Source organism: Streptomyces sp. NPDC051214 (assembly GCF_040682375.1).
Lineage (GTDB): Bacteria > Actinomycetota > Actinomycetes > Streptomycetales > Streptomycetaceae > Streptomyces.
In genome coordinates this window covers 108,788-294,659 of sequence record NZ_JBFBAT010000012.1, presented here as the reverse complement: position 1 = coordinate 294,659, position 185,872 = coordinate 108,788, and the positions used below count along the sequence as shown (strand labels likewise).

Here is a 185,872-nt window from a genome sequence, read left to right as displayed (position 1 = left end):
CCAACGCCGCCCGCATACGCTCCACTTCATGTACGTCCACGCTCCTCAACATGCTCTTGATCAGCGCAAACGGGAAGACCTAACGGAGTCCTACTAGTCCACTCAGCCTCAGCGCCACTGCCCCGTGAAGGTGAGGTGGCAAGGCGCGTCCGCGCTCTGCGGCAGTTACGAAAAGGGAGCCAGCCATGGGTGTTGAGGATGAAGCGAAGGACAAGGTCGACAAGCTTGCCGAGCAGGCAAAGGGAGCGTTCGGTAAGGCGACCGACGACCGTGACCTGGAGAACAAAGGCAACGGCGATCAGGCCGACGCCAACCCGGACGCCTTCGGCCAGGGCGAGACCGACTCGGGGTAGTAGCAGCTGATATAGCGAGAGCCGACGAGCCCCCTCCTTCGCACAGGCGGGGGGCTCGTCGGCATCCTGTTCAAGTCCAGTCGGGCAACGGATCGACGCATTGATCTTTGACCTCTGACCAGCGGCTACCCGGTGCGCAGAAGCGTCCGCACAAGGAGAAGCTCGAGAAGCAGGGGTCGGCGACGGGGAGCTGAGCTGAAGGACGATGAAGGCCGGGGCATTCCGCAGGGTTCGAATACGTACCGGTTACCAGCTATCCGAACTGAGTTGCATCCATCGCAACTCACGCCACTGCCTGATCTGGGCGCAACCGCAGATCGTCAGCCTGACAACGATCCGGGGTGACTCCCGCTGACTGGCTGCCTTTCAGCCACCACGCGTGGAACGCCACAATGTTGCGCTAGATGCATGGTTGAGTGAAGCGATCTCCCTGGCGCGGCCCACTTGGTGCTGCTCGACGGCGTGCTCCCCATTGCGGGGAGATCCGCCCGATGACCGGCCGGACCGATCACGGAGACGGCCTGTGCGGCCAGTGCTCCGGCGGCCGCAATGCCTGCCTCTGCCCGTCCCGCGGGTCCGAGCAGGAGACTGACCGGCACGCCGATGGGCCCGCTGCGCACTCCGGGACCATCTGGCCTCCGGTTCACTGGTCCCACCACTGCGGCGCCAGAGCAACTCGCCCCGGGCGCCGACCGGCTGCGGATGATCAACCGGCTGCGCGACGTGCTGACCGGCGTCTTCCCTGCTCTGGAGCGGGCCTTCGACTACAGCTCGCAGAAGGGCGCGCTGGTCCTGCTGACGGGTTACCAGACTCCGGCGGCTCTCCGCCGCCGCGGCCGGGCCCGGCTGACGGCGTGGTTGGCCAACCGGAGCGTGTGCAACGCCGACGTTGTGGCTTCGACCGCGCTGGAAGCCGCGCAGGCCCAGCAGAGCGCGCTGCCCGGCGAGGACGTCGCCGCCCGGATCGTCGCCGACCTGGCGGCACAGATCCTGACCCTGGACGACCGGCTGAAGCGGATCGACAAGCAGATCCGCGAGACCTTCCGCAGCCATCCGCAGGCGGAGATCATCGAGTCCCTGCCCGGGATGGGCCCCATACTCGGCGCCGAGTTCATCGTCGCGGCCGGCGACCTGTCCGCCTACGCCGACGCCGGCCACCTGGCCTCCGCAGCCGGGCTGGTTCCTGTCCCGCGCGACTCCGGCCGGCGCACCGGCAACCTGCATCGTCCGAAGCGCTACAGCCGCCGCCTGCGACGGGTGTTCTACATGTCCGCCCAGACCAGCATCATCCGCGAGCCTCAACCGGGACTTCTACCTCAAGAAGCGTGGCGAGGGCTGCAAGCACGTTCAGGCCGTCATCGCCCTGGCCCGCCGACGCGCGAGCGTCCTGTGGGCACTGCTGCGTGACGGAAGGGTCTTCACCTCCGCCCCACCGGTCACGCAGGCGGCTTGACTCCGTCATTGAGACTCCTTCGTTCGTGGTGAGCAGATACCACCAGGCTGGTGCAGATGCCCCACTCCTGCACGGGCTCGGCACCTGGGTCAGCCCAGGAGGTGACCGGCCATGCACCCCGTTGAGGCCGTGGAATAGCGCAGGATTGGAGTACTGCCTTTTCACCAGTCGTAACTCCTAGAGGGACACACTGTGACGATCCGCAGGCTCGCGTCCCGACGACACATGTGCGGCGGAGCCGACCACCGCCCGCCATAGCCGTGGTCGGCGCCTCCGTCGCACCGTATGCCGTACGTCTGCGACCTGGTGTGCGGAGTCCGTCGGGGTGTGGTTCACCAGCCAGACAGGCCCGGCGCTGCGGTGTCGACCTCCTCCGCGATCTGTGCAGTGATCAGCGGGACCTGCCGGTCCCAGTAGAAGTGGCCGCCAGGGAAGAAGTGCTCACCGATCAGCCGGTCGGCTCCCTCACCCCAGGCGCGCAGTTGTGCGCGGCTGACGACATGGTCGTCCTCGCCGCCGAACAGCGAGCAGGGGACAGGGATGCGGCTGCGGTCCTCGGGACGGGGCCGCCATGTCTCCACCAGCTTGAAGTCGGCACGCAGCCGGGGCTCGTAGACCTGCCAGATGTCCTCGTCGTCCAAAATCGCTTGCGGCAGCCCGCCCATCGCGGCAAGGGCCGAGCGGAGCTTCGGCGAGGGCAGGGTGTGCAGCGGGGCACCGCCGAAGGGCGGCTGCTCATCAAAGGGTGCCTCGCAGGCGGAGATGCCCAGCCACACAGGCAGGTCGAGGCCACGCTCGACGAGCTGGAGCGTCATCTCGTACGCGGTGAGTGCGCCCATGCTGTGGCCGAAGAAGGCGAACGGGGCCTCCAGCAGCAGATGGATGTCCTCCAGCAGGAACGCGGCCAGCGCGGCAGCGTCCTCCCGGGCCGGCAAGCCGCTGAGCGGTCCTCGGCCGGGCGCCTCCATGAGACAGATGTCCCAGTCATCGGGGAAGTGCCCGACCCAGTCGGTGTAGGCGAGGTGTGAGCCGCCCGCGTGGTGGAGGACGAACAGCCTCAGTGCGGGGTCGTCGACGGGGCGGGGGCGTATGGCGGCCCTGACGGCGGTGGTCGTCATGGGGTCCTCTCGGTGTGGATCGCGCGGAGCATGCGGGTGAGTACCGGGCCGGTCCCGACCTCCTGGAACTCGGTATCCGGGTCGGTATCGAGTAGCCGCTCGACGGTCTCGCGCCATCGCACGGGATGATCGATCTGCTCGGTCAAAAGCCGGGTCGTGTGCTCGGCGGAGTAGGGCTGCGCGGTGCGGTTGGCGTACACGGGGAAGCGGGGAGCTGCGAGCGGTGTCCGGGTGAGCAGCTCGCCGAACTCGCGGGCGGCGGGCGCCATGTGAGTAGTGTGGAACGGCCCTGAGACCTTCAGCGGCCGTACCGCCCGGGCGCCGGACTCCTTCAACAGGACCGCGGCCGCCTCCAGCTTGGCCGCGGGTCCAGCCACCACGGTCTGGTCGGCCGTGTTGAGGTTGGCCACTTCGACCGCTTCCAGGCCTGCGCGGCGCAGCAGCAGCCGGATGACGGCCTCGTCCATGCCGATGACGGCGGCCATGGCGCCGTTGGTGATCCGGGCCATCGCGCGGGCGCGGGCGGCCACCAGGCGCAGCCCGTCGGTGAAGCCGAACACTCCCGCCGCCTGCAGCGCGTTGTACTCGCCCAGGCTGTGTCCGATCGCGGCGTCGGGATCGGGCTGGCCGTCGGCCCGCAGTGCCGCGAGGGACAGAGCGTTCACCGCGTAGACGGCAGGCTGGGTGAACTCGGTCCGGTCCAAACGTTGGTGAGGGTCGGTCAGGCAGAGGTCGCGCAGCGAGTAGCCGAGTACGGCGTCGGCCTCGGCCACGAGGTCGGCGAAGCGGTCGAAGAGCTCGGCGCCGCCCATGCCGACGCGCTGCGCGCCCTGCCCGGCGAACATGAGGACTCGAGTCACGGCAGGTCCTTTCGTACGGAGGGGCAGGACGGTGCGGCGTCTCGCGGGGCGAAGCGGCTGTCGGCGGTCTCGTGCGACGCGAACCGGCTGTCCGCGAAGGTCAGTGCGGGCCGGTCACTGAGTACACCGAAGGCCTCCGCGCGGCCGACGAACAGCGTGTGGTCGCCGGCCGCGTGGGTGGCGTGGACCGTGCAGTCGAACCAGGCGACCGCCTCCATCAGCACCGGAGCACCGGAGAGGTCCGCGGCCCGCCAAGGAAGGCCGGTGAAGGAGGCCGCGCCGGCCGGCCGCGCAGGGTCGGCGAACCAGCGGGCGTCGGCCTCCTGGGTGTCGGAGAGCACGCTCACGGCGAAGGCACCGCGGGCGAGGATCCGGTCGTGCAGCCGCGAGCCGCGGCCGAGGCCGACCATCACCAGATACGGGTCCATGGACACGGTGGTGAAGGAGTTGACGGTCGTCCCGTGCGGTTCGCCGTCCTCGGCGAGCGCAGTGACCACGGTGACGCCGGTGGGAAAGCGGGCCGCGGTGCGGCGGAAGCGGTGGCGGGGTATGTCCGACTCGCTCGGTCTCGTGGCCGCGGTGGGTGCGGGCGCGCTCACGCGGTCAGCCTCCGCAGTTCGTCCAGCGTGCCCAGACCGTCGAGGACGGTCTTCGCCGGCAGCCCGAAGTCGATGAGACAGGCGGTCTCGTCGACGCCGATTGCCGCGAGACGCTCGACGATCCGTGCGGCCTTCGGCACGGTGCCGAGCAGACCGCCGTCCTCGAAGTAGCGGTCGAAGGCACGGGCCGCCAGGAAGTCGAGGTCCTTGTCGCGCAGCTTGGTCGGGTCGAGTCGGCGGGGGCCGTGCGCCTGGGAGCCGAGAAGCAATCCCACGGAGGTGCGGAGATAGGAGGTCAGGGGTGCACGCACCAGCTCGCGTACGGCGTCCTCATCGCGGTCGAGGTAGGTGTGCACCATGACGACGACATGGCCTCGGGAGCCGTCGGCGTCGGGGCGAGCGGTGTATGCGTCGCGGTAGGCGGCGATCTTCTGGGCGAGTTCGTCGATGTCCTGGCCCAGCAGATGGGTGAGCACACCGGCACCGAGCCGGCCCGCGTTGCGGAAGGTCTCCACGCCGCCCGCGCTGGTGATCCAGACGGGCAAGTCGGCCTGGACCGGACGCGGGTAGGAGCGCACCCGCCGCGTCTCGCCCGTACCGTCGAGTACCTCGCTCTCCTCGCCGCGCCACAGGGCGCGGACCTGAGCGACGGTCTCAATGAGGACCTCGCGGCGGTTCTCGTAAGTCTCGGGGCGCAGGGCGAAGTCGGTGGCGTGCCAGCCGGAGGCGAAGGCGAGTCCGGCGCGGCCGCCGGAGATGTTGTCGACCACCGACCACTCCTCGGCGATCCGCACGGGGTGGTGGAGCGGTGCCACGACGCTGCCGGCCCGCACCGCGACACGGCTGGTGACGGCCGCGATCGCGGCTCCTGTGACGGCCGGGTTCGGGTAGAGACCGCCGAAGGCGTGGAAGTGCCGCTCGGGAGTCCATACGGCGGTGAAGTCATGGCGGTCGGCGAAGCGCGCGCCTTCGATCACCAGCTCATAGCGGTCCGCGCTGTCGGCCGGTGCTGTGCTGTCGTTGCCGAAGTAGAACAGGCTGAAGTCCATGAGAACTCTCTGTGTGTGTCGATCTGATGCCGGACTGGGTGGGGTTACGCCACCTCGGCGGGCTGGTCGGACTTGGCGGACCCCGTCGGCTGCGCAGGCGCGGCGTGCTGCGTGGCACTGGCGGGCCGCTCGGAACCGCCCGGCTCCTCGGGTGTCTCCACCGCGCGCGAGCGCTCGGCCCAGCGGGCCACAGCCGGGGTCGCCAGGCCGCCGGCGAGCAGGATGCCGGCGAACAGCAGCCAGCCGGGCCAGCCCCAGCCGATGATCACGGCGGTGGTCAGGGCGGGCGTGACGGCGGCGCCGACGCGCTGGGCCAGATTGAACATGCCTTGGTACTGGCCGTGTGCGTCGGCCGGTGCCAGCTCGTACGACAGGGCCCAGGAGCCGGCCGAGTGCAGCATCTCGCCGCATACATGCACCATGGCACCGACTACGAGACACACCGCGGCGACCCAGGTGGGCTGCCCCGCCGACAGCGCGAAGCAGGCGCAGCACAGGGCGAGCAGTATGCCGGAGCGGCGCATGGCGCGGGCGCCACCCGCGATGTCCTCGGCTCCCTTGCTCATCCGCACCTGGAACAGCACGCACATCGCCGTGTTGATGAAGATCAGGCCCGCGTAGAGCGACACGGGCGCGTCGGTGCGTTCGGCGATCCAGATGGGCAGGGCCACCGTGAGCAGGGCATCGGTTCCCAGGACCAGGACCGCGTTGAGCACTGCGACGACCACAAAGGGCGTGTCGCGCAGGACATTGCGGCGCTCATCAGGGCGTCCGGCCGCGGCCGCGCGAGCGGCGGGCAGCGGCAGGCACATCAGTCCGGCCGCCACGAACAGCGCGCCGGCCGCGACCAGCAGCCCGCGGTACAGCGCACCGGAGTCGGCCGCAAGAGCGATGGCGCCCGCCAGCGTGCCGACGGACAGACCGACGTTGATGACCGACTGCAGATAGGCACGGGCCCGTACGCGCTCGGCGGGCGGGAGCGCCTCGGCGATCAGTGCGCCGCGGGCCGCGGCACCGCCCGCGTCCATCACGGCCGACAGGGCGACCACTGCGAGGAAGGAGACGAACCCGCCGGTCAGGGCGTACGCGCACACGGCGATGCCCTGGGCGATGCCGAAGGCGACCGAGGTGTTGCGGGAGCCGAGCCAGTCGGAGAGGTGTCCGGCCGGAATGCTGGCCAGCATGGCGAGGACCGCGGCGAGGGTCATGCCGAGACCCACGCGGGCGGAATCGATGCCCACGGCCCGGATGAAGAACAGCACGCTCACCGACAGCAGAAAGCCGTTCGCGACGGTGCGGGCGAGATTGCTGACCGCGAGCACCCGTACCACGGGCGATGGCGGCTTCAGATCGCGCAGCAGGGCGGCGAAGTTGATGACCATGCCAGTCAGCTCCCTTCGGGGGTGTAGCGGCGCGTCAGGGCCGGGCGGTCGGTCTTGCCGTTGGGGTTCAAGGGCAGGGCGTCGACGTGCTCGTAGCGGCGCGGCACCATGTGAACCGGTACCTGCTTGCGCAGCCAGAGCATGAGGTCGGTGGCCTTGAGCGGATCGCCGGTGTGCACGGCCACCAGCTCGGTCTCGGCCGGGCCCGGCACCGCGAGGACGACCGCGTCGGCGATACCGGGGTGGCGGCGCAGCGCGGATTCGATCTCGCCGAGCTCGATGCGGTAGCCGCGGACCTTGACCTGGTTGTCCAGGCGTCCCAGATGGGTGAGGGTGCCGTTCTCCCAGCGCACTCGGTCGCCGGTGCGGTACCAGTGCTCGGCGGTCAGTGGGCCCGCGCCCTGGTAGATCTCGGCCGGCTGTCCACGGCCCGGGGTGTGGGCGAGGAACCGGCCGTGGTCGTCGGCCGGGTCGAGGTACCCGTCGAAGCGCTGCGGGCCGCGCACGCACAGCTCGCCCTCTTCGGCGGGCAGGCCGTCCTCGGCGAGGACCACGTGCTCGAGGAAGGGGTAGACGGGGCCGATGGGAATGGTGCCGTTGGACGTGGCGGGCCAGTCGGCTGTCTCGGCGGCCAGGCGGAACTCGGTGCAGGCGACGGTGAGTTCGGTGGGTCCGTAGACGTTCTCGATCCGGGCCTTGGGGGCGGCCTCGGCCCACAGCTGGGCCTGGCGTTCCGTGAGCTGCTCGCCGATGAAGATGCCGTAGCGCAGTCCGGTGGCCTGGCCCGCGGGCAGTTTGCCGAGGCTCGCTGAGACCGAGACCACGGAGGGCACCGAGAACCAGTGCGTGATGCGCCGGTCCTCTACGTACCGGATGGGCTCGAGGAGTTCGCTGCGCTGCGGCACGACCAGCGTGGCGCCACCACCCCAGGTGACGAACAGGTCGAAGACCGACGGGTCGAAGGTCAGGTCGAAGGTGTGCGAGACGCGGCAGCCGGGGCCGACCTCGAAGCGGTCGATGTTGTGGGCGATGTAGGGGGCGAGGTTGCGGTGTTTGATCGGCACGCCCTTGGGGCGCCCGGTGGAGCCGGAGGTGAACAGCACGTACGCCACGTCGCCGGGTGCCGTGGTGCGCTCGGGCAGGTGGGCGGGCACGGGAAGCGCAGCGGTCTGCTCTTCGGACAGCCGCACGACGGTCATCTCGGGCTCGTCGGCGGTCAGTTGCGCGGCACCGCCGGCGTCGGCGAGCAACACGTCGGCGCGGGCCAGTTGCCACACCGCGCGGTTGCGGGCGAGGGGGTAGCCCGGGTTGAGCGCGGTCACGGTGGCGCCCAGGCGCAGTGCGGCGAGGTAGCCGGCGAATGCGGTCAGGCTCCGGGAGGCGAGCAGCGCGATCCGCGCGGGTGCACTCCCGCCGTGCGCCGCGAGCAGGGCCGCGGCGACGGCGGCGGCGCGATCGTCGAGCGCGCGGTAACTGTAGGTGGTGCCGAGCACTTCGAGGGCGGGCTCGTCGGGGTGGTCCGCCAGCGAACCGGCGAACCAGTCGTAGAGCGTGCGGTCGTATGCCGCCGGGTGGACGGCAGCGATGGGGTCGGTCATCAACATCCTTGCTTCGTCAGGGAGTTCATGGGTGGTCTGCTCGGACCGGGCTGTCGCTCCGGTCCCGCGGCCGGCCAGTCAGCTCGCTCCGGCGGTCGTGGTGAGCAGCTCCGCGTAGCCCGGTCGGCGCACCGCGGCGAAAGCGAGGCTGCTCAGCAGGGTGTCCGGGCCGGGGCGCAGGTCGCGGCCCGCGGCCTCGAGCCAGGGCTGCCAGGCCTGTGCCTCGACACTGGACGCGCCCAGCACGAGCCGGCCCATGTCCCGGATCGCGAGCGGATCGAGGGCTTCGTTCTCGCGGTCGAGGGCGCGCAGCGCGACGGCCCGCTGCCACGCGCGCTCAGTGACCGTGCGGGTGGGCCGGTCGGCGCTCGCGAGCAGGTCGAACAGGCGCTGTGTGGTGAGGGTCTCCTCCCCCACCAGGTGATACGCGCGTCCCTCGGACGCGGGCGACAGAGCCAGCTGGGCGATGGCGCGGGCCGCCAGGTCCACCGGGCTCACGGCGAGCGGGCGGTCATCGCGCGGGTGGACTCCCGCGGCGAGCGAACCGGCGATCAGCCTCCACAGCGGGTGGTCGGGGTCACATGCTCCGCTGTTCTGCGCGCCAAGGAGCAGACCGGTGCGAAAGACCCGTACCCGCATGCCGTCCCGCTCCGCTCGTTCAGCGAGCTGCTCGCCGACCCAGGCGGCGACGGCGCCGCCGGGCATGCCGGGCCGCAGCGGCTGTTCCCGGCTCTCCTCGATCCGGGCCTGCTCGCCGAGACCGGAACCGCAGGCGCTGAGCGTGGACAGAACCGTGAGGTCGTCGATGCCGTGCTGCCGCATCCAGCGCAGCAGGGAGGCCGTCACCAGCACGGTCTCCTCGCGCAGTTGGTCGTACGCGCCGGTGAGGCCGAAGGGTGCACAAGTGTGCACCACACGGGTGATCCGGGTCGCGAGCCGCGGGTCGTACGCGGTCCAGTCACGCTTCGCGTTGGCACCCGCGGGCAGCAGAGCCACGCGCTGCGGGTCGGGTTCGGGCAGTGCACAGGCGGCGGCCCGTGCACGCAGCAAGGCGCGGCCCTCGTCCTCGTCGTCCACGGGGACGACGCAGTGGACCAGGCCGTCGGTGCTGCGCAGCAGTTCGTACAGGACGAAGGTGTCCAGGAACCTCGTGGTGCTGGTCAGTAGGGTGCCGCCGGCCCCGGCGCGGGCCGCGGGCGCAGTCGGTGTGCCCAGGTCGAGCGCGAGGTCGGCACTGATGAGGTCGCCGCCGTCGCCCGTCTGTTCGGCGGCGGTCGGGGTGCGCAGGATCTCGGCCATACGGCGAACGGTCGCCTCGGCTCCGCCCGCCCGGTAGACGTTGATGTCCACGCCGAAGGACTTCCGCACGGCTGCCTCGATCCGCATGGCGGTCAGCGAGTCGCCCCCGTAGGAGCCGAAGCTGTCCTCGGGGCCGAGCTGCGCGTGACCGAGCAACCGGCGCCAGATGGCCAGAAGTTCGCGCTCCACGGCGTCGGCACCGGTCGGGACCTCGCCCTCCTGCTCGGCCGGTGCCTCGGTCTGCGGAGCCGTCCCGCCGAGCGGAGCCGCGATCGGCGGCAGGGTGTCGAGGGCCCAATAACGACCGCGGGTGAAGGGGTAGGTGGGCAGCGGCACACGACGGCCTGTGGCTTCGGGCAGCGCCTCCCAGTCCACTGCTGCGCCGCGCTGCCAGGCGGCGGTGAGCGCGGCTTCCAGGTCTTCGGGCCGTACGCCACCGGCGCTGTCCGGCAGCACGTGGCGATCCGGAGCCGGCTCGCCGTGGCCGAGGAGGATCGCGAAACGGTCGGCGCGCGGCGGCTGTCCGGGGACGCCGATCTCCGTGCGACCGCGCAGGGCCGCGGTGAGCAGCGCGAGCACCGGGTGGTCGGGGGTGTCGGCGGGCGGCACGAGCACTACCTTGCGCACGACCTTGACCGGGTCACTCGGGGGGTGGTCGCGCAGCGCGGCGGCCACGGCCCGCGGGTTGTCCCCGCTGGCCTCGATGACTCTGCGGTAGGCGTGTGCCGTCCGGCCCACCCGCAGGGTGTGGGCTGCGTCGGCGAGCGCCGGGGCACTATCGGTCATCAGGGTGTCGGCCAACTCCTCCGCCAGAACCGTCAGTTCTTGCGCGGTGCGGGCAGAGATCAGCAGGCGTGCCCGGTCACGTACGGGGGCGCCGGTGCGCTGGGGCGCGGGTGGCGGGCCGAGTATCGCGGTGGCGTTGGTGCCGCCCAGCCCCATCGAGTTGACCAGGACGTAACTCTCGTCCTCCGGCGCCACCCGGCCCGCGTCGGCGCTGATGGTGAACGGACTCTCGGTGAGCACTCCCGGATTGCGGGGGCGCTCGAACAGCGGATGCGGCGGCAGCGCGCCGGTCCGTGCCACCTCGACCGCCTTGATCAGACCGGCGATTCCGGCGGCCGGGCCCGCATGGCCGATGTTCGCTTTCACGGAGCCGAGCGCACAGAATGCCGTGGGCGCGTCGGTGCGGTCCGCTGTGGCGCGCAATCCCGCGGTCAGGCCTCGCAGTTCGATCTGATCGCCGAGCGGTGTGCCTGAGCCGTGGGCCTCCACGTAGCGCAGCTGATCGCCGCGGACCCCGGCGACGTCCAGCGCCGTCGCCACCACGTGGGCCAGGCCCGAGGGGCTCGGTGCGGTGAAGCCGGATCGGGCCGCCCCGTCGTTGCCCACGGCGGTGCCGTGCAGCACCGCAAGGACGGTGTCGCCCTCGTGCAGGGCGTCCGAAAGACGCCGCAGCGCCACGACACCGACGCCGGAGCTGAAGGAGGTGCCGGTCGAGCGCGCGTCGAAGGGGCGGCAGTAGCCGTCGGTGGACTGCAGGCCACCGGGGTGGTGGCGGTAGCCGAGCAGCGGCTCGTTGACGGAGGCTCCGCCCGCGAGCGCCAGGTCGCACTCGCCCGCGCGCAGGCTGAGGACGGCGTAATGCACCGCGGTCAGCGACGAGGAGCAAGCGGTCTGGACCCCGATGGAGGGGCCGCGCAGCCCGAGTTTGTAGGCGACCCGTGAGGGCAAGAAGTCGCCCAGGCCTCCCAGGTGCAGGGAGACGTCGTCGACGGCGCCCATGATCCCGTCGGTGTGGGCGCGAAAAGCCTGCAGAGCGGCCATGTAGGTGCTCGGGCTGCCGCCCGCGAACACTCCCGTGACGAGCCGTCCGCCCGAGGGTGCATGTCCGGCTGATTCGAGCGCCTGCCAGCATGTTTCAAGGAAGATCCGCTGCTGCGGGTCGGTGGCCGCCGCCTCTGCCGGCGAGTAGCCGAAGAAGTCGGCGGCGAAGGCGCCGGCGTCCGGTACGGACGCCGCCCGGCTGACAAAGTCAGGTGCGTCCAGGGTCTCCTGGCTTAGACCGGCAGCCCTGAGCGCGGCCGGATCGAGGTCGCGGACCGACACCCGGCCCGCGGCGATGTTGGCCCAGTACTCCTGCGGGCTCCAGGCATCGGGGAAGCGGCAGCCGATGCCGATGACGGCGATGGGACCGTCGTGGCTCACGCGGAGTCCTCCTCGAGGAAGGCCACCTGGGCGTCGATGGTGCTGTGTTCGAACAGGTCGGCGGCGTCGAGGTCCCGGCCGGTGAGCTCGGACAGGCGCTCCATGAGGACCATCAGGAGCAGTGAGTCGCCCCCGGCGTCGAAGAAGTTCACGTCGCCGGCGACCTCGGCGCCGTCGAGGACCTCGGTCCACAGGGCAGCCACCTGGTCGGTGAGGTCGGCGGCGGGTGCCTGCTGGGTGTCGGAAGCGGGAGTGAGCACGGGGTTCTCCAGATCGTCGGCGAGGTCGGCGGCGGCTTGCGCCAGGTCGGTGAGGAGCCCTTCGGCGGTGGCACCGTCGAACAGGGCGGTGAGGTAGGTCAGGGAGAGGTGGTAGCGGCCCGGTCCACCGGTGACGGTCAGCTCCAGCTCGTACTTGGACTTCAGGCGGGGCGGGGTGACGAACCGTGCGCGGACCGCCTCGCCGAGCGCGGGCGGCTGGGGAGGTTCGTCGGCCGCGGTGAGGTAGACGGGGGTGACGGCGGGCCGGCTGAGATCCCGGTCGGGCTGCAGCGCTGCGGCGACCAGGTCGTACGGAGTGTCGGCGTGCCGGTAGGCCGACAGTGCGGCCTCGCGTACGCGGCACAGGAGTTCACGCCAGCTCGGCTCGCCGGTCAGATCGGCCCGCACAACGAGGGTGTTGACGAACATGCCGACGGTGGAGGCTCGGGCGGCGCCGTCCCTGGCCGCCCAGGGGAACGTGAACAGGAAGTCACGCTGTGTGCCGCGCCGGGCGAGTGCCGCCCCGAGCAGGGCGACGCCGAGCATGAACGACGTACAGCGCAGCTCGGCCGCAGCATCCCGTAGCCGGTCGGCCAGAGCGGCGGGCAGGGCGAGTTCCCGTTGGTCCGCCTCGACGGTCTGAAACGTGCCGCGGGGCCGGTCGTGCGGCAGCTCGATATCGATGGGCGCCTCGCGCAGGGAGGCAAGCAGGTGTTCCAGCGCTGTTGCATCCGGAGCTGCCGGTTCGCGTAGAGCGCCGGGATGACCGGCGTGCGGCAGGTTCGGCTCCGTGCCATGGGTCAGGGACCGGTACAGCTCGGCCACGTCGGACAGGACAAGGTCGAGGGACCAGCCGTCGGAGACGAGGTGATGCACCCCGTACACGAGCAGGGTCCGCTCGGACCCAAGCCCCACGATCGCGCCCCGCGCGGGGGCTTCGGCGGCGAGGTGGAAAGGGGTCCAGCACACCTTCGCGAGGTATTCCTCGCGCTCCGCCTCGTTCCACAAGGCGGCGTCGGCCGAGGCGACCTGCGGCGGCGGGCCGTCGGTGCGGTAGACCACCCGGCGGGCCCGGGTGTCCAGACGAAAGCGTGAGCGCAGTCCCGGGTGGCGAGCCAGGGCGCGGGCGAAGGCCTCCCTCAGAAGCGGACGGTCCACGGGCCCGTCGAACTCCACGATGCCGGGCGCCAGATACGAGGTCCGCACGTTCCGCATCCGGTCCAGGGACCACAGCCGCTGCTGCACGGGGCTCGCGGGGCGCTCGGCACAGGGGTCGAACTCGATGTCGCTGTCACCGGCCGGCGTTGCGTTCTCCAGAGCGCGGGCAAGACCGGCCACGGTGGGATCGGCGAGGAAGGTGCGCAGCGCCACGGGTGTCCCATAGCGGCGCTCGGCCTCGGCGACGACCCGTACGGCCAGCAGCGAGTGCCCGCCCAAGGTGAAGAATTCGGCGTCCGGGCCGGGGAGCGCCTCGGGCTCGCAGGGCGCGCTCCCGCGGTCCGCGCCCCGGCTGCCGGTGAGCACGTCGGTCATCAGGCGAGCTGCTCTGCGCTGCATCGGGGTCAGGTCCACGGGTCCGCTCTCCTCGGCCGCGGACAGCGGCCGGTCCCGCCGGGTCGCCAGGGCCTCGAAGTCGACCTTGTCGTTGGCGGTCCGTGGAAGGCCGTCGACCACGTACACCTCGCGTGGCAGAACTGCGGGCGGCAGCCAGCGTTGCAGTGGCCTGACCAGGTCCTCGCGGGAGGGTGGCTCGGCGCCGGAGGCGAGTTCCACATAAGCCACCAGCGCGGACGGTGATCCGGCGGCGTGCACTGCGGCCATCGCGACGGATGGATGCTCCTCGATGAGGCGGACGACTTCGGCCGGCTCGATGCGGTTGCCCAAAATCTTGAGCTGGTCGTCGGCGCGGCCCAGATAGCCGAGTTGGCCGTCCTCGCGCAGCACCACCAGATCGCCGGTGCGGTACATACGGGCTTTTCGACCGGCGCCGAACCACTCGGCGTGCGGATCGGGCAGGAAGGCCGTGGCCGTCTGCTCGGGCGCCGCGAGGTAGCCGAGCGCCACACCCGGACCTGCCACATACAGCTCACCAGGGACCCCCGGTGGCAGTTCCTCGCCGCGCGGGCCAAGGGCGTACGCACGCATCCCGGGCAGCGGCACGCCGATGGCGGGGGTCTCGTCCGCGGCGGGATCGACCGGTGCGTAGGTACTGTTGCAGGAGGCCTCGGTCGGGCCGTATACGTTGACGATTCGCGCGCCCCAGCGCGCCGCGCACTCGGCGGCCAGGCGCTGTGGCAGGGCCTCACCGCCCGAGTACACGACGCGCAGTGAACTGCCCTGCGCGCCACCGGAGTCGGCCTCCAGCATCGCGTGCAGCAGGCTCGGCGTGAGCGAGCCGGCGACCGTGGCGCCCTCGGGACCGCGCACCAGGCTCAACAGGGCGCGCGGGTCACGCCGCTGCACATCGTCGGCGATGACGAGGCGGGCGCCGGCGAGCAGGGTCTCGACGACGTTGAAAGCGGCAGGGTCGAAGGCGGTGCCCGCGGTCAGGAGCAGCCGGTCCTCGGGGCCGAGACCGCAGTCGTCACCCCACCACAGGGCGGTGGCGAGCAGACCGCGGTGCGGCACCAGGACGCCTTTGGGGCGGCCGGTGGTACCGGAGGTGAAGATCACCGCCGCGGGGTCGTTTGGTCCCGCCGCGGCGGCCGGTGGGGTGAACTCACCAGGCAGTGCTCGAAGTTCCTCAAGCAGTTCCGGCTTGGCGAGGGTGTCGAGCCGGGCGAGCAGGTCGGCGCCCGCGGCGCAGACGAGGACGGTGTCGGCAGCGGTCTGTTCGAGGATGTACGCGATCCGTGCCACGGGGGTGTCCATGGCCAGCGGCACGAAGGCCGCACCGGATCGCAGCACCCCGACCCATGCGGCGACGAGAGCCGGGCCCCGGGCGGCGAGGACCGGAACGCAGGTTGCGGGACCCGCCCCCTCGGCACGCAGGCGCGCGGCCACCGCGCCGGACCAGCGGTCGAGTTCACCCCAGGTCAGGCTGGTGCCTGCACACTCCACTGCGATCCGCTCGGGGTCCGCGGCGGCGAGCGCCGACTCCAGTGCCTCGGCGACCGTGACGGCCGGGAAAGGGGCGGCGGCCCGTCCCACAAGGACTCCGTGCGGCAGCGCGCCGGGAGCCCGCAGCGTGACGGGGAGTTTTTTGACCGGGGTGTTGGGTGCAGCGACGGCCGCGGTGAGCAGCGCCATGTAACTCTCGGCGATGCGCCGGGCCGTGGCGGCGGAGTAACGGTCGGTGGCGTACTCCACCGTGCCGGCCAGTCCGCCGCCGGGCGCGTATTCCAGGACGAACGAGAGGTCCTGCTTGGCCGTGCCGGTCGGCAGCAGTTCGGGCGGCGCCCACCGCCCGCCGGTGCTCGCGGCTGGGGCGTTCTGCAGGATGAAGCCCACGTCGGCGAGCCCCTCGCCGCCGAGGCGCGCGGCGAGTCCGTCGAAGGGAATCCGCTGGTGCGTCAGGACGCGGAAGGCCTCTGCGCGTGAGTCGGCGCACAGCCGGTCGAACCCGGCCTCGGGGTCGGGAGCGCACAGCAGCGGGACGGTGTTGACGAAGAACCCGATGAGGCCTTCGACATCGGCGCTCGGCCGGTTCGCCGCGACGGTGGAAAGCAGGAACCGCTCCCGACCGCTCCACCGCTGCACCACGGCCTGGAACGCGGCGAAGAGCACCACGAAGGGCGTAACTCTCAAGGTGCGCGCCAAGTCCGTCACGGAAGAAGCCAATGCGGCGGGCAGCGTGAAGCGGTGCTGCGCCCCTTCCCGGTCACCCTCCAACGCCCGCTGCCGCGGCTGGCAGGGGCCGAGCGCGAGGTCACGACCCGCAGCCGGAGCGAGGACGACGGCCCGCTGCGCGACCAACTCCTCCAGTGCGGCTTCCGTCGCGGCTTCCCGGTCCCGTAGGGCGAACTGCGCATACTGCACGGGGAGCTGGGGAAGGTCGATCCGGTCCGCGTGGGCCAGTGCCTGCTCGTACGCCGAGGCCAGTGCCTCGTAGAGGACGGGCAACGACCAGCCGTCGACGGCGATGTGATGGATGGTCAAAAGCAGGGTGCCGTGCCCGCCGTCCGCGTGCTGCCATGCGGTGGCGCGCCACGGCGCCTCGCTTCCCAGCGCAAAGGGGACACGGGCGCGGCGCGCCACCTCGTCCGGATCCGGTGCCGCGGCGGCGACCACCTCCAGCGGCACGGGACCGGGTGCTCCGACGACCTGCACTGGGCGGCCGCCGCGCATCGCGTACGTGGTGCGCAGCACCGCATGCTGTGCAGCCAGTGCTTCTAGCGCACGCGCCAGAGCGGGGAGATCGATCGGCTCATGCCAGCGGGTGAGCAGGGGCACGTTGTAGACAGGGGATTCGGGGGCCGCCTGGTGGATGAACCAGAGCCGTTCCTGGGCCTGCGAGAGGGGGGTGACGGTGACCTCGCGGCGTGCGGGCGCCGGTGGGCGCTCAGGCGCCATCAGTGGTTCTCCTAACGATGGTTCAGGACAAGCGCGGCAATGCGGCGGGACGGGACGACTGCAGGGCCGCTGCACGGCGATTCGCCGGCACGCCCACATGGCGGTCCGGCCCGTACGGCCAGATCCGCGGCTGCGCGATGAGATGGGAGCCCGCGGCCGGGAGAGGCTGCGGACGTGTGTGCTTGATGGCTGGTCGGATTCAGACCTTCGAGGCTCGGCCCAGCTGGTCCGCCAGCTCGGCGAAGCTGGGCGTGAGCAGCACGTCGGTGGGGTCGAGGCGGATGCCCAGGCGTTCACCGATGCGGAACGCCGCCTGCGTCGCCAGGATCGAGTTGCCGCCCAGGCCGATGAAGTCGTCGGTGGCCTGAACGGCCGACGAGCCGGGAAGGCCGAGGAGTTCGGCCCAAACTTCGGCGACGACCGTACCGGCCGGGGTGGTCGCGGCTGGCTCTTCGGCAGCCGCCGGGGTGGTCACGGCAGCTTCGGCGGCCTCGGCCAGCACGGACTTGATACGGGCCCGGTCGGCCTTTCCGGTGGAACCGAACGGCAGCTCGGCCAGCGGCACCCACAGGGCGGGCAGCATATAGGCGGGCAGCTGCTCCGCCAGTGCTGCGGCCAGCTCTCCGGCTGCCGCCTCCCCCGATCCCGCAGGGCGCAGGAAGGCGCCCACCAGGCGGGCGGTGTGCCCCTCGCCGTGCTTCTCGACGAAGGCGGCCTCGGTCCGGCCGGTCGCGACGGCGGCCTGCTCGATCTCTTCCAGTTCGATACGGAAGCCGCGCAGCTTGACCTGCCGGTCGGCGCGGCCGACGACCTCGTACTGACCGTCCGGCAGCTGTCGAACGCGGTCACCTGTGCGGTAGATGGTTCCGGTGGCGCCATCGTGCGCCGTGTACGTGACATAGGAGCGACCAGTGCGCTCGGGGTTGTGCAGGTAGCCGCTGGTCACCGAGGGGCCACCGACACAGAGTTCACCCGTCTCGCCCGGGGCGACAGGGCGCATCTCTTCGTCGAGCACATGCAGCCGCACCCTGCGCACCGGCTGCCCGATCGGGATCCGGGTACGCCCGGCCAGCGTTCGCGGTGTGCAGGTGAACGTCGTGACGAACACGGTGGTCTCGGTGGGCCCGTAGATGTTGAGCAACAGTGCGGGCCCGCCCGCGGCGAGCACACGTTCAGTAGCGGCCAGGTCCATCTGCTCACCGCCCACCAGGAGTTGGCGCAGGGAACCGAGCGCCGCAGGGGCTTCGCGGGCCACCATATGGAAGAGCGAGGTGGTCAGCAGCGCAGTGGAGATCCGTTCGGCGACGAGGAGGCCCGCCCATCGCTCGAGGTCGGTCTCGACGACGGTGGGCAGCACGATCAGCGGTGCTCCGGTGGTCAGGGCGCCCCAGACCTCCCAGGTGAAAGCGTCGAAGGCCGGGTTGGCGAGTTGCCCGACTCGGTCGCCGGAAGTGATTGCGCCGGGCTGTGCGGTGTCGGCCACCAGGTCGTGCACGGCGCTGTGGGGTACGACGACACCTTTGGGAACACCGGTGGAGCCCGAGGTGTACCCCACGCATAGCGGGGCGTCGTCGGCCACGGTGACGTCGGGGGTATCGAGCGCCCCATACGGGTCGTCCCCGTCGGCGATGGTCAGGACGGGCACACCAGCGTCGGTTCCCAGCGGCCGGTCGCGGTACCCCTCGCCCCGGCCCACGATGATGGCCGCCACTCGGGCGTCGTGAAGAATCGCGGCAACCCTGTCGGTCGGCGCCTGGCCATCCACCGGGAGATAGGCGGCCCCGGCCCGGACCACCCCGAGGGCGGCGACGATGAGATCCGCGCTGCGGTTCAGGTCGAGCGCGACGACGTCACCGGTGCCGATCCCGCGTCCCGCAAGGCGAGCGGCCACAACTCCGGCCTCCCGCCACACCTCTTCGCGGCTGAGTTCACGTCCGGTCAGTGCCTCACGCACGGACAAGGTTGCGGAGCCGTCCCTCATGCGCTCGGCGACAAGACGGTGCACTCCCCCGGTACCGCTGCGCAAACCAGCCACAGGCCATGACGGCATGAATCCCCCAAATTCGCTGCGAGTGCCCTACCCGGGCAGAGGACGCCCTCCCAGGGCATGAATGAACGCCGGATCACCCGTGGCGCAAGAGCCCGGGGCGCGGGGAAGGGTCCGGTAGAAAATGGGGCGACGCTGCCCGAACGGGACACTCTTCACCGATAGAATTCCGCAATGCGGAATATCTATTCCGTCTGACGGTAGGCTATGATCCGCTCCTGATCATGTCAACAGCAAAACAGGGGACGGGAAATGACCGAGAGCCGCGTCGCACTAATCACCGGTTCGTCATCTGGAATTGGCGCAGCCGTTGCCCGCCGGCTGGCCGACGAAGGAATGCGAATAGTCGTCAATTCCGCCAGGAGCGAGGCCGCCGGCAAGGAACTCGCGTCGTCGCTGCCGGACGCTGTGTACGTCAAGGGTGATGTGGCCGACCCCGCGGACGCCCAGCGCATCGTGCAGGCGACGATCGACGCATACGGCCGCCTCGACGTCCTGGTGAACAACGCGGGCACGACACGCTTCATCCCACTGAACGACCTCGAGGGCGCAGACATCAGCGCCTGGCGGGAGATCTTCGACGTCAACGTCTTCGGCGCCTGGCAGCTGACCGCCGCCGCCGTTCCTCACCTGCGCGCCTCCGGCTCCGCCTCGGTGATCAACATCTCCTCCGTGTCGGCCACCCGCGCCCTGGGCAGCTCGATCCCCTACGCCGTGAGCAAGGCCGCGCTCAACCACATGACGCGTCTGCTCGCCTCCCAACTCGGCCCAGATATCCGTGTGAACGCGGTGGCCCCCGGACTTGTCGACACCGCCTGGTACGCCGAGGCCGACGAGGTCTGGGAAAGCTCCCGCGACTGGATCACCGCCAACACCCCGCTCAAGCGCGTGGGCACCCCCGAGGACGTGTCCGAGGCGGTCCACTTTCTGATCCGCGCCACCTACACGACAGGTGACGTCATCACGGTCGACGGCGGCCGCCACATCGTCTGATCCGCAGCCATCTCACTCGCAGGCCGTGACCTAGCCAGGACCCTGTGGACGGTGGAGGCGGCGATTTCCAGGAGCGGGCCGATGCGTGCGGGGCCAAGTTTCCGCTCGCGCCGCAGCGCGCATATCTGAGCTGCGCCGTCGGCGGGGGTTCGGTGCGCAGACGTGCGAGGCCGACTGGTTTGTCGGCGAGGCCCGCGTCGCCTTCGGCTCGCCGGCGGTGCACCCACTTGTGGGCGGTGGTGCGAGAGAATCCCATGTCGTCGGCGATATGTGCGGCGGGACGGCCTGCCCGGGGTTGGTCGACTAGAAGACGTCTGCCGAGGACGGGCACTTGGTCAGGCCGTAGCCGTACCGTCATGGGCGAAGTCGGGCAGTTCTGTGGACAGGAGCTCTGCGGCGCCGTTGTCGAGGAGATGCTGCATCTCGTTCGAGCGGGGCAGCATCGTCTTTTCGTAGGCGCGCAGGGCATCGTCGACGGTGCGGTGGTGGGCGAGGGCCAGGGCGAGTTCGCAGGCGTCGAGCATGGCGAGGTTGACGCCGCCGCCGAGCGGCGGCATGAGGTGGGCGGCGTCGCCGAGCAGGGTGACGGTGGGATTGTGGTCCCAGGTGTGCGGGACGGGCAGGGCGTAGATGGGGCGGTCGACGTACAGGCCGTCGTTGTCGGTGAGCATCCGGCGCAGAGCCGGCGTCCAGTCGCGAAATTGCTTCAGCAGCAGCGCACGGATGGCGGCGGTGTCTTCGATGGTCAGGCCGGCTGCGGTGATCCAGTCCTCGGGGACGCGCTGGATGATGTAGACGCGGATGTGGTTGCCGCTGTTGAGCTGGGCGAACAGGCCGCGTTCGCCGTCGGCGGCTGCGGCGCTGCCCTGGCCGACGAGCTGGGCGATTTCGGGGTGCTGGTTTTTGACGTCGTGGAACCAGGCTTCAAGGAAGCTGATGCCGCTGTATTGGGGGGTGGCGTCGGAGAGGGCGCGGCGGACTTTGGACCAGGCGCCGTCGGCGCCGATGACGAGGTCGGCCTCGATGACGGTGCCGTCGGTGAAGTGCAGTTGTCGCGGACCGGTTGTGGGGCCTTCGACGGAGCTCAGGATGTGGCCCCAGCGTACGGTTTTGGGCTTCAGGGAGCTGAGGAGGAGGTCGCGCAGCGCGCCTCGGTCGATCTCAGGCTTGAAGCGTTCCCCTTCTTCGGGTGTGTGGTGCACGAGGAGGGTGCCGTCGGCTGCGTCCATCTGGCGCATCTCCTGGCCCTCGGGCCGGCAGAGGCGGAAGAAGGCGTCGAGCAGGCCGGCTTCGCGCAGGGCGATCTGGCCGTTGTCCTCGTGCAGGTCGAGGGTGCCGCCCTGGTTGCGGGCGGCGGGGCCGCTCTCACGGTCGTAGACGGTGGCGGTGATGCCGTGCTGCTGAAGGATGCGGGCGCAGGTCAGGCCGCCAGGGCCGGCGCCGATGATGGCGATACGCGGGGCGGGGGCGGTGTTCATGGTGGTGCTCCGTTCGTGTTGCGTGGGCGCTGTGCTGTCGTACGCGGCGTTAGCGGGCCGCCGTGGTGGGGGTGTCCTTGGTGGTGCCAGCGGAGGGCGCGGGCGGACCGGCCTTCTTCAGCGGGACCTCGACGACGAGGAGTGCGGCGATGAAGGCGAGCGCGCACAGGATCGCGGCGCTGAGGAAGATGTGGCCGGTGCCGGTCGTGACCGCGTCGAGGTAGGCGGTCTTGGCCGCGGCGGGCAGGTGGTGCAGGGCGCTCGGGTCGTTCTCGGCTCCTGCGCCCAGCGTGGGCTGGACGGCGCGGGTGAACAGCGAGCCGAAGACGGCGACGCCGAGGGATCCGCCCAGGGTGCGGAAGAGGTTGACCGAGCTCATGGCGGCGCCCATGTCCCGCATCGAGACGCTGTTCTGCGCGATGGTGCCGGCCATTTGCATGGTGAAGCCCAGTCCGATGCCGACGAGCGTCATATAGAGGCCGGTCAGCAGCCGTGAGGTGCCGGTATCCATGGTCGCGAGCAGTCCCAGGCCGGCCACGAGGAACACGGTCCCCAGAATGGGGAAGATCTTGTATTTGCCGGTGGCCGACATGACCTTGCCCGCGATGGTCGAGACGATCACTACGGGGATCATCAGGGGCAGCATCAGCAGTCCGGAGTTGGTGGCCGAGGCGCCCTGCACGGTCTGCTGGAACAGCGGCAGATACAGGCCCGCGCCGAACATGACCACACCCGCGACCAGGATCAGCACCATCGCGAGCGGGTAGTTGCGGTGGCCGGTGAACACGGACAGGGGCAGCAGCGGCTCGGCGACGCGCTTCTCCACGGTGATGAAGGCGAGCAGTCCGAGCACGACGACGGCCGCGAGCGCAAGGATCTGCCAGGACCCCCAGGCGTAGGTGGTGCCTGCCCAGGTGGCGGCCAGCACGAGGGCGCTGATGGAGACGGTGAGCAGGGCGATGCCCGCCCAGTCGATCTTCGCCTTGATCCGCTTGGCGGGTACGTGCAGGTTCAGCCACAGCCACACCAGGGCGGCCAGGCCCAGTGGCAGGTTGACGTAGAAGGCCCAGCGCCAGTCGAAGTGGCCCGTGACGAAACCGCCGAGCAGCGGGCCGCCGATGGTGCCGATAGCCATGACCGAGGCGGTCATGCCCTGGTACTTGCCGCGCTCGCGGGGCGGCACGAGGGCGCCGATCAGCGCGAACGCGCCCGCGCCGATACCGCCGGCGCCGATGCCCTGCACGACGCGGAAGGCGATCAGCCCGGTCATCGACTGAGCGGCGCCGCACAGCGCGGATCCCACGATGAACACCGCGATCGAGGCCAGGTACATGGGCTTGCGGCCGACGAGGTCGCCGAGCTTGCCCCAGATCGGTGTGGTGACGGCGGTGACGAGCGTGTAGGCGGTGACGACCCAGGAGATGTGCTCCAGGCCGCCGAGCTCGCCGACGATCGTGGGCATCGCGGTGCTGACGACCATGTTGTCGAGCATGGACAGCAGCATCGCGAGCATGACGCCGAGCAGCACCCAGCGCACGTTCTTCGGGACGGCCGCCGGGGCCTGAGCGGGGAGGGAAGCAGGCGTGGACATGTCTGATCACTCCTTTCGGATACGAGAAGGGAAGTGAAGGGGGGCCGCCGGGCTGTGCCTCACGACGACCACTCCAGAAGAGCACACCAACTCAATAAGTGCAACTGCTTCACTTTTGAATCTGGGCAACTTTGCGGGTAGGCTGCGAGACATGCCAGACACCTCTCCCGCACCTGCCCCGGCAGCCCCGATCGGGCGCCGCGAACGCAAGAAGGCCGCCACCCGCCAGGCCATCGCCGACGCCGCGCTACGCCTGTTCCTCGAGCGTGGCTACGACGACGTGGGCATCCGCGAGATCGCAGATGCGGCCGATGTGTCCACGACCACGCTGTTCAAGCACTTCCCGGTCAAGGAGGCCCTCGTCTTCGACGAGGATGCGGACAAGGAGGCCCGCCTCCTCGCCGCGGTACGCGAACGCCCCGACGGCCAGTCGATTCCCGCAGCACTGCGCGAGCACGTACTGACGTACCGCGTCGCCGCAGCGGGTGGCGACGCTCGTTTCACCGCGTTCTTCGACCTCGTGAACGCCACACCGGCCTTGCGGGATTACGAACAGAACATGTGGCTGCGCCACACAGCCGCCCTGGCCCAGGTCATCGCCGAGGAGAGCGGCCTGCCGGCCGACGATCCCGCCTGCACCGCCCTGGCCCACTTCGCCCTCGAAGCACCGCGCGCCGCCCGCGGCCACGACGACCCCCGCCAAGCGATCACCCGCGCCTTCGACCTCCTCGAACACGGCTGGCACACCCTCGCCTCCGGCAAATGAATCCCTCCGCCGCGCCCCTTGCGACACCACAGCCGCACCCGGCGCCGTGGCCCCTTGAGCACGCCCTCGAGACACCTGATGCCGGGTGCAGGTCAGCGGATGCCGTCGTACTGGCCGTTCACACTGCCGCGCCTGGAAGTGGCGGCTTTCTGCGGGATGGAGCTGTCCGCCCAGTCGTTGGTGGTCAGCCACTGCCGCACGGGGTTTCGCATCGGTGAACTGTGCGACCTTCACCTGGCTGACCTGCATCTGCGCGAGGACGCCGCCTGCGGCGAGTGCCGGGCACCGCAGGCCCATGTCTGCCACCGCGACGGATTGATCACCGACGCGCGCGCGAAGACCAAATGGCCGTGGGAGTTCGACAACCAGGTGGTCCGGGGCGGGCTGATCAAACGGGTCAGCCCGGCAATGATCCACGCCTACTTCGACTACATGACGACCGAGTACCCGCGCGGGGCCGCCCACGGGATACTGCTAGTCCAGCAGCACGGACACAACCGCGGTCTGCCCTGGGCGCCCGAAGGGGCCCGCAAGATGCTCCAGCGGGCCGGGGCCCGCGCCGGCCTCGGTCTGATCCGAACCGGACCAGGGCCCGACATGAACTGCGGCCGACCGGTCCCGGGCCCGGTGCCCGTATGTGACCCCAGTGAGCCCCGACGGGGATCGGCCCGATGCACGATCGACAACTGCACGATGAGGACGTAACGGTGAAGCTCTTCGGCCCCAAGGCTGTGTGAAAGCAGCTCAGTTGACCTCGGCCTGGCGGTTCGTCTCAGTCGTTCACCAGCAAGATCTTGCCGGTGTGCTGGCCTGTTTCCATGAGCCGGTGTGCCTGGGCGGCCTCGGCCATGGGCAGGGTCTGATCGATGATGAGCTGCACGGCTCCGTTCTCGATCATCGGCCAGACCTTCTCTTGCGCTGCCGCCACAATGGCGGCTTTCTGCTCTGCGGGCCGGGTGCGCAGGGTGGTGCCGTGTACCGACAAGCGGCGGAAGACCAGCTCGGCGAGGTTGAGATTGCCCTCAAGCCCGTCCTGCAGGCCGATGACGGTCAGACGGCCGTCGGTGGCCAGGGAACGGATGTTGCGTTCGAGGTACTGGCCGCCCACGACGTCGAGGATGACGTCGTAGGGGCCGTGCTCGGTGAAGTCCTGCGTGCGGTAGTTGATCGTCAGGTCGGCGCCCAGGTCTTGCGCGCGGGCGGCCTTCTGGGGGCCGCCCACGGTGGTGACGACCCGGGCCCCCAGTGCCTTTGCGATCTGGATCGCAAACGTGCCTACACCCCCTGCTCCGCCGTGCACGAGGAAGGTTTCGCCCTCCTTCAGTCCTGCGGTCATGACGATGTTCGACCACACCGTGGCGACGGCTTCCGGCAAAGCGGCTGCCTCCGCCAAGCCGATCCCCTTGGGAATTGTGAACAGCTGTCCTGCGGGCACGGCGACCTTCTGCGCATAACCGCCGCCCGTCAGCAGGGCACAGACTTCATCGCCCAGCTGCCAGCCGCTGACGCCTTGTCCGATGGCACTGATGCGGCCGGAGACTTCCAGTCCCGGGTAAGGCGAAGCGCCCTTCGGTAGGGGGTACAGGCCCATCCGCTGCATGACGTCGGCCCGGTTCAGTGCGCTGGCCACTACGTCGACGACGACTTCACCGGCACCGGGCGCCGGATCTTCGACCTCGGTCCACTCCAGGACCTCAGGCCCGCCCGCTTCTTTGATCGTTACTGCTTTCATGATGCTCCGCTCATGTGGACGAGAAGGGCTTGCGGATGTCCGGAAGGGGGCGCCAGCCATGGGTCTCGCAGGGGAAACCTGGCGCTGCTTGTGGCCCATGCCGACATAGGTGAGGACTTGCATCCTTAAGTACGCAATACCCGCAAAGCGAATGTTTGCACTGCTCACATTAGAGAGTGAAGTGTGCAGCGTCAACATTGAGCGGGGTGAGGGCCGCCACTCGACGGTCACCCCTGGCCTGCCGAGGCGCGCGCGAGCCCGTGCTCACTGAGGGGGTCGCCCTCGCTCTGACCGATGGCGGTTACCGGTCGCCCGCGGTCAGAGGGGTTGCTGGCGGTTGCCTACGGGAGTGCCGGGGCGGCACTGAACAGCGCCAGGACCGCAGTGCGGACCTGGCGGGCGACCGCTTCGGGAGTGGCTGCGTCGAACTTGCCGTCGAGGTGCAGGAATGCCAGGCCGTGGGCGAGTGCCCACACCGATGTCCACAGCGCCTCCGGGTCGGCGTCGGGGAAGGTGCGGGAGACGATGTCGCGGACGTACTCCGCGATGGCCGCGGTCGCGGCGACCCGGTCTTCGTTGGCGGGGTCGCAGGGCTCGGCGAACATCGCCCGGAACAGGGCGGGGTGGTCGAGCGCGAAGCGGACGTAGGCGATGGCGACCGCCGCAAGCTCCTCGGGGGTCGCGGGTGCGGGGTGGGCGGCGGCCAGGTGCTCGGTGAGTTCGCGATAGCCCTCGGCTGCGACTGCGGAGACGAGTGCTTCGCGGTCCGGGAAATGGCGGTAGGGGGCGGTCGGTGACACGCCTGCGCGCCGTGCGACGGCCCGCATCGACAGTGCTGCGCTGCCGTCCTCCTCCAGCAGTTCGCGCGCGGCGCGCAGGCAAGCGGCACGCAGGTCGCCGTGATGGTACGCAGTCGCCTGTGTCACAGGTCACACCCTCTCGTGTATGCACCGCTTACATTCGCTGATTAATGTGAGCGCCGTACACATCTTAGGCGATCGCGCCGAGCGGTCGAACAGAGCAGAGAAGGATTCGGATGACCAGCGAGCTGTTCTCGTCATTGCCCCTGCGTTCCGGACAGGTGCTGGGCAACCGGATCGCGAAGGCTGCCATGGAGGAGAACCTGGCCGGCGAAGGGCAGTTGCCCGGCCGGCATCTGCTGGCGTTGTACCGGCACTGGGCTGCGGGCGGCACCGGGCTGCTGATCACCGGCAACGTCATGGTGCATGCCGAGGCACTGACCGGGCCCGCGGGGGTCGTGCTCGACGAGGCCGCTCCGCTGCAGCCGTTCACCGAGTGGGCCAAGGCCGGCAAGTCGGGTGGGGCGTCGATCTGGATGCAGATCAATCACCCCGGCCGACAGGTGCAGGCCGGCATGCCCGGCGTGGTGTGGGGACCCTCGGACGTAGGTGTCGACCTGGGACGGCACAGCAGCCGGTTCGGCCGGCCACTGGCCATGACTCCCGAGCAGATCGACGCCACCGTGACCCGGTTCGCGGTGACGGCCCACCGCGCCGAGAAGGCGGGCTTCGACGGCGTGGAGATCCACGCCGCGCACGGCTACCTGCTGTCACAGTTCCTCTCTCCGCTGGTCAACAAGCGCACCGACGCCTGGGGCGGGTCGCTGGAAAACCGGGCCCGCATGCTGCTGGACGTCGTGCGTGCCGTGCGCGCCGCGGTCTCGCCGTCGTTCGGGGTCGGGGTGAAGCTCAACTCCGCCGACTTCCAGCGTGGCGGGTTCGACACCGACGACGCACGGCAGGTGATCGAGATGCTCGAACCCCTTGGCGTCGACATAGTCGAACTGTCCGGCGGCAGCTACGAGAGCCCGGCGATGACCGGCCGCCCCGCCGATGAGCGCACCCAGGCCCGTGAAGCCTATTTCCTGGACCTGGCCAAGGACCTGGCGCGCGCCACCTCGGTCCCGCTGATGCTCACCGGCGGCATCACCCGCCGCGAGACTGCCGAGGCGGTGCTCGCCGGCGGCGTGGCGCTCGTCGGCATGGGCACCGCCCTCTCCGTCACCCCGGACCTGCCCGACCGCTGGCGCAGCGGCCGCGAGGCCGACCGGCAGCTGCGGCCGGTGACCTGGTCCGACAAGGCCCTCGCCTCGGCCGCCACCATGGCCCAGGTCCGCCACCAGATGCGCCGCATCGCCCACGGCAATGCCCCCAGGCCCGGCACCCACCCGGTGCGCGCCCTGCTGTCCGAACAACTCCAGCAGCGCCGCGCGCTGCGCCGCTACCGCACCTGGCTGACCGAAACCCGGCACACGGGCACAGGGGCGAGTCGGGCCGCGTGACCCTGTGCGCAGCCGGACTGAGTGACGGCCATGGGGTGACGCCGGCCCCGCGTGCAGTCCCTGTCCGGGCCGCCGCCTGGCCCCGCGCGCCGGGTGGGGCGGTGCGTGCCTATGGGGTGCGGCGCGCCCGGCCCCGCCACGAGGCGCGGACGGCAGCAGCGAGAGCCCTGCGGCAGGTTGCGCATCGCAGGTGAGACGCGACCATAAACGGGGGGGATATGCGCCCTTCTGTCCGGAGCGCCGGATGTTAGGCGCGAGGGAGCACGCACCCGGGACAGGGATCAGTCATGACCGAGATACCGCCGCCCATCACGCCCTGCCTCGAATCCGCCGCCAAGGAGCTGGCTGAGGCGACCGACCCACATCCGCGGATCTACGAGGTGCCCCGGAGCAGGGGCGCCAGATCCTCCTCGATCTGCAGAGCGACAGCAGCGTGCCCCGCCCCGACGTCGACGAGGAGTGGGTCGAGATCGATGCGGCAAGTGGGGTACGGTCCGCACGCGCATCCTCCGCCCCAAGGGGGCCAGCGGTCCGCTGCCGGTGGTCTTCTACATCCACGGCGCCGGCTGGGTCTTCGGCGACGACAAGACCCACGACCGCCTCTTTCGTGAACTCGCGGTCGGCGCGGGCGCCGCAGGCGTCTTCCCCGTCTACGACCGGGCGCCGGAGGCGAAGTACTCCACCCAGGTGGAACAGAACTACGCCGTGGGCCAGTGGGTCCTGGAACACGGTGCGGTGCACGGCCTGGACACCTCACGCATCGCCGTCACCGGCGAATCGGTCGGCGGCTGCATGCCCGCGGTGTTCGCGCTGATGAACAAGGAGCGCGGCGGGATCGACCTCAAGGCCCAGGTCCTGCTCTACCCGGTCACCAATGCCGACTTCGGCGCCCCTTCCTATCTGCAGTTCGCCGAGGGCTACTCCCTCACCCGCGAGGGCATGCAGTGGTTCTGGGACGCCTACACCACCGACCCCCGCCCCGCGGGCCGACCACCACGCCTCTCCCCTGCAGGCGGGCCTCGAGCAGCTCAAGGGCCTCCCCGCCACCCTGGTGATCACCGACGAGGCAGACGTGCTGCGCGATGAGGGCGAGCAGTACGCCAACAAGCTCTGCGAGGCTGGCGTGGATGTGACATCCGTCCGTGTGGCGGGCCTGGTTCACGACTTTCTTCTGCTGGACAGTCTGCGCGACACCCGCGCCGCCAACGTCGCCCGAAGGCTCGACGTCGACGTCCTCAGCTCAGCTCTGCACGCCACCTGAGACGCGCCCCCACCTCTCGGTGTTGACGGTGCTTACATGGCTGGCTAGGGTGATGTAAGCACCGTCAACATTTTTGTGAGGGAGTCATCAGATGGCGTCAGTACTGCAGGAAACCGTCACGGTCGATCTGGGCGGCCGTTCGGTCACGGTCCCCAAGGGGGGCCTGTACGACCGGTACCGCATGGCCACCGACCTCGACGAGGTCGCCCGCGACCCCCGCGTCAGTGGCGTGGACTTCTTCCGGCGGCTGCCCAAGACCGAGGTCGACTCTCCGATCGGGGCCACGCTCACCCCGAACTTCTACTACCGCATCTCAACCGCCCGCCTCACGATGCTCGCCCGCACCCGCGCCATCCGTACCCGCCTGCCTGGGGAGCTGGCACCCCTGGAGGTCGCGCCCGGACTCGGGCTCGTCTCGGTGATGTTCTTTCGCTACGACGTGTGTGACATCGACTTCTACACCGAAGCCGCCGTCGGTATCGCGGTGAAGCCGGCCCGGCACGGCGGACTGGGGCTCTTCGATCTCGTGACCGCCCTGAAGAACGAGCACCTCGATACCTATGTGCTCTCCCTGCCGGTCAGCAGCGAGATCGCGCAGGTGCGCGGGCACGACGGCTACGGCTTCCCCAAATGGGTCACCGGACTCGACGTCGACATCGACGCGCGCCGCACGACGGCGCGGGTGGCCAACGACACGGGCGGGACGGACCTGTCGTTCTCTGCTCCCACGCCTGCCCAGAGCGCCCATCCGGGCGGTGAGCGGGTCTCCAGCCTCACCTCGTACACGTCAATCAACGGAGCCTGGCACTCCACCCTCAATCAGACCAATGTGCTCGCGGCGGGCACCGCGCGCTTCCCCCGCGGCCTCGATCTCCAGCTCGGGCAGGGCCCTATGGCCGACGACCTGCGCTCACTCAAGCCGACCAGGACGGTGCAGTTCGACGTCATGACCGAAGGCCAAGCCGCCCTGCACATGCCCGTCCCCACCTCGGTCCCCAGTCGGGACCAGTGACAAGGAGCTCCGCCATGGTCACCGATCACGCCGCCCCGCCTGCCACCGCCCGCGGCACCGGCCTGCCCGCCTCACTCTCCCCAGACCGAATACACCAGCTGGCGGGGCGCGTCGCGGCCACGGCCGATGCCGAACGGGGCACCACCCGCGCCCCCTACACCGGCGCCCCGTTGGCCGACCTTCCCCTCTCGGCTCCCGCCGACGTCGAGGACGCGTTCGCCCGTGCCCGCACCGCCCAACGGGACTGGGCAGCCGCCCCGTTGAGAGAGCGCAAGAAGATCATGCTGCGCTTCCACGACCTCGTACTCGCCCGCCAGGACGAGGCACTGGACCTGATGCAGGCCGAGAGCGGCAAAACCCGCCGCGACGCCCACCTGGAGGTGGTCGACACCGCGATCACCTCCCGCTACTACGCGCGCAGCGCCGCCACGTACCTGGGGCCCAAGCGCCGCCGCGGCGCGGTCCCGGTACTGACCCATACCACCGAACTGCGCCACCCCAAAGGCGTCGTCGCCATCGTCTCCCCGTGGAACTACCCCTTGAGCATGGCCGCCGGCGACGCCATCCCGGCGCTCATGGCCGGCAACGCCGTCGTCCAGAAACCCGACACCCAGACCGCCCTCACCGCGCTGTGGGCCCTGGACCTGATGCACGAGGCTGGACTGCCCGCCGGCGTATGGCAGATGGTGATCGGCCGTGGCAGCTCCATCGGCGACGCCCTGATGGCAGGTGCCGACTACATGATGTTCACCGGCTCCACCGCCACCGGACGACGAATCGCCCGCGACGCGGGAGAACGCCTCATCGGCGCCTCCCTCGAACTCGGCGGCAAGAACGCCATGATCGTGCTCGATGATGCCGACATCGACCGCGCCGCCGACGGCGCCATCGCCGCATGCTTCCCCTCGGCCGGACAGCTCTGCGTCTCCATCGAGCGCCTGTACGTGGCCAAGTCCCTGCGCGACAAGTTCGTCGCCGCCTTCGTCGACCGCACCAAGAGGCTCACGCTGGGCGCCGCCTACGACTTCAGCATCGACGTCGGCTCCCTCACCACCCCCGCCCAGCTGGAAACCGTCACCGCACACGTCGACGACGCCGTCACCAGGGGCGCCACCGTCCTGGCCGGAGGCAGGGCGCGCCCCGACCTGGGCCCGCTGTTCTACGAACCGACCATCCTCACCGACGTCACCCCCGACATGACGCTGCACGACCACGAGACCTTCGGCCCCGTCGTCTCCCTTTACCCCTTCGACCACGTCGACGAGGCGATCGCACGGGCCAACGCCACCGCGTACGGCCTCAACGCCAGCGTCTGGACCCGCAACGGGGCGCGGGGCCGGGCCGTTGCCGCCCGCATCCACGCCGGCACCGTCAACGTCAACGAAGCCTTCGCCGCCGCCTGGGGCAGCATCGACGCCCCGATGGGCGGCATGGGCGACTCGGGAATCGGCCGGCGTCACGGCGCCGACGGAATCCTCAAATACACCGAGCCGCAAACCGTCGCCCACCAGCGCCTCCAGGGCTTCACCCCGCCCTCTCGCATCTCGCCCGACACATGGGCCGCGCTCCTGACGGGCGCGCAGAAGGTCCTCAAGGCGGTCGGCGCTCGGTGAATCCTTCCCGGGAGCGAGCGTCATCACAGCAAAGGAGACAGAGATGACCAGAGTCCTCATCGTCGTATCCGCAGCGGACCGCTGGACGCTGAAAGACGGAGAAGTGCACCCCTCGGGCTACTGGGGCGAGGAACTGGCCATGCCCCACAAGATCTTCACCCGCGCAGGATGGGAGATCACGATCGCGACGCCCGGCGGCAAAGTCCCCACCCTGGACCGCCTGAGCATGTCCCGCACCGCCGGCCTGCCGTCCAAACTCCGCGAGGTCGCACGGTACCTCGACACCATCCAGGACCAACTGAACAACCCCACACCCCTGGAAGCGATCGACCCGGACGCATACGACCTGGTCTTCTACCCCGGCGGACACGGACCGATGGAGGACCTCGCCACCGACCCGGTCTCCGGAGCGCTCCTCACCCGCGTGCTGCACTCAGGCAAGCCGCTGGCCCTGCTGTGCCACGCACCGGCCGCCACGTTCGCGGCGAAGAACGAGGACGGCTCGTGGCCGTTCGCCGGATACCGGATGACGGGCCTGTCCAATTTCGAGGAGAAGTTCAACAGGTTCGGCCGCAACGCGATCTGGCTCCTGGAAGACCGCCTGCGCGCAAGCGGCGCCGAGTACCGCAAGGGACGCCTGCCCCTGCGCCCCTTCATGGAAGTCGACCGCAACCTCTACACCGGACAGAACCCCGCCTCCTCCGAACTGCTCGCCAAACGGCTCGTGGAGGTCCTGGACACCTGAGCGGCCAGACGCGGAGCCTGTGCAACACCACGAGTTCAACCTCAGCAGAAGGCAGGTTCCCTACCTTCCCCGACGCGAGGGCGGGCGCCACTCACTCGTCAGAGCGATCGATGGTGTCCTTCTCGCAAGGGTCCCGGGCATGTTCGCTCTGTTCAGCTGCAGGTTGCGCAGCCTGCGCGGACGCTCACGGCCGGAAAACTCGAGGAGCAGCGGTCGGTGCTGCGCCGGGAGTTCGCGGAGCTCGGTGCCGCCTGGCGCGTGGCCCGGGGTGCGGGGCAAGTGCCGGATAAGGCGGCTGGTTGGGAGGTTAGGCCGGGGTCGGGTGGCCGGTGACGGCGACTGCGCGGGCCGGGGAGGGAAGGGACGCCGCGTCCTGGTGCCGGGGATGCGGGACCGGCCGTCCCGCAGAGTCCGGCCTTCCAGGTCCGCAGCACCGATTCCTCGCCCTCGCCGTCGCTGGTTTGCACCGCCAACGTGATGATCATGCCGGGCGTAGACCCCTAGAGGCCGATCTGGCCGGAGTATTTTGCCTCGGCGACTTCCTGATTGCTCCACCATCCGGTCACGGCGGGGCCATCGGCGCGGAACTGGACCCGAACGATGTAGGTGTCAGGTTTCACGACGCTGCCGGGACGCCCCGCAGTACGTGGGAGATCCGCAGCAGTTTGCCCTGCCGGTTGCTGACGTAGATCAGACCGTGGTCGCAATCCAGCTTGATGCCGCTGACGTTGCCCAGGCCGTCGGCCACCACGCGCTGACGGCCCTTGGCCTCGCCGTCGGCCACGACGACCTCGTGCACCTTGCCGCCGGCCGAGTCGCAGACGTAGGCGTGGCCCGCGCCGTCCAGCGCCACGCGGACGCTGCACCCAAGGCGGGTTGCCACGGTGCGCGGGGTGGCGCCGTCCGCCGTCAGGTCGATCTCATACAGCCCGCCGAGGTCGTACTGACCCACGTATGCTCTGCCCTCGGCCAGCGCCACCCCGGCGGCCCTGGGTACGTTCCAGATGCGCTGCTGCTGCGCCGGACGGCCGTTCAGGCCGTACTCGATCAACTGGTTGTTCTCCACGTCGGTGACGTAGGCCCGGCCGCCCGGCAGGTCCAGGGCGACGCCGTACGCATACATGCCCTCGGCGATCACGACCGGAGGGGTGGAGCGGTCGGCCAGGTCCACCCTGAGCAGGCGCTTGCCGCTGTAGTCGGTGATGTAGGCCTGGTTGCCCGGCAGGTCCAGCGCCACGTCGTTGATCTGGCCCGGCGTCGCCAGGACCCATTCGGTGCCGTCGCCGTTGTCGGCAAGGTCCACCTTCAGCAGCCTGCCGCTGTTGTACCGGTCGGTGACGTACGCCTTCCGGTTCGCCCGGTCCAGCGCGAGGCCGTCGGCCGTGCCCAGGCCGTCGACGAGCGTGGCGTGAGGCTTGCGGGGACTCGTCTGCTGTGCGCCGCCGCCCTTGTGAAGAGGGTGCATCGTGCTGTCGAAGTCGAGTTTCTCCAGCTCGAAGACCTCATGGACCCCGGCGAGAGTGGAGACGACCTCGGCCTCCCCCTTCTGCAAGAACGGCCTGCCTTCGTCGGTCAGGTCGAAGGTGTCCTTGGCCGCGCCGCTCTCGCCGAGCTTCCACGCGATGACCTTGGCGTATGTCGGCTCCTTGGCCTGCGGGCCGTCCGGGTGCGTCTCCTTGACCTCCACCGGCTCGGGGTAATACAACGCGACCCACCCGCCGAAGGAGATGGGGAATTCGTAGTCGAACCTCCGCACCTGGCGCCGCTGCGTGGCCAGGACGTCCACCCGGCTACCGACCTCACCGCTCAGCGTGGACGACGTCTTGAACGCGGTGGTCAGCGAGCCGCTGACCGACGCGGTGATCCCCAGCATCAGTTGTGCCGACAGCTCGCCGGTGCCGGTGGCGGTGCTCGTGGCCGTGGTCGTACTGGTCGACTGCGACTGCGACTCGGAGTCGACGCCCTGGTTGTCCTTGCTGTTCTTCAGGGTGGTCTTCTGCGACTGGTTCGCCGCCATGCTTTTTTGCAGTTGCTGCTGCAGCGAGGCGGTGACCTTGGCGCCGAAGGTCAGCTGCACCTGCCCCTGGAGCGACCAGCTGATCGTGTTCGAGATAGAGAACTCGACCGTGTGCGACCACTTCGTGGGGACGGGGTCGGTCCGGTTGACGTACGTCTGCTTGGAGATCACATCAGGAGGGGGCTGCGCGATGTCGGCCCGCTCTTCGACGAGCGGCACGCCCACCGTCATGTAGGCCGTCCATCCGCGCTCGTGTGCCGCGGCCTCCGTCTCGGGGAATCCCTCAAACCGTCCCTTGTTCAAGGAGAACCCGATGGGGTGGACGTCCCGATCCTCACCGTCCGGCGACTTCTTCTCGGCTTTCCTCTTCAATTTCTCCCTGTCCCGCTCCAGGATCGCGGGGGCCTTTGTGGCGACGTCGAGCTCTTTTAGGTTACGGCCGGTCAGCGGGTGGCGCATGTACCGTTCGCCGAGATGAGCCGTGCTCACATTGTTCTTTTTGGCGTCGCCCATTTTCTTGGATCCGTCCTCTCCTGTGGAACTCAACGATGTGACAGTCACTCAGTCTCGGTTGGCGCGCCGTCGGTCCTTTCGACTTTCGCGGCCGCTTCGGAGTTCTTCCTTCTCATTTCTTCCATCTCTTCCTCGCTCATCTTCGGCAGGTCCTCACCCTTGACCCCCGGCCGGTCCTCGTCCCTGATCTCGACCTTCACCTTCTTGAACGTCTCGTCCTTGGCCGAGGACGCCATGCCGGCCGTCGATGTGGGGTCCTCGCAGCTGGTTTGCTGTTTGGCGGCCGCCGAGCCGGTCCTCTTGAACAGTGGGGACAGAAAGCCGTTCATGATGCGGAGCGCCTCGGGTGACGTCTCACGCACAATCTTCGGGTCGCGCTCTACATTCGGAATACCGTCGTACAGTTCCGGGTCGACCCCTTGCCGTTCGGGCCGGGCGCCTGGAATTTTCTCGTGCACGTCTTGAGCGGACTCTTCGGCGGACTTGGCTTCACTCCCGCCGCCCTCGAAGATGTTTTTGAAAGACATGGTCTCCCCTTCGGTCGTCTTTACTTCCTACCCCTGAGGTAATCCGTCCATCCGGCTCGGCTCCACTCTTTGCGTCCATCACGTGCCCCCGCGCCGGCCGTAACGTTTATTCGGTGCGCAATGTCGGCCGAAAATGATCCTCGGCCGGGGTTTTACCTCGCGTAACGCAGCGAAATGGTTCACCCCCGGGCCTGAAGAGAGCCGAGGGCGGGCTGACGGGCAGACGGCGCCGGGTGAGGTCGAACTGCAGAGCGGGGTGAGTCCTCGCCAATCCGGCGGCTTCCGCAACAGGGGTGCGCACGCGGCCCGTTGCCCACTGCGTCGTGTCAGCGGCCGGACGTCACCGTGAACACCGCAGCCGCCACCACAAAAGCCGGTCTCCTCGGCGAGCACTTCACGGACGAGGACGACCTCGTAGTGCGGGCTGTGACGGGTGCGCGCGGCGACGCGGCGGCGGGGCCGGGGCAGCAAGAGGGCCGTCGGCGGCGGGAGGAGGAGCCAGGCGCGGCATGAGGCCGCGTCAGATGCAGGCTCCTGCCGCTGGGCGGGGGCAGCTGAGACATCTGGGAAGGCCGGAGGGCCACCCCCGCCCACCCTCCCCGAGCCTCCCGTCGGCGAGGTGAGCTCATGCCGGGAGAGGCGCTGCTACCGCCCCAGCCTGCGCAACAACTCGGCTCGCACAGCTGCTTCCTGCTCCAGGAGCTCCGCGTACACGGTCAGAGTGCAGCGTTCCTCGATGGCTGTCGGACGGGGTTCGGCCAGGCGGTCAGGTCATGGACCTGGCCGTCGAGCCCGACGGCCAGCTCCGCCTGATGGGGAGAATGAGCGTGGGCCAGATGGACGAGGCAGAGCTGCGGTGCATGCATCCCACCAGGTCTGCTGGAGATCCGTCGCCGCGCCCTGTCCCGTCATCCCGCTATGAGGACCAGCACATGGACCATCGTACGGACGAAAACGATCCTGCTGACGTCGAGAGCCCGTACACGGCCTACCTGCACGTGCCGCAGCTTCTCGCTCTGCAGCAGCCGCGTACCCGGCCTGCGCGGGGCGCGCAGTGGTGCGATGAGCACCTGTTCATTGTGGTGCATCAAGCTTCGGAGCTTCTCCTCGCCCATGCCCTGGTCGAGCTACGGCAGCTTCGCCACCCGACCGGCAGTGTGGCCGGCAGCGCCCAGGTCACACTTCAGCGGGTGCACGACCTGCTGCGCCAGCTCGAAGGTCTGCTCACCCTGCTCGACACGCTGAGCGAGGAGGACTTCGCCTCTTTCCGCCCCCTGCTCGGTGAGGCCAGCGGCGGGCAATCCGTGCAGTTCGCCGAGCTGTTCCACCACATCACCCAGCCACGATGCGGCGCACCGTTACCACTTGCGCACGCACGACAAATGAACGCGGGTGTGACCCGCGTGCGTGAGGCAGCAAAGAGCTGGAAAGAACGGCACCTCCACCTGGTGGAACGGATGATCGCAGACCAGCCTGGCACCGACGGCACGGCCGGAGTCGCCTATCTCCGCTCACGCATTGACAGGGCAACATAGATGGACCGGTTGGCGACCGCACCGTCGCGGATCTTCACGTGGATGGCATCGATGAAATGACCGGATAGACCGGGTCGAGGGGGCGGTTCTGCCATTCGGCCCCGGTCACGGGGCACCGCAACCTCCACCGGGCCGACCTCGGTCAGCACCGTTCTGGGGCGGGACCCGTTGCGGGAGTTGCCACCGTTCTTGCCCGCCGGACCGTGCCGGTCATGGCCGAGTGGCTCGGTGACCTCACCTCGCAGGGATGACTTCAGAAGCCGCTACGTGAGCTGCTGCAGCAGACCTCCCTGGCCGGGCGGCTGGAGGCCTTTAGCCTGGGCGCGGCCGACCAACTCCTCGATCAGCTGATCATCCACCGTCTTCGCCGGCTGCGGGACGGCTACCCCTCAACTCGCCTCCTCGGGCGTGTTGTTGCTCGCCATGGGTGCATCCTCCATGATCAGGAGTTACGCCCTTCCTTTTACAGCCCCGCTTGAGACCCTGACCTTGAACCCCCGGCCTGCGAATCGGTGGCTGGCGGGCAGCGAGGCCGGTGGGAGGAGTTCGAGCTGAATTCCGCCGGCCTCAGTAGGCGGAAGGCTTCATCATCGTGGGGGCATTCCTGGGTGTCGGAGCATCACCCGCCCTGCACAGGCCATAGCTTCTGCCCCATGGACACTCAGGGCAAGACCTACGTCACCAAGGCTCTCGACGACAGGGCCTTCGCGGACAAGCTCATGGGCGACAAGGCTCTGGCCGACGACCTGATCACCGCGCTGCTTGCCGATGAGTCCCTCAAGGACCTGGGCCTTGCCAGAGTGGTGATGTCCCTCTTCGTCAAGGCGGACACCTTCCACGAGGGCATGACCCGCCTGATGGAGGGGGCGAAGCACGACGAGGACCTCGCCGGCTTCTTCAAGGTCATGAGGACGTACCAGGTCACCATGCAGGCGCAGTCGAACCTGGAAGCCGCCACGAAGACGGCCACACAAGAGAACATTCTCAACCCCGTCAGGGGGGTGTATGTCTTCACTGGCCGCAACTGCACAGGCAAGCACGCAGCGTTTGGTGGCGGCCGGCATGACATGGCCGACCTTGCCAGGCAGATCGGCAACGATGCCATCTCCAGCCTGTCCATCGCCAAGGGATGGAGCATCACCCTGTTCACGGCTGCGGGATTCTCCGGCGACCGGACGACTATTGGCCCTCGGCGCGACGGGGTGGGAGGCGATCGGTACAACCTGACCGACGGCTTCGACAACGGCGTCTCCTCGTTCATAATCACCGGCGTCAGCGCGGATCCTTCCCGCCAGCACGAGGTCACGGACACGTACCACGGCGCAGCCACCGGCTACACCATGGCGGAGGGACAGACCCACTACTAGGGCGAGGGATGAGAGCCCGTCCTTGAGCTCTCAGCCACGTTCCGGCGAGGACCTCTTCCTGCCGAGTTCGTCGTCCGGATGGGAACACCAACGAGCGCCTGACGGCGGTGACCCAGGCCATGCCCGCCCTGGAGGCTGAGCTGTGCGCCCTGGTGGACGTACTTCCGGCGAAGGCCCTCATGGCCTTCCACGGGGGTGGGACGTCCTGCTGAACTCCCGTGCGATGGCGGCTGCCCGGGCTGCCTGCGCCGCTGGGGCCAGGACGTCGAGGAGCTCGGGAAAGGGCTGGCGCGGACTGCGGCCACAGCCGAACCTCCTCAGAGGCGCCCGCCCCCGGGCCGGTCGGTATCGCACCCGGCGCGTACGCCCGCTCTCGCGTGGCCTGTGCGCGCCGGAGGCGGTCGCTGGACCTGGCGGCGGATAGGTGGCGACTCAATGCGCCACCGCGCACTTCGTAGCTGCCTCAGTACGTCGGTCCCCTGCAGTGCGCCGCGGTAACGGTGCGAACGCGGGGAAGACGGTATGGGAGTGCCGCTCAGGACAAACGTTGCTCCTGAGCACAGCGGCACAGGTGTGAACGGCCCGCGTTCACAGTCATCCTTCCCCTCGATTCGCCGCACCCCCCTCATCCATCGGACCCCTCTCGACCAAGGAGGACGCGTGGCCGAGCACTACCTGCTGACGGGCGCCACAGGCTTTGTCGGGGGAGCCATCATCCTGGAGCTCTTGGAGCAGACCGAAGCGGACCTCTCCTGCGTGGTCAGAGCGAGAAGCGACGCGATGGCCACCGAGCGGCTCAAGGGAACACTTCGTCGCGCGGCCCAGGTGTACGGGCGAACAGATCTCGTGGGCGAGATCGACGGTCGTTGCCGCGGCGTCGCCGGTGACCTCACCCTGCCGGACCTGGGCGTCACCTCGAACCTGGGCCGCGTCGATCAGGTCTGGCACGTGGCGGCCTCCCTCGCCTTCGAGGACTCGGGCAAGGACGAGATCCTCACCCAGAACGTACAAGGGACCCGGCACACGGTCGCGCTGGCGAAACGGTTCGGTGTCTGCGTCTTCAACCATGTCAGCACCGCCTATGTATCAGGGCGCAGAACGGGTCCGATCACTCCCGATCCGGTCTCCCACGACGGCGACTGCAACAACTGGTACGAACGCAGCAAAGTGGCAGCCGAACTCGTCGTCACCTCCGCCGGATTCGACTGTCTGCGGATCTTCCGGCCGAGCGTGGTAATCGGGCACAGCGAGACGCGGGGAACGGCCAGCAACAGCGGGCTGTACGGATTCGTCTCCGCACTCACCCAGTACCGCGCCGAACTCACGCCGTTGCTCGGCGACGTGCTGGCAACCCGTCCGCTGCGCCTGCGCATGGCGCCGGACTCGCTCACCAACTACGTCCCCGTGGACCGGGTCGCCGCAGCCGCGGTAGGAGTGGCACGCGCCAGCGACCAGTCCGGTATCTACCACCTGGCCAACTTCGAACAGCTACCCGTAGGTGCCATGCTCAAGGCCGTCTTCGATGCCCTCGGTCTGCCCGAGCCTGCCTGTGTCGCCGACGAGTCCGACCTGGCCCTGGTCGACCTGAAGGCCGACCGGCTCTGCACCTTCTACCGCCATTACACCAACGGCACCCGCGAGTTCGACCTGGACTCCGTCGAACAGCTCATCGGCCGCGACCTCCTCAACGTATCGATGTCTCAGGAGCGTCTGGCCGAGTTCATCGACGTGTTCCTCCAGAACACAGGCGGGCACAAGGCAGAGGCCTCCCATGAATCTTGACACGCGCCCGCTCGGCCAGCGCCTCCCCCAACAATGGGCCTCAGACCGTGACGCAGAGGTTGTCGAGGCGATCGCGCGGCTCGAGGAGCCCCTCCATGTCGTCAGATCCGGCGGCGGCTTCTCCTTGAGCACAAGCCCCTCGTCGCTCAGCACCACGGGCATCGCAGGAGTGCTTCCGCCGCTTTCCCCGGAGCAGCTGGGCGACCCGTCATTCTGCGCGGCCCACGGAACGCGCTTCCCCTACATCGCCGGGGAGATGGCAGGCGGCATCGCCACGCCCGCCATGGTCATCGCCATGGCCAGGGCCGACATGATGGGCTTCTTCGGCGCGGGCGGGTTGTCGCACGATCGCATCGCCACGGCCGTATCCGATCTCTCAACCGCCCTGCCCGGCCGGCGGAACTGGGGCGTCAACCTCCTGCACACGCCCTCGGAACCCGCCGCCGAGGAGCGCACTGCGGAGATGCTCCTGGCCCAGCGCGTGCCCGCGGTCTCCGCTTCGGCGTTCATGGAGCTGACTCCGGCCGTGGTCCGCCTGGCCGCTCATGGCCTGACCCGGGGCCCCCACGGCGCGGTGCAGCGTACGACGCGGCTCTTCGCCAAGGTCTCCCGGCCTGAGGTGGCCGCCCAGTTCATGGCCCCCGCGCCGGCCGAACTCCTGCGCCCGCTGGTCGAGCGCGGGCAGCTCACCCAGGCCGAGGCCGACCTGGCCTCCACGGTGCCGGTCGCCGAGGACATCACCGTGGAGGCGGACAGTGGCGGGCACACGGACAACCGCCCGCTGACCGTGCTGCTCCCGGCCATGCTCGCTTTGCGGGACACCCTTGCCGGCCGGCACGGTTACCCGCGCCAGATCCGGATCGGCGCCGCTGGGGGTATCGGCACTCCCGGGGCTGCGGCCGCGGCGTTCGCCCTGGGTGCGTCGTACGTCGTCACCGGCTCGGTCAACCAGGCTGCCGTGGAGTCCGGTCTTTCCGGCGACGCCAAGGCGATGCTCGCCCAGGCCGGCATCGCGGACGTGGTCATGGCTCCGGCCGGCGACATGTTCGAGCTCGGTGTTCGCCTGCAAGTGCTGCGCAGGGGAACCATGTTCCCCGGGCGGGCCGAGCATCTCCACCAGATCTACCGGGCGTACCCGTCCTGGCCGGCGGTACCGGCGGCCGACCGCGCAAAGATCGAACGAGATGTCCTGCGAGCCCCCTACGAGCAGGTGTGGGCGCGGACGCGTGCGTACTGGCTGGAGCGTGCGCCCGGCCAGGTGGAGCGGGCCGAGCGCGATCCGCAGCACCAGATGGCACTGGTCTTCCGCTGGTACCTGGGCATGTCCAGCCGCTGGGCCGTCCAGGGCGAGGCCGGCCGACGAACCGACTACCAGATCTGGTGCGGCCCGGCGATGGGCGCCTTCAACGAGTGGGCCGCCGGCAGCTTCCTGGCCGACGTGGCCCATCGTTCGGTGGTGCAGATCGCCCGGAACCTGCTCACCGGCGCGGCCGTCATCACCCGCGCGCACCAGCTGCGCAGCTGCGGGGTCGAGGTTCCCGCCGCGGCCTTCGCGTTCGCCGCCCGACCGCTTGCCTAGGCACGGCCGCGGGCCGAGAGGAGCCAGATCGTGAACGACCACGCCCCCGCCGTACCCATCGCCGTGGTGGGCATCGGAGCCCTGCTGCCCGGAGCGCGCGACGCCGAGCAGAGCTGGCGGATGATCCTGGGCCGACGTGACCACATCACCGAGGTGCCGGCCGACCGCTGGCTGGCGGAGGATCTCCTCGCCCCCGACCAGCCCGACGGGGCGTACATCGCACGGGGTGGGTTCCTGCCCCAAGTCGGCTTCGACCCCATGGCGCACGGCATGCCGCCGCAGTCCCTGCCCGCCACCGACTCCGCCCACCTGCTGTCTCTGCTCGTCGCGGAACAGGTGCTGCGTGATGCGTGCGGCGGGCAGCTCGAGGGGCTGGACCGCGACACGGTGAGCGTCATCCTCGGCGTGACGGGCTACCTGCCGCTGGCGGTGCACATGGCCATGCGCACCGCCCGGCCGATCTGGTTGAAGGCGTTCCGGGAGGCGGGCCTGGCCGAGAGCCGGGCCCAGGAACTGTGCGGACGTATCCTGGAGCACATGGTGCCCTGGCAGGAGGACACCTTTCCGGGGCTGCTGCCCAATGTGACGGCAGGCCGGATCGCCAACCGCTTCGACCTGCACGGCGCCAACCACACCACCGACGCCGCCTGCGCCAGCTCCTTCGCGGCCCTGACGACCGCGGTCGATGCCCTGTCACTCAAGCGGTGCGACCTGGCCCTGACCGGCGGGACGGACACGGTCAACGACGAGCTGATGTTCACCTGCTTCAGCCAGACCCCGGCGCTCTCGCCCTCCGGCGACTGCCGTCCCTTCTCCGACCATGCCGACGGCACGCTCCTCGGTGAAGGCGTGGTGATGTTCGCGCTCAAACGCCTGACCGACGCGGAGCGCGACGCCGACCAGGTCTACGCGGTGATCCGCGGAATCGGCGCCTCCTCCGACGGCCGGGGCAACGCCATCTACGCCCCGCTGCCCGCCGGTCAGGAACGCGCCCTGCGCCGGGCGTACGAAGCGGCGGGGTACGGGCCCGAGTCCGTGGAACTGCTCGAGGCGCACGGCACCGGGACCAAGGCGGGTGACCGCGCCGAATTCGCCGCCCTGTCCTCGGTGTTCGGTGCGGCAGGCCGCAGCGGGGATCCCTGGTGCGCGCTGGGGTCGATCAAGTCGCAGATCGGCCACACGAAGGGTGCCGCGGGTGCGGCGGGCCTCTTGAAGGCTGTGCTGGCTCTGCACCACCGCGTCCTGCCGCCGACCATCAAGGTGGACCGGCCGAACCCGGACCTGGCTCTTGCCACCAGCCCCTTTTACCTGAACACCCGGGCACGCCCCTGGGTCGGCGCGGGAGGGCCGCGGCGCGCGTCGGTCTCCAGCTTCGGCTTCGGCGGCACCAACTTCCATGTCGCCGTGGAGGAGTTCATCCCCTCCGAAGAGGGATCGGCGCGGCCCGCCCGACGGCTGCGGTCGGCCTCTGCCGAGCTGATCCTGTTCAGCGCAGCCACCCTTGACGAGCTGCGCGAGCAGGTCACCCAGGCCAAGAAGTCGCCGCTCAGCGAGCTGGCCCGCACTTCGCAGACACGGTTCGAGGCCGGGGCGCTCCACCGCCTGGCCCTGGTGGTCGAGGACCCCGGTGAGCTCGCGAGCAGGCTCGACCAGGCAACCGGTCTCCTCAGTGAAGCCGGGGACGACGGTTTCTCCACTCCGGACGGCACCTACTACGCTCACGGGACCGCCGACCGAGGTTCCCTGGCGTTCCTTTTCCCCGGGCAGGGCGCCCAGTACGTCGGCATGGGGTGCGAGCTTGCCACCCAGCACCCCGCGGCGCAGCACGTCTGGGAGCAGGCAGGCGCCCTCGACTTCGGCGTGCAGCCGTTGCATCACATGGTCTTCCCCCCTCCCGCCTTCAGTGACGAGGAGCGCGGCGCACAGCAGGCCCGTCTCACGGCGACCGAGTGGGCCCAGCCGGCTCTGGCGGCTCACAGCCTGGCCGTGCTGGCGCTGCTGAACGAGCTGGGCCTCAAAGCCGACTGCGTGGCGGGGCACAGCTTCGGAGAGCTGATCGCCCTGCATGCGGCCGGCTCCTTCGATGCCGAGACGTTGATGCGCCTGGCCAGGCGGCGCGGCGAACTCATGCGGGACGCGGCCTCCACGCCCAGCGGCATGCTCGCCGTCAGCGCCTCGCGCGCCCGTACCGAGGCGTTCCTGGAATCGGCGGGAGGGGATCAAGCCTGGGTGGCGAACGACAACGCGCTCGAGCAGACCGTCCTGTCCGGCACGGTCGAAGCGTTGGACACTCTGGCCGTGGATCTCGCCGACGCCGGGATCACGGCCAAGCGGCTGCAGGCCTCGGCGGCTTTCCACAGCCCTCTGGTCGCCTCCGCCTGCGCCCCCTTGGCCGAGTTCCTCGCCCAGTGCTCCATCGAAGCCCCGGCTATGGACGTCTACGCAAACGCGGACGCCACCCGCTATCACAGTGACCCGGATGCGGTGCGCGGCCGGATCAGCCAGCACCTCTCGATGCCGGTGCGGTTCCTGGAACAGATCGAGTCCATGTACGAGGCGGGGGTGCGCACGTTCGTGGAGGTGGGCCCGGCGAGAACCCTCACCGGTCTGGTCGGTCGCATCCTGAGGGAACGCCCGCACTTGGCGGTCGCGACCGACGCCAGGGGCATGGACGCGACTGTCGCACTCTTCAAGGCGCTGGCCCAACTGGCCGTGCACGGCGTGGAACTGGACTGGCAGGCGCATTGGCTGCCGTACGGCCCGCCGCGTCAGGCAGCCGCCGAGCCCGGCCTCTCGATCGGCGTCGACGGCGGCAACCAGGGAAGGCCCTACCCGCCCGCGGGCGGCGCCACGGCGTTGCCCGCACCCAACCCGGAAGGCCCCGCCGTAGGGCGGCAAGAGAGCGTGGAGAGTGATGGCATGCCCACGGGGCACCCTCAGCAGCACCTGCACGACGAGGCACAGCGCCGGGCCGCGGACGCCCACGCCGACTACCAGCGGTACATGACCGAGGCTCATCTTGCCTTCTTGCGCCTCACGCAGGAGTCCTTGGCAGAGCGGCGGGAGCGTCCCGAGGGCGCCGCTCGTGTTGAGGAACGCCCGGCGGCTCTGCCCGCCGCGGCTCCGCCCCCGGCAGCCGCGCCCTCTGCCCCGGCACAAGCCGGGCCTTCGGCCCCTGCCCCGGTGCCGCTGCCGGCCCGGCCGGCGGATGCCGCCCCTGACACCGGCGCCCCTGCGGACGGCACCCCGGTGCAAGAGGCCGTGCTCAGCGCGGTGTCCGAACGGACCGGATTTCCCAAGGAGCTCCTCAACCTCGACATGGAGCTGGAGAAGGAACTCGGCATCGACTCGATCAAACGCGTCGAGATCATGTCGATGCTCCGCAGCAAGCTCGGCGAGCTGGGCGCGACCGCCGAGGAGTTGGCTTCGTGCCGGACACTGCAGCAGATTGTCGACAGGCTCCAGGGAAATTTCCGCTAGGCCCGGCCACCCGGACCCCGGCCGCCGGGCCTCCTCTCGAACCTCCCGTCGTACGACAGGAGCTCACCGTTCTCCCCGCGCCTGCGACCGGCCTTGCCCTGGCCGGATTGTGGGACCGGCCCCTGTACATCGTCGATGACGGGGCCCACCTGACCGAACCACTGACCGGCATGCTGCGCGACCACGGCATCGAAGCACGGTTGGTCGACACCTGCGCCGACCTTCCGCCCGACGCCCAAAACGCCGTCCTGCTCACCGGGCTCGCTCCGGTCCAAGACACCCAGCGGGCACTGGACCTGCAGCAGGGAGCCTTCCGTGCGGCGCGGCAACTGGCGTCAGGGCTCACTGCCGACGGCGGCGTCTTCGTGACCGTCCAGGACACCGGAGGCGACTTCGGTCTCGGCGGTCGACAAGGCGAGAGGGCCTGGCTCGGCGGGCTGGCCGCGCTGGCCCGCACCGCGGCCAAAGAATGGCCCCAGGTTTCGGTCAAGGCGATCGACTGCGAGAGGGCGGGGCGTGCACCGCACGACGTGGCGGCAGCGATCGCCGGGGAGCTTTTGGCCGGTGGTCCCCTGCTGAACGTCGGACTGCGAGCTGACGGCACCAGAGTCACACCGCACGCTCTGGTCGCGTCCCCGGGCACGGGCGGCATCCCTGCTCACACGCAGGCCCAGATGACCTCGCCCGCAAAGGGCGAGCCCCCCGTCCCGGCCCAGGTGACCCCGCCCTCGCCGGGCGAGCCCCACACCTCAGCACCGCACCCCGACGCCGAGGACTATCCGGTCGGCCCGGACTCCATCGTCGTCGTGACCGGCGGCGCTCGCGGCATCACCGCCGCCGCACTGATCGCACTGGCTCGGGCGCGACGCCCCCGGCTCGCGCTGTTGGGACGAACCCCCCTGACCGACGAACCGCCGGGCCTGCCGCAGGGCAGCTCCCAGGAGGTGACACGGGCCCTCGCCTCCCTGCGGGGCGCCGGGGCAAACCCCGCCGCCATCGCCGCTGATGTACGGCAGATCATGGCCGTCCGTGAGGTGCGCGCGACCCTGGCCGCGATCGAGGAAGCGGGATCGAAGGTGCGCTACGAGACGGTGAACGTGTGCGACGCGTCCGCCCTCTCCCGCTGCCTGCAGCAGATCCGCGACGACTGGGGGCCGGTGACCGCCCTCGTGCACGCCGCCGGCGTCCTGGCCGACAAACTCATCGCCGACAAGACAGACGAGCAGTTCGCCCAGGTCATGACGGTCAAGGCCACGGGGCTGCGAGCCTTGCTGGACACGACCTCCCACGATCCGGTGCAACTCATCAGCGTGTTCTCCTCCGTCGCGGCGACCTTCGGCAACGCCGGCCAGTGCGACTACGCCATGGCGAACGAGACCCTCACCCAGGTGATGGCCGTGGAGTCCACACGGCGCCCCGGCTGCCGCGTGAAATCTCTGATCTGGGGGCCCTGGCGCGGCGGAATGGTCACCCCCGAACTCGCCGCCCGCTTCGACCGCCGCGACACGCCGCTGCTCCCGCCCGCAGCAGGCTCCCAGGCCTTCGTGGCCGAGCTGGCATCACCGGCGCCCTATGTCATCATCGCCGGTTCCCCCGGCGCCACCGGCGCCACCGGCGACAGCGGCGACAGCGGCGCCATCGGCGACAGCGGCGACAGCGGCGACAGCGGCGACAGCGGCGACAGCGCGCAACCCCAGCCGCTGGCCTCGGCTTCCCCACCTGCTCCGGCACAGATCACGGTGGCCGCGCGCAGTCATCCGTATCTCGCCGACCACGTCATCGCGGGCGACGCGGTGCTGCCCCTGGCACAGAGCCTGGAGTGGTTCACCGCTGCCGCACGCTCCTGGCGTCCTTCCTCACAGAGCGTCCTCCTACAAGACGTACGCGTGCTCAGGCGGGCCACCCTGGCTCATCTCGACACGGACGGCGACCGGTTCACCCTGCGGGGCGCCCGAGAGCGCGGCGCGCTGAGAGTCGAGCTGCGCAGCGCAGGAAGCACGCTCCACTGCAGCGCACGGATCGCCACCGCCCCGCGCGAGCCGGTACCACTTCAGCCGCCTGGGGAACTCGAACCCTGCCCCCCGCAGCCCCGCTACGACGGACACACCCTCTTCCACGGTCCGATGCTCCAGTCCCTGGCCACGATCGAAGGCATCTCCCTCACCGGCGCCCGGGCGACACTCACCGGGCTGCAGACCATGGGCTGGCCCGGCAGTACCTGGCAGACCGACGCGGCGGCCGTCGACGGCGCACTGCAACTCGCCCTGCTCTGGGCGGAACGCCTCTTCGGGGACGCGACCTTGCCGATGGCCATCGGAGAGTTCCACACTCCGCGCACAGGAGCGGCCCGCGGACCCGTCACCTGCGTGCTGCGCGCCACTCCTGCGCGCACCGCCCACGCCCAGTGCCATCTGACCCTCACCGACGACGAGGGGCTACTCGCCGACATCCGCGACCTCGAACTCGTCCTGAGGCCGTCATGACCACCCCCGCCCGCACCTTCGCCCGACACCACCTCGAACATCTCTCCCACGCCGCGGTCTCCGACGTGTTCGGCCCCCGCTACGCCATCCAGGACGACAGGGAACGCCAGACCCGTCCTCCCAAGCCCCCGCTGCTCCTCATCGACGAAGTCACCCACCTGGAAGGCACGCCGGGAGTCCTGAGCCGGGGCGCGATCCGCACCCGCACCTTCCTGCGGCCGGACCGCAGTTTCCTCGACCACACCGGCCGCATGCATCCCGGCCTGACGATCGAGAGCTCACAGTCCCTCCTCGTGCTGCTCAGCTGGCTCGGCGCGGACCTGGACAACACCGCGCAACGGGTCTTCCGGCTCCTGGGATACGAGGCAACCTTCCACGGTGCCGGAGCCCCTGCCGCCGGGGAGACTTCCGTCGCGGACGTCCGCATCCTCGACTACGCCCAACAGGACCAGTCGCTGATCGTCTTCTTCGAGGCGGAGTGCCGGGTCGCCGACGAACTGCGGCTCACCATCCGCGGGGCCCAAGCAGGCTACTTCTCCTACCAGGCGCTCACCGCCGCCCCCGGAGTGCAGTGGACCCCGAGCAAGGACACCCCTCCACCGGGGCGGGCGGCTGCCCCCGTCACGAGCCCAAGCGCGCACACATTTGGCCCCCCTCAGGTCCGGGCGTTCGCGGACGGCAGGCCCGCCCACTGCTTCGGCCCCGCCTGGCCGTCGGCCGGCTCACCACGCCTGCCCTCCGGTGACATGCTCCTTCTCGGCAGCGTCACGGAATTCGCCCCCTCCGGAGGCCCCTGGGCACGCGGCTATCTCCGCGCCGAAACCCCCGTCCGCCCGGACGACTGGTACTTCGCCGCGCACTTCCACCACGACCCGGTCATGCCCGGCAACCTGATGCTGGACGGCTGCTTGCAGGCGATGAGCTTCCATCTGGCCGCAGCGGGCCACACCATCGGCAAGGAACGCTGGCGCTTCGAAGCGCTCCCGAACCACCCCTTCGTCGTCCGCTTCCGGGGCCAGGTGACCCCGGAAGCGGGCCCAGTGACGTACGAAGTCTTCGTCTCGCACGTGTCCGCCCATCCCTACCCGACGCTCATCGCGGACGTCCTGGTCACCGTCAACGGCATCAAGGCCATGCACGCCGAACAGCTGGCCGTGCGCCTGGCTCCCTGCACATAAACCCCCGGCGAACTGCAGCCGTGTCGGCGAACCGCGTTCAGGCAGGGTCTGGAGCACGGTGGCGGCCAGTTCGGCCAGTGTTGTCAGCGAGATTTCGGGCCTGCGGGGCGGGCAGGACGGCCAGTGGGTGGCGCAGGTCATCGGTGCTGTGCCCGGTCACGTCTCTCCCTCCGGATACATGGGACTGCCGGAACGGGCAGGCGAGCGGCGTGATCAGCCGGAGCCGGTCTCCTTGGCCACGGTGAGGGTGGGCATGACCCAGCTGCCGTCCAGGACCGAGGGGTCGGGCCCGTACACGCGGATGGCGATGCTGAAGGGGCCGTCGGGCGCGGGGAGCCAGTTCGCCGCCTGCGCGGGACCGACGGGCCGCTCCTGCTGGACGTACAGGGTCAGGCCGCCGTCGTCGTCTGCTCCGCGATGCCTTTACACAGACCAATAACACCGAGCTCGCCGTGAAGTCCGCCGTCGGACAGTTCGTCGAACTATGCGTCAACGTCACGTGGATGCCCGCCTCGGGCTGGCCCATAAGCAAGGCTGTGCGCCGGGCAGCTCAGCTGCCCGGCGCATGTTCCCCGTGTCTTCCTGGGTGAGGCGGCCCTCCACCCGTGGAGGGGCCGGCTCACCCAAGGAAGTGGTTAGTGGTGGTTGTGGTGTCCGCCACGGCCCCAGGACTCGATGTCCACGGTGCGGTGGTGGCCGTTACGCAGGGTGGCCTTGTCGGAGTGGTTGTCCCACATGTAGTCGCGTCGGTCCTGATAGATGTGGGCGCGGGTGTCGCGGCCGGCACCGGTGTGGACCCGCACCGTGGAGCGGCCAGCCAGGCGTACGTCGCGGAAGCGGTAGCGGTTACCGTCATTGTCGCGCAGCGTCCAGCCGCGCAGATTTACCGTGTGGCGGGTGTTGTTGGTGAGCTCGACCCATTCAGCGTTCAGCGATCGGTTGGTGTGGTTGTCTCGTCCGGGACTATCGGCCTGCACGGCGCTGATCTCCACGCGCGGATGCCGGTGATGGTCGCGATCGGCGGCGGTAGCCGGCAGGGCGACGGCGGAGACGGCAGCGCCGGCGGCCAGGGCGGTGGCGGCAATACGGCGAGCAGTCGACGAAGCAGACATGAGTGATGTCCCCTCAAGAGCGGTGCCTCGCCAGCCGATACCAGCTGACGAGTGCGCGGTGCGTATTCCCGGCCCGGTGTGGGCCGAGGAACCAAACTGTGAAGCTTCAGTGAGGCCTGCAGCAGCCCCACGGCGATCAGTTACCGATCACGGACATTTCCGTGACTCTCGCCTGTATGGCCCACGCACCCGCTGCGGGTGTGCCCCTGACATCCGCTGAACGCTGCAACCACCCGTTGAATGATCAACGGCAAGCGCTTGTGTGCGCCAGCGCACCGCCCTTGACACCACCCGGCGCACCACCCGAATGGCTCACAGGCTTTGGTAACGGCCGTTCTGCGCATTTCTTCGCACAGCTAGGCCTGCTTCGCACAGGGACTCAGTGTGAATGGTGACTGATGCCCCGGCACCGCAGCCAGGTCCGCATCGCCCGGGAGCTGTAGCCGTTGTCGCCCAGCACGTGGGAGGGGCGAACCCGAGGCCGTCTGGGACCGGTGCGGGGCACTCGGATTGTCTCCATCACGGCGGTCAACTGCGTGCAGTCGTTGGGGTTCCCGCCCGTGGCCGTGAAGGCGAGCAGCGGCCCACCGCATCGCAGACCAAGTGGATTCTGCTGCTTAGAGGGCATCTGATCTGGATTACTGGTAGTTAGAGATGATTGTGTGACTCTTAGCGTCGGTCTTCGATATCGGAGACGTGAGTGTTCGTCGCCCGTATCGCAGTGACGTTTCCGACGCCCGCTGGGCGTTGATGGAACCGGTCTTCACTGACTGGCGGATGAGACGGACGGCGCCGGGCACGGTGGCGCGGGTGCACGATCTGCGGGAGATCGTCAACGCCATCCTCTACGTCAACCGCACCGGCATTCCGTGGGGGTACCTGCCCCACGACTTGCCGCCCTACAAGACCGTCTACGACTACTACGCCAAGTGGGAAGCCGACGGCACCACGCAGCAAGTCCACGACCTGCTCCGCGACAAAACCCGGCAGTCTCACGGCCGCGATCTGCAGCCGACTGCGGCGTTGATCGACGCGCAGAGCGTGAAGACCTCGACAAACGTCGCCGAGAGCAGTCAGGGCATCGACGCCGGCAAGAAGATCAGAGGCCGCAAGCGGCACGTCATCACCGACACCCTGGGGCTTGTGCTGGCCGTGCTGGTCACGGCCGCGAACGTGCACGACACCGTCGGCGGCAAAGTCCTCCTCGACGAGCTGGCCGCAGCCCACCCCCGCGTGCCCAAGGTCTGGGCCGACGGCGGCTACCAGAGCAGTATCTTCAACCACGGCGCAAGACACCGCATCGACGTGGAGGTCGTACAACGGACGCGGACCAAAGGCTTCGAACCGCTCCCGAAACGGTGGGTGATTGAGCGGACCTTCGGCTGGCTGATGCAGCACCGCCGCCTGGCACGGGACTACGAAGCACTGCCGCAGAGATCCCGCACGATGATCCACTGGGGCCATGGCTAACTAAATGGCCCGCGAACTGACGGGAGAATTCACACCAACCTGGCGAATCGAAACAGACATGTCGACCGTAATAGCCTGAACGGTGATCAGATGCCCTCTAAGAGGTCGTTTTCACATGTGAAGCCTGTTTCATCCCAACATGCACCCGTGGCAGGGCATGACTTGAGGGACGACAAAGGCGGAGGCGCTCCATGGGTCGCCTGTGAGGCCCGACTTGCCAGTCTCATCCTGCGAAGCCTGTCTCATCCCAAGACGCGCACCGATGCCCCCTCCGTCTAACGGAGGTGTGCCGGAAATCGACACGCGTGGGACCCAGGACGAGTTAAGAGATACATGAGGCGGAGCAAACCAGCTGAAAACGACCTCTAAGGCCGCCCGGGGGCGTCCGAGGCAGGGGTTGCGGAGCCCCCTTTGAGCACCGGCGGCATGCTCGTGGTCCCGCACTAGCGTGGAGTCGACCGACACCAGCCAGTCACGTCCCCGGCCGCATCAGCCCGGGCCTGGGCCGCCTGGAGCATCCGCTCAAAGGTGCCGTTCAACGCCCAGCGGCGGAAACGAGTGTGGAGCGTGGACCACGAGCCATACCGCTCAGGAACATCCCGCCAGGCGATCCCGGTACGGAACTTCCACAGGATCCCGTTGAGCACCCGCCGGCCATCCACCCGCTGGGTCCCAACGGCAGCACGGGCAGCAACGGGCAGACGAACTCCCACTCAGCGTCTGACAGTTCATGATGACGTATCACCCAACCATGATCCAGCCCTCAGAATCATTTGAATACACCGCCTAGCGGGCCAGGAGGTGGCGCAGGACGTTCTTGGCTGTCCCGCGGGCCTGGTGCGACAGCTCGCTCTCCGACACGGAGTGGCCCTTGGCGTACTTCTCGACGTACAGGTAGCGGTCACGGCCCAGGTCGACGGTGACAGCGCCGGACCACTGGTCTCCGTAGCTGATCTGTTCGGCGGCGCTGCGTCCGCCGAGCCGCAGGGGCAGCGCCTTGGTGGGCATCACATCGGTGGCATCGGCCGTCTCGCGCAGCGCCTTGGCGCTGTCGAACACGGTCACTTCGTAGCCGCTGGGGTCAGGGTCGTCGTCCAGGGTCATCGAGTACCAGCAACTGACGTAGCCGTCACCCGAGTCCGGGGTGGCTTCGGCGGTGCCGATGTCCTCCTGCTGCGCCTGGCTGAGCAGCTCACAGACCGAGGCCTCATCCACCGAGCGGGTCACGGGCGCAGGCGGGGCGGCTGCCGCCTGGGACACGGCCTGCGTGCCAGGGGCCGGCTGCGAGCCGGGGCTGCAGCCAACTGCCGTCAGAACCACGACAGCTGCCAGGAAAAGAAACGGACCACTGCGTCGATGCATGGCTACCCCCGCACAGAATGTGACGAAACGCGTGTGGGGGGAAGGCGATCATAGCCTGCCCATGCGGCACCAGGCGGGCGTGCACGAGCCGTGCGGAGCGCACTACGCAGGCGCGACGCCGGTGTCGGCCGCCCCGCCCGGCGTCGGGCCCCGGATTCCATCGCCGCCGCCCTCCCCCAGCCGCCGAGCCCGGATTCGCCGGTGCAGTACTGCTCGGCTATGTGCAATGGGAGCTGATCGGAGGGCCATCACAGGATGATCTTGCGGTAGCCCCAGTTCGCGAAGTACAGGTGGGCGTCGTAGTACTCCTCCCCCGCGAAGGGAGATCAATCGCGGGTGCCAGCAGGAGCCGATCTATGCCCGGCCGCTTGTCACTCGAGCAGTGACATCCTGAGCTGAACTCGGAGACCATGCGTTCCCGCTGACCTGAGGAGCTGGTGCATGCGGGCGACAACCGGTCGGACCTGCGCATGGTGATCAGATTAGTGCGCAGCGGCCAGAGGCCAATTTCACCAGACGCAGCGCGGTGTGCAAGCCCGGCTAGGCAGCGGCCGGTCAGACTCGCGGTTATGACCTGTGCAGGAGACGGTCGAGCTCCATGCTCCGGTCACTTGCCCTGGGCAAACCGGCAAACCGCTCACGAAGTCTTGCCGCGTCCCCCAGCGAGAGCTCGCCCCCGCTCTGCTGCACCAGTGTGACAGCTGTGCGAATCCCCCAGTATTCGTTGAAGGGTTTGTCCTCCTTCTCCACGAGCGCACGAACCAGATGCGGGAGATGTTCCTCGTCACGGGTCGCGTAGAGCTGGGCGTAGGCAGCCAGTCGCATCCCCGGATCACTCGAATCCAGCGCCTCCTCGACATCGAAACCCTCAGCATGAGGCGTCCACGCCATCAGCTCCCCGAAGAGACGACTCATCGACTCGCTGCGGGCGGGGCCCCGCGGAGCCTCCCGCAGTTCCAGATACCTCGCGGCGAGGCCCCGAACCCTATGGAGTGCAGCGTCCGCGTCCTCCTGCCCCGAGCCAACGCTGGCCGCCCCGAGTGCGGCTTGTGCCGTGTTCGTCGCCTCCCCCGCGTTCCGCTCGCTGGCCTCGACTCGTTCTTCAAGCTCGCGGAACCTGACGGAGCCGCCGCCGGGGAAATCAATGCTCTCGAAGATCTCGCCGAGCCACGGAAGAGCCGCGACGATGAGCAACGTGACGGTGATCGTGTCTATCTTCCACTCCGGCCATACGGCGTGAGCCACCGCAAGGCCAAGGGCAGTTGCCGTGAGCAGCAGTGCTGCGGCGCGTGGGTGCGCTCGAATGGCCATACCGTCAAGAGTGGCAGAGAGGGGGACAGTTGCGGGGTCTGCACCCTAACCTGAGGTGTGTCTGCTGGGGGGAACCGTGTACGGCGACGACATTCCGCGAGACGAGATTGCCGAGAGCTATCCATCGGCGTACCCGGTGCTCGTGGCGTATGGCCATGTGCTGCGCGAGCTTCTCGACATGCTCTGTCGGGACGAGGTGCTGAAGGTTCACGCGGTGGAGGCCCGGGCCAAGGATCCCAGCAGTTTGATGGACAAATTCCGTCGACATCCCGGATACGAGCGCCTCTCCGACGCGGATGACGTGTGTGGGGTGCGCATTGTGACTTTCTATCTCGCCGATGTGGCGCGCGTGCGAGACCTGCTCCACCGGGAGTTCAAAATTCTCAAGGAGGAGACCCGTCAGGCGGTGTCACCCGACGCCTTCGGATACCAGAGCCTTCATGTCATTGCCTGCCTCGATGACCGGCGCAGCAGCCTGCCCGAATACGCCTCGTACGCCGAGTACAGGGTGGAGTTCCAGGTGCGCACGGTGCTGCAGCACGCCTGGGGCGTGATCAGTCACAGTCTCGACTATAAGAACGAGGCAGAGACGCCCCCAGAGATCCGCAGGAAACTCTTCCGAGTCGCGGCGCTACTGGAAACGGGTGATGAGCTCTTCGCCAGTTACCGCACCGAAATTCAAGACCTGCGGGCCCGGTACCGCAGCCAGGTCGTCGCCGACGACTGGGCAGGGCTTCCCGTCGATCTCGACTCTGTGCTGGCTAGCATGGAGCGGCTGCCGCTCAAAGAGATCGCCGTAGCCGCCAAGGAAGCGGGCTTCCAACCGCCCGAGTATCCGATGGATGACGAGGCCCCGGTGGTCCGTTCAGCGGTGGGACGCCTGGTGGCGGTGGCCGGAGCCGTAGGGATAAAGACGCTGGGCGACCTGGCCGCGCACATGTCCGCCGTCCCCGCCCATCGCGAACAGCTCGCTGTGCTGGCCCGGGTGAGCAAGCAGCACGGCTTCACCCCCCTTGCGGATCCCTTCGACATCACCGTATTCGCCATGCTCCTTGAGCATCCGGAGCTGCGCGTGAAGCTCGCCATCACCTTCACTCGGCCGATCGAGACCGGCCTCGATGAAGTCCTGCGGACCAGGAATGCGGTATGAGCGAAGACCGGCAGGAGACCGCGGACTACACCAGGACTCTCGAGGAACGGGTCGTCGAGCTGCAGACCAACCTGGACGGAGTGTCCGCGCAGAAGGAACGCCTCGCGAACACGCTCCGCGAGGCCCGCGACCAGATCGTGCTCCTCAAGAACGAAGTCGACCGGCTCGCACAGCCGCCGGCCGGCTTCGGCATCTTCCTCACGGCATACGAGGACGGCACCGCCGACATCTTCACTGGGGGCCGCAGGCTCCATGTGAACGTCAGCCCCGGCGTCGAGCTCGCAGAGCTCCGACGCGGCCAGAAAGTCATGCTCAATGAACCCCTCAACGTGATCGAGGCCATGGAGTACGAGAGCGTCGGCGACATCGTCACGCTCAAGGAAATCCTTAAGGACGGCGAACGCGCCCTGGTGGTCGGACAAACCGACGAAGAACGAGTGGTGTGGCTCGCCGAACCCCTCCTCGGCGCCACCATCCGGCCCGGCGACGCCCTCCTGCTCGAGCCCCGCTCCGGCTACGTCTACGAAGTCGTGCCCAAGAACGAGATCCAGCAGCTGGTACTCAGTGACCCTCCTGACGTGGACTACAGCGAGATCGGTGGGCTCGACGAACAGATCGGCCAGATACGCCGTGCGATGGAACTGACCCAGCAACACCCGGAGTTATGCCGTCGAATCGGAATACGACCGCCCAAGGGAATCCTGCTTTACGGCCCGCCCGGCTGCGGCAAGACACTCATCGCCAAGGCCGTCGCCAAGGCGCTGGCCGGCTCACCGACGACGGAGCACGGATCGCGCGGTAGGTTCCTGAGCATCGAAGGGCCCGAGCTGCTCAACAAGTTCGTGGGCGAGACGGAACGCCACATCCGGTTGATCTTCGAATGGGCGCGCGCAACCGCGCGCAGCGGTATTCCCGTCGTAGTGTTCTTCGACGAGATGGAATCACTGTTCAAGGCCCGCGGCACCGGCGCATCCTCCGACGTCGAATCCACGATCGTGCCCCAGCTGCTCGCCCAGATCGACGGCGTGCGAACACTCGACAACGTGATCGTCATCGGGGCATCCAACCGTGAGGACCTGCTTGACCCGGCACTCCTGCGGCCTGGACGGCTCGATCTGAAAATCAGGGTGGAACGGCCGGACAAGGAAGCGGCGGCGGAGATCTTCAAGAAGCACCTGGATCCTGATCTCCCCGTATACCCCGAAGATCTCTCGGCTCACGGCGGAGATGCGAAGCAGGCCGTGGGCAACATGATCCATCATGCGGTCGAATTCCTCTACTCCGACTCGGAATCCAACCGATTTGTGGAGGTGACGTACGAAAGTGGCGACAAGCAGGTTGTCTACTTTCGTGACTTCAACTCGGGCGCAGCCATCAGGAACATAGTGGAACGCGCGAAGCGATCCGCACTAGAACGGCATCTCGGCACCCAAGATGCCCCACTCGGGCTGCGGGTACACGACATCATCCAGTCCGCCAAGGACGAAGTCCGCGACACCCAGCAGCTGATGAGTACAACGAATCCCGATGACTGGGCCCGGATTTCAGGCGCCCGTGGCGAGCGCATCGTCTTTGTCCGGACCCTGGGCCGTGCGGCACGAAGCTTCGCGGGCCAGGCGCTCGACGCTCAACGCAGCAATTACGGCCTGTAGAAACCGCGAAGTTCAGTGCAGAACAGTGATCTGCCTCCCAGCACCGCAGAGACGCGGCTAAACACCTGACGATCACCACACCGCTGTCTTCGTGCTGAGTCGCCTAACTAAAGATCTCTAAGGGCTGGGGTTACGGCGGTTGGAGGTCGAGGCCGGTCTTGGACATGAGGCCCTCGATGAGGCCGGGCCGGTACTGCATCCGTTTGAGCGGGTCTTCACCAGCGCGGTGAGCTGGTCGAGGCTGTGTTTGGTGAGGTTGGACAACGCCAGCCCACCCATTCGGCCCGCGCGACATCACGTGCAGACCTGACCTGTCCGCAGGTGGAGAGACGGGCGAGTCAGGGCTTCCACGTACGCAGGACGGCGGCGATCCGCGCAGTGGTGCAGTGCGGGTTGTTTAGTTCGTGGGCGAGCGCGGTGAGTTGTTCACGGGTGGGGTTGACGGGGATGTTGCTGGCTTCCAAATACATGACGGCGCTCGCGCAGGCGACGGTCAGGTTGGAGCGTTCCAGCCAACGGCACCGGCCCAGAGTGTGCACCAGGGCAGCTGCTCGAGCGTAAGGGCCGTCGTAAACCGGGTGGTCCAGGAGCTCGCCGCGGTGGCGGGCCACAGCGGCGACCGGCACCCCGTAGTCGTCCACACCTGGGTCACGGCTGCCGGCCCGCTCGGCAACCTCGAGGATCCAGGACTCATCGATGTGCAAGATCACGCCGCGGCGCCCTGCTGCGGCTGGTCAAAGGGCGCATCGAGCTGCTGCTCAAGGTCGTCGAGGAAGGCGCCGTGGTGATCGATGAAGGACTGCGCGGCGCTCATGCCGGCGGCACGGGCGCCGGTGGTGTCCTCGATGATGAGGCGCTCGATGTACCGGTTGAAGTCCAGGCCCCGGGCGGCCGCGGCGTCCTTGCCCGCGGCGAGCACCTCGGGCTCCAGCCGTACCTGCGTCTGCCTTCTCGCGGAAGTCATACCATCAAGGTAGCAGGGTGGTAGCAGTCATGGGGTGGTTCCGGTGCACAGCAAGCTAGCGGCCCGCTGGCCCCGCTGCTGCCGGTGCTGACGCTGGCCGGGGGCGCATGACGTGCTCGGCGTGCTGGATGCGGTGGCGGTGGCGGTCGGCAGGATGTGGAAGCGGCCGGGTCTGCTGCTGTCGAACCGCGTCGCACGGGTGCTGTCGCGGGGTTGCGCAGGACCATCCGCGCCTGGGTCGCGGAGGGCACGTCCCTCGCGGGCGTGCCGTCCGCGTCGAGCGGGAGCTGGTCGGATCTGTGGGTGACGCCGATATGGGCCGCCGCGGCGGGTGAGAGGGGCGCTCATCGCGATGCTGTTGGCGAGGTGGATGCTGCCGGAGCCGATCGTCCGTTACGTCAGAGGGTGGGTCATGGTTCTACTTTTTCGGTCGTACCAGGGGTGTTCTTGTTTGGGCGAGGTGGCTACTTCGTGTAGTTGTAGACAGTCGCCCGGGAGACGCCGAGCTGGTCGGCGATGAGCTGAGCGGAACTCCGGGTCTCGAAAAACCCCTCGCGATGCAGATGCTGGACCAGTTCGCGCTTCTGATCGCGGTGGAGGCCGCGGGGGGTGCTGGAGCGCGCAGCGGCGAAGGAGTCGATGTGCGAGCGGAGTTCACGTCCGGTGCGGTCACGCAGCGTCTCCAGCCTCGCGCCTGGGTGTTCGGCGCCCGTGGCGACCAGGTTGGCCAGGGTCAGTGCCAGCGGGGACAGCGTGCTGACGTCCAGGTTCAGGCAGAGGGCCGCGACGTAGCGCCCGTCGGCGTTCTTGATGCCGATCGAGGTGCTCTTGGCCGGGCGTCCGTCGGGGAAGTGGTTGCTGTAGTTCTGGATGACGCTGGGGTACTCGGGGTCCGCGATGCGGCGCAGCCCCAGCTCGGTGGCGGAGTCGCCGACCTGCCGTCCGGACAGGTTGTTCTCGATGGCGCGGATGGCGCTGTCGGGCCGGCGAAGATCGTGCAGGACCACTTCGCACAGGCCCGGGAACATGCGCCCGATGGCCACGGCGATGCGCTCGGCTTCTCGTACGAGGTGCTCGTCAGCGCGATCGCGTTCGGAAGGGTGTGTCACGGTGCTCTCCTTTCCTGGTATGGGCTCAGTCGGAGGGTCCGGCGAACACCGAGGCCATGGTCTCGGCGGACTTCAGCCCCGCACCGGTGAGCACGACCACGGTCGTCTCGCCCGGAGCGATGGCCCCTGTCTCGATGAAGTGGTCGAGGGTCGCGGCGGCGACGCTGCTGGTCGGCTCGGCGTACAAGCCTCGCGCGCTCAGGGCGCGGATCGCGGCGTGGATCTCCGCCTCGGACACGGCGCAGGCGGCGCCGCCCGAACGGCGAATGGCTTCCACCGCCTCGGGCAGCCGGACCGGGTGGGCGATGGAAGCGCCCTCAGCGATCGTCGGTACTCGCTCGCCAAGGCGGGCCGGGTCGATGCCGTTGAACGTGTCGACGATGGTCGCCCAGTGCTCGGGCTGCCCGACGAACAGACGCGGGAGCCTGTCGATCTGACCGGCAGCAAGTAGCTCGCCGAAGGCGAGGTCGCATCCGATGATGTTGCTGCCCGCCCCGGCCACCAGGACGACATTGTCGGGCGCGGTGAAGCCGAGGGATTCCCACATCTCGTAGGCGATGGTCTTGGTGCCCTGGATGAACATGGGGTGCCAGTTGTGGCTGGCGTAGTGGATCTGCTCCGACTGGCGGATCGCTTCGTCTGAGACCTCGTCACGGGTGCCATCCACGAGCTCGATCTCGGCTCCGTAGGCGCGAGCCTGGAGGATCTTGGCCGCCGAAGTGGCGGCGGGAACGATGATCTTGGCGCGGATGCCTGCGGCAGCGGCGTAGGCGGCCACCGCAGAACCACCGTTGCCCGAACTGTCCTCGAGCACCCGGGCCACGCCGTGTGCCGCGAGGTGGGAGATCATCATCGATGCGCCCCGGTCCTTGAAGCTGGAGGTCGGGTTGAACCACTCCAGCTTGAAGTGGACGCGCCGACCGGCCCAGTTGACTGGGATCATCGGCGTACATCCTTCGCCGAGGCTCACCCGGCGGGCGGCCGGGACAGGCAGGGCCGCGCCGTAGCGCCACAGGGACCGTTCGGCGGTGTCGATCTGATCGGGACGCAGACCCGGCAATGCGCTGACGGCGAGAGGGCTGCCGTCCACGCCCCGCCAGCGCAGGTCGTCCAGGGAGTAGCGCTTTCCCGACCGGTCGTACAGGTCCGGGGCAGTGACGGCTGAATGCTGTTCGACGCTCATGGACGGTCCCGGCTTCTCCTCGCTCGACGTGCTGCCCCTGGGGGCAACGGCGCGGTGATCACCCCGCCACCCCACATTAGACGGACTTTCTAGCTCTAGACAACGAATCCAACTTCTCGTCGATACGCCGACTGGAGCCGACCGACGGCGGCAAGGTCGAGCAGAGTGATCCAGGCCGAGAGCAGTCCGACTGCGCGACTGCGGGCTTCCGTGTGCCGACGTCCTTGGGATGGGCTTCCCGCATCAGCTCGACCGGCGGCCATGCTCAGCCCGAAGCGAGGTTCCCGACATGATCGCGGGGATCAGCAGGATCAGTTGGGAGAAACTGCAGGATCAGGCGCTGGTGTACCGGGCCCGGCTGGTATCCGGTTTTCGCCACCCGCGATGAGACCGGCCGAAACTCCCGGCCGTATCGCGCACCGTCGCCGTCAGCTCCGAGGAAGCGCGGCGCGTGGCCATAGGCCTGGTTAACGAGAGCGGTATAGCCCCGTACGACGCCGGTGTACGGGGCGCTGCCTGGCGCCAGCGGCCGATGACGCCCCCTACTGCACCGAACTGGGCCTGTCGGAGGTGAAGTTGGTTTTGGAACGAGCCGACAAGGCCGAGGGCCCGCGCAACCGAGACCGCCAGATGGAGCGCTTCACTGACCCGACCTCCTGCCCACTCTGGACGAGACTGTCGAGCTCAACCGTTCCCTCCACCGCTGACGCGCACCCCGGCACTGCCGCCAAGCCTGCCACGCCCCCTCAGACAGACCGCGCCCGCCGCCGGTCTAGGGCCGATGTAGCTCGTGATCAATTCCGGGCGATGCTCCCGTCGTCATCTGACCTTGATGCCCCACGCCACGAAGCAGATGCGATACGAGGCGAAAGTGCGGCATACGGCCGTGAGGCTGCGGGCGGGCACGGCATGAAGGCGATCAGCGATACGTGACAGTACTGTCGGCGCCATGACTGACAATTCGCTGCGTTCTATCACCATCGAGCGGGCCGGCCCGGGCCGGTTCACCGCGACCAACCCTCGCGGGGGCACGCTGAGCTTCGGCACCGGCGAGGGAACCGACTTCACGCCGGTCGAGTTGTTCCTCGCGGCGATCGGCGGCTGTACCGCGGCCGACGTGGAAGTCGCCACGAGTCGTCACGAAAAGCCGACCACGTTCTCCGTCACTGTCACCGGCAACAAGGTCGAGGACGAGGGCGGCAACCGGATGTCGGACCTCGAGGTCACCTTCGCAGTAGCGTTCCCCGACGGGCCGTCAGGGGAACGCGCCCGCGCGATCCTGCCCCGGGCCGTGAAGACTTCGCACGACCGTCTCTGCACGGTCAGCCGCACCGTCGAGGCGGGCACACCGGTCAGCGCGACCGTATCCGATAGGGCTGACGGCACCTGATGTCTGAAGGCGACAATGGGGTCCTTCGCGCCCTGCCATGACCGCATTCGAGATCGCGCTTCATGGGCAGATCATCCTCGCCTGCCAGACTGAAGTGGTCGATCATCCGGCCGTCACGCACATAGCACGGTGTGCCGTTGCGGGTAGGGCCACGGTCGGGGCGGCGATGGCGCTCCGTCGTCGTTTCCGGGCAGCGCAGGAAGAGCGAAGGGACCGTTGCCCGGAGTGCCTCGCGCAGCATCCGCCATTGCGGAGTGCGAGCGGAGTTGCCCACCGGCGGACCGAAGGACGCACAGAGCCGTTCCTCGTCCCCGCCGCGCAGCCAGTTCAGCCACGACCCGGCGCCGGTTCTCGTCAGCCGGCGTCAAGCGGGTGCGCTCCACGCAGATTCTCGATCTGGGGGTACGCCCGCTCACCTGCCGTCACTTTGACGCTGTGCCTGGTCAACGGCCTGGGGTCCGGAGAGTATAGCGGCGTGGTGCCAAGGTCGGGACGGGTTCCTGAGGCCCGTCCCGCAAGCGTCTGACCACGCCGCGCATAGCGACAACTACACGTACAGCATCGAGGCGTGTTCGGTGACCTACCCGCCGTGGCGTGGGAACAAGGGCCGGAAGAACTCTTCCTCAGGATCGGCCACCGCTTCGCCCGGATCGCGCCGCGGCGACGGATGGGACTACGTTTACGGCCTGCTCGGCCCGGTCGGTCGCAAGCACCCACCAATGCGTGGTCGAGTCGAGTGGCAGGCCGTAGGAAGCCCACGAGGTCGGAGCGGGTTCAGGCGGTGATCATGTGGAAGCCAGGAAACCGTTGCTCGCGTTGCTAGTGCTCAACGAAGTCGACGACGCGCTGGTCGGCGGTGGGTGGTTCATAGGCCTGCGGCGTCCAGCAGGCGCTTAAGGGCCTTATTGGTGGGGTGCTGACCGCGCAGCGCGCGGCACCGCTCGGCGAAGGCTTCCCTGGTGCCGTCGCGGTCGGCGAGAACGGCTAGGTCCCCGAGAAGCTGCACAGCGGCGGGGTAGTTGCGGCCCCTCTGGTACGCGATCATCTCGTGGACACGGCTCCACGCGGCCTCGGGATCATCTTGGATCGCGGCCAGCCGACGCTGCTGGGCAGCATGCGCCTGTCGACGTTCGGCTTCCTCGCGTTCGGCTTCTTCCTGCGCTTCGTGAGCGAGCCGCTCGGCGGCCGCCGCGGGCACGGCGGCCCGCAGTTGCGCAACGGTGCGGCCGGGCTCGCGAGCGGGAGTACCCGGGTGCGCCAGGCGGAACCGCCGGCGCAGCTCAGCGGCGGCGTGGGGATCGTCGTCGTGCAGGAGGCGCACCAACGTGGTGTCCTTGCCCGTCGACGGAAGCGTGCTGACCCAGGACACGTACATGGCGCACGTGGGCTCAGGATCGGGGTGAGGGAGCGGGGCGCACGCTGCGGTGATCAGGTCGGGGTCGATGCGCAGGAAGGTGGCCAGGTCAGTGAGGGAGTCTGGCAGGTCGGCGAGGCCGGCGGGAAGCGCGGGTTCGACATCGTCGTCGTCCAGGTTGTGGTTGGCCAGGCAGTGCAGCCAAGCCAGGTAGAGCAGACGCATGTCTCCGGCCGCGACATCGAGGCGCGCTTCAGCGATCGAGGGAAGCCATTTTTCTTCGCGGCCTCTGTCTTCGTAGTAATCGAAATCGAAGAGGTCGTTGAAGTCGTCGAGCCCCCCGTCCTCGTCGTCGGAGACCAACGTGATGAGGACGTGTTCGTCGTGCTGGCGGGCGTCGGCTGATTCGCCGGTGCAGTACTGCTCGGCTATGTGCAACGGGAGCTGATCGGAGGGCCATCGCAGGATGATCTTGCGGTGGCCCCAGTTCGCGAAGTAGAGGTGGGCGTCGTAGTACTTCTCCATGAGATGGTCGCAGCTGCCCTTGAAGTCGCCCCACTGATAGCTGTTCACGAACGTGGTGCGGGTGAGGGCAGCGCGGGAGGTCAACTGGCGGATCTCAGCGACTTGTTCGTCGCTCAAGGGCCGGTCAACGGCGAGAAACTGGTAGTGCTGATATTCGGACATCGCGGCCTTTGGCTTTCTCTCAGTATCGGGATCAGACAGTGAGGTCAAGGCTCGGGTAGAGACGTTGATGTTCGCGGGCTGTGTATGAGCCCTATCGAGCTGTACTCGCCATCGAGTTGCTCGACTGCACCAGTGCTGCGGCGGCGCTCCAGCGGCCGGACTTGACGTGGGGCCCTCTGGAAGGTTGCCTTTCGTTCCTCACCTAGGTGACATGGAGCCGGTCGCCGAAGGCCTCCGCACCCGTGATCGCGAGTCGGTGTTGCCCCCGCACGACGAAAACCTGCAGCCCCTCGTGGTTGTTGAGAGAAGTCAGATCAACAGAATGGGCCGTGCTGGGTTGGGGGTGCAAGGTAAGCCTGGTCAGCGATGGAAAGACGCGCGCCAGCTGCCGCAGATCTCCCCCCTCAGCAAGTGAAGGCAGTGTCAGAGCACGGATCCCGGGAAGGACGGGTACCGATTCCAGTGCTACTACAGGCGACGCGAGAGGGAGCTGCACCGCTCGCAACTTGGGGAGCTGTGCCAGTCGCTCGAAAAGGTCGTGTACCGGTACCGGGTGCCACAGAGCCAAGCCCTGCAGCCCGCTCCATCGGCTGAGCCCGTCAAGCTTGAGGGCGTGGCTTTTCACCGACAATCGCGCGACCCCAGCATGCGGCGGCGGCAGCCTGTTGCCGCCTGACCTCGGAAGGCCCACGACGCGTAGTTCGCGCAGTGCCGGCAGCTTCGGTATGACCTCGAGGTCTTCGGGACGCATTTTCCCGGCGTGCAGTTCCAGTTGCCGAACGTCGTGCAGTTGGCACAGATGGTGCAGCTGGTATCGACTGCCGACGACGAAACCCAAGTCGCCGAGCCGCATATGCGCCAGCACTTCTCTCGCGTAGTGGGTGGTGGAGACGGGATAAGCGTCCCAGGCCTCCAAGATTGCCTGTCGTACCGTTGCGCTGGACTGTTCCGCGAACGATCGAACCAGCGGCAGGCAGTCGGGGGTTCCGATTTTGTACAGGATGTCGAGAACGAGCAGCTGGTGATCTTCGCTCATCGTTTCAGCGGCAGGTAAGAACGGGAGAACGTAAGGGCCCAGCTTGGCGAGTTCAGTCGACTGCGTGGTGCTCGTCGGAGGCATCAGCGCTTTGACACGGGAAGCGACCGCATCGCGGATGTCCTCGTCCAGGTAGACCGCTGTCAGTGCACATTTCGCGGCCAGCATGTGCAGTTTCCACTGCGCCCATGCGCTTGCCTTGTCACCCAAAGCGACGAGGGGTTCGAGTATCTGCCGCAGCTCACTGCGGTTGCACTGCCCTGCCGTGAGTTGCACGACGTCCTCCCACTCTTGCTCGGAGGCGTGCTGCAGCAGTTCACCGAGATGATCACTTTCCCGGAACTCCTTCGCAGCCAGGTAATCCTGGAAAGTCCGGTGGATGAACTGGATGCTGCCCTCCGCACGTTCCTGCAGCAACCCACTGCGGCTGAGCACGTGGCGGAGAATGCGTTCGACTGATCCCTGCCCGGCGACCCGGGGCATGCCGCTCAACGCCTTACGCAGTTGCCCCTCTGCCTGCCCGTAGGAGAGCTGCGACTGGCCGTTTCGCACCAGCCACGTGGCGATCCGCTGGAGCAGAAGCTCATGCTCCTTGGCCTCGATCCTGATTCCCTCCGGCGCGACAACGCCCCGCAGTGCGTCCCGGCTGCCCAGCAGCATCGCCAGGGCCCCTTGGTACAGGTCGTTACGGCTGGTGGGCAGAAGTCCGCGGCGGCGACGGTGCAACGCGCAGATGACAGCGCACAGCAGCGGCGTATGAGCGAGATCACGCAGGGCGGAGTTGGTGGCGAACTGCCGGGCGAGGTCTCTCTCCAGTCGGGTCAGTTCGGCGTGATCGTTAGAGGAAGACGACAGTTCCAGGCGTGCCGCGCGGTGCCAGACGTGGACGAACTCCTGGATGTCCGCATCGCGCATCCTCAGGAGTCTCACGCTGAGCACCTCCTGCCGCACACCGAGCCAGTCCCCGTCCCCCGCTACCGCCATCGGCCTCATCGTGACCATGCAGCGCACCTGATCGAAACGCTCCAGCAAGTCGATGAGCCACCTCCGGGCGGACTCCCGGTCCTCCTCAGGTACCTCATCCAGTCCGTCGACCAACAACAGGGCGCGTCCTGCTTCGAGAACTCTGTAGGCCCAACCCGCGGGAGGGTCATCGGCCATAAGTCTGGCCACCTGCGCCAGCTGAGACGGTCCCGGGAACCCGAGTCCCTGAGCACGCAGGGCACGCATGGGGATGACGAAGGGTATAAGACCATTAAAATGGGCGAGTTTCGGACCGAAGGTCGCGCACGCGGCGTGAGAAGCAAGCCACCACACCAACGTTGTTTTCCCGGCACCGGCCTCACCGCGCAACAGGACGACCGATTCGCTGCCAGACAGCAAGTCGTCGATGCGCTGCGGACTGGTGCGGGCGTCAGACCTGTGGCGGGGGCCCGAAGACTCTGCCTCAAGTGGCAGATAAGCGGCATCCAAATCCCAGCGAGACTCGTCGTTGGACAACTCCTCGATACCGATGATCTCGATTCTCCGATACCGGCCCTTGACCGCCTTGCTGTATCGCTCCTCGAAGGGCTCGTCACCCTGCTGCTCGCCGGTCACACTCTCCATGACCAGTGGCAATTGCCTGTCGTACGGGAGGCGATCAGTGGGAAGCAGGTCCATGGGTACCGCTTCGACCCGCATGTGATCACGCCCGCGCGGGACGTCGGTGATGATGCCGATCAGCACGCCACCCGCGAATACCGGCGCACCGGACAAACCGTCCAGAGGGGAGTCGGCCCGACCCTGCTCGACCACCGAACGCCGGGCGAACTCACAGACCACGGTGGCCCGGGGGCGGCCCGCGAGCGGCAACACCGCCACCTCGAACTGATCCAGCTCCAATTCCTGTCGGTCGCCGTGCCGTTGGGCCGCAGGGAATCCCACGATCTGGCAGTTGGGCAGGGGCTGCCCGGGGTTCACGGTGCCCCAGCGCAAGCGGCGCAGCATAGCGGCGGAATCGTCGGGGAGCACTGGCGTCAGAGCTTGCAAGAGGGCTAGGTCGGTGGGCGTGTCCTCAACCTCCCGTATGTGGTGCCCTCTTTCCGTCTCGCGCCTCGGCATGCCGAGGCCCGGCGCTGGTGGAGAAGCATCTTCCCGCGAATGCTGGGCCTCGTGGGCGGGCGGGAGAAGCCCGGATTCTTCGCTCGCCGGGCTGAGGGTGGCGCCTCTCTGCGCAACGGCGTCGCGACGAGGGCTGCTGCGCCAATATACGTGGCAGGTAATCCACTCCGAGAGATCCGGATGGATGACGCGAACGGTGTCGTGGTCTCGCACCACGTGAGCGGCTGTGAGGATCAGCGTAGGGGTCAGAAGCACTCCCGTGCCCTGCGCGGCGCCTTGCACTACGACCACGCGGTGAGCCGCAGAGCGTGCCGTGCTCACGAGGTGCCCGGACCTCGTCCGAAGTGAGAGACGTCGCCGGGTTCCTCGTTCCCGACCTGCCATGACCTTCCGGTATGGACATCCTTCGGCTTGAGAGTGAAGGCCACCTTGTGCGTGTTGGCTTTGGCCGATGTTCCCTCGACGCCAGCGTCCAGCACCCAGGCACGAATCTTCAGGCCGCCCCGTGTCTCCCTGCGCAGTTCGACCGTGAACTCCATCTGAATGTCGCCGAGTTCGAAAATCAGATCGCTTCCCACCCCCTGGGAAGCCGCGGCGAGCAGCTCATCGCGTACCACTTGGACCGCGGCCGCCAGTTCGATGGCGTCATCACTCACATCGTCCCCCTCGGCAGCTTGGCGCTACGGCGGAAACGTACCCGCTTCCGCAGGGCGTGAAGACTGCTTCACGACAACTGGAGTGGTCGCGCTGCATCGCGTGCACGACCGGCGGGACGCCATCTGAACGTGCTGGCGCACCCGCAGTCCGCAAGTCAACAGTCATGGTCCCCACCAACGGCCCGTCGCTCCCGGCAGCGACCGCCTGGTGGCCACGGTCGCACTCGCTCTTCGAGCAGGGCGATCTAGCGCCAGTTCCTCTCCCGGGCTCTACCACGAGCCCCTTCCCCAGCAAGCCATCGCCATCGGACCCAGGAACGGCGGTGAACAGCGCCTCAAGCAGCTGGCAGGCATCGTCAAGCCGACGGGGCGCGCATTCGCTTCGTCCTCGATCCGATGGATGCCAGCCGTGCCGCTGCAGGCGCGTATGGACCTGGTGGAGCGCAAAGGCCTGCAGGTGAAAAGTCGGCGCGTGGCTCCCTGTACACGGTCTCGAACCCACCCCGAGCCGGGCTTCGCTGTTCCCGCTCTCCTCCGCCCCGCAGCCCGTTACGATCCGGTCCTCACAAACGCCTGGGGGAAGCATGCGCCGCGCCACCTACGCGCTGCTCGTCACCTGCCTGCTGCTCGCCGCGGCCACGGCCGGCTGCTCGAAGTCCGACGACGAGAAAGCCGAGGACTGTGTCTCCGCGCTCACGGAGCGGACCGGAAGCGATTCCGCGGACACGCCGACGGTCGGCGAAGCGGAGGAGCGGGTCGATGCGCTCGACAAGACGCTGGCGGGCATAGTCCGTTCGGGGTATGCAGGCGTGGCCAAGGACGCGGCCGACGCTGTGGAGAAGAAGACAAAGGAGGGCGGCAAGAGCCGCCCGGAGGCGTGCGAGCCGCTTCCAAAGGACGACTACAACGCGCTGCTCATGGCCTCGGCGATCGGCGGTCTGGGCTGGACAGGCGCGGGTGAAGAGTTCGACAAGCTCAAGATGGTGGAGGGCTTGGACGGCTAGCGTTCAATGGGTGGCGGAAGCCCGATGCCGGACCGTACCGGGAGGACGGCGACGCTCAGCTCCTCGAAGTCACCGATCTCCACCTGGCGGCCGACTCGTTCCTGTAGACCAGCTTCACGCCGCCCCCTTCAAGGAGGGCCCGTGTACGTCGTCCGCCCGGCCACAGCCGTCGACATTCCCGCCGTCCGCACACTTGTTCTGGCCCGCTCGGCGTGGCTGGAGGAACGGCAGATGGCCTCCTGGCGGGCGAGCGCGGACGACGTGGCTGGGCAGGCGGAGAACCCGGACGGGTCGATGTGGCTCCTCACGGAGGAGACGTCCGGGCGGGTCATCGGGTGCACCACGATCCAGCAGGTGACCCCGCCTTGGGGATGGACGGAACAGGAACGCGCCGAGCCTGCCAGCTACCTCTACACGACGGTGACGAACCCAACCGACCGGGCACAGCGCCCAGGAACACTCCTTGCGCTCTGGGCGGTGGACCGCGCGTCCCGTGACGGGCAGGCGTGGGTACGGCGCGGGTGTATGTTCCCCGGCCTGGTCCGCTACTACCAGACCCAGGGCTTCGCGCTGATCCACCAAGTGCAGCGCACCCACCATCTCGTCTACCTCCTGGCCCGCAAAGCCGAAAGGCTGACCGAGGTCACCGCCACCATTCGCACCCAGGACCCCGCCACCCTCTTGTCACCCCCCGCCGCCCATGCGCCCGAGCCGCCGCCCAGCGCCTGAGCACTGGCAGAAAGCGCCCGTCCCTGCTGTGACGCCTCCCTGGACGACTTGGCCCCGGCCGCTCCCAGCATGTGATCCCGCGCTCGATGTCCGTGCGCAGCCGTCACACCCCAGCCGAATCGACATCGCGACGAGCACCCAGCGGCGTCCTGCAATCCCCCAAGGGAGGTACCGCAACCCACACGAGTGATCGAACACAGCATCACGGCATGCCGCACCGGACGACATACGGAAAGTCCCCGGTTTTCGAAATCAGGTTCTAGATTTCGCCCCCGTGCACCCGTGACGGGGACAGCGAGCACCCCGTTACCCGATCACCTGTCCACACAACAGCCCCTGGAGCCCTCATGCATTCCGTACGCCGTCCTGCGCTTGTTCATCCTGCGTTCGAAATGCTTGCGGCTTCCTCGGTGGTGTCCGCTGGTGCGGCGGCCAGCCGCACGGCCCTCCCCGCTGGCGGGGCACGATCGGATACGAGGTGCCTGGCATGACGGACTGCCTACACCTTCCGTCTCCTCTCGCCTTCTGGGCGGAGCAGATTCTGGGCCCCGTCGACGCCGTGTACGACGCCTCGCATGCCCGCGAGACTGCGCAGGTATGGCAGGTCGTGTCGCGCGCCCGGCTGCACTACCTGAAGGTGGCGCCCACGCCGGTCCTCTACAGCCGTGAGACCCGCTCCTCTCGCCAGGCGTTGCCCAGCCTCGCCTATGGCAACGCCCGCCCTCTGGTGGGCAGTTCGGCCGACATGCTCTCACTGATGTTGACCGCGGTGGATGGTGAACCAGTGAAATCCGACGAAGTACTCGAGCGACGGCGCGCCGCCCATCGGAAGGCGGGCCAGCTTCTGCGTCGCTTCCATCCTGCGCGCCCCGACCACCGGGCCCAGAAGGCAGCGGGGAACGTCATCCAAAGTTCTGTGGCCGGGCTGGGCCAGCACATCGAGCAGACAGGAGACCACCCGTCGGCCGCGGAAGCCGCCACGCTGCGCCGCCGACTGAGCGCGCTGCCCGATCTGGGCCTCCTCCCCTGCGGGTGGCGGCAAGGGGATTTCTGGGAGCGCAACCGGCTGGGGAACGGCCGCCGCTGTGCATTGCTGGACTTCGAGCGGAACAATGTGGGCCCGCTTGTGGCTGGCTTCGTCAAGCTCGCCCTCTCTCTCTGGCCGGACCGCTCCGAGCTGCGCGAGGCCCTGTTGAAGGGGTATGGCCGGCGTCTATCGCAGGCAGAGGAGCACGCGCTCACTGCGTTCGCCGCGGCCGACGCGGACAGCGCCCTCCCCTACGGGCCCCGGTATGGCGACCCGCTGGTGACCGCGCGCGGCCATCGCACCACCAAATGCCTGATGCAGGAGGACCGGTCGTGAGCGACGCCCCTCACCTGCTGATCGCCGATGTCGCCCAAGTCCTGCTACGGCACAACGGTGCCGCGCTGTGCGTGCGCCCCAAGCCGGACGCAGCCCTCGCCCCAGGCCAGCTCACCGTGGTGGGAGGCCATCTGCAAGCCGGTGAGCCGCTGGACCACGCGGCACGACGCGAAGCGAAGGAGGAGACCGGAATCCACATCGACGCCGACCAGCAGCAGTTCTGCGGGCTTGTCCATCATCACGAGCCCGGCGGCACCGATCGGATCACCGCGGTCTTCGTGACCCAGTCGTGGACGGGTGAACCGCATAACGCGGAGCCGGACAAACACGACGGGCTGTTCTGGGTGTCGATCGAGCAGCCGACCGCCGAATGCCACCCCTCCACCGGCCACATCTTCCACATGCTCACCCACGGCCCGTCCTACCGGGCTCTGAACTGGCCGGTACAGGGAGGCAGCGCGTGAAGCGGTTCCTTGGCAAAGTCCGCATGGCCGAGCCCAAGGTCTCCGACGCGGAACGTGAACTCTTCGGCGGACCTCTGCGCTACGACATGGGCTGGTCCCAACACGAGCATGCAGGCCTGGACTTGACCATGCTCTCAACGCTGCGCCAGATGCCCAAGCTCGTCAGCGCCACCCTGAAGATGGCCTTCAACGCGGACCGCCGCGCGCTCGTGGCGGTGGCGATCAGCGAACTAGGCCAAGGCATCGCCGCCGCCGTTGGCCTGCTGGCCATCAACGCCGTGATGCACGCGCTTTTGGGAGGCGGAGACGCAACCGAGCGGCTGCACGCCCTCCTGCCGGGCCTGCTCGCCGCAGCCGGCGTCGCCGTCGTCAACTCGGCCCTGGCCGCCTGGTCGACCTCCCGGGCCGGACGCCTCGAACCGATCGTCGAGCGGATCGCCACGACGCAGTACCTGGCCGCGGCAACCAGCGTCGAACTCGAAGCCATCGACGACCCCGCATTTCGCCGCCTGATCGACATCGCCCAGTACGGGCCCACCTCAGCACGCCGCATGATCGGTGCCTGCGTCTCCGCACTGAACAGCACCATCTCGCTGATCGCCACGGCCGGCGTACTCACCATCTTGCATCCGGCGCTGCTGCCCATGCTGCTGGTCATCGCGGCCCCGCGAGGCTGGGGCGCCATGCGCGTGGCACAGGAACGCTACGTGTCGGTGATGAGCTGGATCGAGCACCTGCGGGCCAGCCGCCTCATCGGCAACCTCCTCACCGAGCGCACGGCGGCCCAGGAAGTACGCATCCACGCCGTAGGCCCCTTCCTCCTGGACCGCTACCGGCGCATGGCCGCGAGCGCGGAAGCGGAGCAGGAACGCCTGGCCTCCAGCAAAGCCATCACCGAATGGGTCGCCTCCGCGCTGTCGGGGCTGGCGATGGCCGCCACCTACGGAACCATGATCTGGCTGATCATGGCCGGACACATGAGCCTTGCCGTCGCCGGCACCGCCGTAATCGCCGTGCGGACCGGCTCAGCGAGTCTGGGTGCCCTGGTGATGACGGTGAACCAACTGCATGAGGAATCCCTCTACGTGCGGGATCACGGACAGTTCCTGGTCGAGGCCGAACAGCGCGCTATCCCCCAAACCGGCGATCCGGTCCCCCGCCGAGTCAAGCAGGTCTCCTTGGAGCACGTCACCTATCGATACCCCGACCGCGACGCTCCGGCCCTGGACGACGTGACGCTCGCCTTCCCCATGGGGTCGGTCACCGCCGTGGTGGGCGAGAACGGCTCCGGCAAAAGCACCTTGATGAAGATCCTGTCCGGTCTGCTGCTGCCTCACAACGGAACCGTGCGGTGGGGCGAGTCGGACATCTGCGCGTTGGAGCGCTCTGAAGTCTTTGACCGGGTCTCCCTCCTCACCCAGGACTTCCAACGCTGGCCCGTGACAGCCGCAATGAATATCCGCATCGGCCGCCCCAACCACGACGCCTCACCCCACGACCTGGAAAAGTCCGTCGACTACGCCGGAGCAGGCCCCGTCACCGCCAAACTCCCCAACGGCCTGGACAGCATGCTCGGCCGCATGTTCCGCGGAGCCATCGAACTCTCCGGCGGCGAATGGCAGAAAGTGGGCCTGGCCCGCACACACTGGCGCAGCGCAACATCGCAGGCGGACAGCATCCTCATCGTCGACGAGCCCACCTCCGCCCTCGACCCCGAAGCCGAGATCGAAGCCTTCGACCGGATCCGCCGCCTGGCCGCACCGCACCGGGCCGTCGTCCTGGTCACCCACCGCATGTCCGGCGTCCGCCACGCCGACCACATCTACGTCCTCAACGCAGGACACCTCAGCGAACACGGCACGCACGACGAACTCATCGACGCACGCGGGCGATACGCCGCCATGTTCGATGCCCAGGCCGCCCAGTTCGCCCCCACCACAGCCAGCATCCCGAATCCTGCCGCCCCCTCCGTCAGGGACCCCGCATGACCCGCCCGCACGAAAGGCCTGACGTGACGACCGCGCGGGGGCGCTGCCGATCATGGCGCGCGCTCACGCTAAGACGTGCTCGCCCCAGTGCCATAAGGCACTCTCGCGCGCGAAAGCGCGCAACCCGCTCCCCGCTGAACTGACGACCCGTGACAGGTGGGCCCCGACGTGCCGCGGACAAGCGGCCGTTGACCGTCGCCGACATGGCGGCGTCGTCGACCGACCCGCCCACCTGGAACACACGAGGAAGCCGCCGCTTCGACGGCGGGCGTCGGTCTGGGCTTGGTCCTCTCCGACATCGACGACGTGCTCTGTCTCGACCTGGACCACTCTGAACCCGCTCACCAGGCAACTCTCCCCGTAGACCGCAGCCATCATTCGCGACGCGGGCACCACCAACAGAGAGGTGTTCCCATCCTGCGACTGTCTGCACATCTGGGGTCGCGCTGACGTCCGACGGGGACGCCGCATTCGACGTCGCGACGGTACGGCCGTAGAGATCTATGGGACCGGCCTCTACACGCACAATGAACGGGCGCCGACATGGCAACGCCCCGTCTGTGTTGTGCCATGTAGCACCTGACCTCGAGGGGTCGGCTTCTCTCACTCCGCCGCTTGGGCTAGCCCGCCAAGCCGCAGAGCCTGCGCCGGATGAGGGTGACGGCATGGGACGTGTCCACGTCCCGGGCGCAGACAAGACCAAGGGAGTCAGTCATGGGTGTGCCGGACGAGGCAAAGAAGAAGAGTGAGGAACTGGCCGGCCAGGCGCAAGATGCCTTCGGCCGGGTCACCGAGGAGCGGGACCTTGACACCGCAGGCAAGGGCGACCAGGTCAAAAACGACGCCGAGGACGCCAGCGGACAGGGCAAGGACCCCTCCGGGCAGTAGCTCTCGCCCCCCGCTCCATGCCGTCAAGCCCTCTGTCCCAACTCGGGCCACTGGAGCCTGCACCAATCCCGCAGGGGCAGGTTCCGGTTCACCCCACGGGCCGATCCTGCTGCCTGTCGCATCCCCCTGGGCCGCGGCTTTGCAACGACCACTGGAGCTCAAGTCCTGGCGGGGACCGTTGTGTGCCACCCACGGCAGGCAGCCGGTGACCGCGCGCCGGGCACGACCGGCGCTCCCCTCAGATGACTGCACTGATCCGAAGCACCCACGCTTGTACAGAACTCACGCAAGGAAAGAGAACACCCTGATGACCACACTGCCCCGAGCCGCCGCGAGCATCCTGCTCACCTCCCTCGCCCTCGTCGCAAGCGCCGCCACTGCCTCTGCCCACCCCGGCATCCCCGCTTCCGGCACGCAGCAGCCCGCCGATGACCACGACGGCGCCGAAAGCGATGGCCTCCACGTCGTGCACAACGAGGCCAATGTCGCGGCCTTTGGAGACATGGTCCTGGACTGAACGATCCCGGAGGCCAAAAAGCCCCCGCTGCTGCACGACACGGTCCCCGCCGGACGGGGACCGTGTCGTGCAGCAGCCATGCTTAACCGGGTCATGCACCCACATCGTTGGTCGCCGGCAGGCATTCGGCGAGCAGGTCCAGGACATCGCGCCAGGCGCGCCGCGCGTGGCGGGGGTGGTAGCCGACGCCGGGCACCACCCGGTGGTCGACCGTCGGGTGGTGAAAGGCGTGCAGGGCGCCGCCGTAGAGCGTCAGGCGCCAGTCCACACCCGCGCCCTGCATCTCCGCGGTGAACGCCTCCCGCTGCGCGGGTCCCATGATCGGATCCTCGGAGCCGACACCGGCCCACACCGGGCACCCAATGCGCGCCGCCTGACCCGGCCGGCCCGTGGTCAAGGCGTTGACCGTCCCGATCGCCCGCAGATCGACCCCGGCGCGGCCCAGCTCCAACGCGACCGCACCCCCGGTGCCATAGCCGATGGCGGCGATCTGGTCGGGGTCGGTGCGCGACTCGGCGCGCAGCACATCGAGCGCCGCCAGCCCCATGCCGCGCATCCGCTCGGAATCATCCAGCAGCGGCAGGCAACGGGCCAACATCTCCTCAGGCTCGGCCAGATAGCGTCCGCCGTGCAGGTCGAAGGCCAACGCCACATACCCCAGCTCGGCCAGCGCATCCGCCCGGCCGCGCTCGACGTCACTGAGCCCCATCCCCTCCGGCCCCACCAGCACCGCGGGCCGACGACCCACACCGGCCGGCAGCGCAAGGTACCCGGTCATCGTCAACCCATCAGCCGCATACTCGACCGTTTGCGTTGTCATCGTCGTCGTCACGAGAGGGGACTGTAGTGATCGACGGGCCCGGTGTGGCCGATGCTCTGCCACAAGCAGAACAGGCCGAGCGGGTATCCCTCTGCACCACGGCGCAGCACCCGCAAGAACCCTGCACGCGCCCTCCCCCGCCCCAGCGCCAACCCCGCTCCCGCCACAGCGCTCACCCCCGCCTCACAGCAGCGCCATCGCATCACCTGCCCCGGCCCACGGTGGTGACGGACCGGCCCTACAGGGGACCGACCGCCACCGACCCTCATCCCTCATACCGGCCAGTCTCATCCGCCTCGACCACACACGGGCCCCCGGCCAACCCCCGCCCGTCCCCCGGCTCTCCCCCGCAACGCGGGCCGGCGCAGCGGCGGGGGTCGATCCCGGCTCCCCGCGCGACCGTTGTGCAGCCCCCGGGTGCCGGCTCGTCCCCGGCCACGCCCCCGGATCAGAGTTCGGTTGTCCAGACGCCGGCAGGGTGGTCACGCGGGGGCAGCCAAGCCTGAGGCTGTGACTCGCGATGGCTCTCCTGTGCCTGCTCATCGAAGTGGAAATGGCCCTGGGCATCGGGCCAGGCGACCTGCAGCACGGGCACCGGCGGCCGCCGGTAGAACCCGAGGGCCTGCCCGAAGAAGGTCCGGTACCAGCCGCGGTCAACCTGTCTGAGCACGACTCGACGCCCGACGACAACATCCGCGTGGCTCTGACCCTTCGCCAATGCTTCACCCGCAGCGGACTTCTCTGCCAGGGTGTTGAGCATGCGGTGCATGGCGTGGATATCGAGCCCGAACATGGCCAGTTCAGGTCCGCCGTGCGAGTGCGCGAGACCGATCGTGTAGGCGAATCCGGGACCGATCTCGTCTTCGGGAACCATCACGACGTGCCATCCGTGCTGCTGCACATGCTCGATGACCGTCAGATCCATGCGGTCCCTTGCGTCCCGGTCGCCGTAGTCATGGCACAGGACACAGCGGCACTCAAACGGAACATCAGTCATGCGTGGAGAGTACGAGGTGAGCCTGCACGTCGAGCGTGGGGGTGTGCACCCCTCAAACGAACGGCGCCGTCACCCCGGGTGCTGCATCCTGCCAATCAGGAGGACGGCGGGATGAGCGCTGATGTCTCAAGGCCCGTCGGGGAGCCTTGAAGGCCTCCCCGACGGGTGTGGAGCGCGGGTTTCTACCGCACCACGACGTTGTCCGCGGCCGAAGTCGAGGGACCCGTGGTGGTGTTGCCGTAGTACGCCCAGCGCCACGCGCCCGTCTTGGACGCCTTCACGGTCGTCTTGAGAGCGCCCGAGCTGCTGGCGTGGACCTTCTTCACCGTGGTGTAGGAGGCGGCGCCACTGGGCTTGAACTGCAGGCTCACCAGGCGGCCCCCGTAGGAGGCGTACTTCTTGGTCTCCCAGTTGGCCCGCGTCACCTTGCCGGTCACGGTGATGGTCTTGCCCGTGGACACCGGCTCGGGCGCGGCGTTCACACTCAGGCGAGAGTTGCGCTTGACGTAGGTGGTCAGGCCCTTGTCGTCCGTGTCACCGCCGCCGCCCTTGAAAGACACCTCCGCCGCGGCCTTCCAGGCTCCGGCCTCACTGTTGCGCATGTCCCACACCGTCGGATCGAAGTACATCGTCTCGTTGAAGTCGCAGACGCCCGCGCCCGCCGCGTGGCAGTCGCTGGTTTCGATGGCGTGCCACAGCCGCTCACCCGTAGTGCTGTTGCCGCGGTAGAGGAACACCGCCGGCCACTTCCACGAGCGGGTCGTCGTCATCCTGAAAGAGGTAGGCGCCGCGACCTCCTTGGACACCCCGATCACGATCGCCCTACCGCCGTTCACCTGCACGCGGGTGAAGGAGACCCCGCCCTCGGCCGCCCCGGCCGGTACCGCGGCCACACCCAACAACACCGCCGCCGCGCCACCGGCCACGACAGTCTGGAAGACCTTCTTGCCCACCTGAACCCCGATCTCTCAATCTCTGAACCCAAAAGGCGCCGGAGAGAGCTCTCCTCCGGCGCCTTTCAGACATCCAAGATCCTGATCGGGTTGTGCACCTGTCGATCACGTTCAGGCATCAGCTTGTTCTTGATGGTCTGAGTCGCCTCAAGACGTGCGGCAAGGCCAATCCAGTCCCCGAGTAACGTTGTGGCTATGGCCAAGGGAATGGGGCGGCGGCCCAAGGTGGATCCGGACAGCGGCGTCGAGGACGCGACGATGCTCATCCTGGAATGGCTCGGTGAGCAGGGTGTAGGTGCCATGATCCGGGTCGACGCGGAGCGCATGCGTGACGGCCGGCCGGCGTGGACATTCTCAGCCTCTGGTGGGCCTCTGGATGTGGGGATGAGGGCCGATGGGGCGTCGGCCGCCGAGTGCATGGGCAGGGCACTGCTTAGATTGCGAGAAGCTGGCCTGGTCGTTCCCTTCTAAAGCCGCTTCCAGCGTCTGAGCTGGTCGCGTTCGGTGATGCTCTCGGGGCGTCTGGTGGTCCTGCTGACGTCATAGCGGGGTGCGATAGTCCTCCTGCGTGAAGCCTGGCCAGCCGAGGTCCGACACTCTCCGTGAGGCTGGGAAGCGCTTGGGCAAGGAAGCGTAAGCACGCGGTCGTGCTGCCTGAGCCGTATCGCACCTTCGAGGCCCAGATCGCCAACGGCACCGACGACGGACCGCCCGCTGAGGGCGGTCTGCTGCCCGGGGGCAAGATGCCGGACACCTGGGCTTGTTGGGAAGCGGACTGCTGGATGAGCCAAAACCATTCGACAGTACCGGCGCTCGCCTACCCCGCCAGCCGTTCCCGCCCGAGGAGGAATGTCAGTGGCCTACGACTACTGGGATCACACCCTCCACTCGTCCCTGTTGCACCAGACCTGCCAGCACAGCTCGGTGCTCCTGGGCAGCGACAGGCCTGGTGCGTACGGGACGCTGACGGTGACGGGGCCACACCGCGACCGGGTGTGGTCGCTCACAGACCGATGCGCCGCCCCATACGCCCACTCCCCCTCCGACCAGCCCGAGGACGAATTGCCTGCACTGGGTGAAGGGCTGGCATGCCGGACAGGTCTGGTGGCAGGCGGCCGGGTGGCGCCGCATGGCCCCTCAAACTTGATCGCTAAAGACGGCAACCGCTTGACAGCTGGGCGGCCTTTGCTTGATGCCGAGCTCCGACGCCAAGACGCAGGACAGGCAAGGACCGGGGTGTTTGCCGCACCATCAAGACGCAGAGGGTGGACCGTTCCAGGTGGCCGCACGCTACCGAGACGTCCTGTTCGACTGCCTGACCGCACGCCGGACACGAACCGTTGAAGCTGACCGGCGCGTTGCCGTATGCCGACGCCGGTGACGACGCCCATGGACCGGATACTGAGGGTCGAGCACCGTCACGGGCACGGCACCACGTAGGACGCGCTGAACCGAGGGAACATCGACGCCCCTCCGACTGCGGCATGGGCCCAGTCGGCCTGCCCCAGCCCAGGCCGGCGGCGAACGCCCGCTCGTCACCCAGCCACCGGCTCGCCTCTTGGCGCGGCGAAACCTATGGTTTGTGCGTCACCCAGAGCAGTTCCGCCGGCCAGCGGTGCGCCCAGTCGGGCGGATCGGTTTCGTTGTAGCCGTTGAGTGTTGCCCGTTCGGGCCGCGGCTCGATGAGGTCGTCGATGATGAGACCCGCACCGCGCAAAACTCTGACCCAGTCGCCGTAGGTGAGCTGATAGCTCATCGCGCCCTCGTCCTCGGCGATGGTGTGCAGCCCGAAGTAGTCGGTTTGCAGCGTCGTGCTCACGCGCCGGGCCGCTTGGTCGTAGCACGCTTCGAACCAGGGGCTGGCGACGTTGAACACCAGACGCCCGCCCGGGCGCAACACGCGTGCGGCCTGCGGGACGGCCAAGTTCGGGGGCGCCCAACTGAGCCCACCGAAATCACAGAACACCAGATCGAAACTCTCCGCGGCGAAAGGGAGTTGTTCGGCCGCGCCCTGCACCAGCGGATAGCGGTCCCTTCCCATCGCACCGGCTGCTGCGGCGAGTTGGGTTTCGGACAGGTCGAGCCCGACCACGGTGGCGCCCTCGGCGACCAGCGCCCTGGACCACTGGCCCGCGCCGCAGCCAAGTTCCAGGACACGCTTGCCGGTGACGTCGCCCAGGGCGTTCAGGTGCGCGTCGGGGATGGAGTACATGCCCCACAGCCGCGGTGCCGCGCCGATGTGCGGGTCATGCTTCTGTTGGTAGGCGCTGCTGATCTGATTCCAGAGCCGCCGGTTGGCGGGGATACTGTCCACGCGCCGACTCCAGCAGTGCAGGCCGCGCTGGTCAACACGATTAAAGGCACCGGCCGGCCCTCGCCTTGGTCCGGCCCCGGCTCAACCCATGCACACGATCCGGTCGCCGGCCTGCCCTGGCGGGCCATCGCTATCACTGCACATCGCCGCAGCCGCCCTATGCCAGCAGGCCATGAGAGACGATGATCTTCATCATCGTACGGTTCACAGGCGCAGGAGATTGCGGTATGCACAACTCGCCCAACCAGGGCCAGGATTTGCTGAAGTTCCGGTCGACGAATGTGGACGAGGCTCGGCAGGTCATCCACCAGCGCTTCTACGCCAACTTCATCGATGTGCCCGACGGCAGCGGTGAGTTCTTGGCCCGGTACGACATCGCCGCATTCGGTCCGTTCACACTCGGACGACTCTCCTTCGGCACGGAGGTGCGCATCAGTTTCGGGGAACTCGGCTCTTACCACGTAGACATCCCCCTGCGCGGCCACCTGGCCTGGCGTCAAGGAAGGCACGCCGATGCGGTGGCGACCCCCGCGAACGCCGCCGTCTTCCAGCCCCACGGCGTCACGACCCTGGATCGAGTCAGCACCGACTGCTCCATGCTGGCCGTGAAGATCGACCCCAAGGCCCTCAACCACCAACTCGAACGCCTTCTCGGCCGGCCGCTGCGCACCCCCGTCGCCCTCACCCCCGAACTCGACGTCGCGCACGGAGCGGGTCTGAGCTGGGTACGCATGATCCGCGCGGTGTTCGACGGGATGCAAGCCGGCGGACTGCTCACCCGGCCGATGGTCGCCCGCCCGCTCCAGGAGGCCCTTCTGACCGGACTCCTGCTCGCCACCGGCCACCGCTACCGCGATGAGCTCGACCGGCCGAAATCCGCCCTGCGCCCAGGCCCCGTCAAGCGTGCTGTCGAAGCCATGCACAGCACGCCACAACACCCGTTCACGGTAGGGGAGCTGGCCGCGCTCGCCGGTGTCAGCACGCGGCGACTCCAAGAAGCCTTCCAGCAGTACGTCGGCATGACCCCGCTGGCCTACCTCACCGACGTCCGCCTCACCCGCGCCCACGACGAACTGCGCCGCGGCACACCGGGCCAAGTGAACGTGAGCGAGGTCGCCCATCGTTGGAGCTTTAGCCACCTGGGCCGCTTCGCGTCCCGCTACCGAGCGCGTTTCGGCGAACTGCCCTCGCAGACACTGCGTGCCCGGTGACCACGGCCCACGCTGTGCGGACAACAGCCGCGTTCAGTGGATCGTGCGCGGCGACCACCACGCCCTAGGGTTCCAGGTGTTCGCCCGTCCGCCTCGGAGGTGCGCCGCGCGGACACCGGCCGGCCCGTCTCCACTCCCCCTCGGGCCGGTCACCGCCCGTCGGCGCCCCCCAACAGCCGCGGGCGGGTCGGCAGCGCACATGCGGCTGGACCCCGCCACGGTGTACTGCCCGACACGGGAGGAGGTCCGGGCCGGGGTCGGCGCCGGCCCGGACCTCGAGCACGATGGCCGGGGCATATTTCGGCCCCGAGAAGCCCATCGGATTCCCGTAAGCACTCACCGGAAAGCAGCGTAGCCATCAATACTCACCGAAGCCACCAGCCCTCCACCGACATCGCCCCCGAATCGGCTTGGTACAAGTCCTCGTACAGCGACGGCACCGGCAACTACTGCATCGAGGCCGCCGAACTGCCGGCGGGGGTGGGGGTGCGCGACTCGAAGGACAAGCAGGGCCCCGCACTGGTCTTCGCCCGGAGCACCTGGAGCACGTTCGTCACCAGCGTCAGTGACGGCAACATCACCATGAAACCGCACCCGGCCACCAGAGCGTGGATACCTCCTCAGGCACATTGAGGAAGCCCGTATCGGGGAAGACAGCTCGGCGGCGTGCGCGGCGACGCCGAGCCCGTTCCTCTCCGGCCGCAGCGCCCTGGAAGCACTCATAGCCCCCAGGCGCTGATCCGGATCGGCGGACCGCAATCCAGCAGATCCAGTCAGGCCACGCTTTCAGGGTGACGTCCGCGACCCCGGGCCGGCTCCGACGGCCCCGGAGAGGAGCCCGCCTCCTCCAGGGGCGAGGACAACGGCGGCGGAGAGGAGTCCAACCGCTCCGCAGGGTAGAAAATGTCGATGTCGACCTCCTCGCCGCCGACGATCTGCGTGTCCCACGCACCGCTGCGGACCAAGGTGTAGAGAGTCCGGCTGTCCAGCGTGTCCAAGTGCTGCAGCAATGTCGCGTCATCTGGCATTCCAGGAACTCGGGGCGCCAAGCGGTGGCGGATGGTGCGGAGTTGTTCGATGAGCGTTTCGAGGTCGGACTCCCGGTCCTGCTCCCGGTCCTGCTCCATGGACTCCGAGATGCTCTGCTGGATCTTGTCCTTGATGGCCCGGGTCACCCCCTGCTCGTCCGTTGTGATCATGGAGTTCCAGGCGCGGCTCTTGTGCCGGTACTGGAGCATCGACATGGCCGCCTCATGCCGGACGAAGTCCGCGTCACGGAACGGCCGCCCCCGCCAGGTGCCGCTCAGTGACCGGGCCAGCGAGATGACCGAACCCCAGCCGCTGTTGAGGCCGCGCCCCGGCCAGAAGTGGATGGCGTTGGCGGCGTCCCCGAGCAGGAACCCGTACGTGCCGGGTCCTGCGGATGTCTTGGGATACAGCCGTGCCGTGAATCGCGGCCGCTGCACCATGTCGAGCCGGAACGCAGTGACGGCACTCAAGTCCGACTCGGGCACGGCGAACAGTGCCAAGCCCTCCTTGACCCGTTTCCACAGCGCGGAGCCTTTGATCAGGGCGGGCAGGAACAAAGAGTTGTGCGTGTCGCAGCAGAAGTCGCCGTCCTCGCTCCGGTTCATCACACACGGACGCGAGGCGATGCAGTCCTCGAAGACTTGCCGCACGGGGTCGATGCCCACGACCTCCTTCGCCTCCTCGTCGGTCAGCCGCATGTTGAGGAAACCCTCGCCGTGCAGGGAGTTGAGGAGGAAGCGGTTTTGCGCCACGGTCAGCAGCACGGACATCGCATCCGGGAGCCGCGACTTCACCTTCAAACCGAGCACCACGTCCTGAAGATGCGCGCCTTCCAGGGAGTAGATGGACTTGTCGGCCTGGCCGAACTTCTCGGCGAAGTGCTCACGCGTCCGGGAGCGGCCTCCTTCGCAGATGGCGAGCACGTGGTCCGCGGCCACGGCCTTCTCGTGCCGGACCGGGTCGAACCGCTCCGGCACCAGACGGATGCGGTCCGGTTTCTCGTTGGCGATCTCCAGCAGGGTGTCCTCGACGTAGGCGATGCGAATGTTGCGGGGGTTGTGACCGTCGATCGAGTCCGGGCCCGCCGGCCACATCTCGCTGTACGCGCCGTCCCGGAACAGCCTCGCCTGCACCTCGCGGGGAAGCCCCAGATACTGACGGCTCTGGACCGTGACGACCTGCTGCCGCCGGACATTGCCCTGCTTGGCGTCCTTCCAGAGGACTCTGTCCCCGGCCCGGGTCCAGCGGCCGTCGTAGACCGTGATCGTGGCCCGGGGGCCGAGCAGCGATTCGAGAAGGAGGGCGAAAGCCAGCCCTACGGGTCCGCCGCCCGCCACCGTGACCTTGAGCACCGGCAGCGGTTGCCCGGCCGGAGGAGGCGTGAGCGCCCCCAGCACGGACAGGTCCATGATGGTCTCCATCGGATTCGCCGCCTCGAAGCGGAACGTTTCCTCCCCGATGGTGATCAGGTCGCCGGGCTGGAGCACATGAGAGGTCGCTCGCTCCCCGTTGACGTACGTGCCGTTGCTGCTTCCCAGGTCGTACAGCATGAAGCCGTGTCCCTCACGGCGTACCTCGGCATGGAACCGCGAGATGCTCGCATCGCGGATCACCACGTCGTTCGCCGGCTTGCGGCCGAAGGTGAGGGGCTTGGCGCCGATGCCGAACCGCTCCCCGGCCAGGGCGCCTTGATGACTGACAATCTCAGGAGGCATGAGGTCCTCGGATTCCCTTCACTCGACGGGCCAGAACGTGCGGCGGGGCGACCGAACCGCGGTCGCCGTGTCTCACTGACTGCATACGGCGCGGCGCAGTCGCGCGTTCAACAAGACATTTCGATTGCCCGAAAACCGACGCCCCGCCCCCGGGCGCGGCCCTCGACGACGTACTCAGCGAGTCGCAGGCCTGCTCCGCGACACCGACCGCCCACGTCACCGCATAGCGCACGGCTCATCGGGGGTGCCCGGCACGGCCGGGCGACCGCACGCCACCTACACGCACGACGCAGGGTCAACCAGCATCCTCACTCACCACGGCAACCCGCCCCCTCCCCCCCCTCCCCCACCAGGCGAAGTAGGCAGTAGCGCACCAAGGGGCATCTGCCTACTTCGGACGCCCTTCGCGATGCAGCGCGCAAGACCGGAGGAGCCGCGAGGAAACGGCCGTTCAAGCAGTGGACGGGGGCTCGGCGACGCTGGCCATCGAGCCCGTGTCGGCCTCAAGGGAAGAGCCGCTACACGGACACGTCGAGGTTGCCTTCGCGGCCTGCCCGGCCTCCCCCCCACCAGCACCAACAGCCCTGCTGGTTCCGGGCCTTACGAGCCATCCGTTCCTGGCTACCCCCCGCCGTCCCCCTCAACCGGTGGTGGCGAGTTTGGACGGACAAGGACCCGCCCTCCGGGCTCCAAGACCTGATCGACGCGGCCTCCGCCGGACACGGCAAAGGATGGCTCCGGTCAGCACGCCCTGGTCGATACGCCACCTGCCCGTGTCACCCATACCCATCACCAAGAACGTCAGGGCAAGGGCACCGCGCCCCCCGGCGCGGTGGGTCGGTCGCGGGCAGCCAAGTGGCGGGCGATGCAAGCGGTGATGGCGGGCGTGACTCCGGTCATCTCCGGACGCCAGCCCGGGACGGCATTCACTTCACACACCGTGTAGGCGTCCTGCGAGGCCATCAGCAGGTCCACTCCGGCGATGTGCAGGCCCAGGGCGCCGGCCGCACGTACGGCGAGTTGTTCCGCCGCTGGGTAGCGGCCCGGGCACAGGGTGGCGGAGCCGCCCTTGGCGACGTTCGCGGTGAGCGTGCCATCGGTGGACGTATGCAGTACGGCGCCTGCCGGCTCGCCGTCAACCACGATCACGCGCAGGGCGCGGCCGTGGGAGTTGGCCACGTATTCCTGAAAGAGGAACGGGGCGTCCTGCCCGAGGCTGCCTGCCAACTCACACAGCAGTTGCCTGTCGGGGGCGAGGAAGACCTGATCGCCCTTTGTACCGTTGACGGACTTCACCACACAGGGGGCCTTGAGGTGGGGGCTGCGGATGACGCCTTCCAGGGGGGCGGTCGCGTAGGAAAGGGTGTCGGGTACGGGAAGCCCGCACAGGGCGAGCTCCTGGAGTTGCCGGACTTTGTTGCGGCAGGTGAGTTGGGCCTCGACGGTGTTGATGAGGGTGCTGCCCATGCGTTCCAGGTGCCGCAACAAGGTCACCTCGCGGTCGAGCCGCATGCCTCCGGGAATCTGGCGAACACACACCACCCGGGGGGCGGGAAGGTCCATGCCTCCCAGGGTGCACAGCACCAGCCGCCCGTTGTGGATGCCGAAGAGCAACTCATCGGTGTGCCAGATGACGAAGCGGTGGCCATGGGCGGCGGCGAGCGCCGTAGCGAGCTCGTGGCTGGCGCGGCGCAGTCCCCTGTGCCGCTGCTCCGCAACCAGCATCCACACGTCCGCCGGCGCCAGGTCCCCGGACGGAGTGCGCTGAGTTGTCGTCACCCGTCTCCTCGCGTCTTCGTCGGCTGGCCTGCCGACCGGTTCGGGCTTGGTCCCCAGCGCAACCACTCTGCTCCGGATGTGACTTCACGGTGTCGCAGGAAGCACAATGATGAGGCGTTTCTTACCGCAGCTCAACAGCTCCACGCGCGCCGTTTCGGTGAAGAACGCGCCCGGGAGCCGGGAGATGACAGCCCGCAGCTGCCGATGGCATGGGAGCGCCCGACCGGCGGCCCTTATTGCCGTACGCCGGATCTGTGGCCCACGCGCCCCGCGGCTGGACGCGCAGGCGCTACCGCAGCAGGGCCGGGAGAGGCTGGTAGATCCAGACGTCCAGGAGCGGCCTCGCCTTGACACTCCAGCCGGACCTTCACGCAGTTCGCGCTCGAGCGTGCGCTCGAGGCCGGCGTCTGCTGCCTCCAGCCGACCACCGGGCAGCTCCCGTTCTTCGCCAGCGTTCCTGGAGCAACAGCACCCGGCCCCGTGCGTCCAGGGCAACACCGTTGACGGAATCGGGCCGAGCGGGGGCGTGGACGCCATGCGTTTCCTCGCAGCGCGGGCCGGCGCCAGCGTTTTCGGGCCGTAGCAGGGGGCCGTATACAACTCTCCCTGGTCTCGGGGCACTTTGCCGCAGTCGACAATCTGCCGCTTTCCCCGGCGGACCACCGATCGCAACAGTGAAACCACTGAGCGCCGACGAGGGACAACCCCCATGCGCCCCGGTGATCTGTTCGCAGCGCACTTCCTCGATCACAACGCGTCGGGAGCTTCGGCCGAAATCGCCGAGTAGCTAGACGAAGACGGCCTCGTCCCCTGCCCAGCTCGCCACGCGGATGGACGTGCCAGCCTTCGCCTCCCCCATCATGTCCATCTCCCCCCCCACGGCAGCAACTAACGACGGCCCGACCACGATCCGCTGCATCCCGCGTCACACGCAGCGCAGACAACGCCCATAGCGGCGCCGCGCGACGTGGGTGGCCGGCCCGGAATCAGGGATCTACAGAAGCCCTTCGCCGCCTGCCCGGCCGCCTCAGCGTCCCGCTTGCCGTGCCGGCCTTGGCGGGGACTGCGCGACGCCTATCGGGCGAAGCCCGCCGGGGCTGGGGCCGGATCACTGGCGGAGTCGGGCACGGTACTCGCCCGGGGCCGTGCCGCGGGCACGCCTAAAGGCCCGGCTGAAGGCGTGCGCGGAGCCGTAGCCGACCGCGCCGGAGATCGACTCGAGGGGCTCGTCGGTGTCGCGGAGCCGGACGGAGGCCAGGTCGATGCGCCACTGCGTCACGTACGCGCCCGGCGTCTGGCCCAGGGCGGCACGGAAACGCCGGGACAGCGTAGCCCGCGAGACGCTGGTGGCGGCCGCCAGACTTTGCGTGGTCCAGGGGTGGGCAGGTTGGGCGTGGACGCATGCCAGGGCGTCGCGCACGATGGGATCACGCATCGCGCCCAGCCATGAACCGGGCTCCTCCTGCGGAGGGTGGCGGGCCAGCCAGGCGCGGACGAACTGCACGAGCAGCAGGTCGACGATGCTGTTGACGACGGCGGTGGTACCGATCTGCGGCTGTGCGAGCTCGGCGGCGAGAAGCTCGGCGGTCCGTGCCAGCTGCGCGTTCTGGCGGGCGGAGACGTGCATCGGCCGGGCGAGGGAGGACAGCACCGGTGTGTGCACCTGATCGTCCTGCGCGTAGTGCAGAACGATCACTTCCGTATCAACCGGCGCCGCGCCCAACCGCAGGGCCCGGCCGTCACCGAAGGACCGGGCCGCCGCCTCGCGGTCGCAGGAACCCATCGTCACGTCCGGGTTGCCGGCTATCCCGTGTGCCGTGCCCGACGGCACAAGGACGGCATCTCCGGCCTGCACTTCAAGAGGTTTGTCACCCCGGATGTGGAGCCACAGGGTGCCCCGGGAGACCACGTGCAGTGCCGCTCCCGGCGAGGCGTCCAGAAACAGGCCCCAGGCTCCTCCTGCCTCCAACCTGACCCCCAACGCCCCGCGCGCACCCGCCACACGCAAGGCCTCCGCCAGCACATCCATGGGGCCCATTCTCCTCCACCACCGCGCACCACCCGCCGCACACCAACCGCTGCGCACCGCCCACCGACCGACCGCCGGCCGGCACATGTCTTCCCGTCCGCAGGCTCAGGTCACGTCCAGAACGACCTTTCCGTGCACCTTCCTTGCCAACAGCACCCGCACCGCCTCGTCCACGTCCTGCCAGCGACCCCGCAGGCCCACCGGCGCCGACAGCCTCCCGGCGGCCATGAGGCCAAGCAGGTCCGCCAGTTCGCCACCGGTCGGAGTCATGTCGCCGTAGGTGGCGATGCTGCGGGGCGCGCCGAAGCCGAACAGCGCCCCTGGCGGGAAGAGGGTCTCCTGCCCCGAGGAGTAGCCGACCAGGTGCAGGGTGCCGCCCTGGGCGAGCAGACTCCAGGCCCGGGCCGCCAGCGGCCCGCCCACCGTGTCCAGGACCAGGTCGAACTGCTCCCCCGCCCCGGCCCCGGCCGACCCGGACAGGTCGGTCAGGACCTGCCCGGCGCCCAGTTCACGCAGTCCGGCGGCCCGCTCGGGCGAACCGACCAGCGCCGTCACCCTGGCGCCCGCCAGGGCCGCCAGCTGGACGGCGAAGCGCCCCACACCACCACTGGCACCGGTGATCAGAACACTGCGCGCCAGCAAGGACCGGGTGCGCAGCACCCGCAAGGCGGTGACTCCGGCGATCCCCGGCGCGGCGGCGTCGGCCAGCTCCACACCCTCGGGGACAGTGGCCAGCGAGGCGGGGCTGACCGCCATCCGCTGCGCCCACGCGTGGGGAGCCATGCCCACCGCGACGCGCGTGCCTGCGGGCGGCCCCGAGCCGTCGGATGCCGCCCGCACCACGACGCCGGCCGCGTCATGCCCGTGCACCGCGCCGGCCGGCCACTGGTCGACGTAGTTCAACTCTCCGAAGTTGAGAGCGATATGCCGTATCTCCACCAATGCCTCGCCGGCGGACGGGAAGGGCTCATCGACGTCGGCGAACCGCACGGGTCCGGCCTCGCTGTGATCGACCACAAGGGCACGCATAGGGGGTGGGTTTCCTTCTCTCGCGGGAGCGCCTGAACACGCGGCGCGGCAACCAATCGAGTGCGCAACTGCCGCACTGGCGCCTTCCAACAACCCTTGCGCAGCACCGGCAGGGCAACCAGAGCCGTGAGAATCAATCAGTTGACCATCTGTGTCACCCCAGCCGCCCCCCCCGGCCGGAAGGGAAACCCGCGTCGGCCACAAGTGCCTGACAGGCGTGGTCGTCGTCTTCCGGTCGAGAAGGTCGCCGCAGCCCGTGCTCCCTGTGCTCTCTAGGCGGAGGCGGCGGCCACGAAGAAGGGCATGGCGATGAGCAAGCGGCCGGCCTCGGCGCGTCGGCGCTGTTCGGCGAGCCACTCATCGGCCTGGTCACGACCGACGGCGCCGCTCGTGCAGACCGGCTCGGCGAGCCTGTCGAGCAGCGGCAGCATCGCGGGATCGGTGAACACGCTGGTGTGCACCTCAACGGTGACGTCATGGAAGCCGCCGTCCAGGAGCAGACTGCGGTACTGGCGGCCGGCGCGGGGCGTGCCCAGGAGGTCTGCGCGGGCGTGCACGATCGTGCGGGTGAGCGCCGCGTCATCGGAGTCGACCATGATGGCGTCCCAGTCCTGCCCGACCAGGACGATCCTGCCGCCCGGGCACAGGACGCGCCGCGCTTCCGCCACCGCGCGCTCCGGCTGCCGAAGCACGTGGAAGACCTTGTCGGCGCGGTAGCCGCGCACGCTTGCGTCGGTGAACGGCAAGTCCTCCGCCCCCGCCTCCCAGAACTCGGCCGCCGGCCACCGTTCCCGGGCCGCGGCCAGCATCGGTGGATCGGGATCCACCCCCACCGCGCGGACGCCACGCTCGGCCAGCTCGGCGACGGCGCGTCCGCCACCGCAGCCGACGTCCACGACCGTCGAGCCCGGGACGAGAGACAGCAGTTCGTAGGAGCGGGCCCGCAGCAGGCCGGCGTTCGGCATCTGGTCCGCCGCGTCGAGGACGGCCAGCAGGGCCTCGGTGTCGCGGTGCTTTCCCACCGCTTCCTGGTTCTTGAACATGGACACCAGGCTGCGACTTAATGTCAACATGAAGTCAAGCGCAGACAACGGCGCGAGCGCGATGAGCATCGGCGCTCTTGCGGCACGGTTCGGTCTCGCCACGCACGTCCTGCGGCATTGGGAGGCGATGGGCCTGCTGCACCCCGTACGGGACGCCGGCGGACGCCGCCGCTACGGCACCGACGACCTCACCCGGGTGGCGACGATCCTCATCTTCAAGAAGGCCGGCCTCGGCCTGGACACCATCAGGAGCCTGTCCGCCAGCGTCGAGCGCGCTACGAGGCACGAGATTTTGCGTGCCGAGGCCGAAGAGCTGCGATCGACCATCGCCGCGGCCCAGGCCTCATTGCAGCTCATCGAGGGCGGCCTGAACTGCGAGTACGAGGACGTCACCCAGTGCCCGAACTACCTTCGGCTCATCGCCGAGCAGGTCGGCTCCCACGCCGGCGCACGGGCGAGCCAGGGGGACTTGGATGTCCGGCGAGTGCTCGACCGCACCCGCGCCGTCGGCGACGGGAGCGGCTGCGTGGATGAGGTCGCGCGCCGAAAGTAGGAGGGGCAAGTCCCCTACGTGCCCCGACGCGTGGGGTGGCGCCATTTACTCGTCAGAGCGATCGATGGTGTTCCTTGTCGCAAAAGTGGCCGTCGACGTGGCATGAGAGGGAGAGTGACCGGTTGTCGGTGATGAAGGATGTGATGAGGTGGGTGACGGCGTCGGGGCGTTCGAGGAGCATCATGTGGTCGCAGTCGGCGATCGTCACGAAGTCGCTGCCGTCGATGGTCGAGGCGAAGGCGCGTTGCAGGTCGGGGGTGGTGAGGGTGTCGTGTTCGCCGGCGAAGACCAGGGTGGGTACGCCGGTCAGGCCGCCCATGAGGGAGGTGCGGGTGCCGAGGGCGCGCTCCAGCAGGTAGGGAGCGTGCGGTTGGCGGCAGGTCTTGAGCAGGGAGCGCCGGAAGTAGCGCAGGGCGAGTTCCCGGCGGTGGACGTGCCGGCTCTCGTCCAGGCAGAACATCTCCGCGGTGACCTGGGTGACAAAGCCCTCCGCGTCGCCGGCGCGCAGCAGCGCTCCGGCTTGCCTGTAGCGCGTGAAGGGCGCCTCGGAGAGGTGGGCGGGGACGCCTCCGAGCAGCAGGCGGGCGCAGCGCTCCGGGTGACGTTGCGCGTACCGGAAGGCGAGGACCGCGCCATAGGAATAGCCATAGAGGTTGATGCGCGGTAGACGCAGGTCGTCGACGATGGCGTCGAGCGCCGCGTCGAGGATCTCCAGGGTGTGCTCGGGTCGCGGCAGGTCGGAGTCGCCGGAGCCGGGCAGGTCAGCGGTCACCAGGTCGGCCACGCCGGTGAGGTCGTCCTCCAACTGCGGCCAGTCGTACATGCCCTGGAAGGCGCCGCCCAGCGCGACCAGGGGCTCGGTCCGTGACTCAGCCGGCCGCAGGGACCGGTAGGTGTAGGACAGTCCGTCCACGGTCAGGGTGCGAACAGACTCCATGGCAGGGGTCCTCTCGGTCAGGGCCGGGTGAGAACGAGCACGGCGTTGTGGCCGCCGAAACCGAGCGAGGACGAGGCCGCACACTCCAGCTGTGCGGGGCGGGCGGTCTTGGCCACCACCTCGACGGGCACCCTCGGGTCCTGTACGTCCAGGTTCACTGTCGGCGGGATCAGTTGCTCCTCCAGGGCAAGGACGGTCAAGGCGGCCTCGATGCCGCCGGCGGCGCCCAGGGCGTGGCCGGTCATGGCTTTGGTGGAGGTGACGAGCGGGCGGTCGCCGAAGACGCGGTACAGAGCGGCGCTTTCGACCAGGTCGTTCATGACGGTCGAGGTGCCGTGGGCGTTGATGTGCCCGATGTCCGTGGCAGCGGCGCCGGCGTCGGCCAGCGCGGCCCGCAGCGCCCGCTCGATGCCCGCCCCCTCCTCGTCGCTGGCCACGGGGGAAAAGGCGTCGTTGGACGACCCGTACCCGGCCAGGCACGCCCGGACGGTGGCGCCGCGGGCCCGGGCGTGCTCCGGGCGCTCCAGCACCAGCATCCCGGCACCCTCACCGACGACGAAGCCGTCCCGGGCCACATCGAACGGCCTGCAGGCGGCCGCCGGGTCGTCCATCCGGGTGGACAGCGCCCGCATCCGGCAGGTGCTGGCGAACAACAGCCGCGAGCGCAGGGCCTCCGCCCCGCCGGCGACAGCGATGTCGCAGCGGCCGGCGCGTAGCCAGCCCAGCGCGGTGCCGATCGCGTCGGTGCCCGAGGCACAGGCCGTGCTGACCGCCAGGCTCGGCCCGCGGGCGCCGAGGTCCTGACAGACGCTGCCGGCGGCGTTGTTGTTGACGCTCAGCGGCGCGACTTTCGGCGAGACCTTGCGAGGTCCCCGCTGGTCGAGGACGGCCTGCTGCTGGTCGTAGAAGTGCAGGCCGCCGTGGGCCGTGCCCACCACCACCGCGACGCGGGAGTTGTCCCAGGTGGCCGGGTCGAGCCCTGCATCGGCCACGGCCTGTCGGGCCGCGACGACCGCCAGCTGGGCGAACCGGTCCATGAGCAGCGTGGCCCGGCCCAGCTCCGCTTCCAGGTCCAGTCCCTCGACCGTGTACATGAAGTCACAGGGCAGGCCCTGTAGCCCTTCCAGGGTGCGCACTCCCCGGGGAGCGCTGCCGGAAGTGATCTCGCTCCAGGTCTGCTTGGCGTCGCTGCCCGCGGCGGTCACCAGGCCAAGCCCCGTCACTGCGGCTGCGCCGTGCTGCGTCCCGGCCATCACGCCGCCCTTGACTTCTGGACCACGACGTCCACCAGCTGCCCAACGGTGCTGCGGGACGTCAGGTTCACGTCCTCCAGGTCGATGTCCAGTTCGTCCTCCAGCACCAGCCGCAACTCCTCCAAAGCGAGCGAGTCGATGCGCAGCTGGTGCAGCGGCACATCAGGAACCACGGAGGTGGGCGAAAGCCGGTACATCCTGATCAGCAGGTCGGTGACGTGGTCCGCGGTATCCAGCACTTGCTGCTCCTCGCTCGGCAGTGATGAAGGCATTGGTTAGACAACGGCAGGCCGCGCACCAAGTGGCGCCGGAGGGGCATGGACAACTCTTACGGATCACCGAATTGCGTACGGATGTTGATTCCTCCGTGCAACCCGGCACCAAGCACAGGTCTGCGGAGCAAACACCCAGTCAGATGGAACGTGTTCGCCAGGCCCGGGCGAAGAGTTCGCGCAGGGGCGTTGGCGACGGGTCGGGAGTAGACCTGTAGCGGGCGTTCGTCGCACCCCACGGCTCCGCCGGGGGCAGGGCGCAACGCACGGGCACGTCGGTGTCCGTCGGCGTTGACGCCGATCGCGATCAGTGCGTGGACGTTGATGATGCGGCCGTCCTAGCGGACCTTCTAGGTGAGCGTATCCACCCCGGCGAACGCATAGGCCCAGTGTCCAGCGGCCGGTTGCGAAAGGCCGCGACTTGCTCGTCCAGGTGCTTGGCCATCGCGCTGACCTGGGACTTGGACAGCTGGGTGCCCCCAAGGGACGCGGCGAGCTTCTCGGCCCTGCGGGTGGACACGCCGAGCAGGTAGGCGGTGGCGACCACGCTGATGAGGGCTTGCTCGACCCGCCCTCGCCGTTCCAGATGCCAGTGCGGAGAGTAACTTCCCTGACGCAGCTTGGGGACGGCGAGCTCGACGGTCCCGGCGCGGCTGTCCCACGCACACGGCCGGTAGCCGTTGCGGTGGTTGACGCGTTCGTCGCTGACCTGGTCGTATTCGGCGTTGCAGCGGGCATCCGCCTGGGCTCGGCGGCCGTGATCCGAAACGAAGCCCGTACAAGGGAAAGTCGCCTGCGCAGGCATTGACCCGCTCCGCACTCCGCGCTTTCATCGCGTGAGCCCCGCGCACAACAGTGCCGGGCGATACCCGTCATCGGGCACGAGGGCTGGAGCGCGGCGGTGGCCGTGCTCGGGCCGAAGGGGGAACCACCTGATGAGACCCGCGTTAGGGATCTGTATGTCCGCCGGCCTCGCGGCCGTCCTCACCTGTCTCGCCTCTCCCGCGGGGGCGGCGAGCGACGACCCACCTCCGCGCACCGAACGGATCAGCGTCGCACCCGATGGCACCGGCGGGAACTGGCACTCGGTGGATCCGACCGTCAGCGCAGACGGGCGCGTCGTCGCCTTCATGTCCTCGGCGAACAACCTGCTGCCCGGGACGGACATGCCCAACAACGTCTTCTACCGGACGGCTCCCGGTGCGCCCCTCCAGCGTGTGGAGGTACCCGGTGAATCGACGATGATGCCCAGGGTGTCCGAGTCGGGGCACCATCTGACGTTCACCTCGTGGTCCGCCACGAGCCAGCAGTACTCCGTGCACGTGAGGGATCTGCGCACCGGGCGCACCCAATCCGTCGCGCCCGCACTCCCGCGAGGCTATCGCGCGTACGGCGGCCCGGCTCCACTCAGCGCGAACGGACGCTACATCGCCTTCGTGGCCAAGACAGCCGCCGACGAGGACGGGGTGACCCGCTGCCGGATCATGCTCCTGGACCGGCAAAGTCAGCGGCTGTGGCGGGCGGGACCGTCCACGACTCGTGGCTGCCAGGACATCTCCCTGAGTGCCGACGGCCGCAAGGTGGCCTATCAGGTCGGCTATTCAGGGCCGTCCGACGACGACAAGGCGGACATCCTGGTCTACGACCGCGTGACTGGGAAGACCGTGCAGGCCGATGTCACCCATGACGGGGCACCGGCCGACAGGTCGGCGCAGGCGCCGGTGCTCAGCGCCGACGGCACCAAGGTCGGCTTCAACTCGGTGGCGACGAACCTGGTCCCGGGCACGGACCCCAACGGGGACACCAGCACATCCTGGAACGCCTTCGTCCGCGATCTGCGCACCGGCACGCTTCAGCGCTACGACGGCCGCTCCCCCACCGATGTCACCTTGGTGTCGGACCTGTCGTCGGACGGCTCCAATCTGCTCCTCAACACAGCCGACGCGAACCACGTGTCCCTGGGTCTGATCCTGCGCGAGGTGCGCACCGGTCACGAGGAGTTGCTCTCGCCCGGTCAGGACGGCAAGCCCGTCACCGTAGGCCGCGCGGCACTGAGCGAGGACGAATCCACGGCCGTCTTCGACTCCTACTACCCCGGCCTGGTGCCCGACGACAACAACCTGATCGGAGATGTCTTCGTACGCACCCTGAGTTGAGCGGGCGCCTGCCCCGGTGCGCGCCGAGGGGCTCGTAGCGGGGCGGGCGGTTGCTTCGACCCAGCGCGGAGGCGGGGGCGGTATCCCAACACCTAGCGGTCCGGCCTGGGACTCGGCGCATACACGATGGGAACGTGGGGATCTGGCCGCCCTCGTCGGGGCCGTTCAGCACGGTGACCACAGGCGCATGGAGCGGGTGCTGCAGAGCGTCACCGCGCGCCCCGCCGTTCACTTCGCGAGGATGCGCGAGCTGCTGCTGGTATGGCTGCATTGGCGCCTACGAGGTGGAGGGCGTACGAGGGTCGGTGCTCGTGCCGTGGCGGGCGCGAGCTTCGCGCAAGTATGCCTTCATGCGTTTCACCTGCGGCGGGTGAGCGAGGTCCCGCAGGGACAGGATGATCTCTGGTGCGAAGGCGATGGGTTCTTCCAGGTCTTCGTAGACCCGTGTGATGGTCTGGCACTCGCGGTCAGTGATCCAGTTGTCGTCCATCCACCAGGGCATCGACAGGCCGTTCTCGTAGGCCACATCCACGCTGTGCACGGCGGTCTCAGAAACCGATTCCTCAACGGTCATGGTCTCGATGGGGAACCGTTCGGGGGTGAACCAGCCGAACTGCGGTCCAGCCGGAGTTGCAGGGTCCAGCAGCAAATTGGTGATGTGTTCAGCGATGACGGGAGAGCAGTGGAATCCGTCGCGGTAGGTGCCGGTGGCAAAGATCAGGCCGTCGATACTGCAGGGTCCGACCAGGGGGAAGCAGTCGAGGGTGATGGGACGGACTCCGTGCAGCCACCGCACGATGGGCCAGGAGTCCATACGCCGGTCGAACTGCTCGCGCACCACCTGCAGCATCCCCTTGACGGCACCGAACTCGGGCCCGGCGACGGGAGCGCTGGTGAGCACGTTGGACGCGCCGAAGTACTGCTGGCCACTGGCTGGCAGGGGAACGGTGTGAATGCCGCATGTCGCCGCGCGGTTGGGCGTGCGGATCACCTCGCGGGCGCCGCGCTCCGAGGGCTCGACGATCAGGCCGAGGCCGGTGCCGTGCAGCAGCGGCGGCACAGCTCCTGGCGGGAGCAGGTCGGCGGTGAGATCGGTGCTGGTGCTGCCGGCTGCCAGCACCACGGAGCCTGCGGCAACCCGCGTCCCATCAGACAGGCGGACCCCCTGCACCCTGCCGTTTGCGACAACCAGCTCGGTCACGGTCGAGGGCACGAGGGTGACGTCGTGGCTGCGGCAGGCCGCCTCGAGTGCGCTCAACACGCGTCGGGCGTCTACGGCCCCTTCTCGCGGCAGGTGCAGTGCGCGGAAAGGACGGGCGTCGGGTTCGGGTGAGAGGCCATCGATCGCCCCAGGGCCGACTTCTTCGTACGGCTCGTCGTACTGGGCCAGAGCTGATTGCATGGCCTCGAAATTCCGGGCGGCGATCCGTCCGGAACGGGCCCCCAGCACAACAAACGTCCCTGGTACGTGGCTTGCGCGCAGTGCGTCGGCCTCAAGGCCCGCTGATGCCGCGAGCATCTCCAACCACTCAGGCCACTTCGCCAGGGCCTGTCGCCCGACCGTGAACTTCGCCTCAGCTGCCGGGTGCCTGCTGGTGTACTGCGTGACCTCGCCAAAACAGTTGAACATGGCCCCGGCCGCAGCTGAAGCGGCAAGGGGCCGCGCAGGGGGACCGATCACAGCTACCTCAAGCGTAGTGTCACGCCGCGCCGCCGCGACAGCAACGGACAGGCCCAGCACGCCATTGCCCACCACAACGACATCGGCCGAAGGGGTCACAGGCATCCGTTCCTCCGCACGCTCTCAGGTCTTGGCCCAAACAGCCGCTGCCCCGACGCTATGCGCACGCGAGTCCGTTCGCCTGCACTGATCACCCAGTAGGGCCGGCCCGTAATTCCATGCTCGGCATAGCAAGCCTGCCGCCGAGTACGCGCTGCTGGAGACCTGGTCTGCCACAAGGCCAACCTGTAGAGGGTCGGCACGTGGTACTGCCGCGGGGTCAGCCAGCCAGTTGGGCGCGGGCCAGCGCGTGCGCGCGGTCCAGTGCCTCGGCCGGAGCGCAGACGATGTTCGGCTGTACACCGGTGCCCTCCCAGTTCGTGCCGGAGAGGGGATTGATGGCACGGCCGATGGGGATCGAGGCTTCCAGATGCGGGTGCACCGTCCAGCTCTCCCGGGGGTGGGCACCTCCACGAGTGCGCTCGCCGACGATGACCGCGCGGCCGAGCTGCTGCAGGTCGTATGCCAGCTCTTCGGCAGCGGAGAAGGTGTGGTTGCTGGTCAGCACATACACCGGCTTGCTGCCGCCGAAACGGGCGCCGGGGACGTGTGGCTGGCTCCAAAATTGCTCGGTGCGTTCCCCGTCGCGCCAGTACATGGAGTTGAGGTGGGTGCGCTTGTCCAGCAGGTGGCTGCAGATGAAGGCGACTGTGTCCGGATCGCCGCCCCGGTTGGCCCGCAGGTCCACGATCAGCGCCCCGGCGCGGGAGGTCAGGGCAAGTGCTGCGGTCAGTGATTCGGCAGCCCACTGCAGCGGAAACAGCATCGGTGCCAGCTCCAGTACGGCGACGCCTCCGTCGAGCGATGCCACCCGGGGCACGCCGCCCAACGAGGTGTCGAAGTCCCCGCGGATGGTCTCCAAGAACGCCGCCCCCTGCTCCTCGGGCACTTGGTCGGCGTGGTACTGCAGGCTCAGATGCCTGTCCCCGTTGACGGACTGCAAATCCGCGGTGACCAGCCGGGCGAGCTCCTGGGCGTCATCGACGGCGTAGGCGCCCTCGGCTTGGCGCCGTTGCAGCAGGTCGGCGAGCTGCCCCGCTATCTCGGGGAAGACGTAGTGCTCGGTCAGGAGTTGAGCCATCTCCTCGATGACAGGGCCGGGCTGAAGCTTCGTCACAGTCGTCATGGCCCGGAGTAGATCACCGCGCTGGCAAAAGCGTCCATCCATCAGGACTCGACTCCAAGCAAAGGGGGGGGTGGACGGCCGCAGCCGGTGCGACACAGCAACGGCCGGGGCCTATGCCTGCGTGCGGTGGATGTATCCCGCTCACTGCGCACAGATCGCGTGCAAGGTCAGGGACGCAACGCACCGCCCGCCGCAATAGAGAGCTTGAGGAAGGAAACGACGGGCTGGCCCTGTCTGATCGGCTCGCCACAGGGCCAGCAGGCTTGCGTGCCCTGCGTCATCGGGCGCTTCCCTTGTGTCCGTGGGTGCGGGATTCCCGCACGGCCACACGCAGTCGGGTCCCGGCCGGGCAAGGCTGCTGCGCCTGACACTCCCGACAGGTCTCCAGGTGCGCGAGGTAGTCCCGGTACAAGGCTTGGGGTATCTGCGCGTTCACGGTTGCCCCTGGGAGGTCAGACAGCGCCGGCCTTCGGTGATCAAGGTCGTCACGGGCGGCAGAGCGCACAGATCGCCCGGCAGCTCGGGCAGCACCAGCCAGTACGTTCCCGGCGGATGGGTCAACCGTGTGGCGGGCACGCCCAGATAGGTGCCGGTCCCCAACAGCGGGGCCACTTCTTGGTGCTGCCACGCCCGGGGTGGAGTGGGCTGCACCAGCGCGTAGTAGTGGGAAGCGAAGGCGTCACAGATCACCGGCCCCGCCAGCATTCCAGCCAGCGTCCCCCGCACCATCTCCGTGCGGTCGGTGCCACACGCCGCATGCACCAGACGGCCAGAAAGCCGCACCGCGCAAAACCGCGTACCACACGGCAACAGCGCAACACCGCGATCCATCCACTCGCGCCTGGCCTGGGCTACGCCCTGTTGTGCCTGCGCAAACCACAGCGCGACCGCTCCGTCTGACTGCTGCGTGTCCACTGTCTGCCCCTGCCGTCCTCGGCGTCAATCAGGTCCGATAGCGACCGTAGGGGCGAGTGTTGAGGACTACCGACCGGATTGCGGTCGGTGCCTTCAGGCGGCTAGGAGACCGATCTCTGTTGCGAGCTTAGATGCCCGGCGCCGGCCGGGGGCCCGCGGAGATTCGATGGCCTCGAGGATGATGCTGCGCGCGTAGCCGTTGTAGCGAATCGTCTCGGGCGCGGAGCGGTGCGCCTTCTCGAGTGTGGCCAGGGCGACATCGGGCTGGTTGTCCAATGCGTAGCCCCTGGCTTCCTCGATGCGATGGCGTGCGCGACGCGGCCTTGAGCGGATGGTGTGCTCGTCGGCGCGGGCTGCTTGGCGGACCGACTCTGCGCCCTGGTGGAGTTCCACGGCGACGGTGACGGCGTGAGCGCCCATGATGGCCTGCGAGAACGAGGTGACCGGGTGGTAGTAGTCCAGATCGAGGCGAGAGGCCATGAGGTTGGACGCGTCCCAGTGGGCCCACGCGGTGCCCGTCTCCCGGCGGCGGGCTGCCGTGTATCCCAGCTCAAAGCGCAGCGCGCCGGCGATGGCCAGGACGTCGTCGGAGGAGTCCGGCAGCAGCGGCTCAAGGAATTGCAGAGCCCTAAGGTTGACCGCGTCGGCGGCCTCGAAGTGGCGGGGGCCGCTGTCACGGTGAGCCTGGGCCATGAGCCAGGCCGCGACGCCGATCGTGTGCGGGTCCTCGGACTCCTGCGCTGCGATCATGCCGCGCTCGGTGACCCGCCACAGCAAGGACGGGTCGGGCTGGTATGCGATGAAGAACTGCGCCAGCGCATAGGTCTGAGCGAGAAGCGACTGCGCTGCGCGACGGTCGCTGCTGGTGTCGGCGTGACGCACCAGCAACTGCGCGTCCGCAATCAGGTCGGGCAGCAGCTGGCCGATGACCTCGCGGTGATTTGGTGCGCGGTGCCGTGCCTTCCACGCCGCGTGCAGGCGGGCCTCGACATGTGCCACCGGGGGCGGCTCGACGGCGGAGGCCAGCGGGAAACTGTCGATGGCGGCCTTGACCGCGGCCAGCCGCGGGTGGCCGGGGCCGATGAACAGATCGACGTGCATGTCCAGGCGGCCGGTCAGGTCACTGAGGTCAGCGACCCGCAAGGCCTCCGCGATGCGCATCACCATCTCCAGGCCGGGCACCTTCTGTTGCCCGTTCTCGATCTTACGGAGGGTGTGGGGCGACACACCGACGAGGTCGGCGAGCTGCCCCTGGGTCATACCGCGCCGCCCGCGCAGAATCTGCACGCGCTGGCCAAAGCGCAGCGGGTCACCGTACGGGTCCGGAGTCATACTCGAAGACACGCTCTCGCCCCAATCTCTGAACAGGTCGCCTTGCCAGGGTATGGGGCACGGCCGCTCCTGCGTCAGGCCTCCGACCAGGAACCCCCCCTCCAGGCATACCAAGAGAGGCTCCACCGCCCATACGCCATGGAGATCTGGCCATACCGGCATCGAGTGGCGCCCAGCGCTGCGGCTGCCAACTGCGCCACGGGAGGGGCTGGTACTGCATACGCCCCCTCCCGACATGCGCTTCCAGGTGACGGCGAAGGCCCAAAAGCGGCTCATTCAAGATCTGCGTGAAGCCGGTCGTGCTTCCGTGCGCCAAAAACGCTCCGTCATGGAGGGCGGGATGCTCGATCAGTGTGGAGTGACTGACGACCATGTTTCCGCACCTTGGTGGGGTGCCTGTTAAACAAGTGGTGGCAGAGGGCGGTCTGTTACGGAACGTGACGAGGAACGTACCGACGCTCTCGGCGTCGTGCCCGGGCTGTGGGGGTTCTGTCGAGATGTCTACGAGCGCCGGCTCGCCGACGACGTAGTCGGCAGCCGTCGGGTGTCCATCACCTTGACCATCCGGCGTGTGTTCAACCCGGCTGCACAAAAGCAGGGTTCGCCGAGCAGGTCGATGGGCTGACCGTAAGTTATGGTCGGCGGACTCCGAAGCTCACGGTCCTATGGGGCACGATTGCGGTGGCCTTGGCGCCGTTGCGGTACAGGGCGGCCAAGGCGTGCCCCGCAAGAACAGCACGTCTTGGCCCTCCTCGTCAGCTGACGCCGGAAAGGGCTCTGGCCGATTTCGTCCTTGCTGTAGCGGACCGCGAGTTCGTGCCTCACGTGTCGGGTCGAAAGTGCCCAGAGCGGGTACCCGGTGACGGACATCAGGAGGATTGCATGCCACTCACGTTCCGCAAGAGTTTCAGGATACTTCCCGGGGTACGGCTGAACATCAACAAGCGCTCGTGGTCCCTGACCACAGGCGGCCATCACGGCCCCCGCCGCACCCACAGCAGCACCGGCAGGCGCACCACGTCGATGGACCTGCCGGGCCCGTTCGGCTGGCGCCGCACAACCAAGCGCCGGTAGCAGCAGGACCGCGTTACGGCGAGCACCGCCGCATCGAGACACCCCTGGCCTATGAGGTGAAGGCCGTTGCCCCAGCCGTGCAGCAGGCCGGTGCCACCCTCGCCGCGCCCCCGGCCTCCTTCGACAGTCGTTCAGCTCCGGCTGCCGGAGAGCACGTCGCGGTAGCTTCGCACCACGTCTGCGTAGACCTTTGCGCTCGGCTTCGGACGGCGCTGGAAGGTGTTGCGGTCGACATCGCAGAGCCCGAGTTGAGCGCCATAGCCGAAGATCCACTCGAAGTTGTCCATGAGGGTCCAGTGGCAGTAGCCGAGGACGGGAATGCCTGCGTCGATTTCGGCCGCGAGTCCTTGGATCGCGGCAGGTATGAAGGCGGCGCGTTGCGCATCGTTCGATGTCTGGATGCCGTGCTCGGTCACGAGGACGGGCGCCCCTGAGGCCTCGTGGGCGTAGCGCACGGCGCCGGCGAGGGAGCCGGGAGCGATGGCGGTGCCCATGCCGTTGAGGTCACCGTCGACCGCTACCTCGCCGTGGGGGCCGTGCACGATGCGCTCGTAGTTCTGCACGCCGATGAAGTCGTCGTGGCGCGCCTCGCGCAGCCAGTGGTCGTACACGGCGGCGCGCTTGGCGTCCCGGCGTTCTTCGCCGCCGGGAACGGCGACTTCATCGGCGATGGCGATGGATACGCCGACGGGCAGGTCCGCGCGGCGGGCCTTGATCGCTTCACGGGCAGCGCGGTGGGCATGAGTGAACGCTTCTTGGAACTCGTCCTGCCGGTCAGCGGGGATGACGTTCGCGGAGGCGTAGGTGCTGGTGTTGGCGGCGCGTGCCGCCGCGGCCAGCATCTGCATCTTGAGGGTTTCCGCCTCGGCCGGGAGTTTCCCGCCCGCCTGCAACAGCTGTTCCAGGTTGGGTTCGTTGAGGGTGACGCCGTAGGCGATGCGGTCGCCGAAGCGTGCCATGACGCGGTCGCACTGCTCGGCGAACCGTGCCGGTCCGTCGCCGGCGGTCCATGAACCTGCGGCCGCGAACCAGTGCGGTGCGGTGAAGTGGTTGAACGTCACGATGGGGGCAAGGCCACGTTCCAGGCAGCCGTCGACCACGCGTTCGTAGTGGTCGAGGGCTTCGGTGGAGACAACGCCGCGCTCGGGTTCGACGCGTGCCCATTCGACGGAGAACCGGAAGGCGTTGAGTCCCAGCCCTGCGACGACATCGAGGTCGGTCCTCCACTGCTGGTAGCCCCGGCAGGCCGGTCCGCTCGGCTCGCGGAACAGGGAGGGAGTGGTGTGTTCGAGGAACCACGTGTCGCTGGCAACATTGTCGCCCTCGCTCTGGTGCCCTGCGGTGGCGACGCCCCACAGGAAGCCGTCAGGCAGGCTGGTCGGGCTGGTGGGTGTCATGCGTGCTCCTTGCGCTGATGCGGTAGGCCGGTGGGGGTGGGGTGCCGGGTGGTGGGGCGTCATCTTGTGGTCCCGGGCCAGGGGGTGTGGAAGCGGTGGCGGCCGGGGCCGACCTCCGTGGGTTCCATGCTCGGCAGGTCGATCAGTGCGGTGACGCGGGGTGGTACGAGGACGTCGACGAGCAGCGTGGTTCCGGTGATACGCCATCCGGTCTCGGCCCGGCCGTACGGTGTCTCGTGCGCGGCCTTGGCCCAGGTGAGGCCGCCTCCGGGGAGGGGTCTGACGAGCAGGCGGCGGTAGCCGGGGGCGGCCGGGGCGAGACCTGCGACGGTGCGGTGCAGCCAGTCGGCGATCGCGCCGAGTGCGTAGTGGTTGAAGGAGGTCATCTCTCCGGGGTTGACGCTGCCGTCGGGGAGCAGGCTGTCCCAGCGTTCCCAGATCGTGGTGGCGCCCATGTCGACCTGGTAGAGCCACGAGGGGCAGGAGCGCTCCATCAGCAGCCGGTATGCGGTGTCGGTGCGGCCTGTGGCGGTGAGTGCGTCGCACACGAGGGGGGTGCCGAGGAAGCCGGTGCCGATCCGGTGGCCATGTTCGGCGACCAGGGCGGCCAGCCGGTTTCCGGCCTCGGCCCGCTCGGTGTCCCCCTGGAGCAGGTCGAAGCCCAGGGCGAGGGCGTAGGCGGTCTGGGTCTCTTGCGTCAGGCGGCCGCCGCCGGTGTGGAAGTGGGCGCGGAAAGCTTGTCGCACGGCCTCGGAAAGTGCGTGGTAGTGCTGGGCGTCGTCCTTTTTTCCCAGTACCTCGGCGGTGCGGGCGAGTAGTCGCGCCGAGTGCGCGAAGTAGGCCGTCGCGACGAGTTGGGAGGAGGTCGTCGCCCCGCCGGGGTCGTCGGGGGATGCGGTGGGATCGAGCCAGTCACCGAACTGGAAGCCCTCGCCCCAAAGGTGTGCGGGGCCGGCGATGCGGGCGACGGCGTCCACCCAGGCACACATGGACGGGTACTGGTCGCGCAGCACTTGACTGTCGCCGTACCGCTCGTACAGGACCCACGGGACGATGACGGCGGCGTCGCACCAGCCGGCCATCGCAGGATTGCCGGGCGGCATCGGGACGGGGATGTTCACCGGGATGGCGGGACTGAAGACCGGCGGGATGCGGTCGGGGTCCTCGCTCTGGTCGGCGGCGAGGTCGCGCAGCCAGGAGCGCAGGAAGTCCTTGGTGTCGTAGAGGAACGCGGCGGTGGGGGCGAAGACCTGGATGTCGCCGCTCCAGCCGAGGCGTTCGTCGCGCTGGGGGCAGTCGGTGGGCACGTCCAGGAAGTTGCCCCGCATGCCCCAGACGACGTTCTCGTGGAGCCGGTTCAGGGAGGAGTCGGAGGACTCGAACCAGCCGGTGCGGCGCATATCGCTGTGCAGGACTACAGCGGTGACGTCATCGGGGGCGAGTTCGCCGGGCCAGTTGTCGATTTCGGCGTAGCGGAAGCCGTGGAAGGTGAAGCGGGGCTCCCACTGTTCGCCGTCGGTGTCGCCGCGCAGGGTGTAGCGGTCGGTGGCCGTGGCGCCGCGCAGCGGATGTACGCACAGTTCGCCGTCCTCCAGGACCTCGGCATGCCGCAGCGTCACGGTGCGGCCCGCGTCGCCGTGGACGCGGATGCGCAGTCTGCCGACGAGGTTCTGTCCGAAGTCCACGAGGGTGCGCCCGGTGGGTGACGTGGTGACGGCCACCGGCGAACGGCACTCGATGCGCCGCACAGGAGGGCTGTCGGCCGGGAAGAGCACCGAGGTGTCGAAGTCGACCTGGCGCACCGGCTTCCACTGCGTGTCGTCGAAGCCTGGTTCGCTCCATCCGCGCAGCTCCCGCCGGGCGTCGTAGGTCTCCCCCTCATACAGACCGGCAGCCGTGACCGGCCCGGCCGCCGCGCGCCAGCCGGCGTCGGTGGTGATCGTCTGGACGTTGCCGTCGGTGTACTCGATCCGCAGCTCGGCGAGCAGCCCGGTGTCCGGCCCGTAGAGGTCGCGCCTGCCGCCGTTGAATCCGAGCAGGCCCCGGTACCAACCGTCAGCGAGGTGCCCGCCCCAGGCGTTGGCGCCGGGCAGCACCAAGCTGGTTACGTCGAAGGACTGGTAGCGGTGGCGGTGGTGGTAGCTGGTCCAGCCCGGTGCCAGGACGTGGTCACCGACCACGGCGCCGTTGAGCTGCATCTCGTACACCCCCAGGGCGGTGACCCGCAGCCACGCCTGGCGCACCCCGCTGCCGACGGTGAACACATCGCGCAGCAGCACTGCCGGGCGGCCCGCCGCGCCAGGCGGTTCTTCCGGCCAGGCGGGGGCGATGGCCTGAGCGGTCCAGGGGTGGGGCATGTCAGCCTTTCTCGGTGGCGGCCACATGGCCGTCCGGGGAGGGATGTTCACCGGACAGGAGCGGCGTCGGTTTCGGCGGGATCCCGCAGCGGGGGGATGAGCAGCGATATCGCCAGGGTCAGCGCGGTGAGCAGCGCTCCGGTCCAAAAGAGCCAGGCGTAGCCGCTGTCCTGATAGAAGGCGGTGCCGTCCACGACGGTGCTGTGTGTCGCGAGGGCGGCGAACGAGAGCGCGGTGACGAGGGCGCCGAAGAAGTTGACGAGCATGTTGAGCATGCCGCTGCCCAGCCCCTGCTCGTCCTTGGACACCACGCCGACGACCAGCGCCGGAGCTCCTGAGACGACCAGGCCGGAGCCGAGGTTGGCCACGCACGAGGTGAGGATGAGTTGGGTCTCGTCGGCGTGGAAGAAGCCCACCAGCCCGTAGCCGACCGTCATCAGGGCAAGGCCACTCCACCAGAGCAGGCGGGCATCGAGGGTGCGCAGGAGGCGGCTGGCGACGATTCCGGCACCGAACATCACCACGTTCCAGGTCACGCTCACGACGGCGTTGTGTTGCGCGCTCCACCCGAGCCCGGCGGAGACCCCGGGAATGTGCGGGTAGAGGGCGAGCAGGATCGCCATGCCGGGCATGGTGTACGCGACGGCATGGGCGAGCCCTCCGGTGAAGAGGACCAGGGCGACCGGGCGGCGGCTGAGCACCTTCAGGTCCAGGATGGGGTGGGCGCTGGCGCGCTCCACGAAGAAGAAGACGACCAGTGCGGCCAGGCCGACGGCGAGCCAGCCGAGGGTCTTGGCGTCGGCCCACCCCCAGCTCTGTCCCTGGCCGACCGCATAGACGACCGAGGTCAAAGACGCGCCGAGGACCAGGCCGCCGAGCCAGTCGAAGCCGGGCCGGAAGTCGTGCCGTGGGGTCTGCGGCACCACCATGGCCACCAGCGCGAAGCCGGCGGCGGAGGCCGCGGCGAGGAACCACATCACGCCCTTGTAGCCCCAGTTGTCGACCAGCCAGCCGGCCAGAAACGGGGCGGCCAGGGCCACCAGGCCGAGGCTGCTGCCCAGGATGGCGCTGGCCGGCTTGACCAGCCGGGGAGGGAAAATGTCCCGTACGCAGGGGAAGGCCAGGGCGGCGAACGGGCCGTAACAGCCGGCGATCGCACGCCCGGCCAGCAGCAGCCAGAAACTGCCCGCCGTCGCGGCGATGACGTCCCCGGCAAGACCCAGGCCGATCATCACGAGCATGAGCCGCTTCTTGCCGTACCGGTCACCCAGTTTCATCACGAACGGCGTCAGCAGCGTCGAGACGAGGACGACGGTCAGACCGAACCAGGCCACCTGAGTGGTGTGGAAGCTCTGCGCCACGCTGGCGGTGGCGTTGGCCCCCAGAATGCCGGCGGCCGCCAGGAGCTGGGTCGGCCAGATGAGCGCGATGAGTATGGCGACCAGACGCGGAGTCCATCGGGCGGTGTCGTCGCGGGGTGTTGCGTCGAGCGGGGGGCTTGCAGACGTCGGTGTCATGAAGCCGCTCCTTTCGCGAACAGGGAAGGTCGGGTTCGTGCGCGGAACGGCAGGCCGTCACCCGGGCCAGATCCGGCCACAGGCTCGAAACGTCCCTCACTTTCGGACGATGATGAATCCAATACCTAGTTGAGACTAGGTATTGGAGGAGTGACCTGCGTCACATCAAAGGCCGGGGCCGCACGCCTGAACTCGGCAAAGCTGCGGCACACTTCGGCGAGAATCGGCGCACCGGCACCGAGTACGGTGGTCCGCATGGGGACACCACGGGGGCCGCGCGGCGGCTACGCATCAGGACTGGCCAGACGCACCCAGATCCTCGAGGCCGCACTGCTGCGCTTCGGCCAGGACGGCTACCGCAAGACCTCACTGGCCAGCATCGCCCGCGACGCCGGAATCACCGACGCCGGACTGCTCCATCACTTCCGCGACAAACAGCAACTCCTGCTGGCCGTCGTGCAGTACTGGCACGAGAAGCTCGACAAGCAGTGGGTCCGCGTGTCCGACTCCGTGCGGGACGCCTTCCGCTGCCACCTGGAAGACACCGCCGAATCGCTGAGCATGCCGGGAATCCTCGAACTCGCCGTCGTGGTGGGCGCCGAGGCCACCGCTCCCGACCACCCCGCACACGACTTCTTCTCCCACTGGCAGGAGAAGGGCGTAGCGGAACTCGCGGGCCGCCTGCGCGCCGGCGCCGAGTCGGGTGAACTCAAGGCGGGCCTGGACCACGAAACCATCGCCCGGGAGTGCGCGGCCCTCGACGCCGGACTACGCATCCAGTGGCTGGCCAGCGGACGCTCCTTCGACCTGATCGCGGTGATGCGCTCGCACCTGGACAGCCTGATGAGCAGAATCGCCGCCGACGGCAGCGGACTGTAGCGCTACGGAGAGGGCCGCAGCCCGTCGGACCCGCACGCGAAGCCGCCGTTGATCACAGATCCAGTACGAGGCGCGGGCAGGCGGCGCGCGAGACACAGAGGAACATCGTGTCGTTGCATTCCTGCTCGGCGGGCGTGAGCAGGGAATCGCGGTGGTCCACCACCCCGTCGAGGACCGCGGTCTCGCAGGTGCCGCACGTGCCTTCCCGGCACGAGGACAGGACGTGCACGCCGGCCTCCTCGACACTCTGCAGGACGCTCTTGTCCGGCGGGACAGTCACCGTGACGCCGCTGCGGGCGAGTTCAACCTCGAAGGAGGCCGAAGGGGCATCGTCCACCCCCGCCTTCGGCGTGAACCGTTCGATGTGCAGCGTGCCCTCCGGCCAGGCGGCACACTGCCATTCCACCGCGCTGAGCAGGGGCTCGGGACCGCAGCAGTAGACAAGGGTGCCAGGCTCGGGACTGCCCAGCAGCCCGCCCAGATCGAGAAGGCCGGTCTCGTCCTGGGGGCACAGGTCCACCCGATGGGGATGGTCTCTGACGAGTTGCCCGGCGAAGGCCATGGTGACGCGGGTTCGCCCGCCGTAGACCAACCGCCAGTCTGAGCCCCGCTGCTCGGCTGCGGCGATCATCGGCAGGAGCGGGGTGATGCCGATGCCGCCGGCGATGAACAGGTAGCGACGGGAGTCGACCAGCGGAAAGTGGTTGCGAGGGCCGCTCACCCGGACGGTGTCGCCCTCGGCCAGCGTGTCGTGCACATAGCGGGAACCGCCCCGGCTCTCCGGCCCGCGCAGCACGGCCACTTGGAGGAGGGAGGGGTCCGCCGGGTCGCCGCACAGCGAGTACTGCCGCACCAGGCCGGGCTCCAGCACCAGGTCGATGTGGGCGCCCGGGCTCCACGCGGGCAGCGGCTCGCCGGAACAAGAAGCCAGGCTGAGCCGCACGACGCCCGCGGCGAGGGGCTCCTTGCGCACCAGGGTCAGGTCGAGTCCCTCCCCCGTACGCGGCAGGCTCGTGCCGGTCATGCTGACTCTCCTTCCGGGTCGGGGTGGTGGTCTTCGGGATGGCCGAGCAGCCAGTCCCACAACGCCACCGGATCCTCGAACTCCCGCTGCGCAGCGCAGTGACAGACGGCCAGCAAGCGGTCGGTACCCAGCACCCAGTGGATGCGGTAGACGCTCTCGCCGGAGAGGACGGATGGATGCACCGGGGTCATCGAGCCACCGCCCCCGTCTGCGTGGCGGTTCCCTCCTGGGCCAGACGGGCGAGAATACGGCGGGCGGCGAGGCCGCCCGTGTCGATGTTGATACTCAGCTCCTGATAGCCGGCCTTCTCGGTGTTCAGGGACTTCTGCAGCACGTTGAGGGCCACGACGTCCTGCATGACCACCGTGTGGTTGTTGTCGCGCAGGAACTCGGTGACGTTCTGGTCCTCGAGGGCGAAGTCCCGGGCCACGGCCCAGAAGTCGTACACCGTCGTCTCCGTCGAGGGGGTGATGCCGTAGACCACCTCCACATGGAAGGCATGCGGGTCGCTGCCGTCCGGACCCGGACCGGGAGCGCCGACGGGCGCGATGCGCGAGTGCAGCAAGTACAGACCCGGCGCGTGATACTCGACGTCCTGCCAGCGGGTGATCCGACCCTCGATACCCGTCGACTTCGCGTAGAACGGAGGGCACTCCGCGTCATCCATGTGGCGGCTCACGTAGACGACACCGGCCACCTCATCGACCTCGGTGGTGATCGGCGTCTCCGCCACCTCAGGAGTACCGATGTAGCCGCCGTGCAGATACGTCTCGTGCGACAGGTCCATGAGATTGTCGACCAGCAGACCGTAGTGGCCGTCGATCGGCTCCATGCCCGACACCACCGTGTAGTCGGGCGAGTCCATCCACGGAGCGCGGGGCGGCAGAACGTCCCCGGGCTCGCGGTCGCCGATCCACACCCACACGAAGGAGTCCCGCTCGACCACCGGGTAGGTCTTCAGGCGCGCGGTGCGCGGGATGCGCCGCTGGCCGGGCACGAAGACGCAGCCACCGTCGGTGCCGTAGGTGAAACCGTGGTAACCGCAGACCACCCGGTCGCCGTCCAGCCGGCTCGGCGCCTGCGACAACGGGAAGCGCCGGTGCACACAGCGCTCGGACATCGCCACCGCCTGGCCGCCCTCCGTGCGGTAGAGCAGGATCGGCTCGCCCAGCACGGTACGCCCGAGCAGCTCGCGCCCGACCTCCCGGCCATAGGCGGCGACGTACCACTGATTGCGTACGAAAGCAGTCATGATTGTTCCCTTCGACTGGGTCGTTCGGTGCAGGTGGTGCCGACGGCCGGCAGCAACGCGTCAGCCCCCGTCAAGAGCGGTGCGCGGAGAACCGGTGGCTCCTTGAGCCGGGCATCCATCGCCCGTCGGGCAGGTGCGGGCCCCGGCGGACCGGACCGGAGCCTCGGCCGGCTCGAACCATCGTGGGGTGGGCGCCCCTAGGTCACCAGGGGGCTTTCCGGATGCCGGGAAACCATCTGCACACACGCGGACGCGGCGCCATGTCGAGGCAGCCGTCAGGACCCGGCCCCAGGGGGTCCGGCCCGCCACGGCATGGTCGTTCACCGGAGGGTCCGGACGAGCGGTTCAGACCTGCGGAGTGACCATGGCGCGGGAGATCGCCCGGGCGCTCGTACAGACGAGCCGGGCCAGCGCGTGCGCGGAGGTGCTGCCATGGCGAACCACCAGCGACACCGCGGCGATCACTGTGCCGCCGCGGTGCACCGGGGCGGCGACCGACAGGGCGTCCATCGTGACCTGCCGGTCGCTGATCGCGTAGCCGGTGCTCCGCGCCTCGGCCAGCATGCGCCGCAACGCACCCCGATCGGTGACCGTGCCGGGAGTGAAACGCTCAAGGGGCCCCGCGAGCGCCTGCTCCTGCACCTCGGCGGGGGCATGCGCGAGCAACACCAGGCCGACGCCGGTGGCGGTGAGCGCGAAACGCCCACCCACGCGCGTGAGCACCGGCACCGCACCGGATCCCGCGATGCGCTCGACGAAGACGACCTCCGTGCCCTCGCGCACCGCCAGTTGAACATTCTCGCGGGTGATCTGGGAGAGATCCTCCAGGAACGGCAGGGCCCGCTCCCGCAGACCCTGCCCACGCGGCGCAAGAGAGGCAACCTCCCACAGTCGCAGGCCGACGCGGTAAGTCCCCTTGTCACCGCGCTCCAGCGCACCCCAGGCAACGAGTTCGCCGAGCATCCGGTGCACCGTCGACACCGGCAACCCGGACCGCCGGGACAGCTCGCTCAACGTCATCTCCGGACAGTCCGCGCTGAACGCACCGAGAATCCGCAGGGCGCGGCCCAGCACGGGCCGCGCACCCGCATCCGGGCCGCGAACGTGGATCACCGGACCTGCGTCGTCCGCTGCGGGTGAAGGCTCGATGCCGGCATACCGCGGCTCAGGTACGAGCGAGTCTTCCAAGGCCCCTCACCGATTCCCGACGTGCGTTCCGGTCGGCCGTCGCGCGGCCGCCGGCGGCGGCCGGACGCCCCTCCGCCGGCCTGTTGGAACTGTGGCGGTCAGTGTGCAAGAAGGTTGCGTCCACGTCGAGACGTCGACACCTCTCCGGCTGATTTCCCGGTGCCCTCACGAACAGCCATACAGCCCCCGTGGGCCGCCCGCCCCGCACCACGAACGAGGGCGCCGGCACTGCAGTTGACGCCGCCGCAGCCCTCCAGGTTGGAGCCCTGGCGCCCCTCGGGGTAGCCCGTGCCGAGCACGTGGTCGTCCAGCAGGTCCGGCGCGAGGCCGGAATTGGTGACGGCCCGGCCGATGGCACCGGCCACCAGGTCATCGGGACGCATGTCGCGCAGCGAACCTTTGCCAGCCCGCCCGATGGGCGTGCGGACGAGAGAGGCGATCACCACGGACCGCATGGGTGCACTCCTTTGTTCAGGTGGGGAGGCTGAGCGTCAGCGCCTCTACTTCTTCCGGAACTCGCGCAGGCGTTCCGCGGTGCTGGGCAGGGCGAGCGACCAGAGCTGCTCCCGCGTCTCCTCTGCCACTACCTGGTCATGCCCCCGCCCGTCGCCCGCGTGCCGCAGTGACCGTTTGGTACGGCGGACAAGCTCCGGTTCGGCCGCGCCCGCCCGGGCGGCGAGGGCCTGGGCTACGGGAAGCAGGTCCGGGTCGGGTACACATCGGTAGGCCAGGCCGGCGGTGGTTGCCGCGGCGCCGTCCAGGCGTTCGCCGAAGAGCACCATGGCGGCTGCCGTCTGTGCTCCGACCAGGCGGTGCAGCATCCAGGTGTGTCCGCCGCCGGGATGCAGTCCGAGCTTGAGGAAACGGGTGTCGAACCAGGCCGATTCGGCTGCCACCCGCACGTCGCAGGCCAGCGCGAGATTGAGGCCGGCGCCGACCGCCGGCCCGTTGACGGCGGCGATGGTCGGCAGGGGGGAACGGGCCACACGGAGAAAGGATTCATAGACGGTCTCGACTCCCGAGGTGTCGCCCTGGGCCGCCGCCATGAGGTCCGTGAGGTCGGCTCCGGCACAGAAAGCCGTGCCTGCCCCGGTGAGGATGACCGAGGTGATGGACGGGTCTGCCTCCAACTCGTCAAATGCTGCGAGAAGTTCGCCGACGAGCGCGCCGGACAGAACGTTACGGCGGCCCTGGTCGTCGAGCGTGAGGGTGGCGGTGCCCCGCTCCCGCTCCACCCGGAGCAGGCCGCTCATGAGTCCCCGCCCAGGGCCGCGGACGGCGCATCGGCGGCGAACCGGGCGACCAGGTCCTTCTTGGAGACCTTGCCCACGGGCGACAGGGGAAGGCTCGGCATGATCTCCAGCCTCTCAGGCAGCTTGAACTTGGCGATATCACGCCGGGACAGGAACTCGGTCAGATCTTTCAGGGTGGGTGGCGCCACGCCTTGCCGCGGCACCACGCAGGCGCACATGCGTTCGCCCAGTACGGGGTCGCTCACCGGAATGCAGGCCACGTTGACGATCGCCGGATGGCCGATGAGAAGGTTCTCGATTTCCTCGGCGCTGATCTTCTCCCCACCGCGGTTGATGAGGTCCTTGCGTCTGCCGGCGACGACGTAGTTGCCTGAGGGGTGTCGGCGCATCAGGTCTCCCGACAGGTAGAAGCCGTCCGGGGTGAATGCGCGGGCGTTGTGTTCGGGGGCGCGGAAGTAGCCGCGCAGCGTGTAGGGGCCGCGCGCCGCGAGCTCCCCGACGTCGCCGTCGGGTACCTCTTGGCCGTTCTCGTCCAGGAGCAGCACTTCGTCGTCGGGGCATACGGGCCGGCCGACGGTCTGCATGCGCACCTCTTCGGGGTCGTTGAGCCGTACGAAGGTCAGCAGCCCTTCGGCCATGCCGAAGTTCTCCTGGATGCGGCAGCCCGGCAGCATGTTCTGGGCGAGCGCACGGGTTTCGGGCTGCAGGCGCTGCCCGCCGCTCTGGATGACGCGGATGGATGACAGGTCGTACTCGTGGATCAGCGGGTCGTTCAGCCACTTGATCAGCAGTGCTGGCACCACGTGGATGTGGGTCACCCGGTGCTTCTCGATCAGCGGGAACACCTCGGCGCCGCGGGTGGTGGGGTGCAGCACGGTACGGGCCCCGGCGAAGAGGAAGCCGTGCAGGCCGGGGCAGGCCAGCGGCAGATTGTGCGAGATCGGCAGGACGTTGAGCAGACAGTCGTCCGGCCGGATGTCGCACACCGACATGGCGTTCTTGGTGTTGAAGACGTAGTCGTTGTGCAGGCGCGGGATCAGCTTGGGGATGCCGGTGGTGCCGCCGGAGAGCTGGAAGAGCGCCGGATCCATGGGATCGACCTCGACGGACGCCAGGTCCACGCTGACCCCGTCGCCCGCATCGCCGGCCAGGACCGTGCTGAGCGCCGTGGCGTCCTCGCCCGGGTCGCCGGCGACGATGTGAAGGCGCAGCGAGGGCACCGTGGCTCGCACCCGGGCGACGATCTCGCGGTGATCGGCGTCCTTGGACCGGTCCGGGGTGATCGCGGCGACCGCGTCCGACAGCCGCGCGAACTGCTCCAACTCCCGGTAGCGGTGCGCCGGGAGAGCCATGACGGGGATGACGCCGATCTTCTGCAGCGCGACATGGGTCACGGCGAAGTCGGCGGTGTTGGGCAGTTGCAGCACCACCCGGTCCAGCGGGCGCAGCCCGAGTGCCCACAAGGCCTGTGCCGCTCGCGCGGCGCGCTCCTCCAGTTCGCCATACGTCATGTCGACGCCGTCGTCGTGCAGAGCCACCCGGCCGGCAAATTCCGCGCACGCCTGCGCGAACACCTCGCGCAGGGTGCGGTCCTCCCAATAGCCCTTGGCCCGATAGCGCTCGACGTACGCGGGCGGGAAGGGAACGACTCCATCCAAGGTCACGGTGTCCTCCTGCACTCAGGTCGTCGCGCTGAAGCCGCCGTCGATGACGACGATCTCGCCGGTCACAAAGGGGTTGGAGTCGATCAGGGAGAGGATGCTCTGCGCGACGTCCTCCGGTGTGACGCACCGCCGCATCGGGGTGTGGCGGCTGCGTCGCTCCATCAGCCGTTCGTAGTGGTCTCCCAGTTGGTCCTCCATCCACTCGCCCACCATCCAGCCGGGTGCGACGGCGTTGACCCGGATGCCGTCCGGGCCCAGGCGGCCGGCGAGGGTCTTGGTCAGGTTCACCACCGCTGCTTTGGATGCGGCGTACGGGAACGGTTGCGGACCGGGACGCAGGCCCACGATGCTGGCCAGGTTCACCACGGCGGTGCGGCCCGGCCGTTTCCTGGCGGCGTCCTGGAGCAGCGGTACGCAGGCACGGGTCACCTGGAAGAGTCCGCGCACATTGACCGCGAACACCCGGTCCCACTCGGTCATATCGAGCCCGTCCAGGTCGGCGGGCGGAGTGCGGGCCGTGGTGCCCGCGTTGTTGACCAGCACATCCAGGCGGCCGAACCGGTTTTGGACCTCCTGCACCATGGCGAGCACCGCCGTCTCGTCGGCGACATCAGCGCGGCAGACCAGGGCCGCGCCCCCGGCTTTCTCGGCGAGGGCGGCGGTCTCCTTGGCCGCCTCGTCGCTGGAGGCGTAGTTCACCACCACGTCGTATCCGGCCGCGGCCAGCGCCAGCACGGCCGCCCGCCCGATTCCGCGTGCGGAGCCGGTCACCAGCGCCACCGGCTTGTCGTCAGTCATGTTCATTCCCTTCGTGTGGAGACGCTCTACGGAGCTGCGGGGCCCATCCCTACAGGCCCAGGAGCCGTTCTGCGTTGCCGTGGAACACCTGGTGCATGACGTCCTCGGTGTAGCCGAGTTCGTCCCATTCGCGCAGGATCCGGTCGAACGGCAGGCTCGGGTGGTCGGTTCCGAACATGACCTTGTCCCGCAGCCGGGCGCGGATGTCGGTGCGCAGCTGCTGCGGGAAGTGCTTCGGCGCCCAGCCCGACATCTCCCAGTAGACGTTGCCCTTGTGCAGGGCCACTGCGGTCATCTCCTCGATCCAGGGCCAGCCCGGATGTGCGGCGATGATCGTCAGGTCCGGGAAGTCGGCGGCCAGTTCGTCCACCGCCCGCGGGTGCGCGTGGCGGATGCGGGCCCCCATGCCGCCGGGCATGCCCGCCCCCATGCCGGTCGTCCCTACGTCGATCATCACCGGCACACCCAGGGCGGTGATCGCCTCGAACAGCGGGTAGAGCTTTTGGTCGTCCACCGAGTAGCGCCCCATGATCGGGTGGAAGTGGAAGCCGAGCACGCCGTGTTCGCGCACCGCCGTCTCGGCATCGGCGATGGCCCGCTCCCCGCGCAGCGGGTCGACGGCCCCCCAGGCGCCGAGGAAGGTGTCCGGGTGGCGGTCCCGCAGGGCCGCGACGTAGTCGTTGCCGCAGGGCGGTGCGCCGGTGACGGTCTCGATGTCGAAGGCCACAAGCACCGCCTCGATGCCGTGCTTGCCCAGGTCGTCGACCACCTCCTCCTCGGCCCGCGGTTCCCAGGGTTTGCCCCAGTACTCCGCGAGCGCCGCCGGGAAAGGCTCCTGGGAGGCGATCCACTCGGCGGTCCCCGGATAGCAATGCAGGTCGATCCTTCTCATCCACGCTCCTTGTCCTGTCCTGCGACGGGAGCGGTTCGCTCCCTTGCGTTTCTTCCTCGCAGACCTCTGTACAGCGGGGTCTCGCCCGCCTCAGTGTGTACTACCTACTGGGGTAGTGACTAGCCCTGCATCGGGGCGATTGTTCGTGGGAGGCGTCATGACCGAGGCGGGGCAACGAAGCCAAGAACGTGGCACGCAAGGGGGTGAACTCCTCGCCAGATGGGAACGGCTGCCCTTCACCAGCGCCCACCGACGGGCCTTTCAGATCCTGGGGGCGGGGACGTTCTTCGACTCCTTCGACACCGTGGCGCTGGCCGTGACACTCACCGCCGTCACGTCGACCCTGGACATCGGGCTCGGCGAGGCCGGCCTGCTCATCAGCGCGGGGTACATCGGTCAGATCGCGGGCGCCCTCGGCCTCGGCTTTGCCAGCGAGCGCTACGGACGCCGGCCGGTGTTCCTGGCCGCCATGGCACTGTTCGGGGCGGCGGCCCTCCTGGCGGCGGGCGCGTGGAGTGGACTGAGCCTGGGTCTCTTCCGCCTGGTGCAGGGGATCGGCCTCGGCGCCGAGGTGCCGGTGGCCGCCGCGCTGTTCAACGAACTCGTACGGGGTCGCGCCCGCGGCCGCTCCGTGATGCTGTACGAGACCAGCTTCACCCTGGGCAACATGGCCGCGTCCCTCGTCGCGGCGGCCCTGTTCGGTCTGCTGCACGACGAAGCCACCTGGCGCACCATGCTCGCCCTCGGAGCGATCCCGCTGTTCGTCGCCCTCTGGGCGCGCCGGCGGCTGGTGGAATCGCCCCGCTTCCTCACCTCCCGCGGGCGGAACGCGGAGGCGGAGACTCTGGTGCGGGCCATGGAGAGGGAGAGTCTGCGCAAGGGACGTCTCCTGGAACCTCCCGAGGCTCCGATCGCACCCGACACCAGGACCACCCGGCTCCTGGAGATCTTCTCGCCGCAGTACTTCAGGCGCACGGTGATGATCTGGACCCTCTGGTTCACCACCTACTTCACCCTGTGGGGCCTCACCACCTGGCTGCCCAGCCTGCTGGTCCACCAGGGCGGCATGCACCCGGCGACCGCCTCCCTGACCAGCGCGGGACTCCAGGCCGTCAACGTGGCCCTCGTAGTAACCATCGCCTTGACCGTGGACCGCCTCGGGCGCCGGTTCTGGATCACACTCGGCTACGCGGTCTCCGCACTGGGTTCCGCGACCGGCGCGGTCATCACCTGGTCCGGGCAGCCCCAGTCCCCGGTCGGCTTGATCGCCCTCGCCGTTCCCGTCCTGCTGGGCGTGAACGCGGTAGCCCCGATCGCCTTCATGTACACCGGCGAGCTGTACCCGACCCGGATGCGGGCGTGGGGCACCATGGCCGCCAGCAGCTTCCGCAACGTGGGCGCCGTCGTAGCCCCCGCGGTGATCGGCTGGGTTCTCGACGGCGACGGCGGGACCGGAGTCCTGTACCTCATGTTCCTCCTTACCCTTGTCGTGGGTCTGGCGGTCTTCTGGGTTCTGGGGCCCGAGACCGCACGCCGGAAACTGGAGACTCTGGCCTCCTAGTCGTCGATACACTCACTCTGAAGGTAGTGAGCCTGCGTAGTCGGTCGACGGGAGAGCGGAACCATGAGCACGCCTGACGAAACCGCGGCCCGGCTGGTGGAGCTCGGTTTCTCCCAGTACGACGCACGGGCCTACGTGGGGCTGCTCGGCCAGGAGCCCCTGACGGGATACGCGCTGTCCAACGTGACCGGCATTCCGCAGCCCAAGGTGTACGAAACCCTCCGGCGGCTCACTGCGCGCGGCGCCGTGGTCAAGGTCGGCGACTCCCCTGCCCGGTTTGCCGCCGTGGCAGCCGACCAACTACTCGGCCACCTCGAGACGGACTTTCGAAGGCGGGTCTCGGACGCCCGCTACGAACTCAACCGGTTCGTGACGACGAACAGTGCGGAACAGATCCGACCGCTGCGGTCCATGAAGGACCGCACCGCCATCATCACGCGGGCACGCGGCATGCTCGCCGACGCCGAGCGGCACGTCTACCTCTCCGGCCGTGCGGAAGAACTGGAAGTACTCGGCGACGAGGCGGGCGCCGCGGCCGATCGCGGTGTCACCTTCGATGTGCTCTGCTTCGGCACCCCGCCCTTCGAACTGCCGGGCCGCACCCTCCGCCACGCCAGTACCGAAGGCGTCGTCTACCGCCACCACCAGGCCCGGCACCTGGCCATCGTGGCGGACGGCGAGGCAGCGCTGTGGGCACTGGCACCCGACGGCAAGGACTGGGACTGCATGTGGGTCAACGACCCGCTGTTCGCCGCCCTGGTCAAGGGATATGTCCGCCACGACATGTACGTCCAGCAGATCTACACGGATCTCGGCGACGCGCTGAACGAGCAGTACGGCCCCGGCCTGGCCGGGCTGACCGGCATCAGCGAAGACCGGCCCGCCACGCCCGCCAAGTCGGCGCCCCGGACTAGGAAAAGGGCTCCGGGCCAGACCGCGTGACGCCCGTGCGAAGGTCGACCGATCGGCACCGGCCATGACCGTGCACGGGTCCCCAGCCTGCACCGCCGCACAGTGACCATGCCAGGCGCGGTGAGGTGGTGGCCACGGGGCCTCGCTCGCAACTCAACACCACTCACGGGGAGCTCAGTCAGCTTCGGCGAATCCGCCAGTCCCTCACCGCAGTGGCTTCCAGGCAACGGAAGCCTTGGGATGTTCACTAGAGGCAACAGCAGGACCGCCTGCCATCTAACCTCTCCTTTTGAGGGGTGGGGCGATGCAAGAGTCGATGGTGGTCGAGTCCATCAGGTACTTCGCTGCGTGCCAGGGCTGCGGCGCCGATGCGGAGTGGTGCGGTGTGCAGGCACTGGTGAACGACGTACTGCGCTGGGATGTTGAGACCACGTGTCCGGCCTGCGGGTTTGGCTTGGCCATATGTGGCGGCGACCTGCCAGAGGAACTGCGGGGCCAACTAGTCTGCGAGCACGGGCGGGCAAGGTTGCAGGTGGCCGTGCCGGCGAGGAACGCCGTCATCATGCGGGTGCTGCGGGCGGAATTGGGCATCGGCCTGGATCGTGTCCGGGCTGTGCTGGAGCAGGTTATGGCCGGGCAGTACTCAGGGACCCTGCCCGAGATGGAGCTCTTGGCCCGAAAACTTCGGGCAGCAGGTATCGCGGCGGCCGCTTCACGGGCGGTGGGGGATGAGCTTCAACGGTCGCGACGAGCACCGGTTGACTGAACCGTGCTGCGTCGCTCAGCCGAGGCAGCGCCACGGAGCATGCCAGGATCCCCCTGGCCATGCCCCGCGCAGCGGTGGCTCCCCTGCACATTACAGATAGCCGGCGGCCTCGCACCTCCCACACGTTGGCTCTACTGATCTGTTCGGGATGTTGTCGGGAGGGTGACGGGTGGTGATCCCTGCGGTAGGCCGGTGGTATGCGCTACGCACAGGGCGGCGGGCTGACCGCCGAGCGACGGAGCTTGAGGGAACAGATCCGGTTCGAGGCCGGCAAGCGGTTCGCGCAGGGTGAGAAGAACGTGGCGATCGCGAAACAACTGCGGGTGAGTGAGCGGTCGGTGGAGCGCTGGCGGCGGGCCTGGCGCCAGGGCGGCACCGCCGCGCTGGCCTCGGCGGGGCCGCCGAAACTGCCCAAGCTGAGCGATGAACGCTTTGCCGAGCTGGAACAGGAACTGGCCCGGGGGCCGGCCGTGCACGGCTGGGAAGATCAGCGCTGGACCCTGGCCCGCATCCGGGCACTGATCTTGTGGAAGTTCGCTGTGGAGGTCTCGCCGGCGGCAGTGTGGCGGTTGTTGCACCGGCACGGCTGGTCCTGGCAGTCGCCCGCCCGCCGGGCCGTGGAACGCGACGAGCACACAGTCCAGTTGTGGAAGAAGGACGTGTGGCCGCAGGCGGAATGACCGCGGCGGCGCTGGGAGCCTTCATCGTCTTCGAGGATGAGGCGGGCTTTGGGATGACTGCCTCGCGGGCCCGCACCTGGGGCCGGCGCGGGCAGACGCCGGTGGTGCGGGTGCGCGGCCGGTCCTGGCGCCGCTACTCGATCGCCGCCCTGTGCTGCTACCGGCCGGGCGAGCCCTCCCGGCTGATCTACCGGCCCCGCCGACACCCCAGACAGCGCGGCACGGGCCGCGGCAGTTTCGCCTGGACCGACTACCGCGACCTCATCGTGCGCGCTCACATCCAGCTCAAGGCTCCCATCGTGCTCATCTGGGACAACCTCAGCACTCACCGGAGCAGCGGGATGCGCCATTACGCGGACGAGCACGACTGGCCCACCATCGTGCAACTGCCATCCTATGCCCCGGACCTGAACCCGGTGGAAGGCGTCTGGTCACTGCTGCGGCGCAGCCCGCTGGCCAACATCGCCTTCACCGACGACGCCCACCTCGAGCAAACCCTCCGCCGCGGCCTGCGGCACATCCAACACCGCCCCGACCTGATCGACGGCTGCCTCACCGGCACCGGACTCCAGCTGACCCACCATCCGACAACACCCCGAAAGGATCAGTAAACGAACAGCGCGGAGGGCCGAATCTTATTCACCGCGGGCCACTTGGCGCGGGTCCGGCGGATCTGGGCTCCCGACTATGGGAATAAGGCGCATGATGTCTAGACCGAATTTCCGGTTGAGATATACCAGCAAGGTGTCGTCCAAGTACCTTCTGGCGTGGTCAGCCTCCTCGATGGCGAGAATTGCGTTTCTCATGAGTTGCTCGAAGGGCGGGGGCACGAGAGGTGAAGGGGACGCGGACCGCAAAGAGAGGGGCGCGAGCGGCGGCCACTCCCGTGGGTCTGTTGGGTAGTCAGGTGGGTCGGCGTGTGGCTGATTCTGGATGACTCTACGCAGGGCGTGCTCGGCCTCATACACTTGGGAATCGAAGGACACGGAACCTGAACCAAGGTGGATACCGATCTTGTAAGTGTCTCGGTACGCGATTCGACAATCGTTGCGGTGGCGAGTGGTCAGTTCGTCGAACCGGTCGAGGTCTATGTTTCTCCCGGCTCTGAAATCTTCCAGCGTGGTCTGGAGGTGGACGACGTAGAGCTTTCCCTGCGTGCGTATCTCCGTTGCGACATTGATCGCGAGCAGCGCTTGAGCGGACTCCTGTTCCGTGCGCCGCAGCGCTGCCGCCCGTCTTTCTTGGGCTTCCGAATTGAACCGGGTCAACAGTCCGGTCAGGAGGATGCCGACAAGAGTGCCGATCAGTCCGCACACAGCCGCTGCCATGGGGCCAATGTCTCGCGCCGTGCGAGCAGCTCACAAGGTGTTGGCTACCGGTCGCGGTAGTTATCGGCTCCTGCGGACTGCTCGTCGCCGTTGGACGTTGCGGTGAGTGCTCAGACAGACCGCGCGTCCGAGGAATGCTGACCTCCGACGGACGGCACGTAGCGAGGAGTGCGGTCCTCGATGGCTTGTGCCGCATCGAGGATGCGCTCCTCCGCGTACCGGCCTCCGATGAGCTGGACACTGACCGGCAGCCCCTCGCTGAGGGCCGACGGTACGGTGACCGCCGGGAAGCCGAGTACGGGGACGGCGGCCATCGGCCACATGGCGGCGATGAGTTCGGCGGCGCGCTCGGGGCTCGCGATGTCTGCGTCCTGCTCGAACGGCAGCTCGGCCGATACGGGGGTGAGCAAGACCCGGTGGGTGCCCAGGAGTTGCTGGAGCTGAGTGATGAGGGTGGCGCGGCGCGCCCAGCCCTGGATGTATGCCGCGAGCGACGGGCGTTCGCCCCAGATTGCCGCTGCGGCACCGAAGGAGTACTTCAGGGAGGTGCGGATGTCGTCGTCGCCGACCTCGTTCACCAGCGGGAGCATCGGGCGGAAGTCCTCGTAGATCAGTAGGGCCCAGATGCGCGCGGCCTCCGCGAGCAGGGGCAGGTCGTCGAGCTCCTCGACCTCGTATCCGGCGTCGGCCAGCCGGGCAGCGGCGTCGCTCACCGCTTGGTCGACGCCGGGGTGATTCTTGACCGTGCCGATGCCGCGCACGACGCTGACCTTGACCTTCCCTTCTTCCGAAAGCCTGGCGGGTGGCACGGGGATGCCGTACGGATCGCGCAGGTCAGGGGTGGTCATCACGTTCAGCGCGAGGCGAGCGTCCGCCACCGTCCTGGCCAACGGTCCCTCGACGGCGCACGCCTGCACGGTGGGCGGGAGGTCGATCTGTTTCCTGCCCGCGGGGGTGTCGGCGTAGGCGGGCGGCGTCCAGCCGGAGACGCGGCCGACGGTGGGCCGGATGCCGACCACGCCGCAGCAGGCGGCCGGATAGCGGATCGAGCCGCCGATGTCGTTGCCCTGCGCGATCGGCGTCATGCCCGCGGCGAGGCTGCTGGAAGCGCCGCCGCTGGAGCCGCCCGGAGTGCGGGCGGCGTCCCAGGGGTTGAGGGTGCGGCCGTGCAGGCTGTTGGTGGAGAACCAACGGTAGGAGAAGGCGGGGGCGTTGCTCCTGCCGAGGAGGATGGCGCCGGATTCCCTCAGGGCCGTGACGCACGCCGCGTCGCCTTCCGCCGAGTGTCCGGCGAGCGCGGCGACGCCGTGGCTGGTGGCGAAGCCCCGCTGATCTGTATTGATCTTGGTGGACACCGGTATCCCGTGCAGTGGGCCCAGTTCGTCGCCCGCGGCGACAGCCCGGTCGGCGCGGCGCGCGTCGGCCAGCGCCCTCTCGGGACGGATGTCGACCAGTGCGTTGAGCCGCGGGTTGGTCTCCTCGATGCGCGCCAGACAGGAGCGCACCACCTCTTCCGAGGAGACCTCGCGCTGTCGGATGGCGCGGGCCAGGTCGGTGGCGGTGCGCTGCCACAGCTGGGCATCGGGGTTCTGGGTTTCCATGATCGCCTCTCACTTCTGGGAAGGGGGCGCCCGCGGCCGGGCGATTACTCGACCGGGGGACTCCTCGGCCATGCGATGAGCGCGCCGGAGTGTCGCCCGCCCGAAAGGAAACGCCGTCATACAACGGCGTTTTACGTCGGCTCAGGTTCGCCACCGGCTCCCGGCTTGTCAACCCCCCTGCCGGCCTCAGGACTTCGAGACCCCCGACCCCTCGGAGGTCCCCGGGACCCCCGAGGCATCGTTGCGGGCACCGCCCTGAAGGAGGTCGACCACGGCGAGCGCGGCCCGTGTGCCGCGTTCGGCTGACCAGCCGTCAGGGTCCTCCAGCATGGACAGCCAGTAGCCACGAAAGAGCAGGTGCAGGACGTCGGCGGCCAGCGCCGGAGCCGGCACGCCCGCCTCGGCGACCACACCCTCCAGCTCCGCGCGCTGCGCCTGCGCGACCTCGCGGACCTGGTCGACCTCACGTCCGGATCCAGAGGCAGAGCCAGAGCCGGAGCCCACAATCTCCATCAGCAGCCTGCGCATCACCTCGTCGTCGTCCGCGGTGGTGCACATCCAGCGCGCGAGCGCCGCCAACCGCCCCGAACCCTGGACGCCTTCGAGGGCCGCCTCCGCATCTCGCGCCCACTCCTTCTCCGCTCGGCGCAGCGCGTTGACCATGAGGTCCGAGCGGCTCGGGACGTAGTTGGTGATCATCGCGGTCGAGCCGCCGAGCTGCTCGGCGACGGCCCTGATTGTCACTGCGCGCACGCCTCGTTCGCGGGCCACCCGGATGGTGGCGGCGGCGATCTCGTCGAGCCGCTGGGCTGTGTCTACCTCGATCGGCATGTCATCGACCTCAATACGGAGTGTTGACGCGGTGGTGAACTGCTGCAATGTTGTCATACAACAGCGTTACACAACGCTGTTGTATTTGATTTGGCTGGAGATGCCCCATGCCCTTCACCTTCGAACGGATCGGCGCGGCGCCGGTCGCCGCAGACGCCCTGCCGTGCGTGGCCCGGATGCGCGACGGCGTGCGGCTGGCCACCGACGTCTACCTCCCCGCGGCCCCCTCGGCCGCCACAGACACGGCCTACCCCTCGGTCCTGGTCCGCCTGCCCTACGACAAGAACAGCCGCTACGTGTACTTCGACCGCATAGCCCGCCTGTTCACCGCCCGCGGTTACGCGGTGGTGGTGCAGGACGTGCGGGGCAAGTTCCGCTCCGGCGGCCACACGCTTCCCTTCCTGCGGGAGTCCGAGGACGGCTACGACACCATCGACTGGATCGTTGACCAGCCGTGGTCGGACGGCCGCGTGGGCATGTTCGGGGACTCGTACTACGGGTTCACCCAGTGGGCGGCGGTCGCGGCGCAGCATCCCGCGCTGCGGGCGATCGTCCCGCGGATGACCGCAGCGGACTTCAACGCCATCTGGCAGCCCGCGGGCCGCTCCGCGCCCATCTGGCTGGAGGGCATCGAGTACTTCGCCCACCACTGGGTGGACAACGACTCCTACGAATACCGGGTCGATCGCACCAGACGGCCTGTCATAGAGCAGTACGAAGCGGTGTTCCAGGCCATCGGCAACCGCTCGCTGTGGTTCGACCTGCTGGCGCCACGGCACGCGGGCCTGTCGACCCAGTCGGGGTTGCACCCTTTCGACGCACGGCCCGTGCCCGTACTGCACTGCGTCGGATGGTTCGACAACATCGTCACCGCGCACATGCGGGACTACATGGAACTGGCCTCACGACCGGGCTGGGACGCCGTCCAATACCTGTGGGCCGGAGCGGTCGACCACGAGAACTACCGTCTGGCGCACGCACCGGTCTCCGCCCAGGACGATCACAACACCAATGAGGACGCCCTTGAGCGGATGCTGCCGCTCTACGCGAACCCGGCCATCGAGTTCTTCGACGTCTTCCTCAAGGGCGTACGCCCGGTCTCCTCCTTGTCGAAGGTGACGTGGGAGCTCGGCCACGCCGGCTGGCGAACCTCGCCCGTGTGGCCTCCGGTTGACAGCGTGCCGCGGACCTTCTGGCTCACCGAAGCAGCCCGCGCGACCGGACCGCTGCCGGGCGCCCATCTGGCCGACGAACCCGCCCGGGACGAACAGGCCGCCCAGTGGACCCACGACCCGGACTCCCCGGTGCCCTCGCTGGTCGAGGATTCGTTCGCCTATCTGCACGTCCACCCCGACCTCGCGCCCGTCGCCGCCCGCGATGACGTCCTGGCGTTCTCCGGGCCCGTCCTGTCGGAGTCCCTGGATCTGGCCGGGCCGATCGGCCTGGATGTGCATGTCACCGGAACCGCCCCGGAGTTCGAGGTGTTCGCCAAGGTCCTCGACCTCGGCCCGGACGGCCGGGCCCACATGATCTCCCGAGGGCAGGTCTCGGTCCGTGCGGACCGATCGTCGGACGAGATCCACCTCGACCTCGGGCATACCGGATACCGGCTGCGTCCGGGGCACCGGCTCGCGCTGATCGTGGCCGGCAGTGATCACCCGCTGTTCCTGCCGTCCACCGGAACCGGCGAGAACCCTTGGACCGCGGTCACCACCAAGCCCGGCACCCAGACCCTGCATACCGGCGGTGCCCGCCCCTCGCGCCTGACCGTCTGCGTCGTCCCGAACGACACCCCCTGAGTCACGGAATCCTTCCCCACCCCCAGTCCCCGTCCCAGTCCCAGCGACACGTCCTCCCCGAGGAGCTCCCTCATGCAGGCTCCCAGAACCACCGCCCCGGCAGCCGTCGCCCTGTGCCTCCTGTTGACAGCGACCGCCTGTTCATCGGAGTCCGGCGCCGGACCGACGCCCAGTGCCCCCAAACTCACCATGACCACGCCTGCCGCCACCGGCGCTCTGGCCGACGTCACCTGGAATCTGCCCATGGGCGAACCCACGACGCTGGACTCCGCCCGGGTCGCCGACTACTCGCCCAGCACCGTCAAGGCCAACCTCTGCGATTCTCTGCTGCGGCTGAAGCCCGACTACTCCCTCGCCCCCGGCCTCGCCGCTTCCTGGAGCCAACCGGACACCACCACTCTGGTCCTCAACCTCCGTAAGAACGTCACGTTCTGGAACGGCCACCCGCTGACCGCGCACGACGTGGTCGCCAGCCTGCGCAGGCAGGGCGACCCCGCGACGCGAAGCGTCAACGCCAGCCTCCTCACCCATGTGAAGACGATCACCGCGACCGGAGCTCACCAAGTGACGGTCCGTTTCAAGACTCCCGACGAGATGTTCCTGAAGGCGCTCGCGACCAGCTTCGGCACCGTGAACGAGGCCGCCTACATGAAGAAGGCCGGACGCTCCTACGGAAGCGCCAAGGGCGGCCTGATGTGCACCGGCCCGTTCGAGCTGACCGCGTGGAAGCCCGGCGAGTCCATCACCGCCACCCGCAACGCGAACTACTGGGACACCTCACTGAAGCCCAAGGTCAAGAAGCTGACCTTCAAGTTCATCACCGACGGCTCCACCCTCACCAGCGCGCTGCTGTCCGGCCAGATCGACGGCAGCTACGAGATCAGCTCGGCCGGCGCCCGTGCCCTGACCTCCTCCGACGTCGGCACCGTCTACTACGGCCCGTCGGCCCAGACCAACTTCATCGCCGCGATCGGGGCCGAGTCGCCGCTCGCGGACCAAAAGATCGCAGATGCCCTGTCGCTGGTCCTGGACCGGGACGCACTGATCAAGAACGTCTACAACGGTGCGGCGCAGAAACTCAAGACCTTCACGCCCTCGCTGGTGTGGCGGCACGGCGAGGCCGCCGACGTCTTCGCCAAGGGCCACGACGCCCTGCCCGCCATCCCCGCCACCGACGTGGACCGGGCCAAGAAGCTGGTGGGCCAGGCGAGTTCCCCGCGGCGCACCCTGACCGTCGCGGTGGCCGCGGGAGACCAGCAGTCCCAGCAGACGCTCACCTTCCTGCAGGCCGGGGCCAAGAAGATCGGCATCAAGGTCGTCATCAAGCAGCTGCAGCCGACGCAGATGTCAGGGCTCTTCTTCGACCCCAATCTGCGCAAGGGCCTGGACGCGACCATGGTCCTCGGCTACGTCGAGATACCCGACCCGATTTCCTACGCGCAGCTCCTGACCGCTCCCAAGTCCCCGTTCAACTGGACCAACTACCGCAACCCCAAGGTCACGTCACTGCTGGGTCAGGCCCAGGCCACCCTGCAACCCGCGAAGTCGGCGGCCTTGTTCACCCAAGCCCAGGCGCTGTACAGCAAGAACCTCCCTGTGGTGCCTCTCGCCTCTCCGCACGAGCGGATGTTCCTGAACAAGCGCCTCAGCGGCGCCCCCGCGTCCTTCGCCTACATCAACATGCCGTGGGCGGCCTACCTCGGCGGCACCGGCAAGGGCACCTCGTGATCGCCCGCTTCATCGCCCGTCGAGCGGCGACGCTGACGGTGACCCTGCTGATCGCGAGTGTCGTCATCTACGGAGCGCTGTTCCTCTCCCCCGGAGACCCGGCGACGCTCTTGGCCGGCGGAGGCAAGGAGCCAAGCCCGGGGCTGCTGGCCGAGATACACCGCCAGTACCACCTGGACGATCCCTTCCTGGAGAGCTACTGGCGCTGGCTGACCGGCATGCTGCACGGCGACGCCGGACAGTCCCTCAGCTACCAGGACTCCGTCACCAACCTGTTGGCGGCCAGGGTCGGCAACACGCTCTTCCTCATCGCCTACGCCGCCCTCCTCATCGTCACCCTCGGTGTCACCCTGGGCGCTGTGGCCGCCCTGCGCGGCAGGTGGGTCGACACGGTCGTCACCATGGTGTCCACCACCCTCATGGCGGTCCCCGTCTTCGTCATGTCCGTGCTGTTGACCTGGGGCCTGGCCGTACGCCTCGACTGGTTCCCGGCCTATGGGACCGGCTCCGGATTCCCCGACCGCCTCGAGCACCTCACCCTGCCCGCCCTCGCGCTCGCCGCCTCCTGGCTGGCCTACGTGGCGCAGGTGTCCCGCTCGGCGATCCGCGCCGAACTGGCCTCCGAACACGTCCAGACCGCCCGCGGCCGCGGCATCGCGGAACGCTTCGTCGTCCGCAAGCACATTCTGCGCAACGCTGCCGCACCGATCGCGTCGGTGTCCGGCGTGGCCGTCGCGGGCCTCATCGCGGGCTCCTCCATCGTCGAACAGGCCTTTGGGATCAACGGCGTCGGCGCACTGCTGATCCAGAGCGCCGCCAAACAGGATCTGGCCGTGGTGCAGGCCCTGGCCCTGCTGACGGTGGTGGCGTTCGCCCTCATCAACACCGCGGTGGACCTGCTCACCGCCGCCCTCGACCACCGCGTATCGCTGGAAGGAAGCCAGTGAGTACCTACCAGTTGGCCGCCTCGGCCGACGGGCGGCTCCCGCTCGGCCGCCTCCGCGCCCTCGCCCGCGGCCACGGGGTGCTGATCACCGCCGGGGCCGTCGTCACGCTCTTCGTCCTGGCCGCCGTGCTCGCCCCGGTCATCGCACCGTACGACCCCAACGCGGTGGACCCGCTGGCCGTCTCCCAGGGCAGTTCGTCGGCGCACTGGCTCGGCACCGACGACACCGGACGCGACATCCTGTCCCGTCTGCTCTACGGGGCGCGGCCCAGCCTGCTCGCGCCCGCCCTCGTCACAGTGATCGCGGGCCTGGTCGGCACCGCGCTCGCGGTGTCCGCCGCCTGGCTCGGCGGCTGGTACGACCGGGTCGTCTCCGGCTTCCTCGACCTCGTCTTCGGCTTCCCCGGCCTCGTCCTTGCCGTGGTCGGGGCGGCGGTCTTCGGGGCCGGCCTGGGCATCGCCGTCGCCACGCTCTCCATCGCCTACCTGCCCTACATCGCCCGCGTCGTGCGCGGTGCCGCCCTGCGCGAGCGCTCACTGCCCTACGTCTCCGCGCTCGGCATGCTCGGCGTGCCCGGCCATCGCATCTGCCTGCGCCACCTCCTGCCCAACCTGCTGCCCTTGATCCTCGTACAGGCGACCACCTCATTCGGCTACACGATGCTCGACGTGGCGGCGTTCTCCTTCATCGGGCTCGGCACCCAACTGCCCACTGCCGAATGGGGGCTGATGGTGGCGGGCGGGGCTCCCGGCATCATCAGCGGCCAGCCCGAACAGTCGCTCTATGCCGGCCTTGTCATCGTCGTCTTCGTCATCGCCTGCAATCTGCTCGGCAGTGGTCTGTCCCACCGACTGCTCGGGGAGGACCGATGAACCCCACCACCACGCCCCTGCTGCAGCTCGACCGCCTGCGCGTCACGCTGCGCACGAGAGGCGAACAACGCACCGTCATCCACCGCGTGGACCTGACCGTCTGGGCCGGCAGCGCCGTGGGTCTGGTCGGCGAATCCGGGTCCGGCAAGTCCCTCACCGCACGCTCGGTCCTTGGCCTGCTCCCTCCCGGCGCCCACGTCGAGGGGGACGTCCGCTTCGACGGGGCCTCGGTCACCGCCATGGACCCGACCGCACTGCGCACCCTGCGCAGCCGTGACGTCGCGATGATCTACCAGGACCCCCGGGCGCACATCAATCCCCTGCGCACCATCGGCGACTTCCTCACCGAAGGCCTGGTGACCACCCGCGCGGAGCGCCGCACGAGCGCCGAGGCCAAGGCCGAGGAGCTGCTGCGCGAGGTGGGGATCGCCGACGCGCCGCGGCGGCTGCGCCAACGCCCGGCCGAACTCTCCGGCGGACTGCTGCAACGCGTGATGATCGCGGCGGCTCTTCTCGGGGAGCCCCGGCTCCTGCTCGCGGATGAGCCCACCACCGCCCTGGATGTCACCACCCAGGCGGAGGTCATGGCCATCATCGACGAGGCCCGTGTGCAGCGGGGACTCGCCTTGCTCTTCATCACCCACGACCTCGCCCTGGCATCGGCCGTCTGCGACAGCATGGCCGTCATGTACGCCGGATCGATGGTCGAACACCTCCCGGCTGCACGGCTGTACGACAACTCCTGCCACCCCTACACCCGCGCCCTGTTGGCCTCACGCCCCGCACCCGGAGCCGGTGCGCAGCCGTTGCGCGCCATCGACGGGCGGCCTCTATCAGCGTTCGAGACGGGACCGGGCTGCGCCTTCGCGCCCCGATGTCCGGCGGCCCAGGACATCTGCGTGACCGAACGACCACCGCTGGATCCGGTTGGCGAGGGCCGCGCTGCCTGCCACTTCCCTCACCTTTCCCCCACCGGGACGAACGGCACCGACAGGAGCGCACGCCATGCCTGACACCGCCCCGCCACCCGCCCTCGAAGCAAGCGGCCTGCGCAAGGCCTTCGGTGACTTCGTCGCGGTCGACGACGTCAGCCTGACCCTCGCCCCGGGCGCCTCACTCGCCGTGGTCGGTGAGTCGGGCTCGGGCAAAACCACCGCCGCCCGCATGATCGCCGGGCTCGAAGTGCCCACCGCCGGGACGATCAGGTGGAACGGCCAGGGTCTGCCGCGCCGGCGGGTACGCGCCGCCGAGCGCGGCCGCCGCGCCCGGGACGTGCAGATGGTCTTCCAGGACCCGTACGCCTCCCTGGACCGGCATCAGCGCGTCGACGACTGCATCCGCGAGGTCCTCGCGCTCCACACCGATCTACGGGGCAGCGAGCTCACCCGGCGCACGGCCGAGCTGCTCGACCAGGTAGGGCTCGGCTCACGGCAAGCCCGCTCCCTGCCCCGCGCCCTGTCCGGGGGGCAGCGCCAACGCGTCGCCATCGCCCGCGCGGTGGCCGTCCAACCCCGCCTCCTGGTGCTCGACGAAGCGGTGGCCGCCCTGGACGTCTCCGTACAGGCGCAGATCATCACGCTGCTTCAAGACCTGCGCGAACAGTCCGACATCTCCTACCTGTTCATCACGCACGACCTCGGCATCGTGCAGCACATCTGCGAGGACATCGCGGTCATGCACCGCGGCCGGATCGTCGAACAGGGGCCCACCCTCTCCGTCCTCGAACAGCCCCACGATCCGTACACCCGCACCCTGATCGACTCAGTCCCCCGGCAAGGCTGGAAACCACGGCGCCGTGCCACCGCCTGAGCCCCGTCTGTACGCCTCCCTCTAGACAACGGAGTTCCCCCATGTCCTTCACCCCTGCCCTGACCTACGCGTTCGAAATTCTCGCCCACCTGGACGAGTCCCTGCACATCGGCCACGGCGACGGCGAGGTCACCGAGTTCACCCCCATCGTCGGAGGCACCGTGACGGGCCCGCTACTGCGCGGCAAGGTCCTTGCAGGCGGAGGCGACTGGAGCAGCACCCGTGGCGAGATCTGCCAACTCGACGCGCGCTATCTGATCCAGGCCGAGGACGGCGCGGTGATCGACATCGTCAACCGCGGCTACTACCGCCCCGCCGCCGACAGCCCCGACCAGTACGACGGACGCCTGCAGGTCTCCCACGCCGGTCACTATTACCGAACCTCCCCGGTCTTCCGCACGGACGCCCCCGCCCACCGCTGGCTCGCCGAGACGGTCTTTGTGGGCCTCGCCCGGCCCGAGGGACAGGACACGGTGGCGATCCGCATGTACGCGCTCCACTAGAGGGGGACGGCCCACCGTCGCACGCACCGCATCCGGCTGGCCTTCCTCGGCGCGGTGGCCGTGCCGGGGACGGGACAGCAGGCCCGTCTCAGATGGGAATGCGGGAGCGCCGCGGCCCTGTGATGGGGGGCGTCGTAGACCAGGGAGCCCATCACCGCATGCTGATGGCGGGCCACAGCGGCTCCAATCGCGCCGTGACCAGTGATATCCGGATCGCCAGGGGACGCGGGTCTGAGCGGCCTCCAGGAGTCAGCGCTCGTCGATGAGGAGGACGAGGAACACGTCAGGCCGCTTGGCTGGGGGAGCCCGAGCCGCATTCTTCGACGAAGGCCGCCCCGTGCTCGTCGGCGAAGGCCTCGGCGGCCCCGGTGAAGCGGGGCCGGGCCAGGTCGGCGGTCAGCAGCTGCTGGGCGTATTGGTAAAGCTGAAGTTGAGGTCGAGGTTGGAACGACACCGTCACTCGATGTGCCCTGCACCCTCCACCTGAAGGGCCGACACCCAGGGGCCACATGGCCGCCACCGGCAGCAGCACACGACGTCCTGTGCCGCACCAAACGGCGACCAGCCACCATTCCCCCGCCTCCGACCTGGAGGGTGAGGGGCTGCCGTCAACTGCCCACCAGCGGCGGACGAGGCCGGTAGGCGGCGGTTTTGCGGCGGGCGAGCCTGCCCGCGGCATGAGGGAGATCCGGTAGATCCGCGCGGTGGACTCCGCGATGCCTGTGGTGAGCTACCGCTCGACCGCCGCGGTGTGACGACGGTGGCGGCGCGGACAGAGGTATGGCTTCAACGCGCGGCAACCGCCGTGCGCCCCCGCTCCCGCCCTCTGCTTCAGCAGCCAGTTCGGCGGCTTCACGCGGCGTAGAGCCCGCACAGCCCGCCCTCAAGGGCGCTGCATCACGGCGTCGCAGTCGCCTCAGCGGCTACGTGGGCGCTTGTTCACCTTCTGTACCGGCACCTGGCTGGATGCGTGGGGTGTCTCGGGGGGGCGTTCGGGGCATCATCCAGCAGGTTCGATGCGAAGGACGGCGGAGGCGTCGAGCACCTCGGCAACCTTCAGCTTCATCGCGTCGTTGATGGTGGCGGCGGGACCCTCACCGCAATTGAAGTTGACGCCACCCCCACCCTGCGAGGACACGCCGCCGCCTCCGGAACAGCCAGAGACGCTGTAGCCCGATCCCGTCAGCGGCGCGGTCATCTCGACTTTGCCGCCGGTGATCGCCGCCACCTTGATGGGTCCGAGTCCGTATTTGGCCGGCACGGTCACGGTGTCTCCTACAGCAACCTTGATCTCACACGTGCCGTCGGCACAAGGGCCGGTAGGTGAGGCTGCTGGCCGGGACGGCTTCGCGGAGCTTGCTCCGGCGGTGGACTCACTGGGCCGCCGTGTCTCGTCGGAAGACTTGTCCGCAGAGGGCGAGGAACACGACGTGAGAGCACCGAGCATGAGCGCGCCGGCAACGGCTAGCAGCCGGGGATGGAATGTGCGCGTAACGGGCATTGAAGCCTCTCGAGCGATGGGTGCCGATGACCTGGGCTCTGGTTACCGCGGACGATACGGTTCCGGAAAGCGTGAGTGGCTGACCTCAAGTCCTGTCTGCGATGCCGGGTGCCTCATCGTCGAGGTTCTCCAGGTCATCGAGATCGAGGTCGTCCAGGCCGTCCGGGTAGAGGTCTGGGTTGAACCATGCACGGGCCGAGCTGGGCACGGCGAGCAGCAACAGGCCGGGCAGTACGCCGAAGAACAGAATTGCGACGACCCGGGATCCGCGGTTGCCCTGCCACAGCCCGAGGGCCGTGGCGCCCGGCAACAGGCCGACGAGGGCGACCAAGGTGATGGCCGGCTCGCCGCCGGCGATCGCGAACCCGATTCCGAGCGCGACGAAGGAGACGGCCAAGAGGCCGACATAAATGATCACGGCGAGGACCGGGGCCGGAGGGACTCGTTTTTCGCCGGGAGCGCCGGGTGCGTCTGAGGACGGCATGGAGAGCAATATGGGCATCACCCCACATCCCGGTCCAGGGCCTCTGGGTCTTCTTCACCCGATCTGCACCGCGCGGCACTCCCGCCGACCGGGGCGCGCAACATTCCCCACAGACGACCAGGACGGCTGGCGGCAGCAGTCAACACCAGCCGTCTCAGCGCTCACTTGGCAGCCATACCGCGCTCGAGAGGCAGCAACTCCTTGGCCTGGGGCTCGGCTGGTGCGGCATGAGCCTCTGGTTGCAGATGCTCGGCAAGGCGTCCCCCGCCGAACACCCACTGGTGATCCGTTCTCGCCGGCGAGAACGAATGAGCCTTGTGAGGCCGCCGCCCCGGGGTCTGGGGGACGTCTAGGTGCTGGCCATGGCGGCCGCCCACGGCCTCGGCCCGGAGTCCCGGCTACCCACGGTGGCACGCACAATTCCAGGGATTCGAGCCGAACTGGAGGGTGGGCAACAAATGAGGCGCTGGTCGCAGTGAGCGGTAAGGGCGATACTCGCTCCGCCCGAGGTGTTCGCTCGGATCTCCCCCCCCATCGCAGGACCCAGTTCCCGCAGCCCGGGTGAGGGATCCACAGGCGGTGCGGACCGAAGCAGGCCGACGAAACGGCATCGTGCGCCCAGCCGCAGCGCACCGGTCTTGCAAAGCCCCCACTGCGCGCTGGCAGATGGCGTCGCACGCGTGGTGGTTGGTGCGGGCCGTGATGCTGGCTGTTGCTGCGGTACCTGTGAGTGCCGCGGCGTGGGGGACGGCCATGGCCGCGGACTGACCTCCGATCGGCTGCGGTGCGCAGCGCGGGCGCCCCTGCGGGGCCGCGCTCCCTCGTGCGCCCCGCAAGGGCACCCCCCTTCCCGGGCGTTCGCAGGGCTGCGGGAGCCCAGCGAAGCGTTCAGGAAGGGCTCGTGGTGGCCAGCTGTACTGATGTTGTGCCCGCGCCCGGGTCGAAACAGAACCCTCCGCTTGCGCGGATTTCGCGCAGGGATCACAGCAGGCGCAGCGCGAGGTTCGTACTCAGCCGCCTCCGGGGGAATGCTGGGCTGAAGGGTGTTCTGCTGAGCGGATGCTGCGCGCGCCATATGGAGCGGGGTGCGGCAGTGAGCCGCCACCCGGCCAGACGCCTCGGTGAGCCCGGATGCCGACCAAGCCGAGGAAGGCCTGGCGCAGGAAAAACGCGCCGCGCCGCCCGCACAGGGCGCCTCCGGCTCTCCAGAGGTGAAGGAGACTTGGAGGCGGCTGTTCCGGCCGCGGCGCTCCCCCTCTTATTACCGGCGTCGAGGAGCAGTGGCGCGGCCGAGGCCATCGCGAGCAGGGTCATTACGCGGGCAGGTGTCCAAGGGCACATCCAGGCGCGGCTCGCGCACCACGGGGCCCGTCTCGGCCAATCCCTGTCACCACGCTTCGTGAACTGCTGCCCCCAACACGACTGCAGCGTGCGACACCCTCCACCGCTTCCTGACCCGCGACACACCCGCCACCACCCACGTCCGGATAGACATCTACCCGGACGGCGTCATCGCCCGCCTACGGCTGCAAGCTGCACGGCTGTTTGCTTCAACGGGAGCGGAAACACTGACCGTGCTGCAATTGAGAGACAGGCCTCACTCGGCATGCTGATGTGGAAAAGGGAGACGGGCGTGAACAGCATCGTGAAGTACGCAACAGCGGGTGGGGTGCATCGGTCGAGGGTCTGCCCCGCCCGACCTTCGTGTTCGCATCGACTGCTGAGTGAGGCACCTCAACGGTCGGGGGCGCTGTCATGAGTGGACTCCCGATGGGCGACAAAAACATCCTGATCGCTGCCGAGCGCAACAGCGCCGAACATGCCTGCTATCTACTCAAGAGTGTGCCGAAGGCATCGGTCACAAAGGCCGACGACGTGGTTATCGCTGACAGCGGGACTGACGACGCCACGCTGAATGTTGTAGCTGCAGCACGCTTCACCGCACGTTCCGTCACCTCCCGGACTGCGCGTCTCATCGGGGAGCTCACGGCCACGGGCAGGCCGTTCACCTGGTGGGTGGGCCCGGCTTCGCAACCGGCAGATCTCGGCTCCCACCTGGTGGCCGCCGGAATGAAGAGGGCGGCCACTGAGACGGGCATGAGCCGGGACCTGCGGGCCGCCCTGCCGCAGCCGTCCGCCGACGGCTTGGTCATTCGGCGCGTGCACAGTCGGGCGCAACTCGCCGCCCTGGCCGCTGTCATTGCTCCGCGGTCGGCATCCTCTGCAGCGTCAGCGCGCCGTGTGTTCGCCGCGGGCGCCGATATGGCTCTGTCTGACAACAGTCCCGTGCGGTATCTGGCCGGATACGCACAAGGCCGGTTGGTCTGCTGCGCCGAGGTCTTTTCCCATGCGGGCCTGGCGGGGCTGTACAACATCAACACCCTGCCCGCCTACCGGAGACGCGGGTTTGGACGGGCCATGACTCTCGCCGCTCTGCATGCTGCGCGGGACATGGGTTGTCGGATCGCCGCGTTGGAGGCGACCGCCGATGGTGCCCCCGTCTATCGGCGCCTGTCGTTCCAGCCGTTCGGGACCTTCACTGACTACGTCGCTGCCCCGTGTCGGTGAGCAGTGCCATGGCGGCGTTGTGGCCGGGGATGCCGCTGACCCCGCCGCCCCGCTCGGCCCCTGCCCCGCACAGCAGAACATTGGGGTGAGAGGTTTCCACCCCCCACCGGCCGCTGTCGGCGTCACTGTAGGGGAAGGCGAGGTCACGGTGGTAGATGTGGCCGGAGGGCAGCCCGAGTTCTGCTTCCAGGTCGGGCGGGGTCTTGGCCTCGATGCAGGGACGGCCTTCGGCATCCGTCGCCAGGCAGTCGGTGATCGGCTCGTCCAGGCAAGCGTTCAGCGGCGCCAGCACGGCGCGCAGTGACTCCCGGCGTGCCGTGTCCCCTGCGCCGGTGAAGAGCCGGGTTGGCATCTGCAGGGCGAACAGCGTGAGGGTGTGGTAGCCGCGTTCGGTCAGTTCCGGTCCGAAGATCGAGGGGTCGGTGAGCGTGTGGCAGTAGATCTCAGATGGTGGCGTGCCGGGCAGTTGGCCTGCTGCGGCTTCGCGGTAGGCGTCTTCGAGCTGGCTGTAGGACTCGGCGACGTGGAATGTGCCGACGAAGGCGTCCTTGGGGTCGATGGTGGTGTCTCGCAGGCGCGGCAGGCGCCGTAGCAGCATGTTGACCTTCACTTGCGAGCCTTCGGGGGCGGGCTGCTTCTGATTCGGTTTCTGGCCCAGGAGGCGGGTGAGGGTGGTGGGGGCGACGTTGGCCAGGACTGAACTGGCGGCCACCGTTCCCTCGTCCTCCCGCGACCGGTAGCGCACTTCCGCGTGCGTGCCGTCGGTTTCGATCTGCACGACTTCGTGGCCGGTGAGGATTTCGGCTCCGGCGGCCGCGGCGACGCTTGTCAGTTCGTCGGTGAGCGCGCCCATGCCACCGATGGGCACGTTCCAGTCTCCGGTGCAGTTTCCGATCACGTGGTGGAGGTAGGTGCGGTTCTGCAGGAGTGTTTCGTCGTGGGCGTGGGTGAAGGCTCCCATCAGTGCGTCCGTCAGGACCACTCCCCTTACCAGGTCATGGGAGAACGTTGCTTCGATCGTCTCGCCCAGAGGGCGTTCGAACAGCGCCTGCCAGGCCTCCTTGTCGTCGACGGCCTGTATCAGTTGTGCGCGGCTGGGCAGCGGGGCGGTGAAGGTGGGAAAGACACGCTCGGCCACGTGCTGCGTCATCCGGTAGAAGCGCTGCCAGGCGTCGAACTCACGGTCGGAGCCGGTGAGGGCACGAAAGGACTGGCGGGTGCGGGCCTCATCGTCCTCCACCAGAAGGCCGGTTGCCCGGCCCTTGATATGGGTCGGAGTGTAGGAGCCGATGCGGCGCCGCCGCGTGCGGAACGTCAGCCCGAGGTCGTCGACGATCTTTTTCGGCAGTAGTCCTACCAGGTAGGCGTAGCTGGACAGTCGCGCGTCCAGTCCGCTGAAGGGCTGCGCCGAGACGGCCGCACCGCCGGTGTGGTCCTGACGTTCCAGGACCAGGACGCTACGGCCGGCGCGGGCAAGGTAGGCGGCGGCGACCAGTCCGTTGTGGCCTCCGCCGGCGATGACCGTGTCGTAGGACAGTTGGGTGGGCCGCTGCACCTGGTCGACAGAACGGGTTGCTGGAGGGCGCGGGGAAGCGACGGAGGGTGAAGGCACGGGAGCTCCAAGCTGGCGGGTGGGAGATAGGGGCGGGGGCGGCCGCGGTGGAGCAGCGCCGGCGCAGGCAAGCTTGTTCCAGCGCACGGCGTCATCGGGGTGACAGGGGTGTGGGGGCGATGGGACGGCGGATGGCGTCGACGTTCAGGCGTTCGCGCAGGGCGGTCAGCGTCCCGGCTGCTTCGAGGTAGTTGTCGACTACGTAGATCTCGGTGTGATCGAGGTCTTGGGAGCCCAGGACGTCTTGGATGCACAGGGGGCTGAGGGTGGTGTTCTCGCGCACCAGGATGAGCGGGATGTGCTGGGCGAGGGCGGCGAATGCAGGGATGCCGCCGACGGCGCCGGCCGGCAGAACGAGCGCGCCGATGTCCTCGAGGTTGAGCCGGGTCTCGCCGGCCATCGTGGGGGTGGCGGCGAGGATGGGCTGCGGGGCTGCCCACAGCCCGCGTAGGACGGAGCAGAGGAAGCTGGTAGAGATGACTTCCGCCCCGTCGCGGGGGTCCACCACCCCGTCGGGCGGCACCAGGTCGGCGTGTGAGGTGAGCATGGGGGCGTGTGCGGCGGGCAGGCCGGTCATGGTGGTGACGGTGTGGGTGAGTACGGCTTCCACGCCGCCCCACGGGTTGGCCACGCGCTTGCCCGCGTAGTAGTCAGCGCGCAGCTGTGGGCTGACAGCGATCTCACTGGTGATGGCCAAAGCGTCGACCTGCTGCTCGGCTTCCCCGGCGATCTCCAAGATCCGGTCCATGCGCGCGATGTTGCCCAGGGCGCGGCCACAAGGACTGTAGAAAACCTCCGCCCGCAAGGGTTTCTCGGAGACCCACACCTGGTCGATGGTGAGTCCGCCTACGGTGCGGCAGGCGTGGACGGCGTTCAGGACGTTGTCGAGGAACGCGGGGGCGTGAGGCTTGTCGACGAGTACGCCCAGACGTCGTGTCTGAGCGGGGCGCAGATGGATCTGCCCGAGCAGGAAACGGCTGAGGAGGTTGCCCTCCAGGTACAGCACGTTCTCGCGGCCCCAGTACAGGTCGGAGGCCGTAACGGCGTTGGGATGGGTCAGCAGGTAGTCACACGTGCTGGCCAGAAGATTGGTGGCCGGGGTGGCATCGCCGGCAAAGCCTCCGATCTCGGCGCGGATTCCGGTAGGCACCACGTGGATCACGACGAAGCGCCCGGACCGCTCCGGACGGCGGGGCGTGAAGTCCCACAGCGAGCCCCATTTCTGGGCCGACGGGTCGACTCCGCGGATGCCGGTCACCTCAAAGGTGAGCCGGCCGTTGGCCTGATCGGTCAACGCCAGGCGCACGGGCACCGTCTGTGGCGTGCAGTGCGGGGCTATGAGGTCGGTGACCGCGGGCCAGGTCAGGGGCCCGTCTGGTTTCGGGACCTCGATGACATCATGCTCGATCGTCGGCATTGGTGCTCCAGAGCGTGCAGTAGTCGGTGAACTCGGGTGCCTGCACGAGCCGCAGGGCTCCCTCCTGGGTGATGCGGTAGACAGAGGGCAGCGGGATACCGGTGAACCGGGTGGCGCGTGCGTGTGCGTAGGCGCCCACGCGGTGGAAGAACAGCGGTTGCCCCCTCGTGAGGGGGCGGCGGAAGCAGTAGCGGCCGAAGATGTCACCCACATGAGGCGTGCAGCCCGCGAGTTCGTATGCATAGGTGCCGTCGGCGGCCACCTCGTTTCCCGGCGCGTACACCTCCGGGCGCCAGCCGTACTCCACCGTTTCCGGGGCCTGCCCGGTATGCGCGTCCAGCACCGCGATCTGTGAGTCTGCGGTGCGGAACACGTCGATGACGCGGGTCGCCAGGACAGCAGCTTCGCCGACGATTCCGGTTCCCGGTTCGGTGAAAATGCGTGGTACGCCGCAGGAGCGAAGCCTTTCCACCATGGTCAGAAAGTCCTCAGCACCCTTCATCGCTGCAGGCCGCAGCCACCCGCCGCCGACATTGACGTAGGAGAGGCGGGAGATGAGCGGCTCGGCCACCTGCACCAGCCACTCCACGCTGGCCGCGGCAGCGGCGTAGTCGGAAGACTCGCAGCCGATGTGGAAGTGCAAGCCCTGGATGGCCGGGCCGCGCGCCTTGGCCGCCCATTCCTCGAACGCCTCCGCGGGCACGCCGAGTTTCGCGCCGGGGCGGGCGGGGGCGTATCGCTCGTCCTTGGCCGCGGAGCGGCCCGTGTTCACACGCAGCCCGATCAAGGAGCTGCCGTCCCTGGTGTTGCGGTGGACCCATCTGAGCATGGGCAGGGAGTTGATGTTGATGCAGTAGGCCAGTCGGGCAACGGTCTTCCAGTTGCGGGCGCTGAGACCGGGGCTGGTGCAGTGCAGCGGCACCGATGGGCCGACCCACTGCCGGACCAGTCTCGCTTCGCCGGGCGAACTGACGTCGATTCCGGCGGCGCGGCGGGCACAGGCACGCACGACAAAATCGAAGGTGCAGGGCTTGGCGGAATACAGCAGCTCAACGCCGAGAGGGTCGAGAAACTCCCGGTATTCCGTGAGGCTGGCCTCCAACGCCGCATCGAGGTAGACGAGCGCAGGGGTGTCAACGCAACCGAGTTGCGGAATCAGATGTTCTTCAAGACACCGATTGATGTCCTTGACACGCTCGCTCTCGCTCACCCCGCCGCGGATCACCTCTGCACCGCCCTCGAGTGCCGAGCAAGACCCGGGCCCGTAGAACGTGGAGACGCAACGCCCACACCATGCCGTACCACTACGGCAGTTACCGGGCAGACGGATATCTGCATGATGCTGTACTCCTTCACTAAGAGACCAGGCAATCGCAGGGCTATCCATTGGCTCGCCGCGTACAACGCCGGTGCCACGCACGGCTGTGGGCACCACTCAGACAGTCAGGTCCCGGGGTGCAGCATGCGGGGGCGCCCCTGCTCAACGGCGGCGTTTGCCGCGGGCAGCGTATTGGCCTCCGTTGCGGCCGTCCGGCAGCATTCCGTCACAGAGTCGTCACCGACGCTCCGGGCGGAGGATGCCAATGGACCCGTTGAATTCCTCAACTCGGCAGCCCAGCCCAAGATTTCACAGGTTACCGTTTTCCGCTACACGAATTCCCTTCACCCCGAACGCGCGCGTCCGACGGAGCGAAGCGGGAGCAACACGCGCCCTGCCGATCGGCCTGCCAGTGCACCCAAGCTACGCGCCGAGGTTGTGAAATATCGACATCGTCTGATCCGGGATATCCTTCTCGAAGGCTGCCGCCGAAACTCCCCCTCATCAAATCGCGCCTGAATGCATATTCGGCGTATGCGCCAAGGAACTTCGAAGCGCGGAGGACACACATGGAGCTGCTGAGGCCCGAGTTGCGGGTTCTGGTCACAGGCACTGCATCTGATTCCCACACCTGGAACCTGGTGTACCTGCAACTGGCCCTGGAAGAGTGGGGGCATCAGGTCACCAACCTCGGTCCATGTGTACGGGCCGACCTACTCGCCGCCGTGTGCCGCAGCAGCGCGCCCGATCTGGTGGTGATCAGCAGCGTCAACGGCCATGGGTACCGCGATGGCCTGGCCCACGTCACCAGGATTCGCGCCGCGAACGGCCCATCGAAGAACGTGCCCATCGTCATCGGCGGCAAGCTCTGCCTCGGCGGGAGCCCCGACCCTCATTGGGCCGCCCAACTGCGCCAGGCAGGCTGCGCCCGAGTCTTCGACGACGGCGACGTGGACGCACTGCGGATCTTCGTGGCGGCATTGGCACATGAAGTCGGCGCCGCTGGCGAGCAATTCACCGCCAGGGAGGCGGCATGAATGCCAGACCCGGGTCGTTCGGCCGGTTCGTCGCAGACGCCGACGCAGCCGGGAACCTCGTCGTGCAGCCGCGCATGGGGTTTTGCGCTCCGCATCACATGCGCACCGGGCTGGCGCTGACCAAGGCTGCAGCCGCCACCACAGCGGGCACTCTCACCATTGACAGTTACACGCGCGTCGGCGACCTCGCCGCCGCTCGCACCGCGCTCGGCGAGGGCGCGCCCCTCAACGGCTACCCGATCGCTGCACATCCCGCGGCGTGCACCCGCGCGCTGCTCGACGGAGTCGTTGATGACACCTTCCCCGTTCAAGTACGGCACGGCTCATCCCACCCCGAGCCGATCATCCGCGCGCTCAGCGCGGCCGGCCTGGACGCCACCGAGGGCGGCCCCGTCTCCTACTGCCTGCCCTACGGCCGCACCCCGCTGGACGTGTCCGTGGACAACTGGTCGCGCGGCTGCGAACTGCTGGCGTCGCTCATGCCCGACGGCCGTATCGCCCACGTCGAGAGCTTCGGCGGCTGCATGCTCGGCCAAATGTGCCCGCCCGCGCTTCTCGTCGCCCTCAGCCTGCTGGAGGGTCTGTACTTCACCCAGCACGGCATCCGCAGCGTATCGCTCAGCTACGCACAGCAGACCGATACTGCCCAGGACGAGGAAGCTGTCCGGGCACTGCGGCGGCTGGCGGCGGAATTCCTTCCCCCCGACGTCGACTGGCATGTCGTGCTCTACACCTACATGGGCGTCTACCCAGCCAGCGAAGCGGGCGCCCGGGAGCTCCTGTCCGCCTCCGCCCGGCTCGCGGTACGGGCCGAGGCTCAGCGGCTGATCGTGAAGACGGCTGCCGAAGCGCACCGCATCCCCACCATTGAAGAGAACGTGCGTGCCCTGCAAACGGCTGCCCGTGCCGCGAGCACCGCACGGCCCGCGGCGATCGCCCCGGGCGGCAGCAAGGGCACAGGCGATGAGTACACACAGGCCCGCACCCTTATAGAGGCGACCCTTGAACTGAGCCCCGACACCGGGCGTGCGCTGCGCGCCGCGTTCGCCCGGGGGCACCTCGACGTCCCGTACTGCCTCCACCCCGACAACGCCGGCCGCTCCCGCAGCTTCATCGACAGCACAGGGCGCCTGCGCTGGTCCGCGACCGGTGCGATGCCGGTGCCGCCGGCCCCGACATCCGCGGGCCGTACCTCCGTGTCCGCGCGCGAACTGCTCGATGCGGTGCACTACGTGGCCCGACGGTACGACGCTGCTCCCGCCGACTGACCCGGCACCTCCCCACCCCCACCTTTCACGCCCCTGCGCACCCCTGGAGCACCAATGTCTTCCCCGCACACCGCCACGACGGAGCCCACCGCGCTGGACCGAGCCTGCGCCCACCCGCCGCCGCTCGGCGAACACCTGCGCTCCCCTCAGCTGCGGGCGGCCATGCTCGTCCAGCAGGAAGTTCTCAGCGCGGCACGGCAGTTCCTGCGCGATCAGGGCTTCACCGAGCTGCTGCCACCGATGGTGGGCCCGGTGACCGACCCGGGTGGGCGCGGCGCCAAGGCCGTGGACGTCGACTACTACGGACACCGCTACAAGCTGATGACCAGCGCCATCCTCTACAAGCAAGCCTCCCTGCGCGGCTTCGCCAAGCTCTTCTACATCGCCCCCAACCTGCGTGTCGAGCCACCGGAGACCACCACCACCGGCCGCCACCTGGTCGAGTTCCACCAGATCGACGTGGAGATCGCCGACGCGGACCGCGAGGAGGCCCAGGCGATCGCTTCGGGTCTACTGGGCCAAGCCGTCCATCACGTCGGACACGCTGTCCCCGACCTACTGCGTGAACTGGGCCGCGATGCCGCGGACTTCGCGCCCCTGCTGTCCGGTCCGTTCGAGAGATACACGCACGCCCAGGCCGTCGAGCTGCTGCGCGCCCGGGGCCACGCGCAGAACCCGGATGCCGAGATCGACTGGGAGGGCGAGCGCATGCTCTCGCTGAGCAGCGAGAAACCCTTCTTCGTCGATGACTACCCCAAGGGCTCGCGTGGCTTCTACGACCGGGAGGACCCCCACCGCCCCGGCGTCCTGCGCAACTTCGACCTGCTGGCCCACGGAGGCTACGGCGAACTCGCCAGCGGCAGCGAACGCGAAACGCACTACCCCACGCTCATCACCCGCATACGAGAGAGCGGCGAGAACCCGGCCAAGTACGCCTGGTATCTGGACTTGGCCCGCGAGGGCCTCCCACACAGCGCCGGGTTCGGTATGGGCCTGGAGCGCCTGGTGCGCTTCCTCACCGGCCTCGACACCCTCTGGCAGGTCAGCGCCTACCCGAAGCTGCCGGGGGTGGCGGCGCCATGACCACGCGAGGCCTGCGAGCCGCCGGGTTCCCCGAGGAGCAGGTGCGCGCCCGCGCCAGACGCGGCACCGCTGAGGTGTTCCCGCCGGCTGGTACCTACGGCCATGTCTTGTACGGGGCCGACGCCGAGGAGCATCCAGCAGCGCAGGATGCACTGGACCGGGCCCGGCTGGTGCCCCCGGTCTTCATGCCGCGACGGCTGGAGAAACTCATCGAACTGGGCCGTGAGCCTGTACACGACGACGTGGACCTCGCCACGCGCCCGGGCGGCTTCGCCTCCCCCCTGCCGCTGTTCCTCTCAGCGTTCGGGTCGACGAAAGCCGCCAGCGGCGACCTGGCTGTCGCCGCAGCGCAACAATCTGCGCGCCTGGGCATCCCCATGGTCATCGGCGAGAACATGGTTCCCGTCCACGGCTACCGCCAAGGCGACAGCCAGACAACCCCCGCGGCGCTGCTGCGCCGCATCGCCGCCTATGAGCAGCACCTATCGGACGAGGTGGGCGGTGTGATCGTCCAGCAGTCCACCGAGGACGCCGACGCGGAGGTCTTCAACCTCATCAACAGCGACCCGGCTGCGGACCGCCTGCTGAGTTCGGGACGGCTGGCCTTCGAACTCAAGGTGGGGCAGGGCGCCAAGCCGGGGCTGGGCGGCATGACGGTCACCGGAGCCGATGAATCGGCGCGTCTGGAGACACGATTCACGCTGCACGACGTGATGGACGACCCCACCATCCACCTACGCTGCGCGACCCCGGGCACTTACACCGAGGAGATCGTCCACCAGCAGCTGCGGTTCATGCGGTCCAACTTCCCCCGCGCCCGCATCTGGATCAAATTCCCGCCCGGCCGCGATGTGGCGCACGCTGCTGCCACCGCCTGGCGGGCGGGAGCCGATGCCGTCACTGTCGACGGAGCCGAGGGCGGCACCGGCTGGGCGCCTCGCGTCTTCCTCGATCAGGTCGGGCTCGACCTGGCGGAGTGCCTGCGCCGCATCGGGCCGCCCGCCGGCTGCCTGTTGGCCACCGGCCGTATGTGGGAAGGCGGACGCGCCGTACGCGCTCTTGCTCTGGGAGCCACAGCCGTCGGACTGGGCCGTGCCGCCCTGATCGCCGTCGACGAGGACCCCGAGCACGGCCTGGTCCGGCTCACCGAGGCGCTGGCTCTGGAGGCACAACTGCTGATCAGCGCGCTCGGGAAATACGATGCGGCCGCACTGGGGCCGGAGGACGTCTGGACTCCCGGACAGCACCTCGAGGAAGAGCCCGTGACGCGCGCCCGAGACGACGACACAACCGGCTGACGCGGCTTGCCCAGCCAGGCTCCAAGTGAGCAGCCAGATACAGCGTCCGGCCGGACAGCCTGTGGGGTGACACAGAAAGGTCAGCTGCACCAAGGCCAATGACCGTCAGGGGGCGGACCATCAGAACGGAGAAATCCGATGCCGGAATCAACCGTGCCCCACCCGTCACCGACAGATCTTGCGGCGCTGCGGTCTGCGGCTCTCGAGCAATTGCTGGGGTTCTTGACGCCCGTTGACCGCGATGCTGCCCGCCGGTCCGGGCAACAGCTGCACGAGCTCCTGACAGAGCGGGGCAAAGACCCGGGCGTGGTCCTCGTCGGCTTCGGTGGCGGAAAAGACAGCAGTTACACCGTGGCGTTCGTTCGAGCCATGCAGCTGCTCATCGCACAACGTCACGGCCGCCTGTTCCTGCTCAGGGCGGCGACGAACTGGCACGCGGGCATGCCCCGGGCAGTAATGCACAACATCGACCGAACTTATCGCGCGTTGGCCATGGACACCGATCCAGCCTGCCAGTTGCTGCTGATCGAAGGCTGTGCGGCACATACATTCCGAAGCGATGCTCCACGCTCCGAAGAGGTGACGGCCCGCAACCGGGCGGACATACTCATGACCGGGCACCGCACACATGCCGACGGGAGGCCCACCTTCTGCAACGCATGCAATCTGTCCGTGGCCAACTCCTTCGGAATCGCGGCCGCGCACGGGGCAGGCGCAGACGTCATCATCACCGGCGACTCCGCGCAGGAGCAGCGCGCGTACACGGCATGGATCAGTCGCCTGTCGCGACAGGTGCCCCGCAGCGAGCGGGCCCACCGGGCTGACGGATTTCCTCAGGTCCTCGGGGCGCTGGACGACGTGGCGCACTCCTACTTCCGCGACATACACGGAAAAGGGGCGCAGAGCAGGGACGCAGCGCACAGCGTGTGGTCCAACACGCCGCCGGGACTGCGGTTCTTCTCCATCTATGGAGAAACGGCCTACGACGCCGGCAGCCACTGGAATCTCCTGACGCAACACCTGGGCTTCGTATTCGACGAGTTGGCCTTCAACTTCACAGAATCCGACTGCGCCAATCCCGCCCTGATGGCCCACCTGAGGGGCCTGAAGTGCCAATATCTCTTCGGCCGCGACTACCGGGAGGGCTTGCGCGAGTACGTCGACTTCGCTTTGCGCCTGATGAGCCGCAAGGATTTCCCCCAACGCCTCATCGACCAGATGGCCAGACGCTACGCCGCGAAGGACGCACACGTACGTCTCCGGGAGCGGGTCAACGCCTTTGCGCAAGAGGCCTACGGGCTGAGCGAGCGTCAGCTGGTCTGCATGGTGCATTCCCCCTTCGCCGCCGAGGGCGCCGGGCTGCGCCGCTACCTCCAGGGCCAGGCACCGCACCTGGTGCGGCACGAGCAGTCGATGCGCACGATGTTGGCGCGCTGCGCCGGTGGCAGAAGCGAGGGCGAGCCGGACGGCACGCTCGCTTCCGAACTCGAGAGCCTCAGCGGGCTTCAACTGCACCAGTTGCAGGTCCTGTACGCCGGCGACCTGCAACCAGCGCTCGTGCAGGACATCTTGCGGGGGGACCCCCACAAAGAACGCATCCGCACCCGGCACTCCCCCGAAGGGCCGGGCATCACAGAAACCCTTTCCGGGCGGTGAGTCGCATGCCAGAGTCCACCGGAGCCTTCGTTCAGATCGGCGCGACCCGCGACGGCCTCGATGCCTACCGGGCGTGCGCGCACCGACGCGGCTTGCCGACTGTACTGGTGGATACACCTGCCTACCTGAAGTGGCGTCGTCTCCTTGGGCGCCCGTTCTTCGACATCGAGATTCCGGTGCCGGCACCGCAATGCCCGGACCAAGTCGTCGCGGCCGTCACCGGTGCGGGAATCGAACCGGTCCTGGTACTGGCGGGCTTCGATCACTACACGGCCAGTGCCTTCGAGGTGGCGACTCGTCTGGGGGCCGCGCCGCGCCGGCAGGGCCGTGCGGGCTTCGCTCCCAGCGACAAGGCATGGCAACGCACTGTTCTGGCCCGCCACGCCCCGCAAACGCTCCAGCCGGCCCACATCCACCTCGGCCCCAACACGGTGACCAAGCCGCAGCAGGCAGCTGGGAACCTGCCCGTCGCGGTGGAACGACTGAACGCCCTGGCCTACCCGCAGGTCGTCAAACCGGTCGACGGCGGCGGCAGCCTCGGCGTGTACCTCGTGCGCAGTCAGACGGAGAGGGAAGCCGCCCTCCGGAAGGCCGCAGCCACCGCGAACTTCGGCGGAGCGGCGTTCTCGGGTTTCCTGGTGGAAGAGCACGTCTCGGGCACCGAGTACTCGCTGCAATGCCTTGCGTGGGAGGGCAAGGCCCATGTGCTGTCCTTCTGCGAAAAGGTCGTACTCCCAGAGTGCAACGGCACCCTCGAAGGCTTCCGCGAGGTCGGCCACATCGCGGCTCCCGGCGACCAGGCGCCCGCAGAACTGAAGGTCATGGCTCAGGCTTGCCTGGACGCGACCGGGTTCGAGGAAGGCCCTTTTCATGTCGACCTCATCCGCAACCACGAAGGAGCGGCCTTCCTCGAGATGGGCTTCCGGCTGTCAGGCCTCGGGCTGGTCGCCGTCGTCGAACAGGCGACCGGCATCAACTGGGCCGAGCTGGCCTTCGCAGCCCACCTTGACCACCGACCCCCAGACCTCAAGCCGGGTGAGAACCACGCCCGCACCATCGGTCAGTTGATCGCCACACACCCCACACAGCTGACCCGGGCCAATGACCTCGCTGCCCGCCGACCGGGGATTCGGATACACCGCGCGCCCAGCGCGCCCGACACACAACTGTTCTCGCCGGCGGACCTGCGCACACTGGCACCGGACCGCGAACGCCACGCGGTGATCCTGGGCAAAGTGATCATCACTGCGGAGGACGCCGCCGACGTGCGGCAACAACTCATTCACTGCGCCGCTGCCGGGCACAGCTGACCTCGCCCCAACCCGGGCGCTGCCAAAGACGGCGAGGATGGGGGGAGGCTGAGGGCCTGGGCCCCGGACGACCTCACGCCCGGGGCCCAGGGTCACTCAGCCGGCCTGCTTGGTGGCTTGCTTGGTGGCCTGCTTGGGCAGGCAGAACAGCAGGGCCCACAGCAGGGCCAGGATGCTGGCGACCCACCACAGCACGGTGATGAACGCGTCGCGGTTCAGTGCGGCCTCGGGTGAGCCGCCGGTGGTCGCGAAGAACACCAGGGCGGTCAGCGCGGAGCCCAGGGCGATGCCCAGGTGCATGACGGTATTGAACAGGCCCGAGGCGGACCCGGCGTCCTCGTGCGGGACCCGGGCCAGCGACATGTCGGCGAGCGGGCCGCCGACCATGCCGAGACCGAAGCCGATCAGAACCACCGGAGCGGTCATCGCCAGCAAGGACAAGCTCCCTTGACCTGCGTTGATCTGGAGTCCGTAGCCGGCCATCGAGGCGAGCGCGACAAGAGCTCCGGTCTGCGGCAACCGGCGGGCGAAGCGCCCGCCGCTCTTGGCCACGACCGTCGCACCGCCCAGCTCTCCGACGGAGAGCAGCACGAAGGCCAGCGCCGCATGGAAGGGGCTCATGCCCAGTCCGAGCTGGAGGTAGAGCGTCCAGGTCATGAAGAACAGGCCGCACAGGAGGCCGTGCATGAGCTGCGCGGCCATGCCGCCGGAGAGCTGCCGGTTCCGGAAGAGAGACAGGGGCACGAGCGGGGCGTTGCCCTGCCTGCGCTTTTGGTGACGTAGGAAGACAGCGAGGACGAGCAGGCCCGCGGCGAGCAGAACAAAGCACCACAGTGGCCAGTGGTGCAGGTGTCCCTCGGTGAGCGGGAAGACGATCAGGACGATGGCCAGCGCGGACAGCAGCATGCCGGTCAGGTCGAGCCGGTCGGCCTTCTGCACGGTGGACTCGGGGATGAACCGGCGTCCCAGGAGGAGCACGGCGAGGCCGACGGGCACGTTGACCAGGAAGATCGGCCGCCAGGACAGCCCGAACAGGTCCGCCTCGGTCAGCAGCCCGCCCATCACCGGGCCCAGCACATTGGCCAGCGACATGACGGCCCCGTACAGACCAAACACCTTGCTGCGGTTCTGGCCCTCGAAGGTGACGTGGAGGGTGGCCAGGATCTGCGGGATCATCACGGCTACCCCCACGCCCTGGAGCGCGCGGGCGGCGATCAGCGCGCCCGGCCCGGCAGCAAGGCCGCACAGCAGCGAGCCGGTGGTGAACACGACGGTGCCGATGAGCAGGAGCTTGCGGCGGCCGTAGAGGTCGCCGAGGCGTCCGCCGGTGATCAGTCCGACGGCGATGGGCAGTGAGTAGCCGGTGGTCAGCCACTGCACCATGTCCGCTCCGGCGCCGGTCGACTCCTGGATCGCGGGGAGTGCGGTCAGGACGACCGACTGGTCGATCATGTCCATCAGCTCGGCGCCCAGGAGCACCAAGAGGGCGATCCAGGCCGCCAGGCCCATCTTCGACAGTCCGGGTGTGGGGTGGGTTGGGGGCTGGGTGGTGTGGCGCGGCTCGTTCTCGAGCGCGGAGGAAGACACGACGGAAACTCCTGATCCAAAGGAATCGGGGAGCCCTGCCGACAACCGCACCGGGGCGGAAAACACCGAAGCCCGGGGCAGATGGCAGAGCTGCACCCGGGAGAAAACTGCGGGGAAGGGTGACGCAACTCAGGCCAGCGCGACGTCCGCCCCCAGACACGTGCGACAAGACAGCACGCGGGGAACGCGGACGGCTACATGGCCTGGTTAATAAGTCGTCACCTCAAGATCGACACAGTTGGAACAGAAGATCCGTTCGCTGCCACCGATACCTCGGCACAGGAACTCATCCACGATACGACATCCCGGTCCCCCGGTACACCAGGTGGTGCACCCACCCCCACCCTTACCGGTAGACCGCAGGGTTCGCTCCCCGCGCTCCTTCAGCACGTCTTCCGGTACGGGACTTCTGGAACGTACGTCTGCCAGTCGGCGGCCGACACGCCCCCGCGGGAGCGCTCGCACACGGCCTTGGCGACGAGGCTGGGCTCGACGGGGTAGGTGTGGGGCCGGGTGTGGGTGCCGCGCACGGTCAGGGATCTTCCGTCGTCGCTGAAGGTGAGGGACGTCGTGGTGTCTCCTGTGGTGAGCAGGCCGCCGCCCAGGGGCTGGGTCGATGCGGTGTCCCAGAGTTGTACGGTGGCGCCGGCCGCGACGGCAAGGATGCGGCCGTCGGGCGAATAGGCCAGCGCGGAGATGGGGCGGGGTCCGCCGTCCCCCACGTCATCGGCGGGGGCTGCTGCGAACATGCTGAGGCGCCGTTCGACCGCCCGGTCCCAGAGAGTGACCCAGCCCGTCTCATCCCCGGTCGCCACCCGGTCGACGGTGTCCGGGCCGATGGCGACGGAGGTCAGCCAGCCGCCGGAAAAGCGGTCCGAGCCATGGCGTTGCGGCGCGGTCTTCTTGTGGGCGAGGCTTCGCCAGCCGGGGTCCACGGCGTCTCCGAGATGGAGGGTCCGCGTCACCGAGGCCGAGGCGGTCTGTCGCTCGATGTAGCGGATCATCCTGCGGTCCGGATACAGACGTACCTCGGTGACGCTCCGGCCCTTGAGGGGGTAGTGGTAGATCGGTTCGGCGAGGTCGCTGACCCGCCGTACGCGGATGTCCCGGTCGTCCGCGGTGATCAGGAACTGCCCGTCGGGAGTGACGTGGTGCGGCCCGGACTTCGGGACGGAGGGCAGCTCTTTTCGCGTGGCCAGATTCCAGGTCCGTATCCGGTCATGGAGAACGATCATCAGGATGTCCCTGCTCGGGTGGAGAAGGAAAACGGGGACAGACAGCCCGCCGGACGTGTTGGCGTCTGCGCGGTCCCGCGGGCCGCAGGCCAGACGGACGACGGACGCCCACCGTCCGGTGGCGCGCAGCCGTCGGGTCTCACGGCCGTTCACCACTTCCAGTTCACCGGAATCCGTGCAGACGGCACGGCGCCGGTCGTCCGGGGGGTCGGCGGAGCGCAGGGCTTCTTCGGTCTCGCTCCGCGATAGCTTGCGGTGCCGTCGCAGGTCCCACAGCCCGGTCCGCCGGTTGTCGGACCAGAGGCTGAGCGTGTGGGTGTTCGGTCCGAACGTCACCCCCACGTCGGTGAGGGAGGCCGGGAGTCGGGTCGACGCACCGGATGTCAGGTCCAGCAGCTCCCACCCGGCGTGCGAGAACAGCAGCAGACGCCGGTTGTCGGAGGAGGCGTCGAACAGTTCCTGACGCCTCTTGATTCGTGCCGTGCCGTTCTGCTGCTGAGTGTCCAGGTCCCACACGCGTACGCGCCCCGAACCGCCGGAAACCATCGTGCGGCCGTCGAAGCTGAGCTGGCGGTGGTCGGCGGTACGTGCGCCGGGCTCGGCGAAGGCGTCTTGTTCACGCTGGGTCATGGCACCCATGAGTGCGGCCCGCGCCTCCAGCGTCGGGCTGATCCGCCACGCGGCGACGCTCAGGCGCATGGCGGTCAAGGGATCGGAGTAGCGCATGCTCTCGGCAGCCGACGCGACCCGGCGGGAGGTGGCCTCGGCGAGCCGCTGCTCGCCGTCCTGATCCCGCTGCCACGCCACCACCCCCGCGATCAGGGCGAGCACGGCTGCCACGGACAGGGCCGCACGCAGCCGACGCAACCGTCTCACCGTACGTCCTGCCAGGTGCTGCTCCTGAGTGCGCTGGGCGATACCGGCGTGGAGGAACGCCTGTTCCACCGGCGTCAGTTCAGGTGGGGCGAGCTGTTCCTCGGCCGTGGTCAGACGGCTGCCTCGGTACAGCGCCCCCGGGTCCTTGCCGAGATCGGCCCAGGCCTCTGCCGCCTCGGTCAGCCTTCGGTGGACGCGCAGGCGTTCGCGGTCGCGCTCGATCCAGTCGCGCAGCCGGGGCCAGCCGGTGATCAGCGCCTCGTGGGCGAGGTCGACGGTGTCCTCGTCGAGAATGACCAGGCGGGCGCGAGCCAGCCGGTCGAGGACGAGGGGGACCTCAACCGGTGCGTCGGCCAGGTCGAGTTCGCTCCGGGAGGCGGGGCGGCGGGTGTCGGGTGTGCCCTCGCCCGGGGCGATCAGCCTCAGCAGGATCCTTCGGGCGCAGTCGGCCTGCCGGACGGAGAGCTGGGTGTAGAGGTCCTCGGCGGTGCGGGCGATGGCGCCCTGGATGCCGCCCGCTGCCCGGTAGGCAGGCAGGGTCAGAGCGCGACCTGTGCGGCGGCGCCAGGTCTCCAGCAGGGCGTGGGACATCAATGGCAGGCCGCCTGGTGTGTCGCTGACGTCCTCGATGATCCTCGCGGTCAGTTCACGCTCGACGATCAACCCCGTGGCGGTCGCCGGTTTGACGATGGCCTGGCGGTATTCGGCCGGGCTCATGGGCCCGACGAGGACGGTGGCGTCCCGCAACTGGGCGGCCAGCGCGTGGTGTTCGGCACAACGGCCGAAGAAGTCTGCCCGTACCGCGATGATCACCCGCAGTCGGCGGCCGGGGTCCGCCGCTTGCACCAGAAGGTCGAGGAAAGCCGCGCGCTCACCGAGGTCGGCGCAGAGAGTGAACAGCTCCTCCAGCTGATCGACCACGACGACCGTGTCCCCAGTGCCTTGGGCTGCCGTCATCAACCCGGCATGCGTGGACAGAGGGTGAGGTCCCGGGGTCAGGATCCTGAGGGCCGTCGGCCGGTGGTCCGGGGTGCCCTCCTGCTGCAGAGCGGGAATCAATCCCGCGCGCAAGAGGGAGGACTTGCCGCTGCCCGAAGCGCCGACGACCGCGACCACCCGGTGGTCCTGCACCCGCTCGACGAGCTGAGCCACCAGTTGCTCGCGGCCGAAGAACAGGTCCCGGTCACCGGGTTCGAACCGTGCCAGCCCTCGATACGGCGCCCGCGCTCCCCCGCCGTGCCGTGGCTCCACGGCCTTCTCCTCGGCCGCCGCATGCCAGCGCTGCTCCCACTCGGCGGGATCCGCGCCACACGCCCGTACGTAAGCCAACGCGACCGGCAGGGACGGCAACCGCTCACCGGAGGCTGCCCGCGACAGCGTGGCGACCGAATAGCCCGTGCGCTGCGCCATGACCCGATACGTCAGCGCCCCGGCCTCCTGGCGCAGCTTGCGCAGCTCGAACGCGAAACGCTGCACCGATCCGGCCGCCGGGTCCAACTCGCCTTCACGGCGCCCCATCTCGACCTCCCCCAGAAGTCCCTACGCGCATGAAAGCAAGCGGCTACTTTCCCACCCCTGCGGGGCCGGTCGCAAAGCTCTGAGCAGCGTGTTCCAGCCGTTTGCGGCCCCTGATGGGCGGCTCGCCGTTTTGTTGCACGCGGCGCCACGGGGCTGCGCAACAACGAACCGACGCACAAACCTGGTGCCTGCCTCCCCGGACGCCCCGGGGAGGCATCCGGCAGACACGGGGGACGCCGTTCGTGTCCGCGGCACAAATCCCGCGTCGATGAGAACAAAGAAGAGGGGAACCATGCGCACACACAAGAAGATCGCCACGGCCCTGGCCGTCGGCACTCTGGCCGCAGGTCTGCTCACCGGCGGCGCCGGTACGGCCTCGGCGGACGTCACCCCGATGTCCTGCCTCGGCGGTGCGAAGAACTTCAGCACGACGAACAAGGTGTGGCCGGCCTACCCCAACTGGGCTACCACCACCGCCAACTGCGCCGACGTCAACGTGAAGGCGACGATCGGCGCGAACGTGCAGGCCTGCTTCTACCAGGGCGCGGGCGCGCCGCATAAGTGCTACCCGCAGCGCTGGCTCTCGCAGGGCGTGTGGGACACGGCCGTGACCGACGTGGCGAACGGCAAGAAGTTCTACCTGAAGTTCGATCGCAACACGAGCGGCAAGATCGCCTACTGACCTAGGGGTGAGGGCTGTTGCGCGGCTGCCATGCGGCCACGCAACAGCCTGCTGCGCGAGGCCAAGGATCTCGCCACGCAGCCGACCTGGGCCCGCAGCAAAACCGCACGATCAGGCTGGAGCCGTACAGGCCTCCGTGCACAGAGCTGCCAGCGGATCTCTCCGTGGCCGACATCCAGCAGGGCACGGCCGCTGCGTGTCCGCTTTCACAGCTGGTACGGGTCGGTGAGGTCCGTCAGTGGGACACCGGACCGCTGGGAGACCAGTTCGGCGAGCTTACGTACGCCGCTGTACGTGGTGTTGAACCTCCACGCGGCTTCGTGGCCGGTCATCCGCGCGGTGAACGCCACCTCGTAGGCGAAAGCGCTACCCGCGGGAAGCGAGCCGATGGCGAACTGTGTCCTCTCGCCCCGGATCGAGCGGATCTCCGACCAGGCCACGCTCACCATGCGCTTTCCGGCGGCGTCGACGAAACCCTCCGTGAACACGTAGAGCCCACCGCGCATCCGCTGAAACCAGACATAACCCCACGTGATGACGATCAGCAGGCCGGCCCCTACGACGCCGCGACCCCAAAGGTTGTCCGGCCCGTTGACCAGGAAGTTCGTGACAACGACAAGGATCACCAGACAAGCCGCCGCCCCGCCGAGGCCGGGACGCCGGGGCACCCGCTGCTCGAAATCGCCGAAGTTCTCGCGAAGGGCGCGAGCCAGCACGCGAGGTGTGGGCGTGTCAGTTGGCTTGCTCGTCCCGGCCATCGGGCCATCGTAGCGAGCCTCAACCGCCAGGCTCACGGCCCACACCTGTGGCTGGGCGTCACATCGAACGTCCGCGGCTGATCGCAATGGTGCGGGACCGTGGGCCGTACGGCACAGTGACAGGCAACGTGCGCACGAGGGCGACCTGAACAGCCATGGGGATCTGGGCAGTTCGTGAATGCGTTGGCCGCTTGGAGGGGTGGGGCCTTGATCGAGCCAGTGGGTTTTGGGGAAGTGTTACGCGCTCACCGGCGCTCGGCGCGACTGACCTTGGAGAAGCTGGCGGAGGTGTCGGGGGTCAGCGCCCGCGCACTGTCGGACATGGAGCGGGGGCGCAGCACAGGACCGCAGCATCGCACCGTCACCGCGTTGGCGGACGCGCTTGCACTGCAAGAGGAAGCTCGCCGGCAGCTGATCGATCTGGCCCGCGAAGGCAGGCTGCAGAGCCACTGGACACGTCCTGGTGGTCTGTGTGAACTGCCCAGGGTCGTTGCGGACTTCACTGGTCGCAGCGCGGAACTGATCTGGATGAGCGAACTGGTGTACGCCGAGAGTTCGCCGGGCGTGGGGGTGGTGGGGCTCATCACCGGCTCCGCGGGCCTGGGCAAGACGTCCGTCACTGTCCGTGGGGCTCATACGGTGCGTCCGAGCTTTCCGGGCGGGGTGTACTTCATCGATCTGTTCGGGATGTCCCAGCACCCGTTGTCTTCCGATGACGCGTTGTCGGTGCTCCTGCGCGCACTGGGTGTCCCGGCCCCACAGGTCCCCGGCGGCCTTCAGGAGCGGGCATCGCTGTACCGCTCGCTGCTGCACGACAAGCGGGCTCTGGTCGTTCTTGACAACGCCGCTTCCGAGCAGCAGGTGAGGCCCCTGCTGCCGACCGAGGGTGTGAGCAGGGCGTTGGTCACCTCCCGGCGGTTACTGGCGGGCCTCGAGGGCGTGCGCAGGCTTGTCCTCGGCCCGCTGGCGTCACCCGACTCCATGCGACTGCTGACCGGAGTTCTGGGGGAACGCGCCGTATCCGACGAGGAATCGGCACTCACCCGGCTCGCGGAACTGTGCGGTGGGCTGCCGCTGGCCCTGCGGATCATCGGCAACCGGCTGGCGAGCCGGCCCGAATGGGACGCGGCCGAACTCGCCAGTCGGCTGGCCGACGAGGAGAGTCGGCTCGATCAGTTCAAGGCCGGGGACCTCAAGATCGCCAACGCGTTCGGCATGTCGTACGAGCAGCTCTCAGACCGCGCGCGGCGGCTTTTCCGCCGCCTGGCCGTGGTACCGGGCCGGGACTTCGACGCAACTCTGGCGGCCGTGGCCGGGGGGATGGCGATGGAGGACGCCTGGAACGCGCTCGATGACCTGGTCGACCTGGGCCTGCTGCAGGACAGCAGCTCGGGTCGTTATCGCTTCCACGACCTGGTTCGCCTGTTCGCCCGCAACCGGTTCAAGGAAGAGGAGTCCCCGGCCGGACGTGAGGCCGTGACGGGCACGGTGACGTCGTGGCTGCTGCGCATGGCGACCATGGCGGGGCGCTGGTTCGAACCCGGTTACGGATGGCCCGACCGCCCTGACCCCGATCTCGCTGTCCTGGCAGCGGCGGAAGAGGCCGACGGGTGGCTGCGCGCGAACGCGGACAACTGGGTGGGGGCGATGCGGGCCGCGATGAGCGGCAGCAAAGAGCACTCCCTCGTCCTGGACTGCGCGGAGTCGATGCACTGGTTCTCGGAACGGTGGGTGCACAGCCCGCACTGGCACGAGGTCTTCACGCTCGGCTCGCGGGCTGCCGCAGCTCAGGGCGACCTGGCGCAGCAGGCGACGCAGCTGAACTATCTGGCGTGGTTCCACTCGGTGCCGCCGGCAGCTCCTGAGGCCGCGCTGCGGTGCGCGGACGAGGCCCTGGAACTGGCCACCCGGAGTGGAGCCACGGCGCAGATCGCCTGGTCCCTCGAGTACACCGCGGGCGCACTGCTCCAGCTCGGAAAGCCCGGCGAAGCCAGCACGTTCTCATCCCGGGCAGCGGAGACGTTCAAGAGCATCGGCGACACGGACTGCTACGTCCAGTGCCTCGCCAACGTCGCCCACTGCCTTCGCAGCCAAGGACGCTACGCCGAGGCGCTCGAGCAGTACCGCACAGGGCTCGCGCTGATAGACGACGAGGGCTCGGGGATGACGCCGAGTGTCGCGCTCCACAGCCGGCCCTTCGCGCTGATCCGCATCGGCCAGTGCCTGGGACACCTCGGCCGCCGCACCGAGGCGATCACCATGCTCGACGCGGCGATCGGCCTGCTGGACACACTCCAGATCTCCGACTTCCGACAGGCCGGGGCCCTTGCGGAGCTGGCCTCGCTGCTGGCGGACGAGGGACGCACCGACGAGAGTCGCCTCACCTACGCGCGAGCGGCACAGGTATACGAGGCGATCGGCGACACCGAAGCCCGTCATCGCTGCCACGTCCTGGCCACCGGCGGTTCCTGATCGCGGAATTCCGGCATCCCGCAACTCTGCGTGCTGCTCTGCGTGTTCCGGCCGTCGGCGCGCGACTTGGATGGAGCTCGCCGGACAGGCATGGGGCCTGCCCCTCGAGACGGGACATGATCATGACGGCCATCAGGAACATCGTGCTCGTCCACGGCGGCTTCGTGGACGGATCAGGCTGGCAGGGCGTCCACGAGCACCTCACCGCCGACGGCTACCGGGTAGCCGTCGTACAGAACCCGACTCTGTCACTGGCCGGTGACGTCGCGGCCACCCACCATGTCCTCGACGGCCTCGACGGTCCGGCCGTGCTGGTCGGCCATTCGTACGGCGGCGTCGTCATCACCGAGGCCGGCAACCACCCGAACGTCGCCGCACTCGCCTATATCGCCGCGTTCGCCCCGGACAAGGGCGAGTCGGTCGGCTCGCTGATCGCCGACCCGCCGCCCGGCGCGCCGGTCCCGCCGATCCTGCCGCCCCAGGACGGTTTCCTGTTCCTGGACCGGGACAAGTTCGCGGCGTCGTTCGCCGCCGATGTGCCCGAGGCGCAGGCGGCGTTCATGGCCGACTCCCAGGTCCCCTGGGGTGTCGACGCGCTCGGCGGGGCGGTCTCCGAGCCGGCCTGGCGGACCAAGCCGTCCTGGTACCTGGTCGCCACCGACGACCGCATGATCCCGCCGCCGGCGCAGCGCGCCATGTCCGAGCGGGCTGGCGCGACCGTGTCCGAAACCCCGGGCAGCCACGCCGTCTACGTCTCCCGCCCGGCCGTCGTGGCCGCCGTCATCGCGCAAGCCGCCGAGAGCCCGGGCGGCCAGTCCTAGCAGTCGCACCACGGCTTGTCCGGGCGGTGACTGCGCCCGGGCGAGACTCACTCCCCCCTTCCCGCCCCGGCGCCCCGGGCGCCGCATGCTCGGCGGGCCGGGCCTCTGCAGCAGCAATCCGGCCTACGCGGACTGGATCCACCACACGATCAGGCACGAGCGGCACACCTCATCAGCCTCAGATCCTGAACCGCGCCACACGCAGGCGCGGCATCCCGGCGCCGGCGGGGTGCGGGCGAAGCTGCCGCTCCTGAGGGTCGCCTGCGGACACTTCGCACACGCGGCGAGGCGGGCTGCCCGGTGCGTCCGACTGTCAGACGTTGCGGAACGCCCCCCGGCGGCGGGAGCCGTCGGGGCCGCCGCGCGGTGGATCAGCGCCGGCAAGCTGATCTCCTTTCACGGGCGTGGTGCCATCCCGGTGAAGAGAGCGTCGAGCGTCCGGTCGACGTACGCGTGGGTCAGCGGTTCCTGCGTGATCAGCAGGCGGAAGTACAGCGGTCCGGAGAGGATCGCCATGGCCAGTTCCAGGTCGAAGTCGGGCGATAGCTGTCCCTGGTCGCGGGCTGCCTTCAGGCGTGTGACGGTCTTGTCCGCTTGCGGGGCGATGAAGTGTTCGTTGAGGGCGGCGGCAACGCCGGGGTCGTGCTGGGCTTCGCCGATCAGTGACTGGAAGAGGGGCCGGACCGGCTCCGAGGCCAGGAGGTCGACGGCCTCGTAGATCTGCTGGCGCAGGTCTACGAGGACGTCGCCGGTGTCGCGGTAGTCCAGTCCTGCTTCGTTGAGCGACAGCAGTGAGTCGAGCAGCAGGGCGCCCTTGGAGGGCCATCGGCGGTAGATGGTGTGCTTGCCGACACCGGCCCGGGTGGCAATCGCTTCGATGCTGAGCTTGGCGTAGCCGAGTTCCTGGCCCAGTTCCAGCGTCGTTCGCTTGATCGATTCGGTCAGGTCCGGGCCGCTGCGGCGGGCGTTGGTCATGTTGCCACTCTAGCGGCACGGCACGTGCCGTTCTTGACACGGACTCCATGAGCCGTGCACGCTGCTCTCAAGAACGGCACGGCACGTGCCGTTCCATATTGAGGGTGGGTGTATGGACGCTGACGTGATCATTGCGGGTGTGCGGCCGACAGGCCTGATGCCGACCGGGGCACTACGCACCGCAGGCGTACACCCCGCTGGTCCTGGAGCGGCAACAGCGGTTGCGCGAGACGCCGCGGGCGAACGGCCTGGGCGGGCAGATCCTGCAACTGCTGCACTACCGGGGCATGCCGGCAGCCCTCCAAGCAGCCAGCTGCGCCCCTCACCCCCCTCTCTGGTTTCCGTTCGGTGACGTGCATCTGAACGTCAGGGACCTGACGGATCCACCCATGCACTCGGCCCCGGTATCGCCCCTGACGGGTACCTTCGCACCCGACTTCACCCTGGGCAGAGGCCACGGCACGACCGGCGTCGCGCAACTCCTGTACCCCGCACGCCCGGTGTTCCTTGACCTCGCAGACCGTCCGACCTCCGCGAGATCGCCGAGGGCTGGGCACACCGCGTCGACGTGCACTACGCCCGCACCGATCACCGGTCGGCCGACGCCCTCCTGATCCCTCCGGACGCCCACATCGCCTGGGCTGCATCCGCCGACACATCCTGCTACACCCCCGCAGCCGCACCCGCACTGCGACAAGCACTCTTCGCCTGGCTCGGACATCCGCCAGAACCAGGAGCGCCCGCCCCACCGGCCGGCAACGGATCGCACACTGACCACACGCACACGACAAGGACATCGACCATGCCCGTAGTCACCGACCCCACAACGCTTCACCCGATGCCCGGCCAGCCCCGGGTGGTGCTCCTCAAGCCGTTGATCACATCCCCGCTGATCGAGGTCGGGGAGTACTCCTATTACGACGACCCCGACGATGCGACGGCGTTCGAATCCCGCAACGTGCTCTACCACTACGGACCGGAGAAGCTGGTCATCGGCAGGTTCTGCGCGCTGGGCACCGGGGTGCGTTTCCTCATGAACGGCGCCAACCACCGCATGGACGGCCCCTCGACCTTCCCCTTCCCCAGCATGGGCGGTTCCTGGACCGACCACTTCGACCTGCTCACCGACCTGCCCAACCGCGGGGACACCGTCGTCGGCAACGACGTCTGGTTCGGGCACAGCACGACCGTCATGCCGGGCGTGCGCATCGGACACGGCGCGATCATCGCCAGCGGCTCCGTGGTCACCAGGGACGTCCCCGACTACGGCATCGTCGGCGGCAACCCGGCACGCCTCATCCGCACCCGTCACAACGACCGGGACATCGCCCGGCTGCTCGCGCTGGCCTGGTGGGACTGGCCGGTGGAGCACCTCACCCGGCACATAAGGACTCTCATGTCCGGCAGCGTCGACCAGCTGGAGAACGCAGCCCCCACCCTCCCGCGCCCGTAAACCTCCCGCGCACCCCGCGTCCTCCCCTTCCCGCCTCCCGGAAGAGCAACCAGCATGCCCACCGCTACCGACCGAACCCCCTTCACCGACTGGCTCCACGACCATGCCACCGTGCTCCGCCACCTCGACCCAGCAGCGCCCCTGGACGACCTGGAACCGCTGCGCGACCTCCTCGACGGCGCCCGGGTGGTCGCCCTGGGCGAGCACTCCCACTTCATCGACGAGTTCGCCGCGATGCGCCAGCGCATCCTGCGCTTCCTCGTCGAACGCTGCGGCTTCACCGTCCTTGCCTTCGAGTACGGCTTCTGCGAAGCCACCCCCCTCGACGCCTGGGCCCGGGGCCATGGAGCCGACGACGATCTCACCACGCTCCTGGCGTCATCGGTTCCCATCGGACTCCCCGAGCCCTTGCGTTTCCTCCGCCGGCACAACCGCACCGCCGCAACACCGGTTCTTCACGGGAATCGACATCCCGGCCGCCGGCGGTTCGCTGCTCCCCGCCCTGGCCCCCGTCGCCGACTACCTCCGCCACACCGACCCGGAAACCCTGCCGATGGTCCAGGCCGCGATCACCATCGCCGCATCCTTCGCCGGTGACTCCGCGGCCGTGGCCGCACCCGCGTGGGCGCGCCTGACCACCAGCGAACAGGTCACCCTCACCGCACTGTTGACACGGCTGCACATCCGCTTCCGTGCCCTGAAACCGCTGTACCTCTCCCGTGGCGACCAGCACGGCTACGACAGCGCTCTGCGCTGCCTGGAAGCCGCCTGCCATGGCGACTACACCTTCCGCGCCATGGCCGCGCTCTTCGCCGGAGAGGGCCTCACCGCCGACACCTCCGCCCGTGACCTCTACATGGCCGAGTCGGTGCTGTGGCATCTGCGCCGCTCCGACTCCACGGCCCGCGTTGTCCTGGTGGCCCACAACGCCCACATCCAGAAGACACCGATCTTCTTCGACGGCCACCTCACCGGGCTCCCCATGGGACAGCACCTGCACAGCGCCCTGGGCGACGCATACTTCGCGCTCGGCTTGACAAGCGTCACGGGGCACACGGCCGAGATGCGCCGCAACGAGGAGGCCGCATTCGGATTCGACATCCATGACACCCCCGCTGGAGCCGCCCGTGCCGCAAAGCATCGAAGCGGCCTTCGCCGACACCGGGCTGGGACTGGCCGTGGCCGATCTCCGGCAGGCCCGGGACATCAACCTGAGCGGCCCCGAGCACATCCGAATGCAGAGCATCTATCAACGCACCCCGGTCATCGAGGCGTTCGACGGCATCCTCAGCACCCCCACGTCCACCGTTACCGCCCTGGAGAAGCCATGACCAGCAGGTTCACCGAATTGGTCGTCGACTGTCACGATCCGCAGCGGCTCGCGGCCTTCTGGTGTGAAGTCCTGGACTTCACGGTGCTCGACCGCAGCGAGGGCAAGGTCGAGATCGGCTCCTGGGAGCCGACCGCCGAGGAGGTCCGCACGAGCCAGATGCCGCCCACCCTTGTCTTCATCCAGGTGCCTGAGGCCAGGATCGTGAAGAATCGCCTCCACCTCGACGTCAGCCCCATCGACAACAGCACCGAGGAGGAAGTCGCCCGGCTGATCAGCCTCGGTGCCACCAGGGCGGACGCGGGCCACGACCCCGCCCGCAGCTGGGTGGTCATGGCCGACCCCGAGGGCAACGAGTTCGATGTCCTGCGCACCCTGGCACCAACTCCCCACGTCACACCCCCTGCATAGTCGGCACATGAGCATCCGCCCGAAACCACCGACGCGCGGCCCTGAAGGGCGCGCATGCCCGGCGGATGGGTCCGCCTGTTTCCCACCGACCACCCGTACGTCGGGACCGACCTCCTGAGAGCCGCAGGGGGCCATGAGGCACGCAAGGGAGTCAGCACTCAGCAGCTGTCAACTGGGGCGGCCCGACTTGTCGTCGACGGAGGGAGACGGGGCGCCGGCGGAAGGTCAGGCAGGCCTGGCGGCCCAAATGTCGAAGATCAACTGCGGTTAGGGTGTGCGCATGTCACGTGTGCGCGTCACCCTCGTCACCGCCCTTGCCGGGATGGCTCTACTCACCGCCTGCTCGTCGGCCAGCAACGAGGCGGGTACCGGTGATCAGGCGGACAAGCAGCAGGCTGTTCCCGCCTCGAAGGCGAAGCCGATCAAGGATCTCTCCCAGGCCCACCTCACGCAGGCTCTGCCAGGCGACGGCGAAACCCTTTCCGGCTACTCCCTGCACGGGGACAAGTCGGTGACGGAGGGACCGTACTGCAACGCTTCGCCGGACGCGGACTCCGCGCCAGCAGGCTGGGTCCGCGGCAGCGACTCCTCGTACGAGTACAACGGCTCCACGACCAACATGGCGCACGTGGCGATCTGTCTCTTCGACTCGGCTGGTGCCGCCCACACGCAATTCGCGAAGTGGACGGGCACCAAGCCGGACGAGCGGCACGCCCCCAAGAAGCCCATTGGCGACGAGAACACGCTGGTGATGATCAGCGACGATTCCGTCTACGGGTACGTCCGCTCGGGCAACGCCAACATCCGGGTCCGGATCGAAGGCGGCGCTGCGGGCGACCCCTCGGGCACGCAGGCCATGCTCGCCGCGACACTCGAGCGCCTCCAGCAGCTACAGGAGGGCAAGCCTGCGACCGCAACAGCCGCTGACGTACAGGCCGCCACGCGTCAGTAGCTTCGCCGGGTGTGAGGAAACGCTCATAAAGGGAACTGCTGTCTTATGCAGCAGTTCACGGATCTGCGTCTCGACCGCGTCCACAACCGAGCCCCTCGGCGCCCGCTGGTACTTCAGTCCACGCCTGACCCGCCCGACCACATGGAGAACCATGTGCCGCCGACCAAAGCGGAAGCCCCGGCCTCGGGGCCGGCGACACGCAAGCGCCTCGCCGCGGTGAGAAACTGCGCGGCGCGGCAACGGGCGGTGGCCCGCCGGATGCGGGTGGATGCCGCCCGGATGCGTGCACTCTACGCGGCTGCCTCCGCCGAGTTCGGCCGGGACCCCAGGTGAGGCCGCATCATCCCTAGCACGCGGCAACCCGACCCGGCTAGCACACTCCTGGTGCGGCCACGCTCCGGCCTGGTTTCGGCGGCAGGCGCAGGCGCGGGCGCGGCTGTTGCACGTCCGCGGAACGCAGCTGTAGCCGACAGCCAAAACGCCCCGCAGCGCCGCCCATGTACTGGCACTTGCCCTGGGGCAGACCTCTCACCCACCGGTGTCGTGGCCCGCGCCCCCCTCAAACCGAGCCGCAGGGCTCAAACGCGCGCTCGCCCGCTGCCTTCCTCCGAGCGAGCACAAGCCATACCAGGAGACTCACAGCTGCTTCGGGGCACCGGACTTCGCCCCCCACCGGCCTGAGCGCACGCACGACATCCCTCCACCAACGTCAGTATCAGACAGGCGCTTGGCTGATTTTCCCATCGTGAGCAGTCTGTGCCGTCTACGAGGGTGCCCTCGCCTTCGATCCATGGCGCCGGGCAGCCAGAGCAGGTCCCCCTCCGACGCGCATGTCCAGGCGGTCGGCCTCGGCCTCATATGATCAGCATCCCGGCGCCGCGGCGGTGTGCCCGCGCCGGAAGAGCAGTGCCGGAGGGGAAGATATGCGCAAGACGGTCGTTGGAGTCGCTGTGGCCATGGCGGCTGCGCTGCTTACAGGGTGCGGCGGCGGTGGTGACGACGCGAAGGCCGATGCCGGCAGTTCGACGAAGCCGACGAAGGAACCCGCGAAGACGGCGAGCAAGTGGGGCAAGCCGAAGACCTACGAAGTGACCGTCGCGGTCGAAGGCGAAGGCAAGCCCCTCATCACCTACGTGACGGACACCCTGCACTCCCAGCAGGCCACGCTCCCCTGGAAGAAGACCACCGAGGTGACGCTCAAAGGCGCGTTCCTCAAATCGGGCATCAATCTGTCCGTGGGGGCCCAAGCCGTGATGACTCCCAGCGGATCGTTCGACTTCCCGCCGTGCAGCATCAAGGTCGACGGGAAGACCGTCGCCAAGTACGCAGGCGGCGGATCCTCAAAGGGCTGCAAGTACCACTTGAAGTAGCGGGAAGGATGTATGCGGCCTCAGCGAGATCCTTCTCGACGGGGCCGCATGCTGTCGGGTGATACGTCAGGCCCCCTTGCGTACCGCCCGCATCTCCTAGCCCGGTTCGTTGCCCTGCAACCCCGGCTCTCGCCACATCCGTGGTCAGTCCGTGTCCGATTTCGGAGCGCACGCCGGACGCAACCGGGCTCTCACTTGCCCTCGTCAGCTGGCGGTGGGCCAGGAGAGCAGGAGCTGGGCGATCTTGTCACGGGTGCAGTCGCGGCTGGTCAAAAGGTCGCGCAGCTTGGTCGCCTCAATCCGCGTCGTGGATCCTGTTGGTTCGCAGGCCCGACGCTGCCTCGCCCCCCCCCTTTCTGGTCGTCCCGTCGGGGCCTCGACCCTCCTTGCCCAAGGCGTCGAACTTTTGGAGGAGGTCGTGGGCGATACGGGCACGGCATGCGGCTTCGGCTTCGGGCTACGACGCAGGCGTCTCGTGCCTTGCGCCTCCAAGACGTGGTCGCGTCGCTCTCCGCTCCAACAGCGCACAGAGTTCACTCCTCCTGCCAAGTCGTTGGTGGTAAAGGCGAGCAGGGCGAGGGCGCACACGCCGGGGTGGCGGTGTCGGACCTTGGCCTCGTGAAGGTGTCAGGGACGGCCTGGGCAACGCCGGGGCGGCCTGGTCGAGGAGTTTCTCCGGAGGCTGGCCGAGTTTGTGGTTGCAGATCCCAATAGACCGGCCGCAGGTCGGGGTTGAGGCCTCGAGCGGCTGGCGCTACGCGGACGTTGGTCTTGTCATCGTCGTGGTTCAGCGCCATTAGGGAGGGGTGCCGTGCGTCGGCCTCGACGAGCACGCCCCGTCCAGAACCGGCGCTTGCGATGAGGCGAATCTCCGGCTGCGAAACGGTGTTGGCAGCCTCGTCGGCAGCTCCGGGCGTTGGTCGCAACTAGCACACCTAGGTGGCGCGAATCATGACGCTGGTGACGCCGATGGTCATCGGATCTCGTTGTCGGGTTGCTGCGCGTCGTAAGCCTGGCGGGCATGGGCGATGGCGTCTCGGTGCTCGAGTGACCAGTCGGCCAGTGCCTTGACGAGGTGCGTCAGGCTCGCGCCGGTCTCGGTAAGTCGGTAGTCGACCTGGGCAGGCACAGTTGGGTAGACGGTCCGCATTACCAGCCCGTCGCGTTCCAGCCTGCGCACGGTCAGCGTCAGCATCCGCTGGGAGATTCCATCGATGGCGCGCTGAAGTTGCCGGAAGCGCCGCGCCCCGTTCGCAAGCTCGACGATCACGAGGACCGACCACTTGTCGCCCACGCGGTCGAGCACGTCGCGGATCCCGCAGTCGGGGTGGTCCGGTTGCCCGCACGGCTCCAACTCTGCGGGGCCAGCGGTTACATCGGTGTGCGTCACTGACATGAAAGTGCCTCCTTGTGGGCCGACCGCGGCCGGTTCAAGATCACGGTAGTTACTGAAGAGAACCACGGTAGGAGATTGAACCGCAATGATCATGGTGACCGGCGCTAACGGACAGCTCGCCTCCCTCACGCTCAAGGAGTTGGCCGACCGGAAGGTGCCCGCCCTGGGTGGCAGCCGAACACCCGCGGACGGGCAGCGCCACTTGGACTTCGACACCCCCACCAGCCTGGACCTCACCGGTGTTACGACCTTGGTCCTGGTCTCGGCCGGGTATGCCGAAGACGACCAGGTCATCGCTCGTCACCAGGCCCTTCTTGACGCTGCGGTACGCGACGGCGTCGCGCACGTGATCTACACCAGCCTGACCGGCACCGGGGATCACCTCGGGTTCGCGCTCGCCCACCGCGCCACTGAGGACCTGGTCAAGGCCAGCGGTCTCGGGTGGACGATCTTGCGCAACGGGCTCTACGCCGAGCTCTTCGGAGCGTTGCTGACGTGGACGCCCGATGGCCTGGAGTCACCTTTTGGCGATGGCGCTCTCTCTGCGGTGGCTCGCGCGGACCTGGCCGCAGCCGCAGCCATCGTTGCCAGCCATCCGACCGCGCACGTCGACAAGACCTACGACTTGGTCGGCGACCCGATCACCGCCGGCGACATCGCCGAACATCTCCACGTCGCCCACCGAGCCATCGCGCTCAGCGAGTACCGCGCCCGGCTCCTCGCGGACGACGCACTGCTGCCGTTCCAGCCGCCGATGCTCGCCTCGATCGCCACCAGCGTCCGCCATGGGTTCCTCAGCAACTCCAGTTCCGACCTCGTGGGCCTGCTCGACCGACCGCTCACCGACGCGCTGGCCGTTGCGGCGGACACCGCAGCTGCGATGCGTCCCGGCGGACGCTGACGCGGATGGTCATCACATCGCGCCACTGTCCCTCATAGGTCGTCGGCGGCTGGTCGAACGCTGCCTTACCCGTCCCATCGCGCACGTGGCCGCTGAGATGTGCATCTGTCGTGCGTGCGCATCGTAGTGGGTCAACCACTACCGCCAGGATGGAGAACTCGGCCTCTTGGACCGCTTTTCGGCCCCTCACCGCCAGCCGACAGCAATTCCAGCTCACACAGCCGGCAGCGTCCGATCATTCCCCACTGGTCAACATCTCGCCGAGCTCTCAGGCGAGTTGCCTCGATCTCGATCCGTTGTGCAATGCGAGCGGTCGACGTCCTGCCGGCTCCGTGCAGATCGGGCGGGGGCGAGATTGGAGGCACCAATCCAAGGTTCAGACATCTTCTTCTTGGTACCGATGGGGGCAGGTCAGGGGCGTGAGGAGGGGCATCGCGACGCGCTGGCAGCGGTCAGAGAATGGACGGCTGGCCTGTTAACAGCGGAACCGGGCAGCAACACCGCATGAAGCCCAAACCGCATTTCAGGTTGGTCGCAACCACTCTCGATGCGCCGAACCCGCATGAGCTGGCGCAGTTCTATCAGGGCCTGCTCGGATGGCCGGTGCAGAAGGAGGAACAGAGCTGGGTTGAGATCGCAGCGCCCGACGGCAGCGCCGGACTGTCGTTCCAAACGGAGCCGCTCTTCACACGTCCGCAGTGGCCTTCCAGACGGTCAGAGCAGCAGATGATGATGCATCTGGACATCGAGGTGAACGATCTGCCAGCAGCCGTCGAGCGGGCTCTTGCTCTGGGGGCAACCGTGGCCGACTTCCAACCTCAGGCAGATGTGCGCGTCCTGTGCGACCCGGCGGGCCACCCGTTCTGCCTCTTTGCGCGCACCGGGCCGAGCGTTTGACAGCCGGGTGCAGGTGGTGCTTCTCCGATAGTTGGTGAGGGCTGCGACGAGGGCGAGGAAGGGGGGAATGTGACAGTCGCTGGTCCGGGTGCTGACCGACCAGTGCGCCACCACCCAGCAGAGCGCCCTGGACCTGACCGGCGTGCACTACCTCCCCAAGAGTGCCCTGGAGACCCTGGTCGACTTCGCCAACAACCTCCAGGCACCCCAGCGCCTGGTCATCCGAGCCTCCCCGAACTGGCGCTGCGAGAAAGGCATAGCGGGAGGCGGGTGGGATCAGATCGAAGGCCTACGAGCCGTCGACGCCAGCTGACGGCCTTTGGTGATGGGGGGCGCCCGTGGGGTTGCGGGCGGGAGGGCGAGGTGTGCTACTCGGTCTCCGAGGGGTGGGCTCGCAGCCGAACGGGTGGCATTGAGAGGGTGAATTCGCGGGCGATGACGTCTCGGGCCACGTTGCTGAGCAAGACCCGGTGATCGGGGGCGTGATGGCGCAGGACATCTGAGGGGCGGTAACGTCCCTTGCGAGCCCCTCCTCCACCCCCTGGGCGTGCTGTCGGACTGCTGCTGGCCGAGATGGCGTCGAGTTCGCTGCGTACCTGGTCGGCGAGCAGGCCCGTATGCCCCGGGAGCCCCCCGCCAGACGATCTGTTGGGGGACGTCGCGCAGTTTGGTGTTGGTGCGCACCGAGACATTGCGGAGGACCTTCCCCGCATCGTCGGGGCTCAGCTGTCCCAGCGCGATGACGACGCCGATCGCCTGGTCGTTTGTGGCCTGTGACCACACGACCTGCTTCAACTGCTCGTCCTCATCCTGCAGTTCCTGTACCGTCCCGGATTCGTCGGCTGCAGGTTCGTGCGTATAGGCAGTGCGGTGGGCGTCGAAGGTCAAGGCTGCCCTCCGGAGTCTGGCGATGGAACGTTGCCCACAGAGTTCCGATTGATCATGACGAGCGCAACACCGGCCCCCAGGCCGGGCAGCGAAGGCATTGAGCGACAGCGGCGGCACCAGTACGTTCGAAGGTCCCGCATCAACTTTCCACCAGCCTGGAGGAACAGTGCTCAAAGGCATGACGGCCGTCATCACGGGCGGATCCCGGGGGATCGGCCGGGCGATTGTTGAACGCCTGTGCCGTGAGGGGGCCGACGTGGTCTTCAACTACGCCACCAGTGAGGAAGCTGCGGCCGATGTCGTGCGCGTCGTCCAGGCGGACGGCGGCAAGGCACGAGCGGTGTGTCTTGACCTGAAGAAGCCGGACGCGCCAGAGCGGCTGATGGAAGCCGCAGAGACGCATCTCGGCGGCCTGGACATCCTGGTCAACAACGCGGCGATGGCCTTCAGCCCCGCCCCACTCGCCCAGACCGAGGTGGAGGTTTTCGACAGCGTGATGGCGGTCAACACCAGGTCGGTCTTTCTGACGATGCGTTACGCAGCCAGGAAGATGCGTGACGGCGGGCGGATCGTGAACATCTCCACCATGAACACCGTGCGTCCCGTGCCAGGTATCGGGCCGTATGCCGCCAGCAAGGGCGCGATCGAGCAGCTGACCGCGGTCGTCGCCCGGGAGCTCGGGCCACGGGGCATCACGGTCAATACCGTCTCTCCCGGCGCGACCGACACGGAAATGCTCCGTGGCGCCAATCCCGCAGAGGCGCTCCAACGGGTCGCCGGCATGACACCTCTGGGCCGTCTCGGGGAGCCGTCCGACGTGGCCGCTGTCGTCGCGTTCCTCACGAGTCCGGAGGGCAGATGGATCACCGGCCAGAACCTGCGGGCGACGGGCGGCCTGGCCTGAGCGCGGCTCGCGGACCCATGACAGCGGCACGGTCGGGTCCGCCGGTAAATGCCTCGACATCGGGTGCAGTGATCGGGGACGCTTCGCACGATGACCAGAATCGACGACACACCGCCCGCGTGGGACGAGCGCAGTCAGCTCACCACCTTCCTCGACTACACCCGCGCCAGCGCCCGCGCCAAATGCGAAGGAGTCTCCGCGGAGAACGCACGCAAGGCGCTCCTGCCGGATTCACCGCTGATGACCATGAGCGGACTGATCAACCACCTGCGCTGGGTCGAGTACTACTGGTTCCAAGTGGTATTCCTCGGCGAAGAGGACTTGGCCCCCATGACGGACGAGGACCCCGACCGCGAAATGCGGATCGCCGTCGACTTCCCGCTCACACAGCTGCTTGACGAATACGCCGAACAAAGCGCCCGCTACCGCGAACTGGTCGCCAAGAACAGCCTGGACAAGCAGGCCGAGGGAACCATCCGCAACGGCCTCCACGTTGACCTGCGCTGGATCCTCCTCCATCTCACCGAGGAGACAGCACGCCACAACGGCCACCTGGACATCCTGCGCGAGATGCTCGACGGCGCGACCGGCAACTAGATCCGGCGCCAAGTCTTCGGGGTTCAGCGTACGGGTGCCGGTGCGCGGGAGGAGTGCCGGTGCCCGGCCGCCGGGGTGGTGGCGTCCAGGGTCGGGCCCGGGCGTCAGCCGGCGTCCAGCAGGCTATGCAGGGCAATGTCAGATCGCAGGGCGCGAGGCTGTACAGGTGGGGTTCGGCGGGCGATACAGACGGCGCCGGTGTGGCCGCCCTGCTCCACACCCAATCTCCAGCTCCGCTTCATGACGTGAGCGCCGTCAGGCTCGGGCCGCAACTTGTGTCAAATGCCAGATATAGCCGCGTACGTGCCAAGCAGGCCTGCGATCTCTTCACTCTTGCCGCGCCAACAGCAAGACTCAAGGTGGCATGGTTGATCGACTGACGGGCCGGACCCTCCGAGTCCGTGTTGGGGGGACTTACATGCGTACTCGTACATTTGCAGCTTCGGCCGTTTTGATCCTGTGCACGGTGATGGGATCGGCTGCTTGCTCATCACCTTCGGAGGGCAATCCGTCCTCCGGCACCTCGACCTCGGACGAACAAGGCAAGAGCCAGCGTCAAGCGAACAGGGGCGCACCCGATGCCGACCCCTCAGCCTGCGCGACGTCCAGCGAAGAGATCCCGGAAGGCTGCGAGGCCGACATCGATGTAGCCGAGATGGGCGAGGCAACTCCCGCCACAGAGCCGCCTGCGACGAATGCGTGGGTGCCCCCGACAAAGTAACTGCCCCTATGCCGGGCGGCCTCGCTCGAAGCGGGAGCGTCGGAGCCGGCAGGGCCGAGCGTGCCGTCGGCGAACCCGCAGTGCCCGAGGCCCCTGGTCAGCGCTGAGTCGCGGATACCGCCGCGTGTGCCTCGGCCCGCAGAAGTTCGGCGTCGGGCTGTTCGCTTGCCCAGGCGACATGGCCGTCGGGGCGGATGAGCGCGGCACGCACGGTGGACCAGGCGGGGCGCGGGTCGGGCCGGTGTGCAGTGTGCGTGACGATGTGAGCAGTGGAGGGCTGTGCGGGGGTGCCGGTGAAGTGCAGCAGGACGTGGCGGCCGGCCCGGAGCAGTGTGAAGAGGTCGGTGTTGTGGCCGAGTTCGAGGTTGGGTGCGCGGTCTCCGGTCAGGGGGTGGTGGTGTGCTGGGGCCGGGTAGGTGACGGCGAGTGCGGAAAGTCGTTCGGCCAGGGTTCGGGAGAACTCGGGGACGGTGGCGATGAGTTGGCTCAGGAGTGTGCGTAGGTCCTGGCCCTCCGCCGAGTAGGCGTTCATCAGTGCCGTCTGGGCGCGGGTGCTGAGCAGCAGGTCGGCGCCGACCGGGTGGCGTTCGGTGTGGTAGCTGTCCAGGAGTCCGGCGGGGGCGGTGCCTGCCACGGTGGCGGCCAGTTTCCAGCCGAGGTTCGTGGCGTCCTGGATGCCGACGTTGAGGCCCACGCCACCGGCCGGGTAGTGCATGTGCGCCGCGTCGCCCGCGAGGAGGACGCGGCCCCTGCGGTACTCGGCGGCCTGGCGGGTGGCGTTGCCGAACCGGGAGAGCCAGCTCGGGTCACGCATGCCGAAGTCGGTGCCGGCGATCCGGGTCACCTTGGCGCGCAGCCCGTCGAGGGTGAGTTCGCCGGGGTGGCCGGTGCCGTTGCTGTCGGGGTCACCACCGACGATCCGGTGGATGCCGCCCGGCATCGGGACGACCATGACGCCGCCGGTCGGGCCTGACACGGCCAACACCGCTTCCTGCGGAGGGTTGTCAAGGACGACGTCGCCCAGAAAGCCCCAGGTGGTGGCGTCGTTACCGGGGAAGTCGATGCCCGCCGCTTCGCGCACGGTGCTTCGGGTGCCGTCGCAGCCGACGATGTAGTCGGCGCGCAGTGTGTAGGGGCCGTCGGGGCCGGTTGCCTGCACGCTCACCCCCTCTTCGCCCTGGGTAAGTCCGGTCACTTGGTGCCCGCGCCGGATCGTTGCTCCGGCCGCGTGCGCGTGCTCCTCCAGTAGCTCCTCGGTGCGGGCCTGCGGCAGGGCGAGTGTGAAGGGGTAGGGGGTGTCGAGGCCCCTGAAGTCCAACCGGTCGTCGAGCCCGCCGAAGTGGCCGCTGGGGATGCGCCGCCCTTCCGCGAGGAAGGGCTCCAGCACACCCCGGGTGGCCAGTGCCTCCAATGTGCGCGGATGGATGGTGAGTGCCTTGGAGTGGGGATCCCGCTCGCGGCGAGCTTCCAGGACGGTGACGGGTATGCCGCCCAGCCGCAGTTCGGCGGCCAGCCACAGCCCGGTGGGGCCACCTCCTGCGATGACGACGTGCTCGTGCTCCATGACAGCTCCTCAAAAGTTTCTTGGTCAGTGACCAAGACAGCGTGCACCCAGTAGACTAGGTCGGTGACCAAGGAGCAAGCGCAGGATCTCGCCCGCACACGGCTCGACCCCGGAACGGTGGTGCGAGCGGCCCTGGAACTGCTGGAGGAGAAAGGCGCGGACGGGCTCTCGATCCGCGGCATCGCGGACCGGCTCGGCGTCCGGATGAACACAGTGCTCTGGCATGCGAAGACCAAAGCGCGGCTGACGGAGCTGATGGCGGACGCGATCGTGGCCGGGGCGCCGGTGGACGGACTGCCCGAGCCCTGGGAACCACGGGTGCGCGAACTGCTCCACCGCTACCGCCGCGCCTTGCTGGCCCACCGGGACGGAGCCAGGATCGTGGCCGGTACCTACGCCGCGGAACCCGCCACCCTCCGCTTCGCCGACCTGATGACCGAGGCGCTACTGGCCGGCGGACTGACGGAACGCGAGGCGGTCTGGACCGGCTGGAGCCTTGTCTACTTCGCCTTGGGACTGGCTCAGGAGGAACAGGCGCTTCCCGACGCGAAGGGCCCTGCGTTCGCGCAACAGCTCGACACGGGCGAATACCCCTCGCTGACCCGAGCTGCCGCGCACTTCGAGGACACCTCCTTCGACGAGCGCTTCGACTACGGGCTCTCCCGCATCCTGGGGGTGTGAGACGGGGGCGGCGCCCCACACCTTGCGGCGCTGCCGGGCGTCACCGTCCCGGCCCTGGACCTGCCCGCCGCGCTCGCGGTAGCGCAACAGCAGGGCTGGCCGACGCCCATACCGAGTACGCCGCCCAGCCCAGACGGGCTCGTCGAGTCAGGGTGCCGCAGGAGTCAGCTCAGGCTTTTGCCACCTCTGCGACGCGGGGGTTCGGGCGGGGCGGCAGGCAGTAGGAGTCGGTGCCATCTCCGATGACCGTGCCGTTGAAAGAGAGCCGGTCGACGATGGCGGCGCAGAGCCGAGGCCCCGTGAACGTCTCTTGTCCGCCCGTCGACGTCTGGCCTACCGCACCTACGGGTGTGTGTCCGTGATCGCGATGACCTCGTCGAGATGGTCCAGGGCGGCCTGCAGGTCGTCGATCTTGGCCTGGATGCGTTCACGCTCGGCTCGCAGCATGGTGCGTTGCTCGGCGTCGGTGTGCCCGGAGTCCCAGCACGGCAGGAGTTCGGCGATCCTTCGGCTGGTCAGGCCTGCGGCGTACATCTGCTGGAAGAAGCGGACCAGGGGGACGGCGTCCTGCCGGTACAGGCGCTGGCCGGACGGGCTGCGCTCCGCGATGAGGAGCCCTTGCTGCTCGTAGTAGCGCACGGCGCGCACGGAGACGCCGGCGTCTCGTGCCACCTCTCCGATGCGGATCAACCGCTCGGCTGCGGCCACTGTGACAGTCATGGTGATTCCTTTCACCGTTGGTCCGACGGCCAGCACTTGCCTCTGACGCTAGCGTCAGGTTTTAGCGTACTGGCCATGGACATCAACAACTCCGTCACCCTTGTCACCGGAGCAAACCGCGGCCTGGGCCGCGCCTTCGCCCAGCGCCTGCTCGAACGGGGCGCCCGCAAGGTCTACGCAACAGCCCGCCGCCCAGAAACGGTGGACCTTCCCGGGGTCGAGGTACTGCCCCTCGACATCACCGATCCCGCATCCGTGAGGGCCGCCGCCGAGGCCGCCCCGGACGTCTCGCTGCTCATCAACAACGCGGGAATGAGTACGGGGGCCGGCCTGGTGACCGGCTCCCTGGACGCGGTACGGCACGAGCTGGAGACCAACATGTTCGGCCACCTGGGAACGATCCGGGAGTTCGCACCGGCGCTCGCCAAGAACGGCGGGGGCGCGATCGTCAACGTCCTCTCTGCCATGTCGTGGTTCGGGGTCAACGGCGCCAACACCTACCACCTGACCAAGGCTGCCGCCTGGGCCATGACGAACGGCGTCCGCCTGGAGCTCGCCGAACAGGGCACGCTCGTCACAGCGGTCCACCTGGGCCTGGCCGACACCGACATGGCCGCGGGCTGGCCCGTGGACAAGCTCGCTCCATCGGACCTGGCCGACGCGGCGCTCGACGGTGTCGAGGCGGGCTCCGCCGAGGTCCTCGCCGACCAGTGGAGTCGGGACGTCAAGTCCCGTCTGCCGCTGGCGCCAGCAGAGTTCAACGCCGCAATGGACCGCGCCCTGGCGGCGCTGATGGCGGCCTGAGAAACCCCGCGGGCCGCGCGCCTCGGTCGGTTACTTCTCCACCGGCCTTTCGGACTCATCTCCTTGGGGTTGAACTCGTGGTGGAGAGTCGCTGGTCAGGCTGATGCGACTCGGGGTGAGGAGCGGTCAGCACGGTGACGGTGCCTTGCGCGCCAAGGCCCCTATCGGGACATGCTCACCGGTAGGACGGCGGCAAGGCACCGCCCGGACCAGCTCCGACAGATCCTCAACCCCAGTAGGGCGCGCGGCCCAGGGGATCACACTCGGGGCGTCGCGGCGGTGCGGATCAGGTGGTCGACCACGTCGTTGAGGTCGCGGCCGTTTTGGTGAGCGGCCCGCTGACGGTCGGCGCCGTTGCCGTGTGCACGCAGTCGTGCTTCGCCGTACTGAAGAATCGGGAGGTCGCCCGTGGCCGTCAACGCCGGGCGTGCCGCCTCGAGAAGCCGGTCGAGCTGTGTCGAGGCGGGGGCGAGCCGGCCGGTGTGCGGGTTGACGGCCTGTCCGGACAGGCCGTCGCGAGCCGCTCGCCAGCACGCGGCGCGCAGCATCTCCGGCTGCGGCCGCGGAGCGGGACGCGCTTGGCGTACGGCCTCAAGAGCGCGGGTGGCCAGGCCCTTCAGGACTGCGGCGAGCAGCAGGGTGTCCTCCACGGTCGGACAGGCGTCGGCGACGCGAACCTCCAGGGTGGGCACATGATGGGACGGGCGGATGTCCCAGTAGAGGCCGCCGCGGTCCATGACGGTGCCCGATGCGATGAGGCCGTCGACCAGGTCGTCGAAGTGGGTGCGGGAGGCGAAGTGCGGAGGTGGTCCCGCCACCGGCCAGCGCCACCAGGTCATGGTCCGCCAGCTCGCGTATCCGGTGTCCTGCCCGGCCCAGTACGGCGAGTTGGCGGTGAGCGCGATGAGGGCGGGGAGCCATGGCCGCAGGTGGTTGCTCAGTTTCAGGGCGGTGGTCAGGTCGGGTACGCCGAGGTGGACGTGGCAGGCGCAGGCGCTTTGTTCCTCGTCCAGGGCGCGGAACATGGCGGCGCTCTTCGCGTAGCGGGGGCCTGGCGTCAAGGGCACGGGGGTGTCTTGGCCGAGGACGGGTGTGCCGCTGGAGATGATGCGCAGCCCGTATCGGGCAGCGGCCCGCGCCACCGCGTGGCGTGCGGCGCGCAGTTGGTCGCCCAAGTCCGCCAGGCTGGTGTGGGGGTCGGTGCGGATCTCGACCTGGTAGCGGGTGATCTCAGTGGTGACGCGATCACCCAGTTCGGTCGCTGCTTCGGCGACGACCTTGTCTGCCTCGGGGCTCACTTGCCGGGAGACGGGATCCACGAGTAGGTACTCCTCCTCAACGCCGATCGTCAAGGACGCGGGCCCACCGTCCACGCCCTCACGACGCTCCCCAACGCCGGTTGTCGGAGCCTGTGTTGGCGGGCGCGTCCACTTTTGACTCTTCATGGTGAAGAGTCTGTCACTTATGGTGATCAGGCAGACGCAGGTGGTCAGCTGCAGCCACGCGACCAGGTCGAGGGAGCACTCTGTGCCGGAAACGACGGACGTCCTGGTCATCGGCGGCGGACCGGCAGGCTCGACCGCCGCCGCGCTCCTGGCCCGCCAAGGGCTGCACGTCACGCTCCTGGAGAGGGAGCACTTTCCCCGCTACCACGTGGGCGAGTCGCTCCTGCCGTCCCTGCTGCCGCTCCTCGACGTGATGGGGGCCAGGCAGCTGGTGGAAGGCCATGGCTTCGTCCGCAAGACGGGCGCCTTCTACGGCTGGGGCGGCGAGGAGTGGTCACTTGGCTTCGACGAGCCGGGCAGGCCCTCCGCCTACAGCTTTCAGGTCGTCCGGTCCGAGTTCGACCACCTGCTCCTCCAGCACGCCCGGCGCCAGGGCGCCGACGTGCGCGAAGGAGTCACCGTTGGCCGCATCGAGTGGGATGGCGAGCGGGCCGCCACCGCCACCTGGTCGACCGGCACAGGACAGCACGGCACCACAGCCTTCAAGCACGTCATCGACGCGAGCGGCAGGGCCGGTGTGCTCAGCGCCCGCCAATTGCGCCACCGCAGGTTCCACGACGTGTTCCGCAACGTCGCGGCATGGGGCTACTGGCGCGACGCCCCTCCCCTGCCCGGGGCTCCCGCCGGGGCGATCGGCGTGTTCTCGCTGCCCGACGGCGGCTGGTTCTGGGCCATTCCCCTGCACGACGACACTCTCAGCCTCGGCCTGGTCACCGACAAGCGGTCCTTCAACGAAGCACGCCAACGCACGGGTTCGGTCGAAGCCCTCTACCGGCAGGCCCTCGACCGGTGCCCCGCCCTGGTGCGCTTGCTCGAAAACGCCCGGCTCACCTCCAAGTTGAAGGTCGAGAGCGACTACTCCTACGTATCCGACCAGTTCTGCGGACCCGGATACTTCCTCGCCGGAGACGCCGCCTGCTTCCTCGACCCGCTGCTGTCCACGGGAGTCCACCTGGCCATGTACAGCGGCCTGCTCGCCTCGGCTTCCATCACCAGCATCACGCAGAGCGACGTGGACGAGCCAGCCGCCCGCCGCTTTTACGACACCACCTACCGCCACGCCTACGAGCGGCTGCTCCTGCTGGTCAGCGCCTTCTACCGGATCCACGACGGGCGCAACGCCTACTTCCACAAGGCCCAGACCCTGAGCCACCGCGACCAGAGCGACCTGCGCCTGCACGAGTCCTTCCTCAACATCATCACCGGAGTCGATGACCTCCACGACGCCCAGCAGGACGCCGTGGCCCTCGTACAGCGCCGACTCACAGAACCTCTGAACGGGCACCGCACCCAAGGGCTCGGCGGCCACGGAACCAGCCACATGCTGCACCTGCCCACCGACCCCGCCCACGCGACAGCGGGCCTCTACCTCGGCCTCGACCCCCACCCCCGTCTCCTCCACGCGACGTGACACCCCCACCACGAGGCGAGATGCCGCGCCCGCCGCGCGCAGCCGACACCCCAGAAGGGACGCATCGTTCAGGTGAGGTGACCGTGTGGTGCAGGTGAGGCTGCCAGCGGCGGCGCAGCCTGCTTCCGGGGTTGCTTTCCGTCCCGGCCCCCCTGGGTGCGGTACCTTTCACTAGACACGTAAATCGATCGGATGTTCGCTTCCTGGGATCTCCGAGACGTCCGTTGTCGGCAGTAGACGCTCACGTTCTTCGACGCGGCGTGCCACACAATCGGACCGGGTGACAGCTCATGGCAGGAACCGACCACGAAAAGGCGCTGGACACCGCGCTCGCACAGATCGAGCGGAAATTTGGCAAGGGTGCGGTCATGCGCCTCGGCGAGCGGCCCAATGAACCCATCGAGGTGATCCCTACCGGATCGACCGCGCTGGACGTGGCGCTCGGCGTGGGCGGCCTACCCCGCGGCCGTGTGGTGGAGGTGTACGGGCCGGAGTCCTCCGGCAAGACGACGCTGACGCTGCACGCCGTGGCGAACGCACAGAAGGCCGGCGGCTCGGTGGCGTTCATCGACGCGGAGCATGCCCTGGACCCGGAGTACGCCAAGAAACTCGGAGTCGACACCGACAACCTCATCCTGTCCCAGCCGGACAACGGTGAACAGGCTCTGGAGATCGTCGACATCCTGATCCGCTCCGGCGCGCTCGACCTCATCGTCATCGACTCCGTCGCGGCCCTGGTGCCGCGCGCCGAGATCGAGGGCGAGATGGGCGCCTCGCACGTGGGTCTGCAGGCCCGTCTGATGAGCCAGGCACTCCGCAAGATCGCCAGCGCGCTCAACCAGACGAAGACGACAGCGATCTTCATCAACCAGCTCCGCGAGAAGATCGGCGTGATGTTCGGCTCGCCGGAGACCACGACCGGTGGCCGCGCGCTGAAGTTCTACGCCTCGGTGCGCCTCGACATCCGACGCATCGAGACCCTCAAGGACGGCACGGACGCGGTCGGCAACCGCACCCGCGTCAAGGTCGTCAAGAACAAGGTCGCGCCGCCCTTCAAGCAGGCCGAGTTCGACATCCTCTACGGCCAGGGCATCAGCCGCGAGGGCGGTCTGATCGACATGGGCGTGGAGAACGGCTTCGTCCGCAAGGCAGGCGCCTGGTACACGTACGAGGGCGACCAGCTCGGCCAAGGCAAGGAGAACGCCCGCAACTTCCTCAAGGACAACCCCGACCTCGCCAACGAGATCGAGAGGAAGATCCTCGAGAAGCTCGGTGTCGGGGCACCGGCGAAGGCCGCAGTCGCCGCAGACACAGGTGGCCTCCCGGTCCCTGACACCGCCCTGGCCCCGGCGGGAAACGCTGCCTGACAGGCCCGGGTGAGGCCCGGCCGGGCGCGTGGTGCAGGCACTCGGGGCGGTGGCACTGGCCAGGAGCGCCACCGCCCAGCGCAGCGGCCAGGCAGAGCTGCGGCGTCCACGCCTACAGGGCACGGCAGATCCTGAGACCACGCCGCGCACGGCCGTCGCTACGCCGATGTTTTCGGTGCCTGGTCATAGATCCACGAAGAGCAACGGCATGACACACCGGCTGCGGTATCTGACAGCGCGTACCCGAGAACTACGGCCCCTCCCCGTCGACTTCACCGCGGTGTGCTCGTGACGGCCCGGATCCGCGTGCCGGGCGAGGCCGCCGTGACACGACGGAGCCACGCGGGTTCGTGTGGCGTGCACAGCAAGCAGGCCCGCAGGCGGGCCGGGCGACCCGGGGCCCTATCGGCCGTGGTTACGATCCTCCGCATGGACAGAGCAGATTCGGCAGTCGACAGCGAGGACGTGCGTCGGGTCGTCGCTCTGGCCATCGATGCCCTGAGGTGTGCAGATCCCCAAGGGTGGGATGCCAAGGCCGGAACGCTGGAGTGGACGTGCTGGGAGACACTCGAACACCTCGCCGATGACCTGTTCACCTACGCCGCACGGTATGGGCTCGACAAGCCGCCCGTGTCCACGACGTTGCCGTTCCGGACGAGCAGCGACCGGAGCGGTGGGCCTGCCAACGTCATCTTCGTTGAACGGGCCTCGGGCCCCGAAGGCCTTCTGACCGTCTTGGAGGCATGTGGCGGTCTGCTCGCGTCCGTTCTAAGCACGGCACCGTCAACCACTGTCGCGTACCACGTCTTTGGGCCCACAGGCCCAGAGGGCTTTGCTGCCATGGCCGTTGTGGAGACCCTCGTGCACACGCACGACGTCACTCAGGGGTTGAACCTGCAGTGGTCGCCACCAAGGGAGTTGTGCGAACGGGTCCTGAAGAAGCTCTTTCACCATGTCGTCATTGACTTCGACGCCTGGGAAACCCTGCTGTGGGCAACTGGACGCACCGCCCTCCCTCATCGTCCCCGGCTCACCGAGTGGCGTTGGTACAGCCCGCAGGCCACGTAGGTACCCCTGCTGCCGGCTGCACGGGCACAGCGCTCCCCCAGATCTCAGCGGCCGCAAGTTGCTGCTGCCCCGTCAGCGGTCCGTGGTGCCGGAGGGGGGCGGGGCAAGGCCGGTGGAGTGGTCGTCGACGATGGCCTGAGCCAGGGGGGTCAGGGCCGTCTCCTGGGTATAGGCGCGGGCGCGCAGCACGGCGAGTGCCTGGCCCCCGGTGAGGGAATACCGGTAGCTGATCATGCCGATGGCCTGGTGGACCACGGCATTGAGGGGCAGGAGCCAGGCGTGGACGAGGTCGCCCCCGGCCGGCAGCGGTGCGGCGAGCAGCAGCAGGTCGGCGGCCTCGGCGTGGTCCTGCGCGGTTTGCAGGTCGGCATCGGAGATCCGGCCGGGACGGTGGCGGTAGAGGGTGAGGACGAGTCCGGCCTGCCGTGACTGATCGCTCCCGTTGAGAATAGGAAGGGCGAAGGCGGCGCGGATTTGGTGTGACCTGGCCCGTTGGGCATAGACGGGCCAGTGCTCTGTGGTGGCGGGGTCGTCGAGGTCGGCGACCAGGACATCAGCGCGCTGGTTCAGGGCCTGGACGCACGGGCCTTCTCCGAGGCTGATCTGCAGTTCCTCGCCTTTGGGGGCCAGCGGACCGGCCGCGCACAGGGACACCCGTTGCGCCAGGGCGGCGTCGATGGCCAGGGTGAGCCCCACTGAATACGCTTGGTGCAGCGCCGTCCGGCACGCCGCGCCGATGTGCTCTCCCGGTTGGGCATGGCCTGTGTAGCGGGCGGCGAGAGCCATGGCCTCCGGCCGTGCGCCGGTCACCGGAGACTCGGGAGGCGAGGAGGCGGGTGTGCGAGCGTGAGCTGCGCGTTCATGGTGGCGTCCGAACTCCGGCATTCACCGCCGATGCTGCCCGATCGGAAGCCAATGTCAGGGTGAGGGGGCGAGTCGGGTCGCCTGCGGGCAGCTGCTTCTCCCACCGTACGCCTCTTCCCGGGGGCGTCGGCGTCCTCACAGGTATATGCGAAAACCGAAAGCGGGTCCGTTTTCCTGGAGCCGCACGGTAGGGGCAGGTACGCGGACCAAAAGTTCCCTACACTTGAGGCAGTCGTCAGTGTGTCCTCCGCGCCGCGGAGGCCCCGCCTGAGGCAGGACCGGGAGGGGAGAGCGATGGGTACGGCCAGTGACTTGTTTGCCGTGCTGCAGAGCCTGCACCCCTCAGGCAACGATCCGGGCGGCCTGATCGGTTCGGACCCGAAGCTGTGCGCCCAGGCTCTGCTTGTGGACGGCATCGCCGTCTCCGCGACAACCGACAGCGGCCTGAGCGAACTGCTGTGGTCCACGGCCGGCGCCAGCACGTGGCTGGAGGACCTGCAGTTCACCCTGGGACAGGGGCCGGCCCTCGAAGCAGCCGCCACGTGCAGGCCTATCCTCGTGGCGGACCTTTCACGCCTGTCGGCTGAACGGTGGCCCCAGCTGTGTCCCGAAGTCGTGGCTTTGGGGGTCGGCGCGATCTTCTGCTTCCCGTTGTCCGTCGGGTCCGCTTGCCTGGGCACGATGACCCTGCAGCGCGCGGCAGCAGGCCCGCTCCCGGATGCCGCGATGACTGACGCCTGGCTGGTGGCCAACGCTTTGATCGCCATCCTCCTTCAGAGCGACCCGCAACAAGGACAGCAACAGGCTGCCTTCGCCACTGCTTCCGGCTCCTCAGACTTTTACCGGGCCGCCGTCCATAACGCCAGCGGCATGGTCAGCGTCCAAGCCGACGTCTCACTCGCCCAGGCCCTCCTGCGGCTGCGCGCCCATGCCTACGGGCACGGGCGGCCTCTGCTGGAGGTAGCAGAGGACGTGGTGGCCAGGCGGTTGGTCTTCCACAATGATGACAACGGGCCGGACATTCCTGCCGGTGAAGGGACTGAAGGGCCATGACCCGCGAAGAAACACTGCTGGCAGCCATGGTCGATGCCGTGGACACCCTCGTCGACGACTTCGACTTGATCGACTTCCTGCACCAACTGTGCGACCGGTGCAACGAGTTGCTGGACGTGTCCGCCGTGGGCGTGATGCTCGCCGACCCTAACGGGGGCCTGCAGCTGATCGCCGCATCGGACGAGCACACCCGGACGCTGGAACTCTTCGCCCTCCAGGCCGACCAGGGGCCCTGTGTGGAGTGCCACCGCAGTGGCACCGCCCGCTTCAACATCTCCCTGAAGTCCCCCGAGGAGACGGCCGCGTTCCCGCTCTTCGCCGAGCGTGCCTGCCAAGCCGGATACGCCACCACCCACGCCCTGCCGATGCGCTTGCGCCAGAAGGTCGTGGGCGCAATGAACCTCTTCGACACCCGCGAACAAAATCTCAGCGTCGGTGACGCGCGGGTGGCGCAAGCACTGGCTGACGTGGCCACCATCGCCATCCTGCAACACCGCACCATCGTGCACGGCAACATCGAGCGGACCCAGCTGCGGGCCGCGCTCTCCAGCCGCATCCTCATCGAGCAGGCCAAGGGCATCCTCGCCGAACGCTGGCAGGCCACCCTCGACGAGGCATTCGACGCCCTGCGCAAACACGCCCGCGCTCACCAGCAGACCCTGGCCGGTCTCTGCCAGCAACTCATCGACGGCTCCCTCGACCCGCTGACCATCGAACGCCCCTGACCACCAAACCCCGGCCCCAACTGAGCTGACCCATCGCGGAAGGACGTATCTCTTCCGCCACCTCCTAGGGACATCTCGTGCATCACAACCACCACGCCGCGGCCTGGCAGTGCATCAGCGCCGTTGCTCGCACCGAGCCGATCACGCTCCCGGTGGTCTGCCGGGCCTGCGCGGAGGACGTGGATGCCGACTTCGCAGGAGCCACCCTCGTCATCGCCGGAGAACTGCGTCTGCTGGCCGCCGCTACCGACGAGCGCGCCCGGCTCGTGGAAGACGCCCAGCTGGTCACCGGCGAGGGACCCTGCACGGATGCCTACGTCCACCGTGCGCCCTGCGAAGCAGCAGACCTGCACCAGGAAGCCGCCCGCTGGCCCGCCTACGCCCCTATGGCCAGCGAGCAGGGCGCCCGCAGCGTCCTGGCACTGCCCCTGCCTATCGGCAACTTCACCATCGGCGCCATGGACGTCTACCGCTGCGTGCCCACCCCCTTCAGCCCGGAGCAAAAAGAACGGACCGCCGCCTACGCCCGCATTCTGGCCCTGCTCGCTCTGGACGAACATCCTCATCTACTCACCGAGCAGTCCGGACCCGCCCAGCGCGGCCCCCGGGGCTACCCGCCCACCGTTCACATGGCGGCCGGAGTTCTCGCCGCCAAACACGGACTCACCCCAGACGATGCCCTGGCCCGCCTCCGCGCCCACTCCTTCAGCCACGACCAACCCCTGCTGCACACCGCCGAACACGTCATCAACACCCACAGCCTCGAGTAGGCCATCCTTCGCGCGGCGGCTAGCGCGCCATGGGCGCACGCCGCTACCAAGGGCTGCGCGCTGACGGGGAGGTGATGCCGGAAGTGACGTCGAACGGAGTCAGCGTACGACGAGCCCCCAGAGGTCTCCAGCGCACGTCCAGACCTATTCCGGGCGGACGGGAGTAGGATGGAGAAAGCGAGGGCGTACGTATACCGGTGCCCGATCCGTCAGGAGCATCCTCCATTTCGCCCCTCGCCATCCGTTCAGGGGCAGCCCCCGACCCCGGCCGCGCCATCCGCATCCAGGCCGAGGGGCTCATCTATGTCCTTGAAGTCCATCACACCTACCGCCGCACTCCCGTCGGAACCAAGTTACGACGGCAACTCCCCCTTCCCTGAAGGAAGCTCAATGCCCCCGCGGGGCGGCGGACAACGCCTGTCCATAGCGGTGACGGCAGTGATCGTCGTCCTGCCGTTCGTCGCGCTCGGCGCCGCCGGATGGTTGCTGTGGGGGCGCCTGATCCATCCCGCGGACATTGTGCTCGGCATCGCCTTGTACGTGATCACGGGTCTCGGTGTCACGGTCGGATTCCATCGCGGTCTCACGCACGGCAGCTATCGGGCCCTCCGCCCCCTGCGCGTCGCTCTCGCGGTGGCCGGATCGATGAGCTTCCAGGGCGATGTCGTCAGCTGGGTCGCCACGCACCGCCGCCACCACGCGTTCACCGATCGGCCGGGCGACCCGCACTCCCCGTACCGCTACGGAACACACCTGAGGGGCCAGTTGCGCGGTCTCCTGCACGCGCACATCGGCTGGCTGTTCCGCAACGACCCTACGTCAGCCGAGCGTTACACCCCGGACCTGCTGGCCGACCGTGACATACGTGCCGTCTCCCGCGCCTTTCCGGCGTTGTGCCTTCTCACCCTCGCGTTACCACTCGGCCTAGGCTGGGCGATCGGCGGCAGCTGGCTCCACGGAGTAACCGCTCTTCTGTGGGCAGGACTTGTCCGTATCGCGTTGCTGCAGCACGTCACCTGGAGCGTGAATTCACTGTGCCACATGATCGGCGAGCGCCCGTTTCGCACCCGGCGCCACGACCGGGCCACCAACCTGTGGCCGCTCGCCCTGCTCTCCTTTGGTGAGAGCTGGCACAACCTCCACCACGCCGACCCGACCAGCGCCCGGCACGGGGTAGGCCGGGGTCAGCTCGACCCCTCAGCCGCCGTCATCCGCCTGCTCGAACGCCTCGGCCTCGTGCACGACGTGCGCTGGCCGACGCCGGACCGTGTCGACGCCCGCCGCATCTGACGGCTTCCTCCGAGCCCCCCTCAAGCACCCGCAACGACGCACAGCAGTAGGCAGGAGTTACCCCTCATGACACTCGCGCCGATCTTCCCGCTTCCCTCCCAGCCCCTGCTCCGCCTGCGGCTGGCACCCCGCTCTGGGGGGCCTCACGCTATCGACGGGGCGTGGTGGCCACGCTCGTACGACCAGCTCGCCGAACTCCCCGCCCTACTCGCCGGGTTGCCCCGCGACTGGGGTCACATCTCCAGTGTCGTGCTCAACGGCCCGGCGTGGCCGCCGACGCCGGGCCGGATGTTCGTCGCCAGTCAGGTCGTTCGCCTGCGCAGGCGCCGGACCACCACCGCCGTGCACACCGTCATCCTCACCGCTCCCGGCCACGGGCGCTGGGACCTGATCGTCGTGCCCCCGGATGCGACCGATGAGGCAGCAGCGTCGATCATGGCGCGAGCGGCGCGAGTGAACGGGCATCGTCTCCACCGGTGACAGGTCGCAGCCAGTGCCGGTGCCGTGGCGCTGGTGCGCTCCGCGTGCAGACTTGGAGATACCGAACAGCGGGGCGGGTTGGCGCATCGTCAAGTTCGTGCGCCGGTACGCCGTGACCAGCAGCGTCCTGTCGGCCAGTGGCCAGACTCCACCGCCTGCCCCGGCGGGTGGCATCATCCGCCGCGCGGCGCAGCGCCGTTACCAGTCTCCTGAACTGGCGCGGGCTCAGCCCGCGACTATCCAAGACGGCCCCGAGGCCGTAACCACGCCGGCCACGGCAAGACTATTCGCCTGGGGGCGATCCCTCCAGCCGGTGAGGGCGGGGGCCGGACGCGAAGGCGAGGATGTCAACGACCGCTTCGCCGAGACTGCCGAAGTGACGATGCACGTCGCCTACTGCCTGAGGGGTGTTGACGCCCCACACCGTCATCCCGGCACTCAGGCCTGACTGCACCCCGGAGGGGGCGTCCTCGATGACCAGGCAGTCCTCCGGTCGGGCGCCAAGTCGCGTGGCGGCTTGCAGATACGGCACCGGCGACGGCTTGCCTTCCTCTACGGCAGCCGCATCCACGACAACCGTTGGGACCGGCAAGCCTGTCCGCGCGAAACGTCCACGCACCCGGTGCTCATAGTTCGACGTCACCAGCGCCCAGGCCCCGGGCTGCAGAGCATTCAGCAGCTTCGAGGCCCCGTCGAAGGCCGTGTAGGTGCCGGAACGGACGTCCTCGTCCTCCAGCGCGTGCAGTGCGGCCAGGCACTCGTGAGAGTCCTGGTCCGGGGCTACCTGCGCAAACGTCTCCATGGGCCTCGTCCGCAGCGCCACTCGGTAGACCTCATCGGGGTCCAGACCGTATCGCTTTGCCCACGTATGCCACACCAGGCGCTGATTGTCCACGGCATCGATCAAGGTGCCGTCAACATCAAACAGGACATACCTCGCGGAATGGGGCTGACTGAGTTCGCTGGTCACACCGGGATCATGCCATCAGCCCACCATGCTGACTGTTGCAGGACAGCCCTTGACTTGGTCTTTGACCTGTGCGGGGTCGTGGGGTGGTTGCCTTCGTCGTCTCTGTTTCGCCGCCAGTGTTTTGCATGGTGCATGCACGTCGTGGCGGGGCGTGGGTCAGGGGTTCTTTTGGCCTGATGGCCGTCCGGGGCCCGGGCGGGAGGGTTGCGTTCCTGGCGTAGAGGAAATGCGCTGTCCCGGCCCGTTCCGCCCCCTGCCGAGGGAGGAGGGTAGGGGGTAGGACGTTCCGGCGGCGTCGAGCTCCCCTCCGTAGCCGGTGCGGTCCGACCGTGGGTGTCGGCGTCGCGGGAATGCGCCGGCACCCACGGATGTGTATGGGCCACGGGGGTGGCGTGGACCACGTCTGTCTACCGGTCTTGACCTACTGCGCTCGGCCGGGGAAGCGGCTGATCGCAGCACCGACGCTACATCTCGTGGACGGGAAAGCTCGACTGCCGTCTCGGAATTCGAGGCCGGGCCGGGCTGCAACGGGATGAATCCGCAGTCCGGATATGGCATCCCGCGAACAGGAGACAGCGGAGGTGGGACGCTTCTTGTCCCCGGCCGCCGTCGGATGCTGCGGCGGCCGGGTGCGCGAGACACCGAGGCTCCCCTAGGTCGGGCCTCGCGCGAGGTGCCCTCCAGGTGGCAGGCCGCGGGAGTTGCCCCGCCACCCGGAGGGCAGGAGCTGGAGCCGCGTTGTCGGCGATGCGGCTCCAGCTTGTCTCGTGAAGGCGTGCGAGTCTGCCACGGCTCGGGGGCTGGGAGCCTGGGTGTGGGCCAGAGCCCAACTTCACCTGGTCTGAGGGTAGAGGGAAAACGAGTTCGACCGGAAGTGAGGACTGGTCATGCTGCAGCTGCACAGCTGGTCTTGTTCTGCCCACTCCCCACAGGCCCCGCCGGGCAGTCCGCCACGTGACATTGTGGACCTGCTGCAACGACCGCGTCGACACCCGCAGCAGGTGGTCCTTGCGGATTTCCGTGTACAGCTCGACCTTCGACTGCGCGATACCCATCAGGCCCCAGCGGCAGACCCACACCCCCCTGTCCCACCGCCAGCCCCAACTGACGTCGAAACAAACCGACATCGCAATGTCGGTCAGAACACAACGCCCGCACTCATCGCGAAACGACTGCCCCACTGACATTCACGGCCAGTCACCGCTGGTCATGGGTGGTGAAGAGGGCCAGCAGCACTTGGACGGG

The 185,872-nt window shown here is 68.6% G+C and carries 148 protein-coding genes and 16 pseudogenes; 82 read left to right on the top strand and 82 right to left on the bottom strand.

Annotated features, from left to right (window positions below; translation table 11 throughout):
* The first annotated feature begins 185 nt into the window (after positions 1–185).
* Both AB0M70_RS30350 and AB0M70_RS30345 read left to right on the top strand, forming a co-directional pair.
* A complete protein-coding gene (locus AB0M70_RS30350; protein WP_365824800.1) occupies positions 186–353 on the top strand; it encodes a hypothetical protein in 168 nt (55 codons plus the stop codon).
* Between the two features lie 687 nt (positions 354–1,040).
* A pseudogene (locus AB0M70_RS30345) lies at positions 1,041–1,806 on the top strand (IS110 family transposase); the annotation flags it as partial.
* A 332-nt stretch (positions 1,807–2,138) separates the two neighbouring features.
* On the opposite strand, the gene AB0M70_RS30340 reads toward AB0M70_RS30345, so the two are convergent.
* From AB0M70_RS30340 to AB0M70_RS30300, 9 genes are all read right to left on the bottom strand, one after another.
* Positions 2,139–2,924: an alpha/beta fold hydrolase gene (locus AB0M70_RS30340; protein ID WP_365824798.1), complete on the bottom strand. Its 786-nt coding sequence runs from the start codon at positions 2,922–2,924 to the stop codon at positions 2,139–2,141.
* Positions 2,921–3,784, bottom strand: coding sequence for an ACP S-malonyltransferase (gene fabD, locus AB0M70_RS30335; protein WP_365824796.1), 864 nt, complete (start codon positions 3,782–3,784; stop codon positions 2,921–2,923). Before fabD ends, AB0M70_RS30340 begins: the two co-directional genes overlap by 4 nt.
* Positions 3,781–4,383, bottom strand: a complete 603-nt coding sequence (locus AB0M70_RS30330; RefSeq protein ID WP_365824794.1) for a flavin reductase family protein — start codon at positions 4,381–4,383, stop codon at positions 3,781–3,783. The genes fabD and AB0M70_RS30330 overlap by 4 nt, the downstream gene beginning before the upstream one ends.
* Positions 4,380–5,432 carry a MupA/Atu3671 family FMN-dependent luciferase-like monooxygenase gene (locus AB0M70_RS30325; protein WP_365824792.1) on the bottom strand — a complete coding sequence of 351 codons (1,053 nt, stop codon included), beginning with the start codon at positions 5,430–5,432 and terminating at the stop codon, positions 4,380–4,382. Before AB0M70_RS30325 ends, AB0M70_RS30330 begins: the two co-directional genes overlap by 4 nt.
* 44 nt (positions 5,433–5,476) lie before the next feature.
* The gene (locus AB0M70_RS30320; RefSeq protein WP_365824790.1) at positions 5,477–6,814 is read right to left on the bottom strand and encodes an MFS transporter; all 1,338 of its coding nucleotides are present in this window, start codon (positions 6,812–6,814) and stop codon (positions 5,477–5,479) included.
* Between the two features lie 5 nt (positions 6,815–6,819).
* A complete protein-coding gene (locus tag AB0M70_RS30315) occupies positions 6,820–8,412 on the bottom strand; it encodes an amino acid adenylation domain-containing protein (protein ID WP_365824788.1) in 1,593 nt (530 codons plus the stop codon).
* A gap of 78 nt (positions 8,413–8,490) precedes the next feature.
* A complete protein-coding gene (locus AB0M70_RS30310) occupies positions 8,491–11,919 on the bottom strand; it encodes a beta-ketoacyl synthase N-terminal-like domain-containing protein (protein ID WP_365824786.1) in 3,429 nt (1,142 codons plus the stop codon).
* On the bottom strand, positions 11,916–16,691 hold the full coding sequence (locus AB0M70_RS30305) for an amino acid adenylation domain-containing protein (RefSeq protein WP_365824784.1): 4,776 nt from the start codon (positions 16,689–16,691) through the stop codon (positions 11,916–11,918). Before AB0M70_RS30305 ends, AB0M70_RS30310 begins: the two co-directional genes overlap by 4 nt.
* A gap of 199 nt (positions 16,692–16,890) precedes the next feature.
* Positions 16,891–18,645 (bottom strand): non-ribosomal peptide synthetase, encoded by a 1,755-nt coding sequence (locus AB0M70_RS30300; RefSeq protein ID WP_365824822.1) that lies wholly within the window; start codon positions 18,643–18,645, stop codon positions 16,891–16,893.
* A 345-nt stretch (positions 18,646–18,990) separates the two neighbouring features.
* On the opposite strand from AB0M70_RS30300, the gene AB0M70_RS30295 reads away from it, so the two are divergent.
* The gene (locus AB0M70_RS30295; RefSeq protein ID WP_365824782.1) at positions 18,991–19,731 is read left to right on the top strand and encodes an SDR family oxidoreductase; all 741 of its coding nucleotides are present in this window, start codon (positions 18,991–18,993) and stop codon (positions 19,729–19,731) included.
* A gap of 35 nt (positions 19,732–19,766) precedes the next feature.
* Here AB0M70_RS30295 and AB0M70_RS30290 read toward each other — a convergent pair.
* The 3 genes and pseudogenes from AB0M70_RS30290 to AB0M70_RS30280 form a co-directional block, all read right to left on the bottom strand.
* A pseudogene (locus tag AB0M70_RS30290) lies at positions 19,767–20,089 on the bottom strand (leucine zipper domain-containing protein); the annotation flags it as partial.
* Complete coding sequence (locus AB0M70_RS30285) at positions 20,067–21,209, bottom strand: NAD(P)/FAD-dependent oxidoreductase (protein ID WP_365824780.1); 1,143 nt, start codon at positions 21,207–21,209, stop codon at positions 20,067–20,069. The gene AB0M70_RS30285 and the pseudogene AB0M70_RS30290, both read right to left, overlap by 23 nt.
* A gap of 49 nt (positions 21,210–21,258) precedes the next feature.
* Complete coding sequence (locus tag AB0M70_RS30280; protein ID WP_365824778.1) at positions 21,259–22,800, bottom strand: MDR family MFS transporter; 1,542 nt, start codon at positions 22,798–22,800, stop codon at positions 21,259–21,261.
* A 151-nt stretch (positions 22,801–22,951) separates the two neighbouring features.
* Between AB0M70_RS30280 and AB0M70_RS30275 the strand changes: the two genes are divergently transcribed.
* Entirely contained in the window at positions 22,952–23,566 is a 615-nt protein-coding gene (locus tag AB0M70_RS30275) for a TetR family transcriptional regulator (protein WP_365824776.1), read from the top strand.
* 78 nt (positions 23,567–23,644) lie between these two features.
* The gene (locus AB0M70_RS30270; protein ID WP_365824774.1) at positions 23,645–24,271 is read left to right on the top strand and encodes a hypothetical protein; all 627 of its coding nucleotides are present in this window, start codon (positions 23,645–23,647) and stop codon (positions 24,269–24,271) included.
* A 67-nt stretch (positions 24,272–24,338) separates the two neighbouring features.
* On the opposite strand, the gene AB0M70_RS30265 is transcribed toward AB0M70_RS30270, so the two are convergent.
* Together AB0M70_RS30265 and AB0M70_RS30260 are read right to left on the bottom strand one after the other, a co-directional pair.
* On the bottom strand, positions 24,339–25,298 hold the full coding sequence (locus AB0M70_RS30265) for an NAD(P)H-quinone oxidoreductase (RefSeq protein WP_365824772.1): 960 nt from the start codon (positions 25,296–25,298) through the stop codon (positions 24,339–24,341).
* A gap of 341 nt (positions 25,299–25,639) precedes the next feature.
* Entirely contained in the window at positions 25,640–26,224 is a 585-nt protein-coding gene (locus tag AB0M70_RS30260) for a TetR/AcrR family transcriptional regulator (protein WP_365824770.1), read from the bottom strand.
* Positions 26,225–26,334: 110 nt separating this feature from the next.
* Here AB0M70_RS30260 and AB0M70_RS30255 point away from each other — a divergent pair, with 110 nt between their 5' ends.
* From AB0M70_RS30255 to AB0M70_RS30235, 5 genes and pseudogenes are all read left to right on the top strand, one after another.
* Complete coding sequence (locus tag AB0M70_RS30255; protein WP_365824768.1) at positions 26,335–27,600, top strand: NADH:flavin oxidoreductase/NADH oxidase family protein; 1,266 nt, start codon at positions 26,335–26,337, stop codon at positions 27,598–27,600.
* A gap of 459 nt (positions 27,601–28,059) precedes the next feature.
* Positions 28,060–28,861, top strand: a pseudogene (locus AB0M70_RS30250) (alpha/beta hydrolase).
* A 91-nt stretch (positions 28,862–28,952) separates the two neighbouring features.
* Positions 28,953–29,873: an acetoacetate decarboxylase family protein gene (locus AB0M70_RS30245; protein WP_365824766.1), complete on the top strand. Its 921-nt coding sequence runs from the start codon at positions 28,953–28,955 to the stop codon at positions 29,871–29,873.
* 14 nt (positions 29,874–29,887) lie between these two features.
* Complete coding sequence (locus tag AB0M70_RS30240; protein ID WP_365824764.1) at positions 29,888–31,486, top strand: succinic semialdehyde dehydrogenase; 1,599 nt, start codon at positions 29,888–29,890, stop codon at positions 31,484–31,486.
* Between the two features lie 43 nt (positions 31,487–31,529).
* On the top strand, positions 31,530–32,231 hold the full coding sequence (locus AB0M70_RS30235) for a type 1 glutamine amidotransferase domain-containing protein (protein ID WP_365824762.1): 702 nt from the start codon (positions 31,530–31,532) through the stop codon (positions 32,229–32,231).
* Positions 32,232–32,847: 616 nt separating this feature from the next.
* Here the strand turns inward: AB0M70_RS30235 and AB0M70_RS30230 are convergent.
* Both AB0M70_RS30230 and AB0M70_RS30225 read right to left on the bottom strand, forming a co-directional pair.
* A complete protein-coding gene (locus tag AB0M70_RS30230; RefSeq protein WP_365824760.1) occupies positions 32,848–34,761 on the bottom strand; it encodes a hypothetical protein in 1,914 nt (637 codons plus the stop codon).
* A 44-nt stretch (positions 34,762–34,805) separates the two neighbouring features.
* Positions 34,806–35,288 (bottom strand): hypothetical protein, encoded by a 483-nt coding sequence (locus AB0M70_RS30225; protein WP_365824758.1) that lies wholly within the window; start codon positions 35,286–35,288, stop codon positions 34,806–34,808.
* 345 nt (positions 35,289–35,633) lie between these two features.
* Here AB0M70_RS30225 and AB0M70_RS30220 point away from each other — a divergent pair, with 345 nt between their 5' ends.
* Together AB0M70_RS30220 and AB0M70_RS30215 are read left to right on the top strand one after the other, a co-directional pair.
* Entirely contained in the window at positions 35,634–35,801 is a 168-nt protein-coding gene (locus AB0M70_RS30220; protein ID WP_365824756.1) for a hypothetical protein, read from the top strand.
* A 260-nt stretch (positions 35,802–36,061) separates the two neighbouring features.
* Positions 36,062–36,823 carry a tryptophan 2,3-dioxygenase family protein gene (locus tag AB0M70_RS30215; RefSeq protein ID WP_365824754.1) on the top strand — a complete coding sequence of 254 codons (762 nt, stop codon included), beginning with the start codon at positions 36,062–36,064 and terminating at the stop codon, positions 36,821–36,823.
* On the opposite strand, the pseudogene AB0M70_RS30210 reads toward AB0M70_RS30215, so the two are convergent.
* A pseudogene (locus AB0M70_RS30210) lies at positions 36,805–37,182 on the bottom strand (transposase); the annotation flags it as partial. The gene AB0M70_RS30215 and the pseudogene AB0M70_RS30210 overlap by 19 nt on opposite strands.
* A gap of 294 nt (positions 37,183–37,476) precedes the next feature.
* Here AB0M70_RS30210 and AB0M70_RS30205 point away from each other — a divergent pair.
* The 6 genes from AB0M70_RS30205 (at position 37,477) to AB0M70_RS30180 (ending at position 48,692) form a co-directional block, all read left to right on the top strand.
* Entirely contained in the window at positions 37,477–38,190 is a 714-nt protein-coding gene (locus AB0M70_RS30205) for a hypothetical protein (RefSeq protein ID WP_365824751.1), read from the top strand.
* Between the two features lie 660 nt (positions 38,191–38,850).
* On the top strand, positions 38,851–39,972 hold the full coding sequence (locus AB0M70_RS30200; RefSeq protein ID WP_365824749.1) for an SDR family oxidoreductase: 1,122 nt from the start codon (positions 38,851–38,853) through the stop codon (positions 39,970–39,972).
* Positions 39,962–41,551 (top strand): PfaD family polyunsaturated fatty acid/polyketide biosynthesis protein, encoded by a 1,590-nt coding sequence (locus AB0M70_RS30195; RefSeq protein ID WP_365824747.1) that lies wholly within the window; start codon positions 39,962–39,964, stop codon positions 41,549–41,551. The genes AB0M70_RS30200 and AB0M70_RS30195 overlap by 11 nt, the downstream gene beginning before the upstream one ends.
* 30 nt (positions 41,552–41,581) lie before the next feature.
* Positions 41,582–45,031: a beta-ketoacyl synthase N-terminal-like domain-containing protein gene (locus AB0M70_RS30190; RefSeq protein ID WP_365824745.1), complete on the top strand. Its 3,450-nt coding sequence runs from the start codon at positions 41,582–41,584 to the stop codon at positions 45,029–45,031.
* Between the two features lie 107 nt (positions 45,032–45,138).
* Positions 45,139–47,514 carry an SDR family NAD(P)-dependent oxidoreductase gene (locus AB0M70_RS30185; protein WP_365824743.1) on the top strand — a complete coding sequence of 792 codons (2,376 nt, stop codon included), beginning with the start codon at positions 45,139–45,141 and terminating at the stop codon, positions 47,512–47,514.
* A complete protein-coding gene (locus tag AB0M70_RS30180; RefSeq protein WP_365824741.1) occupies positions 47,511–48,692 on the top strand; it encodes a beta-hydroxydecanoyl-ACP dehydratase in 1,182 nt (393 codons plus the stop codon). Before AB0M70_RS30185 ends, AB0M70_RS30180 begins: the two co-directional genes overlap by 4 nt.
* A gap of 213 nt (positions 48,693–48,905) precedes the next feature.
* On the opposite strand, the pseudogene AB0M70_RS30175 reads toward AB0M70_RS30180, so the two are convergent.
* The 3 genes and pseudogenes from AB0M70_RS30175 to AB0M70_RS30165 form a co-directional block, all read right to left on the bottom strand.
* Positions 48,906–49,091 (bottom strand): annotated as a pseudogene (locus AB0M70_RS30175) (DUF1214 domain-containing protein); the annotation flags it as partial.
* Between the two features lie 236 nt (positions 49,092–49,327).
* Positions 49,328–49,804, bottom strand: coding sequence for a lamin tail domain-containing protein (locus AB0M70_RS30170; protein ID WP_365824739.1), 477 nt, complete (start codon positions 49,802–49,804; stop codon positions 49,328–49,330).
* Between the two features lie 397 nt (positions 49,805–50,201).
* Positions 50,202–50,339: pseudogene (locus AB0M70_RS30165) on the bottom strand (IS5/IS1182 family transposase); the annotation flags it as partial.
* 161 nt (positions 50,340–50,500) lie between these two features.
* Between AB0M70_RS30165 and AB0M70_RS30160 the strand changes: the two are divergent.
* A pseudogene (locus AB0M70_RS30160) lies at positions 50,501–51,278 on the top strand (IS5 family transposase).
* Between the two features lie 439 nt (positions 51,279–51,717).
* Here AB0M70_RS30160 and AB0M70_RS30155 read toward each other — a convergent pair.
* The 3 genes from AB0M70_RS30155 to AB0M70_RS30145 all read right to left on the bottom strand — a co-directional run bounded on the left by AB0M70_RS30155 (position 51,718) and on the right by AB0M70_RS30145 (position 53,947).
* Complete coding sequence (locus AB0M70_RS30155) at positions 51,718–51,987, bottom strand: transposase (protein WP_365824737.1); 270 nt, start codon at positions 51,985–51,987, stop codon at positions 51,718–51,720.
* A gap of 73 nt (positions 51,988–52,060) precedes the next feature.
* On the bottom strand, positions 52,061–52,501 hold the full coding sequence (locus AB0M70_RS30150; protein ID WP_365824735.1) for a hypothetical protein: 441 nt from the start codon (positions 52,499–52,501) through the stop codon (positions 52,061–52,063).
* 702 nt (positions 52,502–53,203) lie between these two features.
* Positions 53,204–53,947 carry a hypothetical protein gene (locus AB0M70_RS30145; protein WP_365824733.1) on the bottom strand — a complete coding sequence of 248 codons (744 nt, stop codon included), beginning with the start codon at positions 53,945–53,947 and terminating at the stop codon, positions 53,204–53,206.
* A 76-nt stretch (positions 53,948–54,023) separates the two neighbouring features.
* Here AB0M70_RS30145 and AB0M70_RS30140 point away from each other — a divergent pair, with 76 nt between their 5' ends.
* Both AB0M70_RS30140 and arc read left to right on the top strand, forming a co-directional pair.
* Positions 54,024–55,097, top strand: a complete 1,074-nt coding sequence (locus tag AB0M70_RS30140; RefSeq protein ID WP_365824731.1) for a hypothetical protein — start codon at positions 54,024–54,026, stop codon at positions 55,095–55,097.
* A gap of 8 nt (positions 55,098–55,105) precedes the next feature.
* Positions 55,106–56,749: pseudogene (gene arc, locus AB0M70_RS30135) on the top strand (proteasome ATPase); the annotation flags it as partial.
* A gap of 338 nt (positions 56,750–57,087) precedes the next feature.
* Here arc and AB0M70_RS30130 read toward each other — a convergent pair.
* The 4 genes from AB0M70_RS30130 to AB0M70_RS30115 all read right to left on the bottom strand — a co-directional run bounded on the left by AB0M70_RS30130 (position 57,088) and on the right by AB0M70_RS30115 (position 60,005).
* Complete coding sequence (locus AB0M70_RS30130) at positions 57,088–57,459, bottom strand: fic family toxin-antitoxin system, toxin component (protein WP_365824729.1); 372 nt, start codon at positions 57,457–57,459, stop codon at positions 57,088–57,090.
* Complete coding sequence (locus tag AB0M70_RS30125; protein WP_365824727.1) at positions 57,456–57,713, bottom strand: hypothetical protein; 258 nt, start codon at positions 57,711–57,713, stop codon at positions 57,456–57,458. Before AB0M70_RS30125 ends, AB0M70_RS30130 begins: the two co-directional genes overlap by 4 nt.
* Positions 57,714–58,177: 464 nt before the next feature.
* A complete protein-coding gene (locus AB0M70_RS30120) occupies positions 58,178–58,822 on the bottom strand; it encodes a PAS domain-containing protein (RefSeq protein ID WP_365824725.1) in 645 nt (214 codons plus the stop codon).
* A 25-nt stretch (positions 58,823–58,847) separates the two neighbouring features.
* Complete coding sequence (locus tag AB0M70_RS30115; protein ID WP_365824723.1) at positions 58,848–60,005, bottom strand: pyridoxal-phosphate dependent enzyme; 1,158 nt, start codon at positions 60,003–60,005, stop codon at positions 58,848–58,850.
* Positions 60,006–60,954: 949 nt separating this feature from the next.
* On the opposite strand from AB0M70_RS30115, the gene AB0M70_RS30110 reads away from it, so the two are divergent.
* Positions 60,955–61,395 (top strand): OsmC family protein, encoded by a 441-nt coding sequence (locus AB0M70_RS30110; protein WP_365824721.1) that lies wholly within the window; start codon positions 60,955–60,957, stop codon positions 61,393–61,395.
* 865 nt (positions 61,396–62,260) lie between these two features.
* Here AB0M70_RS30110 and AB0M70_RS30105 read toward each other — a convergent pair.
* The 3 genes from AB0M70_RS30105 to AB0M70_RS30095 all read right to left on the bottom strand — a co-directional run bounded on the left by AB0M70_RS30105 (position 62,261) and on the right by AB0M70_RS30095 (position 67,231).
* Entirely contained in the window at positions 62,261–63,436 is a 1,176-nt protein-coding gene (locus AB0M70_RS30105; RefSeq protein WP_365824719.1) for a hypothetical protein, read from the bottom strand.
* A gap of 202 nt (positions 63,437–63,638) precedes the next feature.
* Entirely contained in the window at positions 63,639–66,449 is a 2,811-nt protein-coding gene (locus AB0M70_RS30100) for an NACHT domain-containing protein (protein WP_365824717.1), read from the bottom strand.
* A 443-nt stretch (positions 66,450–66,892) separates the two neighbouring features.
* Positions 66,893–67,231 carry a trypco2 family protein gene (locus AB0M70_RS30095; RefSeq protein ID WP_365824715.1) on the bottom strand — a complete coding sequence of 113 codons (339 nt, stop codon included), beginning with the start codon at positions 67,229–67,231 and terminating at the stop codon, positions 66,893–66,895.
* Between the two features lie 584 nt (positions 67,232–67,815).
* Here AB0M70_RS30095 and AB0M70_RS30090 point away from each other — a divergent pair.
* The 7 genes from AB0M70_RS30090 to AB0M70_RS30060 all read left to right on the top strand — a co-directional run bounded on the left by AB0M70_RS30090 (position 67,816) and on the right by AB0M70_RS30060 (position 74,184).
* Positions 67,816–68,235 carry a hypothetical protein gene (locus AB0M70_RS30090; RefSeq protein ID WP_365824713.1) on the top strand — a complete coding sequence of 140 codons (420 nt, stop codon included), beginning with the start codon at positions 67,816–67,818 and terminating at the stop codon, positions 68,233–68,235.
* A 141-nt stretch (positions 68,236–68,376) separates the two neighbouring features.
* A complete protein-coding gene (locus AB0M70_RS30085) occupies positions 68,377–68,964 on the top strand; it encodes a GNAT family N-acetyltransferase (protein ID WP_365824711.1) in 588 nt (195 codons plus the stop codon).
* Between the two features lie 487 nt (positions 68,965–69,451).
* Positions 69,452–70,327, top strand: a complete 876-nt coding sequence (locus AB0M70_RS30080) for a phosphotransferase (RefSeq protein WP_365824709.1) — start codon at positions 69,452–69,454, stop codon at positions 70,325–70,327.
* Positions 70,324–70,791, top strand: a complete 468-nt coding sequence (locus AB0M70_RS30075; RefSeq protein WP_365824707.1) for an NUDIX domain-containing protein — start codon at positions 70,324–70,326, stop codon at positions 70,789–70,791. The genes AB0M70_RS30080 and AB0M70_RS30075 overlap by 4 nt, the downstream gene beginning before the upstream one ends.
* Complete coding sequence (locus AB0M70_RS30070; RefSeq protein WP_365824705.1) at positions 70,788–72,779, top strand: ABC transporter ATP-binding protein; 1,992 nt, start codon at positions 70,788–70,790, stop codon at positions 72,777–72,779. The genes AB0M70_RS30075 and AB0M70_RS30070 overlap by 4 nt, the downstream gene beginning before the upstream one ends.
* A 714-nt stretch (positions 72,780–73,493) precedes the next feature.
* Positions 73,494–73,667: a hypothetical protein gene (locus AB0M70_RS30065; RefSeq protein WP_365824703.1), complete on the top strand. Its 174-nt coding sequence runs from the start codon at positions 73,494–73,496 to the stop codon at positions 73,665–73,667.
* 307 nt (positions 73,668–73,974) lie between these two features.
* Positions 73,975–74,184, top strand: a complete 210-nt coding sequence (locus tag AB0M70_RS30060; RefSeq protein ID WP_365824701.1) for a hypothetical protein — start codon at positions 73,975–73,977, stop codon at positions 74,182–74,184.
* A gap of 91 nt (positions 74,185–74,275) precedes the next feature.
* Here the strand turns inward: AB0M70_RS30060 and AB0M70_RS30055 are convergent, their stop codons facing one another.
* The 5 genes from AB0M70_RS30055 to AB0M70_RS30035 form a co-directional block, all read right to left on the bottom strand.
* A complete protein-coding gene (locus AB0M70_RS30055; RefSeq protein WP_365824820.1) occupies positions 74,276–75,004 on the bottom strand; it encodes a dienelactone hydrolase family protein in 729 nt (242 codons plus the stop codon).
* Positions 75,005–75,452: 448 nt separating this feature from the next.
* Entirely contained in the window at positions 75,453–76,001 is a 549-nt protein-coding gene (locus AB0M70_RS30050) for a DUF4262 domain-containing protein (RefSeq protein WP_365824699.1), read from the bottom strand.
* Between the two features lie 182 nt (positions 76,002–76,183).
* Complete coding sequence (locus AB0M70_RS30045; RefSeq protein WP_365824697.1) at positions 76,184–76,954, bottom strand: hypothetical protein; 771 nt, start codon at positions 76,952–76,954, stop codon at positions 76,184–76,186.
* Between the two features lie 65 nt (positions 76,955–77,019).
* Positions 77,020–77,220 (bottom strand): hypothetical protein, encoded by a 201-nt coding sequence (locus AB0M70_RS30040; RefSeq protein ID WP_365824695.1) that lies wholly within the window; start codon positions 77,218–77,220, stop codon positions 77,020–77,022.
* A gap of 1,307 nt (positions 77,221–78,527) precedes the next feature.
* A complete protein-coding gene (locus AB0M70_RS30035) occupies positions 78,528–79,268 on the bottom strand; it encodes a class I SAM-dependent methyltransferase (RefSeq protein ID WP_365824693.1) in 741 nt (246 codons plus the stop codon).
* Positions 79,269–79,495: 227 nt separating this feature from the next.
* Between AB0M70_RS30035 and AB0M70_RS30030 the strand changes: the two genes are divergently transcribed.
* Together AB0M70_RS30030 and AB0M70_RS30025 are read left to right on the top strand one after the other, a co-directional pair.
* The gene (locus AB0M70_RS30030) at positions 79,496–80,479 is read left to right on the top strand and encodes an AraC family transcriptional regulator (RefSeq protein ID WP_365824691.1); all 984 of its coding nucleotides are present in this window, start codon (positions 79,496–79,498) and stop codon (positions 80,477–80,479) included.
* 36 nt (positions 80,480–80,515) lie between these two features.
* A complete protein-coding gene (locus AB0M70_RS30025) occupies positions 80,516–81,112 on the top strand; it encodes a DUF397 domain-containing protein (protein WP_365824689.1) in 597 nt (198 codons plus the stop codon).
* A gap of 140 nt (positions 81,113–81,252) precedes the next feature.
* Here the strand turns inward: AB0M70_RS30025 and AB0M70_RS30020 are convergent, their stop codons facing one another.
* The 5 genes from AB0M70_RS30020 to AB0M70_RS30000 form a co-directional block, all read right to left on the bottom strand.
* Complete coding sequence (locus AB0M70_RS30020; protein WP_365824687.1) at positions 81,253–83,223, bottom strand: FHA domain-containing protein; 1,971 nt, start codon at positions 83,221–83,223, stop codon at positions 81,253–81,255.
* A gap of 801 nt (positions 83,224–84,024) precedes the next feature.
* On the bottom strand, positions 84,025–85,002 hold the full coding sequence (locus AB0M70_RS30015; RefSeq protein ID WP_365824685.1) for a RimK family alpha-L-glutamate ligase: 978 nt from the start codon (positions 85,000–85,002) through the stop codon (positions 84,025–84,027).
* 1,108 nt (positions 85,003–86,110) lie between these two features.
* Positions 86,111–87,031 carry an AraC family transcriptional regulator gene (locus AB0M70_RS30010; RefSeq protein ID WP_365824684.1) on the bottom strand — a complete coding sequence of 307 codons (921 nt, stop codon included), beginning with the start codon at positions 87,029–87,031 and terminating at the stop codon, positions 86,111–86,113.
* Positions 87,032–87,136: 105 nt separating this feature from the next.
* Positions 87,137–88,060, bottom strand: a complete 924-nt coding sequence (locus AB0M70_RS30005) for a zinc-binding dehydrogenase (RefSeq protein WP_365824683.1) — start codon at positions 88,058–88,060, stop codon at positions 87,137–87,139.
* A gap of 272 nt (positions 88,061–88,332) precedes the next feature.
* A complete protein-coding gene (locus tag AB0M70_RS30000) occupies positions 88,333–89,103 on the bottom strand; it encodes a methyltransferase domain-containing protein (RefSeq protein ID WP_365824681.1) in 771 nt (256 codons plus the stop codon).
* 28 nt (positions 89,104–89,131) lie between these two features.
* Between AB0M70_RS30000 and AB0M70_RS29995 the strand changes: the two genes are divergently transcribed.
* The gene (locus tag AB0M70_RS29995) at positions 89,132–89,656 is read left to right on the top strand and encodes a MerR family transcriptional regulator (RefSeq protein WP_365824679.1); all 525 of its coding nucleotides are present in this window, start codon (positions 89,132–89,134) and stop codon (positions 89,654–89,656) included.
* 52 nt (positions 89,657–89,708) lie between these two features.
* Here the strand turns inward: AB0M70_RS29995 and AB0M70_RS29990 are convergent, their stop codons facing one another.
* From AB0M70_RS29990 to AB0M70_RS29975, 4 genes and pseudogenes are all read right to left on the bottom strand, one after another.
* A complete protein-coding gene (locus tag AB0M70_RS29990) occupies positions 89,709–90,593 on the bottom strand; it encodes an alpha/beta hydrolase (RefSeq protein ID WP_365824677.1) in 885 nt (294 codons plus the stop codon).
* A gap of 17 nt (positions 90,594–90,610) precedes the next feature.
* A complete protein-coding gene (locus AB0M70_RS29985) occupies positions 90,611–91,846 on the bottom strand; it encodes a beta-ketoacyl-[acyl-carrier-protein] synthase family protein (RefSeq protein WP_365824675.1) in 1,236 nt (411 codons plus the stop codon).
* On the bottom strand, positions 91,846–92,082 hold the full coding sequence (locus AB0M70_RS29980; RefSeq protein WP_365824818.1) for a phosphopantetheine-binding protein: 237 nt from the start codon (positions 92,080–92,082) through the stop codon (positions 91,846–91,848). Before AB0M70_RS29980 ends, AB0M70_RS29985 begins: the two co-directional genes overlap by 1 nt.
* Before the next feature lie 311 nt (positions 92,083–92,393).
* Positions 92,394–92,866: pseudogene (locus tag AB0M70_RS29975) on the bottom strand (transposase); the annotation flags it as partial.
* Between the two features lie 211 nt (positions 92,867–93,077).
* Between AB0M70_RS29975 and AB0M70_RS29970 the strand changes: the two are divergent.
* Positions 93,078–94,274, top strand: coding sequence for a hypothetical protein (locus AB0M70_RS29970; protein WP_365824673.1), 1,197 nt, complete (start codon positions 93,078–93,080; stop codon positions 94,272–94,274).
* A gap of 277 nt (positions 94,275–94,551) precedes the next feature.
* On the opposite strand, the gene AB0M70_RS29965 is transcribed toward AB0M70_RS29970, so the two are convergent.
* From AB0M70_RS29965 to AB0M70_RS29950, 4 genes are all read right to left on the bottom strand, one after another.
* Positions 94,552–96,054, bottom strand: a complete 1,503-nt coding sequence (locus tag AB0M70_RS29965) for an FAD-dependent oxidoreductase (RefSeq protein WP_365824671.1) — start codon at positions 96,052–96,054, stop codon at positions 94,552–94,554.
* 220 nt (positions 96,055–96,274) lie between these two features.
* Positions 96,275–97,180, bottom strand: coding sequence for a S41 family peptidase (locus AB0M70_RS29960; RefSeq protein WP_365824669.1), 906 nt, complete (start codon positions 97,178–97,180; stop codon positions 96,275–96,277).
* Between the two features lie 432 nt (positions 97,181–97,612).
* A complete protein-coding gene (locus AB0M70_RS29955) occupies positions 97,613–98,095 on the bottom strand; it encodes a hypothetical protein (protein ID WP_365824667.1) in 483 nt (160 codons plus the stop codon).
* 93 nt (positions 98,096–98,188) lie between these two features.
* Positions 98,189–99,427: a helix-turn-helix transcriptional regulator gene (locus AB0M70_RS29950; protein ID WP_365824665.1), complete on the bottom strand. Its 1,239-nt coding sequence runs from the start codon at positions 99,425–99,427 to the stop codon at positions 98,189–98,191.
* An 882-nt stretch (positions 99,428–100,309) separates the two neighbouring features.
* Between AB0M70_RS29950 and AB0M70_RS29945 the strand changes: the two genes are divergently transcribed.
* Positions 100,310–100,501, top strand: coding sequence for a DUF4236 domain-containing protein (locus AB0M70_RS29945; RefSeq protein ID WP_365824663.1), 192 nt, complete (start codon positions 100,310–100,312; stop codon positions 100,499–100,501).
* A gap of 131 nt (positions 100,502–100,632) precedes the next feature.
* On the opposite strand, the gene AB0M70_RS29940 is transcribed toward AB0M70_RS29945, so the two are convergent.
* From AB0M70_RS29940 to AB0M70_RS29930, 3 genes are read right to left on the bottom strand one after another with little or no spacing between them, the layout of a single operon-like run.
* Complete coding sequence (locus tag AB0M70_RS29940; protein ID WP_365824661.1) at positions 100,633–101,898, bottom strand: family 1 glycosylhydrolase; 1,266 nt, start codon at positions 101,896–101,898, stop codon at positions 100,633–100,635.
* Positions 101,899–101,957: 59 nt separating this feature from the next.
* On the bottom strand, positions 101,958–104,255 hold the full coding sequence (locus AB0M70_RS29935) for a glycoside hydrolase family 78 protein (protein ID WP_365824659.1): 2,298 nt from the start codon (positions 104,253–104,255) through the stop codon (positions 101,958–101,960).
* Between the two features lie 47 nt (positions 104,256–104,302).
* Positions 104,303–105,772, bottom strand: a complete 1,470-nt coding sequence (locus AB0M70_RS29930) for an MFS transporter (RefSeq protein ID WP_365824657.1) — start codon at positions 105,770–105,772, stop codon at positions 104,303–104,305.
* A 255-nt stretch (positions 105,773–106,027) separates the two neighbouring features.
* On the opposite strand from AB0M70_RS29930, the gene AB0M70_RS29925 reads away from it, so the two are divergent.
* Entirely contained in the window at positions 106,028–106,651 is a 624-nt protein-coding gene (locus AB0M70_RS29925; RefSeq protein WP_365824655.1) for a TetR/AcrR family transcriptional regulator, read from the top strand.
* Positions 106,652–106,703: 52 nt separating this feature from the next.
* Here the strand turns inward: AB0M70_RS29925 and AB0M70_RS29920 are convergent, their stop codons facing one another.
* The 9 genes from AB0M70_RS29920 to AB0M70_RS29880 form a co-directional block, all read right to left on the bottom strand.
* A complete protein-coding gene (locus tag AB0M70_RS29920; protein WP_365824653.1) occupies positions 106,704–107,675 on the bottom strand; it encodes a PDR/VanB family oxidoreductase in 972 nt (323 codons plus the stop codon).
* On the bottom strand, positions 107,672–107,866 hold the full coding sequence (locus AB0M70_RS29915; RefSeq protein WP_365824651.1) for a hypothetical protein: 195 nt from the start codon (positions 107,864–107,866) through the stop codon (positions 107,672–107,674). The genes AB0M70_RS29920 and AB0M70_RS29915 overlap by 4 nt, the downstream gene beginning before the upstream one ends.
* The gene (locus tag AB0M70_RS29910; RefSeq protein ID WP_365824649.1) at positions 107,863–108,927 is read right to left on the bottom strand and encodes an aromatic ring-hydroxylating dioxygenase subunit alpha; all 1,065 of its coding nucleotides are present in this window, start codon (positions 108,925–108,927) and stop codon (positions 107,863–107,865) included. Before AB0M70_RS29910 ends, AB0M70_RS29915 begins: the two co-directional genes overlap by 4 nt.
* Positions 108,928–109,272: 345 nt before the next feature.
* Positions 109,273–110,040 (bottom strand): IclR family transcriptional regulator, encoded by a 768-nt coding sequence (locus AB0M70_RS29905; protein ID WP_365824647.1) that lies wholly within the window; start codon positions 110,038–110,040, stop codon positions 109,273–109,275.
* Positions 110,041–110,213: 173 nt separating this feature from the next.
* On the bottom strand, positions 110,214–110,570 hold the full coding sequence (locus tag AB0M70_RS29900) for a hypothetical protein (RefSeq protein WP_365824645.1): 357 nt from the start codon (positions 110,568–110,570) through the stop codon (positions 110,214–110,216).
* Positions 110,571–110,615: 45 nt separating this feature from the next.
* Positions 110,616–111,368 (bottom strand): enoyl-CoA hydratase, encoded by a 753-nt coding sequence (locus AB0M70_RS29895; protein WP_365824643.1) that lies wholly within the window; start codon positions 111,366–111,368, stop codon positions 110,616–110,618.
* On the bottom strand, positions 111,365–113,032 hold the full coding sequence (locus AB0M70_RS29890; RefSeq protein ID WP_365824641.1) for an AMP-binding protein: 1,668 nt from the start codon (positions 113,030–113,032) through the stop codon (positions 111,365–111,367). Before AB0M70_RS29890 ends, AB0M70_RS29895 begins: the two co-directional genes overlap by 4 nt.
* A gap of 15 nt (positions 113,033–113,047) precedes the next feature.
* Complete coding sequence (locus AB0M70_RS29885) at positions 113,048–113,830, bottom strand: SDR family oxidoreductase (protein ID WP_365824639.1); 783 nt, start codon at positions 113,828–113,830, stop codon at positions 113,048–113,050.
* A 49-nt stretch (positions 113,831–113,879) separates the two neighbouring features.
* A complete protein-coding gene (locus AB0M70_RS29880; protein ID WP_365824637.1) occupies positions 113,880–114,722 on the bottom strand; it encodes an amidohydrolase family protein in 843 nt (280 codons plus the stop codon).
* Between the two features lie 157 nt (positions 114,723–114,879).
* Here AB0M70_RS29880 and AB0M70_RS29875 point away from each other — a divergent pair, with 157 nt between their 5' ends.
* From AB0M70_RS29875 to AB0M70_RS29855, 5 genes are all read left to right on the top strand, one after another.
* Complete coding sequence (locus tag AB0M70_RS29875; protein ID WP_365824635.1) at positions 114,880–116,283, top strand: MFS transporter; 1,404 nt, start codon at positions 114,880–114,882, stop codon at positions 116,281–116,283.
* A 63-nt stretch (positions 116,284–116,346) separates the two neighbouring features.
* Positions 116,347–117,225: a helix-turn-helix domain-containing protein gene (locus AB0M70_RS29870; RefSeq protein ID WP_365824633.1), complete on the top strand. Its 879-nt coding sequence runs from the start codon at positions 116,347–116,349 to the stop codon at positions 117,223–117,225.
* A 274-nt stretch (positions 117,226–117,499) separates the two neighbouring features.
* Positions 117,500–117,961, top strand: coding sequence for a hypothetical protein (locus tag AB0M70_RS29865; protein WP_365824631.1), 462 nt, complete (start codon positions 117,500–117,502; stop codon positions 117,959–117,961).
* Between the two features lie 197 nt (positions 117,962–118,158).
* Positions 118,159–118,641 (top strand): winged helix-turn-helix domain-containing protein, encoded by a 483-nt coding sequence (locus AB0M70_RS29860; protein WP_365824629.1) that lies wholly within the window; start codon positions 118,159–118,161, stop codon positions 118,639–118,641.
* A gap of 53 nt (positions 118,642–118,694) precedes the next feature.
* On the top strand, positions 118,695–119,252 hold the full coding sequence (locus AB0M70_RS29855) for a transposase (RefSeq protein WP_365824816.1): 558 nt from the start codon (positions 118,695–118,697) through the stop codon (positions 119,250–119,252).
* A gap of 24 nt (positions 119,253–119,276) precedes the next feature.
* On the opposite strand, the gene AB0M70_RS29850 is transcribed toward AB0M70_RS29855, so the two are convergent.
* The 3 genes from AB0M70_RS29850 to AB0M70_RS29840 form a co-directional block, all read right to left on the bottom strand.
* Positions 119,277–119,969: a hypothetical protein gene (locus AB0M70_RS29850; RefSeq protein WP_365824627.1), complete on the bottom strand. Its 693-nt coding sequence runs from the start codon at positions 119,967–119,969 to the stop codon at positions 119,277–119,279.
* A gap of 110 nt (positions 119,970–120,079) precedes the next feature.
* Entirely contained in the window at positions 120,080–121,570 is a 1,491-nt protein-coding gene (locus tag AB0M70_RS29845) for an amidase (RefSeq protein WP_365824625.1), read from the bottom strand.
* A gap of 186 nt (positions 121,571–121,756) precedes the next feature.
* The gene (locus AB0M70_RS29840; RefSeq protein ID WP_365824623.1) at positions 121,757–122,401 is read right to left on the bottom strand and encodes a TetR/AcrR family transcriptional regulator; all 645 of its coding nucleotides are present in this window, start codon (positions 122,399–122,401) and stop codon (positions 121,757–121,759) included.
* A 107-nt stretch (positions 122,402–122,508) separates the two neighbouring features.
* On the opposite strand from AB0M70_RS29840, the gene AB0M70_RS29835 reads away from it, so the two are divergent.
* From AB0M70_RS29835 to AB0M70_RS29805, 7 genes are all read left to right on the top strand, one after another.
* Positions 122,509–124,200 carry a CocE/NonD family hydrolase gene (locus tag AB0M70_RS29835; RefSeq protein WP_365824621.1) on the top strand — a complete coding sequence of 564 codons (1,692 nt, stop codon included), beginning with the start codon at positions 122,509–122,511 and terminating at the stop codon, positions 124,198–124,200.
* A 72-nt stretch (positions 124,201–124,272) separates the two neighbouring features.
* Entirely contained in the window at positions 124,273–125,928 is a 1,656-nt protein-coding gene (locus tag AB0M70_RS29830) for an ABC transporter substrate-binding protein (RefSeq protein ID WP_365824619.1), read from the top strand.
* Complete coding sequence (locus tag AB0M70_RS29825) at positions 125,925–126,875, top strand: ABC transporter permease (protein ID WP_365824617.1); 951 nt, start codon at positions 125,925–125,927, stop codon at positions 126,873–126,875. The genes AB0M70_RS29830 and AB0M70_RS29825 overlap by 4 nt, the downstream gene beginning before the upstream one ends.
* Complete coding sequence (locus tag AB0M70_RS29820) at positions 126,872–127,747, top strand: ABC transporter permease (RefSeq protein WP_365824615.1); 876 nt, start codon at positions 126,872–126,874, stop codon at positions 127,745–127,747. Before AB0M70_RS29825 ends, AB0M70_RS29820 begins: the two co-directional genes overlap by 4 nt.
* Positions 127,744–128,760, top strand: coding sequence for an ABC transporter ATP-binding protein (locus AB0M70_RS29815; RefSeq protein WP_365824613.1), 1,017 nt, complete (start codon positions 127,744–127,746; stop codon positions 128,758–128,760). Before AB0M70_RS29820 ends, AB0M70_RS29815 begins: the two co-directional genes overlap by 4 nt.
* Positions 128,753–129,556: an ATP-binding cassette domain-containing protein gene (locus tag AB0M70_RS29810; protein WP_365824611.1), complete on the top strand. Its 804-nt coding sequence runs from the start codon at positions 128,753–128,755 to the stop codon at positions 129,554–129,556. The genes AB0M70_RS29815 and AB0M70_RS29810 overlap by 8 nt, the downstream gene beginning before the upstream one ends.
* Positions 129,557–129,597: 41 nt before the next feature.
* On the top strand, positions 129,598–130,059 hold the full coding sequence (locus AB0M70_RS29805) for a DUF3237 domain-containing protein (protein ID WP_365824609.1): 462 nt from the start codon (positions 129,598–129,600) through the stop codon (positions 130,057–130,059).
* 283 nt (positions 130,060–130,342) lie between these two features.
* Here the strand turns inward: AB0M70_RS29805 and AB0M70_RS29800 are convergent, their stop codons facing one another.
* The 3 genes from AB0M70_RS29800 to AB0M70_RS29790 all read right to left on the bottom strand — a co-directional run bounded on the left by AB0M70_RS29800 (position 130,343) and on the right by AB0M70_RS29790 (position 132,044).
* Positions 130,343–130,513, bottom strand: coding sequence for a hypothetical protein (locus tag AB0M70_RS29800; RefSeq protein ID WP_365824607.1), 171 nt, complete (start codon positions 130,511–130,513; stop codon positions 130,343–130,345).
* A 546-nt stretch (positions 130,514–131,059) separates the two neighbouring features.
* On the bottom strand, positions 131,060–131,326 hold the full coding sequence (locus tag AB0M70_RS29795; protein WP_365824605.1) for a hypothetical protein: 267 nt from the start codon (positions 131,324–131,326) through the stop codon (positions 131,060–131,062).
* A gap of 319 nt (positions 131,327–131,645) precedes the next feature.
* Positions 131,646–132,044 (bottom strand): hypothetical protein, encoded by a 399-nt coding sequence (locus tag AB0M70_RS29790; RefSeq protein ID WP_365824603.1) that lies wholly within the window; start codon positions 132,042–132,044, stop codon positions 131,646–131,648.
* Between the two features lie 1,433 nt (positions 132,045–133,477).
* Here AB0M70_RS29790 and AB0M70_RS29785 point away from each other — a divergent pair.
* Both AB0M70_RS29785 and AB0M70_RS29780 read left to right on the top strand, forming a co-directional pair.
* Positions 133,478–133,657: pseudogene (locus tag AB0M70_RS29785) on the top strand (hypothetical protein); the annotation flags it as partial.
* Between the two features lie 157 nt (positions 133,658–133,814).
* The gene (locus AB0M70_RS29780; RefSeq protein WP_365824601.1) at positions 133,815–134,612 is read left to right on the top strand and encodes a GNAT family N-acetyltransferase; all 798 of its coding nucleotides are present in this window, start codon (positions 133,815–133,817) and stop codon (positions 134,610–134,612) included.
* On the opposite strand, the gene AB0M70_RS29775 is transcribed toward AB0M70_RS29780, so the two are convergent.
* From AB0M70_RS29775 to AB0M70_RS29765, 3 genes are all read right to left on the bottom strand, one after another.
* Positions 134,581–136,167 carry an NAD(P)/FAD-dependent oxidoreductase gene (locus tag AB0M70_RS29775; RefSeq protein ID WP_365824814.1) on the bottom strand — a complete coding sequence of 529 codons (1,587 nt, stop codon included), beginning with the start codon at positions 136,165–136,167 and terminating at the stop codon, positions 134,581–134,583. The two genes, AB0M70_RS29780 and AB0M70_RS29775, sit on opposite strands and share 32 nt — an antisense overlap.
* Before the next feature lie 148 nt (positions 136,168–136,315).
* Positions 136,316–137,641, bottom strand: coding sequence for a DUF3326 domain-containing protein (locus tag AB0M70_RS29770; protein WP_365824599.1), 1,326 nt, complete (start codon positions 137,639–137,641; stop codon positions 136,316–136,318).
* Positions 137,622–138,851, bottom strand: a complete 1,230-nt coding sequence (locus AB0M70_RS29765; protein ID WP_365824597.1) for a hypothetical protein — start codon at positions 138,849–138,851, stop codon at positions 137,622–137,624. Before AB0M70_RS29765 ends, AB0M70_RS29770 begins: the two co-directional genes overlap by 20 nt.
* 677 nt (positions 138,852–139,528) lie before the next feature.
* Here AB0M70_RS29765 and AB0M70_RS29760 point away from each other — a divergent pair.
* The 6 genes from AB0M70_RS29760 to AB0M70_RS29735 all read left to right on the top strand — a co-directional run bounded on the left by AB0M70_RS29760 (position 139,529) and on the right by AB0M70_RS29735 (position 146,611).
* Positions 139,529–139,996, top strand: coding sequence for a cobalamin B12-binding domain-containing protein (locus AB0M70_RS29760; RefSeq protein ID WP_365824595.1), 468 nt, complete (start codon positions 139,529–139,531; stop codon positions 139,994–139,996).
* On the top strand, positions 139,993–141,264 hold the full coding sequence (locus tag AB0M70_RS29755; RefSeq protein WP_365824593.1) for a methylaspartate mutase: 1,272 nt from the start codon (positions 139,993–139,995) through the stop codon (positions 141,262–141,264). The genes AB0M70_RS29760 and AB0M70_RS29755 overlap by 4 nt, the downstream gene beginning before the upstream one ends.
* Positions 141,265–141,318: 54 nt before the next feature.
* Positions 141,319–142,347, top strand: a complete 1,029-nt coding sequence (locus AB0M70_RS29750) for an asparagine synthetase A (RefSeq protein WP_365824591.1) — start codon at positions 141,319–141,321, stop codon at positions 142,345–142,347.
* The gene (locus tag AB0M70_RS29745) at positions 142,344–143,645 is read left to right on the top strand and encodes a glutamate synthase-related protein (RefSeq protein ID WP_365824589.1); all 1,302 of its coding nucleotides are present in this window, start codon (positions 142,344–142,346) and stop codon (positions 143,643–143,645) included. The genes AB0M70_RS29750 and AB0M70_RS29745 overlap by 4 nt, the downstream gene beginning before the upstream one ends.
* Before the next feature lie 138 nt (positions 143,646–143,783).
* Positions 143,784–145,301, top strand: a complete 1,518-nt coding sequence (locus AB0M70_RS29740; protein ID WP_365824587.1) for a PqqD family protein — start codon at positions 143,784–143,786, stop codon at positions 145,299–145,301.
* 5 nt (positions 145,302–145,306) lie between these two features.
* The gene (locus AB0M70_RS29735) at positions 145,307–146,611 is read left to right on the top strand and encodes an ATP-grasp domain-containing protein (RefSeq protein ID WP_365824585.1); all 1,305 of its coding nucleotides are present in this window, start codon (positions 145,307–145,309) and stop codon (positions 146,609–146,611) included.
* Positions 146,612–146,707: 96 nt separating this feature from the next.
* Here AB0M70_RS29735 and AB0M70_RS29730 read toward each other — a convergent pair whose 3' ends face one another.
* Positions 146,708–148,198, bottom strand: a complete 1,491-nt coding sequence (locus tag AB0M70_RS29730; RefSeq protein WP_365824583.1) for an MFS transporter — start codon at positions 148,196–148,198, stop codon at positions 146,708–146,710.
* 383 nt (positions 148,199–148,581) lie between these two features.
* Positions 148,582–151,827, bottom strand: a complete 3,246-nt coding sequence (locus AB0M70_RS29725) for a helix-turn-helix domain-containing protein (protein ID WP_365824581.1) — start codon at positions 151,825–151,827, stop codon at positions 148,582–148,584.
* Between the two features lie 292 nt (positions 151,828–152,119).
* Here AB0M70_RS29725 and AB0M70_RS29720 point away from each other — a divergent pair, with 292 nt between their 5' ends.
* Complete coding sequence (locus tag AB0M70_RS29720) at positions 152,120–152,509, top strand: hypothetical protein (protein ID WP_365824579.1); 390 nt, start codon at positions 152,120–152,122, stop codon at positions 152,507–152,509.
* A 206-nt stretch (positions 152,510–152,715) separates the two neighbouring features.
* On the opposite strand, the gene AB0M70_RS29715 is transcribed toward AB0M70_RS29720, so the two are convergent.
* A complete protein-coding gene (locus AB0M70_RS29715; RefSeq protein WP_365824577.1) occupies positions 152,716–153,267 on the bottom strand; it encodes a hypothetical protein in 552 nt (183 codons plus the stop codon).
* A 174-nt stretch (positions 153,268–153,441) separates the two neighbouring features.
* Here AB0M70_RS29715 and AB0M70_RS29710 point away from each other — a divergent pair.
* The 3 genes and pseudogenes from AB0M70_RS29710 to AB0M70_RS29700 all read left to right on the top strand — a co-directional run.
* Positions 153,442–153,669 (top strand): annotated as a pseudogene (locus tag AB0M70_RS29710) (helix-turn-helix transcriptional regulator); the annotation flags it as partial.
* A gap of 126 nt (positions 153,670–153,795) precedes the next feature.
* Positions 153,796–155,739, top strand: a complete 1,944-nt coding sequence (locus tag AB0M70_RS29705; RefSeq protein WP_365824812.1) for a tetratricopeptide repeat protein — start codon at positions 153,796–153,798, stop codon at positions 155,737–155,739.
* A gap of 122 nt (positions 155,740–155,861) precedes the next feature.
* The gene (locus AB0M70_RS29700; RefSeq protein ID WP_365824575.1) at positions 155,862–156,560 is read left to right on the top strand and encodes an alpha/beta hydrolase; all 699 of its coding nucleotides are present in this window, start codon (positions 155,862–155,864) and stop codon (positions 156,558–156,560) included.
* A gap of 396 nt (positions 156,561–156,956) precedes the next feature.
* Here the strand turns inward: AB0M70_RS29700 and AB0M70_RS29695 are convergent, their stop codons facing one another.
* Positions 156,957–157,535, bottom strand: a complete 579-nt coding sequence (locus AB0M70_RS29695; RefSeq protein ID WP_365824573.1) for a TetR/AcrR family transcriptional regulator — start codon at positions 157,533–157,535, stop codon at positions 156,957–156,959.
* A 535-nt stretch (positions 157,536–158,070) separates the two neighbouring features.
* Here AB0M70_RS29695 and AB0M70_RS29690 point away from each other — a divergent pair.
* The 7 genes and pseudogenes from AB0M70_RS29690 to AB0M70_RS29660 form a co-directional block, all read left to right on the top strand.
* Positions 158,071–158,247, top strand: a pseudogene (locus tag AB0M70_RS29690) (hypothetical protein); the annotation flags it as partial.
* Between the two features lie 90 nt (positions 158,248–158,337).
* Positions 158,338–158,988: a CatB-related O-acetyltransferase gene (locus AB0M70_RS29685; protein WP_365824571.1), complete on the top strand. Its 651-nt coding sequence runs from the start codon at positions 158,338–158,340 to the stop codon at positions 158,986–158,988.
* Positions 158,989–159,042: 54 nt separating this feature from the next.
* Positions 159,043–159,585, top strand: a complete 543-nt coding sequence (locus tag AB0M70_RS29680; RefSeq protein WP_365824824.1) for a hypothetical protein — start codon at positions 159,043–159,045, stop codon at positions 159,583–159,585.
* Positions 159,479–160,087: pseudogene (locus tag AB0M70_RS29675) on the top strand (erythromycin esterase family protein); the annotation flags it as partial. The gene AB0M70_RS29680 and the pseudogene AB0M70_RS29675, both read left to right, overlap by 107 nt.
* Positions 160,088–160,315: 228 nt before the next feature.
* Positions 160,316–160,729: a VOC family protein gene (locus tag AB0M70_RS29670; RefSeq protein ID WP_365824810.1), complete on the top strand. Its 414-nt coding sequence runs from the start codon at positions 160,316–160,318 to the stop codon at positions 160,727–160,729.
* A gap of 280 nt (positions 160,730–161,009) precedes the next feature.
* Positions 161,010–161,681 carry a hypothetical protein gene (locus tag AB0M70_RS29665; protein ID WP_365824569.1) on the top strand — a complete coding sequence of 224 codons (672 nt, stop codon included), beginning with the start codon at positions 161,010–161,012 and terminating at the stop codon, positions 161,679–161,681.
* Positions 161,682–162,604: 923 nt separating this feature from the next.
* Entirely contained in the window at positions 162,605–163,051 is a 447-nt protein-coding gene (locus tag AB0M70_RS29660) for a hypothetical protein (RefSeq protein ID WP_365824567.1), read from the top strand.
* Positions 163,052–164,024: 973 nt separating this feature from the next.
* On the opposite strand, the gene AB0M70_RS29655 is transcribed toward AB0M70_RS29660, so the two are convergent.
* Positions 164,025–164,447, bottom strand: coding sequence for a helix-turn-helix domain-containing protein (locus AB0M70_RS29655; RefSeq protein ID WP_365824565.1), 423 nt, complete (start codon positions 164,445–164,447; stop codon positions 164,025–164,027).
* 85 nt (positions 164,448–164,532) lie between these two features.
* On the opposite strand from AB0M70_RS29655, the gene AB0M70_RS29650 reads away from it, so the two are divergent.
* From AB0M70_RS29650 to AB0M70_RS29635, 4 genes and pseudogenes are all read left to right on the top strand, one after another.
* Positions 164,533–165,348, top strand: a complete 816-nt coding sequence (locus tag AB0M70_RS29650; RefSeq protein WP_365824563.1) for an NAD(P)H-binding protein — start codon at positions 164,533–164,535, stop codon at positions 165,346–165,348.
* A gap of 16 nt (positions 165,349–165,364) precedes the next feature.
* Positions 165,365–165,568 (top strand): annotated as a pseudogene (locus tag AB0M70_RS29645) (leucine zipper domain-containing protein); the annotation flags it as partial.
* Positions 165,569–165,852: 284 nt separating this feature from the next.
* Positions 165,853–166,245, top strand: a complete 393-nt coding sequence (locus AB0M70_RS29640) for a VOC family protein (RefSeq protein WP_365824561.1) — start codon at positions 165,853–165,855, stop codon at positions 166,243–166,245.
* An 88-nt stretch (positions 166,246–166,333) separates the two neighbouring features.
* Positions 166,334–166,558, top strand: a complete 225-nt coding sequence (locus AB0M70_RS29635; protein ID WP_365824559.1) for a hypothetical protein — start codon at positions 166,334–166,336, stop codon at positions 166,556–166,558.
* Here AB0M70_RS29635 and AB0M70_RS29630 read toward each other — a convergent pair.
* A complete protein-coding gene (locus tag AB0M70_RS29630; RefSeq protein ID WP_365824808.1) occupies positions 166,522–167,313 on the bottom strand; it encodes an ANTAR domain-containing protein in 792 nt (263 codons plus the stop codon). The genes AB0M70_RS29635 and AB0M70_RS29630 overlap by 37 nt on opposite strands.
* Between AB0M70_RS29630 and AB0M70_RS29625 the strand changes: the two genes are divergently transcribed.
* A complete protein-coding gene (locus AB0M70_RS29625; RefSeq protein ID WP_365824557.1) occupies positions 167,312–168,037 on the top strand; it encodes a glucose 1-dehydrogenase in 726 nt (241 codons plus the stop codon). The genes AB0M70_RS29630 and AB0M70_RS29625 overlap by 2 nt on opposite strands.
* 90 nt (positions 168,038–168,127) lie before the next feature.
* The gene (locus AB0M70_RS29620; RefSeq protein WP_365824555.1) at positions 168,128–168,634 is read left to right on the top strand and encodes a DinB family protein; all 507 of its coding nucleotides are present in this window, start codon (positions 168,128–168,130) and stop codon (positions 168,632–168,634) included.
* An 818-nt stretch (positions 168,635–169,452) separates the two neighbouring features.
* On the opposite strand, the gene AB0M70_RS29615 is transcribed toward AB0M70_RS29620, so the two are convergent.
* Positions 169,453–170,919: an FAD-dependent monooxygenase gene (locus tag AB0M70_RS29615; RefSeq protein ID WP_365824553.1), complete on the bottom strand. Its 1,467-nt coding sequence runs from the start codon at positions 170,917–170,919 to the stop codon at positions 169,453–169,455.
* A gap of 63 nt (positions 170,920–170,982) precedes the next feature.
* Here AB0M70_RS29615 and AB0M70_RS29610 point away from each other — a divergent pair, with 63 nt between their 5' ends.
* Positions 170,983–171,600 (top strand): TetR/AcrR family transcriptional regulator C-terminal domain-containing protein, encoded by a 618-nt coding sequence (locus AB0M70_RS29610; RefSeq protein WP_365824551.1) that lies wholly within the window; start codon positions 170,983–170,985, stop codon positions 171,598–171,600.
* A gap of 169 nt (positions 171,601–171,769) precedes the next feature.
* Here the strand turns inward: AB0M70_RS29610 and AB0M70_RS29605 are convergent.
* Together AB0M70_RS29605 and AB0M70_RS29600 are read right to left on the bottom strand one after the other, a co-directional pair.
* Positions 171,770–171,910: pseudogene (locus tag AB0M70_RS29605) on the bottom strand (AAA family ATPase); the annotation flags it as partial.
* A gap of 32 nt (positions 171,911–171,942) precedes the next feature.
* Positions 171,943–172,320, bottom strand: coding sequence for a MerR family transcriptional regulator (locus tag AB0M70_RS29600; protein WP_365824549.1), 378 nt, complete (start codon positions 172,318–172,320; stop codon positions 171,943–171,945).
* Between the two features lie 75 nt (positions 172,321–172,395).
* Here AB0M70_RS29600 and AB0M70_RS29595 point away from each other — a divergent pair, with 75 nt between their 5' ends.
* Positions 172,396–173,124 carry an SDR family oxidoreductase gene (locus tag AB0M70_RS29595; RefSeq protein ID WP_365824547.1) on the top strand — a complete coding sequence of 243 codons (729 nt, stop codon included), beginning with the start codon at positions 172,396–172,398 and terminating at the stop codon, positions 173,122–173,124.
* A 257-nt stretch (positions 173,125–173,381) separates the two neighbouring features.
* Here the strand turns inward: AB0M70_RS29595 and AB0M70_RS29590 are convergent, their stop codons facing one another.
* Positions 173,382–174,497 carry a glutamate--cysteine ligase gene (locus tag AB0M70_RS29590; RefSeq protein ID WP_365824545.1) on the bottom strand — a complete coding sequence of 372 codons (1,116 nt, stop codon included), beginning with the start codon at positions 174,495–174,497 and terminating at the stop codon, positions 173,382–173,384.
* A gap of 154 nt (positions 174,498–174,651) precedes the next feature.
* Here AB0M70_RS29590 and AB0M70_RS29585 point away from each other — a divergent pair, with 154 nt between their 5' ends.
* The 3 genes from AB0M70_RS29585 (at position 174,652) to AB0M70_RS29575 (ending at position 178,475) form a co-directional block, all read left to right on the top strand.
* The gene (locus tag AB0M70_RS29585; RefSeq protein WP_365824543.1) at positions 174,652–176,040 is read left to right on the top strand and encodes an NAD(P)/FAD-dependent oxidoreductase; all 1,389 of its coding nucleotides are present in this window, start codon (positions 174,652–174,654) and stop codon (positions 176,038–176,040) included.
* A gap of 290 nt (positions 176,041–176,330) precedes the next feature.
* Positions 176,331–177,407, top strand: a complete 1,077-nt coding sequence (recA, locus tag AB0M70_RS29580) for a recombinase RecA (protein WP_365824541.1) — start codon at positions 176,331–176,333, stop codon at positions 177,405–177,407.
* 429 nt (positions 177,408–177,836) lie between these two features.
* Positions 177,837–178,475 (top strand): hypothetical protein, encoded by a 639-nt coding sequence (locus AB0M70_RS29575; RefSeq protein ID WP_365824539.1) that lies wholly within the window; start codon positions 177,837–177,839, stop codon positions 178,473–178,475.
* A 72-nt stretch (positions 178,476–178,547) separates the two neighbouring features.
* Here AB0M70_RS29575 and AB0M70_RS29570 read toward each other — a convergent pair whose 3' ends face one another.
* The gene (locus AB0M70_RS29570; RefSeq protein ID WP_365824537.1) at positions 178,548–179,285 is read right to left on the bottom strand and encodes a GAF and ANTAR domain-containing protein; all 738 of its coding nucleotides are present in this window, start codon (positions 179,283–179,285) and stop codon (positions 178,548–178,550) included.
* A 348-nt stretch (positions 179,286–179,633) separates the two neighbouring features.
* On the opposite strand from AB0M70_RS29570, the gene AB0M70_RS29565 reads away from it, so the two are divergent.
* The 5 genes from AB0M70_RS29565 (at position 179,634) to AB0M70_RS29545 (ending at position 183,657) form a co-directional block, all read left to right on the top strand.
* Positions 179,634–180,392 carry an ANTAR domain-containing protein gene (locus tag AB0M70_RS29565; RefSeq protein ID WP_365824535.1) on the top strand — a complete coding sequence of 253 codons (759 nt, stop codon included), beginning with the start codon at positions 179,634–179,636 and terminating at the stop codon, positions 180,390–180,392.
* Complete coding sequence (locus AB0M70_RS29560; RefSeq protein ID WP_365824533.1) at positions 180,389–181,117, top strand: GAF and ANTAR domain-containing protein; 729 nt, start codon at positions 180,389–180,391, stop codon at positions 181,115–181,117. The genes AB0M70_RS29565 and AB0M70_RS29560 overlap by 4 nt, the downstream gene beginning before the upstream one ends.
* 77 nt (positions 181,118–181,194) lie before the next feature.
* Positions 181,195–181,887, top strand: a complete 693-nt coding sequence (locus AB0M70_RS29555; RefSeq protein ID WP_365824531.1) for a GAF and ANTAR domain-containing protein — start codon at positions 181,195–181,197, stop codon at positions 181,885–181,887.
* Between the two features lie 303 nt (positions 181,888–182,190).
* Entirely contained in the window at positions 182,191–183,177 is a 987-nt protein-coding gene (locus AB0M70_RS29550) for an acyl-CoA desaturase (protein ID WP_365824529.1), read from the top strand.
* 66 nt (positions 183,178–183,243) lie between these two features.
* Complete coding sequence (locus AB0M70_RS29545) at positions 183,244–183,657, top strand: DUF5994 family protein (protein WP_365824527.1); 414 nt, start codon at positions 183,244–183,246, stop codon at positions 183,655–183,657.
* A 45-nt stretch (positions 183,658–183,702) separates the two neighbouring features.
* On the opposite strand, the pseudogene AB0M70_RS29540 reads toward AB0M70_RS29545, so the two are convergent.
* Positions 183,703–183,933: pseudogene (locus AB0M70_RS29540) on the bottom strand (IS5/IS1182 family transposase); the annotation flags it as partial.
* A gap of 7 nt (positions 183,934–183,940) precedes the next feature.
* Positions 183,941–184,627: an HAD-IA family hydrolase gene (locus AB0M70_RS29535; protein ID WP_365824525.1), complete on the bottom strand. Its 687-nt coding sequence runs from the start codon at positions 184,625–184,627 to the stop codon at positions 183,941–183,943.
* Positions 184,628–185,872 lie beyond the last annotated feature (1,245 nt).

Coding starts and splice junctions, on each gene's coding strand:
- AB0M70_RS29700 (WP_365824575.1), top strand. CDS start 155,862: ATGACGGCCATCAGGAACATCGTGCTCGTCCACGGCGGCTTCGTGGAC.
- AB0M70_RS29815 (WP_365824613.1), top strand. CDS start 127,744: ATGAACCCCACCACCACGCCCCTGCTGCAGCTCGACCGCCTGCGCGTC.
- AB0M70_RS29670 (WP_365824810.1), top strand. CDS start 160,316: ATGACCAGCAGGTTCACCGAATTGGTCGTCGACTGTCACGATCCGCAG.
- AB0M70_RS29990 (WP_365824677.1), bottom strand. CDS start 90,593: ATGGAGTCTGTTCGCACCCTGACCGTGGACGGACTGTCCTACACCTAC.
- AB0M70_RS29725 (WP_365824581.1), bottom strand. CDS start 151,827: ATGGGGCGCCGTGAAGGCGAGTTGGACCCGGCGGCCGGATCGGTGCAG.
- AB0M70_RS30225 (WP_365824758.1), bottom strand. CDS start 35,288: ATGTCTTTCAAAAACATCTTCGAGGGCGGCGGGAGTGAAGCCAAGTCC.
- AB0M70_RS29715 (WP_365824577.1), bottom strand. CDS start 153,267: ATGGCCGGGACGAGCAAGCCAACTGACACGCCCACACCTCGCGTGCTG.
- AB0M70_RS29935 (WP_365824659.1), bottom strand. CDS start 104,255: ATGCCCCACCCCTGGACCGCTCAGGCCATCGCCCCCGCCTGGCCGGAA.
- AB0M70_RS29695 (WP_365824573.1), bottom strand. CDS start 157,535: ATGACCAACGCCCGCCGCAGCGGCCCGGACCTGACCGAATCGATCAAG.
- AB0M70_RS29845 (WP_365824625.1), bottom strand. CDS start 121,570: ATGGAAACCCAGAACCCCGATGCCCAGCTGTGGCAGCGCACCGCCACC.
- AB0M70_RS29625 (WP_365824557.1), top strand. CDS start 167,312: ATGACGGCCGTCATCACGGGCGGATCCCGGGGGATCGGCCGGGCGATT.
- AB0M70_RS29600 (WP_365824549.1), bottom strand. CDS start 172,320: ATGACTGTCACAGTGGCCGCAGCCGAGCGGTTGATCCGCATCGGAGAG.
- AB0M70_RS29850 (WP_365824627.1), bottom strand. CDS start 119,969: ATGGCAGCGGCTGTGTGCGGACTGATCGGCACTCTTGTCGGCATCCTC.
- AB0M70_RS30145 (WP_365824733.1), bottom strand. CDS start 53,947: ATGGCCATTCGAGCGCACCCACGCGCCGCAGCACTGCTGCTCACGGCA.
- AB0M70_RS29950 (WP_365824665.1), bottom strand. CDS start 99,427: ATGACTCCGGACCCGTACGGTGACCCGCTGCGCTTTGGCCAGCGCGTG.
- AB0M70_RS29760 (WP_365824595.1), top strand. CDS start 139,529: ATGGAGCTGCTGAGGCCCGAGTTGCGGGTTCTGGTCACAGGCACTGCA.
- AB0M70_RS29745 (WP_365824589.1), top strand. CDS start 142,344: ATGACCACGCGAGGCCTGCGAGCCGCCGGGTTCCCCGAGGAGCAGGTG.
- AB0M70_RS29755 (WP_365824593.1), top strand. CDS start 139,993: ATGAATGCCAGACCCGGGTCGTTCGGCCGGTTCGTCGCAGACGCCGAC.
- AB0M70_RS29855 (WP_365824816.1), top strand. CDS start 118,695: ATGACTGCCTCGCGGGCCCGCACCTGGGGCCGGCGCGGGCAGACGCCG.
- AB0M70_RS29945 (WP_365824663.1), top strand. CDS start 100,310: ATGCCACTCACGTTCCGCAAGAGTTTCAGGATACTTCCCGGGGTACGG.
- AB0M70_RS29985 (WP_365824675.1), bottom strand. CDS start 91,846: ATGGCCGGGACGCAGCACGGCGCAGCCGCAGTGACGGGGCTTGGCCTG.
- AB0M70_RS30110 (WP_365824721.1), top strand. CDS start 60,955: ATGACTGACAATTCGCTGCGTTCTATCACCATCGAGCGGGCCGGCCCG.
- AB0M70_RS29565 (WP_365824535.1), top strand. CDS start 179,634: ATGGGTACGGCCAGTGACTTGTTTGCCGTGCTGCAGAGCCTGCACCCC.
- AB0M70_RS30115 (WP_365824723.1), bottom strand. CDS start 60,005: ATGAGCGTCGAACAGCATTCAGCCGTCACTGCCCCGGACCTGTACGAC.
- AB0M70_RS29575 (WP_365824539.1), top strand. CDS start 177,837: ATGGACAGAGCAGATTCGGCAGTCGACAGCGAGGACGTGCGTCGGGTC.
- AB0M70_RS30010 (WP_365824684.1), bottom strand. CDS start 87,031: ATGGATGTGCTGGCGGAGGCCTTGCGTGTGGCGGGTGCGCGCGGGGCG.
- AB0M70_RS30065 (WP_365824703.1), top strand. CDS start 73,494: ATGGGTGTGCCGGACGAGGCAAAGAAGAAGAGTGAGGAACTGGCCGGC.
- AB0M70_RS29770 (WP_365824599.1), bottom strand. CDS start 137,641: ATGCCGACGATCGAGCATGATGTCATCGAGGTCCCGAAACCAGACGGG.
- AB0M70_RS29665 (WP_365824569.1), top strand. CDS start 161,010: ATGTCACGTGTGCGCGTCACCCTCGTCACCGCCCTTGCCGGGATGGCT.
- AB0M70_RS29735 (WP_365824585.1), top strand. CDS start 145,307: ATGCCAGAGTCCACCGGAGCCTTCGTTCAGATCGGCGCGACCCGCGAC.
- AB0M70_RS29960 (WP_365824669.1), bottom strand. CDS start 97,180: ATGACGACTGTGACGAAGCTTCAGCCCGGCCCTGTCATCGAGGAGATG.
- AB0M70_RS29860 (WP_365824629.1), top strand. CDS start 118,159: ATGCGCTACGCACAGGGCGGCGGGCTGACCGCCGAGCGACGGAGCTTG.
- AB0M70_RS29805 (WP_365824609.1), top strand. CDS start 129,598: ATGTCCTTCACCCCTGCCCTGACCTACGCGTTCGAAATTCTCGCCCAC.
- AB0M70_RS29740 (WP_365824587.1), top strand. CDS start 143,784: ATGCCGGAATCAACCGTGCCCCACCCGTCACCGACAGATCTTGCGGCG.
- AB0M70_RS30265 (WP_365824772.1), bottom strand. CDS start 25,298: ATGAAAGCAGTAACGATCAAAGAAGCGGGCGGGCCTGAGGTCCTGGAG.
- AB0M70_RS29655 (WP_365824565.1), bottom strand. CDS start 164,447: ATGTCAGTGACGCACACCGATGTAACCGCTGGCCCCGCAGAGTTGGAG.
- AB0M70_RS30055 (WP_365824820.1), bottom strand. CDS start 75,004: ATGACAACGCAAACGGTCGAGTATGCGGCTGATGGGTTGACGATGACC.
- AB0M70_RS30090 (WP_365824713.1), top strand. CDS start 67,816: ATGCGCCGCGCCACCTACGCGCTGCTCGTCACCTGCCTGCTGCTCGCC.
- AB0M70_RS30170 (WP_365824739.1), bottom strand. CDS start 49,804: ATGTCTGCTTCGTCGACTGCTCGCCGTATTGCCGCCACCGCCCTGGCC.
- AB0M70_RS29920 (WP_365824653.1), bottom strand. CDS start 107,675: ATGACCGGCACGAGCCTGCCGCGTACGGGGGAGGGACTCGACCTGACC.
- AB0M70_RS30305 (WP_365824784.1), bottom strand. CDS start 16,691: ATGGCGCCTGAGCGCCCACCGGCGCCCGCACGCCGCGAGGTCACCGTC.
- AB0M70_RS29685 (WP_365824571.1), top strand. CDS start 158,338: ATGCCCGTAGTCACCGACCCCACAACGCTTCACCCGATGCCCGGCCAG.
- AB0M70_RS30205 (WP_365824751.1), top strand. CDS start 37,477: ATGGACACTCAGGGCAAGACCTACGTCACCAAGGCTCTCGACGACAGG.
- AB0M70_RS30005 (WP_365824683.1), bottom strand. CDS start 88,060: ATGCGTGCCCTTGTGGTCGATCACAGCGAGGCCGGACCCGTGCGGTTC.
- AB0M70_RS29840 (WP_365824623.1), bottom strand. CDS start 122,401: ATGCCGATCGAGGTAGACACAGCCCAGCGGCTCGACGAGATCGCCGCC.
- AB0M70_RS29925 (WP_365824655.1), top strand. CDS start 106,028: ATGGGGACACCACGGGGGCCGCGCGGCGGCTACGCATCAGGACTGGCC.
- AB0M70_RS29895 (WP_365824643.1), bottom strand. CDS start 111,368: ATGAGCGGCCTGCTCCGGGTGGAGCGGGAGCGGGGCACCGCCACCCTC.
- AB0M70_RS30180 (WP_365824741.1), top strand. CDS start 47,511: ATGACCACCCCCGCCCGCACCTTCGCCCGACACCACCTCGAACATCTC.
- AB0M70_RS30255 (WP_365824768.1), top strand. CDS start 26,335: ATGACCAGCGAGCTGTTCTCGTCATTGCCCCTGCGTTCCGGACAGGTG.
- AB0M70_RS30235 (WP_365824762.1), top strand. CDS start 31,530: ATGACCAGAGTCCTCATCGTCGTATCCGCAGCGGACCGCTGGACGCTG.
- AB0M70_RS29705 (WP_365824812.1), top strand. CDS start 153,796: ATGAGCGAACTGGTGTACGCCGAGAGTTCGCCGGGCGTGGGGGTGGTG.
- AB0M70_RS29620 (WP_365824555.1), top strand. CDS start 168,128: ATGACCAGAATCGACGACACACCGCCCGCGTGGGACGAGCGCAGTCAG.
- AB0M70_RS29595 (WP_365824547.1), top strand. CDS start 172,396: ATGGACATCAACAACTCCGTCACCCTTGTCACCGGAGCAAACCGCGGC.
- AB0M70_RS29885 (WP_365824639.1), bottom strand. CDS start 113,830: ATGACTGACGACAAGCCGGTGGCGCTGGTGACCGGCTCCGCACGCGGA.
- recA (WP_365824541.1), top strand. CDS start 176,331: ATGGCAGGAACCGACCACGAAAAGGCGCTGGACACCGCGCTCGCACAG.
- AB0M70_RS29910 (WP_365824649.1), bottom strand. CDS start 108,927: ATGACTGCTTTCGTACGCAATCAGTGGTACGTCGCCGCCTATGGCCGG.
- AB0M70_RS30295 (WP_365824782.1), top strand. CDS start 18,991: ATGACCGAGAGCCGCGTCGCACTAATCACCGGTTCGTCATCTGGAATT.
- AB0M70_RS30195 (WP_365824747.1), top strand. CDS start 39,962: ATGAATCTTGACACGCGCCCGCTCGGCCAGCGCCTCCCCCAACAATGG.
- AB0M70_RS30275 (WP_365824776.1), top strand. CDS start 22,952: ATGCCAGACACCTCTCCCGCACCTGCCCCGGCAGCCCCGATCGGGCGC.
- AB0M70_RS30105 (WP_365824719.1), bottom strand. CDS start 63,436: ATGTCCGAATATCAGCACTACCAGTTTCTCGCCGTTGACCGGCCCTTG.
- AB0M70_RS29970 (WP_365824673.1), top strand. CDS start 93,078: ATGTCCGCCGGCCTCGCGGCCGTCCTCACCTGTCTCGCCTCTCCCGCG.
- AB0M70_RS30340 (WP_365824798.1), bottom strand. CDS start 2,924: ATGACGACCACCGCCGTCAGGGCCGCCATACGCCCCCGCCCCGTCGAC.
- AB0M70_RS29750 (WP_365824591.1), top strand. CDS start 141,319: ATGTCTTCCCCGCACACCGCCACGACGGAGCCCACCGCGCTGGACCGA.
- AB0M70_RS29630 (WP_365824808.1), bottom strand. CDS start 167,313: ATGCCTTTGAGCACTGTTCCTCCAGGCTGGTGGAAAGTTGATGCGGGA.
- AB0M70_RS29810 (WP_365824611.1), top strand. CDS start 128,753: ATGCCTGACACCGCCCCGCCACCCGCCCTCGAAGCAAGCGGCCTGCGC.
- AB0M70_RS30350 (WP_365824800.1), top strand. CDS start 186: ATGGGTGTTGAGGATGAAGCGAAGGACAAGGTCGACAAGCTTGCCGAG.
- AB0M70_RS30315 (WP_365824788.1), bottom strand. CDS start 8,412: ATGACCGACCCCATCGCTGCCGTCCACCCGGCGGCATACGACCGCACG.
- AB0M70_RS30125 (WP_365824727.1), bottom strand. CDS start 57,713: ATGACTTCCGCGAGAAGGCAGACGCAGGTACGGCTGGAGCCCGAGGTG.
- AB0M70_RS30040 (WP_365824695.1), bottom strand. CDS start 77,220: ATGAGCATCGTCGCGTCCTCGACGCCGCTGTCCGGATCCACCTTGGGC.
- AB0M70_RS30000 (WP_365824681.1), bottom strand. CDS start 89,103: ATGTTCAAGAACCAGGAAGCGGTGGGAAAGCACCGCGACACCGAGGCC.
- AB0M70_RS30325 (WP_365824792.1), bottom strand. CDS start 5,432: ATGGACTTCAGCCTGTTCTACTTCGGCAACGACAGCACAGCACCGGCC.
- AB0M70_RS29865 (WP_365824631.1), top strand. CDS start 117,500: ATGCAAGAGTCGATGGTGGTCGAGTCCATCAGGTACTTCGCTGCGTGC.
- AB0M70_RS29660 (WP_365824567.1), top strand. CDS start 162,605: ATGCGCAAGACGGTCGTTGGAGTCGCTGTGGCCATGGCGGCTGCGCTG.
- AB0M70_RS29650 (WP_365824563.1), top strand. CDS start 164,533: ATGATCATGGTGACCGGCGCTAACGGACAGCTCGCCTCCCTCACGCTC.
- AB0M70_RS30030 (WP_365824691.1), top strand. CDS start 79,496: ATGCACAACTCGCCCAACCAGGGCCAGGATTTGCTGAAGTTCCGGTCG.
- AB0M70_RS29930 (WP_365824657.1), bottom strand. CDS start 105,772: ATGACACCGACGTCTGCAAGCCCCCCGCTCGACGCAACACCCCGCGAC.
- AB0M70_RS30280 (WP_365824778.1), bottom strand. CDS start 22,800: ATGTCCACGCCTGCTTCCCTCCCCGCTCAGGCCCCGGCGGCCGTCCCG.
- AB0M70_RS29790 (WP_365824603.1), bottom strand. CDS start 132,044: ATGCCGTCCTCAGACGCACCCGGCGCTCCCGGCGAAAAACGAGTCCCT.
- AB0M70_RS29900 (WP_365824645.1), bottom strand. CDS start 110,570: ATGCGGTCCGTGGTGATCGCCTCTCTCGTCCGCACGCCCATCGGGCGG.
- AB0M70_RS30215 (WP_365824754.1), top strand. CDS start 36,062: ATGGACCTGGCCGTCGAGCCCGACGGCCAGCTCCGCCTGATGGGGAGA.
- AB0M70_RS29940 (WP_365824661.1), bottom strand. CDS start 101,898: ATGACACCCACCAGCCCGACCAGCCTGCCTGACGGCTTCCTGTGGGGC.
- AB0M70_RS29995 (WP_365824679.1), top strand. CDS start 89,132: ATGAAGTCAAGCGCAGACAACGGCGCGAGCGCGATGAGCATCGGCGCT.
- AB0M70_RS29880 (WP_365824637.1), bottom strand. CDS start 114,722: ATGAGAAGGATCGACCTGCATTGCTATCCGGGGACCGCCGAGTGGATC.
- AB0M70_RS30050 (WP_365824699.1), bottom strand. CDS start 76,001: ATGACTGATGTTCCGTTTGAGTGCCGCTGTGTCCTGTGCCATGACTAC.
- AB0M70_RS29550 (WP_365824529.1), top strand. CDS start 182,191: ATGTCCTTGAAGTCCATCACACCTACCGCCGCACTCCCGTCGGAACCA.
- AB0M70_RS29875 (WP_365824635.1), top strand. CDS start 114,880: ATGACCGAGGCGGGGCAACGAAGCCAAGAACGTGGCACGCAAGGGGGT.
- AB0M70_RS29915 (WP_365824651.1), bottom strand. CDS start 107,866: ATGACCCCGGTGCATCCATCCGTCCTCTCCGGCGAGAGCGTCTACCGC.
- AB0M70_RS30080 (WP_365824709.1), top strand. CDS start 69,452: ATGACGGACTGCCTACACCTTCCGTCTCCTCTCGCCTTCTGGGCGGAG.
- AB0M70_RS29835 (WP_365824621.1), top strand. CDS start 122,509: ATGCCCTTCACCTTCGAACGGATCGGCGCGGCGCCGGTCGCCGCAGAC.
- AB0M70_RS29780 (WP_365824601.1), top strand. CDS start 133,815: ATGGGCGACAAAAACATCCTGATCGCTGCCGAGCGCAACAGCGCCGAA.
- AB0M70_RS29830 (WP_365824619.1), top strand. CDS start 124,273: ATGCAGGCTCCCAGAACCACCGCCCCGGCAGCCGTCGCCCTGTGCCTC.
- AB0M70_RS29720 (WP_365824579.1), top strand. CDS start 152,120: ATGCGCACACACAAGAAGATCGCCACGGCCCTGGCCGTCGGCACTCTG.
- AB0M70_RS30285 (WP_365824780.1), bottom strand. CDS start 21,209: ATGAACACCGCCCCCGCCCCGCGTATCGCCATCATCGGCGCCGGCCCT.
- AB0M70_RS29560 (WP_365824533.1), top strand. CDS start 180,389: ATGACCCGCGAAGAAACACTGCTGGCAGCCATGGTCGATGCCGTGGAC.
- AB0M70_RS29870 (WP_365824633.1), top strand. CDS start 116,347: ATGAGCACGCCTGACGAAACCGCGGCCCGGCTGGTGGAGCTCGGTTTC.
- AB0M70_RS29545 (WP_365824527.1), top strand. CDS start 183,244: ATGACACTCGCGCCGATCTTCCCGCTTCCCTCCCAGCCCCTGCTCCGC.
- AB0M70_RS29640 (WP_365824561.1), top strand. CDS start 165,853: ATGAAGCCCAAACCGCATTTCAGGTTGGTCGCAACCACTCTCGATGCG.
- AB0M70_RS29680 (WP_365824824.1), top strand. CDS start 159,043: ATGCCCACCGCTACCGACCGAACCCCCTTCACCGACTGGCTCCACGAC.
- AB0M70_RS30320 (WP_365824790.1), bottom strand. CDS start 6,814: ATGGTCATCAACTTCGCCGCCCTGCTGCGCGATCTGAAGCCGCCATCG.
- AB0M70_RS30020 (WP_365824687.1), bottom strand. CDS start 83,223: ATGCCTCCTGAGATTGTCAGTCATCAAGGCGCCCTGGCCGGGGAGCGG.
- AB0M70_RS30245 (WP_365824766.1), top strand. CDS start 28,953: ATGGCGTCAGTACTGCAGGAAACCGTCACGGTCGATCTGGGCGGCCGT.
- AB0M70_RS30240 (WP_365824764.1), top strand. CDS start 29,888: ATGGTCACCGATCACGCCGCCCCGCCTGCCACCGCCCGCGGCACCGGC.
- AB0M70_RS30060 (WP_365824701.1), top strand. CDS start 73,975: ATGACCACACTGCCCCGAGCCGCCGCGAGCATCCTGCTCACCTCCCTC.
- AB0M70_RS29615 (WP_365824553.1), bottom strand. CDS start 170,919: ATGGAGCACGAGCACGTCGTCATCGCAGGAGGTGGCCCCACCGGGCTG.
- AB0M70_RS30270 (WP_365824774.1), top strand. CDS start 23,645: ATGCCGGGTGCAGGTCAGCGGATGCCGTCGTACTGGCCGTTCACACTG.
- AB0M70_RS30230 (WP_365824760.1), bottom strand. CDS start 34,761: ATGGGCGACGCCAAAAAGAACAATGTGAGCACGGCTCATCTCGGCGAA.